A 230686-nucleotide genomic window follows, 5' to 3' on the forward strand; every position below is an offset into this window, starting at 1 on the left:
CCGCGGAGCGGGAAATGCAGCGGCAAGCCGCTGCATAGAGAACGGCTCCGCTGACGCTCCGCCAGATTCCCCCGCAAGCGGGGGAATTGAATTCCGCAAGCGGAATTCGGGACCGTAGAGTAATTCGCGCAAGCGCGAATTACGGGAGGCCCCGCTTGCGGGGCCTCCCTGGCTGGCAGCAAGGGGCCGTGCATCGCGCGCGGCACCGTGTAAAGCCTGGAGAACCCAGCTATAGTCCCTGGAACGGGCCTGACTGTCCGTTGAGGCCGAATGGGTGCCGGCCTCAACGGACAAGACGGGCTCCGCTGCGCTCCGCCCAATCTCTCTCCCAATGGGACCTGGTTCTTCGGTCGGGCCGATAATACTCCACCATCGTACACTCCAACTGCCCGCTGCGAGGCTCGAACTGTCGACGTGTAACCCTCATGAGCGAACCTGGTACAAGCGGGATGCATCACAGTGATGCTCTGTGTAGGGTCTGGGAACTACGCCGCACCACCATCCTGGAGCTTCAGGGTCTCCGGGATTCCCTGTCTGAGGCGCGCCACATTCCGCGAAGAGGAGAGTGTCGGATGGTTATGACGAGGCGTGACTTGCGCTCCCATCAGATTGAGGCAGTTGACGCCGTTGTGCGCGGTCTTGATGTTCCGCTTGGTGGTCTTCCTGTAAACGGTCTGCGGGGGCAGGTTGTTTCCGCTTGCGGGACAGGCAAGACGGTCATCGCCGCTTTCGCTGCCCGGGAGATGCTGCCGCGGGGGCGGGTTCTGGTGCTGGTGCCGACGCTGGAGCTGCTGACGCAGACAGTGAAAGAGTGGTACCGGGTCGGGCATAGGGGGCCGGCGGTTGCGGTCTGCTCGCTGCAGGAGGATCCGGAACTGTGGAGCCTGAAGGTCCGGTGCACCACGAACCCGGTGCGGCTGGCGATGTGGCACGGGACCGGGCCGGTGACCATCTACGCCACCTACGCGTCGCTGCCGGTGCTCGCCGAGGCGTTCGAGGGCGTCTACGGGCAGCAGTTGGCGCCGGTGGACCTGGCGGTGGTGGACGAGGCGCACCGTACGTCGGGGTCGCTGGGGAAGGCGTGGACGCACATCCACGACCAGGGGATCATCCCGGCGGCGCGCAGGTTGTACCTGACGGCGACGCCGCGGATCTGGCAGGAGCGGCCCAACTGGGAGGTGGCCGAGGGGATTCGGGAGGCATTGCCGGAGGAGCTGGCGGTCTCTATGGATGATGAGTCGATTTTCGGTCCGGTGCTGTACCGGCTCACCCTGGCGTCGGCGGTGGCACGCGGCCTGCTGGCGCGGTACCAGATCATCGTGGTCGAGCTCCAGGATCCGGTCGTCACTCCGGAGCGGCTGATGGGTGAGGAGCGGCGCAGCGAGGAGGTGCGCGGGCAGCGGCTTGGTGCTCTGCAGGCGGCGCTGCTGCGCACCATGGCTGACCACCGGCTGCAGACGACCATCACCTTCCATCACCGGACGATGGAGGCGCAGGCTTACGCGGAGGGCCTGGCGGCGGTGGCAGCGAAGCTGCACGCCGACGATCCCGAGAAGTACCCGGGGCGGATCTGGGCCGACTGGCTGTGCGGGGAGCACGTCCCCGAGCGCCGGCGGGAGGTCTTGGCTGGCTTCGGCGCCACGGCGCATCGGGCGGTGCTCTCCAACTGCCGTGTCCTGGGCGAGGGCGTGGACATCCGGGCGGTGGACTCGGTGGCGCTGCTGGACCCTAAGGGCGCGCCGCACGACATCGTGCAGGCGATCGGGCGGGCGCTTCGGCAGAAGCCCGGTGAGGGCAAACTGGCCTCTTTGATCGTGCCCGTTTTCCTCCAGCCTGGGGAGCAGCCGGAGGACATGTTCACCTCCGGTTCGTACCGTCCTTTGGTGAGGGTTTTGCAGGGGCTTAGGGCTCATGATGAAGAGGCCGTTGAATTGCTTGCCATTCCGCAGGAGCCGCGGAAGAGGGTCGTGGACCCGTCGTGGGATATCGGTGCAGTGCCCGAGGAAGGTGAAGGGGAATCTCGGTTTCTGCTGCGTTTTGCCGCGCCGCGTGATCCGGTGATGGTCGCTGAGTGGGTGTCGTTCAATGTGATCGACACGGAGCGGCAGGACTGGATGCGCGGGTACGCCGCCGCGCGCCGGTACCGGGAGCGCCAGGCGCACTTGAGGGTGCCGTACGGCCACAAGGAAGGCGCGTATCCGCTCGGGCAGTGGATCGCCGAGCAGCGACGGGCGTACGGGGCCGCGCAGCTGTCCGGCAAGCGGGCCGAGCGGCTCGAGCAGCTCGGGATGGTGTGGGACGCGACGGATGCGGCGTTCCAGGAGAACCTGGCAGCGGCGCGGGTGTACTACGAGCAGCACTGGACGCTGTGCGCACCGCGGACGGCGACTGCTTTGGACCGGCCGATCGGTCAGTGGCTGTCCAACCTCCGCCGTCCGGGTGCGCTGGCCGGCCGCCCCGAGCGCGAGGCCGCGCTGGCGGCGATCGACCCGGACTGGAACCCGGCCTGGCCTGTTGCGTGGCAGCGGCACTACGTCGCCGTACGCGAACTCCTCGCCGAGGAGGACGCTGCGCTCACCGAACTGCTGCCGGGCGTCACTGTGTACGGCATGGACGTCGGCAAGTGGCTGGCCCGGCAACGTCGGCATGAGGTGTGGACTGGGCTGCTGGACGGGCAGCGTCAGCTTCTGGAAGCCCTGGGCATCCAGCCCACTGAGCAGACCGAGCAGTCTGCTCGCACCGCGGTGCGGCCACGGGGGGACGCCTTCGCGCGGGGGCTGGCGGCGCTGAGGCAGTTCCGGGAACGTGAAGGGCACGTATGGGTCCCGCGCCAGCACGTCGAACACTTCGACGATGGTCAGGAGGTCAAGCTCGGCATCTGGCTCTCCAACATCAAAAGCCCCGCCCGCCGGGCCAAGCTCAGCCCTGATCGCATGCAGGTCCTGGCCGAACTCGGTATCGCCTGAACAGCGGACGCTGGTGGTACGGGCCGCTGGGCCCTGTCTCCGCTGTTCTGGACCTACGTGAGTCCTTATCTACAGCCGGTTCGAGCTGGACGTGAACTCCCACCTCGACCTCGCCCCGCCGCGGCGGCCACGGTGTCCGGGGCTCCGCACCGCGCCCCGGGCGGAGACCTCCGATCGGCGGCGGACGGTGCGGGCGGATCGGCATCCTGAAGACCCGTATCCCCCGGCGTCGCTCCTGGTCGGCTGGATCGTTGACCGGGTGAGGCGCCGGGCCGGGGAGGGTCTGGCCAAGCGCGAGGAGGGGTGTTGTGGCGCGTTCGTTAGGTGCCGCTGGCCGAGGCGTATCCATGGCGCTGTACCTACGGAAGCTGCAGCCTTCGCCGGCGATTACACCTCCAACAGGGTGCAGAACCAGTGCAGGCCGGAGGACATGCCAGCCAGCGCCACCAGGTCTCCCGGGACGAGTTCGCCTCGCTCCATCATGATGTCGAGGCTGACAAGCGGGTCCATGCCGCCGAAGTGACCGAGTGCGGCGGCCAGTTCCGCGTTGGTGCGGCCCAGAGGTACACCGAGGGCGGCAGCGGCGTTGCACATGGCTACCTGATTGGCGTGGAGGAGGATCACTCTGGAGAGGTCCGCGCGCCGGACGGCGGCGCGTTTGCATGCTCCGTCGACCGCTTCGGCGATGCGGGCGTCGGTCATCGTGGCGTACGCGGAGAAACGTTCAGCGTCGCCTTGGAAGAATGTGAAGATCGAGTATCCGTGATCGATGTCCCGGTTGCTCCGTCCCGGGGGTGCGACCGGCGCGGCGTTGCCGCCGTACTCGAGCCGGAAGAAGTCGGCGTACGTGGGATCGGTCAGTTGCTCGCTGGCCAGCCAGCGCAGCGACTGGTGATCGCGCCGCAGCACGGCGGCGACGGCCCCGTCGCTGTCGGCCGTCGTGCCGTTCCCTAAGCGGTTGACGTGTGCGTCGCTCACCCGTTCCGCCGATACGAGCAGTACCGTTCGCAGCTCGCCGCGGGTCAGAAACAGACCGGCGACGGCCTCGAACGCGAGTACGGCGGACAGACACGCCTGGGTCAGTGACAGGGTCGGCACGCCGCGCAGTCCCAGGTCTCGGGCGATCGCCGTGGAGACGTCCCAATGGAGGTACTCGGGCAAGTTCCCGCTGGCTGTCACGAGGAAGTCCACGTCGGAGGTATCCAGACCCGCCTTGGCGAGCGCGGCTTCGGCTGCCGCGACGCCCAAGTCGGTCGTCGTCACACCGGCGGGTGCTTTGTGGAGGGTTCGGAAGCCCATGGTCGCAACCACATGGGGGTTGATGCCAAGGCGTTGGGACTCTCCGGCGACGTCGTACGGCTCGCCGACACAGCTGGCCATGGCCGCGATCCCGAAGTTCACTACCGCCATGACCCCTCTCCCTTCCCCTCCGCATCGCGTCCGTCGTCACTCAGTGACTGGCTGCCCGAGGCGTCCGGGTCGGATGCCGCGACTTGGGCTCCGACCCGGCCGACGGCCATGGCGGGTGGCACACGTGGGGCCCAGTGGTCCCGGTACAGGGCCCGGCCGAGCACCAGCACGATCACGGCCGAAGAGGCAATGGATCCCAGGGCGATGGCCCAGAACGCGGACTCCATGACGAACACGGAGATCCATGCCAGCGGAATCATGAGCCCGTAGGTCGCGACGGTCGTCACCGTCGAGAGCAGGGCTCCTCGCTGGTGCACGGTGAGGATGGCCGTGTACGTGGCCTCCAGCACATACAGCGGCATCGTGACCATGAAGGCGAACAGCATGACAACGCCCTGGCGCACGTCGAGTTCGCCCGAACCACCGAAGAGTCTCACAAGCCAGGGCGACAGGGCGAGGACCACGACAGTGCCGATCGCGGTCGGCACCGCCGTGTAGGCCAGCAGCCGCTTGCCGTGGGACCGCAGCTCGTACGGAGTGGCCCCCTTGCCGATCTGATAGCTGTAGAAGACCGACGTTCCCGTCACGCATGCCTGCGGCACCCGGCAGAAGATCGTGTAGACCTTCACACCGACCGCGGACGCCGCGAGTACCTGCGGGCCCAGAGTGCCGATGAACATGAAGGGGATGACCGCCGCCATGTAGTCGTTCAGGTGGCGAACGCCGACCCCTTGCGAGGTCCACACCATGGAGCGGAACTCCGTGAGCACCGCGTGCCGGTCGGCCTGGGCAATGTGGCGTTCGCGCTGCCGGATGCGGCGCACGAAGACGAAGGCGCCGTAGACGGCCATGCCCGAGTACACGAGCACGGTGGCGACCGCTACCGCCTGCGCGGGCGAGGAGAAGGCCGCGGCGGCGTCCGTGTGGAGGAACACGTAGTCGAGCAGGGCGTTGCCGACGAATCCGTAGACCAGGATCTTGAGCGAGAGGTTCTTCATGTTGCAGACCCGCAGGGCCTCGGAGGCTGAGGCCCACACGAGCGCGACAATCATGCCGAAGAGCCTGACCTCGATGTAGTCAACGGCCAGGGGGATCAGCTCGGGGGCCTGGCCGGCCCGCTCCAGGAACCATTCGACGCCGAGCGCCAGGCTCATCGCCAGCGCTTGCAAGACGAGTGCGCACACGGCGAACGCCCCGACGAGCGCAGGGAGACGATCGGCCAGGGAGCGCTCGCCCTCCGCGATCCCGAGACGACTGGAGAACACGTGCACCAGGCCGGTGCAGTAGGCCGTCAGTCCCATGACGATCAGGTCGGCCAGGCCGACCGCGGCGACGTACGTGACGCCGAGCGGCGCGATCATCACCAGGTCGATGGCGCCGAATCCCACTCCGACGGAGGAGGCCAGCAGGATGACGACGGCGAAGTTGGAGAAGTTCCTTCTCGTCAGCTCGGTGTGTTCTACGGCCTTCTGACCTGCAGTCATCCCGTCGGTCACCTTAAACTCGACACAATCTGAACCCTCTCCGGCGAAGTGGTCCCCCCGCCACGAGAGTGGTGACAGGCGTAGGCAGGCATCTGTGCAAGCTAAAGGTTCACTCTGCCACGACCAGGCACGGAGCATACCGGCAGGGGGTCGGTGGCGCTATGTCGACGTCGCGCGAAAGCGGGATTCACCGACGCAACGTGGGCTATTTTCAGCCCGCCAGGCCGGAAATGGAAGTTCGGTGGCTGGAATTCAACGGTGCGGCGTTATTGAGTCAACCCCATGGAAAGCGATTGACCAGTTTCCGGGACACATCTTAACGTCACTCAAGTTGCCCCCTCTGGGTAACAAGCGCGACCAGGATGACGAGCACCCCGAAAGGAACCCCTGTCGGGTGAGCCTCGCGGAATGCCGTCACGTAGAGATTGGAGTCCAGCATGGAATCATACTCTCTCGACAAGAGGCCCGCGTTCTTCCCTTCGGTGGCGGCCGAGCTCTTCTTCGAGGCCGACGCCAACTCCACTGCGGTGGGTGCCCTGTTCGACACTGAGATCGACGCTGAACTGGACGCGATCCTGAACGCGACCGAGCAGTCGACGATCTAGGTTACCGACAGGCACGACGGCGCGTGCTGGCTGGTGCGGGCAGCCCCGCCCATGCCAGCACGCGTTCGAACGATCGTCACACTCTCCGGAAGCTGCTGTCGGGCCACACCTCAGAGGGGCGCGTACGTGCAACTGGACGCCATCACGAGCCTGGACGAATCCAGTCTCGTGGCCACGCAGAAGATCCTCAGCGGGGCGAAGAACCGCCTCGACGCTATTCTCGCCGAACGCCGACTGACGGAGGAGTCCTTCGTCGAACTGGCCGCGATCTACGACAACGTCGCGTACGTGTTCCTATACCTTGAATCCAACGAACAGTACGTCGACTACCGGTGGCTACTCCCCTATCGGGATGCCTTCTTCAAGGATCAGGATCTCGACAGGACGCTGCTGGCCTTGTGCGAGAGCCTCCAGTGCGGGAACCCGGACATCGAGGAGTGCCGGCGGGCCTACGTCGGGCATCTGAACGACAAGCTCGCGGCGGACCACACCAGCACGGCGGAGCTCGCGCGTCTGCAGGACCAGGCCAAGGACATCGTCCAAGCGGGCCGGAAGGACCAACTGGCCTTCCTCGCACGCCTCGGCGTCGACACCGAGGGAGGAACTGCGGACACGATCGGCTACACGCTGATCAGCGCCACGCCGGACGCCGCTCGCCGTACGAAGCTCGCCAGCGCGATGACGGCGCTACGCGACAGGCGACTCGACCCCCTGATCGACACGGTCGACCGAATGATCGATATCCGGCGAGCGACGAGTCGGCGGCAGGGCGCGCGGAGCGTCCTCGAGCAAACCATGCGACGGTGCGCTATCCCCGAGGACACGGCCCGCCACATCGTCGACGCCTACGTGTCGGGAGCCGTCGAGGACCGCGGATTGCTCGATTCCGAGATCCGCGAGGCGATCGGCGATGTCGACACGCCCGTCGACCACTTCGGGCACTACATCCGCACCCTTCAGGGCGACCTGAAAGTTCCTCTGTTCGACCTCCGCTCCTGCCTGGATTTCATGGAAGGGGTGACCACGCGGGTCTTCGGCCTGTCGATGCGACGGCTCCCGGACTCCGGGCCGGGCGTGTGGACCGTCGTCGTGTTCCGGGGCGACGAAACCATCGGGTACATCAACTTCGACCTGTGGGACTCGGGCCGCAACCGTACGGCGAACACCACCAGCGGAATCCGTAACCGGGTGGACTGGGGAAGCATCGTCCAGCTTCCGATCGCATACATCTCGTGCCGATTCCACCGGAATCCGGATGGTCGAGAAATCATCACCTTCCAGAACGTCCACAGCCTGTTCCACGAAGTCGGCCACGCCCTCAACCACATTCTGATCCGGAAACGGCTTCCGACACTTTCCGGCCTGGACTACCTGCCGCTGGAACGCATCGAAGACCTCAGCATGTGGACTGAGAAATGGGTGTACCACCCGGATTTCGTCTCCCATCTCGACCTGTCCGAGGAAGAGCGCGAAGGCATGAGATTCTGCCAGCGCGTGAAGATACTCGAATACCGCCGGAACCACATCGACCGGGCGGTCACCGCAGCACTCGACTTCGAGGTGCACCGGGCGAGCAGCGGCGGACTACGCGAGGCGTTCAAGCGACTGGACGACCGATTCGGCGTCGCCAGGCACTGCTCCCTGGGAGAGTTCCCGGTCTACTTCGCCTGGCCGATGATCAACGCCAATCCAGGCGCGACCTTCGCCTACACCAGGAGCGCCGCCGAAAGCGCGGAGGCGTTCTCCCCGCTGCTGAGTAGGCGTCTGTCCGATCTCGAACCGGCGGAGTTCGAGGCTTCCTTCGGCGCGTGCCTCGACTTCGACGAGCCGAGCAGCAGCCCTGACATCGGATCGATCTTCGCCTTCTACAACGACGCTCTGTGGAGGCCCGCCGGATGACCCGCAGCCCTGTCTACCTCCGCTCCCTGCTGGGGCCCCGGGACGAGACCCTGGACGGAATTCTCCGCGACGCGCTCCTCGAAAAGAAGCTGCCGTCCATCCAGATCGACGACAACGGCGCGCGGATGCTCCATCTGCTCACCTTGCTGCACCGCCCCCGGTTGGTGGTCGAGGTCGGAACATTGTTCGGCTACTCCGCGATCCACATCGCCCGCGGGTTACCGCCGGACGGACACCTCATAACGATCGAGAGCGACGCCGACGCCGCCCGGAACGCGCGCGCCTATCTCGACGAGGCCGGCGTGGGCGACCGGGTCGAGGTCGTACACGCGGACGCCGTCACCCATCTGGCGACGCTGCGGCCCGACAGCGTCGACATGGTGTTCATCGACGCCGACAAGAAGGCGTATCCGCAGTATCTGAAGCTGTGCTTCCCCCTCCTGCGCAGTGGAGGTCTGCTGATCGCCGACGACGTCGCCCCGGGCGGCGACTTCAGCGGCGAATCCGAGCCCGGTGCCGACCCCGACAGGGAGACGAAGGCCATCGCCACGTACGTGAGCGCGGTGGCGCGCAGCAACCGGCTGCACTCCGCCTTCGTCGGCAGCGCCCACGGCCTCCTGGTGAGTTACAAGGACGGACCGCGAGATGCGCAAAACGCTTGAAGTCGTCGACGGCTTCCACCCGAATCCGGCGGCCCTGACGTCCCGGGCGCTCGACGCGCCTGTCATCACCGACGGGGAGCCGGCCGCGCCCGGGCGCGGCCGGCTCGTCGGACCGTGCCACGTCGACCCGTGGGCCTCCGCGACGGTCAGCAGCCTGCTGGGTACGAGGGCGGACCGAACCGTCCCGCCGCCGGACGGGGGCCGGTTCGTGCTCCGGAACAAGGACGTGCCCGGCGACGACGCTCCCCACCGGGAGCCGACCGACTGGACGGCGATCGTCTTCCTGTCGGCCGCCCCGCCGCCGGGGGCGGGACTGACGTTCCTGCTGCAGCAGCCGGGCGGGCCGGGCGACTGGGTCGAGTGCGCCTTCATTCCGGTGCGGTTCAACCGCCTGGTGCTCTACCGCTCTTCCGTGCTCAGCCGCCGCGCGTCGCCGGGATTCGGCACCGGACTCGCCGACGGCTGGCTGAGCCACGAGTGGGGCTTCGACATCGTCCCGCTGCCGGAAAGGACGGCCCATGCGCTCTAAGGTGATCGTCGTCGACGACTTCTACCCGAACCCGGACGTCATCCGGGAACGGGCGCTCCGGTCGGAGTACGCGGACATCGCGTCCACGCGCTACCCCGGGTACCAGAGCCGGCACAGCATCCAGAGCGATGCCATCAAGCGCACCTTCGAAGCGCTGATCGGCGCCCGCGTCCAGGTCGACCGCTCCCGCTTCACCTGGGGCGGCTTCCGCTTCATCACGGGTGACTCGGGTCGCCAGACCACGGTGCACGCCGATGTGAACATCGACTGGGCAGCCATGGTCTACCTGACGCCCGGCGCCGACATGAGCACGGGGACGGGCTTCTTCCAGCACAAGGAGACCGGCCTGGAGGGGCCTCCGACGGACCGGCAGGCCCGGGCCCACGGCTTCGCCGACGCCTACGCCTTTCAGCAGGAGGTCGTCGCCCGGGACGAACGCGACCTGTCGAAGTGGGAGCTCACTACCACGATCGCCCCGGTCTACAACCGGCTCATCCTCTTCCGCGGGTGCGAGTTCTATCACGCTCCCCTCGCCGGCCTGGGCGACGGCCCGGCCAGTTCACGGCTCACGCACAGCTTCTTCTTCAACGAGGTCCCCCTGCTGGGGCAGGCCACACACGCCATCACGGGCCCCCGGGCCCACTCGTCCGACGACCGGTAGGAGGGTGAGCATGCGGCCGCTGCTGGACCTCATGGCCACAGAGTGCACCGGTGAGACTGCGAGCGACGACTGTGGGCTCGTCGCGGTCGATTCCATGGCGACGCTCACCACCGACCTCAGGTCGTACGCCGCCTCTCAGATCGACGTGGGCCGGGTGTACCACGACGCCGCAGAACTGACCGCCGCCGGCCACAACCTGCGCACCGTGCTCTTCGTGCGCGGCCTGGGCCGCGATCACGACCGGGACGTCTGGGTGGTCGACGGCTGGACGCTGCTGCGCGGCCACGGGACTGGAACCGACTTGTCGCACGCGGACCTGCGCGGGGCCAAGCTCGCGGGCGCGCAGCTCACGGAGGCCGATCTCAGCGAGGCGGACCTGCGCGGCGCCGACCTGGCCAAGGCGGATCTCTCGGGGGCGGTCCTGGTCGGCGCCGACCTCGCCGGAGCCGTCCTGTACCGGGCGAGCCTGCTCAACGCCGACCTCACGGAGGCGGATCTCCGGCGCACCTGCCTCATCCACGCCGACCTCCAGCGGGCGGTCTGCGCGCGCACCGCATTCCGTGGCGCGGACCTGACCGACTCCTACCTGTGGGACGTCGACCTGTCTTCGGCGTACCTCGACGGTGCGGAGCTGCACCGTGCCAGCGACCTCGAAGGAAAGCGAGCGACCGCCGACGTGGGCGGCGCACGCCCTTCGACGCAGACGACGAAGGGACGTGCCTGATGCAGTGGGATCGCCGCCCGGCCATCACCCGGAGCGCGTTTCAGGAGGTGCTGATCGGCCTCGAGTACGGCGACCGGGAACACCCCGCAGACATCTTCTCGCGCGCGTGCGTCGAGTCGTTCGAGGAGTCCGACGGAACCCGCTTCGGCTACCGGTTCACACAGGTCTTCGAGGCGACCGTCCTCCACGAGGTGGCGGTGCTCGAACAGGTGCCATCCGAACGGGTCGCCCGACTCGACCATCGGCCGACCGCCACGATGCGCCGCCTCGGCGAGGCGCTGGACCACCGTGCCGACCTCACGCTCGTCCAGCGCGTGAACCTCGCTTCGGCGCTGATCAGCGTCGCCCGCCCGGCCTTGGCCGACACCGTACTGACCGAGGTGCGGCCGTTGGCGGCCGGACACCGTGAGCGCTTCGAGGTGGCCTGGCTCACGTTCGTCCTGGCCAACCGCCAGGACGACCCTCGACGGTCGGCCGAGGCGTTCGCCGTCATGCGTGACGCGATCACGGCGGGCGAGGTACCGCCCGGTCGGGCCCTCGACGCCTGCGCGCAGGGCGTGGTGTGGTACCTCAAGCGCCAGGAAGTCACCCACGACGACTTCGTGTGGAGCGTGCGCGTCGGCAACGCCCTCGCCCAGCGCGCGGAGACGGCAGGGGATCCGGCCACCGTTTCCTCGTGGTACCGGGGACTGGCCATGCTGCCGGCGGCCAGGGGAATGGCGGAACGGACCCGCTCGTACATGGAGTCGGCGCGTGCCGCGGCGGAAGAGACGATCCAGCGACGGCCGCGCGCCTATGCGCTCAACTTGATGAAGACCTACCACGAGTCTTCTCTCAAGGAGCACATGTACGTCACACGCGACGTCGACGCCGCGGTCGAGTCGGGCCATGCGCTCATCGCCCTCGATCCCGAGTGGTCCATCAGCTACGGCGAACTGGCCGAGGCGTACGCGCGGTTCGGCCAGTGCCGCAAGGCCGCGGAGCTGTACGACGTCGCGGTCAGCAAGGGCGCGCCGTACGTGGGACACCATCTGCTCAAGGCGGCGGCGTCCTGGGAGAAGGCGGGAGAACCCGCGTCGGCACTCGCCCGGTACGAGGATCTGGCCGCGCTCGTGCCGGGCAATGCCGAGGTGCTGACCAGCGGCCTGGCATGCGCGCGTCGTCTGGCGCATCCGTCGGCGCGTGCGTTCGAAGCCGCTCTGGAACGCCTCGACGCCGTCCGGGCCGCCTCATGAGCTACGTGACGCAGGAGGCGCACGGCCCGGACGAGGGCCCGGCCGGAGCGCCGCGGGTCGGCCGGAGCGCCGCGCCGCCGGCTCCCCGGTTCCGTCACGATCCGCTCAAGGGGATCCTCCCGCTGAGGCCAGACGGGGGGACGACCGTGCGGTGGGACACGGAACCGGTCGTGTGCGGCCACGCCGAGCTGTTGCACCACGGTGACCGGGACGGCGCGGGCATCCCCGTCCCGGTGTGTGCCTCGCCGGTCGCCGTGCCGGGGGTCGGCACGGTGGTCGGCAGCTACGACGGGCGTGTCCGGCTGTACGACCGTACGTTGACGAAGGCGTACTGGCACGTACGGCTCGGCGGCCCGATCTACTCCTCGCTCGTGGCGGACCGCTCGCGCCGGCGCGTCGTGGTGGCGACCACCAGCGGCGAGGTGGCCTGCGTCGACCTGCGTGGCACGGTGATCTGGCGGACGCAAACCGGGGCCGGGATCTACGCGACGCCCACTCTGCTACCCGAAGCCGACCTGCTGGTGCTGACCGCTTTCGACAGCCGTTGCCTCGGCATCGACCTCGCCACGGGTACGGTGCGCTTCGCGCGTGACCTGCCGCGTCCGTGGCACGCCGGTATCGGATCGGCGGCGCACCGTGACGCGTACGCCAGCCCCGCCACGACGGCGGACGGCAACGCCGTCGTCGCGTGTGCGGAGTACGTACTGTGCCTGCGGCCGGACGGCACGGAGACGTGGCGTTACGAGGCGGGCCACACGATCAAGTCCTCGCCCGTGGTGCTCACGGGGCGCGACGAGGTCGCCGTGTGCCCGGTCGACGGCCGGTGCCTCTTCCTCGACTCCGGTTCCGGCGTGCTGCGCGGTGTGGCGGAACTGGGGGGCAAGGTGGTGGCCAGCCCGGCTGCGTCCGGCCGCTTCCTGGTGGTCGGCACCCAGGACGGCACGGCCCACGGCATCGATGCAGACCGGCGGTCCGTGGTCTGGAGCGCCCCGGGGTATGGCCCCCGCGAGTACACGTCGTTCACCGTGCTGCCCGACGGCGGCGTCACGGCGGTGGTGTCCCGCGGCAACGCCGTCGGACTGCGCCCGGAGGACGGTCGCTTCCTGTGGGAGACCAGTCAGGTTCTCGGCCTCGCCGATCACGACCCCGCGATGGACGTCACGCCGGTGCCGGCGCCGGACGGCAGCATGTACGGCGGCTCGTACTCGGGCATGCTGTACCACTTCCGGTTCCGCACGGCCGAGACCGCGAAGGAGCGGCCATGAAGCGCGCGCTGGTGATCGGAGCGAGCCAGAGCCTGGGTTCCCATCTCGCGACCCGGCTGGCCTCGAACGGATGGCAGGTGGTCGGCACCGGACGCCGCCCGGCATCGGAGGTGCCCGGCTCCGAGGGGTTCGCGTACGAGCGGCTCGACCTGTCCGACCCGGAGGAGGCCCACCGGTTTCTGGAGGGAGCGGGCAGCGACGCATACGACCTCGTCGTCCACAACGCGGTGACGTACGGCGCCATCCCAGGCAAGCCCCCAGCACTCGACGAGTTGGAGGCCATGTTCCGGGTGAACGCGCTCGTCCCCTACCGTCTGCTGCACGGCGTGCTCGCCGCCCAGCCGACGGACCGCTTCTGCTCCTGTGTCGTGGTCAACTCCGATTCGATCTACCACGCCACCAAGCAGTCCGCACCATACGCCGCGACCAAGGCGGCGCTGCGCGTCCTGACGACTTCGCTGGCCGACACCTTCCGATCCGCCCAGGTGAGTGTGGCGACCCTGCTCCTCGGGCCCCTGCCCGATCCGCGGAAGCTGGCGGACTTCCAGCGGGTCGCGGAGCGGCACGACGTCCCCGTCGAGGACGTGAAACGCGCCTTCCTCCGTAAGGCGAACCCGTTCTACGTCATCGACGACCTCATCGGCTTCGACGCCTGCTACCGGAGCGTCGAGTACCTCGCCGGGCTCGGGCCCGCCGGCAACGGCATGGTGTGCCGCCTCGACGGGGGTTCAGCCGGCTCCCTCATCTGACCGCACCGTCCCCCGGGCGCACCGCCCTGACCCAGGAGATACCGATGACGCACCAACCCCACGTCCTGTGGCCGCTCATGATGCCCGTCGAATGGCAGGGCGACGACGACTACTGCACCGTTTCCGCCCGCGGGGTGCGGCTGACGTTCAGCGACGGTGACGAGGTCCTGTGTGGGACGAGTGGGTTGTGGAACTGTGTCCTCGGCTACGGCAACGAGGCCATCGCGACCGCGGTGTTCGAGGCGTTGCGCGACGCGTCGTATCTCAGCGTGTACCGGTACGAGAACGTGTACGCGCGCCGGGCAGCCGAGGCGCTGCGCGAGGTGGCGGGGGCCGAGCACTTCGGCCGGGTGCTCTTCTCGACCTCCGGTGGCGCCGCCAACGACCTCGTCATGAAGGTGGTGCGGCACTACTTCGCGCTGCGCGGCGAGCACGTCCGCAAGGGAATCGTCGGGCTCGACGGAGGCTGGCACGGTCTCACCTACGGCGCCGCCGCCCTGACCGGCGCGGATCTGGGTCATCGTGTGTACGGGATCGACCGGCGGCTCGTCACCCACGTCCGCCCCAACGAGTCCGAGGAACTGGAACGCCTGCTCGACAAGCACCGCGGCCGGATCGCGGCCGTCGTGGTGGAACCGGTCCTGGGCACGCCGGCCCTCGAACTGTCCGACGCGTACGTGGCGGAGCTGCTGCGGCTGCGCCGGGAACATGGGTTCTTGCTGGTCGCCGACGAGGTCACCACGGGGTTCTGGCGGGTGGGCCCCTTCTTCGCGAGTCAAGCCTGGCCGGAGCCGCCGGACATTCTGGTGACCTCCAAGAGCCTGACCAACGGCACTATGGCCGCGTCCGCGGTGATCGTGTCCCACGACGTCGCCGACGCGTTCGTCCACGCGGGTGCGGTCCTGGGCCACGGCGAGACGCAGGCGGGTACACCGGCCACGGCCGCGGCGGTGCTGGCGACGCTCGACGAGATGCGCCGCCTCGACGGCGCGTCCCTCAGCACCGCCCTGTCCGGACGGCTCGACGCCGAATTGGATGCCCTGGTCGGCGAGGTCGACCAGGTCACGTCCGCCTCCGGACGCGGCTGCCTGCGCGCGATCATGCTCCGTCATCGCGGTGAGCCGCTCTCCGACGCCGAAGTCGCCGCGCTGGTCGCGGCGATCCGCAGAGAGGGTGCTCTGGTCCATCCGGGGCCGAGCTGCGTCCAGATCCTGCCCGCGTTGGTCTACTCGCCGGAGGACACGTGCTCGCTGTTCGACTCGATCCGCGCCGGCGTCAAACGCCACTTTCGCTGAGCTGCGATGGAAGGCGGGGAGCGGTGCGGCAGGACAAGGGGACGAGGAGGCGGCGGTGAAGGATCTCGGAGGCGGGCGGATCCCTCCTGCCGAGGGCGCCGGGTTTCGTCGCGTGGACGCGTGGGTCTCCGCGGTGCGGGCCGCGACGCCCGAGGCGACAGCGCTCCAGGACGGGGATCGGCGCGTCACGTACGCGGAACTCGACCGTGAAGCGGACCGCGTCGCCCGCATGATCTCGGCTCGCGGTGTCGCTCCCGGCGGCGCCGTCGGCGTCCGGATGCGGCGGGGGTGGCGCCTGTACGCCGCGCTGCTGGGCGTCTGGAAACACGGGTCCGCATACGTCCCCGTCGATGTCTCCTACCCCCGTGCCCGCCAGGACCACATCATCGCCGACTCGGGGATGGGCCTGCTGGTGGAGAACGGGGAGGGAGAAGCCGGCTTCGCGATGCGCGTGCTCGACCCGCGGCCCGCGCGTACGCCGCTTCCGCCTGACACCGCGTACGTGCTCTACACCTCCGGGTCGACGGGCCGTCCCAAGGGGGTCGTCCTGCGACACGCGAACGTCCTGGCCTTTCTGGACGGTGTCGTCCGCACCTTCCAGTTCGGGAGCGATGACATCTGGGCCCAGTTCACCTCACCGTGCTTCGACATCAGTGTGGCGGAGATCTGGATCCCGCTCGTCACGGGCGGACGGTTCGTGGTCGTTCCCGAGGACGTGGCAAGCGCACCGACAGCCTTCCAGCGGCTCCTGGCCGACCGTCGGGTGAGTGTACTGAGCCAAGTACCCACAGTCTTCCGGTACCTGCTGAACGCTCTGGAAGAGGAGGGGGCCGCGCTGCCGTGTCTTCGGCGGATACTGCTGTGCGGAGAACCCGTCGAACCGCACACCGTGCTGCGCTGGCTGAAGTCCGGGATCGCGCCCGCCGCGAGGGTCTACAACCTGTACGGCCCGACCGAGGCAACCGTCTACGCCACCTGGCAGGAGCTGGCTGAGGAGAACCTCGACCCCGCCCGATCCGACACGCCGATCGGCAGGGCCCTGCCGCACGTAACGGTCACCGTCCTGGAAGGGGGCAGACCAGCCCCTGCGGGCCGGACCGGTGAGATCCATCTGGGCGGCGCCGGTGTGGCCTGGGGCTACCTGGGACTGCCCGACCGGACAGCCCGCAGCTTCGTCACCGTCGACAGCGGCACGACGGAACGTTGGTACCGGACCGGGGACCTGGCCCGCGTCGAGCAGGACAGGCTGTGGTTCGAGGGGCGCACCGACACGCAGGTGAAGCTGCGTGGCCTGCGCATCGAGCTCGGGGAGGTGGAAGCACTGCTCAACGCCCACGACAACATCCGCGAGGCCGCGGTCGTCATGACGAGGAGAGCCCACGGCGACCCCTTCCTTGTGGCGTGCTGCGTGCCATCGCCCGGCTCTGTCGCGGCCGACGTCCCCGCACTGCGCGCCTACCTGGCAGAGCGTCTGCCGCCGTACATGATGCCGTCTCGATTCGTCGATGTCCCAGCACTGCCTCTGACGTTGAACAGCAAGCTCGACCGGAAACGGCTCGAAGAACTCGTACGCCTGGAGATTGCGTGACGCATCTCTGTGACACGGCTGGACGCGTCGACACGCGGGCGAGAAGGGAAGGCTGGAATGGAATCGGAGATGCTTGCCCTGGTCGCGCGGATCTGGCGCGACGTCCTGGCAGTCGAGACGATCGAACCCACCGATGACTTCTTCGAACTGGGCGGCCATTCACTTCTCGGGAGCCAGGTCCTGGCCCGGCTCGGCAAAGAGACCGGAGCGAGGCTCTCCTTGCGGCTGTTCGCGGAATGTCCCACGCTCGAATCCTTCGCGCATGCCGTGGACGCGGAGGTGAGAGCCGGGCGCCGCTGAGTAATCGGAACCGGATCCCGCAGCAGCGCCAAGACGGCACGGCGACGTCGTCGGAAGGCCCACACCGCTCTCTGACGTTCCCCAGAGCCCCTCGTGGAGATGCTGCCGGACGGGACGGAGGTCAAGCTCATCCCGGCAGTCTCCGGCAGCTCGCCGCCCTCGGATTGGAGTGGGCAGCAGCTGACGTTTGCTGTGCTGGGCGGCGTCGGCCGTACTGCGTCCCTGACGGGCGTCTTCTTTTGAGGGCGCCTGCCCGTTCCGCCACCTCTTGCCGATTCGGTAGTTGTCAATCCCACCGCTCGAGCCCAGCCCTGTCAGTAGGAGACGTCAAAGTAGTCGATATCGGTGAGGGCGACTTCGAGGCCTGCGGCGCGGCGTCCGCCGTCTTTGAAGTACACCTCCTGCAGTCCTTCGGCGACGATGTCACGCATCTGCTGGTCGGTGGCGCCCTGTTGCTGGGCTTCGAACAGCCGGCGGGCGTAGGCCGGCGGAAGGTGGACGGTCAGGCGGCGCATCCGGCCGTCGTCGGTGCTGCCGACTGGGGCGGTGTAGCCGAACCGGGCCCTGGTCTCGATGGTGATGCCGGTCGTGGTGGCGGCCTGTTTGCGGTGGCGCCCTCGGACTTTCGGCTGCCAGCGGGCGCGGACGGCGGCGTCGATCCGGTCGGCGATGGGCTTGGGCGGGTGTTTGCGCTCGCCGGTGAGGTAGCGCTCCACCGATCGCTGACTGACCCCGATCTCGACCGCGACAGCCTTGGTGGTCTTCATCTGCGCCACCAGGAAGTTGATACGGGCTTTGAGGCTCTTGGGCGGCTCGCGTGTGAACGCCTCCTGGTCCGCCCGCTCGATAGCATCCTCGATCTCTCCCACCGGTCAGCTCCCGTCCGTGAACGGGCTGTGGCCGTAACGCTGGGGGATCAGGCGGGCGGCTGCAGCCGGGGCGAGGTCAACGACCAGGCGCTCGCCCACGCCGGAGGCCGTGGTGGCGTCGGGTGAGAGGTAGCCGAGGCTGCGCAGCTCGCCGACCGCTTTGCGGAAGGCGTCGCGTCCCTCGGCGGCCAGGCGCTCGTCGCGGGTGAGGGAGACCAGTTCGGTGACCGTGGGCTCCTGGCCGGGTGTGTAGCCGGTGGCGAGTTCGGCCAGGACGCCGCGGGCGCGCCAGGTCAGGCGCATGTCCCGCATCGCCCGCGCGAACAGCGCCGGGTTATGGGTGGGCGGGGCGGTGGGAACTGGCCACTGCGGGGGCAGGGCGTCGGGGGTGTTCATCAGGTACGACTCCTTCGGCGCGGTTCGGTGTCCGCGCCTGCCTCAAGCTGGGGCGGCGTCATGCCGGTGTCTGTGGTCGCGGCCTTACTCGCCTTCGTCGACGACGGCGTCGCCGCCCTTGATGTGCCGGGCCGGGTTGAGGCCCTGCTCCATCAGGTCGACCGCCCACAGCATCGACTGGACGCCTTCCAGCTTCGCCATGCCCGGGGTGGGGCCGAGGCGGAAGCCGCCGGGCTGGGGCTTGCCGGAGGCCGCGTACGGGAGGAAGTCGAGCGGGCTGTCGCCGGGGCTGGGGTAGACGACGCAGTCGGACAGTACGGCGAGGGGGTACAGGCCGGTCATCTTCACCATGTTGTTGAGTTTGCGGTGCATGTTGACCCGGGCTTTGCTGATGACGGCGGCGCGGATGTCGGGGCGCCAGGTCGGGCGTTCCAGGGCCGGCCATCGGTCCCCGTCGTTGTAGTTCTTGCCCTGCGGGCGCTCGCGGAGCTTGCCGACGCCGCCCTTCACGGTCGCCTTGATGGCGGCCAACACGGCGGTCAGGGCCGGGTCGACCTGCTTGTGCTGCTCCATCGCGGCAAGGAAGGCCCGGTCGTCCAGGTCCTTGGTGACGCCGAGGTCGGCGAGGGTGTCGACGTAGGCGTTCTTGAGGCGGTCGTGCCACGGGTCCAGGTAGGCGCCGGTTTCGCGGCGCAGGTACGCCTCGATCGGCGCCACGTTGTAGCCGAGTTCCTGGGCGTAGGCGACGGTGTGCGTCTGATACCAGCCGGGGCCGGTGGGGCGGGTGCCGTCCGGGGTGAACGGTGACGGGAGGCGCGGGTCCAGCTCGATGTGGGACAGGTCGACCAGCCAGCTGCCGGGGATCTTCGGGTTGAACTTCGGGGCGTGGAAGTGGTCGGGCGCCGACAGGCCAACGGCCAGGCGGGCCGCGGCGGCGAGGAAGGCGGTGTTCAGGTCCAGGCCGACCGCGTACGGCAGGGTGCACTCCTCGTCGGTGAGCAGGTCCACCGGCCGCACCCACTGATACGCCTCCTCATCGATGAACCCGCCCGTCCAGCCGGAGTTCACGACCACGGGGTGCTCTGGGGTGGCCTCCGGCGGCGCCGGGTCCATCGGCTCCGTCCCCAGCGAGCCCGGATTGTTGCCACTGACCCAGTTCCCGGTCGCTTCGTCCCGCACGGCGCGCGTGGGCGGGCGGAGCGCCGTCATCAGCTCCAGGCCGGAGACGGCGGTGGAGCCGCGCGGGGTGATGACCCGCTGGGCGTAGACGCCGAGGACGCGGGCGATGTCGGTCGGCTCCATGTCCGCGACGCCGGGCCACGACCGGGAGTCGAGGGCGTCCCACGACAAGACTGCCAGCTGCACGCACTGCCGCTCGCGCCCCTGGGCCTTGCGGTAGATCCGGGCCCACGGCCCGAACCCGCGCTGCGTGAGCTGCCACTTCGCGCGTCCCACTTGCTTGATAACCGGGTGGTCCTCCGGCAGGCGCAGGGAACGGCGCTGCTCGTGACCCTCCAGGCGCTCCGGCAGCCCAAGCTTCACGGCCGCGGACGCGGTGAGCACGATCAGCGGGTCGCTGTCCTTGCCGTAGCGGTTCAGCTTCGACGCACCGAGGCCGGACTCACGCAGCGTCCACTCCACCAGCTCCGGGATCGTGGTGGCCGGGCAGTCGAGCACGATCCCGTCGACGCCGTACGCGGAACCGTCGCCGTCCAGCACGGCGAGCGGCCCGTGCGGGAAGCACGGGGCCAGCGCGGGCGCGGCGGCCTTCTTCGCCGCCGGACGCCGCGACGTCGACGCGGGGCGCGCGGCCGGACGGGCGGCACGCCGGGGAGCGGTCGGGGCGGCGGGAGTTTCCACCGGTGCGGCCGTCTCCGCCTCGGGAGTGGCCGGGCCGGTGAGCGTCTGCGGAACCGGCTCGGGCCGGGCTGCGGGCGCAGCGACGGGAGCTCCGTGGGCCGGGTACTTCGCCGCCCAGCCGTTCAGCAGCCGCTGGTACGCCTCCAGGCGCGGCGACTTCGGCTCAGAGCGCCCGTTTTCATAGTTCTTCACCGTCTGCGTCGACGTCTTCAGCGCGGCCGCGAGACGGGCCTGAGTGATACCAGCGGCCTCACGCAGCCGGGCACGCTCCGCCGGGGGCGGCAGCTGCGGCTCCTCCTCCAGCAACGCGTCGACCGACGCGAACAGCTCTTCCTCGGTAGTTGCCATGCCTGAACACTAGCAGAACTTACCCCACCATTTAACCCATTTATTAACCCGATTGAAGGGGAGTACGCGAAAGCAGGTCGCCGAGTTCACCGCCCTGACCCCGATCAGGTCGGCGAGCACGCCGAACTGCTAGTCGCCGCCGACTGGCTCACCGAAGCCGACACCGCCGGGGGACGGCTGCGCGGACAGCTCACCGAGCGCATCCTGCCGCTGGGCGGGCTGCTGTGACACGCCCCGCCCACCGTGCCGACGGCCTCGTGTACCGCCACCCCCGGGTGCGCGCACGGAGCAGCGGCATCGGGACCGTCCGGCGCGCATGGGATCTGCTCAGGCCGGTGACCACCAAACGCCCCGCATCGGAGGTACGGCCTATGTCAGGACCGGATCTACCGCCGACGACCGCGCCGATGACCGTGGAGGCGTTGGTAGGGCGGTGGCCGACGGGGGCCGAGAAGGTGGAACTCATCCACAGAGTGATCGTCTTCGCCGGTCAATTCGACGAACGGGACCTCGATACGGCCCGGCGCACCTATCCCGGCCGCCGCCCCGTCATCAACGCCGATGGCGGCCTGGAGATCCATCCAGCCGGTCCCGGCCGGCCAGCCCCGCTTCTGGGCGATCCGCACCACCGCTGAGTCGCCCCGTCGTCCCGGTGGCCGATGGCCACGTGGCAGGGAGCCGGCCCGGTGCGCTCCGGGGCCGTCACCCATACGGCTGAGGGTCGTTTCCGGTGTGGACCAACACATCTGATGCCAAGGAGGCCCAGTGGGCCCGTCGTTGTGATCGAGCGGCTCGAATTCCAGCGGGGCGACGTCTGGTACGCCCGCTACTTCAGGGGCCTGGTGACCTTCCTCGTGGGCCACTCCAAGGCCGGAAAGTCCACCGCGCTGGAAGCGCTGCTCTACCCGCTGGGCCTTCTCACGGCAACCGTCATGCCGGAGGTCCGCGGCTGCCAGCAGGTCCGGCTGGTCTTCCGGGTTGCCGGAACCCGCTGGCAGGCCACCCGCAGCGGATCGAACCCGCGGGCACGGGTGTCCTTGAAGAACCTCGACGACACCGGCGAGATCGAGCACCTGCTGCCGGTCACGAGCGCGAAGGCCGGAGAGATGACCGCCGGTGCCTTCGTCCAGGACCTGCTCGGCCTGCCCCAAGCGGCCCGGGGAGCCACGCGTACCGGACTGGACGACTTCTACGGCACCGTCATGGCGCTACGGCAGAACACGATCGCCTCCGAGTTCCTCGGCGGAGGGAAGGACGAGGCGAGGGTCCTCGCCCTGGAGGTGCTCCTGGGCCTGTGGAACGAGGATCTTGCCGGGCTGGAGAAGAACGCTTCGGAAGCCGCATCCCGGTACCGGGCGGCACGCTCCGCTCTGGCGGCGTTCAAGAAGCTGCGGGACAGCGGCGCTCTGGCCGATCCGGCCAGCGTCCGCGCCGCGTACGAGCAGAAGCAGCGCGAGCACCACGCGGCGGCGCAGCGGTGGCAGAAGGCCGACGCGGCACTGAAGATCGCCGTCGGGGAGCGCGGGCGGCTCGTCGCCCTGCACCAGGCGACCGAAGCCCAGCGCCGGAAGAGCGCGAAGCAGGCTGTCGCCGCCCACGCCAAGGTGAACGGCGCCACCGCCGAGCACGCGCACGCCGAGGGCGAACTCGCCACCCTGCTGGGGCCCACACCGCAGGACTGCACCTGCTGCGGACAGCCCCTCCCCGACCGGGAGCCGGGCCTGTGCCGCCAATGCGGTCAGCCACACGATGGCGCCGAAGACCGGCGCGAGCGGCAGATCGCCGCAGCCCGTGCGAAGGTGGACCGGCTCCTGCTCAGGCTGCGGAGCCTTCAGGAGGCATCGGCTGCCGCCGCCGACCAGGCCGCCGAGGCGGATACGGCGGCCGCGGCCGCGCTCACCGCCCGCGACGCCTACGACGAGGCACATCTCCAGCCCGCCCGCAAGGCCGCGCAACAGGCCGAGAAGGAGGCCCACGGCCTGAGCCGCGACGTCGCCCAGCTCAAGGAACGCCTGGAATCGGCCGACTACATCAGCGCCCAGGAGCAGGTCATCCGGGCGGCCAAAGAACAGATGGACGCGGCACAGGCCGCCCGGGACGCCGCAGTCACCGCCCACGAAGTACGCCGCAAGGAAGTCACCGGGTGCTGGTCGGAGTTCTTCCTCACCCGGCTGAAGCAGATCAACCCCGAAGTCGAGACCGCCCACATCGACCCCGTCAACTTCACCACCCGCGTCAAGGAACGGCACACCGCCGACAAGACCTTCGCCGAGAGCTCGGTCGCCGGAAGCCCCAAGGTTGCCACCAACGTCGCCCTGCTGCTGGCCCTGCGTGACCTCGGCCGCGTCGATCCCACCGTCCGAGTGCCGCCGCTGATGATCATCGACTCGCCGCTGGCCGGCCTCGGAGCACAGGGCCTGGACCACGACACCGGCCTGCGTCTGATCGACACGCTCATCGACATCGCCGACGACCCCTCCCCCGACGGCTACGCCTGCCAGATCATCGCCGCCACCAACGACCCCCTCCCCCGCCCCTACCCCGGCGTGCGCGAAATCCGCATCGACACCGACAACCGGTTCTTCGACCACGCCCCGCGCCGCGACAACTGACCCCCCGTGCCCTGCACTTTCGCACAAGAGCCCAGGGCGGCCAGCACCCGCCGCCACGCCCGGACAGCCGACGCCCTCAGCGGCCTCCAGCCAGCCTTTCAACTGGTACCAGGCTCGCCCACGTGACCGGGTACCGGAGCAGCCCGCCGTGGCTTTCAGCGGCGGGCTGCCTCGTGCAGGCGCCGGCGCAGCTGTGCGCGCAGTTGCGGCAGAGGAACACCCGCGCCGAGCCGGCGCAGGAAGCCGGCGGCATCCCAGGTGATCAGGCCGCCCTGGCGGGAGAGGTACAGGCCGACCTGGTCGATGCCGAACTGGTCGTCGTAATCCAGCAGGAGGTATCCGGCGAGCTGATAGATCTCCTCGCGGCCCAGGCGGCGGGGGTCCTTGGTGGCTTTGCAGTCCAGCAGCAGGCCGCCGAGGATGTAGTCGGCGTCAGCGCCGCCGATGTCGCCGCTGCCGGCGAAGACCGGACCGCACACACGGGAGGCGGCCGGCAGGGCGCGGAAGGAGGCGAACGGACCCTCGGCGAGCCGCATCTGCTGGTCGATGTCGCACACGACGTACTCGGGGACCGCCGCGGTGAGGTCGTCCAGGGTCGTGGCGGGGGTGGCGGAGCTGAGCATGCTGAAGCGGCGGATCTCACCGGTGCGGGCGATGTCCTCGAAGAAGCCAGCAACGAAGCACAGCCGGATGAGCGTGTTCTCGTCCAGGCTGCCGGGGGCGGCGAGGTAGCTGTCGACGGTGGCCAGCAGCTCCCGGCCCGCCGTGTGCAGGGCCTTGCGGGCCGGTGCGCCGCGCAGCGGTCCGGTCTCGTCAAGGAGCATGACACCGGCGACGACGGCCGGTCCGAGCCGCCCTCCGAGGCTGAGGCGGAGGCGGTAGTCGATGGCGTGCCCGAGGGCCGACCAGTTCGGGTACTGCACGTCGATCGGCTGCACCGGGTGCGCCAGGCCGGCGATACGCGCCTGATAGTCGCCCACCAGGTTCTGGCTGTACGGGAGGTTGGCGGCCATGAACTGCGAGATCGGTGAGGAGTCGTACTTCAGCTGCCCGGTCAGACTGAGCTCGATCATCGGCCGGCCGGCCACCGTGCCGTCCCGGCCGGCGTCGGCCATGGTCTTTTCGTACGCGTCGATCCAGGCGATGCCCTCGGTGTCCAACTGGTGGCGGGCGCGGGTGACCGCGACATAGATCAGGCGGGCCTCGCTCGCATTCAGCGCGCGCTGCAGACCCAGGTCGTCTACCGACGGGGCCATGAAGCCCTTGCCGATGCGTACCGACGGCCACTCCCGTCCCTTGGCCTTGTGCGCGGTGGAGACGGTGACCTGCGCCTTCTCCTGCGGGGACAGGCGGTCCACCGCGGCGATGATCTGGTCGGGGCCGTAGGTGTCGACCAGCTGCACGATCGCTTTGAGGTCCTGGCCGGCCTTGTCCTGCTCGGCGTACTCCTGCACCTCGTCCCAGGAGGAGAACAAGAACAGCTCCGGGTGGCTGGTCCGCTGCCCGGCTTTGAGCTCGAGTGCGGCCTTGGCGATGCGCTGCAGCGCGCTGCCCCCGCCGGTCAGCGCCACCGGGATGCCGAGCTCGAGGTAGGACAGGACTTCGCTCATCGCGTCTACGTTGCCCCGGCACAGCACCGCCTCGGGCTGCGACACCTCACCCACGCGGGAGCCGGGGCCGTGGCCGGTCAGCTGCATCTCCGACTCGGCGTGTCCCAGCCACCGGTTGGCCACCTCGGCGATGGCCGGGCCGAAGCGGAAGGACTGGGTCAGGCGCAGCTGCTCGGCGGGGAAGCCGGTCATCACATCGCGCGCGTTGCGCCAGCCGTAGATCTGCTGGGCCGGGTCCCCGACGCACACCCGCTGCGCGTCCTGGGCGAGGAAGACCTCCTCCAGGACGGGGTTGGTGTCCTGGGCCTCGTCCAGCAGGACGAAGTCGGCGCCGAGCCGCGGGGAGGTCATCGCCCACAGCTTCATGTAGTGGTCGTGCTCGAACCGCAGCCGGCCCGCGGGCGAGCAGATGTCGTCCCACGCACGGTGCGCGTAGGGCAGCAGGGTGCGGGCGAGATAGTCCTGGCCGGGACCGTCGAGGCCGTTGACCGGCTCCATGTGGCGGGCCATGACCTGCCGGTCGGTGGTGTAGCAGAACTTGCGGACCATGCCCATCACCAGGCGAGCGGCGTGAGTGACCTTGATCTGGCGGGAGCCCACGTCAAGGTCGCGGGTGATGCCGAGCAGGCGGGCGGTGTGCTTCGCGGGGATCCTCGCCGAGGCGTCCAGACGCTCACGGTAGTGGTGGCCGACGGCACGGAAGGCCAAGGAGTGCGCGGTACGGCATTCCACATTCGGCCCGAACCGTCCGCGGGCGTCATCGGCGATCGCCCGGTTGAACGCCACGTACAGCCCGCGTTTGCGGGTCGCGGCGCCCATCAGGATCAGGGTGGACGTTTTGCCCGTCCCCGCTCCGGCGACCAGGGCCAGATCCCGGCCGGATGCGAACACCTCACGGGCAGCCTGCTGCTCCTTCGTCGGCTCCATGGCCATGGATTCCTCTCTGGGAAGCGCGGCTTCATGTACCGCAGCCCCAGAGGCTGGACTAGCTGATGACCAACCGTCAATACAGTCATACGTTCGGTAGCCAGTTCCGGCCGAATTCAGGACGGGCCGCACAAGGAAGCGCCGCGGACCTGTGCGCTGCCAGTTCTCCCTCCCCATCCCTTGGCCGGTGCATCCGGTCGCTGCAATCAGGCCAGCGAACTTTCCCGATTTCGGAAGGAGTTGTCAGTCCCGGTTTCTATGCTGCCGCAGGCAAGGGAACCACTGGGCACCGCGCTGATGCCCGGCCACGCGATCACACGGGAGGTGCGGGATGCCGACGTGTACCCGCCGGGCCAAGTCGACCCGGCGCTTATGCCGCCGGGAGGCCGCCGAGTGGCCCCGCTACGACGATCTCCCCGCCCCCGTGGTGGCGTGCGCCAGCCACCTCACGCCGGCGGAATGGGCCGCCTGCCAGGAAGCCCGCGCCCGGGCGAACGCCGAGTGGTCCGCCCGCCAAGCAGAGGAACTGGCCGCACGCGAAGAACGGGGTGAAAAGGCGCAGCCGGCGGCCACCGTGGCGCACTATGTCCCGCGGCCGTGCACCGGCCAGTGTGTCTCCCAGGAACGTGCCTGGGGCCGCGAGGCGGACAGCGCTTCCAGCCTGTGCGCGACCTGCGACGGCTACGTGTGCCTGGCCTGCGGCGAGGCCGAAGTCGACGGCATCTTCGACTTCTGCGGCCGGTGTGCGGCGTTGGAATCGGAGATCGACCAGGAGCCGGACGAGGTCTGGGACGACGAGATCGACACCGGGCCCGCCCCGCGCATGCGGCTGACCGCGATGGTGAACCAGCTCGTCGCGGCCACCGGCGCCACACACCGCGACGTCAACGCCCGCATCAACCGGACCATCGGGGTACACACCCGCGTCGGAGCCGACGAGCAGGTGATCCGCCGCGCCGCCTGGGCCGCCCGCGACTGGCTCGACCACCTTCTCTCAAGCCCTCAGGCGGACACCCCCGCCCCACCCGACGTGCCCGATCCCGGCGCAAGGACAGTGACCGCCGAGCACGCCGATCCCTCTGCACAGGTGGAACGCGCTGCGATCCCGGGCGGCCGGGTACTACGGTCAGCGCCCATGGACACCCCCGCACCACACCCCGCCGACGACGCCGCGGGCGAGCACGCCGAGCTGACCGTGACCGTCCGCCTGACCGGCCAGAGCGCCAGGCGCCTGCGCCGCGCGGCCGAGATCCAGCAGCGGCCCGTCGAGGAGGTCGCGGCCGAGAGCATCAGCGACGAGATGCACCGGGAGGTGCACGATGCGCTGTACAGCGGCAGCGACGCGTACGCGGCCACCCTCGACGGCCTCGCCAAGCGCCTCGCACTCATCGTCCGCGAACTGGGCGCCCTGCCCTCCGGCGCCGCCGCACACGTGATCGCCCAGGCAGCAGCCGAGAAACACGGGCCCCTGCCCGAGGAATGGCACCAGTGCATGCTCGAACAGCTCACCGAGATGTGGACCGGGCGCACCACCGAGTTCGGCGCGCGTCCCGACGGTTCCGTCGGCCCGCTGGAGGACACGAAGGTCCACGCGATGGTCACCCCCGCGCAGTGGGACGCCCTGGCCCGCATCGGCGCACCCGGCAGCATCGCACTGGGCACGCAAGAGGCCCTCAAGGCCGGGATCGCCGCCCTCGACCGATAGCCGGGTTGCTCGGGTCGGCCGTGCCCCGGGCGGGGGCTAGCATGGCGCGCTCCCCCACGAGAAGAAGGAGCCGATGCAGCCCGAACACCGCCCCTTCCACCGCTGCGAGGACACCTGTGCGGCCACCGCCCGGCTGCTGGTCCAAGCCGACCCGCTCGACCCCGCACCGCACGCGCCCGCCGCCGGCGCGGCGTCGGTGCACGTTCCCCCGGTCACGCCGCGTCCCGTCACTCTCGCGCTGATCGCTGAGCACGTCAACGCCTGGGGCCGCGTCGTCATCGACCCCACCCTCCCGCACGCCGACGTGACCGCGCCGGAGGAACGGTCCCTGCGCTACACCCTGCAGGCCCTGTGGGAAGCCGCCGGTGAGGCCACCCGCGGCAGCATCCGCTCCACAGACGGCGCCGCGGCCGACTGGTGGCGCGTGAACTGCGCGCTGCAGGAAGCCCAGGCCGCCGCGCACCGCACCACCCTCGCCAGCAGCGACGGCGCCCAGGCAGACCTGTGGTGGTACATCGCCCTGCTCCACCTCGGCCACGCCCGCACCCTGTGGAAGGACCGCATCGGCCACACGCTGCCGCAGTAACGGAACGCCGCCCGATGCGCCGGGCTGACGGCGAAGCCAGGGATCACAGAGCTTCGTCGTCAGCACGATCCGGTAGGCGCCCGGCCGCTTCCCGGGCTGCAGCACGCCGCCGTGCGGCTCACGCGCCCGCAGCGGCCAAAGCGGCACGTCCTTCGCCTGTGGGCTCGACCAGGTCGCCGCGGCTGCCGTCGGCCGGCACCACGACACGGACCAGGCCCCGCTTCCACAGACTGATCGAGACCCCGTACCACGCCATCTGCCGCTCGGTCCACGCCTCATGGCCGGGATGGTTCTCGTCCATGCCGGGCTCGGCCGGGTTCAGCACCGGGAAGTACTCGGACATCCACACCGGCCTGCCAGCCTGCACAATCAGCTTCAACAGCTCGCGTTCATCGTTGCTCAACACCATCCGCGTAGGCTACGACAGCCTCACGGCCGTCCGTTCGCTGCGCTCCGACCTGCCCCCTACCGGGCCCGCGGCGTACGGGTCGCGGCCGAGACCCCACCAGCCGCTGGCCGGCAGCAGCCCGTCGGCCAACCTCTGCAGCGCGGGCGACAACAACCCGCCTCGACGAACGGAACCGGCAGTGACCGACACGTGGAACGGCGAACCGCTTGCAGACGCCAAGAGCATGAACGAGGACATCCACTACCGGGTCCACGATGCTGACAGCGGAGCGCTGCTGGGATTCGGCACGGGCCGCGGTGGTGCGCTGGGAGCCGTGGTGGCCCACTGCCGGCGTGTGGAAGACGCCCACCCCTGCCGCCATCTGGTCATCCGCGCCTACGACGGTCCGGCGGGGCCGGCCTTCGACCGCCCGGCCGGACCGTAACGCTTTCACCGCCGTCGCCGGAGTGCGGCCACCGCGAGCCCGCATACCCGTCGCTCTACAGCCCGGCCCGTCACGGCCGACGACCGGGCGGGGCGGGGCTGCTGCTGCTGCTCAGGTGGTCATGAGGCGGTGGTAGTCCTCGACCTGCTTTGCCAGGTCGTCTTCGGGGATGCCGCTGAAGGCGCTCATCTGGGCGTAGGACAGGCCAGCCCTGAGTCCGACCAGCGCGAACTCGTGCAGGGCCTGGTTGATCCGGGCCCTGGCATTGCCGAGGGAGACCATGCCGAGCTCGACACCATCGGCGGCCGGCAGCGTCCCTTCGATCTTCAGCTCGGCCAGGTCGCGCACCGCACTGGTGATCAGGTAGGTGACGAAGCTCGGCATGTCGGAGGGGACATTGCCCGCCCAGGCCGGCTCGTGTGTTTCCGGTGAAGTGTCGGAAGCGTGCTGGGGGCGGCGATGGGTGATGTACTCCCACACCCACCGGTAGGACAGCGGAAGCCTGCTGGTGCGAAGGCTCAGCTCCTCATACAGCTCGAAGGCCGAGCGGCGTTCGGCAGGCTCCTTGGCCTGGTCTTCGGCCAGCAGCGCATCCAGAAGCTGACGGGCCTCGCCCAGTTGCTCCTCGTCGGCCGGGAGGGAATGCGGCAGGGGCAGCACGGCCGAGATCGCCTCCATGACCGTCTGGCGGGGCACGCCGTGCCGGGCGGCCAGGGAGCTGGGCAGCCTGTCGCCCGCGCGGTGGTCGCGGCGGATCGCGTCGAAGAGCTCTGTCTCTGGCTCGGCCATCGTCTACTCCCTTGTGTCAGCAGGTGGTCGGGTTCATGCACGTCTCATGCTGCCCGGCCGGGCGATGGTCTGCCGCCGGCGCTGCCGCGCGCGGCGGCTGGCCGCCTGGAACGCGAGGTGGGCGCGGCAGGCTGCCGCTTCGTGCCCGGCGCTTGGTGCTCGTGCAGGCCGCAGGCGTGGGCTGCTTCGGTCACAGCCGCGTGGTCGAAGGACCTGAGGTGGGGCGTGGAAGTGGTGTCCGCGCGCCCCTCCAGCTGCCCGAAGTGGCGGGCTGCCTCGAGCAAGTCCACTGCCCAGGACGGTGTCCGCATCTCCCGGCCACGGCCCGTTCGGGCCGTGGGGCCGGTCTGGGCGGCGAAGACCCGCACTGCCAGCGCCGCGGCGTGGACGGGATGGGCGATGCGCGCATGGAGCCGGTGCGCGAGGAGCACGGTCGGCTCGTCGGGATCGGGCGGGAAGCGGCCGGCGGCTGGCAGCGGGAGCACTGTACGGCCCAGGCGGCGGGCTGCTGCCTCGATCACGCCGCGGCCGGGCGTACGGCGGGTGGGCAGCAGGAAGCACGGCTCGCCCTCGTCGGGCGGGAACTGCCCGTTTGCCTCCCACCACGCGAACCGGTCGGCGGCCGGTGGTGGAGCCGGTGCAGGAGCGGCCACGGCGCGGCGGGCCGCGGCCAGGGTGTGCAGCGCTTCGTGCGGGAGCACGGTCAGCGCGGCGGCCAGGACGGGCGGGAGGGGGCCATGGCACAGCAAAGTCAGCCGTATTTTGGTGAGCTCGGCCAGGGCGAAAAGGTGCTCGAAGTGCCGGGAGCTGATGCGATGGGCCCGGGTGACGATGACGTGACCGATACGCAAGGCCAGGATCCAGGCGGCGACCGCGCGCCAGGTGGTCTCGGTGTTGCCACTCCAGTAGGTGCTGTCCTCGCTGCCGGCCGGCGGGAGATGTTTGCCCAGGCTGCGCAGCAGGTCGTGGGCCAGGGAGGCAGGAGCGCTCGCCACCGGGGTGGGGTGGATGGTGATGCGGCCGGTCGCGGGGGTGTGGGCGGCCAGCGCGGCGGCCATGAAGGCGTAGTCGTCGTGAGGGTCGTACACCACGGCGAGCGGGGGCAGGCCGGGGCAGGTATGGCCGGGTGACCACGTGGGCTTCCACGAGCCTGTGGTGATGTTGTCGGACGAGTCGGTGGTGGTCTCGGACACGGCGGCCGTACGCGGCATCGGCATCATCGAGCTCCGTTTGGTGGCGGTGTGACAGCGGCGGGCGCCGGAGCAGAGCGGCCTGCGGAGTCTGCGCCGGCCGCAGCGGCGTGGCGGTGGCCCAGGGCGGGGTGGTCGGCGGGGCCGGCGGCGTCCAGGAGGGGGTGGGCGGCCAGGCCGAGGGCGAACAGCACGTCCGGGTGGGGAGTGGGCTGTTTGCCGGCAGGGGCGAGCAGGCGCCGGTTGGCCAGGCGCGGGATCTGATCGGCGGGCAGGTCGGGGGGGAGGCCGCAGGCGGTGTGGTGAAGGAGGCGGGTGAGGGCTGCGGCCTCGCCGGGGGCCAGGGAGGCGGCGGTATGGCCTGAGTTGTGCAGGTTCTGTCGCTGCTTGCCGGTGAGCAGGTCGGGCACGCACGTCAGGTGGATGGCGGTGTCGGTGTGGATAAGCCGGTGCGGACTGCTGGACTGTTCGAGGTGTGCGGCCAGGGTGGTGGCGGCACGCTGCAGGCGGTGCGGGGTCCATTCCAGAGCGGAGGCCAGGTCGTCGGGGTGGATGCGGTCGGCCTCGAGCAGAGCAGCGTGCAGCACGGTGGCGTGGGTGGCCGCGCCCGGGGCGGAACGGCGGGCCGGTGCGGGCTGGCGCAGGAGGGCTTCCGCAGAGGTGTTCAGCGCGCGGGCGAGGGTGAACAGGGCCTCGGCGGGGAGGGTGCTCGGGGTGAGGTGGGTGTCGAAGTCGGTAACGGGGATACCGGTCAGCGCGGCCAGGTCCTCGTCGGTGAGCCTGCACTCCATGGCACGTGTGCGCAGGAACGTCAGGTCGAACGCGGCCGCGGACGTGTCGCCGGGCGGCGGGGTCTGGTCGGTCACGGGTGTAGCTCCCCAAGGCGCGGCAGGACGTCGGGGGCGGAGGGCGTGGGGGTGTGCAGGTGCCAGCAGCGGGCGGCGGTGTGCCAGTCGTCCCCGGGATGGGGGTGGAGAAGGGCGGGGATGGGGAGGCCTGCGTCGGCGATGAGGGCCTCGAAGCGTGGCGTGGTGCCGAAGCAGTTCGCGAACAGGCCGTGGTTGTCAGCGGTGCGCGGGGTGTGGCGGCGGAATGCGACGGCGGCGTGCAGCAGGGGGCGGGCGCGGGGCGGGACGGCGTACAGGTGCCGGGGTCCGGGAGGTTCGCCGATGTTGATCCGCGAGTCGCGGTCGATGGCCACGATGGTGTGGGTGTCGTCGACGGATCCGATCTGGGTCATCGACAGCAGCGACTTGTCGGTGCCGGTGAACAGCAGGGCCGCGATCGCGGCGGCGCGCAGCGGGTTGGGCAGGCGCACGGTGATCGTGTGCACGGTGCGCGGGGTGAGGGGCACGGTGGTAAGGCCGGGCCCCGCACAGCTGGCGAGGTCGTCGGGCACGTTGAGCAGAGACGAGCGGGACAAGAAGCCGGCCTGGGCGCCGCGCACGCGGGCCACGGTGTGCGCGGCGCTGGGACTTGAGACGGTCAGGCGGGCCAGGAACAGCCGCACGGCCTCGGTCTCCTGCAGGGTGAAGAGGGTGGGCTCGGCCGGGTCGTCTGCCGATGTGATGCCGCCGACCGGGGCTGGTGGGGGTGGCAGGGTGCGGGCCAGCCAGGTGCGGGCGGCGGCGTAGCCGGCGCGGTACTGGCCGTCGGTGTGCGCGAAGTCGGTGGCGTTCTGGCGGCGCCAGCAGTCCGCGCGGAACGCGGCCACCGAGCTGCGCGGCAGCGCCGGGAGCGGGTGTGCGTGATCGCGCGGGGGCGGGCCGGTGCGCCGCCTGGTGGCGGCCGGGCCGATCGCCTCGAGAACGGCGGCTGTGCCTCGTACGGTCGCCACGTCCACCAACTCGGCGGCTGTGAGGTGTTCGAGCAGCCGCTGGAGGTCGGTCTGCTCCGGGGTGTGGGCCAGGAGGGTCAGGCGGATACCGGTGTCCGCGCGCCAGACGGCCAGGCGGCGCAGGCGCTCGGTGGTGAGGCGGTGGGCGCGCAGCACGATGACCTCGTCAAGGCCGCAGGCCAGGGTCCAGCAGGTCACCGCCCGCCAGGCCGGGTCGGTGGACATCCGCTCGGCCTCGGGGCGCAAGAATCCGTCGCGGCCGCTCGCGCGCAGTACGTCCAGTGCGAGGTAGGCCGGGCTGGTGGTGTGCGGGGTCGGGTCGACGGTGATCCGCCCTTGGGCGGGATCGGCCCACTGGTAGGCGGCTCTGTGCACGTTGTGGTCGTCATCGCCGTCCAGCAGCAGCCTCACCGGCCGCGCCGCCCAGGCCGCTGGCGGCGCGGCCCGCGGGGCGGGGGCGGGGGGAAGTGTGGGTGCGGTCATGGGCGGCGTCCGCCGTCGACCCGGTCGGCCACGGACTGCAGCATGTCCCAGTCGGGCGTGCTCGCTCCTGTGGCGGCCAGTGCCTGCTGGATGTGGTGGGTGAACACGGCCCAGCGGCGCAGACAACCATCGGCGAGGCGGGCGTCCAGCGCTTTGAGGTCGTCGGGCGGGACGCTCTGCCACACGGGGTGCAGCGCGGGAACCGCCTTCGGGATCTGGTCGCGGGTGAGCGGCCAGATGTAGGGCCAGCCGGCGGTGCGGGTGGCGAGCATCCGCTGGGCGCGCAAGGAGCGTTCGCCGCGCGCCTGGGCAATCAGGACCACGCACAGCCCCTGGGGGAGGTCGTCGTGGAGGAAACGCAGGTACTCGAAGCTGGATGTCGACAGACGGTGGGCGTCCTCGACCACGACGATCCGCGGTTTGAGAGCCAGGGCGCGACGGATCCAGGCGTCGGCGGCCCCTGGGTCGGCGGGTGCCTCACCACGGAGGCCAAGTGCACGGTGAAGGGCGGCTCGCAGGTCAGCCGGCGCCGGCTGAGCCCTGAAACGCAGCGGCAGCAGCACCAGCTCACCGAGGCGGCGGGCGGCGGTGTGGACGGCGAAGGTCTTGCCGACCCCGGCCTCGCCCAGCACGCACACGAACCGGCCCTGGGAGTACGCGTCGGCGAGCGCGTCGCCCACGGCGAGCATGCCCGGGGTGAGTACGGTGCGCATACCTGGGGTGTCGAGGAAGTGCAGGCCGGACGGGGCCGCGTCTTCCATGACGGCGAAGGGCTCGGCTGCGGAGGTCGTGCCCCAGACGGCCGGCAGCACAGGCGGGGTGGTCAGCATCGCTTCAGGGCCCAGTCCACGACCCGGTCGTCGACCTTGTCGGCCCCCAAGTGCTCCATGCCCTTGATCACGTGCTTGGTGACCTTCGCCCACTCCCGGAAGGAGCCGAGCGCGTACTGGGTGTCGACCCGCTTCAGCAGCGCCTCGTCCGCGCCCCTCCACACCGGGTGGGAGTCGGGCATGGTCCTGAGGACCTCGTCCTCGGTCATGGCCAGGATCTCCAGGCGGATGTAGATCCGTGAGGCCAGTGCCGGGTCGCTCTGCAGCGTCTCGTACGCCTCCCGGCCGCCGACGAAGAGGATGGCGGGCTTGGGATCGCAGTTGTCCCACAGCTTGCGCAGGAACTCGAAGTTCTCCCGCCGGTACTGCTGGGCCTCGTCGCACACGATCACATACGGGCGGCGGGGCAGGGTCTCGCGCAGCAGTTTGTCGAACGCGGTCGGCGTCCCCGGCATCTTGCAGGACAGGTTCATCTGGTGGAACAGCTCCTCGCGCAGGTCCTTCGGCCCCGGGCGGGAGCGGGCGAAGTCCAGCGGGAGGATCAGATCCGGGTTCATCTCCTGGATCGTGGCCCGGGTGCCGAAACTCTTGCCGAGCCCCGCATCGCCGTAGATCACCGACATGGCCCGTGATTCGACGGTGTCGACGACGGTGTCCTTGATCTGCAGCAGCGTGTCGGTGGCGACCAGTGAGGAGTCCTCAAGGCCAAGGAAGAACTGCGGGCGCAGATCCGGACGGCGCGGCGGCCCCGACTCGGGCGGCTGGGACGGCGCGGCAGAAGTGGCGGCGGTGGTGGTCATGTGTCCTCCGAAGGCGGATCGGCGGGGGCAGTGGCCTGGCCGGGGCGCACCCAGCCGGCCGGGATGGGCGTCAAGGGCTGATACGGCTCTGCGCGCCGGCGGGGAGCGGCAGGCGCTCGCCGGCTGGTGCCCGCGAGTTCGGCGAGCGCCTCTTCCTTGGTCATGCGGGTCGCAGAGACGGGCAGTTGGGGTTCGGTAGCCGGCAGATAGCGGTCGCGTTTGCGCTCACCGGAGCGCTGCAAGGCCCGGCGCAGTTCGGCGCTGTGCTCCTGGCGATCGGCAAGGACCTTGGCGCGCAGTTCCTCGGTGGCCTCGTCGCTGAGGAACGCCCGGCCCAGATAACGGTCGCCGCGGAAGGTGTACAGGTCGATCTCGTGGGCGTGGTGCGGCATCCACCGCACCCGCACCTCGACCCCGATCCGGCCGACACCGTTCTCGGGCATGTAGCAGCGGCCTGCGAACTCCACCCCGTGGCTGGTGATCTTCCGTGGCCTGTGGTCGCTCTCCAGCATGAACGCGCGCAGCTCGGCCGGAGTGGGCTCGGGCCGGATCTCAGTGGGGTCGGCCAGCCACGCCTCAAGCGGCGTCACCCCGGTGCGCTTCACCACGTGCTGGGTGTTGTGCTCATTCACCCACTCCCCCAGGCGCTGAACGAACGCCTCGAAGGTCAACGGCGGATCGGTGTCGCCGACGCGTCGGCGGTGATCGAGCAGGGGCGCCTTGGTGTAGCGGGGCAGGTCGGCGAAGAAGCGGGTCATGCTGGTGCGGTTCAGCCGCTCGATACCGCCTTTGTGGCGGGCGCTGCGCACCCGGTGCACCGGGACACCGAGGAGGCCGAAGGCCCGCCGGACGGTCTTGGACAGGAAGTCGGCGCCTCCGTCGACCCGCACGAGCTCTGGCAGTCCCCCGGCCGGCCCGTAGGGATCCTCCCGCAGGACCGAAGCCCGTACGGCCGCCAGGACCGAGCCGCGGTGCGCGGAGCCGGCGGTGACCGCCCAGCCCATCACATGGCTGGTACCGCGGTCCTCGAACCAGGTCACCCACACCTTCGACAGTTTCTTGTCGGGCATCATCACGACGGTCGGCGCCTGCTTGTGGTCGCCCTCCCACACCTGATTGCGGGCCACCGCAGGACGCTGGAAGGCGGGGTCGAAGCCGCGGGCGGCCGGAATGCCCTCCCGCAGGCCCGCCATGAAACCGGGGTCGAGGTCACGGGCGATGGCATCGTGCAACGTGGTCAGACCGATCGGTTTCTCCCCCGCCTCCTCTGCCACGCGCACCAGGTGCTCGTGGGCGCGTTTGACGTTGCCCTGGTAGTCGGCGAGGACCTCGATGATCTCTTCGGTGATCCGGAACCGCCTGCGCTCCGGCTTCTCCGTGGAACCCTTCTCCTCGGCCTGCTTCAGCCAGTTCCAGACTGTGCGTACGCTCACGCCCACGGACTCGGCAGCCAGCCGCACATGCGCGGTGGTCAACTCCCCCGACTGCCGCAGCCTGAGCAACTGCCGGACCACGGCTGGCCGCAACTCGTCCCGGTGCCGCCCCAAGCCCGCCTCATCAGCCTCCACGACGCCATCCAGCCTCGTCACCGGTCCCGGCACCCACAAGGCGGACGGGCGGATAACGGCACGGCGATCACGCACAGCCTCCAACAACGAACAACGCTTGCGTACAGGTCAGTTCAGCAGACGCACACGTGTTGACGCATGCGCCTACTGCGAGGCTATGAGCCGCACCCAGGTTTCCTACCCTCACCCTCACCCTCACTCGAACGGGTGGCAGCGCAACGTTCCCGCCAGTTCGATGGACACACGCGCTAATGACCCTCGCCACCGCCTCCGCCCCCGCGGCACCCGCCAGGACCGCCGAACACGCTCCGCACACCCAGAGGGCCCTGCGTGAAGGTCAGGAAGAAAAGGAGACACGGCGAAGATGACACCGGCTGATACGGCCTCACGTCACTGCGATGTTCGGGCAACTTTCACCATGATCGACTGCTCCAAATGCCCTTGATCAGCGCAAATACACCTACACGCAGTGAAGGGCAACACCGAACATTCAAGTGACATCACGACCGAACCTCACAGGACCCACGGTCCCCGGCCATACCCTCCACGCCTCCGCCCTCGTCGAGATGTACCTGCCGGGCCCCCGCCCTCGACCGCACCGAGGACCCGCTCCTGCTCAGATCCCCCCGCTGTTCCTGCGCGCCGGACGCACCCTGGGCGCGACCGGCCTGCGCGGCGCCTGGCACATCGTGATGCCGGGCGCGCTCCCCGGCTACCTCGCCGGACTGAAGCAGGGCTGGGCCTTCTCCTGGCGCTCGCTGATGGCCGCCGAGATCATCGCCTCCTCGCCCGACCTGGGCGTCGGCCTCGGCCAGTTGCTGGAGAACGGGCGCAACAACGCCAGCATGTCGCAGGTGTTCCTGGCCGTCTTCCTCATCCTGCTCGTCGGCATCGCCATCGACCTGCTGATCTTCAGCCCGCTGGAGCGGCGGGTGCTGCGCGTCCGGGGCCTGCTGGTCACCCGCTGAACCAACGGATCGCCAGCACCACCGCTCCGCCGATGCACATGCCGTGGCCGCGTGCATGTACTCGACCCGCAGGCCTGCCCGGGGCGGTGAACCGGTCGCCGGGTGATGGACGAGACCGGGTTGGCCGGCAGGCCCGGCACTGAGCACATCCGACATCCTGAACGCCACGGTATGCCGCAAGGCGGTGGAAGGGTCACGGCATAGACCCGACCCGGATTCGACCACGACAGTTTCCTGTCGGTCAGTCAGCATGGCCTCTGGCCTGTTGGACATACGCAGCGGCAGACGAGTCGGGCTGTACGCCGGGTCCTGCACGATGGGGGTAGCGGCGTCTTACGGCGAGCCGCTCGCTGCCGGAATGGGGCAGACGGCAGGGGGACGCACGCGGACATCAGGCGGCGAAGCCGATGTTCGTGACGTACTCGTACTGGCCCCATTGCGATCCGAGGTCGACGATCTGCTCGATCCACGCGTCGTCCAGAGCCCGGTCGTCGCCGGTGGACCAGGCCGCGACGAGGGCCTCCCAGCGGCGGACGTTGAGGGTGCGGAATTCCACGACCCGCTGGTGGGAGGGCCGCACGCCGGACTGGTTGAGCGGGTGGATCTCCACGCGGGTGCCCCGGCCGGCGCGGTTGAGGCGGGCCAGGAGGTAGCGGGCGACGTTGCGGCGGCGGACGGCGCGGTAGGCGTTGTCGATCCGGGCGAGGTTCCGCTTCGTCGGGCGGCGGGTGCCGGCCAGCCATGCCTTCAGGGTGCGGTCGGTGACGGTCAGGCCCGCGTCGTGGGCGGCGGCGCGGGCGCGGGGGGTGCGGGTGAGGTAGTGCAGGCGGGCCATGAGGCCGCGCCGGGTGGTGACGGGGGTGGCGATGAAGTCGGCGAGGGCGTCGAGTTGACGGGCGAGGGCCTCGTAGCCCCTGATGCCCTGGGCGCCGTACTTGCCGAAATCAATGGTGCGCTCGGGCACTCGAACTCTCCTGCCCTGTCAGTTCTCGTGGTCGGCTTCTTGGGCGGCGGCCGGGTCCGCGGGTGCGGCGCCGACGGTGTAGACGTCCTTGACCTTCACCTCGGAAACCCCGCGGCCCTCGGGGAAGACACGGCGCCAGTCGCCGATGACATGGAGTTCGTCGGTGCCCATCGCGCGGACGACCGTCAGGCCCTCGTCGTGCGCCTTGTGCGCCTTCATCCAGAGGTTGGCGAAGGCCTGGGAGCGGATGAGGTGCATCCAGTCGGGGCGGTACAGCTCCCGGTTGTAGTTCGACTCCCCCATGGTGGAGACGAACTTGGAGTACATCGCCTTCACATATTCCAGCGTCACCTCGTCGCCTTCGGCGAGCGCCCGTTCCCGGGCGTCCTTCAGCGCGATACGGAACTTCTCCAGCAGGCCCTCGGTCGCACCCGAGGTGAACGACTCGTGGATCTGCGGTGGTTCGCACAGACCGTACTTGGGGCCGGCCAGGCGCAGCAGCAGGCGCAGGGTGGGTTCGGTGACCCAGAGCGGGCCGGGCTCGTCGCGGTTGCCGATCGGGTTGGGCAGGTACGCGCTGTGCTCCCATGCGGGCGGGGTGATCAGGTGGACGCCGGCGCGGCGGCGGTCGTGGTGGTTGCCGGCTGTGTGTTCCAGTTGGCCGATCGGCAGGTGCGTCTTGAGCGCGCTGAGATAGGCGCCGTTGATGTCCAGGGCCGTCACCTCGTGCGGTCCGGACGGCAGTTCGGGGCGGGTCCACTTGGGGCGGGCCTCCCAGACCTGGTCGGCGCCGCGGGCGGAGGGCTTGCGCAGGATGTCCGGGATCCAGGGGTGGGCGACGATGGCGTAGCGGCCGCCCTTGCGGCAGTTGTCCAGCAGGGCCATCGCGTCCGGGATCGCCCGCTTGACCAGTGCTGCCGTCGCCGCGTCGACGTCGCCCTGGTGTCTGGCCAGCGCGGCCGCGACGGCTTCTGTGATCGGATCCGGCAGGTCGGAGGCGGTGCGCACGCGGCGGGCGACGGGCACGGTTCTCGCCGGGGCGGCGGGGCGGGGCGGACGGCTCGTGGGGACATCTGCGGCCGGCGGGGCCGGTTGTGGCGCGCACGCGGCGGGGTCCAGGTGCTGGGGGAATCCGGCGACCTGATGGCGGGCGGGCTGTCCGCACAGGACGCACGGCCTAGGCACGCCCAGGTCCTCGACGTCGTCGGCTTCCGGCGCCGGGTCCGGCTGATCTGCCGTACCCGGCCGGCCCGCATCCGCGGCAGCGTCGCCGCCCGACGTGGCGGGCCCGGCATGGGGGAGGCCGGCATCGGGGAGGCTGGCCTGGGCAGCGGTTTCGGCCTGCCGGGCGGCATCGAGGTCGGCGAGCTTGGCGTGAGCGCCTTCGAGGAAGTAGGCGTAGCGCTCACGGATGTCACCGGCCGGGTCGCGGCCCGCTTCCCAGCCGCCGACCGTGGAGGGACTCACCCCCAGTGCCCGGGCCACCTGCGCGCGGGAGAGGTCCAGTGCTTCACGCAGGGCGCGGCGCTGCTCGGCAGGGGGCAGTGTGGCCTCTGTGCGGGCTGCGGCGAGCAGGGCGTCGATCGCCTCGAACCGGGGCTTCACCGCGCCTCTCCCTTCCCGGGCCGCCGCCGTCCGGCACGGCGCTCCTCGGGCAGTGCCTCGCACGCCCGGGTCGGGCCCGCCAGGAAGTCCAGGACGTCCATGCCGTAGTGCACGGCCAGCGCCTCACAGTCGGCCAGGCTCCAGGCGGCGGCCCCGGACTGCCGGCGGCTGACCTGCGCCTGCGTCACCCCCAGCGCCTCGGCAAGCCTCGCCTGCGACTCGCCCGAGGCATGCATCAGCGCTGCCACCACCAGCCGCACCCGTTCCGGCAAGGACATTCCCATGACACCACCCTACCAGAATCATGCGCTTCATGCATTGTCAATGAGTTCTTCGCATAGCTTTCTGTGGTGGCCCGCAGCCGGGGGCGCCGGGCACCGCCAGGCGGCAGGAGGCGGGCACCGCGGTGGATCGGGGCCCCGCACCCGGGCCCACTGCCGCGGCCATGGGCCCGAGAGGGGCATGTGTCCCCACTGTGATCACGTGACGCGGGTCAGGGCACCAGCGGACTGCCCCAGGTGAGCTCGATGGTGCGCATCCGGCGGCGCAACCGCGCGGGCAGGGATGACAGGTCGTTGTCGACGATGACGACCTGGTGCGGGCGTACGTGCGGCGTGCCACTGCGGGCGCCGGCGACGCGGTCGGGGAAGTGCGCGTACAGTCGTGCGATCAGCTGCTGGTCCTCGTTGCCGGACCCGACGCTCTTGCGCGGCGAACCGATGACCAGCAGGAACGGCAGACCGGCCGCCCCGATGACGAGCGCGTGGCTGAGGAACGTCATCCGGCAGGCCGCGTCGATCGCGGTGCGCACTGGCCCACCCTGGGTGAGTTGGCCCGCCCTGACCTACGGCAGAAGTGAGGGGCGATCGATGCGTGCACCGGGTTCCCCGGGCAGCGACAGAGAGCCGATGATGGCTGCGAACTGCTCCTCGATCTCCACCAGGGTGGCCTGGCGTCCGGACGGGAGGTTCTCGCGCGTCTTGAAGGCCTCGCGCACACCGCGCAGTTCTTCCACTGCCGAACGCAGCGCCCGCTGCAGTTCGCACAGCTGCCGGTCCCGGGTCGAGCAGCCGCCGGTGCGGGGCAGCCGCCGGTCCGGGTCGGCGAACGCTCGAGCATGCCGGCCCGGGTGCGGGCACCGGCATGGGGCGGCTGAGAGCTGCCCAGTCTGCCCGGCCAGGAGCCCGATCTCCAAGCAGGTCCGCTCCGCCAGCTCCGCCCGCGCCAGAGCGAGAGCGTCCCCGGTCTCACCGGTGGCCTTGGCCGCCTCGACGGCCCGCTGCCGTGCCGTGGCCAGCGCGGCTTCGGCTGCCTGCGCGGCCTCGTCCCGCGCACCGGGATCCAGTTCGCACAGGCACAAACCGCAGGCCCCCTGGGGGACGATACGGCCGGTCAGCAGATGCGTGCAGGAGGGGCAGCGCAGCACCGGGTCGGTGCCCGGCTGCCGCTGAGCACGCGTGATGGCCCGCTGAGCCAAGGAGAGGGCCGCCTGGGCCGCTTTCTCTTCTTCCCTGGCCCTGGTGGAGTGCGTTGCCTCAGGGGCGGCGACGCGCCGGCGCAGCGGATCGGCGAAGGTGGTCGCGGCCCGCATACGCCCCTGGAGTTCCTCCAGGGGCGTCAGCGTCTGCTGTTCTTCACTCCGGGAGCGGGTCAGCTCCTCCTCCAGTTCCGCGGCGCTCCCGGTCAGGAATTCGCTGATCGTCTCGGTGCGGCGTTTGAACTGGCTCACGGTCTGGCTCAGGTCGTCGCGGCGGGCGGCCAGCACCCGCATCTCCGCGTCGATGAGGCCGAGCACGAGTTCGACGACGGTCTTGTAGGACTGAGCGGTGTTGGCCTGTCCGCGTACGGCCCCCGTGCCGTCGACCATGTCCTGGCAGAGATGGTTCAAGGCGTAGAGCTGAGCGAAGGAGACGGGCACCGCTGCCGAGCAGTGCCACCACAGTGCGCGGGGCAAACAGCGCGCACAGGCCCAGCAGGCCAGCAGCACCTCACCCACGACGCGCCGATCGCTGCCGCCGGGTACACGGTGACATCGAGAAGCTCTTCGACCTCTTTCGTCGCAGAGGCCGATCGAATCGACGGTCCCGGTGTCGACGACCATGCAGCACCGCAAAGCGATACGCACACCCTCGACCCGCAGATGCGCCCTTACAGAGGTCAGCCACTCGAAAGACACCCGCCGCCAGACCGCCCACATTCCCAGCAGGTACCAGACGCAGTCGACCGATGTCGTCTTGCTCGTGCCGATGGAGGCCGTAGACGGGGTGGTGTTTCTTCGATCGCCTGCGAGGCATGGCGGCGGCCCGGCAGGGCGAGGGCGGAGTGCTGCTGCACCGCCGGCGCCTCTACCCCGCCTCGTGCGACCGGGGCGGGAGGCGGTCGCGTGGAGCGCACACACCGGGCGCCGCCGTCGGGGCGTACCGGACCGGCGGGCGCCGGCATCAGCCCGTGCCCGTGCCCGTGCCCGCAGCCGGCAGCGTGCCGGGAGCGCGGGCGCGGGTTCGGGGTCACTTCAAGGGGTCGTGTCCCCAATTCATCAGCGAATGCCGCCATCGGGTGTCCCGGAGATCGCCCGACGGCCGCTGGGCGAGGTGCCGGCGGATGTAACCTGCTACCTTCCGCATGTGCTGGTAGTCGTCGTCCGACAGGTCGGCCTTCCTCGCCCGCGAAACGGCCAGGATGCGGCGTCCGGAAGCGTGTCCGGTGCTCTCGGCTCCGTCCTGGTGCTGTCCGGCGCTACGCGACTGCTGCGAGGACAGCCACGCGTCCATCTCTGCCGGTGTCATGTTCACCAGGTCACGAAACGCCTTCCAGGTCTCTTCCCGCTCCTCGTCCCGCATCCGACATCACCTTCCCTCTCCTCGGGGCAGGCGCACCACCAGCTCCGCGCCCCGGTCCGCTTCCCGCCGTGGCGGCATCACGCCCGCGTCGCAGCTCGGACGGGCACGCCCCCCGCCTCCCGCACCGCCTCGCCCCGGCGCACGCCGAGGCGTACGTGCCGGCCGGGGCCGGTACGCCACGCGCCACCACCCGGCGGCGCTCGCCAGGGCGTGCTGCGCCATCGAAGTGGGCATGGGGGTGCGGTACGAGTGGGTGGAGACAGGGGTAAGCGCGGTCGGCTACTGCGGCGGGGCGCCCAACGGGGCGGCGGCCAGCGCCCGTGCGGTGCCGTACAGGTTCGCGGCCATCGCGCGGCCGGTCTTGTGGGCCCAATCGTGACCGCGCTGGTCGTCGAGGTAGTCGGGGCCGGGGCCTGGGCCCAGGTGCCAGTAGGTCCACGACTGGCCGGGGATCGTGTAGCCGATGTCGCACAGCGCACCACTGATCTCGCTGATCACATGGTGGGCGCCGTCCTCGTTGCCGGTGACGACGACGCCCGCGACACGGTTGTAGGCAACGGGACGGCCCTGGTCGTCCGTTTCGGACAGCATCGCGTCCATGCGTTCCAGGACGCGCTGGGCCACCGACGACGGTCGGCCCAGCCACGTGGGAGAGGCGATCACGAGGATCTGCGCGCGCAACAGTTTGGCGTGGACGGACGGCCAGTCATCGCCTGTGGCGACGGGTCGGCTGCTCACACCAGGATGGATGTCGAGATCGACAGCTCGGACGTACTCCGTCTCCACGCCGGCCTTCTCGGACAGCCAGTCACCGACCACCCGGGCCAGCGCGGCCGTGTTGGACGGCTCAGGGGACTTCTTGAGCGTGCAGTTGATCACCAGTGCCTTCATGACACAGCCGTACCCGATCAGGATCGAACAGGCGCGACCGTGCACCCGACCAGCCGAAAACACCAGACCCTGTAGTACGCGCTGGCGTCTGTTCAGCCGTCCGTGTACGCCGCGACACGCTCCCGCGACACGACGCCACGAGAGAAGTCGGATACTGGCCGACACCCGACACGCCGAATGTGTGTGGAGGGACGCAGAGGGATGCGCGTCACCTCCCCGCCGCCCCAACCGCACACCCGGGAGCGGACCTCGCCCCACCCGATCAACACGCAGGACACTCGACCCTCAGGCAGCGCCTACAGGGTGCAAAGACCATGTCAGGAGCCATGCATGGGAACGTGGGGAACCGGCCCCTTCGACAGCGATCTCGCCGCAGACTTCGTCGATGAACTCGAAGGGCTCACTCACCGGCAGGTCATCGACGTGCTGGGGCGGGCATTCCAGCGCGTCGTCGACTCGGGGGAACGGGTCGATGGCGGCGACGGAGCCGAAGCTGTTGCCGCTGGCGCCCTCGTCGCCGGCACCCTCCCGGGCAGCCCCATTGTGATCGACCCCGACGACGGCCCCATCGGCCCCCTGCCCGAACTGCCGCCCTCCCTTCGCGTGTCGGCGAGACTCGCACTGGACCGGGTTCTCCAGGACGGATCGGAGATGGCAACCGGCTGGGTGGACAGCACCGACTCCGAGCAGTGGCACCAGGAAGTACGACGAATCCTCGAAGCCCTTGAAGCACCCACTGAACACTGAGCGTGACCGCTGCACGGAAGTCGTGCCAGAACCGCTTGAGGTCATCCGAATCCAGGCGCCGGGACCGCACCGCTCGCCAAGAGCGCCCTGGCCGATGGCGCATGGCGTGTGGTGCCCTGCCCGTCGATCCGGATGGCTTCGAGCGCTCCTGTCCGGCACCCCCTGCCTCGGGTGCGGACGCGCGCTGCGCCTCGTCGCCGGCCCTGCCGCCGTCTTGGGGTTCCGCACCGCGGCCGTGCAGCGCCGTCAGGGCGCCGATCGGCCGCCGCTGCCCGTTTGCGTCGGGGGCGTATCGCCGCCGGACCGTGCACCGCGCCGTCCGGTCGTCGCGGCCCACCAGACGGGCCCCCGCCGACGGCCGGTCCGCTGCGGCTGGGAACGCGGAAGGGACGGCATAGGACCTTCGCGTTTGCGCGGTGGCGCTCGAGGGACGGTCCACGGCTGACCCCTGTGATGTGAGGGGCTCGGGCGTGCCGGGATCGGCGGTGGTCGGTTGGATCACCCAGTCGAGTTGAGTACCCGCGCTCAGGTGGGCTGTCCCGGTTGGCTCGTAGCGTCCAGCCCATGCACATAGACCACGCTGCTCCCGGCGCCCTGCGCCGGGTGGGCATCACCGCAGTGGCCTCCAGCCTGCCGGAACGCGAAGTGACCTCGGGGCAGTTGCAGGAGCGGATCACCGCGGCCTGCGGGCTGTCGCTGCCGACGCGGACGTTCGAACGGGCCACCGGTATCGCCTCACGCCGGGCGGTCGCGGAGGGCGAGTACGCCTCGACGCTCGCGGTGCGGGCCGCTCGCATCGCGCTGGACCGGGCCGGGCTCGCCCCGTGCGACGTGGACCTGCTGGTATTCGCGTCCGCCACGCGGGACGTGGTGGAACCGGCGACCGCGCACATCGTCCAGGCCGAACTCGGCTCGCGGGCACACGCGCTGGACGTGGCCAACGCCTGCAACAGCTTCCTCAACGGCATCGACGCGGCGCGGGCGATGATCCTGGCCGACCGCGCCCACCGGGCCCTGGTCGTCACCGGGGAGACACCCAGCCGCGCGGTGCGGTACGCCCCCTCCGACCCCGGCCAGCTGCGGGAGGGATTCGCGGGCTACACCTTCGGGGATGCCGGGGCGGCGGTCGTACTGGAAGCGGTGGGCCGGGGCGGCATCCTCGACGTGGACACCGAGACCCACTCCGAGCACTGGTCGGTGGGCGGCATCTTCGGCGGCGGTTCGCGCCATCCGCGCGGGGATGAGCACACCTACTTCCACGGCGACGGCGGCGAGCTGCGGGAGGTGTTCGAGAAGGTCGGCACCTCGGTGCTCGACCGGATGCGGCAGCGCACCGGCCTGGCGTGGGACGACTTCCGGCACATCCTGGTGCACCAGGTCACGATGCCCTACCTGGAGCGGTTCGTGGAGCTCACCGGCGTGCCCCGCGACCGGCTCGTCGTCACCGTGCCCACGCTCGGGAACATGGCCAGCGCCACGTTGGGCGTGCAGCTCGACCGGGTCCACGAGGGGCTCGACTCCGGGGATCGGGTGCTGTTCGTGGGGTTGGGCGGCGGCGTGAGCATCATGACGATGGTGTGGGAGAAGGCGTGAGCGCCCTGTGGGTGGTGGTGCCCGCGTATCAGGAGGCCGCGCGGATCGGTGCCACGCTGGAGGCGCTCGCCGGCCAGCGCGACCGCGGCTTCACCCTCGTCGTCGTGGACAACGCCTCCACCGACGCCACCGCCGCCATAGCCCGTGCCTTCGCCGACCGGGCCCCCTTCCCCGTGCATGTGCTGAACGAGCCGGAGAAGGGGGTGGGCTGCGCGGTGGACACCGGTTTCCGGTACGCGATCGAGCACGGCGCCACGTGGCTTGCCCGTACCGACGCCGACTGCCTGCCACACCCGGGCTGGACGGCCGGCGCCCGCGACGCGCTGCTGCGCGGCGCGGGTCTGGTGTGCGGGCGCATCGACGCGCGCCGTGATGAGCACGGGCCGCTGGGGCGGGCCGCGTTCCGTGCGCTGGTCGGTGTCGCGGCGTTCTTCGGGCGGATACGGCCTGCGCATCACCGCCGCCACGGCTACCTCACCCCGTACCGGATGCACGCCGGCAACAACATGGCCATCACCGCCGCGCTGTACGAGGCCGTCGGCGGGATGCCGCGTCGGCCCTCCCCCACCGACCGGCTGTTTTTGAACCGGGTGCGGCGGCGTACCACCGCGATCGTCCGCGCCCGCGACATGGTCGTGGAGAACTCCTCCCGTCGTCTGAGCGCGTACGGTCTGGTCGGTACGGCTCGCTGGTATCTCGGCAAGGGGCCGGGCCGTCACGGGGAGGACCCGCGCTGATGCTGGACGCCCTCACCCACACGTTGCGGCGCCGTCCCGAGCGGCCCGCTGTTCTCGGTTCCACCCGTACCGGGGCCGTGCGTGTCAAGGCCACGTGCGGGGAGCTGGCCGACCTCGCCGACTGCTACGCCGCGGCGATGCTTGGCCGGGGTGTCGCGCCCGGTGGCACGGTCGGCGTCGCTGTGCGGCCCGGGCCCCGTGCGCTCGCGGTGATGCTCGCTGTGCATCGGCTCGGCGCGCGGGCGGCGGTGCTGGACCCGGGTGCCGGGCCGGATGTGCTGCGCGCCCGGCTCACCCTGGCGCGCCCCGATCTCGTCGTGGCCGACGCGGCCGCGCAGGCGGCCGCCGGGTGGGCGCGGCCGCTCGCGGGCCCGCTCCGGCTGGCCCTGCCCGACCTCACCGAGCTGGGCCCGGTGGCGACCGTCGGGCCGCGGCTGCCGGGCTGCGCCCCCGCCCTCGACGGCGGTGCCCGGTCCGTGCGCCTGCCGCGCTGCGTGGACGAGGACCGGGACGCGGTGATCGTGTTCACCTCCGGCACCACCGCGCGGCCCCGCGCAGTGGTGCACACCCGGTCCTCGCTGGCCGCCGGTATGGCGACGGTCGCGGAGCTGGTACATCCACAGGCCGGGCGGCCCGTCCTCGGCGGGACCTTCTTCGTCCTCGTGCCGTCCCTGGCGAGCGGAGCACCGGTCGCCATGCCCGCCCGCTGCCTGCCGGTGCTGAGCCGGCAACTGCACCGTCTCGCCCCGCAGGCCACCTACCTGACTCCGCCACGACTGCGAGAGCTGCTGGCGGACGGCGGCCGGTTCACCGGCCGGGTATGGACCGGATCGGCCCCGGCCAGCACCGAACTGCTGACCCGCATCAAGCGGGCGGGCGCGGACGAGGCGTGGGGCGTGTACGCACTGACCGAGCTGTTCCCGACGGCAGCGATCGAGCAGGCCGACAAAGCCGCTTTCACCGGCGACGGCGACCTGGTCGGAGCACCGCTTGCGGGTGTGACGGCCAAGACGGACACGTCAGGTGAGCTGCTGCTCTCCGGGCCGGCCGCACGCCACCGCTACCTGGGCGACGACCCAGACCCCTGGGTCGCCACCGGTGACCGGGCACGCCTCGACGAAGGCCGGATCGTGCTGGAGGGCCGCCGCAAGGACATGGTCCTACGGCGCGCCGAGAACATCTACCCCGGCCTGTACGAGCCGGCACTGCACGTGCCGGGCGTCGAACTGGCCCTGCTCGTCGGCGTACCCACCGATGACGGCGACGAACGGCTGGTCGCCGTCATCCAGCCCGGTCCCGGGGTGGACCGTACCGCCGTGCGGGCTGCGCTGGCCGGGCCGCTGCAGCGTATGGGTGCTGCCCGACCGGACGCGGTGCTGTTGGCAAAGATCCCATTGTCCGGCCGGTCCCAGAAACCCAACCGCGCCGCAACCGTGCGCCTAGCACAGCAGCGCTTGCCGCAGCGGCGCCTGACCGCGGTGGGCCGGTGGTGACCGTGCCGGGTGGCGCTGCCGTGCGGCCGCTGTGGGCCCGGGTGCCCGCGTATGACGAAGGGGGGTGTGGTGTGAGTGCGGTGCTGGCCTCGTTTGCCTGCGGGGTCGAGAGGGCTCGTGGGTCGTCGTCGAGAGGGTTTGGCGTGGGGTGGTCGTCGACATCGCATGCGTCGATGCCGCTGGGGCTGCCGGGGCCGCTCCTACGCGGCTTCGCCGCCGGCCCGGGGCTTTACGGTGTGCCTGGTCTGCGAGGGAGGGGTGGGGCGCCGGGGCGGCCGTCGGTGCTGGTTGGTGGTGCGCCGTCGCTCAGGGTGCCGAGCTGCTGGCTCGCGCGGACGCCGCCTGCCCGCCTGCCCGCCTGCCTGCCCGCCTGCCCGCCTGCCCGCCTGCCCGCCTGCCGCGGACTGGACGCCGCGGGTGTGCTGCGGGTTCGCGGGCGGCATGGAGATGTATGGCCTGCGGCCGCGGGCTGGTGCGCCGCGACGAGTCGTCGTCGTTCGCGCAGTGGTGTCTGCTTCCGGCGGCTGTCAGGGCGGCCGCGCTGTGCGGGCGCTGCCGTACCGCACACCGGCACCCCCGCTTCCGTGCGCCGTTCGTGTTGTGCCGCGGACCCGCTCTGGCCCGCGCGGCCGGGCTGTGGCTTGCGCTGCGGTGGCGAGCCCCGGGTGGCCACCCGAGGACGTCGTGCTGTTCGGCCGGGCGGACGAGCACAGCGACCGGATCGGCCGTACCGAGCGGATGGTGGCACATCCCGGTCAGCCACACGAGCGGACGGCGGCACATCCCAGTCAGCCACACGAACGGATGGTGGCGTATGCGGGCCTGCGGCGGCTGCGGGGGTGGGGTGCCCGCCCTCCCGCGGTGTCGGGACCGCCGCCGCTGTTGCCCCGCCGACTGTGATGAGGTGCGTGTGTGTTGACCGTCCGGCCCGACGCGGGTGTGTGCCCCTCGGTAGGGCAGCCCGAAGCCGATACACGTCCGTTGAAGGGGGGCGACCGGAAGCAGGTGCGCGTCCGGTGGCCGAGCGCTTGGAGGTTGATGTGCGCCCGATGACCACTCGCCCGGCAGCCGCTGTTCGTGCCGCGCGGCGTCGCGACCGGCGTGTGTACCTGCGTGCCCACCCGCTGCTGTTCGCGCTCCTCGCCGCGACCCGCCGCCGTGCTGTCAGCCGGGTCGGCGGCGTGCTCCTGGTGCACGGAGCCGAGCCGTACCGGCAGGCCCTCACGCGCGTTCCGCTGGACCGCGCCGCCGTGGGCACCACCGGCGGCGCCGTTCGCGAGCTGTCTGCGGGCGGCCTGCTGTTCGACCAGGAAGGGGCCGGGCACCGCACCACCCGCCGCGTGGTCGCCGACGGCTTGGGCGCGGACGGGGTGGAGCGGCTGCGCCCGGTGTGGCGGGAGGTCTTGGGCCGGCGCCTCGCCCCGCTCGCCGAGGGCCGCGATGTCGACCTCGTGCCGCTGGCCCGCGAACTGGCCGGGGCGACCGTCCGGGCCCTGCTGGGCGCCACCGGCGACCCGGAGGCCATCGCCCGCGCGGCAGCCGAGGCGGCGGCCGCCGCCGTACGCGACCACCTGCCGGGCCCTCGTCCACCGGGCCCCGCGCGGGCGGCCGCCGCGGCGACGGCCCGGTTGGAGGCGCTGCTCGCCCGGCCTGACGGCCGACCGGAGTCGGCCCTGGGGGCCGTGCTCGCGGTGGCCGCCGTCAATACCACGGTCGCCGCCCTGCCGCGGGCGGCCGCCTGGTGCGCCGACGCCGGCCTGTGGGGCGAGGCTGCCGACGAGCGGCTGCGTCCGGTGCTGGTGGGCGAACTGCTGCGAGTGACCGCCCCTTCCCCGCTGCTGCCGCGTGTGGCGGCGGCCGACGCCGACCTGGGCGGCTGCCCGGTACGGAAGGGGGACCGGCTGATCCTGGTGGCCCGGCACGCCGCGCGCGCCCACCTCCAGCCACCCGACGCCCGCCGGCCGGCTCCGCCCGCCGTGGCCCAGCTGGTCTTCGGCGCGGGCAGCCACGCCTGCCCCGGTGCGCGTCTGGCCCGCGCCCAGCTCGACGACGCCCTCGCCGCGCTCGCGCCGTACCGCCCCACCGTCGTGCGGGCGCGTGTGGACCGGGGTGCGGCCCTGCCCGGCTGGCGCTCCCTCACCGTCCGCGCCACCGCCGACCGCCGAACCCCGGAGCATCGATGACCACGATCGCCGTCACAGGGGCGAGCGGCTTTTGCGGCTCGCACATCGCCGCCATGGCAGCGGCCCGCGGTGCAGACGTCCTGTGCGCGGGCCGACGGCCCGGCCCCGTCGGCCGGCACCTTGCGTGGGACGCCGCGCGAGAGGTGCCGGACCTGTCCGGGGCCGACGTCGTCGTGCACTGCGCGGCCGCTGTCGGCGACCCGCTGCCCGGCTCCCCGGCCGAGGCCGCCATGCATGCCGTCAACGTCGACGGCACGTCACGGCTGCTCCAGGCCGCCGCGGGCCGGCCAGTCGTGTGGGTGAGCAGCGCCAGCGTGTACGAGCCCGGTACCGGGCGTTCCCGCGTCACCGAGGACCACCCGGTGCGCGGGCATCTCAACGCCTACGGCCGCACCAAGGCCGCCGGTGAGGCGCTGGCGCTCGCCGCCGGGGCCGTGGTGCTGCGGCCGCGTGCGGTCTACGGCGACGGGGACCCTCATCTGGTGCCGCGGCTGCTGTCCCGTGTCCGCCGCGGCGTGCTGCTGCTGCCGGGGCCGAGCGTCCGCCTGAGCCTGACCGCCGTCGAGAACCTGGCCGACGCCTGCCTGCGTGCAGCCGGCTGGCCGCCGGGCGCCTACAACATCGCCGATCCTGTCCCGTACGACCGCGACGAGGCGATCCGGACCGTCTTGCGTGCCCATGGCGTGCGGGCGCGGATCGGTCACGTTCCGCTGCCGGTGGCCCGCGCGGCAGTGGGCGCTGCCGGGACGTTGGCCCGGCTGCGCCCCTCCGCGGGGTCGCCGCTCACCCGCTACGCCGTCGACCAACTCGCGCACTCCGTGGTTCTGGACGTCTCCCGAGCCGAAGCTCAGGGGTGGGTGGGAGGTCGCTCCCTCAAGGACTACGCAGCTGCTCTCGCGAGCAGCTGAAACGACACCGGTACGCACGCCCCGACACCGGTACGGCTGCCTGGTCAGCGGGCGCCGTGGGTGATGCCCGCCTTGTCGGCGGGTGGGAGGGCTGTATGCCCGGCAGGTGGCCAGGACGCACCCCACCGCACAGCGGCCGGCCGGCGGTACCTCAAGCAGCGGTGCGGAGGGAGGAAACGTCGAACCGGTGTGCCGTCGTCTCGATCGTCGCGCGGCAGGAGGCCGGAGCGGTGTGACGCGGGCGTTGTCGAGGTCGGGGCGCGCCTTCGCCACGGCGGACGGGTGGAGACGGTCGCCGCGCTGGAAGGGGCCCCGGGCCGCGCTGGTGCCGGGAGTGAGGGCGCCCGGGCGGTGGTGCCTGTTCGCCGAACGTATCCGCCCGCTCTCGATGATCCGGGCGTGGGAGAGCCCTGGCACCCTCTGGCGCAGGGTGTGCATGGCATGCCCCCTCCCGCGACCATCTGCCACCGCCCGGACCTCATCGTGCAGGTCATCCACTGCGGGCCGGGTGACCCGCCGTCGAACGCGGAGTCGGTGGTCCGCCTCCCCCGCCTCCGTTGGCGGGCAGACGACACCGATCTGGTGCAGGCTCCTGCCCGACGCGGTCGACAGGGCACGGGCCGTTCCCGGCCGGGGCGAAGTCCGGGTGCCGGGCGCGCAGATACTCCTCTCCATCCCTTCGGTAGGCTGCTCGTGCCCCGGACCACCGGGGCCCGGTACCGCGTGTCGTATGGGGTGGGGAATGCCGAAGCACCGGCTGTCCAGGAAGAACCGCTACATCGCCTTGGCGGCGACCGGCGCCGTCGTCGTGGCGGGCGCCGGCGTCGCGGCGCAGACCTCGATGGCCGCGCCGGCGTGGCCGGCGCAGAAGACCTACACGGGACGGGCGTTCGACACGTGCACGGCGCCCTCGCTCACCGCGATGAGCGCGTGGAAGAAGAACGGCTACTACGGCGGCGTCGCCGTCTACGTCGGCGGCAAGAACCGCGGCTGCGCCCAACCCAACCTGACCAGGTCCTGGGTGAAGTCGGTCGACGCGATGGGCTGGCGGGTCATCCCCCTGTACGTGGGCGCCCAGCCGCCCTGCCAGAAGAGCCGGAACACGGAGCGCTTCACCGCGGCCACCGCGGTCTCGGTCGGGGCGAGCAACGCGGGCGACGCCGTCGCCAAGGCCTCGGCGCTCGGCATGAAGCCCGGCAGCCCCATCTACCTCAACATGGAGTCGTACGACATCACCGACAAGGCGTGCAACGACGCCACTCTCGCCTACGTGCGGTCCTTCACCAAGACGCTGCGAGCCAAGACCTACCGCGCCGGGTTGTACGGCTTCAGCAGCTCCAGCGCCGCAGCGATCGCCACCGCCAAGGACCGCACGGACCTGCCGGGCAACCTCTGGTACGCCCTCTGGAACGGCCAGGAAACCACCACGAAGGACTGGCCCTGGGACCCGAAGCTGTACACCGGGCACAGCCGGGGCCACCAGTACAAGGCCAACAGCAGGGAGACCCGCCGTGGTCACACCCTCACCGTCGACCTCAACGCCTGGGACGCCCCCGTCGCACTCGTCGGTTGACCGTCCGGCCCCCGGGCCGACGCAGCGGCGTACCGTCCCGCAGGCCCACCCCCGGCCCCGGTGCGGCCGGTGAGCGGGAGGCGCTGGTCATGCGTCCTCGCGGCGACCCGGTCGCGGCGCACCGAGTACGCGGCGCAGCGGAGCAGGCCACGGTGCGGCAGGCGGTCCTCGACCGCCGCTCCTGTTCACGGCTTCGGCCCCGGCTGAGGGTGCGGCAGCGGCTGGAGGATTCCGCCTGCCGCCGCCTCGCTCAGCGGTCGCGCCGGGCCGGTTCCGCTCCGGTCTCGACCAGGAAGTCGATGAGTGTGCGGGCGAGCAGCTCGGGCTGATCCTCGGGGATGAGGGTGGACGAGTCCGCGATCTCGACCAGCCGGCCCCGCGGGTACAGCTCGGCCAGCCGGGGGCCGTGCTCACGCGGCATCAACCGGTCCTCGGTCGCCCAGACGACCAGTACCGGGCGGTCGAAGTCCCGCAGGCGCTCACTCCAGGCGAGCAGGGTCCTGGAGTCGGGCGCCCCGGTGGCGAACTTCGCGAAATCCCGGCGGATCGCCCTGCTGCGGGTGGCGGGAGCGAACCAGTCGTCCATGATCTCGTCAGGGATCCCGCGCAGGCTCATCCCGCCGTACCCGCGCCGGCTGTGGCGCAGGGCGGGGACACGCATGAGCCGTGTCAGGAGCCAGACGCCGCCGGGGACCCTGCACACCTTCGACATGGCCTTGGCCGGCCCCGGGGGGAAGTTGTCGAAGGCCTCGCAGGCCACCAGCACCAGGCGCGCGATGTGCTGGTCCTGCCCTTCCGAGACCAGGAACTGGCCGCCGCCCCAGTCGTTGAGCACGAGCGTCACCCGGCCCAGACCGAGGCTCTCGATGAACTCGCCCAGCAGCCGGGCGACACCGCGCTGGGACAGGTCGGCATCCGGGTTCATCGGCTGACGGTGACCACCGAGGGGCAGCGTGGGCAACACACAGCGGTACCCGTCCAGCAGCGGGACCACCTTGCGCCACTGCGACTCGTTCATCGGCGGGCCGTGGCCGAAGACCAGCACCGGCCCCTCACCGCCGCTGTCCTGATAGTCGATCGGTCCGGACGACAACTCGATCCTCGGCACCACGGCCTCCAGTCGGCTAGTTCGTTCCTCTGTTGCTTCCCCAGCGGTGCCGCACGTGAAGCGCTGCCCGCTCGCGTATCACCGGCCGGGCTCGGCACCTGACGGCGACGAACGACCCGGAGCAGGATGTCACCCGGGCGAGGGCCGCGGGCCGGTGTCCGCCACCGCGTCGTTCACCGACCGCCGGCCGGCGGTGGGACCGCGCCGTCGAGGAGAGCGGCGCCCAGCAAAGTGAGTGCGTGCAGGACACCGCCGCCATGGCGGGTGGTGGTGATCAGGCCGGTACCACGCAGAACGGACGCGTGCTCGCTGGCGGTGGCGACAGAGGCGGACAGCCGTCGCGCGAGTTGACCGGTACTGCACGCGCCCTGGCCGATCGCGTCGAGGGCGTGGGCGCGAGTACGGCCCAGGAGGGCTTCCAGTGCCCTCAGGTCGGCGGTCCCTCCGGACGTCAGCAAGGTCACGGCGTCGGCGGGCGTCCGTACGAGGGGGAAGAACAGCAGCACGGGCGCCTGTTCGTCCGTGGCGCTCGCGTAGTTCGAGACCAGCCTCGTCTGGCAGAAGACGGAGGGCACCAACGTCATGCCGCGCCCGGCGAGCCAGGACTCCCCGACCAGTGCGCCGCGTCCGATCTCCAGGACAGGCGCGCGCCAGCGGAACCCGCCTGGCAGAGCGGCGAGCATCGCTTCGACACCGCTCTCCGCGAGGATGCGGGCGTAGGCGGCCTGCTCGGCCTGGAGTCGTGCGAGGACGCGCGGCCAGTGAGGTAGTACGGCGGCCTGGTGGTAGCCGGTGAGGAAGTCCGCGAGGCTCTCTCGGTCGGCCCGGTCGTGTGCGGGGTCTCCCCAGTCGGCACCCGTCCAGGCCGGTGCGCCGGGGAAGTAGAAGGCGTGGCCGGCCCGCGCGTCGTCGATCTCGGCCTCCATATGGCGGGGGTGTGCCGCTCGCAGCGCTTCCACGCCTTCCTCCAGCGATGCCGCGCGCCCGGTGAGGGTGAACAGGTCCAGGACCTCGTCGCGGAAGAGCGCCGCGGCGGGGTGGCGCGCGGCGGAGGTGCGGTGGACGCGCTGGTGCCAGCCCGCGAACGCGGGTGGCGGATGCTGCCTCTGCAGGGTCATCAGGCTGAAGAAGGTCTCACTGAGCGGCCCCCAGGTGGCCACCACCCGGGTTCTCGCCAGGTCCTCCCTGGTGAAGTGGAAACGCAGCACCGACCGACCTCCTCGCCCGCTGCTCGGGGAGACACCACTCTCCCGTCACGCCTTCCCCTCGGCCAGACGCCTTCGCGTCAGGCACTTCGGTGCTGGCCGAAAGGCTTGGGCGTCCGCGGGAGGCGCGACGCAGACTCTTCGACGACGGCCGGCGGGGACAACGCGCCGCGAGGGGGAGGGCGCGTGACAGCCGCCGGCCGTCCCATGGGACCGGGGCGTCACACGACGCGTGGGCGTGACTCCCACGCCGGTGTGCGCCTGCCCGACGGCCGTGTGGCCGCGGTGGCCCGCGAGGGTGTCATCGTCACTTCGGCTCCCGTCCCGCGGCCACCGGACCGTATCCACGACGAAAGGGAACGTCAAATGGCAAGCAGGAGTGTTCTGGCCACGGCGGCACTCGCCGCGGCGACCGTACTCGGGCTCGCGATGCCGGCACATGCCGCGGTGACCAACGTCAGCACGGTGAACAACTACGCGGGTGCCCGCTACGACAGCTCCATCGACACCTTCACCGTGTGGGACAACGGCCCCCGCCCCTACCAGCCCGACGACGGCTACTACGCGCGGCTGGTCGTGAAGAAGGTCAACACGTCGCTGACCTTCACCAGGACGCACGAGTGGAGGTCCGGGATCAACGGGCAGAGCCGGAACTTCGTCCTGCCCGACACCTTCCGCTCCGGAGACCAGATCAGCATCAGCATCTGCTCCGTCTTCAAGTCGACCGGCTCTGCCGAGGAATGCCGGAACGGAACGGCCTGGGTCTGAAGCCGACCGTCCGGCCGAGACGGGTGCGGCAGCACCGGGCCGACCGTGCGGCGGGCTTGGGACAGCCGGGTGTCGGCCCACACCCTCCGTGCGGCCGCGGGGGCCGATGCCGCGTGAGAGGAGAACCGCCGACGCACACGAGGCGGGCGGCATGAGGGTGGCCGGGCCGGACGCATCGCGTCCCGCCCGGCCACCGGGACGGCCGCCGGTCAGTGCGGTACCGGTGCCGTGCCGCCCCCGGTCGCGGCCGGCGGCCGTACCGTGCACCGCGCGGCCGTACCCTCCACCGGCTGGACCTCAGCCGGCGTAGGTCTCGTACTCGGCGACCCGCACGGTGCCCCGCGAACTCGTGATCTCGAAGGTGATCTTCCGCAGAGTGGTACGGGGGAAGGCGACCAGTCCCGCACCCTGTCCGGACGCCAGGACCGTTCCCGTGTCACCGTCGACCAGCCGCCAGCCGTCGACAGAGCCGCCGAAGCCGGACGCCTCCCGGATGTTGACCAGGGAGACCGCGGTCGGGGACGCCCACTTGATGGAGATGGCGCCGGTCGGGCCGTCCGGCGACCAGTACGTGCCCATGTCGCCGTCGCGCACGTCGCCGTAGCTCGTTCCCTCGGCCTTGCCGGACCCGTCGGAGCCGGCTCCGATGCTGAGGTTCCTGCCGGTCGGCTGCGTCGGCCCCGGCGTGGGAACGGTGGGAGAGGGGGCGGGCTCACTCGGGGCGGGCGCGCTGGACGTGGGTGCGGGGCTCTGCGGCGAGCACGCCCCGTCCGACACCAGGAGCCCCTTGCCCGCACCCGCCGTCCGGCTCACGATCTCCGGTACGCAGTCCGCCCGGTCCAAGCTGTACGCGTAGGGGATGCCGACCGTGGTGTTGGAGCGCGGGTCCGGCCCCGCCGGGTTGTTCTCGTCACCGGGGCTGGACCACGTCACGTTGTCGAACACGTTCCCGCTCACCTGCCAGTAGCCGGCGGCGGACGTGTAGAACGTGCCGAGGACGTCCTTGGAGTCCTCGAAGTAGTTGCTGTCCACCCTCGCCTTGGCTCCCGCACGGGAGTTGATGCCGGAGGAGTGGAGGCGCACGTAGTGGTTGTTGTACATGTGGGCCGTCCCGCCCCGGAGCAGGGGCGCACGGGAGTCGATGTTCTCGTACCGGTTGTGGTGGTACGTGATGAAGCTGTTCGCGAGGTCGCTCTCGCTGGAGCCGACGAGGCCGCCGCGACCGGAGTTGCGCAGGACGCTGTAGGAGAGGGTCACGTAGCGGGTGTCGTCCTTCATGTCGAACAGGCCGTCGTAACCCTGCGCCTCCCCGCCGGAGGCCTCCAGCGTGACGTGGTCGACCCAGACGTTGCGGACGTTCTTCTCCATGCCGATGGCGTCACCGCCGTTGGACGTGGGGGATCCGGACTTCTTGACGTTCCGGACGGTCACGTTCTGGATGATGATGTTGCTGGACTCGCGGATGTGGATGCCCAGCTGGTCGAAGACGGCTCCGCTGCCGACTCCGACGATCGTGACGTTGCTGATCTGCTTGAGTTCGATGACGCCGGCCGCGGTGTTGCAGCTGGTGCCCGACACCTTGGCGGTGTTGCCGTGGTTGATGGTGCCCTCGACCTGGATGGTGATCGGGGTGTTGTCGGCGGGCCGGTTGCACAGGGCCGCGTGGATCGCGGTTCCCGTGGTGGCCCGCACCGTCTGCCCGCCCGCTCCGCCGGTGGTCCCGCCGTTCTGGGTCGCGTAGCCGGTGGCGCTCCCGGTCGCCGCCGACGCCTCTGACGTCGACAGCGTCACGCCGGCCGTGGCCGCGAGGGCCATGGTGGCCAACGCCGCGGAGAGCCGCAGTGCGGCTGGTCGTCTCATGCTCGCCTCCTGGTTCGCCTTCTCGTTCGTGCTGGGGGGCTGTGCGCTGCGCATGGCGGTCCACCATGACAGGAAAGCGCTTTCTGTGCGGCAGGCTAGGGGGTAGGCATGCACATGGCAAGGTGTCAGGCGGGCCGTCCTCCGGGGAGCCGTACGGCTCGGCCCGTGAGCCGGCTCGACGGCCACGGACACCTCTCCGGCGACGGGCGCGCCGACCTGCTGACCGTGGAGCGGTCCACGGGCAGGCTGCGGCTCTGCCCGGGCGGGCACGGGTCCCTCGGGCCCCGTGCGCTGGTGGGAGGGGGCGGTTGGAACGCCATGGACTCCCTCGTCGCCAACGGCGACCGGTCGGCCGACGGCCGCCCGACCTGCTGGCGACGGACGGCCGCTGGCCGTTCCGGTGCCGGGGGCTCTCCACGGGAGCTGTGGCGGCGGCGGAGAAGACCAGCGCCACCCGGTGGAGCCTGAACGGCGTCTTCTGACCCGCCCCGAGGGCCTGCGCCGCACCGGCGCCCGGGCACGCGGCCCTCGCCGGCCGGTCTGCCGCAGCCGGGGCGTCGCGTCCGGGGCTGATGCGGCCTTCGCCTGCGGTGGGGCTCGTCCTGGCGCCCGCCCGCGGGGCTCCCGCGCACGCGGTGCCGTCGCCGGGCGGGCCGCGCCCGTGTCCGGAGCGGGTGTCGCCGTTCGGCTCGGCGGGCGGTGGTCACGCCTGCGGCGAGGGGTGAGGCCGGAGGCCGTCGCGGGTGTGGCGGCGGCCTCCGGCCGTGGGGCGCCCCGTCCCCCGGCACGGGGCGCGGGGCGCGGGGCGCGGGGTCAGCCGCCGGTGCAGGGGGCGCCGTTGAGTGCGAAGGCGGTGGGGTCGGCCGCCCCTCCGCCGGAGGTGCCGTTGAAGCCGAAGGCCACCGAGCCTCCCGGCGGTATGGTGCCGTTCCACGAGGCCGGGTGCGCGGTGACCTCCCGACCGGTCTGGGTGATCCGGCTGCCCCAGTGGTCGGTGACCCGCTGGTCGTCGGCGAACGCCCAGGTCAGCTTCCACGGACTGATCGCCTCGGTGCCGGTGTTGGTGACCGTCACACGGCTGGTGAAGCCGCCGTTCCAGCGGTCGGAGGCGTAGCCGACCCTGCACGCGGCCGGGTCGGGGTCCGTGGTGCCGGAGCCGCCGAGGTCGTCCACGAAGGAGGCGACCCAGGCGAGCGGGGCGTTCCAGTTGATGGTGATCTCGTTGGTGGCCCAGGAGCCGATGTCGTCGATGTAGCACATCGCCGGGGCGCAGCCCTTCAGCTTGTCCTGGGCGACCGGGTCCTGGATGTCCGCGTTGGGGCCGCCCGCGACCGAGCCCGGTGCCGGGTTGGGCAGGCTCGGGTCGAGCTGGTGGGCCCAGTGCCGGTGGTGCTGGTTGCGCGAGTCGCGCTCGCCGTAGCCGGTGACGTACGACTGGTTGAGCGGGTTGCGGCCCAGCAGGTAGTCCAGGCCGCCCAGCAGCGCGTCCCGGTACTTCGTGTTCCCGGTCAGGTCGTGGGCGACGCCGAGCACCACCATGTTGTTGAGCACTCCGCTGTTGGAGCCCCACACGTAGTGGTTGTCCTCCGGGGCGTAGGGCACGCCGTAGGCGGCGGTGCGGGCGTCCTCGGCGTAGCGGTCGGCGCCCGTGGTGACCATGGTGCGCACCTGGGCCAGCTGGGCGTCGGTCAGGCCGTTGTCCACGGTGGCCAGGGACAGCGCTCCCAGGCCGGCCGTGCCGCCCCACCACACGCCGCCGCGCGGGAAGACCTTGCCGGCGTCGCCGTGCAGCGGCGAGTCGAGCAGGTGCCTGCGGTAGTCGTCCTGGCCGGTGGTGACGAACAGCTCGGCCGCGGCCCAGTAGAACTCGTCGGTGACGTCGGCGTCCTCGTAGGCGCCGCCGCCGACGTTGTCGTCGGCGCGGGCGTAGACCGCCGGGTGGGCCAGGGCGGCCCGCCAGGCGGTGGTGGCCGCCGTCAGGCAGCGGTCGGCGAAGGCCGCGTCGTACGGCCGGAACAGCCGCGCGCACTGGGCGCCGGTCGCGGCCAGGTTGAGGGTGGCCGCGGTGGACGGCGGGTGGAGCTCCCGCTTCATCGGGTCCTGGTGCGGCAGCAACGGCAGTCCGGTCCACTCGGCGTCGTGGATCTTGTGGTGGACCATGCCGGCCAGCGTCTTGCCCGCGGGGACCTGCATCTTCATCAGGAAGTCGAGCTGCCAGGCGGCCTCGTCCAGGATGTCCGGGGTGCCGTTGCCCCGCTCGGGCACCCGCAGCCGTCCGTCGCCCAGCGGCGCGCCGTCGGCGTTCCCGGCGGTCAGGGTGCGCTCGTAGGTGGCCATCACCTGGGCGACCGAGATACCGCCGTTGACCACGTACTTGCCGTGGTCGCCGGCGTCGTACCAGCCGCCGCGCACGTCCAGCCTGTAGTCGCAGACGCCGGGCTGGCAGGGCACGTCGCCGTCGCCCTGGTTGGGCGCCTTGCCGAGGTGGCCGGCGGGCCGGGCGTACTTCTCGCCGACCAGGCCGGCGTCGATCTCGATGCCGCTGCGGTTGTGGTAGAAGTACGCGAGCGCGTCGGTGCGCAGGCGGGCGTACAGGTCGTCGCCGATGGCGAACGGCTCGCTGGTCTTGCCGGCGATGGTGACGGTGTAGCCCTCGCCGGTCCTGGTGACCCTGCTGAAGTCGAAGGTGTGCACGTGCTGGCGCGAGGTCGGATCCTGGCCGAACACCTTGGTGGTACCGGTGGCCGCCGGGCTGCCGTCGGGGGCGTTCAGGGTCCAGGGCAGCGGCTGCGTCGCCTCGGTGACGAAGGTGCCGCCCTTGGGGCCCTCGGTCAGGTAGCCGACCTGGTTGACGCGGACCGGTGAGCCGGTGTCCGGCTGGTGGGGCGGCGCCTCGGTGCCGCCGGTGAGCGAGACGTCGTCCAGGCAGAGGGTGTAGGCCCGGTCGTGGCCGCCCGCCTGGAAGCCGAGCTGGGCGGCGTCGTTGTCGGCCTTCGCGGTGAAGGTGTGGGTGAAGGTCTGCGGCTCGGTGGTGATCCGGTCGGTGGAGAGGTGCTCGGACGTGTAGGGCTCGACGGCCATCTGGACGCTGGTGCGGATCGCGACGGGGACGCTGGCGTGCGCGGTGAAGCTCAGCTCGTAGCCCTCTCCGGCCAGCAGGTCGACGCCGTCCTGCCCGATGATGGCGTCCCACGGGTCGGAGGTGCCCGCGGGGATGTCGGCGCACAGTTCGCCGTCGGTGACGGCGGCCGGGCTGTTGGCGGTCCACCACCAGGGGGCGGTGCCGGCGGAGAAGTCTCCGTTGACGATCTGCTCGGGTCCTTCGGCGGCGCGGGCGTCCGGGGGCTCGGCGGCGCCGGACGGGGCCGCGACCAGGCCGGCGATCAGGGCGCCCATGACCGCGGTGCCCACGAGGCGGCTTCTGCGGCGGGCGGGGGGTGGTGTGTGGGGGAGGTGTCTCACGCCTGGGTCCTCACTCGGTTACGGACAGGCACGGGAGCGCTCCCACGCCTGGGGACCCTCGAACTGTGTGTTTCCGTAAGGGGCATGTCAACCCCTCGGGGCGGGGATCGGCGCTGCCGCCCGGGAGCGGGGGCGGGATTCGGTCAGGCGCACGGTGCCGATCGGGGGCGAGGCAGAGATGCGGAGCGGACCTCGACCGGTCGGGCCCGCGTACGGAGGGGCGGGTCCGGGCGCACCGGGGGGGCGGCACGGGGCCCTGCGGGTCGACACGGGGCCGGCGGGTCGGCGCGGAGCCTGCGGGCCGGCTTCACGGGAGCACGTCGGGGTGGGGAGGACCGGGCCGGGGCGGCGAGGGGCGGCGCGCGGCGGCCCTCCCCGCGCGACCGCGGACGCTCGCGGAGCCCCTTGACAGCGTGTGTCCGAGCCACGACAGTTCGATGGACCTTCGGCAGTGGGAGCGCTCCCAAGCCGGTGAGGGCCTTCGAGAGGACACCCCCCATGCGTCTCGCAACCGCTCTTGCCCCGGTCGCGTTGGCCGGCATCATCGCGTCCGGCGTCTCCCCGCCCGTGACCGCGGCCTCCGCGGTCGGGCCGGCCCTGACCGTCGACGCCACCGCGGCCGGGCATCCCATCAGCCCGTACGTCTACGGCATGAACTTCGCCGACCAGGGCCTGGCGGCGGACCTTCGCCTGCCGCTCCACCGCTGGGGCGGCAACCACACCACCCGCTACAACTTCCGCGCCGACACCACCAACCGCGCCTCGGACTGGTACTTCGAGAACATCCCCAACGACAACCCCGACCCCGGCAGCCTGCCGAACGGCTCGGAGACGGACCGCTTCGTCGAGCGGAACCGGGCGACCGGCACCGAGACGATCCTGACCGTGCCCCTGCTCGGCCGGGTCGCCAAGGACCGGTCCAGGGCGTGCGCCTTCAGCGTGGGCAAGTACGGGCCGCAGCAGTCCGCCGACCCCTGGGCGCCGGACTGCGGCAACGGCAGGAGGCCGGACGGCACCCCCATCACCGGCAACGACCCCGCCGACACCAGCGTCGAGGTGGGGCCGCAGTACGTGACCGACTGGATCGACCACCTCAAGAGCCGCTACGGCGGCGCGGCCGACGGAGGGGTGCGGTTCTACAACCTGGACAACGAGCCGGACCTGTGGCACTCCACGCACCGCGACGTCCGCCGCGAAGGGGTGGGGTACGACGAGCTGCGCGACCTCACCTACCGGTACGCGGCGGCCGTCAAGGCCGCCGATCCCGGCGCCGAGACCCTGGGGCCGGTCGGCTGGGGACTGAACTCGGTGCTCTACTCGGGACTCGACCAGGACGTGTGCGGCCGGACGGGCTGCTGGAGCAACCCACCCGACCGGGCGGCCCACGGCGGCCAGGACCTGGGCCCGTGGTACCTGGACCAGATGCGCGCCTACGAGAGGGAGCACGGCACCCGGATCCTGGACTACTTCGACATCCACCTGTACCCACAGCAGGCGGGAGTGCACGACGAGGAGGCGGGCGACGCCGCCACGCAGGAACGAAGGCTGCGCTCCACGCGGCAGCTGTGGGACCCGACGTACGTCGACGAGAGCTGGATCAACCGCCCGGTCCGGATGATCCCCCGGATGCGCGAGCTGGTCGACGACCACTACCCCGGCACCAAGCTCGCCATGACCGAGTACAGCTGGGGTGCCCACGGACACATCAACGGCGCCCTGGCGCAGGCCGACGTCCTGGGCATCTTCGGCCGGGAGCGCATGGACCTGGCCTCGCTGTGGACCGCGCCGGAAAGCGACGAACCGGTGGCGCACGCCTTCCGCGTCTACCGCGACTACGACGGCGAGGGCGGCGCGTTCGGGGAGACCTCACTCCCCGCGGTCAGCGAGGACCAGGACCGGCTCGCCGTGTACGCGGCCCGCCGCGCCTCCGACGGCGCCCTGACCGTGGTGGTGGTCAACAAGAGCGGCACCGACCTCACCAGCCCCGTCGAGATCAGGGGCGCCGGCACCGGCACGGCCGAGGTCCACCGCTACAGCGCCCGGCACCTCGACGGCATCGTCCGCGAGGCCGACCAGGCCGTCACGGCCGGCGCGTTCACGACCGGCTTCCCCGCCGCCTCCATCACCCACCTCGTCCTGCCCCCGGCCGGAGGCGGCGCGGACACCGAGGCGCCCACCGCACCGGGCGAACCCACCGCGTCGGACGTCGCGGCCGACCGCGTCGCCCTCTCCTGGCCGGCGTCCACGGACGACACCGGCGTCACCGGCTACGACGTGTACCGGCTCGACGGCGCGGGTCCCGTCAAGGTCGCCGAGACCGGGACGACCTCCCACACCGTCACCTCGCTGAAGGCGGACACCGCGTACACCTTCGCCGTCAGGGCCCGTGACGCCGCCGGCAACGTCTCACCGGCCTCGCCCGGCGTCACCGTGCGCACGGCGGCCGGCACCGACCGGCGGTGCAGGATCGGCTACACCGTGGCCGACCACTGGCCCGGCGGGTTCACCGCCGACGTCAAGATCACCAACACCGGGGGCAAGCCGGTCGACGGCTGGCGTCTGACCTGGGACTTCACGGACGGGCAACGCGTCGACCAGGGCTGGTCCGCCCAGTGGAGCCAGCAGGGCACCACCGTCACCGCGCGGGACCTGGGGTGGAACGCGCGGCTCGCGCCGGGCGCCTCCACCACCATCGGCTTCACCGGCGGCCGCGCCGCGGAGGGCCCCGCACCCACCGCCTTCGCCCTCAACGGTCAGCCCTGCGGCACCTGACCTGAGGGACACCGCGCGGCACCGGGCCGAAGCGGCCACCGGCGGCCCCGGGTCCGAACGTGGGCCCGGGGCGATCCGCAGTGGCCGGTCACGGCATCGGGAACGGCGGGGTGCCGTCCATCGCGCGCAGCAGGTCTGCGGCGGCCGGAGCGGCTTACGTCCCACCCGCCGCTCCGCACCGTGGTCCGTGCTTCCGGCCGGCTCCCGGGCGCCGTCAGTGCGCCGCGCCGGGCGGGGCGAGGACGCAGAACTCGTGGCCCTCCGGGTCGGCGAGGACGGTCCACGGGACGTCGCCCTGGCCGAGGTCCAGGTCGGTGGCGCCGAGCGTCCGCAGCCGGGTCACCTCCGCGGCCCCGTCGGCGCCCGGGCGCGGCATCAGGTCCAGGTGCACGCGGTCCGGCACGGTCTTCGCGCCGGGTGACCGCAGGAACTCCAGGTACGGGCCGGTGCCCTCGGCCGAACGCAGCACCGCGAGGTCGTCCGTCACCCGGTGCGGGGTCCAGTCCAGCGCCGAGGCCCAGAAGCGCGCCATGGCCCGCGGATCGAGGCAGTCGACCACCAGGGCGGCGACGGGCCCGGTGTCCCGGTAGACGTCCCTGGGCTCCAGCACGCAGAACTCGTTGCCCTCCGGGTCGGCCAGGACCGTCCACGGGACGTCGCCCTGGCCGATCCGGACGGGCGTCGCCCCGCGCGCCCGCAGGCGTGCGGTCAGCTCCGCCTGGTGGGACGGGGAGGTCGTGGCCAGGTCGAGGTGCATCCGGTTCTTCGCCGCCGTCTTGGGTTCCGGGACGGGCACGACGTCGATCCCGACGGCGACCGGGTCCGGCCACACCATGGTGTCGCCGGGGCCCACGTAGACCGTCGTACCGGGGCGGTGGGAGCGCCAGCCGAGCGCCTCCGCCCAGAAGTCGCCGACCGCCGGGGCGTCGACCGCCTTGATGTTCACCTGAACCGGTCGCAGTGCCATGCCGCGATCCTACGCAGCCGCTCCTTCGCCGGCGCACGAGGCGGCCCGTCCACCGCGGTCGTACACGGGGCGCACCGCGGTCGTACGGGGGGCACCGCCGTCCTACGGGGCCGCCCGCCCGCCGCGGGTCGGCGCCGGGGCCGATTGTCAGTGGCGGGTGGCACGGTGGAGGCATCCGCTCGGGACAACGGGTCGGAACAACGAGGGGGGACCACAGTCGTGTCCGGAAGCCAGAACTACATCAACCACGTCGCTCTCGTGCTGGACGCCAGCTCGTCCATGTCGCACCTGAGCCGCAAGGTCGTCGACGTGGCGGACCAGCAGATCGCCTACCTGGCGCGCCGGTCGCAGGAGCTCGACCAGGAGACGCGTGTCACGGTCTACGTCTTCGCCGACAAGGTGGAGTGCGTCATCTACGACAAGGACGTGCTGCGGATGCCGTCGCTGAAGCAGTTGTACCGGGTCGGAGGGATGACGGCGCTGCTGGCGGCGACGCTGAAGTCGCAAGCCGAGCTGGCGCAGACGGCCCAGCTCTACGGTGACCACAGCTTCCTGACGTTCGTCCTGACCGACGGCCAGGAGAACGCGAGCCACCGCGCCCCCGGCGCGCCGAGCAGGGACCCGCGCGAGCTGGTGGGCGCCGTGGCGGGGTTGATCGCCACTCAGCAGGACAACTGGACGCTGGCCGTCCTGGTGCCGGACCAGATGGGCAAGCGCGAGGCCATGCAGTGCGGCTTCCCGAAGGACAACATCGCCGTCTGGGACGCCACGAGCACCCAGGGGCTGGAGGAGGCCGGGCAGGTCATCCAGCTGGCCACGGAGAAGTTCATGGTGGGGCGCGCCAAGGGCATCCGGGGGTCGCGTGCGGTGTTCTCCACCGGTGCGGACGCGGTCAACAAGGACACCATCGCGGCGGCCGGTCTCACTCCGGTGGACCCCTCCGCGTACGAGCTGCTTCCGGTGACGCGGGACGCGGCGATCCGGGAGTGGGTCGTCGAGTGCGGGCGGACCTACCGGACGGGCGGCGCGTTCTACCAGCTGAGCAAGTCGGAGAAGGTGCAGGCGCGCAAGCGGATAGCGGTGCTGAAGAAGAAGACGGACCGGGTGTACGCGGGACCCGAGGCACGTGCGCTGCTGGGCCTTCCGGACGTGGAGGTCCGCGTCAAGCCGGACCACAACGACGACTTCACGATCTTCGTGCAGAGCACCAGTGTGAACCGGAAGCTCGTGACCGGTACGCGGCTGCTGCTGATGAGCTGAAGGCGCGGCGCGGGTGCCGGCGGGCCGTGCTCTCCACGGGAGCCGGGGGCGCACCTGCGGGCCTCCGGCGGCCTCGCGGCGGGTGGGCGGTGCGTCGACGTGGTGCCCCGGTGCGCGGTGGGGCCGCCTGGCCGGGCGGGCGGTGTCCACGATCGCGCCACCCGGGGCACGGGCCGGTGGGGGCTTTCCCGGTTGCATCCGTGCCGTACGGGCACCCGCCAAGGGGCGCCCCGGCAGGGCTCACCGTACGGGCGGAGCCCGGCGCGGGTGCCGGAGCGGACCGCGGGCCGCCGGTTGCGGGCCGCGCCGGGTGGCGCGACCCGCAGGAATACCCCCTTGGGTACTCCTGTTACGCTGGCGGGAAATACCCCAGGGGGTACATCGCTTTCTCGAGGAGTACGGTCGTGTTCTTCGTCGACACACTGGAGCTGGAAGGCCTCGGCAACCGCAGCTATCTGGCCGGTGGGGCCGGGGGCGCGGTGGTGGTGGACCCTCCCCGCGACGTCGACCGGGTCATCGCAGCGGCGGCCCGGCGCGGGGTGCGCATCGCCCTCGTGGCCGAGACCCATGTGCACAACGACTACATCACCGGCGGTCTGGAGCTCGCCCGCCTGACCGGGGCCCGCTACCTGGTGCCGGCCGCGGCCACGGTCGCGTACGCCCGCGTCCCGGTCGCCGACGGCGACACCTTCCCCGTGGACGAGGGCCTGGTGCTGCGGGCGATCGCCACCCCCGGTCACACCCCGCACCACACCTCGTACGTCCTGGAGGACGGCGGCCGTGCGGGCGCGGCGTTCACCGGCGGGTCGCTGCTGATCGGCACCGTGGGCCGGCCCGACCTGGTGGAGCCGCGGCTGACCGAGCGGCTGGCGCGCGCCCAGCACGCCTCCGCCCACCGCCTCGCCGACGAGCTGGACGACGACGTCCCGGTGCACCCCACGCACGGGTTCGGCAGCTTCTGCTCCTCGGCGCAGTCCGAGGGGGACGCGACGACGATCGGCAGGGAGCGCCGGCACAACGACGCGCTCACCCGGGACGTGGACGCCTTCGTCGCCGATCTGCTCGCCGGACTGGACGACGTCCCCGCCTACTACGCGCACATGGGCCCCGCGAACGCCGCCGGACCTGCGCCCGTCGACCTCACCCCGCCGCGGCCCGCCGACGCCGAGGAGATCGCCGCCCGGCTGGCCGCCGGGGAGTGGGTGGTGGACCTGCGCAACCGGGTCGCCTTCGCCGAGGGCCATGTGGCCGGGGCGTTCAACTTCGAGGGCGAGGAGAAGCTGGCCACGTACCTGGCCTGGCTGGTCCCCTGGGGCAAGCCCGTGACGCTGCTGGCAGAGACCTCCGGGCAGGTCGCCGACGCGCAGCGGGAGCTGGCACGGGTCGGCATCGACCGTCCGGCCGCCGCCGCCACGGGCGATCCGGCCGCCTGGGTGCGGGAGGGCGAGCGGCTCGCCTCCTTCCCCCGCGCCCGTTTCGCCGACCTCGCCGGCGCGCGGGAGCGCGGCGGCGTCGTCGTGCTGGACGTCCGGCGCGACCGCGAGCGCGAGGCGGACGGCTTCGTCGACGGCTCGGTCCACATACCGGTCCACGAACTGCCCCGGCGCACCGGTGAGGTGCCGGACGGGGTGGTGTGGGTGCACTGCGCCGGCGGGGCGCGGGCCGCGATCGCCGCCTCCCTGCTCGACGCCGCGGGGCGGGACGTGGTCGCCGTCGACGACGGTTTCGGCGCCGCCGCCGACGCGGGCCTGCGCCTGCGCCGGCCCGCGGACGCCCGCTGACGATCCGGTCGCCATCCCCGACACCCCGAAAGTGATGATCCACGATGTTCACGCTCTTCCGCCGCGGATCCGGCCGCCTCACGCCTCGCCAGGCCCACGAACAGGCCGGTGAAGGGCGGTCCGTGCTGCTCGACGTCCGCGAGGCGGCGGAGTGGGCGGCCGGGCACGCGCCCGGCGCGCTGCACCTGCCGCTGAGCCGCCTCCAGGAGGGGGCCGCGCTGCCCGAGGCCGCGCGGGGCCGGCCGGTGGTGGCGATCTGCCGCTCCGGCAACCGGTCGCGTACGGCCGCCCGCCTCCTCGCCGCGCGCGGCCTCGAGGCCACGGACGTCGAGGGCGGCATGATCGCCTGGGCGCGCGAGGGCCTGCCGGTCGCCGGGGGGCGCGGCGGCAGCGGTGTCGTCCGTTGAGCACACTGATCCTGGCACTGGCGGCCGGGGCGGTCGTCGGGCTCGCGCTGGGCGCGCTCGGCGGGGGCGGAAGCGTCCTGGCCGTGCCCGCGCTGATCTACCTGCTGGGCTTCGATCCGGTCGACGCGACCACCGCGAGCCTCGTCATCGTCACGGTGACCTCGCTGACCGCCCTGTACGGCCACGCCCGCGCCGGGAACGTGCGGTGGAAGGCGGGCGCCCTGTTCGCGGCGGCCGGGCTGCTGCCCGCCGCCGCTGCCGGGGCCGCCGCCTCACGGCTGCCCCAGCCGGTGCTCACCGCCGCGTTCGCCGTCGTCGCCGGGGTCGCCGCGGCGGGCATGCTGCGCCCCGCCCGTGCGGAAGGCGAGCGGACGGCGGCCGTACGGCCGGCGCGGGCGGCAGGGGCCGGCGCGGGGCTCGGCGCCCTCACGGGGCTGCTGGGCGTGGGTGGCGGCTTCCTCGCCGTGCCCGCGCTCGTGACGGTGGTCTCCCTGGAGATGCGGGCCGCCGTCGGCACCAGCCTGCTGGTCATCTCGGCGAACTCCGTGGCGGCGCTCGCCGTGCGGGGCGCCGCCACGACCGGCGTCGAATGGGCGGTGGTCGGCCCGTTCGTCGCCGCGGCGGTCCTGGGCGCCCGCGACGGCAGGCGGCTGGCCGACCGGGTGAGCGGGGCCGCGCTGCGGCGGGTCTTCGCGTTCGCCCTGCTGGCGGTCGCCGCGTTCATGCTGGCGGACGCCCTCCTCTGACCGGGCGGCGGTCCGTGGGCGGCCGGGGCTTCGGACCCACCGCCCCCCGGAACCACCGGGCCCCGGCCTGCCGGGCCTCGCGCTGCCGGGTTTCGGAGTGCTCCGGGTGACCGGCGCCGTTCCCCGGAGTACTCCGGGCCCCGCGAGCGCTCCGGGCCCCGGCCGCCGCCCGCCCCGAGGGCGGCTCGGGGCTCCGCGCCCCGAGGGCCTCATGAGCCCTCGGGGCCCGAGGCGGCGGGTCGTTCAGGCCAGCGAGAGGAACAGCTTCTCCAGCCGGGCGCGCATCTGCTCCCGGTCTCCCGAGGCCGCCAGGTCCGCGTCCGTCAGGCAGTGCTGGAGGCCGGTGGCGATGATCGCGAACCCGGCCTTGTCGAGGGCGCGGGAGGCCGCCGCGAGCTGCGTGACCACGTCCTCGCAGTCCCGCCCCTCCTCGATCATCCGGATCACTCCGGCGATCTGGCCCTGCGCCCGGCGCAACCGGTTGACCACCGCCTTCAGTTCCTCGGCCGCCATCGCCAGTTCCACAGTCCACACTCCTTCGAGACACCCCCGCCGGCACGCTGCCGAGGGGGTAACCCGCGAGGGCCCGGGGATAGTCCCCCTCGGCCCTCCGCAGCTCACCCGCGCCGGCCGGGACCGCGTCCACCCGTGCGGCGGGACCACCACCCGGGCGCGCACACCCCGGCGCCCCCGCCTCCGGCCACCCGCCCGTTCCCCTCGGCAACCCCGTCGACCCTATCCGGTCAAGGCCCGCCCGCTCCCGGGAAGGTGCCCGGCGGGGGCCGGCCGACCGCCCCGCGCGGCAGGGCGGTCGGGGCGGGACGCGCCCCCCGTGGAAAGCTGAGCACCGTGACGACGAACGCGGAGACGGACCCGAGGGCGGGCGGCGAACGGCTGCTGTACGGATGCATGGGGCTCGGCGGGAGCTGGGACACCACGGCGTACGGCGCGGCGGACATCGCGGCGGCCGAGGCCGCGGTGTCGGCGGCGCTGGACAGCGGCATCACGGTGTTCGACCACGCCGACATCTACCGGCACGGCAAGTCGGAGGCGGTGTTCGGCGAGGTCCTCGCCCGCGCGCCCGGCCTGCGCGAGCGGATCGTGGTGCAGACCAAGTGCGGGATCCGCCTGGGGGACGGCGACCGTCCGGGCATGTACGACCTGCGGGGCGAGACGATCGTACGGCGCGTGGAGGAGAGCCTGGCCCGTCTGCGCACCGACGTCGTCGACGTCCTGCTGCTGCACCGCCCGGACCCGCTGGCCGATCCCGAGGAGGTGGGCGGCGCCCTGATGTCCCTGCACCGTCAGAAGCTGGTGCGCCGGTTCGGGGTGTCCAACATGAGCGCCGCCCAGATCGCCGCGGTGCAGGCGCACCTCGACGTGCCCCTGGTCGCCAACCAGTTGGAGATGAGCCTGCACAGCAGGGACTGGCTGGAGTCGGGCGTGCTGGTGAACACGGCGCACGCCGCGTCCGTCGGTTTCCCGCACGGGACGCTGGAGCACTGCCGGGCGCACGGCATCCGGCTGCAGGCCTGGGGCGCGCTCGCGCGGGGCCGCTACACCGGTCTCCAGCAGACGCCCGCCGAGCAGGCGACGGCCCGGCTCGCCGCCTCGCTGGCGCGGGCCAAGGGCACCACGCCCGAGACGATCCTGCTGTGGTGGCTGCGCAGGCACCCGGCCCGTATCGCCCCTGTCGTGGGCAGCGCGCGGCCGGAGCGCATCCGCGCCTGCGCCGACGCCGCCCGCCGCGAACCCGACCTCACCCACGAGGAGTGGTACACGCTCTGGATCACCGCGCGCGGCGCCGCACTGCCGTAGACCCGCCGGGCAGGGCCCCGGGCCGCGGCCCCTCCGGTCGCCGCGCCGCGCGGGCGGGGGCGGTCCCGCCGGGACGCCCCCGGACGTCCGGCGGGGGCGGAGGCGCCGGTAAGGTCGGCGACCGTGACCGTCGCGCGTTCCGCAGCCCTGTTCCTCGTCGCCGCCCTGTTCGAGATCGGCGGTGCCTGGCTGGTGTGGCAGGGCGTCCGGGAGCACCGGGGGTGGGTCTGGGTGGGCGCCGGGGCCGTCGCGCTGGGGCTGTACGGGCTGGTGGCCACCTTCCAGTCCGACGAGAACTTCGGACGGGTCCTCGCCGCGTACGGCGGGGTCTTCGTGGCGGGCTCCATCGCCTGGGGCATGGTCGCCGACGGCTACCGGCCCGACCGCTACGACGTGATCGGCGCCCTGGTGTGCCTCGCCGGGATGGCTGTGATCATGTACGCGCCGCGCGGCCACTGACCTGTCCCGTCCGAGCCGAGGCTCCGTCAGGAAGCCTGCCCCGCGGTCGTCTCGGGTCCGGCGGGGTGTGCCGGGGTGGGGCCGGGGTGGGGGCGGGCACGGCTGGATGGGTGCTCGTCAGAAATCGCTTCGTGTCGGATTGTCCGGTTATCCGGTGGTGCGCTTACGTTTCCGGTGAAGCCTTCCCCCCTTCCTCACCCGGGAGACAGAGCATGCGCCAGTCCGTACGTATTTGGGGTGCCGGAATCGCCGCCGTGGTCGCCGGCTCGGTGGGTGCGGCGGTCGCCGTCGCCTCCCCCTCGCCGGCCGCGCACAAGCCGGCCGCCTCCGCCCCCGCCGCCTCCACGGCCAAGGCCTCCATGAAGAACGTGCGCGCCTGGGAGCAGTTCCGCATCCGCGGCACCGCCGGGAGCGTGCCCGCGGGCAGCCGGGTCACCCTCCAGCAGAAGCTCGACGGCGGCGCGTGGCAGACCCTGCCCGCCTCGATGAACACCAACTCCCGCTCCATGTACAACATGCGCGTCATGCTCGGCATGAAGGGGCACAACAAGCTGCGGCTGGTCGACAGCCGGAAGCGGGCCGTCTCCCCGGTCGTCGACGTCTGGGTGCGCTGACCCCCGCCCCCGCGCGAAGGACGCCTCCCGGCAGGGCCGGGAGGCGTCCTTCGCCGTTCAGCCGCGGGCGAGTTCGTCCGCCGTGCGCGCCACCGCGTCGCGGGACACCTCCACCACCTCCCGCGACGCCTCCCTGGCCCGGCGCAGCCTCGTCCTCCCGTAGCGGACGAGCGCCGTCGCGCCGCCCGCGTACGTCAGGACCAGCGCCCCCGCGGCGAGCTCCGGCGACCAACTGCGGGCGAGCCGCTCCCTCAGGGCCGTGTGCGCGGTGAGCACGGCCAGCAGCCCGCACGCTCCTCCCGCCGCGAGGGCGGACACCCCGCCGCGCGTCCCGTCGACGGCCTCCGCCACCGCTTCACCCAACTCCTCGCGCACACCCATCGCTTCCTCGACCACCACGGCGACCACGTTCTCCGCTGACTCAGGCATGCCGTGCGCGTACCCGTCGCCGGCCGCCCCCATACGGGCCCGGCACCCGGTGGTGCGCCCGTCCGGCGGCTCCGGCTCCCGGGCCGCCGGACGGGGCGGGGCGGGGCCGGGCCGCGCCCCGCGGGTGCGGCCGGATTCACAGGCATGCCTGATCGCGAACCGGGTAGGCGCACGCCACTGGCTGACCGACGAAGGGCTGCGCCGTGCTCACACCCGACCCCCGCTACCTGCGTTCCCTGCTCGCTCGCTACGCCGACCTGCGCATCGCCCAGTGCCACGGCGAGCGCGGGCTCGAACAGCGCCTGGAGGACGTGACCTACACGCTGTGCGTCGCCACCGGCACCACGCGCGTCGAGGACGCGCTGGCGAAGGCCGACGCGCTCCTGGCCGCGCCCGCCGACACGGCGTCCGGTACCGGGCCGGCCCCCGGTGGCGCCGAGCTCGTGGCCTGACGCCCGACCCCGCGGCCGTCGCCCCCAGGACCGGCCCCGCCACCCCTCCCCTGACTCGGGTGGCGGGGCCTTCGCATGCGCGCGGGCGCGATCCGGGTACACGCCCTTCGTGATCGACTCTTTGGCGGCCGCCGGCTGGGGCCTGCTCGCCGGTTCGGCGCTGCTCGTCGGCGCGGCGGTGGGGTACGCCGTCCGGGTGCCCCGGTGGCTGACCGCGTCCGTGATGGCGTTCGGCTCGGGCGTGCTGATCTCCGCCGTCTCCTTCGAGCTGGTGCAGCGGGCGTACGAGCAGGGCGGCCTGGCCGCCGCCGCGATCGGCACGGTGGCCGGGGCGCTGGCGTACACCGGTGGCAACGTGCTGCTGGCGCGGCACGGCGCCCGGCACCGCAAGCGGTCCGGACATCCGCGGGGCCAGCCGTCGGAGACGCAGGTCGCGGGCTCGGGCGCGGCGCTCGCGCTCGGCGCCCTGCTGGACGGGGTGCCCGAGTCGGCGGCGATCGGGGTGAGCCTCCTCGACGGCGGGGCGGTGAGCTCGGTGACGGTCGCGGCGGTCTTCCTCAGCAACCTGCCGGAGGGGCTGTCGAGTGCGGCGGGCATGCGGCGGGCGGGGCGCGGCGCCGGGTTCGTGTTCGGCCTGTGGGCGGCCATCGCGGCGACGAGCGGGATCTCCGCGCTGCTGGGGTTCGCGGTGCTGGGCGCGATGCCGGCGACGGTGGTCGCGGCGGTGACGGGGGTCGCGGCGGGCGCCGTCCTCGCGATGATCGCCGACACGATGATCCCGGAGGCCTTCGAGGACGCGCACCTCGCGATCGGGGTGATCACCGTGTGCGGGTTCCTGACGTCGTTCGTCCTGTCCCACGCCTGAGCCGGGCGCGCACCGGCCGGGGTCGCCCGCGGCGGGCGCCGGCGGCGGGCACGCACGGGCCGCCGGGCGCCGGGCGGGCCTCGCGTGCCTGCCCGGTCAGCGCGCCGAGGGGGGACCGGCCGGTGGGTCGTCGTCGAAGAGCGCCACACGGGCGATGACGCGCTTGCCGACCGGCTCCTTCTGGGTCTCGAAGCCCTGCACGAGGGCCATGACGATCTCCAGCCCGTGCTGCCCCACCCGGCCCGCGTCGGCGGCCTTGGCGACGGGCAGCACCGGGTCGGAGTCCCAGACGGACACCTCGACCAGGTCGCCGACGATCCGCAGGTCCATGAGGACCGGGCCCGGGGCGTACTTGCAGGCGTTGGTCACCAGCTCGCTCACCACGAGCTGGGTGATGTGCAGGGCGCGCTCGGAGACGGGCAGGCCCTCCTGCGCCTGGACGCGGGTGAGGAAGGCGGCCGCCAGGTCACGGGCCCGTGCGATGCACGTGCCGTCACCGTCCAGGGCCACCGTGGTCTCGACGCGCTCTCTCTTCGGCACGGTGCGGTCCTCGTCCAAGGGCGATGGTTCCATCCCCACTCGCCTCCACTTACCCGGGTTCAACTGCCCGCGCATACCCGTGAGCGCCCGGCTCACTCCTCCTGAGCGCCTGTCGGCTGCATCACACCTGTGTAACGGCGTGACGGCGGGGGTAACCGCCGCCAGCAGCACCGTGAGTGTGCCACCATCACCTGCATGGCTGAAGGAAGAATGGCGGACAGCGGGCGGACCGGCCCGCCGGAGCGGCTCTCGATCACGTCCACCGTCACGGACGGCATCCGCGTGCTGACGCTCGCCGGGGAGATCGACTTCCACACCGGTGTGCGGCTGCAGGAGGCCCTGGCGGCGAGCGGACCGAAGCCCCCGAGGACCGTGGTCGACCTCGACCGGGTCACCTTCATGGACTCGAGCGGCATCAACGTCTTCATCGCCGCGCACCACTCCCTGTCGTCCGGCGGCGGCTGGCTGCGGCTGGCCGCGCCCGCCGAGCACGTCCTGCGCACCCTGCAGCTGGTCGGGCTCGACACGGTGATCGACTGCCGTCCCACGCTGGGCCAGGCGCTCGCCGCCTGAGCCGCGGTTCCCCGGCAGCGCCCCGCGCCCGCGCGGGGCGCTTCGCCGTGCGCCGCCCGGTCGGCGGGGCCGCCCCGCCCGTGACCGCGGGCGCGGCGCGCACGGCCGGGGTGGCCGGACGCGAGGGGCGCGACGGGTCCGGCCCGGCCGGCGCTTCCGGCCCCCGGCGGCGGGTGCCGGCCGTCACGGCCGCCGGTCCGCCCCGGCGGTGCCCGGCGTGCGCTGTACCAGGAGCAGGGCGATGTCGTCGGTGCGGCGCTCCGCCGGGCCGGCGTGGCCGATCAGCAGCTCCAGCAGCCGCTCGGGGTCCTCGGCGCTCCAGGTGGCGAGGCTCCCGGTCAGCTGGTCGATGGCCTCCTCGATGTCCGTCCCCGCCCGCTCCACCAGCCCGTCGGTGTAGAGGACCAGCACGGCTCCGGGCGGCAGGTCGATCTCGGTCACCGGGTACGCAGCGCCCTCGTCGATGCCCAGGGCCGGGCCGGGCGGCACGCCGACGCGCAGGGCGGAGCCGTCGGGGCGGCGCAGCAGCGGCGGCGGATGCCCCGCGCTGACCAGCCGCGCGCGGCCCCGCTCCAGGTCGATCCGCGCGTACAGGCAGGTCGTGAAGAGGCCCGGTTCGAGGTCGGCGAGCAGCCGGTTGGTGCGGGCGAGCACCTCCTCGGGTGCGGCGCCCGCCGTGGCGTGCGTGTGGACGGCCGTACGGACCTGCCCCATCAGCGCGGCGGCGGCCACGTTGTGTCCCTGTACGTCGCCGATGACCGCGGCGACCGTGCCGGCGTCGATGCGCACCACGTCGTAGAAGTCGCCGCCGATGTCCATGCCGCGGGTGGCCGGGAGGTACCGGGCGGCGACGCGCAGGCCCTCGGTGGCCGGCAGCCGGTGCGGCAGGAGCGCCTGCTGCAGGCCGTGGGCGAGCTGGTGCTTGGCGTCGTACAGCCGGGCCCGGTCGAGGGCCTGGGCGATCAGTCCGGCCAGCGAGGTCAGGACGGCCCGCTCCTCGGCGGGGAAGTCGTGCGGCCGGTCGTAGGTGAGGACGCAGATGCCGACCGGGTGGGCGGAGACGATGAGGGGCAGGAACGCCCACGCCTGCTTGCCGCTGACGCGGGGCGCCTCGGGATAGATCCGCGCCATTTCGTCGGGGTGGCCGAAGAAGGAGGGCACCCCCGAGGCGAGGGCCTGGCCGGCCGGGGTGAAACGGGTGTCCAGCGGCAGCCCGTCGAGGCGCTCGATGACCTCCGGCGGGTAGCCGCGCGAGCCGGTGATGCGCAGCCGCCCCGACTCCGCCGTCGACAGGACCAGGCCCTGGGCGCCGAACGCGGGCATGATCTGGTCCGCGATCAGGTCCACGACGTCCCTGACACCGACCGTCTCGGTGAGGGCGGCGGCCAGGTGCAGCAGCTGGTAGAGCTGACCGAGGCGGGCGGGTGCGAGGGACGCGGGGTGGCCGGACGCCGCTCCGTCCGCCACGGCCGCGTCGGCGGCGGTCGGGAAGCCGGGGGCGGGGGCGGCCGATGCGGACGTGGGAGCGGCGTCCGGGGCCGTGTCCGGCACGCCCGGCGGGGCGGCGGGGGCGTCCGGGGCGTTCTGCGCGGGGGCCCCGGTATGCCGGCCGGCGGCGACCGGGGTGATCTGCACGCTGACCCCGCTCGCGTCGGGGTGGAGCCGGAACTCCAGCCAGCGGTCGGGCGGGAGGCAGGCGGTGAACACCACCGGGCGGCGGCTGACGACGGCCGCGCGGTAGCGGTCCTCGTACACCGGGTCGCCCAGCCACGGCAGCGACTGCCAGGGGAAGGTGCCCAGCAGGGTCCGCGGGTCCGCGCCGAGCAGGGCGGCGCCCCGCGCGGTGACGAAGGTGACGCGGCCCTGGAGGTCCAGGGCGCAGCACCCCTCCGGCAGCCGTTCGGCGAAGTCGGCGGCGGCCATGAGGTACTCCGGGCCCGCCGGGCGCCGGATGTCCTCGGCGCCCAGGACGCGGGGCGTCCGCGGTGCGGTCGGGGGCCGCCCGGCGTCCGCCGCCTCGTCCAGCAGCCGGGCCAACCGGCGGCTCGACGAGGCCAGGTTGGACCGTTCGCGGCGGGTCGTGCGGGGCGGGTGGCTGCCGGGCCAGATGAGCAGCAGGACGCCCCAGAGCCGGTCGCCCTCCACCGGGAGGGCCGCCAGCGCGAGCTGGTACGGGAGCGAGACCGCCGAGCGGGGGTAGCGGCGGGTCAACTCGGCGTGGTCGCCGATCCAGACCATGCCCCGCTCCCGCGCCGCGTCGGCCACCGGTGCCGGGGAGGCCAGCGCCACCCTCGCCCACGGGGCGGCGAGGTCGGCCGGCACCCCGCCGACGGTGACCATCTGGAGCACCTCGCGCTCCGGGACGAGCAGGTAGAACGCGGCCACGGAGGCGCCGGTGCGGCGCATCGTCTCGGCGACGGCCGCGTCGAGGCCGCCCGAGTCCCGGGGCGGGTCCGCCCCGCTCACGGCCGGCTCCCCGGGCGCGTGGGAGGCCGTCCGCCCGGTGGGGGCCTGCGCGCGCCCACGCCCGTCCGCACCTCGCCCATACCGGGACGTTACGCCGGTCCGCGGGCGGACGCACGCGGGGTGGGCGGCCTCGTGCGCGGGGCTCCACCCGGTCGCCGCGCGCGGTCGGCGCTCCCCGGCCGGCGCGGCGGGGTGCGGAGGGACCGCGCGCTCCGGTCCTCGTCCCGGTCGCGAAGGCGCGGAGGGCCGACCCGAGGACTCGGAGCGGCGGGGACGAGGCGGTGAGAGGGCGCGGCCGGGTGGTGAGACGGGGAGCGGGTGGTGAGACGGGGGAGGCGCGGTGGTGAGACGGGGAGCGGGTGGCCGGGTGGTGAGCCGGGATGACCGGGGGGAGGCGGACGGTTCGCGCGCGGGGCCGGGGGAACACGGAGGCGGATCGGACCGGCGCGGCCGGCGCCCCCTCGCCGCTCCCCCGCGACGCGGGGCGCCCTGCCGCCGGGTCCTGCTCCCCTCACGGAAGGATTCCTGATGTCCCGGCAGTCGACGGCGGCGGACAGCCGTCCGGTGATCGGTTCGTACACCTCCTACGAGGGCGCGCAGCGTGCGGTGGACTTCCTGTCCGACAACGGCTTCCCCGTGGAGCGCACGGCGATCATCGGGTGCGACCTGCGGATGGTGGAGACGGTGCTCGGCCGGATGACGCGCGGGCGGGCCGCCCTCGCGGGTGCGGCGACGGGCGCGTGGTTCGGCCTGCTCGTGGCCCTGCTGCTGTCGGTCTTCACCACCGGCCCGCACCACGTCCTGGCGCTCGTCCTCAGCGGGCTGGTGTACGGCGCGCTGTTCGGGGCCGTCTTCGGCTTCGGCGGCCACGCGGTGACGGGCGGGCGGCGGGACTTCACGTCGCGCAGCCGCATCGAGGCCGCCCGGTACGACGTCGTGGCGGACGCCGAGTGCGCGCGGCGGGCCGAGGAACTGCTGGTCAAGCAGGTCTGGCGGGAGTCGTGACCCCTCCGGGGCGGGGCGCCCCGGAGGCGTCCGCGCGGGCGGCCGGCGCGGGCGGCCGGCGCGGACGGCCGGCGCGCGGGGCGGTCCTGGCGGAGGGGCCCGGTACGGAGCGGGTCTCAGCGGCGTGATGATCCGGCCCGGCCGGGGTAGACGGGTCGGCGACCATCACCTTCACCGCACGAAGGAGCCGCAGGTGACCGACGACGCCTATCTCTTCCTGACGGACGACACGGCCGCGACGACGCTCGGGGTGCCCCCGGCCTCCGCGGGCAACCCGGCCATCCTGGAGACGCCCGCCGTACGGGCGTGGCTGGACGCCCACGGAGTCTCCGCGACCTCACCGCGCCTGCGCCTCGTCCCGCCCGAGGAGACCGCGGCCATCCCGGAGGACGCCGAGCGGCTTCCGGTACCGCTGAGCGAGGAGGAGCTGAACCGGCTGCGCCTCCAGGAGGCCCCGGAGCCGCACGCCCGTCTGGAGGAGGAGCTCCTGGCGTACCGGGAGTGCTCGGACGGCCGGGACGCGCTGCTCGGCCGGGCGGTGGCGGCCGGGGTGCCGGTGGAGCGGATCGTGGAGCTGACGGGCGAGGACCCCGCGGTCGTCGCGGCCGTCGCGCGGTAGGCGCCGAGCGCGGGGCGGCGGGCGGGGCGCGGGGCGCGGCGGCCGGGGACGCGGCGGGCGGTGCGCGGCGTCACGCCGCTTCGGGGGTGCCTCCGTGGAGGCCGCCGCCTCCGGCGTCGAGGAGCCTGCGCCGGATGGCCGTCCGGATGCGGCGGGCGCAGTCCAGGTACACCTCGGGGGGCTGGCCGGCGGGGTTGGGGATGTCGCCGTGCGGGTCGAGGCACAGGACGCGGGCCGCCGTGCCGGGGGCGAGGGCGAGCACCTCGTCGCGCTGCGCGCCGGTCATGCAGTACACGACCGCGCTGCGGCGGCACAGGTCGGCGGTGAGGGGCCGTGCCCGGTGGCAGCGGGCCCGCCTGCGCGCCGAGTGGACGCCGAGGCTCTCCAGCGCGGCGCGCGCGTACGGGGACATCGGGTCGCGGTGGCGGCGCGCCGCGGGTGCGACATGCAGTCCGGCGCTGGTGAAGCGCGGGGCGCCGGCCCGGCCGGCGGCCTTGCGGCGGGCCGCCTCGTGGCGGGCGATGTGCTCCGCGAGCGGTGAGCGCGAGGTGTTGTTGCCGCACACGAAGACGACCTGCCCGGTCCGGCCGGCGGGGGCGCGCAGCCCGGCGAGCGCGGGGGCGGACAGGGCCGCGACGGCGGCGACCACCAGGACCAGCGCGAGCAGTTCCCCACCCGTCGGCGTGGGCGTCCCCGCCAGGTGGTGCAGGGCGTAGGCGGCGGCGAGGCCCGAGACGAGGCTCGCGCAGCGGTTCGCCGGCACGCACCAGGTCAGGGCGCGCCGGTCGAGGTAGATGAGCGTTCCGAAGACGAACAGCACCTCGTACGCCACGCCCACGGCGGCGGCCGTCCACGCGTGCGGCGTGGCCAGGAAGGACGTGAACCCGGTGCGCAGCGCCGGGTGCCCGGCGAGCGCCCCGGCGGCCAGCAGCAGGACGAGGAAGACGGGGGCGGCGGCGTGCTCGACCGCGAAGTACCGGCGGTCGGTGGCGTGCGAGCCGGTCTTGGCGACGCGGCTCATGAGGTCGAAGCGCGCGACGTAGCCGACGAGGTACACGCCGAGGCAGAGCAGTGCGGGGAGGGCCAGGTGGTGGTCCCGGACCCCGCCCAGCGCGACCAGCACGGCGGCCAGGCTGCACAGCAGCGCGGCCCACGCCGAGCGGGTGACGTGCCGGCCGCGCACCTTGTCCACCAGCGGGGATATCGCCAGGACGCCGCCGCGCATCAGCAGCAGGACGAGCAGGACCGAGGTGCCCGTGAAGGTGAAGGCCAGGGTGGTCGTCCCGACGACGAGCGAGGCGAAGAACCCGGCGGCGAGGACGGGCCCGTACGGCGGGAGGGCGGCTTCCCCGCGGCCGGGCGCGGGGCCGCCTGGTCGCGCGTACCGCCACCAGCCGCTGAGCACGAGGAGCAGCGGCATGACGGCCAGTTGGCCGAGGGCGGCCGCCGGGAGGAGGACCAGGCCGTCCACCGGGCCCGCGGCCGCGCCGGACATCTCGAGGACGAGGGTCTTCAGCAGCATGACGTACGGGATGTAGGAGATGAGGTATCCGAGGACCAGCCAGGCCATTTCCGCTCTCCTTCGGGCGGGCGCGGGGCGGCGCGCTCACCCTGCCCCGCGGGGACCGCGCACCGGGAGGCGGCGGCCGCGGTGCCGTGCCCGTATCCGGAGCCGCGCCGCGGCGGCGGGGCGGCACGGTGGCGGGTGGCGGCGGACTCGGACCGGGTGGCGACCGGGAGGGATTGACGCGTACGGGACAACCGGACGGCCGGCTGGTGGGGCGGCCGGCGAGCACCAGCGTGAACCGCGGATCCCGGCCCCACAAGGCGCGTCGCACGCGGAGCCGGGCGTACCGGGGGCACTGCGGGCGCGTCCGGCCGGAGGGACCGCGCGCGCGTCGTGCACGCCCGCTCACGCTCCGCTCCCCCGCTCCGGCACCGGCGGGGTGGCGCGCGCCGGGCCGTGCGAGACTCGTGGGAGGCGCCGCGAACTCGTGCGAATTTCATGGGCATGCCGGTGGGAGTTGTGGGTAGGCGCGCCTCGACGGCCCGTGAAGGGCCGGGTGCATCCGTGTATGGAGGAGGGACGATGACGGTGGCGACGACCGACACGAGGACCGGGGCCAAGAGCGGTATCGCCATGTTGCCGGAGGTGGAGGACCCCCGGAACGTCCCGCCGAAGGACGCTCGGGCGCTGACCAAGCTGTTCCTGGAGCAGCTCGCGGTGCTCGAGGAGGGCACCCACGAGTACCAGTACGCCCGCAACACGCTCATCGAGATGAACATGTCCCTCGTGCGGTACGCGGCGGGCCGGTTCCGCAGCCGCGGCGACGAGATGGACGACATCGTCCAGGTGGGCATGATCGGCCTGATCAAGGCCATCGACCGGTTCGAGCTGAGCCGCGAGGTCGAGTTCACGACGTTCGCCGTGCCGTACATCGTCGGCGAGATCAAGCGGTTCTTCCGCGACACCTCGTGGGCCGTGCACGTGCCGCGCCGCCTCCAGGAGGCGCGCGTCGAGCTGGCGCGGGCGACCGAGGAGCTGCGCAGCCGGCTGGGGCGCACGCCGACCGTACGGGAGCTGTCGGAGCTGATGAACCTCTCCGAGGACGAGGTCATCGAGGCCCGGCTCGCGTCGAACGGCTACAACTCGTCGTCCCTCGACGCCGCAATCGGCGGCGACGAGACCGGGGAGACCGCTCTCGCGGACTTCATCGGCGCCGAGGACCCGGCGATGGAGCTGGTGGAGGACTTCCAGTCCCTCGCCCCGCTGATCAGCCGGCTGGACGAGCGGGACCGGCTGATCCTGCACCTGCGGTTCGTCGAGGAGCTCACCCAGGCGCAGATCGGCGAACAGCTCGGCTGCTCCCAGATGCACGTGTCGCGGCTGCTGTCGCGCACCCTGAAGCGCCTGCGTGAGGGCATGCTCACCACCCGCTGACCCCCGCGAGCCCGCCGCGCTCGCCGCCGCCCACCCGCGACCATCCGGGTGGGCGGCGTTTCCCGTGCGCGGACGTGCCCGTGGGGCGGGGGTGCGCGTGGGCCCGGGGTTCCCCTGGGTGGGTCCGGGGCGCGCCTGGACGCGGTGCGCGGGAGGGGCGGGGCCCCGGGTGGGGGCGGGGCGGCCGGTGCGGGGGGGGAGCGGGCGAAAAGCGCTGTCGGCGGGCGGCGGGCGGTGCGTACGATCCGCCGCATGCCACGACCTGACGGATTCTCCTGGACCCAGCGTGCCGACGGCACCGTACTGATCACCCATCGCCACCGCCCCGCCGCCACCCTGCGCGGTGCGCGGGCCGCGCGCTTCCTCGCGGAGGTGGACGCCGGCGACGCCCAGCTCGTGATGGCCCGCTGGACGGGGTCGTACCGGTTCGGCAACGAGCGGCGGGCGCGCCGGCACCCCCGCAACGCCGGGCGCGTCTGAGCGGAGGTCCGGCTCCGGTGCCGCGAGGAGCCGGAGGGGATCCGGTGGCGGACAGGGCACGGCCCCCGGGGCGGATGCCGCCGGGGGCCGTGCCGTCGCCCGCGGTGCGGGTCAGGCGGGGGTGATGTTCTCCGCCTGCGGGCCCTTCTGGCCCTGCGTGATGTCGAAGGTCACCGCCTGGCCCTCCTGGAGCTCGCGGTAACCCGTGGCGTTGATGTTGGAGTAGTGCGCGAAGACGTCCGGACCGCCGCCGTCCTGCGCGATGAAGCCGAAGCCCTTTTCGGAGTTGAACCACTTCACGGTTCCGCTGGCCATGCTCATGCCTCTCAGTCGACTTCGGGTCCGCACCGTGCGGGCCCGGAGGTGATCGCCCTGGTTCTCAGGCACCGCACAGCAAGAAGCCCACGCCTCCGCGTGGGCAGGAACTGCGAACCACGACATCTGCAGAAGACGCTACACCGCGACAAGGCTCATCACCAGAGAGCAACTGCCCCTGGCTCGTTGGCGTCGCCGGGCAGCCGGGTCCCGCAGGCCCCCTCGGCGCCGCGCCGCCACCTGTCCTTCCGCGTGCGGGCCGCCGGTCCTTCAGGGCCCGTTCCCCGCCTGTTCCGTGCCGGTTCCGCCTGCCTTTCGGCCACCTGCCCCGCGCCTTCCACGCGCCTTCCACGCAGCTTCCACGCACCTTCCCCGTGGATTGCGCGGACGTTCGGCGGCGGCGGGCCTCCCCCGGCCGGGCGTTCCCGCTCCTTCGTTCGGCCTACGGACACCAGACCGCCGACCGGGTGACCCGACGGGCGGCCGGGCGTACGGCCGAGCCCCCGGCCGGTGCGGCGCCGGGGGCTCGTCGGGGCTCGCCGGGAGGGGCACGCCCCCGGGCCCGGCGGTCCGTTCAGAGGCGGCCGCCCGTGAGCCGCGTGACGGGGCCCTGGGCGCGCCGGACGGAGGCCCGGCCGCCCGCGAAGGCCCCGACCGCCACGGCCGCGGCTGCGGCCACGCCGCCCGCGGTGACGGGGTTCGCCCTGAGGGCGCCCAGCGCCGGGACGGCGGCTTTGCGCCAGACGCCGTTGACGGTCGTGGTGAGCGCCTGGGTGGAGGTGCCGAGGAGGCCGGCCGCCTTCGCGGCCGTCTCGCCCGCCTTGCCCGCGGCCTCGCCGGTGGACTTCCGGGCGGCTGCGGCGGTCTTCCTCGCGGTGCCGCCGGCCTTGCCCGCCGCCCTCCGTGCGCCGCCGCCGGCGCTCCCGGCGCCCTGGCGGGCCGTCTTGGCGGCCGTACCGGCGGCGGACGCGGCCTTGCCGCTCGCGGAGCCCTCGTTCGCCTCGGTGCCCTTGCTCTGGTTCTTGTCCGTTTCGCTCATGGACTGCGCGTAACCCGTCTCGGCGCGCGAAAACCGGTGTGGGCGGGTCGCCTTGGGAACGGGCGGCGGTGCGGCGCCGTCGCGCCGGCGGCCGTCTCAGTCGATGAGGCCCAGGCGGACCGCCTGGACTCCGGCGGCGAAGCGGCTGTCGGCGCCGAGCTTGGCGACCAGTCCGGTCAGGAGGCGGCGCAGGGTGCGCTCCGAGCAGCCCAGCCTGCGGGCGATGGCCTCGTCCTTCGCCCCGGCGGCGAGGAGGGCCAGCACCTCCCGCTCCCTGGGCGAGTAGTCCTCGGGCGCGCCGCCGGTGCCGGGGCGCCGCACCGTGGACGCGGCCGGATGGCCGGTGGCCCAGTGGTGTTCGAAGACGCGGACGAAGGAGTCGGCCAGGCGCGCGCTGTGCAGGATGACGTCGCCCGAGGTCTCGTGCCGCCCGTCGGCCGCTCCCACGGCCATGACGGTGACGGCCCGGTCGAAGACGTTGAGGTGCAGCGGGACGGTCGAGGCCACGCGCACCCGGGCGCCGTGGTCCATCAGCGCGGAGAGGTACCGGGCGACGCCGGTGCCCCGCAGGGCGCGGACGGCGACCAGGACGCGCAGGTCCACGCCGCGTTCCAGCAGCCGCACGTCGGACATGAGGCCCGCTTCCAGCACGTCCCGTCCGGGGAAGGCGGTGCGCATGCACAGCAGCTGCTCCCGGCAGAGGGCGTCCAGGTCCTCCAGCCGGTCGCGGAGCCTGCCCCGGTCCTCGAAGAACTCCGCCTCGACGGTCTCCCACCGGGTCGGCGCCATGCCGGGCAGGAGCCGCAGCACGTCGTCCACGGCGTCGAGTCCGCGGTGGAGTTCCTCGCGGTACCGGTCGATGCGGGAGCGGTGCTCGGCGACCAGGTCGTGCAGGGCCCGCTGGGGTGAGCGCACCTGTCCGTGCGCCTCGTCGAGGAGCCTCCGCTCGGCGAGCCAGCGGCGTACGTCGCGGGGCAGCCCCCCGGACGCGGGGGCCGTGGAGCCGCGCGCGGCGGCCGTGCGGCCCGGTTCGGGGGCCGAGCCGGGTGCGGCGGCCGTGGAGCCGGGCAGCGCGCCCGTACCGCCGGGCGCCGGGCCGCCGCCCTTCCCTCCGCGCGGTGCCGCGCCCTCGCCGCCGGCCTCGCCGCCGCGGGTCTCGCCGCTCCCTGCCATCCGCTGGACGAGGGCCTCGTAGGCGGCCCGGCCCCTCGCCCGCTCCCCGGCGGGGTCGTCGGCGGGCCGGCCGGCCCGGGCGTCGGCGTCGGCGTCGGCGGACTCCGCGGCCGGAACGCCGGCAGAGGCGCCCGCCGGGGCGCTCCGGCCCGACGGCTCCCGCGTGCCCGGCGTCGGTGCCGCGGGCCGCCCCGCGGGCGGCCGATGGCGGTTCCTGGGTGACATGAACAGGACGATAGGCGGCTCCGGCGGGGTTTGGCCACGGCCGGACACCTCCCGTCCACCCGTGTGTCCGCCTCCGGCCACGCCTGATTCGGCCGTGGTCAACTCGGCTCCCCCGTCGATATGTTCATCGCCGCGCCGGGTGATCGCCCCGGATCCGCAGGGCGGAGACCCCGACCCGCGGCCCGTGGCCCGGCGTGCGCCGGCCGTCCCCGTCACGAGGGACGGGCGACCGGCGCGGACGGGCCCTCGTACCGCCCGCCTTCGATGCCGTACCGCACGGCAGCCGCCGCGGCGCCCGACGCGCGCCGCGCTGCTCGCCCCGCACGCCGCCGTCCCCGAACCGCCGGGCGGCTTCGGCCGCCCGTACGACCCGGTGGCGTGCTCCCCCCACCCACCCGGCCGGGCCACCGGCTCCGGCCGGACACACGATGAGGTGTTCGCTTCCCCATGCGCAGAAGTCACATCGGTGCCCTCGCCCTCGCCGTCCCCCTCGCCCTCTCCCCCACCCTGGCCTCCGCCGCCACCGCGGCCGAGCCGGCGCCCGCGCCGCTGCTGAAGGTGGCGCAGGCGCCCGCCGACCAGGAGATCAAGGGCCGCTACATCGTGACCCTGAAGCCCGGCGCCGACCCCGCGGGGCTCGCCAGGGAGGACAAGGTCAAGACGCGGCACCTGTACCGCGACGTCCTCAACGGCTTCGCCGCCGACCTGAGCGCCGCGCAGCTCGACGAGCTGCGGCGCGACTCCCGGGTCCTGTCGATCGAGGAGGACCAGAAGGTCGCCGCCACCGCCACGCAGACCAACGCCCCCTGGGGCCTGGACCGCATCGACCAGCGCAGCGGCCGCAACGGCACCTACACCTACAACCGCAACGGCGCGGGCGTGACGGCGTACATCATCGACACCGGCATCGACACCGCCCACGCCGACTTCGGCGGGCGCGCCCGCAACGTCTTCGACGCGTTCGGCGGCAACGGCCAGGACTGCAACGGGCACGGCACGCACGTCGCCGGCACGGTCGGCGGCTCCGCGTACGGTGTCGCCAAGGGCGTCCAGCTGCGCGGGGTGCGCGTCCTGGACTGCCAGGGCTCCGGTTCGTTCTCCGGCATCATCGCGGGCTTCGACTGGGTGCGCCAGAACGCCGTGAGGCCGGCCGTCGCCAACGCGTCGCTGGGCGGCGGCTACTCCGCGGCGCTCAACAACGCCGCCACCGCGCTCGCCAACTCCGGCGTCCACCTGGCCGTCGCCGCCGGCAACGAGAACCAGGACGCGTGCAACGTGTCCCCCGCCAGCGCCTCGGGCACCATCACGGTCGCCGCGTCGGACTCCTCCGACCGCAAGGCGAGCTTCAGCAACTACGGCAACTGCACCGACCTGTACGCGCCGGGCGTCAGCATCACCTCCGCCCGCGCCGGCGGCGGCTCCACCGCGATGAGCGGCACCTCCATGGCGTCCCCGCACGTCTCCGGTGTGGCCGCGCTCTACAAGTCGGCGTACGGCGACGCCTCCAGCGCCACCGTCAACAACTGGCTCGTCGGCAACAGCACCGCCAACGTCATAGGCGGCAACTACAGCGGCACCCCGAACCGCCTGCTGTTCAAGTCCACCCTGTGACAGCGCGCCCCGCGGCCCGTTCCTGACGGGGCGCCCCGGGGCCGGCACAGCGGGCCCGGTCGGCGGATCGCCGGCCGGGCCCGGCCGCTTCCCGCCCGGCCGCTGCCCGCCCGGCGCACCCGTACGGCCGCGCCTGCGGCCCGTCCGGGAGACGGGGCAACCCGCCGGGGCGGGTACGCGTCTTCCCGCGCGAGCGGGCGGGCAGGCCCACCGCCGACGAAGGGGAGACGAGACCGACGTGAGCAGTGAGAAGGCCCGGAAGCTGTTCGAGGCGCTGGACCTCGACCACGACGGGACGCTGACCCGGGAAGAGGTCATCAACGCCCTGCGGACGAAGGGACCGACCCTCGCCGCCGCGGGCGACCTGCCGCAGTGGGGGCTGGGCGACACCGACGCCTCCTCGGCGCTCTTCGACAGCGCGGACCAGGACGGGGACGCGCTGCTGACGCTGGACGAGTTCGCGGCGGTGGTGGACCGCCGGTTCGGCTGGCGCTGAAGGGCCGCCGCCCCCACCGACCGTAAGGACCGCAGGGCCTGACGTTCCTATACTGCGGTCCATGCGACAGCACTTTATATCCGACCGCGCCGCCGTCCGGCCGCCGCGGTGAGCGGCACCTCCGGCACCGGCACCGGGACCGCGCGCGGGGACGGCGGCGAGCAGGCGCCCGCCCCGCGCCGGCGCCTGCTCGCCGACCTGACGCCGCTGCGCACCAGCCCGGACTACCGGCGGCTGTGGGTGGGCAGCACCATCTCCTGGACCGGCCAGGGGATGACCCATCTGGCGGTCTCCCTGCACGTGTACGAGCTGACCGGGTCCAGTTTCTCGGTGGGCCTGGCAGGGCTGTGCTCCCTCGTCCCGCTCGTCGCCTTCGGCCTGTACGGGGGCGCCGTGGCGGACCGGGTGGACCGCCGCCTCCTCGGGCTGGTGAGCGCGACGGGGCTCGCGGTGCTCTCGGCCCTGCTGGCCGCGGGGACCGTGGCCGGCTTCCACCACGTGGGGTTCCTGTACGCGGTGGTGGCCCTCCAGTCGACCTGCGGGGCCCTCAACGCGACCGCCCGGCAGGCGATGATCCCCCGCCTCCTGCCGCGGGAGCAGCTCCCGGCGGCCAACGCCCTGTCGTCCATCACCACCACCTCCGGCGGCCTGATCGGCCCCATGCTGGGCGGGCTCGTCGTCGGCGCCTGGGGGTACGAGGCCGCGTACCTGATCGACGCCGTCGCCTTCTGCGCGGCCCTGTACGCGATGTGGCGGCTGCCGTCCATGCCGCCGCGGCGCGGGGAGGGCGCCGAGCGTCCGTCCGTCGTGGCGGGGCTGCGGTTCCTCGGCACGCTCCCGAACGTGCGGATGACGTTCTACACGGACCTGTGCGCGATGGTCCTCGCCCAGCCGAAGGCGCTGTTCCCCGCGCTGGCCGTGCTCGCGTACGGGGGTGACGCCCGGACGGTCGGCCTGCTGGTCGCCGCGCCCGCCATGGGGGCGCTCGTCGGCGGCGTCTTCTCGGGCTGGCTCGGCCGGGTGAACCGGCACGGGCTGGCCATCGTGGTGTCCGTCGCCGCGTGGGGCGCGGCGATGGCCGTCTTCGGCCTGACCCGCGACCTGTGGCTGGGGCTGCTGTTCCTCGCGGTGGCCGGGTGCGCGGACACCGTCTCCATGGTGTTCCGCTCCACCATGCTGCAGAGCGCCGTCCCCGACGACATGCGGGGCCGCCTCCAGGGGGTCTTCATCGTCGTGGTGGCGGGCGGGCCCCGGGCCGGCGACTTCCTCGCCGGTACGGCGGGTGACGTCTTCTCACCCGCGACCGCCGTGGTCGCCGGGGGCGTCGCCTGCGTGGTGGCCGTGGGACTGCTGGCGCTGGCCCGGCCCGGCTTCCTCCGCTACGACGGGCGGGCGCCGCGGCCCTGACCGGCGCGGGGGCGCGGCCGGGGCCGTCCGCGCGGGCGGGTACGGGGGCGGGTGCGCGGGCGGGTACGGCCGGAGGGGCGGGGCGCGAACAGGGAGGCGCGCGGGAGAGCACCTGCGGAGGGGGCGCGTGCCGGTGGGGCTGCGGGGTACCCGGACGGGGTCCCCCACCCCCGAGGGAGCCGAAACCGTGATCATCACCGCATTCGTGCTGCTGCCGCTCATGGGCGTGCTGCTGTACGGCATGGACCGCTTCGAGGACTGGCTCGGCGGCGACCGGCCCGAGCGCGGCCGCCACGCCCGCCCGCGCCATCTGCGCCTGATACCCGGCGGGGGCGGCGCGCCCGCCGCCCCCGAGCCCCGCGACCGCCGGGCCGCGTAGCGCCCGCTCCACCGCGCCCCCGCCCGCCCGCACCGAGGAGGGCGACGGGCCGTCAGCGGACCGGCGCGGGGCCTTCCGGTGCGGGAGCGTCCGCTGCGGAGGCGTCCGGCGTGGAGCCGTCCGGCCGTCCGAACCAGTCGAGGCACACCACCAGTGCGTCGTCGTCCAGCGCCGGTTCTCCGTGGTACCCGGCGAGTGCGCGCAGCACGGCGCCCGGCACCTGCGTCGGGGGCAGCAGCCGCGTGGCGGTGAGCGCCCGGGCCAGGGCGCGTTCACCGAACCGCTCACCGGCCGCGGACACCGCGTCGTACACGCCGTCGCTGGCGAACAGCAACCGGTCGCCCGGACGGACGGTGAAGTGCTCGGGCGTGTAGACGGTGTCCTCGAACATGCCGAGCGGCAGCTGGGCCTCGAAGGGCCGCGCCGCGACAGCGCCGTCGCGCAGGCGCCACAGCCGGGGGGATCCGGCGTCCACGGCCTCCACCTCGCCGGTGGCGAAGGCGAACCGCAGCAGCAGGACCGACACGTGCGCGCGGCCCCGGTACTGGGCGTAGACGGCCTGGTCGGCCAGGGCGGCCTGCCCGGCGAGGTCGAGACCCGCGCGCCGGGCGTTGCGCAGGGCGTTCACCGCCAGGCTGGTCAGCAGGGCGGCGTCGATGCCCTCTCCCATGCCGTTGGCGAGGGTGAGCGTCAGGTCGTCGGCGGACACCGACCAGTCGTAGCTGTCACCGAACACCGCGTAGGCGGGCTCCAGTTGCGCGCCGAGTGCGAACTCGGGGCGGGCGCATGAGCGGCCGGGCAGCAGCTGCCACTGCATCTCGGCGGCGAGGGTGAGCCGGGTGGCGCGCCGCGCCAGGACGTACAGGTCGGTGTCGCGTTCGGCGACGAGGATCTCGTGGCCGAGTGCCTCGCACACCTCCTGGAGCTCGGGGAGGACGGCCCGCAGGTCGGTGCCGGGCGGCAGGTCGAGGGAGAGCACGCCCAGGCGCTCGCCCCGGCTCGTGACGGGCAGGTGGAGCCGCATCGGCGCGTCCTTCGCGCCGGTGGCCAGGTACGGCTCCTGGGCGCCGAAGGCGCGGCCCTGGGGGCTGTCGTGGACGGGCACCGGCTCCGTCACCCACGGGGGGCTCTCGACGTCCTGCAGCGAGCGCATCGCGTAGTCGGCCAGCCTGAGCCTCACCCCTCCCGCCCCGTAACGCTCGGTGAGGGCGGCTCTCACGACCTGGGGGAGGGTGTGCGGCGCGGCACGCCGCAGGGCCCGCTCGAGGGCAGCGATCTCTTCCACGTCATCCGTCTTCTCGTGCGTTCCGGACCGGAGGGGCGCTCCCTCGCCGGCAGAGCCCGATTCTATCCGTACGGAAACAGTTGCCGGACGGCAACTGTCCTGGCCGGAATCGGTGCTGACGGTTCATCCTGCGGTGCTTCGCGCCCCGTGGCGAGGAGGTGGCGGTGTTTCGGGAGGCGGGACGGGGCGCCCGCGCCCGAACGGGGGCCGGGGGCCGCCACGGGCCGGCCGGGCGGGCGGGTGACGCCGCCGGGCGCGGGACGGGGGCGCCCTCGGGCCGACGGGGCGCCTCGGGGCGGGACCGGGGACCGAGGCGCGCGGGAGGGCCCGGTGGCGTGGTCCCGGCCCGGATCGGCCGACCGCCCCGCGCCTGCGGGCGTCGGGGCGGTCGGACCGGCGGCCCGGAGCGGGGCCGGGTGCGCGGCGGGCGGCCGGGCGGACGCGGGCCGGTCAGGCCGTACGCCGCCCGTACGGGCGCGCTCGATCGTGCGGGCTCACGAGATGTGGATGCCGATCAGGCACGTGTCGTCGTCCGTGTCGGAGCGGCTGTGGGTCAGCAGCCGGTCCAGCCGGTGCCCGAGCGTCTGCGCCGGGCCGCGCGCCGTGGTCAGCAGGTGGGTGAGGGAGTCCTGGACGGCGGTGTCCCGGCGCTCCACCAGGCCGTCGGTGTACATGAGGAGGGAGTCGCCCGGCTCCAGGGTGACCTCGTGCTCCTCGTACTCGGCCTCCGCCAGCGCCCCGAGCAGCAGACCCTGCGGCAGCGGCAGCGGCGCGGCCTCCTCGGCGCGCACCAGCACGGGCGGCAGGTGCCCGGCGCGCGCCCAGCGCAGGACCCGCGTCACCGGGTCGTACACCCCGCACACGGCGGTGGCCGTGACCTGCTCGGTGAGGTGGTGGGCCACCATGTTGAGCCAGGCCAGCAGCTGGGCCGGCCCGGCGCCGGTGACGGCGAGGCCGCGCATGGCGTTGCGCAGCACGACCATGCCGGTGGCCGCCTCGATGCCGTGGCCGGCCACGTCGCCGACGCACAGCAGGATGTGCTTGGACGGCAGGACGACCGTGTCGTACCAGTCGCCGCCGACGAGGGACTCGGACTCGGCCGGGCGGTAGCGCACGGCCACGTCGAGTCCGGGGGCGTTCAGCGGCGACCGGGTGGGCGGCATGATCGCGTGCTGGAGCTGGAGCGCCAGCCGGTTGCGCTCGGCCGCCTCCTGCTCGGTCTGGGCGAGCTGGTCGCGCGTCGCGGCGAGCGCCACCTCCGTCCAGTGCTGCGAGGAGATGTCCTGGTAGGCGCCGCGCACCGCGACGAGGCGGCCGTCCGTGTCGAGGACGGGCTCGGCGATGACCCGGATGTGCCGTGTGACGCCGTCGGGGCGGCTGAGGCGGAACGCGACCGTGTCGGGCCTGCCGTGGTGCAGGACGGCCCGCAGGAACCGGCCGATGGCCACCCCGTCGTCGGAGTGCGCGTACGAGGCGAGCTCCTGGAGCGACACGGGGCCCTCGGTCTGGGGGCGGCCGTACAGCGCGAAGAGCTGGCCGTTCCAGGTGATCTCGCCGGTCGCCAGGTTCTCCTCGAAGCCGCCGATGCGGCCGAGCCGCTGCGCGTGCTGGAGCAGGCTGGCCAGGCGCGCGGCCTCGTCCTCGATGCGCCAGATGAGCAGGATGCCGGCGCCGTGCCGGCTGACGCTGATGTCGGCGAACAGGGCCAGCGGGACCTGGTCGACCAGCGCGGTCAGGGTCGTCCGCCGCGCCCGGTAGGGCTCGCCGGTGGCGTAGACGCGCTCCACGCTGCCGAACAGCTCGCTCTCCCCGGCCGCCATCGGGTACGCCTCCAGCAGCAGCGCCCCGTTGACGGCGGAGCGCGGCCGGCCGGCGGGGTCCTGGAAGTGCTGGTTGGCGTGCCGGATGCGGAAGTCGGCGAGCCGGCCCTCGGCGTCCAGGTGCGGGGTGAGCACCAGCGCCGGGTCGTACAGCCCGTCCGCCAGGTCGACCAGCTCGGACACGTCGGCGAACTCGCGGGAGACGCCGGGCGGGTGCTCCGCGGAGGACGGAAGGGTCTCCAGGGTGTGCGCGCACAGTTCGGCGAGCGCTTCGAGCTGCCGTACGACGGGCTGGGGCTGGGGGCCCAGCGGCGACGGCCAGCAGATCTCGAGCACGCCGTGGATGCGGCCGCCGGTGCCGGCGGGCAGGGCGACCCGGCCGCCGTGCGGATGGTCGGCGCGGCCGATGGACGGGATCCCCGACGCGGACAGGGTCGTGATCCGGACCGTGGCGCGGTCGTCGAGGGCCCGCCGGGCGACGGTCGACACGCCCGGGGGCACGTACCACCAGCGGCCCGCCTCCTCCAGGCCGAACCCGGCGTGCCCGGCGAGCGTGAGGGAGCCGTCCGGGCCGGCGGTCCAGACGGCGGCGCCGATCGCGCCGAGCGGCGCGAGGGCGTGCTCCAGCAGGGACTCGACCACCCGCTGGGTGTCCCCCGCGGCGAGCGCGGCGCTCTCCGCCGTGCGCAGCCGCACCGCCACGGAGACGTCGCCGTCCGATTCGGCGTCGGCCGCCGGGGCGCCGCCGGTCCGTCGGACGAAGTCGTCCACGACGTCGGCGACGTGGTCCCGGGCGGCCTGGTTGACGATCTCGGCGGCGAGCTCGAGCGGCGCGACACCGGACTGCTCGGCCAGCTCGGAGAGCTGGCGGGCGGCCTGCGCGGGGCCGCAGCGCAGGCGTTCGATCAGCACGCCCTTGGCCAGCTCGATGAGCGCCCGCCCGTCGGCGGCGGCCTGGGCGGCGCGCACCTCGGCGCGCAGCCGCTCCACGGTCGCGGCCAGCCGGCCCACCGCGGAGTCCTGGTCCGCGCGGGCCGCCGGGGTGAGCGCCTCCTCGGCCGCCGGCGCGGGCTCGGCGGGGCCGCCGCCGGTCAGGTCGGTCACCGTGCCGGCGGCCGTCGGCGCGTACGGCGTCCCGGCCGGGTCGGTTCCGGGGCGCGGGTGGGTGCCGGGCGACGGGTCGCCGGCGGGGGCCGGGCCCGTGCCGGGGGCGGCGTCCGCACCGGGCGGCCAGGCGCCGCCGGGGGACGGGTCGGTGCCGTCCCAGATCTCGGAGGTGGTCATCGGGCGGCCTCCGCGGCGCCGCGGACGGGCATCCAGTGGCGGACGCGGGCGATCAGGTCGACCGCGTCGACCGGCTTGGTGACGTAGTCGCTGGCGCCCGACATGAGGCTCTTCTCCCGGTCGCCGGGCATCGCCTTCGCGGTGACCGCGATGACGGGCAGCTCGGCGTACTCGGGCATGCGGCGGATCTCGGCGGTCGCCGCGTACCCGTCCATCTCCGGCATCATCACGTCCATCAGGACGAGGTCGGTCTCCGGGTGCTCGCGCAGCGTGTCGATGCTCTTGCGGCCGTTCTCCGCGTGCAGCACCCGCAGGCCGTGGAGCTCCAGGATGCCGCTGAGCGCGTAGAGGTTGCGGGCGTCGTCGTCCACGACGAGCACGGTGCGGCCGCGCAGGACGTCGTCGACCTCCTGCTCGGGCGCGGGCGCGGCCGGCTCCTCCGCACGGACGAGCGGCACGACGACGTTGCCCGGCTGTTCGGCGGAGAGGTGCAGGGCGATGCGCTCGCGCAGCTCGTCCAGGCTGGAGAGGACCTCCAGCGGGCGCTGCCCCGCCCGCTCGCGCAGGACCCGCTCCTGGGCGCTGTCGTGGCGGCGGTTGGTGTGGGCGAGGACCGGGACGGTGCGCAGGGCCGCGTCGCCGTCCATGGCGTCGAGGAACCGCAGGGCGTCGCCGTCGGCCATGTCGAGCTCCAGCACGACGCAGTGGAAGGGCTCCGTCGCGAGGGCGGCGGCGGCCTCCTGGGCGCCGACGGCGGCGATGACCTCCAGGTCCACCCCGTCGTCGTGGTGGGACTCCCCGCCGCCGACCTCGGCGACGGCGCTCTCGGCGACGAGGGACAGCAGGCCGCGCGGGCGCTCCTCGATCACCAGCAGGCGGCGCGTGGAGCGCGGACGCGGGGCGATGGCGCCGCGGCGGGACCCGGCGGCCGGGGGCTCGGAGTGCGCGGGCTCCTCCGCCGCCTGCAGCTGCGCGGGGACGGTGCCGGTGCGGAACTCCGGATGGGCGACGGGCAGGTAGAGGGTGAAGGTGCTGCCCTGTCCGGGCACGCTCTCGGCGGTGACGGCACCGCCGAGCAGGTGCGCGATCTCCCGGCTGATGGACAGGCCGAGGCCGGTGCCGCCGTACTTGCGGCTGGTCGTGCCGTCGGCCTGCTGGAAGGCGCCGAAGATGCTCTCCAGCTGCTCCTCGGCGATGCCGATGCCGGTGTCCCTGACCCGGAACGCGGCGACGGGGCCCTCGGCCCGGGAGACGGAGGCGGGGACCTGGCCGTCCGGGACGGGCTCGATGTACAGCTCGACGCGGCCCTGCTCGGTGAACTTCACCGCGTTGGACAGCAGGTTGCGCAGGATCTGGCGGAGCCGGGAGTCGTCGGTGAGCAGGTCGGTGGGGACGCCGGGCGCCGTGGTGATGGCGAAGTCCAGGCCCTTCTGCGTGGTCATCGGGCGGAACGTCGCCTCGACGTAGTCCAGCAGCCCGCGCAGCGGGACGCGCTCGGGGTTGATGTCCATCTTGCCCGCCTCGACCTTGGACAGGTCGAGGATGTCGTTGATGAGCTGGAGCAGGTCGGAGCCGGCCGAGTGGATGATGCCCGCGTACTCGACCTGCTTGGGCGTCAGGTTGCGCGTGGGGTTCTGCGCGAGGAGCTGGGCGAGGATGAGGAGGCTGTTGAGCGGGGTGCGCAGTTCGTGGCTCATGTTGGCCAGGAACTCGGACTTGTACTTCGACGCGAGGGAGAGCTGCTGGGCCCGCGCCTCCAGCTCCTGGCGGGCCTGCTCGATCTCCAGGTTCTTGCGCTCGATGTCGCGGTTGCGGTCGGCGAGGAGGGCCGCCTTCTCCTCCAGCTCGGCGTTGGAGCGCTGCAGTTCGTCCTGCTGGACCTGCAGCTCCTCCGAGCGGGCCTGGAGTTCGGAGGCGAGCCGCTGCGACTCCTCCAGCAGCTCGTCCGTGCGGGCGTTGGCGACGATCGTGTTGACGTTGACGCCGAGCATCTCCATGAGCTGCTCGAGGAAGTCGCGGTGCACGGGGGTGAAGGGGGTGAACGAGGCCAGCTCGATCACGCCGAGGACCTGCTCCTCGGCGGTGATCGGCAGGACGATGACGCTGCCGGGCGTCATCTCGCCCAGGCCGGAGGTGATGCTGATGTACTGGCCGGGCACGCCGTCCGCGACGATGGTGCGGCGGCTCAGGGCGGCCTGGCCCACCAGGGCCTCGCCCAGGCGGAAGCGGTCCGGCTGCCTGTCGCCGGCGGGCCGCCCGTACGCGCCGACCAGCCGCAGCTCGATGCCGTCGGCGGCCTCCTCGGCGAGGTAGAAGCCGCCGTACTGGGCGGACACGAGCGGGGTCAGCTCGTCCATGACCAGGCCGGCCACGGTGGGCAGGTCGCGGTGGCCCTGCATCAGGCCGGAGATGTGGGCGAGGCTCGTCTTGAGCCAGTCCTGCTCGTGGTTGGCGCGGGTGGTCTCGCGCAGGGACTCCACCATCGCGTTGATGTTGTCCTTGAGCTGGGCCACCTCGCCGGACGCCTCGACCGTGATGGAGCGGGTCAGGTCGCCCTCGGCGACCGCGCTGGCGACCTCGGCGATGGCGCGGACCTGGCGGGTGAGGTTGCCGGCCAGCTCGTTGACGTTCTCCGTGAGCCGCTTCCAGGTGCCGGAGACGCCCTCCACCTCGGCCTGCCCGCCGAGCCGGCCCTCGCTGCCGACCTCGCGGGCGACGCGGGTGACCTCGGCGGCGAAGGAGGAGAGCTGGTCGACCATGGTGTTGATGGTCGTCTTCAGTTCGAGGATCTCGCCGCGCGCGTCGACGTCGATCTTCTTCGACAGGTCGCCGTTGGCGACGGCGGTGGTGACGAGGGCGATGTTGCGGACCTGGCCGGTCAGGTTGTTCGCCATCGAGTTGACGTTGTCCGTGAGGTCCTTCCACGTCCCGGCGACGTTGGGCACGCGGGCCTGGCCGCCGAGGATTCCCTCGGTGCCGACCTCGCGGGCGACGCGGGTCACCTCGTCCGCGAACGCGGAGAGCGTGTCGACCATGGTGTTGATGACGCCGGCGAGGGCGGCGACCTCGCCCTTGGCCTCGACGGTGATCTTCTGCGACAGGTCGCCCTTGGCGACCGCGGTGGCCACCTGCGCGATGGACCGGACCTGTCCGGTGAGGTTGGACGCCATCACGTTGACGTTGTCCGTGAGGTCCTTCCACGTGCCGGAGACGCCGCGGACGGTGGCCTGGCCGCCGAGGTTGCCCTCGGTGCCGACCTCGCGGGCGACACGGGTCACCTCGTCGGCGAACGCGGAGAGCTGGTCGACCATCGTGTTGATGGTCTCCTTCAGGGCGAGGATCTCGCCGCGCGCGTCCACCCGGATCTTCTGCGACAGGTCGCCCCGCGCGACGGCGGTGGTGACCTCGGCGATGGACCGCACCTGGGCGGTGAGGTTGTCCGCCATGACGTTGACGGACTCGGTGAGGTCCTTCCACGTGCCGGAGACGCCCTTGACGTCGGCCTGACCGCCGAGGCGGCCCTCGGTGCCCACCTCCCGCGCGACGCGGGTCACCTCGTCCGCGAACGCGGACAGCTGGTCGACCATCGTGTTGATGGTGTTCTTCAGCTCCAGGATCTCGCCGCGCGCGTCCACGTCGATCTTCTGCGACAGATCGCCCTTGGCGACCGCCGTGGCCACCTGCGCGATCGACCGCACCTGCGAGGTGAGGTTGCCCGCCATGAAGTTCACCGAGTCGGTGAGGTCCCGCCAGGTGCCGGAGACGCCCTTGACGTCGGCCTGACCGCCGAGGCGGCCCTCGGTGCCCACCTCCCGCGCGACGCGGGTCACCTCGTCCGCGAAGCCGGAGAGCTGGTCGACCATCGTGTTGATGGTGTTCTTCAGCTCCAGGATCTCGCCGCGCGCGTCCACGTCGATCTTCTGCGACAGATCGCCCTTGGCCACGGCCGTGGCCACCTGCGCGATGTCCCGCACCTGCGTGGTGAGGTTGCCCGCCATGGCGTTGACGTTGTCGGTGAGGTCCTTCCAGGTGCCGGAGACACCGGGGACGACGGCCTGGCCGCCGAGTGTGCCCTCGGTGCCGACCTCGCGCGCGACGCGCGTCACCTCCGAGGTGAAGAGGGACAGCTGGTCGACCATGCCGTTGAAGACCGTGGCGATCTCACCGAGGAGGCCCTCAGCGCCCTCCGGCAGCCGCGTGCCGAAGTCTCCGTCCCGTACGGCCGTCAGCCCGGCCAGCAGCCTGCGCAGCTCCTGTTCGCCGACCGCGTCCTTCTGACGCGTGCGCGATCGCGCCGGTTGGGGGTTCCGGACCGTGTCAGCCATGACCATCCTCGTGAGCGCTCGCCGGGGTACGCGGGGCGGTGTCCCCGCGCAACCTTTGTCATGCGGCAAATGTCGTCAGCCTACCGTGCGCCGCGCGGCGGCAGGAACGGGCCGCTCGCGCCCGCGCAGCGCCGGCTCCGGTGCCGGCGGGCGCGGCGCACACCGCCGAAGCCCGGCCCGAAGGCGCGGGGCGAACCGCCGGACCGGCGATTGCCACGTCCTTGGGCGGGCAATTGGCGGAAAGATAAGGTTGCCGGGCGGGCAAGCGTCCGTCGTCGTTGGTGCGCCGCGCGCGCAGTGCGTTCCCCCCTGTGCATCGCGGTGCGGGACCGGCGCCTTGAGCCGACTACGTGTGATCGGGAGTGCACTGATGGTCGCCAACCCCACCTCGTCCGCGCACGGGCCCGCTGACGCCGCGGCGCGGGCGGCGGGCGAGGTCATCGAACTGCTGGAGATCCTCTGGGAGCACGGCCGCGAGATGGTCTCCCCCGCCCCCGTCTCGGCCACCCAGCTCAAGGTGCTGTACGCCCTGGAGCGGGAGGACGGGATCAACCTGCGCACCCTGTGCGAACTGCTCGGCTCGGCGCCCTCGTCGGTGAGCCGGCTGTGCGACCGGCTGGAGGCCCTGGGATTCGTGGAGCGGTTCCCCAGCTCGGTCAGCCGGCGGGAGCTGGAGCTGCGGCTGACCGGCCGGGCGAAGGCGTACCTCGGCGACCTGCGGGCGCGCCGGGAGGAGGTGCTGACGGCGGCCATCGCCGCGATGCCGCCGTCGGCGCGCGCGTCGCTGCTGGAGGGGCTGCACGGCTTCCGGGCGTCGCTGGAGGGACGGCGCCCCGTCCATCTGCGGCAGGCGAAGCTGCCGAACGCCGAGTCGGCCTGACCGGGGCGGAGGGAGCCGGCCCGGACGGGTGCGGGCGCGGAACCGGCCCGCACGGGTGGGGGCCGGTTCGGGGGGCCGCTTCGGAGGCCGGGGTCGCTCGGGGGGCAGGGGTGCTCGGAGGGCAGGGGCGCCCAGGGGTCCGGGGCCGCTTCGGGGCCCTGGGCCGGGGAGGCTCCGGGACGGCGCGGGCCGGGGTGCGTCGGGATCCGGCCGCCCGCACCTTCCGGCCCTGTGGGCGCGGCTCCCGGTGTGCCATCCTCACGGTATGTCGCATGATCATCACGCCGGTACGGCGCTGAGCGTCGGCCACGAGGACCACGACCTCGCCGAACGGCTGTCGAAGGGGCTCGACGCGTACAACTTCGCCGCGACCGGAACGTCCCTCGCCGACCAGGGCGCCCTGTCGGTCCGGGCGGTCGACGGGGCGGGCGGGCTCGTCGGCGGGCTGACCGCCTGGACGTGGGGCGGGCTGCTCGGCGTCGAGATGCTGTGGGTGCGCGAGGACAGCCGGCGCGGCGGCTGGGGCGGGAGGCTGCTGGAGGCGGCCGAGGAGGAGGCGCGGCGGCGGGGATGCGACCGCGCCTGCGTGTCGTCGTTCACCTTCCAGGCCCCGGACTTCTACCGGCGCCACGGCTACGTCGAGACCGGCCGGACGCCCGGCATCCCGGGCGGCGCCGAGGACGTCCACCTGTTCAAGAGGCTCGTGTAGGGAGTGGCCCGGCGCGCGAGCCGGGGGGACGCCCGCGGCCTGGGCCGCCTGGACGGTCTCGCGCCGCGCCCGTTCGAACCGGCCGTCCTCGCGGAGGACGCGAGGTCGTCGGGCACCACGCCGGCTCCCCCGGCTCCCCCGGCTCCCCTGGCTCCCCGGCCCGCGGCGGACAGCCGGTGCGGTGCGCGGGAGGAGTGGCGGTCCTCGTCGCGGAGGGCGGCCGATCACGCCTGCTCCCCGTTTCGGCGACGGGGACGGCACGGCCACCCGGCGGAGGGCCGCCCGTGGGCACAGGTGCCGGCGACGACACGTGCGGAACGCACAGGCGACCCGCTCGGTGTCGCCCGCACGGCCAGCACCAGCAAGGGAGTTGACGCACCGTCAGCGAGCTGTGCGGGTCGTTTCCCGGGAGTGGCCGGGGGTAGGCGGACGCGGCTTGCCACTCCCCCGGAGGTGACCCATGACCCAGGGCGTACCGTCGGCCCCGGCGACGGTGACGACGCGGGTACCCGCCCGCCTGGACCGGCTGCCGTGGTCCCGCTGGCACTGGATGATCGTGATCGGCCTCGGCACCGTGTGGATCCTCGACGGACTCGAGGTCACCATCGTCGGCACCATGGCCGCCCGCCTCTCCGAGGAGGGCAGCGGACTCGCCATCAGCAGCGCCCAGGTCACGGGGGTCGCAGCCGCGCTGTACGTCACCGGGGCCTGCACGGGGGCGCTGCTCTTCGGGTGGCTGACCGACCGCTACGGCCGCAAGAAGCTGTTCCTCGTGACCCTGGTCGTCTACCTGGGCGCGACCGCGCTGACGGCGCTGTCGTACTCCTCCTGGTGGTTCTTCCTGTTCCGCTTCCTGACCGGCATGGGCATCGGCGGCGAGTACGCGGCGATCAACTCGGCCGTCGACGAGCTGATACCCGGCAAGTACCGGGGCCGGGTCGATCTGATCATCAACGGCAGCTTCTGGCTGGGCGCGCTCGGCGGCTCCCTGCTGTCCGTCGTCCTGCTGGACACGGACGTGCTGCCCAGGGACGTCGGCTGGCGGGTCTCCTTCGGTCTCGGCGTGGTGCTGGGCTTCGGGGTGCTCCTGGTCCGGCGGCACGTGCCGGAGAGCCCGCGCTGGATGTTCCTCCACGGCCGCGCGGAGGAGGCCGACCGGATCGTCGGCGCCGTGGAGCGCGAGGTGGTGCGGGAGACCGGCCGGCCGCTGCCGGAGCCGGCCGGGGAGATCACGGTCCGGCGGCAGTACGGCGTCGGCTTCGGCGAGATCGCCCGGACCCTGGTGCGGACCTACCCGCGCCGGGCGGTGCTGGGCCTCGCCCTCTTCGTCGGGCAGGCCTTCCTCTACAACGCCGTCACCTTCGGTTTCGGCGCCATCCTGGCCGCCTTCTACGACGTGCCGAGCGGGTCGACCGGGTACTTCTTCGCCGTGATCGCGCTGGGCAACTTCCTCGGGCCGCTGCTGCTGGGGCCGCTGTTCGACACCTGGGGCCGCCGCCCGATGATCGCCGGCACCTATCTGCTCTCCGCGGGTCTGCTGTTCGCCACCGCCTGGCTGTTCGGGCGGGGGCTGCTGACGGCGGCCACGCTGACGGCGTGCTGGTGCGTGGTGCTGTTCTTCGCCTCGGCCGGCGCCAGTTCGGCGTATCTGACGGTCAGCGAGGTCTTCCCGATGGAGACCCGCGCCATGGCCATCGCCTTCTTCTACGCGGTCGGCACGGCGGCGGGCGGGATCTCCGGCCCGCTCGTCTTCGCCGGCCTCACCGAGAGCGGCGCGGTCGCCGACACGGTGCTCGCCTTCTGCCTCGGCGCGGGCGTCATGGCGGTGGGCGGCGTGACCGCGGCCTTCCTGGCCGTGCCGGCCGAGGGCCGCTCCCTGGAGGACATCGCGACCCCCCTCTCCGTCCACGAGGCGCCGTCGCGCCCCGGCACCACGCGCCCCGAGGCGCCGCTGCGCGGCTGACCGGGCCGGGCCGGTCCGGTCGGGGGGCGACGCGGCACCCGGCACACGGTCCCGGTTCCGGTTCCGGTTCCGGTCCTGGTCCTGGGAAAGCGCTTGACCGGCCTCTCAGAAACCCGGGGTGGGGAGGAGACTCGGCCACCACCGGGCGTACCGGCGGGGCACAGCGGAGTGGCATACCCCCAGAAGACCGAGGTGACGCACCAGACGACACCGAGAAGCGTCACCGCGAGGGCGGACGAACGGAGCAAGGGGCGGTTCCCGAGCAGGGCGCCGACCGCGACCCAGACCAGCAGCAGGACCGTCCAGAGGCCCGGAATGAACAGCCACAGCAGGAAACCGCCGTTGGCCCCGTTGTTCACTCCCACGCCACAGGCGGTCCACGACCTGCCCAGAAGGAGGGCGGCGGATACCGCGAGGAGCAGGGTCACCGCCGCCCCGAGACATCCGCGCGGCCGTCGGCTCCTCATAGGCCGCCGTTCACCTCCGCTGCCGGCAACACCGGGCGCGGACCGCTCGTCACCGCCGCATCCACCCGATCCCCCGGCACCGACCGCCGGGAAACGCCCTCCGGATCCTAGTGGTCATACGATCCTGTGGCAGTGACCGCGGCCTGTCCGACGGCCCTCCGACAACCGCCCCGTCCCGCGGTAGGCCAGGGCGGAGACACCCCGCGGTGGCTCCCCCGTCAAGCTCGCCGAGGTGCGCTCAGCCGGCCCGGCGCTCCTGGTGCTCGCCGGGCGTCCGGCGGGCGGTGACGGCCGGGTGGACGGGCGCCGACTCCGGGACGCCCGGCGGGCGCATGCTCGCGAACTCCTTGCGGAGTACCGGGACGACCTCCTCGCCCAGGATGTCGAGCTGTTCGAGCACCGTCTTGAGCGGCAGCCCCGCGTGGTCCATCAGGAACAGCTGCCTCTGGTAGTCGCCGACCGCCTCGCGGAAGTCCAGGGTGCGTTCGACGACCTGGTGCGGCGAGCCGACGGTGAGCGGGGTCTGCTCGGTGAACTCCTCCAGCGACGGCCCGTGGCCGTAGACGGGGGCGTTGTCGAAGTACGGGCGGAACTCCCTCACGGCGTCCTGCGAGTTCCTGCGCATGAACACCTGGCCCCCGAGGCCCACGATGGCCTGTTCGGGCGCGCCGTGCCCGTGGTGCGCGAACCGTTCCCGGTAAAGCGCGACCATCTGCCGGGTGTGGGACATGGGCCAGAAGATGTTGTTGTGGAAGAAGCCGTCACCGTAGTAGGCGGCCTGCTCGGCGATCTCCGGGGAGCGTATCGAGCCGTGCCACACGAAGGGCGGCACGCCGTCGAGCGGGCGCGGGGTGGCGGTGAAGCCCTGCAGCGGGGTGCGGAAGCGACCCTCCCAGTCGACCACGTCCTCCCGCCAGAGCCGGTGGAGCAGCGCGTAGTTCTCGAGGGCCAGCGGGATGCCCTGGCGGATGTCCTTCCCGAACCAGGGGTAGACCGGGGCGGTGTTCCCGCGCCCCATCATGAGGTCGACCCTTCCGTCGGCGAGGTGCTGGAGGTAGGCGTACTCCTCCGCGATCCGGACCGGGTCGTTGGTGGTGATCAGCGTGGTCGACGTGGAGAGGGTGATCCGCTCGGTGACGGCGGCGAGGTAGCCGAGGAGGGTGGTCGGCGAGGAGGGGACGAAGGGCGGGTTGTGGTGCTCGCCGGTGGCGAACACGTCGAGGCCGACCTCCTCGGCCTTGCGGGCGATGGCGAGGGTGGCCTTGATCCGCTGGTGCTCGGTGGGAGTGCTCCCGTCGGTCGGGTCGGTCGTGACGTCACCGACCGTGAAGACGCCGAACTGCATGGTGGACCCACTCCTCTGATTGCACGTTCAACTACCCGCCCCAACGGGTCGCCTCCCCCGCCCATTCCCGGGCGCACCGGCGGACGAGGAGCCTCGACGCCGCGCACACCCCACCCCTTCCAGCGTGGCGGCCACCGGGGCGGGCGGCACGCCGGCGCCGAGGGGGTGCGACGGGAGGCCGGGCGGGCGCGGGCCGACCGGGGGCGGATCGGCCCGGCCCGGACGCGCGACGGCCCGGCCGTACGGGCCGCGCCGTGCGCGCCGGGCTGTGGCACCCTGGCAGCGACGAGCCCGACGAGGGGCGGCCGGCCCCCTCACGGGCCCGCGACCTCCGGCGCCCGCCCCGGCGGCGAGCCGGCCGGGCCCTGTCGGGCGCGCACCGCCACCACGGGGTCTATCATCGGCGGATGAAGATTGTTGAACGTCGAACTATCATGGTCGAGGGAGGTCTCCCGAGGTGAGCAACACGGAAACACGCCCCGCCGAGCTGGTCTGCGGTTCGGAAGCGGCCGAGGCGCCGCGCCCCCGCGTCGACGTCCTCACCGCCCGCGAGGTCCCCCTGGGCGGCCCCCGCGCCATGACCGTGCGGCGCACCCTGCCCCAGCGGGCGCGCACGCTCATCGGCGCGTGGTGCTTCGCGGACCACTACGGCCCCGACGACGTCTCGCGGACGGGCGGCATGGACGTCGCCCCGCACCCGCACACGGGGCTGCAGACGGTGAGCTGGCTGTTCAGCGGCGAGATCGAGCACCGCGACAGCCTGGGCAGCCACGCGTTCGTACGGCCGGGCGAGGTGAACCTGATGACCGGCGGTCACGGCATCAGCCACTCCGAGGTGTCGACGCCCCGGACCACGGTCCTGCACGGCGTGCAGCTCTGGGTGGCGCTGCCGGACGCGCACCGCGACGCCCCGCGCGACTTCCAGCACCACGTGCCGGAGCCGGTGCCCTTCGACGGCGGCGAGGCGCGGGTGTTCCTGGGGTCCCTCCTGGGCGCCACCTCGCCGGTGCGGACGTTCACCCCGCTCCTGGGAGCCGAGCTGACCCTGGCCCCGGGCGCCTCGGCCGTGCTCGACGTGGACACGGCCTTCGAGCACGGCGTCCTGGTCGACGCGGGCGACGTCCGCCTCGACGGAACGCCCCTGCGCCCCGCCGAGCTGGGCTACGCCGCCCCGGGGCGCACGACGCTCACCCTGGCGAACGACGGGACCGGGCCCGCGCGGCTCGTCCTGCTGGGCGGCCCGCCGTTCGGCGAGGAGATCGTCATGTGGTGGAACTTCGTCGGCCGCTCCCACCAGGACATCGTGGAGGCGCGCGAGGACTGGGCGAACGCCTCCGACCGGTTCGGCGCCGTGCGGGGGTACGACGGCGGCCGGCTCCCCGCCCCCGCCCTGCCGAACGCCACCATCAGGCCCCGCCGGAACCCCGCCCCGCCCGCGCACCCGCCGACGCCGCCGCGGACGACCGCGTGACGACCGGACGGCCGGCCGCGTCCACGGCCGGCCCCGCGACCGGCTTGGGCGCCGGAGCGACCGACGGGCCCGCACCCACCGGGCCCGTCGTGGTGCCCGTGCCCGGGCGAAGCCGGTACGAGATCCACGTGGGCGGCGTTCCGGTGGGCCGCACGGTCTACCTCGACCGGGGCGGGCAGCGGGTGTTCCACCACACGCGGATCGAGGACGCCTTCGGCGGGCGGGGCCTGGCCGGCCGGCTCGTCCAGGGCGCGCTGGAGGACACGCGCGCCTCCGGCATGCGGATCGTGCCGGTCTGCCCGTATGTCGGGAAGTACCTGGAGAAGCACGGCGGGACGTACGGCGACATCACCGACCCGGTCACCCCTGACGTCCTGGACTGGCTGGACCGGCGGCTCGCCTGCCCCGGCGCGGGGCCGGACGGCTGCGCAGCGGCGCGCCGGGGCGCCGGGCTCGACGCATCGCCTCACCCGGGTCCCTGCCGCCCCGACCGGACGGGACCGCGGCCGGGTCGGGCCGCCGCCGACCCCCGCGCGGCCGGGGCCCGGTGGGACGGCGTCGGGCGGCCCCGGACTCCGCCCGGCGTCACCCCCCGGTCCGGCAGGGCGGCACCTCCCCTCCCGGTCGCCGCGCGGCGCCGCACGGGTGGGGACGGGGCCGGTCGGCTAGCGTCGGGCGGGTGGAGTTGCTGCTGATGTCCGACACGCATGTGCCCGCGCGCGCCAGGGCCGTCCCGTCCGAGGTGCTGGACCTCGTGCCGCGCGTGGACGTCGTGGTCCACGCGGGCGACTGGGTCGACACGGCCACGCTCGACCTGCTGGAGGCGCGGGCCCGGCGGCTGGTCGCCGTGTACGGGAACAACGACGGGCCCGCCCTGCGCGCGCGGCTGCCGGAGGTGGCCCGCGCCGAACTGGCGGGACTGCGGCTGGCCGTGGTGCACGAGACCGGTCCGGCGGCGGGGCGCGAGCGGCGCTGCGCCGAGCGGTTCCCCGACGTGGACCTGCTCGTCTTCGGCCACAGCCATATCCCGTGGGACTCGGTGGCGGACGACCGGCTGCGACTGCTCAATCCGGGGTCGCCGACCGACCGGCGGCGCCAGCCGCACTGCACGTACATGACCGCGACGGTCACCGGCGGCCGGCTGGCCCGCGTACGCCTCCACCGGCTGCCGCATCCCGCGTAGCCGCCCGGCGCGCTCCCCCACCGGCCTCTCCCCCAGGGGCTCCGGGACGGCCGTCCCCCACGGGCGCCCGGCGTGGCGGCGTCCCGAGGGCCCGCACACCAATCTGTCGCGGCGCGCCGCTCTCGCGGTGCACCGGCGTACCGGCGCGTCGCGACGCATCCGCCTGCGCGCGGGCCGGCGTGCCGGGGTGCCGGCGTACCGCCTGGCAATGGCGTGCCGTGCGGACGGCGGTATCCGGCCATTCCGGCGCCCCGCGCAACGCCCGCGCCCCGCAGGCCCTCTAGCGGCTCGGAACCATCGGCCCACTCGAAGGGACACACGGTGCGCACGACGAGCCACGCACGGCGCGCGACTCTCGCCCTGTCCGTCATCGCGACCATCCTCGCCCCCGCCGCCCCCGCCCTCGCCGCCCCACCGCCGCCCCGCGCGGACCTGCGGGCCGACGTGGACCGGGACGGGCGGGTGGACGTCACCGGGGCGACGGACGACGCCGGGGAGGACACGTGGACGCCGGCGCGCGGCGCGGTCTTCCTGCCCAACATCGACGACGACACCAAGCGGTGCCCCACCGCCGGTCCGCGCGGCCGGCCCCTGCCGGACGCGTCCCTCGCCGCCTGCAACGACGCCGCCGACACCCGCGTCAACGGCACCCCCGACGCCGCGGACCTGGCCCGTGTCCGGTCGGTGCCGATGAAGAACCTGCCGGCGTCGGCGACCGGCACCCTGCGGGTCGTCGCCGGGGCCAAGAACACCCGCGTGTTCGTGAAGCGCGGCACCGGCTGGACGTGGGTGACCGCCGCGACCCGGCTGACCGCGGCCGAGCTGCGGGCGGGCGTCGAGTTCGGGGTGGAGGCGACCGACGTCGTGCGGGACCCCAAGCTGTGGGGCGGTCGCGCCGTCCTGCGCCTGACCGTCGCCGCCGGCTCCGCGACCACCTCCGACGACGTCACCCTGCGTGTCGCCCCGCTGCTGACGCACCACCACCTCCAGGCCGCGCAGCAGGTGCTCGTCACACGGGTGCCGGGCACGGACCCGTACGCCCGCGCGCAGCAGGCGTTCGTACGGGGGCTGGCGGCGGAGGCGAAGGCCGCCGGCATCGGCCACCCGCTGTTCACGTTCGAGCGGTACGACGACATCTGGGCGCAGGACTTCGTGGAGCCCGGGTACGTGAGCATGACCGGCCCGGACGGCCGCCGCCAGGCGATCCGGGTGATGCTCCGCTCCGCGCAGCCGGACCGGGAGTCGGGGCGCGAGCTGTTCGAGCGGCTGCGCGGCAAGGGCATCGGCGTCGTGCAGGTGTCGGGGGTCCGCGAGTCGGAGGAGTGGACCCTGAACTCCATGGGCAACCTGGAGACCGTCCCGCCGTACACCCATGCCGGCCGGTCCTTCCCCGCCGGGCGGATCATCATGGGCGAGCGCAGGGACACCGGCTCCAAGCCCGCCCGCGCCATGCGCTCGCTGCTCCAGGCCCAGGGCCTCCAGGACCCGCTGCTGCTCGACACCTCGTGGCTGCACGTCGGTCACGTCGACGAGTTCGTCCAGTTCCTGCCCGCGCCGGGCACCCCGCGCGGGTGGCGGATCGGCGTCGCGGACCCGGAGGCCGGTCTGCGGCTGCTGCGGGACGCGCAGAAGGCGGGGCACGGCGGGACGCGGATGTTCTCGGTCCCCGGCAGCGCGGACCTGCCCGCCCCGAAGGAGACCATCGACCAGGCGCTCGCCTCGAAGTGGCTGGTGGCCGACAACACGATGGCCGCCCAGCGCATCCGGGCCAACCTGGAGGTGCTCAAGCGCGAGACGGGCGTGACGGACGCCGAGGTGGTGCGCGTGCCGGCGCTGTACACCCGCGGCACCGAGCAGGGTGAGCGGGGCGACCGAGTGCCGCGGCTGACCCGCCTGGGCGCGGGCGACCCGCCCGAGTCGGTCACGGAGTACGGCCAGCAGAAGCGGCTGGTCCGCGAGGGCGGGCCGTCGGCCGCGGACGGTCCCGCCGTGATGACGAGCGCGTACGTGCCGGGCGCGGTGAACGGCGTGCCGCTGGGCGGCGACCGCTACCTGGCGCCGCGGCAGTGGGGCCCGGTCATCGGCGGCGAGGACGTGTTCACCGCCGCCGTCACCGCCGCGTACACCCGGGCCGGGCTGAAGGTGTCGTACATCGACGACTGGTCGACGTACCACCTCGGCATGGGCGAGGTGCACTGCGGCACCAACACCCTGCGGGACGCCTCCGCCGCGTGGTGGCAGCGGTAGCGGCCGGCCCGCGGGACCCCGGCGGGCCTCCCGGATGAGGGGGCACCCCGGGGTCCGAAAGCGGTGAGGCCCCCGGCCCCGCCCGGCGGGCCTTGCCGGGCGGACCTTGCCGGGTGAGCCAGGCCGGGCGGGCCGGGCGTCACGTGGCGACGGCCCGTCACCCGGCCTCCGTCACCCGGCCTCCGTCACGCGGCTTCCGCCACACGGCCTGCGGCCCGCGGCCTACGGCGGGCCCTCGGGCTCCCACCGGAGCAGGTCGCCCGGCTGGCAGGCGAGCGCCTCGCAGAGCGCGGCGAGCGTGGTGAAGCGGACGGCCTTGGCCCGGCCGTTCTTGAGCACCGCCAGGTTGGCGGGGGTGATCCCCACCCGTTCCGCCAGTTCGCCCACGGACATCTTCCGTTTCGCCAGCATCACGTCGACGTCGACGACGATCGGCATCAGATGACCTCCTCCAGCTCGGCCCGCATGCGCGCGGCCTCGGCGTCCCGCGCGACGGCCTGGGCGAGCAGCATCCGCAGGACGAGCACCACGAGCGCGACGCCGAGGACGGCCACGCCGGCCCCGCCCACCAGCAGGACCACCCCGGGTGCGACGGCCTCGCCGGGCGCCAGCAGGACGCCCAGCGTGAAGACGAGGAGGGCCGCGGCGACCACGGCGCCGATGACCACGTGCACGTACCGGAACGCGCGGTGGGAGAAGACCGTGCCCCGCCGGACCATCGTCACCAGCCGCCACACGCAGACGAGCACGGTCTGCGCCGCCACGATCCCCAGCAGGACGATCGCCACGAACGGCACGCGCAGGTGGGCGAGCTCGCCGCCGGAGCCGTCCGGGTCGGCGGCCAGCAGCGGCACCATCACCGCCTGCACGCCCACCGACCCGGCCAGCAGCATGGCGAGCACGGCCCGCAGTCCCCACACCGGCAGGTTTCCCATCGCTCCTCCTCCACTCGACTGACGATGGAAATCTATCGATTTTCGATAGGTGAGACAAGGTGTCGCCCTCGGGCCGGGGCCGCCCCGCAACCGCCCGTCCGGGCGCGGGGCGTGCCCGCGACGGGGGACCCCGCGGCGCGGCGCGCGCCCGGACGGGCCGGGGACCCCGCGCGGGGTGCTATCCGGTGGGCATGCGCCGCGACACCACAGGCCCGTCCACGTACTGGCTGGAAGACGTCGACCTGCCCAAGCAGCGGGTGCTGGCACTGGCGGACGCCGTCATCGCCATCGCCATGACACTGCTGGTCCTCGACATCGAACTGGAAGGGGGACTGAGCGGCCGGGCGCTGAGCGACGCGCTGGACGACGTGTGGAGGCAGATGGGGACGTTCCTGCTGAGCGCCGTCGTCATCGCGTCGTTCTGGCGGGTGCACCACGCGTCGCTGAAGGGCGTCGAGCGGATCGGCTCGCCCCTCTTCTGGCTGAACGTGCTCTTCCTGGTGCTCATCTCCCTCGTCCCGTTCCCGACGCGGGTCCTGCAGGACTACGGCGACCAGTTCCTCGGGCCTGCGCTGTACGGGGCGGTGATCGGGGCGGCGTCGATGCTGCTCTACCTCATGGAGCTGCTGAGCACACCGCGGCGGGAGCGCGGGTCCTGGCGCACCGTTCCGCTGCCGACGGTGGCCGTGGTGTTCCTGGTGTCCGTGGGGATCGCGGCGCTCTCCCCGGTGGCGGCGATGTACTCGTGGATCGCCGCCGTGCCGCTCTCCGCGCTGGGCCAGTGGTACGCGGTCCGCTCCCGGCGCGCGGCGTCCCCGCCCGCCTGAGGCGGGGGCGCCGGGCGGGGCGGCGGCTGTGCCGCGTGGCCGCGCGTCACACCCCGGCGCGGTCGGCCCGGCCGGCGTGACCCGCGGGGCCGGTGGGGCCGGTCGGGCCGGTGGGGCGCTCGCGGGCGGCGGCGGCGAGCACCGCGTCCAGGAGGCCGGGGAAGAGGGCGTCGAGGTCGTCGCGGCGCAGGTCGTTCAGCTTCGCCGTGCCGCGGTAGGTCTGGCGGATGACGCCCGCCTCCCGCAGCACGCGGAAGTGGTGCGTGGTGGTGGACTTGGTGACGGGGAGGTCGACGTAGGAGCAGGAGACCTCCGCGCCGGCCGCCGCCAGTTCGCGCACGACGCACAGCCGCATCGGGTCGGAGAGCGCATGGAGGACGTGCTCGAGGCGGATCTCGTCGCGCGAGGGGTGCGCGAGCTCGCGCGGTCCGCCCGCGGCGGTGGCGCGGGGCGCGGGGCTCGGGGTCACGGGCGCTCCAGGGTCGTCGGGCTCCCCATGGTACGAGAACTCTCGTAGTTTGACAGGCGCCGTACTACGGTGGCTATCGTACGAGTCACCGTACGAGCCGTACCCCGCTCCCGCCCCGAATGGAGTCCGCCGTGAGCGCACTGTTCGAGCCCCGCACCCTGCGGTCGCTGACCATCCCGAACCGCGTCTGGATGGCGCCGATGTGCCAGTACAGTGCCGAGCCGAGCGGCCCGGAGACGGGCGCGGCCAACGACTGGCACTTCGCCCACTACGCGGCCCGCGCCACGGGCGGCACCGGCCTGATCCTGCTGGAGGCGACGGCGGTCTCCCCCGAGGGCCGCATCAGCCCGTACGACCTCGGACTCTGGAACGACACCCAGACGGAGGCGCTGCGCCGGATCACCCGGTTCCTCAAGGGGCAGGGGACGGTCCCCGGCATCCAGCTCGCCCATGCCGGCCGCAAGGCGTCGACCGAGCGCCCCTGGAAGGGCGGCGCCCCGATCACCGGCGGCGAGCACGGGTGGCGGCCGGTCGGCCCGAGCCCGGTGCCGTTCGACGAGGGCCACCCGGTGCCGGAGGAGCTGACCGGGGAGGGCATCCGCGAGATCGTCGGGCAGTTCGCCGCGGCGGCGCGGCGCGCGCTCGACGCGGGCTTCGAGGTCGTCGAGGTGCACGGCGCCCACGGCTATCTGATCGGCGAGTTCCTCTCCCCGCACAGCAACCGCCGCACCGACGCGTACGGCGGCTCCTTCGACAACCGGGTCCGCTTCGCGCTGGAGGTGGTCGACGCGGTGCGCGCGGTCTGGCCCGAGGAGCTGCCCGTGTTCTTCCGGATCTCGGCCACCGACTGGCTGGAGGAGGCGGGCTGGACGGCCGACGACACCGTGCGGTTCGCCGCGCTGCTGAAGGAGCACGGCGTGGACCTGCTCGACGTGTCGAGCGGGGGGAACGCGCCGCGCGTGCGCATCCCGGTCGGCCCCGGCTACCAGGTGCCGTTCGCGGCGCGGGTGAGGACGGAGACGGGGCTGCCGGTGGCCGCGGTCGGCCTGATCACCGAGGCGGAGCAGGCGGAGAAGATCGTCGCCAACGGCGAGGCGGACGCGGTGCTGCTCGGCCGCGAGCTGCTGCGCAACCCGTCGTGGGCGCGGCACGCCGCGCGCGAGCTGGGCGGCGACGCGCACGTGCCGGACCCGTACCACCGCTCCGTCTGACCGGCGCCCGCCCGTCAGGCCGCCGCCGGGCGGCCCCCTGCCCCGCTCCGCTCACCCGCCGAGACGCCGTCAACGCCGTTGCCCGGCCCGCCCGTCGGGGCGGCGCGGTGGTCGGGCACACTGGACGGATGGACGACTACCCGCCGGTACACCGCGATCGCGCCCCCGCCCTGTACGGACGCCTGCGCGTGCGGACCGGCGACCTCGGCCCCGCGCTGCGGCTCACCGCCGACGGCGGGACGGGCGCGTTCGGGACGGTGGCGGGGGTCGCGGCGGCCGGGTTCGCCGCGTACGCGCGGGTGCTGCACCCCGCCTCGCTCGGTGAACGGCCGGTCCGCTGGGCGGCGGTGGGCGCGGCCCTCGGGCGGAGCGTGGAGCCGGGCACGTACTGGCACGAGCTCGTCGGGATGGGCCGCGACTACCACAACGCCTCCGTGTACGGCCTGCCCGGCGTGTGGGACGAGCACCCGGCCGAGGGGCCGACCCCGCCCGACGTGGCGGGGGCCCTCGTCCCCCTGCTGGCCCGGCACACCGGGACGCCGGACCGCTGCTGGTACGGGCTGTGGAACGGGTACGGGCGGTGGGACTTCGACACCGTGCCCACCTTCCGGACGCCGGGCCGCGACGAGGTGCTGCTGTCCGGCACGCTGGCGGAGGCGGTGTCGCCCCTGGAGCTGGACGAGTTCGCGGAGCTGCCCGACCTGTGGTGGCCGGAGGACCACGCCTGGTGCGTCGGCGGTGACGTGGACCTGGTGAGCACCTACGTCGGCGGTACCGAGGCGCTGGTCGACGACCTGCTGGCCGCGCCGGAGCTGGAGGCCCACCGGGTGGCGCCCGGCGACCCGGTGGGCTGAGGCCCGTCCCGCCGGGGCGGCCCCGCGGGACGGGGCGGCCCGGTCAGGGACCGGTCGCCGCCCGGCCCGCCCCCGGCGGGCCGGGCGCCGCCTGACCGGGCGCCGGGCCGATGTCCGCGGCGGCCCGCGGCGCGGCCGGTTCGCGCAGGGTGCGCAGCAGCAGCCAGGCGAGCAGCGGCAGCAGGGCCAGCGGTGCCAGTGCCGTGCGCAGCGAGGTCGCGTCGGCGAGGCCGCCCACGAGGGGGCCGGCCAGACCGCCCACGCTCACGGTCAGGCCCAGGGTGACCCCGGACGCCGTGCCGACCCGCGACGGCAGGAAGTCCTGGGCGAGCGTCACCTGGAGGGAGAACGGCACGTACAGCCCCATGGACGCCAGCGCCACGAAACCGTAGAGCGCCGGGCCGGGCACGGTCACGATCCCCGCGACGGCGGCGGCGGTCGCCAGGTACGACCAGCGGCACACGGTCACCCGGTCCCACCGGTCGGCCAGCCGCCCGCCCAGCACGGTCCCGGCCGCGCCGCCGAGGTAGAGCACGAACAGCGCCGCCGTGCCCGCCGCGGGCCCGCCGCCCGTCCGCTGCTGCGCGAAGAGCGCCACGAACGCGCTCAGCCCCACGAAGACGACGGACCGGCACACCACGGCCAGCGACAGCCGGACGAACGAGCCGACGTCGTCGCCGCCCGCGCCGCCCGCCGCCGGGCCCGCCGCGCCGCCGGCGCTCCGCACGGCGCGCAGGGCGGGCAGGCACAGCGCGCACCCCACGAGCGCCGGGAGCGCCAGGAGCGGCGACATGCGCAGCCCGCCCAGGGAGGCGACGGCCCACACCAGCGGCGGGGACAGCGCGAACCCGACGTTCCCGCCGAGCGAGAACCAGGCCATCGCCCGGTGGCCGCCCCCGGCGGCGGCGAGCCGCGCGACGCGGGCGGCCTCCGGGTGGTACGCGGCCACCCCCAGCCCCGACAGCGCGGCGAACGCCAGTGTGGCGGTGTACGAAGCGCTCACCCCGCACAGGCCGATGCCCGCACCGGCCAGCAGGGTGGCGACCGGCAGCAGCCAGGGCATCGCCCACCGGTCGGTCAGCGCGCCGAACAGGGGCTGCGCCACCGACGACAGCGCCGACGCGGCGAGGACGATCCCGGACGCGGCGGCGTAGCCGTACCCGCGCTCGGCGACGAAGAAGGGGACGAGGGCCGCCACGGCACCCTGGTGGACGTCCACGCAGGCGTGCCCGGCCGACAGCAGGGCGATCGACTTGGTTTTCGACACCCCCTCATCGTCGGCCGGTCGGGGCGTGGCGCACTTCCGTTAAGCTGCCTGACGATGACGGAGATCCGCCATGAACCGGTCGCTCCCACACGGGTGCAGAGCATGGCGACCGGATCGGAGATCGACGCCCACCGGCACGACGACCACCAGATCGTCTACGCCGGGCGGGGCGCGCTGACCGTGACGACCGGCCGGGGGACGTGGGTGGCCCCGGCGACGCGGGCCATCTGGGTGCCCGCCGGGACGGTCCACGCCCATCAGGCGCACGGCGCGGTGGACCTGCACCTGGTCGGCCTGCCGGTGGGCGACAACCCGCTCGGGCTGGACGAGCCGACCGTCCTGTCCGTCGGCCCGCTGCTGCGGGAACTGCTCGTCGCGTACACCCGGCCGCCGCTCGACGACCGCCCCGAGCGGTCGCGGCTGCGGGCCGTGCTGCTCGACCAGCTGCGCGCCGCGCCGCGGCGGGCCGTCCACCTGCCCTCGCCCGTCTCGCCCCGGCTGACGGCCCTGTGCGCCCTGCTCGGCGCCGATCCGGCCGACAACCGCACACTGGCCGCGCTCGGCAGGGAGGTCGGCGCCAGCGAGCGCACCCTGTCCCGGCTGTTCCGCGCGGAACTGGGGATGACCTTCCCGCAGTGGCGCACCCGGCTGCGGCTGCACCACGCCCTGGTCCTGCTGGCGCGGGGCACACCGGTCACCGCGGTGGCGCACCGCTGCGGCTGGTCGTCGGCGAGCGCGTTCATCGACGTGTTCCGCCGCGCCTTCGGGCACACCCCGGGAGCGGAGCTGCGCCGCGAGCACGGCTGAGACGAGCCGCCCGGCGCGGCGTCGCCCGCGGGGACGGTCGCGAGGGCGGTCGCTCACTCGTCCGGCGGGGACGGTCGCGACGCCGTCGGGGACGTCGGCGGCGGGGACGGTCGCGATGCCGTCGGCGGGGACGGCCGCCCTGTCGTCGTGTCCGGCGCGCACGACACTCCCCGCATAATGGTCCAGACCTTTCCATAAGCTACGTATGCCGTGAAGCGCATGTCCACGCGCATCGCCGGACAGACGGCGCGGACTGCGCGTGACGCGGCGTCACCCCACCGGACCGTCGGGCCGGCAGGCACCCGGGCAGTGGCGGCCACCACGCGCCCGAGCGGCCCGCAGTGCCCGCTCAGCGCACCTCGCCCCGCTGAGCTGGCGGTTCGTCAAGTCCCGCGATACGCCTCCAGAGTGACCGGCCGGTAGCCAGCGCCGCACCCCTTGCGTAGGCAACGGATCGTCTGCCAGATTCACCCTGCCGAACATGGCATGCACGCGACAGCCACACCCGGGCGTCGCATGCTTCCTCCCGTCGCATACCTATGCGGCGATGTCCTCATGAAGGACGCACCCACCCCCCACACAAGGGAGACCACCGTGCGTACAAGGAGACTGCTTCCCGCGCTGGCCGCCGCCGCCATGGCGGTACTCGGGCTCGCCCCCACGGCGACGGCCCAGGCTTCGGCCGCCCCCGCCCCCGCCGCACCGCCCGCCGCGGTGGCGGAGACCGCCGCCGTCCAGCCCATCATCGGCGGCGGCTACGCGAGCAACGCCCCCTGGGCGGCCCGGCTGTTCTCCAACGGCCGGGAGACCTGCAGCGCCACGATCATCGCCCCGACGTGGATCCTCACCGCCAAGCACTGCGTCTCCGGCGGCGGGCTGTCCTTCCGCATCGGCAGCCTCGACCAGCACAGCGGCGGAACGGTCGCCTACGGCGCGGGCACCTACAACCACTCCTCCTCCGACCTGTCCCTCGTCAGGCTGGACCGCTCGGTCTCGGCGACGTACGCCCGGCTCGGCCAGCCCGGCTCGGTGTCGGTCGGCCAGACCGTGCAGGTGTACGGCTGGGGCGCCACGTCCCAGTGCGGCTCCGAGGCCAACTGCCAGTCGCAGTACCTGAAGGTCGCCGACGTCGTCGTGACGGGCGGCTGCCGTGACGCCTACTACGGGTCGGCGATATGCGCCCGCCGCGGCAACGGCATCACCGCCGGCGGCGACTCGGGCGGCCCGATGATGGCGAACGGCGTCCAGGTCGGCGTCGCCTCGACCAGCGACCGGCAGACCACCACCGCGTACACGAACGTCACCGCCTACCGCTCCTGGATCCAGAGCGTCGCGGGCGTCTGACGGGCCCTCACCCGCCGTCCCGTGCCCTGGGGCGGCGGGTGAGGCACGCGGCCGCGGGGCCCGGCGTCACTCCTCGCGGCGGGCGAAGGGCGCCGGGCCGCCGCCCCCGCCGGCCAGATGCCGCTCCAGCCAGTCGGCGGCACTGCGGCGGAACAGGCGCCGGTTGTCGGCCCGCTGGAAGTCGTGGCCCTCGTCGCGGAGGGTCAGCAGCTCCGCGGCGACGCCCCGCTCCCTGGCCGCCCGCACGAACTGCTCGGACTCGCCGGGCGGCACGTTCGTGTCGTGCTCGCCGTGCACGGCCAGCACCGGCACCCGCAGGGCGTCCACCCGGTGCAGCGGCGACAGCGACCTCAGCAGCTCCCGGTCCCGCTCGGGATGGCCGTACTTGTGCGCGGCCGACTCCGCGATCCAGGGCTCCGTCCCGGCGAAGAACGACTGGAAGTCCGACATGCCGCACACGGCGACGCCGGTGCGGAACAGCTCCGGGTGCCACACGAGGGACGCCATGACGAGGTAGCCGCCGTACGAGCGGCCCATCACCGCGAGCCGCGACGGATCGGCCGGACCCGCCAGCACCGCGTGGGCGGCGCAGTCGGCCACGTCCTGGATGGCGGCGAACCGGCCGGTGCCCAGGTCGGCGTCGACGAACGACCGGCCGTGGCCCGACGAGCCCCGCACGTCCGGCGCGAACACGTCGAAGCCCCGCCCCAGCAGCTCGTGGTAGAGCGGCTCCAGCACCGGGCGCTCCTGTTCCTCGGGTCCGCCGTGCAGGTGCAGGACGCACGGCGCCGGGCGGCCGGGGGCGCGGCCGGGCGCGCGGTAGTACCAGCCGCTGAGCGGCATGCCGTCCTGTGCGGTGAACCGGTGCAGGACCGGCCTGGTGGGGCGCCGGCCGGGCGGTACCGCGTCCTCGTCGCGGGACGACCAGGGCGTCATGAGGGGGGTGCCCGCGCCGGGCAGCCACCAGACGCCGGGGCGGCGCCGCGAGCCGCTCAGCGCGAGCGCGGCCCCGCCGGGCCCGGCGGGCGCGACGCGGGTGGCGACCTCGTGCGGCAGCGGCACGTCCCGGCGCCCCTCGACGACCGGCGGGTCCGCGTACGCGGCCGGGGCGACGGGGTCCGGAGCGGCGGCCCGCGGGGCGGTCGGCCCGGGAGCGGCGGTCGCGGCGGGCACCGAGGCGGCGGGCTCAGGAGCGGCGGTCGCGGCGGGCTCAGGGGCGGTCCGCCCCGGCGCGGCGGGCGCGGGCGGGGCGGGCGCGGGCGGGGCGGGCGCCCGCGCGCCGGCGCCCTCCGCCGCGGAGTCCTCCCCGCCGGTCCGGTCCGCGCCCGGCTCCTCGCCGCCGGGGCCGTCCGGGCCGGGGCCGGGAGGCAGCGGCCGGAACTCCAGGGCGCTGACGCCCCCGTCGTTCCACGCCAGGAAGGCGCCCCGCCCCTCGTGCCCGACGGCGAGGAGCTCCAGGTCGACGCCGGGGCGCTCGGCGGCCACCGACACGCGGGTGATGGTCCCGTCGGGCGCCAGGTCCGCCGCGAGCAGCGCGGCGAACTCCCGGTCGGCGTCGCTGCGCAGCCACAGCCGCCGCCCGTCCGGTGAGAAGGCCGCCACCCACGGGTCGCCGTCGGCGACCGGCATGGCGGCGGCCGTACCGAGGCCGGCCAGGCGGACGACGACGGCCTCCCGGCGGTTGCGGGGCCCGCGCCGCAGCACCGCGAGGCGGCCGTCGCGGCTGACGTCGCAGACGCGGAGGGTGGCGGCCGTCCGCTCGACGGCCACCAGCGCCGGCGCGGCCACGCCGTCGGGGTCGATGAGGTACGCGGCGAGCCCGCCGCCCGCCCGGACGGAGGACGGCGCGCCGGGCGGCGCGGACCCGGGCCCCCGTACGGGCCCGGCCACCGGGTGCCCCCGCGCCGCGTACCCGTCCACCGCGTACCCGTCCGCCGTGGGGCCCCCCACCCGTCGGCCGTCCGCCCGGAGCCCGTCGGCCTGACGCCCGGGCGAGGTGAGGCCGCCCGCACCGGCGCCCCCGAGGGCAGCGGGGGCCGCGGGTCCTTCGGGCGCCCCGGCGGCGAGGGTCCGTGCGGCCGGGTCCACGTCGCCCCGGTGCGCGCCGCCCAGCAGCACGGCGTGGCCGTCCCGTTCGCTCCAGCCGGCCGGCGGCGGGGCGGCCCACGGCTCGCCCTGCCCGGACCGCTCCCGCTCCCCCGCCGGGGCCTGGCCGCCGGTGGTGACCGCGCCCCGGCCGGCGCCCTGCCACCCGCCCGCGGGCACCGGCCCGGGGGCCGCCGGGCGGCCGGCCGCCGCCGGGATCGCACCGGGGCCGGTCCGGGAGCCTGCCGGGCCGGCCGGGGAGGCGACGGTGACCGCGAGGGCGGAGCCGTCGTGCAGCCAGCAGCCCAGGTAGGCGGAGGTCCCCGGCTCGGCGCCCGCCAGGATCCGGCGGCCGGTGCCGTCGGGCCGTACGCACAGCACGCGGGAGTGCTCGCCGCCGCCCGGCCGGGTGGTGTACGCGATCCACCGGCCGTCCGGCGACCACGCCACCTCCGTCACCGGGTCGGGGCCCGCGTCGAGGAGGTGCGCCTCCGCGCCGTCGCCGTCCACCGGGCCGGTCCACAGCTGCGGTACGCCGCCGCGGTCGCAGACGTACGCGATCCGCGCCCCGTAGGGGTCGGCCGACGGGTACCAGCAGCCGTGCGCCGTGAACCGGACCGGTTCGCCGCGGGCGCCCTCGGCGGGCGCCAGGGGGACGGCCGACGGCGCCGCGACCGGCGGCGCCTGCGGGTCGTCGCGCCCCGCGCCGCTCAGCCGATGCCGTGCTTCTGCAGCCATAGCTCCAGCAACGCTACCTGCCACAGGCCGTTCGCCCCTCGCCTCGTACGGTGCTCGTCGGGTGCCGCGAGGAGCCGCGCCACGTACTCCTCCCGGAAGATGCCGCGCCCCCTGGCCTCGGGGGCGTGGAGCGCGTCGCGCACGCGCTCGAGGACGGGACCCGCCATGTGCTTGATCGCGGGCACCGGGAAGTACCCCTTGGGCCGGTCCACGACCTCGGCGGGCAGCAGCTTGCGCCCGGCCTCCTTCAGGACGCCCTTGCCGCCGTGGGCGAGCTTCAGCTCCGGCGGGCAGGCGGCGGCCAGCTCCACCAGCTCGTGGTCGAGGAAGGGCACGCGGGCCTCCAGGCCCCAGTCCATCGTCATGTTGTCGACGCGCTTGACCGGGTCGTCGACGAGCATGACGTGGGTGTCCAGCCGCAGCGCCGCGTCCAGGGCGGTCTCGGCGCCGGGCGCCGCCATGTGCTCGTGCACGAACCGGCCCGACACGTCCGCGCCGGGCAGCATGCCGGGCTGGACCATCCGGGCGAGGTCGGCGTGCGTGCGGTCGAAGTACGCCTGCGCGTACGCCTCGGCGGCGCGCTCCCGCTCGGGCACCGCGAGCTTCGGGTACCAGTGGTAGCCGGCGAACACCTCGTCGGCGCCCTGGCCGCTCTGCACCACCTTGACGTGCTCGGCGACCTGCCGGGAGAGCAGGTGGAACGCGATCACGTCGTGGCTGACCATGGGCTCGGACATCGCGGCGACGGCAGCGTCGAGCGCGCCCGACACCTCGGTGGACGGCACCATCAGCTCGTGGTGGCCGGTGCCGTACTGCTCGGCCATCAGCCGCGAGTAGCGGAACTCGTCGCCCTCCTCGCCGCCGCCCGACTCGAAGCCGACGCTGAACGTGGCCAGGTCGCGCTGCCCCTCCTCGGCGAGGAGCGCCACGATGAGGCTGGAGTCGAGGCCGCCGGAGAGCAGCACGCCCACGGGGACGTCGGCGACCATGCGGCGCCGCACGGCGACGCGCAGCGCCTCCAGCACGGCGTCGCGCCACTCGTCCGTGGTCATGCCGCGGTGCTCGGGGCGGCGGGTGTACGACGGCTGCCAGTAGCGGTGGTCGCGGTGGGTGCCGTCCGGCTCGACGACGCGGACCGTGGCCGGGGGCAGCTTGGTGACCCCGCGCAGGATGGTGCGGGGCGCGGCGACGGTCGCGTGCCACGTCAGGTACTGGTGGAGGGCGACCGGGTCGACGGCGGTGTCCACGCCGCCGGCCGCGAGCAGGGCGGGCAGGGAGGACGCGAACCGCAGCCGGCCGGGCGCGGCGGACAGGTACAGCGGCTTGACGCCGAGCCGGTCGCGGCCGAGGACGAGCCGGCCGTCGCGGTGGTCGCGGAGCGCGAACGCGAACATCCCGTGGAAGCGGTCGACGCAGGCGGTACCCCACTGGAGGTACGCCTTGATCAGCACCTCCGTGTCCGAGGTGGACACGAAGCGGTGACCGAGGCGTCGCAGCTCCCCCCGCAGCTCCCGGTAGTTGTACAGGCAGCCGTTGAAGACGCCGGTCACGGTGGCGTCGGCGCCGTCGCGGTCGCCCATGGGCTGGGCGCCCCGCTCCGACAGGTCGATGATCTTCAGCCGGCGGTGGCCCAGCGCGACGGGGCCGTGCGACCACAGGCCCTCGCCGTCGGGGCCGCGCGGTGCCAGCCGGTCGTTCATCCGCCGTACCGCTTCGAGGTCGGGGCGCCCGCCGTCGAACCGTATCTCGCCGCTCAGACCGCACATCGCGTCTCACCCCCCGTGCGACCCGTACGACGCCCGCGAAGGGCCTCGTCGTCCTCGTCGCCGTGCGGCCGGGCGGCCGGGGCGTCCGCATGGCCGACGGGTGTGGTGTCGCGGCACATGGGATTCCTCCTTGTCATGTCGTTCGATCCTGCGATCCGGGACCGTGGGCCTCGGGCCCGGTCCCGGCGTGCGGACGGGGCGCCGGTCGTCGCCGGGGCGTCGTCCACGTGGGATCCCCGCGCGGGTGCGCGTCGGTTCGCGTGGGTTCGCGTGGGGTCCGCGTGGGGCGTGCTCGTGGTCCGGTGCCCGGGCTGCCGGGCCTCCGGGGTTACTCCGGCGGGCGCGGTGGGGTGCCACGGCCCCCTCGCACGGCCCCCGCACGGCTCTCGTGGGCGGGCCGCCGTCGCGGGCGCGCGGGCGCCGGGCCGGGGCCGGCAGGCGCACGGTCAGCCGCCGATGGGCTCCACGGGGCCGCGGCGCGCGGGCCCGACCGCCCGCAAGGCGGCCTCCGGGGCCGTCCCCGCCGGCGTACCCGCGGTCATCCCGGCGGCCGTCCCCGCGCCCGGCCGGGGCGCGGCGGCGTGCGCGTGGCCGGCCCGGCCGCCGGGGCCGCGCGTCAGCGCGATCAGCTCGTCCACGCAGGCCAGCAGGTCCTCGCGGGCCGCGACGCGGCGCAGCCGGTGCGCAGGGCTGCCGTCGGCGAGGGCCTTCTCGGTCAGCTCGCGCACGGTCTGCCAGTCGCCGCACGCCTCCAGTTCCGGGCGCAGCCGGGCCAGCATGGTGCGGACGACACGCGCGGCGGGTGCCGGGCGGCGGGAGACCGGGTCGATGAGATCGCCCTCCAGGCCGGAGCGCGCCGCGCGCCAGGTGGCGGCGCGTAGCCACTCGTGGCGGCCGTCGCACTTCGGCGCCCCGCCCGCGGCGAGGCGCGCGGTCGCCCGCATCACCAGGGCGCGGAAGACCGCCGCGACGAGCACGACCGTCTCGGCGTTCGGCGACGAGTCGCAGACGCGCAGCTCCAGGGTGGGCTGGTGGTCGGAGGGCCGGAGGTCGTAGTAGATCATCCCGGGGTCGGTGACGACGCCCGAGGCGATCAGCTCGTTCACCGCCGCGTCGTAGGCGGCGGCGTCGGCGAAGCAGCCGGCAGGGCCCGCGGTGGGCCAGCGCTGCCAGAGCATCGTGCGCCAGCTCGCGTACCCCGTGTCCGCGCCCGCCCAGAACGGCGAGCTGGCGGAGAGCGCCAGCAGCACGGGCGCCCAGGGCGAGATCATGCACATCATCCGGACCGCCGTGTCGCGGTCCGGTACGTCGACGTGGACGTGGGTGCCGCAGATCAGCTGCTCGTCGGCGATCCGCCGGTACTCGGACACCATGTGCCGGTAGCGCCGGTCCGGGGTGACGCGGCCCGCTTCACCGTCCGTGAGCGGCACCGTACCCGCGGCCACGACGGCGAGGCCGCTGCCCGCGGCGCTGCCGCCGAGCCGGGCCCTGGAGCGGGTCAGATCCGCCCAGAGGGAGTCCATGGTGGTGTGGACGCCGCTGTTCGACTCGACGATGGACTGCAGCAGCTCCGTCGTGAAGCGGCCCTTCGGCAGCCCTTGGAGCACGTCCCCGGCGCGTGGCACCAGCATTCCGGTCTCCACCTCGAGGACATGGAACTCCTCCTCCACTCCTACAGCCAGTGTCACCGTCACTCCTCACGCCGGTGCGCGGCTCGACCGCGCTCGTGGTTCTCCGAGTGCCCGGAAGATCCCGTCGCACGCCTGTCCCGTCTCATCCGCATGCCGGTACGCGTGTTCCGTCGCGGGGAGCGGCCCGGCCCTGCGCGGGTCCCGCGCTCCGGCCCTCTGTCGCGGGGCCGGGCCGGGAGCCACACTGGCGGGGTGCGGGTGGTGATGATGACGGCGGGGTCGCGCGGCGACGTGGCCCCGTACACGGGTCTGGGCGCGGGTCTCGTGCGGGCCGGACACGAGGTGACGCTGGCGGCGCACGGGGTGTTCGCCCCGCTGGTGGCCGGCTCCGGGGTGCGCTTCCACCCGCTGCCGGTCGACCCGCGGGCCGAGCTGCGCTCGGGGCGCGGCCGACGGCTCGGCGGCGCCAGGACCGGGGCGGGCAGGCTCCTGCGGCTGGCGGCCATGGCACGGGCCGCCGCCGACGAGATGACCGCGTCGCTGGTGGAGGCGGCCCGGCACGCGGACGTGCTCCTGGTCGGGGGTGCGCTGGGCCCGCTCGGGTACGCCCTCGCGGAGGGCCTGTCGGTGCCGAGCGTGGGGCTGCACCTCCAGCCGCTGCACCCGACGCGGGAGTTCCCCCCGCCGATCCTGGGGGCGCGGTCGGCGGGCCCCCGGGCCGACCGGCTGGGCGGGCTGGCCGTGGCCGCCGCGGCCGGGGCGGTGTCCGCCGGTCCCGTGCGGGCGCTGCGGCGCAGGTACGGGCTGCGGGCGTCCGGCGCCTGGGCGGCGCACCGGGCGAGGGAGCGCGGCGGGTGGCCCGTGCTGCACGGTTTCAGCGAACTGGTGGTGCCCCGGCCGCGCGACTGGCGGGCCGGTCTCGACGTGGCCGGGTACTGGTGGCCGCACGAGACGGAGCGGCGCCTGCCCGACGCGGTGGAGGCGTTCCTGGCGGCCGGGCCGGCGCCCGTCTTCGTCGGGCTGGGCAGTGCGACCGTGCCGGATCCGGGGCGGGTCGGCCGCCGCCTGGTGCGCGCCGTGCGGGCGGCGGGGCTGCGGGGTGTCGTGCAGCGCGGCTGGGCGGGGCTCGCGGCGGACGGCGCCGACATGCTGGTCGTCGACGAGGTGCCGCACGCGCTGCTGTTCCCGAGGATGGCCGCCGTCGTCCACCACGCGGGGGCGGGCACCACGGGCGCGGCGCTGCGGGCGGGCGTGCCGAGTGTGCCGGTGCCCGTGCAGTTCGACGCGGCGTTCTGGGCGTCGCGGCTGGTCGCACTGGGCGCGGCGCCCGCGGCCGTGCCGCTGCGCGGGCTGACGGCCGTCGCCCTGGCGGACGCGCTGCGCCGTGCGACGGCCGCCGATTCGTACCGCGTCCGGGCCGGGGAGCTGGCCGCCGGGCTCGCCGCGGAGGACGGGGTGGTCCCGGTCCTCGCGGCCCTGGAGCGGTCGGCCCGCTGAGGCCGCCGAACCGCGGGGGCCGGCCGGGGGCCGCCCGTGCGCCTCAGCCCTCCCAGGTCCAGTCGGCGACCTCCGGCAGGTCGGTGCCGTGCTCCCGGATCCACGCGTGGTGGCGGGTGCGCACGTCGGCCATGGCCTGGCGTACCGCGACGGCGCGCGGGGCGAGGCCGGGCACGCGGTCGATGACGTCCATGACGAGCCGGTAGCGGTCGAGGTCGTTGCGGACGACCATGTCGAAGGGGGTCGTGGTGGTGCCCATCTCCTTGTAGCCGCGCACGTGCAGGTGCGGGTGGCCCGCGCGCCGGTAGGCCAGCCGGTGCACCAGCCACGGGTAGCCGTGGTAGGCGAAGACCACCGGCCTGTCGCGGGTGAACAGCGCGTCGTACTCCCGGTCCGGCATGCCGTGCGGGTGCTCCTCGCGGGGCATGAGGCGGGTCATGTCGACCACGTTGACCACCCGCACCGCCAGTTCGGGCAGGTGGCGGCGCAGCAGCGCGGCGGCCGCCAGGACCTCCTGCGTGGGCACGTCCCCGGCGCAGGCCAGGACCACGTCGGGCTCGCGCGTGCCGTCCTCGGTGCCGGCCCACTCCCACACGCCGGCGCCGCGCGCGCAGTGGGCGCGGGCCTCGTCGAGGGAGAGCCAGTCGAAGCAGGGCTGCTTGCCGGCGACCACGACGTTGACGTAGTCGCGGCTGCGCAGCACGTGGTCGGCGACGCTCAGCAGGGTGTTGGCGTCCGGCGGCAGGTAGACGCGGACGACCTCGGGGCTCTTGTTGAGGACGTGGTCGACGAAGCCGGGGTCCTGGTGCGAGAAGCCGTTGTGGTCCTGCCGCCACACATGGGACGTCAGCAGGTAGTTGAGGGACGCCACGGGGGCGCGCCACGGCAGGGCGCGGGCGGTCTTCAGCCACTTGATGTGCTGGTTCACCATGGAGTCGACGATGTGGACGAACGCCTCGTAGCAGGAGAACAGCCCGTGCCTGCCGGTCAGCAGGTAGCCCTCCAGCCAGCCCTGGCAGGTGTGCTCGGAGAGGATCTCCATGACCCGGCCGTGCCGGTCGAGGTGCTCGTCGACGGGCAGGACGCGCTCCTGCCACGCCTTGCCGCTGGCCCCGTACACCGCCTGGAGGCGGTTGGAGGCGGTCTCGTCGGGCCCGACGAGCCGGAAGTCGCGGCGGTCGGCGGTGGCGGACATGACGGCTCGCAGCAGGTCGCCGAGGACGCGGGTGGGCTCGTGCCGGGTGGCGCCGCGGCGCTCCACTGCGACGGCGAAGCGTTCGAGGGGCGGGAGGGGCAGTTCCCGTACGAGCAGGCCCCCGTTGGCGTGCCGGGTCGAGCCCAGCCTGCGCTCGCCGTCCGGTACGCAGGCGAGCACCCGGTCGCGCGGGGCGCCGTGCTCGTCGAACAGCTCCTCGGGGCGGTACGAGCGCAGCCACTCCTCCAGCTGCCTCCGGTGCGCCGGGTCCTCCCGGACGCCGGGCAGGGGCACCTGGTGGGAGCGCCAGGTGCCTTCGACCGGGACGCCGTCCACCTCGGCGGGGCCGGTCCACCCCTTGGGCGTGCGCAGGACGATGACGGGCCACCGCGGCCGCGCGCCGGTCCCGCCGGGAGCGCTCGAACCGCCGGGCGCGGCGCCGGTGCGGGCCGTGCGCTGGATGTGCCGGATGCGGGTGACCGCCGTGTCCATCGCGGACGCCATCGCCTGGTGGACCAGCGTCGGGTCGTCGCCGGAGACGTGGAGCGGGTCGTACCCGTAGCCGCGCAGCAGTTCGTCGAGTTCCGCCTCGGGGAGGCGGGCGAGCACCGTCGGATTGGCGATCTTGTAGCCGTTGAGGTGGAGGACGGGCAGGACGGCCCCGTCGTGGACGGGATCGAGGAAGCTGCCGGAGTGCCAGGACGCGGCGAGCGGCCCGGTCTCCGCCTCGCCGTCGCCGATGACGCAGGCGACGAGCAGGTCCGGGTTGTCGAAGGCGGCGCCGTAGGCGTGCGCGAGGGAGTAGCCCAGCTCGCCGCCTTCGTGGATGGAGCCGGGCGTCTCCGGGGCCACGTGGCTCGGCACCCCGCCGGGGAAGGAGAACTGCCGGAACAGCCGGGCCATGCCCGCCTCGTCCCGGCTGACGTCCGGGTAGGTCTCGCTGTAGCTGCCCTCCAGCCAGGAGTTGGCGAGCACGGCCGGTCCGCCGTGGCCGGGCCCCCATACGCACAGGGCGTCCGTGCCGTGGCGGCGGATCACCCGGTTGAGGTGGGTGTGGACGAGGTTGAGCCCCGGTGAGGTCCCCCAGTGCCCGAGCAGCCGCGGCTTGATGTGCTCCGGCTTCAGCGGCTCGCGCAGCAGCGGGTTGCCCATCAGGTAGATCTGCCCGACGGACAGGTAGTTGGCGGCCCGCCAGTGCGCGTCGAGCGCGGCCAGCTCCTCGCCGGACAGCACCTCCCGGGGCAGCTCACCGCCGGACGGCGCGTCTCCGGACGGCACCCCTCCGGGCTGCGGCGTCGACTCCGGCATAGCATCCTTCCCCATGCTTCCTCCGTCCTCAGGGGGCCGTCGCCGGCCGGGCCCCGCCGGGGCCGTCCTGCGTGTGGCGCCCGGACCGCCGGGGCCGTCCCGGTGTCCGTGGCCGGGTGCGCCGCCCACCAGCACCGTGGCACGGGCGGCGCGTCGCCGGGAAGGGCCGCTCGGCCCCCCGGACGCCCCGACGGTCCCCCTGCGCGCCCCCGCCTGGGCGTCCCGGCCGCCCCCGGCCCGGTCGGTGTGCGGTCAGGGGGCGGGGGCCTGGCCCGGGGAGTGCTCCCCTGCCGGGCCGTCCTCGGGTCCGTCCGGACGACCGTCCTCGGATCCGTCCGGACCGTCCTCGGGTGCGTCCGGTCCGTCCGGACCGTCGTGGGGTCCGTCCGCGCCGTCCTCCGGTCCGTCCGGGTGGACGCCGGGGCGCCCGGCGGGGTGGGCGAGGGGCGTCGGGGACAGGTCGGCGCGCTCCTCCCCCGACTCCAGGAGGGTGTCGGCCGCGCCCACGATCAGGGGGTCGGGCTCGCCGATGACCAGCTCGTCCTTGCGGTCGTAGGGGAACCGCCACAGCAGGCTGCGCATGGCCTCCAGGCGGCCGCGCCGCTTGTCGTTGCTCTTGACGACCGTCCACGGGGCGTGGTGGGTGTCGGTGGCCCGGAACATCTCGACCTTGGCGGCGGTGTAGTCGTCCCACCGGTCGAGCGACTCCAGGTCGATGGGCGACAGCTTCCACTGCCGTACGGGGTCCACCTGCCGGATGGCGAAGCGCGTCCGCTGCTCGGCGCGGGAGACGGAGAACCAGAACTTCACGAGGAGGATGCCATCCTCGACGAGCATCCGCTCGAAGGCCGGGCACTGCCGCAGGAACAGCCGGTACTGGTCATCGGTGCAGAAGCCCATGACGCGCTCGACCCCGGCGCGGTTGTACCAGGACCGGTCGAAGAAGACGATCTCACCGGCGGAGGGCAGATGGGCCACGTACCGCTGGAAGTACCACTGGCCGGCCTCCTTCTCGGTGGGCTTGTCCAGGGCGACCACGCGGGCGCCACGGGGATTGAGGCGCTCCGTGAACCGCTGGATCGTGCCGCCCTTGCCCGCCGCGTCCCGTCCCTCGCAGATGACGACCAGGCGCTGGCCGGTCTCCCTCACCCAGCGCTGGAGCTTCAGCATCTCGATCTGGAGGACCCGCTTGCGCCGCTCGTAGGCGGCGCGCCGGATCTTCCGCGCGTACGGGTAGTTCTCCCGCCAGGTCTCGATGGGTTCTCCGGCCGCGTCCAGCAGGATGGGCTGCTCGGGCCTGCTGCTGTCGACGGTCAGCCCGTCGAGCAGCCCCTCCGGCGTCTCCCGCTCTTCCTCGCTGTGGTCCACACCCCCCACCTTCCCCGGATCTCCGCGATATCGCCTACGGATCACGCCGGTGGCGGCGCGGGCGGCGGGCCGCGGTCCTCGGCCCCGCGAGCGGTGGCGGCCGTGCGCGTACGGGGCGGGCCTCCCGGCCCGTCCGGCGGCGGGGCGGCCGGGCGGCCGGCTAGTGGGTGGTCCGGGGGTGGTAGGGCTGGCCTCCGGCGGGCGGCTGCGGGGGCAGGGCGATCAGCCGGCCGAGGTCACGCTGTATCCGCTCGGCCTCACCACGCACCAACTGGGGGACGTCACCTCTCTCCGCGACTAGTCGGCTGTAGATCGGGGTCTCCTGGAACACAGGCTGACTCTGCTTTCTGTAGCGCCTCTACTGCTGCCACGGGCGGCCTTCGCACATGGCGTGTCACACCGCAGCTTAGAGGGAAGCGCTGACAGCGGGTCGCGGAACGAGAGGTACCCCACATCGGGGCCGCACTGCGGGCACGGCGGCTCCGCGCACGTGACCGGGCGTCACGCGTGTGCGGGCGCCGGGACTACGCAGGGGCGGGCAGGGCGCCGGCGAGGGCGGTGAGGAAGGCCTTCCGGTCGTGGGTGGCGATGGAGAGCGCTTCGCCGCCGCGGGTGGCGAGGACGACGACGTCCATGCCCATGGGGGCGCCCCAGCCGCCGCCGACGAGGCGCGGCGCCCCCGTGTCGGAGGCGCGCAGGCCGGGCACGGGCGCGTCGACCGTGCGGGCCGACGCCACCAGGCGGGCCGCCGCGGCGGGGTCGGGCTGCGCCAGGGCGGCGTGGACGGAGGCCGGGTCGATGTCGGCGAGGGAGAGCCGTTCCCGGCCGACGCGCAGTACGCCCCGGTCCGGGTCGACGACGATGCGGTGGTAGACGGCCTTGGAGACCGGCACGGCGATGCAGGGCAGGAGCACCAGCAGGGAGGCCGCGGAGACGGCGAGCCACACTCCGGCGTCCTCCGGGAGGGCGTCGAACCCCAGTCGCACGACGTGGGCGAGGTAGAGGCCGACGCAGATCGCGGTCCAGGTCCTCGGGAGTCGTTCTCGGTACACGTGGGGTGGCCTTCCGGGCTTCGAGGGGACCGGCGCGGTCCGCACGGGCTCGGGGGAAACCCTATGCGCAGCGGCCCCGTTCGCGTGTCACGGGCCCCGGGTCCGGTCCACCGCCCGGCAGGCCCGGCCGTCCGGTTCGGCCCGCGGCTGTCCGGCACAGGGCCGGCGGCCCGGCGTCACCGGGTGCGGGTGGCCTCCAGGGTGCGGGCCACCCTCGGGCCGAGCCAGCGCTTGAGCCTGCGCAGCGGTTCGAGCCCGTGGGCGGCCCGGTCGATCCGGTAGTACAGCTGGGGCGGTACGTGCGGGAGGAGCGGGGAGTGCCGCTGGCCGAGGAGCGCGAACATCTGCCGGGGCTCCAGGCGCGCGTACCGGGGCAGGTTCTCGTACCAGCGGGCGCTGTAGCGGGCGGCGCTCTGCAGGGGCAGCAGCGCGGCGGTGCGCTCGCGTTCGTAGCGGCCGAGCGCGTGGCGCGGGGTGGGGGTCGCGCGCAGCGCGTCGGCGAGCGCCATGGCGTCCTCCAGGGCGAGGGTGGTGCCGGCGCCGATGGAGTAGTGGGTGGTGTGGGCGGCGTCGCCGACGAGGACGAGGTTGCCGTGGTACCAGCGGTCGTTGGTGAGGGTGCGGAACGACTGCCAGGGCGCGCGGCCGTCCTTGCGCGGCCCGCCGAGGAGGCGGTGGCCGTCCAGCGGCCCGGCGAAGAGGTCCTGGAGCGTGCCGAGGCAGGAGGCGTGGTCCATGCGGTCGAGTTCCAGGGCCTGCCAGGTGCGGGGCGCGCACTCGACGACGCAGGTGCTGCGGTCGGGGGCGTACGGGTAGGCGTAGCACCAGATCCAGCCGTGCGGGGTCTCGGTGAAGGCGAAGGTGAAGGTGTCGACCGCCTTCGTGGTGCCGAGCCAGACGTACTTGTTGCGGCCGTAGCCGGCCCTGGTGCCGAAGTGGTGGGCGTGGCGGGTGCGCAGGGCGCTGTGGACGCCGTCGCCCGCGACGACGAGGTCGGCGTCCGGGAGGGTGTCGGCGCGGCCGATCTCGTGGCCGTGGCGGAGCCGCACGCCCAGCTCCTCGGCGCGGCGGGCGAGGATGTCCAGCAGGCGGTGGCGGCCGATGCCGAAGCCCTGGTCGCCGGGGCGGGTGGTCGTCGTTCCGTGGATGTGGGCGGTGCCGCCGGTCCAGGTGGCGGAGGCGGCCGCGACGGCCTGGGCGGACGGGGGGTCGTAGGTGTGGAGCTTCTCCAGCAGTCCGCCCCAGTAGGTGACGCCCCAGCCGTAGGTGGAGCCGGCCGGGTCGCGTTCGTGGACCGTGACGTCGTGGTCCGGGTTCTGCCGCTTGAGCAGGATGGACAGGTAGAGCCCGGCGGGTCCGCCGCCGACGCAGACGACCTTCACGTGCGTACCTCTCCCACCTTCGCCGCTTGCCTGCTTCGCGGCGAAAAGTAGCATTCGCCCGCGCGGCCGACGGGGAGGACACGTCGGGTCGTGGGCGCCGGCGGCTCAGCGGCGGCGCGGGGGGCGGACGGCCCGGCCGATGGTGAAGTGGAAGTCCCGCAGGGTGCAGGCGGCCAGCGGGCGCAGGCCCGCCAGGTAGCCGAGCGGGGCGCCGGGGGCGGTGCGCAGGCGCGTCCGGGTGAGCCAGGCGCTGCCGGTGGCGCGCAGCGGCACCTCGAGGGGGGCTCCCGTGCGCGTCCGGGGCGGGCTGGAACAGCCGCGCGCGGACCGGGAGGCGGCCGGGGAGGCGCAGGAGGGGGCGGTGGAGGGCGGTTGCCTGCGGGGCGCGCCCGCCGCCGGGCCGGGCCTCCTCGGCGCGCGGCCCGGTGCGCGGCGGGGTGCCCCGCCATGGGCCGTCCGGGGACGCGGTGGGCGGCGCCGGGGTGCTCGGGAGCGCGGTGTCCGGGAGCGCGGTGTCCGGGGGTGAGGTGTCCGGGGGTGAGGTGTCTGGGGGCGCGGGGGCGACCGGCGGCGCGGGAGAGCCGGGCGGGGCAGGGGCGGCCGGGCCGAAGGAGAGCACGGCGAGCCGCTTGGGGATGCCCCACAGGGCGCGGCCGGCCTCCACCGACCGCGGGTCGTCCACCCATGCCTCCACCGCGCAGCCGCCGATCGCCGTGCCGTGCCGCACGGCGAGGGCGACCAGCAGTTCGCGGTACGCCAGGGTGCCGCCCGGCCGGTAGTCCACCCAGAACACGCCCACCACACGGCGCCGGCCGAACCGCAGCGGGCGCACCCCGGGGGCCAGGGGCCAGGGCGGGAGGCGGTCCTCGGGGACCAGCCACAGGGCGGCGTGCGCGGTGCCGCGAAGGTGCCAGGGAGGGGGTGGGCCGCTCATCCTGCGCGCCCTCCTCGCGCGCGGGTGCGTACCGAACCGGGTCCGTCGCGTCCGTCCACGCCAGTGGCCTTCCCCGCGCGCCTGGGTGCGTACCGTCCGGGGCGCGCCGGGCTTCGAACGGCTCCAGCGGGCCGACCTCCCCGCGGCCGCGGGATGCGGCGCGGTGGGGCGGCCGGCCTTCCCGGCACGCCGAGCCCTCCGTGCCCCCGGGTTTCGGGGAACCTCCGGGCTTCCCCGGCGGCCCTCGGGCGGGGAGCCTCCGGAGTACCGGCTGCGGCGGCGCGTCCACCGGGCCGCGTCGGCGGGGCGCCGGGTGCCGGCGCGCTGCCCGCGGGCGCGGGCGCCGAGGCGGCGAGGCCGCGCCGGCACGGGCTCGGCACGGCGACGGCGGACCTCGCCGGGCGCCCCCACTCGGCCGCGCGGGCGCGCGGCCGGGACCGGTTCGGCCGGCTGCTCGCCGCCGATCCGAGGTGTTCGCGCGGGCGCGGCTCGCGGCGGCCGGTCCGCGCCGACGAGACCGGCCGCGCCCTGTGCGCGGCGGCCCGTTGCGCTGCGCCGCCCGTGTCGGGCGCGGCGGCGCTGTGGCGGCAGCCCCGGCCGACGTGCCGGGCGGCGGACTGGTCCCACGTGGTCTCGGCGGTGGCCCCGGCCGCCGGGCGCGGCCTGTTCCACGGGCGGCGGACTGGTCTGCCGGGCGGCGGGCCTGACCGGCAGACGGCGGCCCTGTCCGGCGGGCGGCCGCCTTGCCCGGCGGGCCTCTGGTACGGGGCGGGCGCGGCGGCTACGATCGCGGGATGGCTGACGAGGCGTTCGACGACCCGCGGCTCGCCGCGCTGTACGACCCGCTCGACCCCGACCGCTCCGACCTCGACCTCTATCTGCGCCTGGCCGGGGATTCCGGGGCGCGGCGGGTGCTGGACATCGGCTGCGGGACCGGGGTGTTCGCGCTGCTCCTCGCGGCGCGGGGTGTCGACGTCGTCGGCGTCGATCCCTCGCGGGCCTCCCTCGACGTGGCGCGGGCCAAACCGGGCGCCGAGCGGGTGCGCTGGATCCACGGCGACGCGACGGCGCTGGTGCCGCTGCGCGTGGACCTCGCGACGATGACCGCGAACGTCGCGCAGGCCATCACCGATCCCGCGGACTGGCGGGGGACGCTGCGGGGTGCCCGCGAGGCGCTGCGGCCCGGCGGACGGCTGGTGTTCGAGACGCGGGTCCCGGCGCGGCGCGCCTGGGAGGGATGGAACAGGGCCGACTCGTACACGGTGGTGGACGTGCCGGGCACCGGGCCCGTCGAGAGCTGGCACGAGCTGCTGGCGGTGGAGCTGCCGCTCGTGACGTTCCGGTCGGTCCGCGTGCTGCCGGACGGGGAGGTGCTCGCCTCGGAGTCGACGCTGCGGTTCCGCGAGCGGGAGGAGGTCGAGGCCGACCTCGCGGCGCACGGGTTCGCGGTGGAGGAGGTGCGGGACGCTCCCGACCGGCCGGGCCGGGAGTTCGTGTTCGTCGCCCGCCGCCCCGCTCCCGCGCCCGCACCGGGGCCGGCGGCGGGCCGGCACTGACCTCGACACCGGTCGCGCCCCTGGAGTCCGCGCCGCGCGGGCTTCATCGCCCCGGAGCCCTCCCTACGGCTGCCGCGCCGGGAACCGCCCCGTACGGGCGTCGCGCACGAGCGTGCGCCGGGGCCGACCGGGCGCCCGTCTCCGGCTCGTCTCGCCTCCTGGGCGCTGTGAGCGGGTGCCGGGCGCCCCTTCGGCTCGCCTCGCCCCGGACGCGGGCGGCCGGGCGCCGGGCGTGCGGGCGCCGGGCGAGGCCGCACCCGCCCGGGCGGGCCCGCGTGCGCGCGGCCCCGCCGAGGGGCCGCCTCCGCCGTGCGGCGCCCCGGCGCGCCGCGGGCCGGTCACCCGGCGGCGCGGCGGGCGGCACGGGCCTCGCGGCGCCGCAGCGCGCGGCGCTCGTCCTCGCTCGTACCGCCCCAGACGCCGAAGTCCTGCCCGGCGTCCAGCGCCCACCGCAGGCACTGCTCGCGCACGGGGCAGCCGGCGCAGACGCGCTTGGCCTCCTCCGCCTGCATCACGGCGGGGCCGCTGGTGCCCACCGGGAAGAACAGGTCCGGGTCCTCGTCTCGGCACGCGGCCGACTGTCGCCAGTCCTCCACGGAAGCCTCCTTCTCTCGTCGGCGGGTACGCGGCCCTCCGGTCCGCACGACCGCGTACCGGATGCGCCTGACCGTCACCACCGCATTGAAACGGTCCCGGGCCCTCCGCACGACGAAAGTGCGCAAAAGAGGCACAACTCAGTCACTTGTGCGGTATGGGACCGCCGAGACCGTTCCCTTGGCCAAAGGTTTGGATCCGCCGGATCGGTAAAAGCGGTGGCTACGAGACAACGCACTCGCCAACGACGACGGTAGGAGGCCCTCATGGGCATCATCGCGTGGATCCTCATCGGCCTGCTCGCCGGCATGATCGCCAAGGCCCTGATGCCGGGGCGCGACCCCGGCGGCATCATCATCACGATGCTCATCGGCATCGCCGGCGGCCTGCTGGGCGGCTGGCTGGGCAAGGTCCTCTTCGGGGTCGACTCCATCGACGGGTTCTTCGACCTCTCCACCTGGATCGCCGCCATCGCCGGCTCGGTGATCCTGCTGGCCCTGTACCGCCTGTTCACCGGTTCGAACCGGTCCAGCCGGCACGCCTGACGCGCGCGGAGGCGGCGGCACCCCGGTGCGGGGCGCCGCCGCTCTTTCGTCCCCCACGTTTGCGCGCCCCACGAGACGGCAACCCGGAGGCGGTCATGGCCAAAGCAACCGAGATCCTGCTGCTCGCCAGCGAGCAGCTCGCCCAACTCACCGGCAACACCCCGGAGTCCGTGTCCTCCTTCCAGAAGACCGACGACGGCTGGCAGTTGACCGTGGAGGTCGTCGAGCTGGAGCGCATCCCGGACACGACGAGCCTCATCGCGTCGTACGAGGTGGAACTCGACGACGAGGGCGACGTCACCGGGTACCGGCGCGTCCGCCGCTACGAGCGCGGCCGGGCGGACGGCGGTCGCTGACCGCCTCCCGGCAGGCCCGGCGGACCGGCGAGCACGGTGCCCGCCGGGCGGTGGCGGCCCGTACGGCGGCCGAGCATGAGCGCTGAGCACTGAGCACTGAGCACTGAGCACTGAGCACTGAGCACTGAGCACTGACGAACGAACCGACCGCTGACCCCACGTCAGAAAGGCGGCACATCATGACCGTAGAGACCACACGTCCGGCCACGGGCGGATCCGGCGGCAGCAGCGGCCTGTACGACGTCCTCGAACTCGTCCTCGACCGCGGCCTCGTCATCGACGCGTTCGTCCGCGTCTCGCTCGTCGGCATCGAGATCCTCAAGGTCGACGTCCGTGTCGTCGTCGCCAGCGTCGACACCTACCTGCGCTTCGCCGAGGCCTGCAACCGCCTCGACCTGGAGACCGGCCGCAAGGCGCCCGCCCAGCTCACGGACGTCGTCGACGGCGTCAGCCAGTCCGGCGCCCGCGGCAAGACGAAGGGCGCCCTGCAGGGCGCCGCGCAGACCGTGTCCGAGACGCTCGGCCGCTCGTCGTCCCGGCAGCAGAAGAAGGACAAGGAAGAGGAGGAGCAGGAGAAGTGAGCACCTACGTCTACGGCATAGCCCGCAGCTCCCACCCGGCGCTCCCGGAGAAGACCGGCGGCGTCGGCGACCCGCCCGGCCCCGTGCGCGTCCTCACCGAAGGCCCGCTGGCCGCCCTCGTCAGCGACGCCCCGGAGGGGCTGCGCCCCAAGCGGCGCGACCTGCTCGCCCACCAGAACGTCCTGGCCGCGGCCGGCGAGGGCGGCACGGTGCTGCCCCTGCGGTTCGGCGGGGTCTCCCCCGACGACGACGCCGTGCGGACCGTGCTGCGGGAGCGCGAGGCGCACTACCTGGAGCGGCTGGAGAGCCTCGACGGCAAGGTCGAGTACAACCTGAAGGCCGCCCACGACGAGGAGGCCGTGCTCCACCAGGTACTGGCCGACAACCCCGAGCTGCGGGCGCTCAGCCAGGAGCAGCAGGCCGCGGGCGGCGGCACGTACGAGCAGAAGCTGGCGCTCGGCGAGCGCGTCGCGGCGGCCGTCAAGCACCGGGAGGCGCGCGACGCGGTCCTGGTGCAGGAGGCCCTGGAGAAGGCCGCGGTGGAGTGCCGGCCCGGACCCGAGGGCACCGGGCGGCTGGCGAACCTGTCCTTCCTCGTGGAGAAGGAGCGGGCCGGCGACTTCACGGCCGCCGTCGAGGCGCTCGGCCGCGACCACGGCCACCTGACGCTGCAGGTCCACGGGCCGCTCCCGCCGTACAGCTTCGTGGAGTAGGCGATGGGGCTGCTCGGAGAGCTGCTCCTGCTGCCGGCGGCGCCCGTGCGCGGCACCGCGTGGGTGCTGCGGCAGGTGCTCGCGGAGGCGGAGCGGCAGTACTACGACCCGGCCACCGTCCGCCGCGAGCTCGCCCGCCTCACCGAGCGCCTGGAGGCCGGGGAGATCGACGACGAGACGTTCGACCGCCTGGAGGACGAACTCCTCGACCGACTGGAGAAAGGGGCCGAAGGCCCATGACGACACCCGGCCGCCCGCCCGCCCCGTTCGCCTCCGACGGAGGGGGTTCCAACCTCGCCGACATCCTGGAGCGCGTCCTCGACAAGGGCGTGGTCATCGCGGGCGACATCCGCATCAACCTGCTCGACATCGAGCTGCTCACCATCAAGCTGCGGCTCGTCGTCGCCTCGGTGGAGCGCGCCGAGGAGATGGGCATCGACTGGTGGCGCCACGACCCGGCGCTGTCCTCGCACGCCCGGCGCGACTCGCTGGCGAGCGAGAACGAGGAGCTGCGTCGGCGCCTCGCCGAACTGGAGGAGCGTACGGCATGACCACCACCCCCACCCCGCCCCTGCGGTACGTGTACGCCGTGTGCCGCCCCTTCGGCGGCGTCCTCCCGGAGGGCGCCGCCGGGATCACCGGCGAACCGCCCCGGCTGCTGCACCACGACGGCCTGGTCGCCGTGGTGGACGCGGTGCCCGCCGAGGAGTTCGACGAGGGGCCGCTGCGCGCCCGCCTGGAGGACCTCGACTGGCTGTCGGCCACCGCGCGCGGCCACGACGCCGTGGTGGCGTCGCTGACCGCCGTCACCTCCCCGCTGCCGCTGCGGCTCGCCACGGTGTGCCGCGACGACAGCGGCGTGCGGCGCCTGCTGGACGAGGGGCGCGACCGGTTCGTCCGGGCCCTGGAGCGGCTGGACGGGCGGGTCGAGTGGGGGGTGAAGGTGCACGCGCGCAAGGAGGCGACCGCGGGGCCGCGCACACCCGCCGGGTCGCCGTCCGGCGCGGTCGGCGGACGGGAGTACCTGCGGCGGCGGCTGCGGGAGCGCGACGGCCGGGAGGAGGCGCGGCGGCGCGCCGAGGCGGTGGGCCGGGAACTGCACGCCCGGCTCTCCGCGTACGCCGAGGCGACGGCCGTGCACCCTCCGCAGGATTCCCGGCTGACCGGGGACGCGGAGGCGGTGAACGTCCTGAACGCCGCCTACCTCGTGCCCCGCGAGCGGGCCGAGGGCTTCGTCGCGCTCGTCGGCGAGGTGGCGGACTCCGACGGGGTGCGGGTCGAGCTGACCGGGCCGTGGGCGGCGTACTCCTTCGCCGGCATCGCGGAGGCGGCGGAGCCGGGTACCGGGACGGCCGGGCCGGAGCCCTCGGGACCTGCCCCGGAGGCGTCCGGGGCCGCGTCCGGACCGGGCGGGGCGCGGGAGGGCGCGGCGTGAGCGTGGAGCAGCAGCGGGTCGCCCTGGTGGACCTGCTGGACCGGCTGCTCGCGGGCGGTGTGGTCCTCACCGGCGACCTGACGCTGAGCATCGCGGACGTCGATCTCGTACGGGTCGACCTGAAGGCCCTGATCAGCGCCGTCAACGACGAGGTGCCCGTGCCGTGGGAGCAGCCGGTATGAACGATGCGCGCACCGCGGCGAAGGGCGGGCCGCGCACCGGACCGGGGGTGGAGCCCCGCCCCCGGTCCGGGCGGGATCCGCAAGCCGGCCCGGAGCCGGGGACCGGACCGCGGCCGGGTCCCGGAACGGGCGGGGGCCCTCGAGTGGTGGCGGGCCCCGGGACGGAGCCGGTGTCCGGGCCCCGGACGCCCGACGGGCCCGACACCGATCCGGGTGCGGAGGCGGCGGCCCCCGGGGCCGGGCCGGAGCCGCGCCGCCGGGTGGAGCTGGACCCGGACTCCGTCGAGCGGGACCTGGCCCGGCTCGTCCTGACCGTGATCGAGCTGCTGCGCCAGCTCATGGAGCGCCAGGCCCTGCGCCGCGTGGAGGACGGGGACCTGACGGAGGACCAGGAGGAGCGGATCGGCACGACGCTGATGCTGCTGGAGGACCGCATGGAGATCCTGCGCACCCGCTTCGGCCTGGAACCGGAGGACCTGAACATCGACCTGGGGCCACTCGGCCCCCTGCTGTGACCGGCAGGGCGCCTCGCGGGTACGCGAGGCGCCCTGCCGCATCCGTCCGGGGACCGGCCTACGCCGCCGTTCTCAGGCTCGCCCGGAAGCGACGTGCGTGGCCCTCGGACCTCCGGATCGCCGCCCGCGGACTCCCGGCCGTGCGACCGCTGGGCGGGTCCCCGCGGTTCGTACGTCCCGCGAGGCGCGGGCGCGCCGGGTTCACTGCGCCTTGACGCGTGCCGTGCGGTACAGCTCGGCGGTCAGTTCCGCCAGCTTCCGCACGGGCAGGTCGGCCTCCGTCACGGCGACGGTGGACCGGTCGGCCCAGACGCAGCGGTTGTTGGGGGTCCGGCGCTCGGGTCGGCCGGCCTGGACGTGGACCTCCTCGCCCTGGCGGCACTTCATGACCGCCCCGTCGTACGGGCCCAGCGGGACGGTCCGGTAAGGCCCGTCCCAGCGGAGGGAGGCCGGTGGGAAGGGCATCTGCTCGCCCCGGTGGAGGGAGTCGATCATGCGGCGCAGTGCCTTCTCCGGGTCGCTCACCCGCCCCTGGAGGCCCCGGAAGGCGACGTACCGGACGTATTCGTCGGCGGGTGGGTGGTAGTTCGCGCCGCTGCCGACCGCCCCGGGAACGATGCGGTTCGCGTCGGAGGGGGAGATGCCGATGCCCAGCACCTCGGTCTGGCCCTGGTAGCAGTCGGCGTCCGAGGGCGTCCCCGCGCAGTCCACGACGCCGACGTACTGCTCCAGGAGGCCCGTGCTCCACGGCATCCCGCCCACCGACCGGGGCGGGACCAGCCGGTACCCCCGCGTGTCGACGCGCTCCGCCCGCTCGGAGGCCGCCGTGTGGAGGCAGCCGGCGAACACGGCGAGCGCGGCCGTGCCGGCCAGCAGCAGGGCCGGGCGGCGTGGAACGGTGGTGGTCATACGGGGCTCCCCCTTCGTCGGTCAGCGGGTTCGACCGCCCAGCGCCGCGAAGGGTTGCCCCGCCCGCGCGGCCGGTGCGGACCGGTCCGGGTGGGGCCGCCGGGTTTCGGGGGCGCGGCCGCCGTCCGCGGGCCCCCGCCACCGCGGCGAGCTGTCCGCTCCGCCCGCGGCCGTCGGCCACCCGGCCCGCCTGCCGCAGGGCTTCACGCCCCCGCGACACGCCCGGCCCGGGGGTCCGGGCGGGCGTGCGGCACGGCCTACCCTCGGCGCCATGACGTGGCTCCGCTCCCTCAAGGAGACCGCTCGCGCGGGTCTCACGGTCGAGCGGCGACGGCTCCAGCCGCTGCCCGCCCTGCGCGCCGCCGCCGGACTGGCGCTGGTGGTGCTGGCCGGAGCGGCCATCGGCGGTCCGGCGATGGCGGCCAGCTCCGCGTTCGGCGCGTTCCAGGCGGGCATCGCCACGTTCCAGCGGAGCTGGCGCCCGCGCCCGACGCTGGCGCTGGCGTCGGGGCTCACCCTGGCCGTGTCCACGTTCCTCGGCTACCTCTGCGGCGGGCACCCCGCGTGGTTCCTGGCCCTGCTCGCGCTCTGGACGTTCCTGTCGGGCCTGGCCTGGACGGCGGGCCCGTCCGTGGGGGTGATCGCCTCGTCCAACGTGGCGATCATGCTGGTGACGGTCACCCTGCCCACCTCGGTCGCGGACGCGGCCGTGCACGCGGCGGTGATCGCGGGGGGCGGTGTGGTGCAGGCCGCGCTGGTCGTGCTCTTCCCGGTGCGCCGCTGGGGGCCGCAGCGGGACGCGCTGGCCGACGCCCTGGCGGCCGTGGCCGACTACGCGCGGCGGCTGCGCCGGGACCCGTACGCGCCCTTCGACCCCGCCCCGCTGATGACGGCCCGCAACGCCGCCGCCGTCACCTGGCGGCAGGCCCGCCGCCGCCCCGGCGAACTACACGGCCTGCGCGGGCTCGCGGAGCGGATCCGCCCCGTGCTGGCCTCGCTCGCCGACCCCGTGGTGGGCGTGGCGCGGGAGGGCCCCGGCCGCGACCGGGTGCGGGAGCTGCTGGACGCGGCCGGGGCGGTGCTGGACGCGGCGGCGCGGGCGGTCCGGCGCGGCGAGCGGCTGGAGGTGCCGCCCGGCGCGCTCGCCGCGCTGCGCACCCCCGATACGCCGTCCGTGCTGGAGCGGGCGCCCGCCCGGCGGGCCGCGGCCCGGCTCGCCGCGCTGCTCGACGAGGTGGTGGCCGCGGCGGCGCCCGGGGGGCGGCGGCCGGGACCGGAGGCGCTGCGGGCGCGGCCGGGGCTGCTGCGGCTGGTCCCCGGCGCCGTGCGGGACGTCGCGGCCGAGGTGCGCAGGCCCGACTCGCCGTACCTGCGGCACGCGGTGCGGGTGACGGTGGTCACCTCGACCGGGTACCTGCTCGGGACGGCGCTGCCGTTCGGGCACGGCTACTGGGCGCCGCTGGCCGCCGTGATGTCGATGCGGCCGGACTTCGGCCAGACGTACGCGCGTGCCGTGGCCCGGTTCGCCGGGACGCTGGTGGGCGTGGCGCTGGCGACGGGCGTGGGGCGGCTGGCGGATCCCGGCGCGTACGCGTCGGCGGGGCTGGCCGTCGGCGCCGCGTTCGCCGTGTACCTGCTGCTGCCGTCCGGTCAGGCGCCCGTGCAGGTGTTCATCTCGGCGTACGTGGTGTTCCTGCTCGGCATGGCGGGCGAGGAGTGGACGCAGACCGTTCCGGAGCGGGTGGTGCTGACCCTGCTGGGCGGGGCGCTGGCGATGCTGTCGTACGCCCTGTTCCCGGCGTGGGAGACGCCGCGGCTGCGGGCCCGGCTGGCCGACTGGGCGGCGGCCGCGGGCCGGTACGGGGCGGAGGTGCTGGAGCGGTTCGCGCGTCCGGACCGGCCGCCGACGGGCGCGGTGCGGCAGGCCCTGCTGGACCTGCGGGCGGCACGGGCGGCCTGGCGGGACGCGCTGGACCGGGCGGCGCACGAGCCGGTGCGGCACCGGGGCCCGTCCCCGGCGGTGACCGAGGCGGCGCAGGCGGCGGTCGGCCGGTTCACGCGGGCTGCGATGGTGCTGGAGGCGCACCTGCCGGACCGGACGGCCGCCCCGTCGGCGGGGGCGGCGGCGCTGGCGGAGGCGCTGCGCCGGGCGGCCGAGCGGTGCCCGGCGGATGTGCGGGAGCGGCGTCCGCCGTGCTGGGACGAGGTGCGGGCGGCGTTCGACGCGGCGGAGGCGTCGGACGATCCGGTGGTGCGGGCGGGGGCGCGGGAGATGGTCCGGGCGCTGGAGGAGCTCGGGGAGGCGCTGGCGGCGGAGCGGGGCGACGCCCTCGGCGCCGGGGGAAGCTGACCCCGTCTCCCACGCCCCGCTCCCGACCCGGCGGCCGCGCCCCTCCGCTCCGCCCGCCGCGGCATCCAGGCGGCCGGACCCTTCGGCCCCCCTCCGCCCCCGCCATCCCAGCACCCGGCCCCATCGCCCCCCGCCATCCAGGCGGCCGGGTCCTTCGGCTCGCTCCCCCGCCCGACCGTGCCGGCACCGGGCAGCGCCCCGCTCCCCCTCCCCCTGCCGGCACCCGGCCACTTCGGCACGTTCGCCGCTCGCCGCCCCACGGCGGGCGGCGGCAGGTTCCCCGGCGGCGGGCCCGGGTGCGCGGTCCGCCGTCACCGGTCCGCCGTCACCGGTTCGTCGGCCGCGGGCGGGCGGGCGCGGCGCGGGGGTGCCACGCTGGGCAGGTGGGGCCCCGCGACCGTCCGGCCCGCCCGGCGGCCGGGCCCGGCCCCGCCCTGCCGGCCCGCTCACCCCTCCCCCGGCCCCGCGACAGAAGGAAGCCCCGTGAGCACCACCGACTCCGCCCCCGAGAGGGGGCCGGTGCCGCGCACCGGCCCGTGCCGGGGGCCCGGGTCCGCCGGGCGCCCGGGCTCCGGCCGGGTTCGCCGGGGCCGTCCTCCCGTACGAGGGTGATGGCGATGGACACGCCGCTGCGAACGTTCACCGAGAGCCCGGAGGACCCCTTCTCGCTGCACCGGGCGGCCGCGGCCGTCCTCGACGCGCGCGGGACGGTCGTCGGCTGGAGCGCTCTCGCCGGGGAACTGCTCGGCTACCGGCCGCGGGACGTCATCGGCCGCGCCGCGCGGGACGTGCTGATCGCCCCCGGCGACCGCCGGGCCGCCGCGGCGGCGGTCCGCTCCTGCACGGGGGCGGGCGGCTGGTTCGGGGTGCTGCCGGTGCGCCGCAAGGACGGGGGGACGCTGCGGCTGGGCTTCCGCGCGCGGCTCGTCGTGCGGGAGGGGGACCGCGAGGAGTGGTTCCTGGTGGGCGCCCCGGCGGACGAGGTGGTCCAGTGGGAGACCGACCGGTCGCTGCTGGACGGCTTCTTCCGCCGCTGCCCCATCGGTATCGCCGTGCACGGTCCCGAACTGGACATCCTGCGGGTGAACCGGGCCATCGCCCGGTTCGCGGACGCGCCCGCCGAGTCGCTGCGCGGGGCGCGGATGGGTGACTTCCTGGTGCCGACCGACGCGCGGACCGCGGAGCGCGCGCTGCGGTCGGTCGTGGAGAGCGGACGTCCGCTGATCTTCACCGAGCAGCCGGCCAGGATGCGCACCGACCCGCCCGGCCGGGAGCGCTTCGTGGCCGTCTCGGCGTTCCGCATGCAGGACCCGGCGGGCGAGGTGCTGGGCGTCACGCAGATCGTGGAGGACGTGACCGACCGGGAGCGGGCCCGGCGGCGGCTCGCCCTGCTGAACGACGCCAGCGAGCGCATCGGCACGACGCTCGACGTCACCCGTACGGCTCAGGAGCTGGCGCGGGTCGCGGTTCCGGGGCTCGCGGACTGCGTGGCCGTCGACCTGCTGGAGCCGGTCGTAGCGGGCGGCGAGCCGGGCCCGGCCGCGTCGGGGCGGCTGTGCCGGGCGGCGCTGAGCTGCGTCACGGACAGGCCGCCGCCCGCGGTGCGGCGGGCGGACGGCGAGGCGGTGTTCGCACCGGACCCGGTGCAGGCGCGGGTCCTGCGGGAGCGCCGGCCGGTCCTGGAGACGGGCCTGGCGGGCGCGGCACCCGCGGCGCCGGGGGCGGAGGCGGACGCGCACTCGCTGGTCGCGGTGCCGCTCAGCGCGCGGGGCGCCCTGCTGGGCGTGGTGAGCATGTGGCGGGCGTACCGGCCGGACGCGTTCGAGGAGGACGACCTGACCCTGGCGGCGGAGTTCGCGGCGCGTGCCGCGGTCTCCATCGACAACGCCCGCCGCTACACACAGCAGCGGACGGCGGCGCTGTCGCTGCAGCGCAGCCTCCTGCCGGCGCAGGTGCCGGAGCACCCCGCGGTGGAGGTCGCCCACCGCTACCTGCCGGCGGGCGGGGTGACGGACGTCGGCGGCGACTGGTTCGACGTGATCCCGCTGTCCGGCGCCCGGGTCGCCCTGGTCGTCGGGGACGTGGTCGGGCACGGCGTCCCGGCGGCGGCGACGATGGGGCGGCTGCGCACGGCGGTGCACACGCTGGCCGGGCTCGACCTGGAGCCGGACGAGGTGCTGTCCCAGCTGGACGACCTGGTGGGGCGGATCGCCGGGGAGCAGCAGGCGAGGGGCCCGGACGCCGGGGAGCAGATCGTGGGCGCCAGCTGCCTGTACGCCGTGTACGACCCGGTGTCGCGGCGCTGCTCGCTGGCGCGGGCCGGGCATCCGCCGCCGGTGGTGGTGACCCCGGGCGGGCGGCCGGTGCTCGCCGGGCTGCCGGAGGGGCCGCCGCTCGGGCTCGGCGGGCTGCCGTTCGAGAGCACCGAGTTCGAACTGCCGGAGGGCAGCCTGCTCGCGCTGTACACGGACGGGCTCGTCGAGTCGGGCCGGTGCGACGTGGACGACGGCCTGGAGCTGCTGTACGGCGTGCTGGGCGGCCCGGAGCGGGACCTGGACGCGCTGTGCGCCGCGGTGACGCGGACCGTGCTGCCCGAGCACCCCACCGACGACATGGCCGTCCTGCTGGCGCGGACCCGGGTCCTCGGCGACGACCGGGTGGCCACCTGGGAGCTGCCGGCCGAGCCGACGGCGGCCCAGCGGGCACGGCGGCTGACGGCGGACCAGCTGACGGAGTGGGGGCTGCACGACCTGGTGTTCACCACGGAGCTGATCGTGAGCGAACTGGTGACCAACGCCTACCGGTACGCCTCCGGGCCGCTGCGGCTCCGGCTGATCCGCGACCCCGCCCTGATCTGCGAGGTGTCCGACGGCAGTACGACCGCCCCGCACCTGCGCCGGGCCCGCACGACCGACGAGGGCGGGCGCGGGCTGTTCCTGGTCGCCCAGCTCACCGAGCGGTGGGGGGCCCGCTACACCCGCGACGGCAAGACGGTGTGGACGGAGCAGCCCCTCCCCGACGGTCGCGGGCCGCTCCCCGCCGCGGGTACGGGCGGCCGCTGACCGGCGGAGGCGGTGGGGGCGGGGGCCGTACGGGGCGTGCGCCGCCCGGCGGGCGTGCGGGCCGGGCGCCCCCGCCGCCGGTGCGGCGCGATGCGGCGCGGACCCGGCCCCGCGCCGGTCCTACGCCGCCCTCGGGTGGACGCGGGGCCCGGCGCGGGCCGTGGGGGTCCGCGCCGGGCCGGTGCGCGCCGTCAGGAGGCCCTGCGGCGGCGGGTGGTGAGGAAGCAGGCCGCGGTGATGCCGGCGGCGGCCACGCTGGCCAGGGTCTGCGGCAGCACGTTGCGCTCCTGCGCGGTCGTGTCACCGCCGTGGCCGTGGTGGCTGACGGTCGACTTGGACAGGCCCGCCTCGATCTGCTGCTCGGTCGGCGCCTTCGGGACGGAGGCGGCCCTCGCCCCGGAGTACGTGACGTCGGAGCAGCTGTAGAACGCCTCGGGGCTGTCGTTGCGCTGCCAGATCTTGTAGAGGATGTGGCGGCCGGTGCGCTGCGGGAGGTTGCCGTCGAACTCGTACCAGCCCGTCGGCGCGGTCCGGGCGACGTTCGCCACGGCGACCGGGGTCTGTTCGAGGTCCGACCACTTCAGCGGCTTGGTGGGGTCGTATCCCTCCTTGGTGATGTAGACGGTCATCGTGCCGGGGTGGGCGGCGGTGACGCGGTACCTGAAGTGCAGCGGGCCGGCGGAGACGGGCGTGGCGGCCCAGTCGGTGCGGCCCCAGTCGAGCGCCTTGTACTTCTCGCGGTTGGCGGAGCACAGCTTGCCGTCGGGGATCAGCTGGCGGTGCTGCCCGTTGGCGTTGGCGATGTTGACCTCGTTCCAGTCGTAGAGCGGCTGGGTGCCGCTCGTCGCGACCAGGTCCTTGCACACCTGGGTGTCCGGGTGCTCGGGGCCCTCGGCGTAGCAGGCCGCGACCCGGCTGACGGGGCCGTACATCGTGCCGTGCGCCGACGCCTGCGCGGGGGTCAGGACGATCAGCAGGGGGGCCACCGCGGCGGCTGCCGCCGCTGTGCGGGTGGTCTTGCTCAGTGACATGTGGGGGGTCCCTTCCTCGGGTGGGGGACTCAAGTCGGGCGGCTCGCAAGCAGCTTGGCATTGGACTAGACCAAGTTCAAGGGGTGCGGCGGGACTTCCCGCCGTGTCGCCGCCGCGGCGGCGTCGTTGCTCAGGTCGGCTGGAGAGCAGCCGTCCCCGCCTCATCCCAGGAGTGACACATGAGCATCCGCACCGGCACCCGCCTCCTCACGGTCTGCGCCGCAGTCGCCGGCGCGGGGATGGCCGCGGCCGTTCCCGCCTCGGCCGCCGGGGCGCCCCCCGCGTCGGTCGGCGCGCCGGTCGTCTCCGACCTCAACACCACCGGACTGCTGGGAGCGCAGCCGCAGGGCGAGGGGCGCTCCGAGGGCCGGCCCGCCGGCCTCCCGGTCGGCGGCGGCCTCCTCGGCGGCCTGCCGGCGGGCGGCCTGCCGACCGGCGGCCTCCCCCTGGGCGGCTGACCGGCCGCCCCGCGCCCACGGCCCCGCCCCCTGTCCCGGGCCGGACGCCTCCGGCCCCGCCCCCTGTCCCGGGCCGGACGGCTCCGGCCCAGGACCCCGCGCCGGTCGCTCTCGCGGGAGGCGGCCCGGCCCGCCTCCTCCCCTCCGGGCCCGGCCCGTGCGCCCGTGTCCCCCACTCCCCCGGCACGCCCCCGCCGGGGGGGTGTAGGGGTGGGACAGGGGTTTCCCTCTTTCCCCGGGACCGCCACCCACGGTTCACTGTCGGTCACCCCGCAGGAGAAACACCTGTTCACCGTCCGTCCCGAAGGACTTGTCTTGACCGTCATCCCCGCCCGCGCCGCGCCGCCCCCGCGGCCGTCCGCGTCGCCGTCGACACGGCACGCCGCGCTCGGCGCGCGGGCGCTCCCGACTCCGTTCACCGCCCCGCCGTAGGGCCGAACGGATGAACGCGGGACGTGCCGTACGTCCCGCACCGTGACGAGGAACCCGGTCCCCGGTTGATCAGGGGAGACCCGGGGACCGGGTTCCCGATCACGCGAGGGAGAACCATGATCAAGAAGGTCCTGGCGGCCGCAGGGGTGGCCGCCGCGGCGGTGGGCGTGTGCGCACCGGCGGCGTGCGCCGTGGGAGAGGACAACGTGAGCACGAAGAACGGCAACTTCTCCGTGCAGTCCTACGGCAACACGGGCACCGGGGAGGCCGGCGCCCCGCTCCGCACGGCGGAGTGGGACCCGGCCCTCCTGCGGGCGCTGCGGTGAGGAGGGCCGCGCGGGCGGCCGACGGGTGATCGTCCCGTCACCGTCCCGCGCGGACACCGCGAGCGCCGGAGTCCGGCCCCGGTCCCCCTTGGGGGGCCGGGGCCGTTTCGTGCGCCCCGACCTCACGGCCCCTCCGGCCGGACCGGCCCCCGCCTCCCCGCCCGGCCACCGGTCCGGCCGCCGGTCCGGCCGCCGGTGTGCTTCGCCCGTACGGGGACGAGCGCGGCCCGCGCGGGTGACCCGGGTGGCGGGGCGGCCGGCCGTGTGGGGGGCTGGTGGCTAGGGGAGGCAACCCCGGCGGCCCGGCCCGCATCTTCCGTGTGCGGCGGGTGCCGGAGGGGCGTCCCGCACCGGCGTGCGTGGAGTGGGTCAGCGAATGGTGGATGTATCGGTCGTCGTCCCGTGCTTCGACGAGGGCGAGGTGGTCGGCGACTTCCACGCGGCGGTGGTGGCCGCGCTGGAGCCGACCGGGGCGGTCTTCGAGATCGCCTACGTGGACGACGGCAGCCGCGACGCGACGGTGGAGCGGCTGCGGGAGCTCGCGGGCGCCGACGGGCGGGTGCGGTACACCTCGTTCAGCCGGAACTTCGGCAAGGAGGCGGCCATGCTCGCCGGGATGCGCATGGCGCGGGGTGACTGCGTCGTCCTGATGGACGCCGACCTCCAGCACCCGCCGGAGCTGCTGCCGCGCATGCTGGAGCTGCGCCGGCACGGCTACGACCAGGTGGTGGCGCGCCGGGACCGCACCGGCGAGGGCGCGGTCCGCAAGGCACTCAGCCGCGCCTACTACCGGCTGGTGCGGCGGTTCATGGAGGTGGAGGTCGTCGACGGGGCCGGGGACTTCCGGCTGCTGTCGCGGCGCGCCGTGGACGCGGTGCTGTCGCTGCCGGAGAGCAACCGCTTCTCCAAGGGCCTGTTCTCGTGGATCGGCTTCGACACGGTCACCTTCCGCTACGAGAACGCGGCGCGGGCGGCGGGCGTGTCCAAGTGGGGCGGCAGGCGGCTGCTGAACTACGGCATCGACGGGCTGCTGTCGTTCAACAGCCGCCCGCTGCGCCTGGCCGTCCACACGGGGCTGTGGCTGTTCCTGTCGGCCCTCGCGTACGCGGTGTGGATCGTGGCGAACGCGCTGCTCGACGGGGTGGACACGCCCGGCTACGCCACGCTGATCACGGCGATCGTGGGGCTGAGCGGGGTGCAGCTCGCGACCCTCGGGGTGATCGGCGAGTACGTCGGGCGGATCTACCACGAGGCGAAGCGGCGCCCGCACTACGTGGTGCGGGAGACCGAGCGGGACGCCCCGGGCCGCCCCGCCGGCCCCTCCCCCGGCACCGCCGCGCGCGCCGCCCGGCACTGAGCCCCGGGGACCCGCCCTACGGGGCGGCGCGCCCGTCGGTGACCCGGTCCAGTCGGTAGTAGTCGGCGACGCAGTCGGCCGGCCACCGGTTCCTGCCGCCGGCGCCGAACGGCTCGAGCATCCGGCTCACGCTGTTCGGCGTGTACGGGGCGGTACGGGCCCCGCTCGCCGCGCGCTCCCTCAGGAACCGGTCCTGGGCGTCCCACCGCTCGGCGCGGGCCCGCATGTCGCCGCCGAGGCCGTACAGCGGCACGGCGAGGCCCGCCACGGTCGCGGCGCACACGGCGGCGCAGACGGCGGCCACGCCGCAGCGGGCGCGCGCCGGGCGCCCGGCGCGGCGCACGGCCCGCCCGGCGAGGGCGCCGGCCGCGGTGAGCAGCAGGACGTACAGCAGCAGGTAGTCGTTCCAGGTGCGCTCCGTGGTCAGGACGCGGGTGCCGAAGACCGGGTACGTGATGACGGTGCACAGGTAGCCGGAGACGAGGAAGGCCAGCGCGCCGAGCGCCAGCAGCCGCAGCGGGCGGCAGGGCGGCGGGGCGGCGGGCCCGGCGTCCGGGCCGCGGCGGGCCAGCAGGCCCAGCAGCGCACCGGCGGCGACGGCTCCCGCGTAGGTCCACGTGGTGAGGACGGTCGCGAGGACGCGGGCGAACAGTTCGAGCGAGGTGACCAGGGAGTCCGGGGCGAGCATGGAGACGGACTCGGCGTCGTAGCGCTCCCGGCGGTTGCGCGAGCCGGGGGAGGTGACCAGCAGCAGCGTGCCGGCGGCGACGCCCGCCGCGCCGGTGAGCGCCCACACGCGGACGAAGCGCCGGACGCGCTCGGCGAGCACCCACGGCGCGAGGACGACGACGGCGCCGAGCACGACCAGGGCGACGACGGACGCCTCCTCGGACAGCGTGCCCAGGAAGACCCCGGCCACCAGGGCGGTGACGAGGGCGGCGGCCCGGCCGCGCCGTGAGCGCGCCGCGAGCAGCGGCAGGGCCGCGCCGGCGGCGAGCACCGGGGCGAGGGTGTGGGAGACCGAGGCGGCGGGCCAGTAGAAGGTCTTGTACGTGTTGGGGGTGGCGAGCAGGAAGAGGGCGGTCGCCACGGCGGCGGTCAGCAGCGCCGTCCCCCGCGGCGCCCGAAGACCGGCGCGGCGCAGCAGCAGGGCGGTGAGGGCCCACAGCAGCCCCAGCATGACGGCGGCGCTGACGGCGGCGTACGCCTGGTGGCCGGCGACGGGGAACTTCGCGTAGAGGCCGACGAGGAGGCCGTTGGCGAGGCGGCCGTTGTCGGTGGCGTAGAACCGCTCGACGATGCCGGCCACGCCGTGGTCGCGCACCAGCGGCAGGAAGCACCACTCGTCGGCCGAGGGGCGGACGTACCAGCCGAGCGCGCCCGCCGCCGCCAGCAGTGCGAGGGGCAGGGCCGCGAGGGCGGCGACCGCCGCCCTGACGGCGGGCCGGGCGGGGAGCGGTCCCCGGCCGTCGCGCCTCTCCTCGTCGTCGGGGTCGGTGACGCGGGGCGCGCCGACGGCCATTCTCACCACTGCCTTTCCGGGGGAAGCACTGATCCGACACCGTAGAGGGGTTTTCCGGCCCCGCCGTTCCCCGGCGCCACGGCACGCCGGGCGACCCGTACCCCATGAAAAGCTGCGAAAAGGGCACTCAGGGGGTGACAGGTGACAGGATGGACACCCGCGCGCCCCGGAGGCGGGACGAGCCACAGGACAGGACCGGCGAGGCGACACCGGGATGGTTGGCACATGACCAGAGAACCGACAGCGGCCGCGACCTCGGAGGCGGCGGTGACGAGCGGCGCGGTGTACGGCGCGCCGTGCTGGGTGAGCCTGATGACCCGCGACCTGCGGGCGGCTCACGACTTCTACGGGGCCGTGATGGGGTGGAGGTTCCGGCCCGCGCGGCTGGGTGAGGACTTCAGCGTGGCACTGTCGGGCGGCAAGGCGATCGCCGGGATCGGGGCGCTGGCGTCGGCGTTCCACGTGGCGGTGGCCTGGACGCCGTACTTCGCGGTCCGCGACGCGGACGCGACGGCGGCGCGGATCCGGGAGCGCAGCGGCACGGTGGCCGTCGGGCCGGTCGCGTTCGTGATGGGGCGGGGGGCGCTCGCGGCGGACCGGGACGGCGCGGTCTTCGGCATCTGGGAGGGCGAGCTGCCCACCGGGTGGGAGGGGTGGCGGTCGGCCGCCCCGGCGTGGGCGCGGCTGCACACACGGGACGCCTTCGAGGCGGCGATCTTCTACGGCGAGGTCCTGGAGTGGGCCTGCGGGCGGCCGGACTGCTGCGACGTGGAGTACGCGGGCGACGAGGTCGTGCTGCGCAGCGCCGGACGGGCGGTGGCACGGCTGTCCTCGGGCGCCCTGGAGGAGGCCCCGGACCCGGCGATCCGGCCGCGGTGGCAGGTGCACTTCCCGGTATCGGACGTCGAGGAGCGGGTGACGGCCGCGCTGCGCCACGGCGGCACGGTGATCACCCACGAGCCGGGGGTGCAGGCGACGCTGCGTGACCCGGACGGCGGTCTGTTCACCCTGACGGACGCCGGTACCGCGGACACCACGGGCCCCGGCACCGACCTCGCGGACGCGGACGCGGCCACCATGGAGCCGCCGGACTGAGGGGCCCCCGCCCGCGCCCCGGGCGGCCCGCGCGCCGGTCCGGCACGTCACACCGCCCCGGCCGCCCGGCGGCGGGGACACGGCGCGGGCGGCCGCGGACGATCCCGCACCGCGCGGGCCGGCCGCACCGCGCGGGCCCGCCGCAGACGGGTCGCCCCGTCCCGGGGCCCCGGCCGGCCCGGGGGCATCCGCCCGCGGGGGTCACCCTGCCCCGCGCGGGTGCAGCGGCGCGGTGTCCATGCCGGCACCCTCGCGCAGTCCGCGCAGCAGCGCCCGGACCGCCTCGGTCGCGGTGTGCCGGGGCCGCCATCCCAGCTCGTCGCGGGCGCGCGAGCAGTCCATCAGGGGCACCCGCAGGAACGCGTCGAACAGGTGCGGCGACGCCGGCACCAGCCGCAGCGCCCAGGCGGCGGCGAGCGCGGTCCGCACGGCCGCGCGCGGCAGCCGCACCACCCTCGCGTCGAGGAGCCCCGCCAGGTCGGCGGCGCTCAGCGGCGGGTCCGCCGCCAGGTTGTACGCGCCGCGCGCCCCGTCGTCGAGGACGGCGCGGCGACAGGCGTCGGCGGCGTCGTCGGTGTGCAGGGCCTGGAAGACCAGTCCCTCCAGGTCGGGCACGACGGGCACGAAGCCGGGGCTGGCGAGCCGGCCGGGCACCAGCCTTCCGGCGAAGATCCGCAGCTGCTCGGCCGCGGCCTCCTCCTTGAACAGGAACGCCGGCCGCATCCGCACGGCGCGGATGTCCGGATGGCGCAGCTCGAAGGCGTCGAGGGCGCGTTCCAGGTACGCCTTCTCCCTGCTGTACGCGGCCTGCGGCCAGCCGTGCGTCGGCCAGGACTCGTCCACGGGCCGGTCCTTCGGGCCCGGCGAGTACGCGCCGACCGACGAGGCGTGGACCAGGACCGGCACACCGGCGTCGGCGACGGCGCGGAAGACCCGCATCCCGCCCAGCACGTTGGTGCGCCAGGTGGCGGTCGGGTCGTGGGTGGGCTGGAAGGCCCAGGCCAGGTGCACCACCGCGTCGGCGCCCTCGAAGAGGGCGGCCAGGTCGCGGTCGGCGTCCTTCCCGATGTCCGCCCGCGCCCACTCGGTGCCGGGCGGCGACCAGCCGGGGCGGCGGCGCGCCACGCCCAGGACGGAGCCGACCCGCAGGTCGTCGGCGAGGGCGGAGACGACACTGGTGCCGACGTTGCCGGTGGCCCCGGTGACGACGACTCTCCTGCCGGGCTGTGCGGTCACGGGTGCTCCCCCTCGTCCTGCGGGCCTGCCGGTCGCGCCGGCGGCGTACGGATGCGCGTCCCGGGTGTGCCGGGTACCCGCTTCGCGCCGGTTCACCTCCGTGGCGCGGCCGGGCGCGTCCCCGCCCGCGCCCTAGGCCGCGGCCCCGACCTGCGGGGCGGTGCCAGGGGCACGGGCGCCGGGCCTCCCGGGGCGGTGGCGCCCGGGCGCGCCTCCCCGGCGTTTCCGCCACTCTGGCCGGTTCCCCTCCCGCCTTCGGTATATGCCCTGGACATGGCCGGTCCGAGTGTTGCCAAATGAGTGACGACCGCTTCCGGCCTGTGTCACAGTCTTGGATGGTCCTTGCTTTTCAAGCCATGGCCGTGCGCCTGTAACGGAGTCCCCCATGCCGTCCCCCCTCTTCGCGGAACGTCCCAGCCAGCAGCCGCCGGAGCGCGGCCGGGTGGACGCCCTCATCTCGCAGGCCCGCCGGCTGCGCGGAGAGGTGGACGCCGTGCGCCGGGACGCCCCCGCCGACGCCGACGACCCGCGCGCCCGCTGGCAGCGCGCCCTGTGCGACCTGGCCGTGCACCAGCTCGACGACCTCGGCGCCCACCTGGGGCAACTCAGGGAGGGTGTGCCTGCGCCGGGCGCGCGGGAAGGGACTGGCGGCCCGGCCGCGCGGGACGGCCGGCCGCGCGGCGAGGGCGCGACCGGCTCGCTGCTCACACGGGTCGGCAGCGCCGAGTGGAACCTGCTGACCGACGAGGTCGGCTGGTCGGACGAGCTGTACCGGATCGTCGGCCGCGCTCCCTCCGCCGGGCCGATGTCGCTGGACGAACTGCCGTCGCTGGTCTTCGCGGAGGACCAGCCGCTGCTCAGCCGGCTCGTGACGGACTGCCTGGTGGACGGCAAGCCGATCGACGGGGAGTTCCGGTTGGTCCGGGCCGACGGCCGGGTGCGCACCCTGCACATGACGGGCGAACCGGTCCTCGACGGCGAGGGCCGCACGGCGTCCATGTGGGCGGTGTTCCGGGACGTCAGCGAACTGCGCCGCAGCGAGCGCGCCGTACGCGACACCCGCGAGTCGCTGCGGCGCGACGGGGAGCGGACCGGGCACCGGCTCGCCGCGGAGCTGCGGGAGGCGGTCCTGCCGGCCTGGCGCGGCCCGCTGCGGCCCACCGGGGAGGGCGGGGACGGCGGGCCCGCGCTGGAGGCGGCCGGGCACCACCTGGTGTCCGCCGGCGACCCGCTCGGCGGGGACTGGTACGACGTGCTCGCCCTCCCCGGCGGCGGGACCCTGCTCGCGGTCGGCGACCTGGCGGGGCACGGCGTGTCCGCCACCGCCTCGACGGCGGCGCTGCTGGGGGCCCTGCGGGGCCTCGCCGTGGCGGGCATCGCGCCGGGCGCGCTGCTCGGGCATCTCAACGCGCTGCTGGAGGCCGCCGCGCAGCCGGCCCTCGGCACCGCGCTGTGCTGCCGCTACGACCCGGCGTCGCGGACGCTCGCCTGGGCGCAGGCCGGGCACCCCGCCCCGCTGCTGTTCCGGGACGGGACCGGGCGGGTCCTGGACCGGCCGGAGGGCGTACCGCTGGGGGCGACGGCGTCGGGCGCCGCCTACGAGCAGGCGGAGGCCCGGCTCCTGCCCGGTGACCTGCTGGTGCTCCGCACGGGCGGACCGGCGGGGGACGCGGGCGGACCGGGCGCGGGCACGCCCGGCACGGAGCGGCTGCTCGCCCTGGCGCCCGAACTGTCCCGCGCGCGGGACGTGCGGGAGTGCGTGCGGCTGGCGGCCCGGGCGGCGGGCGCCGAGGGCGGCTGCGTGGTGGCGGCCAGGGTGGGCGGCCCCTCGTAGCGGGACCGCCCGCGCACGGGGCGTACCGGTGCCGGATGCGGACGGGGCGCGTCCGCGGTCCCGGCCGGACGGGACCGCGCGCCCCGCGCGGTGGGCAGGACGCCGTGCCGGGCCGGCCCGGCACGGCGTGAGGGCGGACCGGACCGTGCCGGGCCGGCCCGGTGCCGTGCGGGGCGCACCCGGCGCTGTGCGGGGCGCGCCCGGTGCGTCACGGCCGTGCGCGGGTGCGCGGGGAGCCGTGCCGATGGGTCCGGCACCGCGTGCGAGCGTCCGGCACGGTGCGGATGCGGGGCGGGCCCACGGCGGGGACGCGCGGGGCGGAGGCACCGCGGGTCTGGGGGGCGGGGGACGCGCGGGGCGGGGACCTCGCCGCCTCCGGTCAAGCCTCCTTCAGCCCCAGCTTCCTGGCCTGCTCGCTCGGCAGCGCGTACTCGATCCGCTCGCGCAGGTCCTTGATCCGGGAGTAGCTGGCGTACCGGCCGGTGAGCCGGTACATCTCCCGCAGCCGGTCCCAGGTGCGCTGCGAGGAGTTGCTGCCCATGGCGGCCAGCGCCAGCCGGGCGTAACGGTCCGCCTGCTCCGGGTCGTCGGCGATGAAGCAGGCCGACGCCATGGAGAGATGGTCGAAGATCTTGGAGCGCTCCCGGCCGTCGATGCGCAGCTCCAGCGCCTTCTGCGCGAAGTACTGCGCCTGCCTGGCCGCGGACGGCTCGTGCTCGGCGAGCGTGCGGTAGGCGAGCGCCTGCATGCCGTACAGGTCCTCCGACTTGAAGGTCTGCATCCACACCGGCAGCGGGGCGTCGTCCTTGTCGGAGACGAAGAGGTCCTCCGCCTCGCCGAGGGTGCGGCGCATCGCCTGCCCGCGCCCCATGGAGGCGTGCGCCCACGCCTCGATGGTGTGGAGCATGGCACGGGTGCGCGGCAGGACCTCGTCGCCGGCGCCGAACTGGGCGAGCTGGAGCAGGTCCAGGGCCTCGTCGGGGCGGCCCAGGTGGACCATCTGGCGGGCGCAGCGCGACAGGGCCTCCCCGGCACGGGGCCGGTCCCCGCCCTCCCGGGCCGCGTGCGCGGCGATGATGAAGTACTTCTGCGCCGTGGGCTCCAGACCCACGTCGTGGGACATCCACCCGGCCAGGACGGCCAGGTTGGCCGCGACGCCCCACAGGCGCTGCTGGATCCGCTCGGGGTGGCGGTAGGCGAGTATCCCGCCGACCTCGTTGAGCTGGCCGACGACGGCCTTGCGCTGGAGGCCGCCGCCCTTGGCGGCGTCCCAGGCGCGGAACACCTCGACGGATGCCTCCAGTTCCTCGATCTCCTGCAGGCCGATGGGGGCGGCCTCGTAGCGGTCCAGGCCAGCGGGGTCCGCGGTGCGGACACCCGAGGGGGCGGTGGCACCGGAGGGCCCGGGGCCGGTTCGGAACCAGTCGTGCATGGCGCTGGTGATGGTGGAGCCCGCGGTGAGCGCGGCGCCCGCGCCCACCAGGCCGCGTCGGTTGAGCATGAGGTCCATTCCCGTGAATTCGGTGAGGACCGTGGCCGTGCGCTCGGGCGCCCAGGGCAGCCCGTCAGGGTTGTCGTCGTGCCTGACGTCCCGCCGTCTCCCGGCGCGCCCGTGTCGTACGAACCCGAGGTCCTCGATGGTCACGACACGGCCGAGTCGCTCGGTGAACAGGGCCGCCAGCACCTTCGGCACCGGATCGCGCGGGATCTCCCCCATGTCGATCCAACGCCGCACCCGCGAGGTGTCGGTCGCCAGCTGGGGGTGGCCCATGGCCGCCGCCTGCCGGTTGACCAGCCGCGCGAGTTCGCCCTTCGACCAGCCGGCGAGGCCGAACAGGTCGGAGAGGCGGGTGTTGGGTTGTCCTGTCACGTCAAGCCCCCAGGTTCTCGGCTGACTTGACAGTAGCCCTCCGCCATGGGGGTGGCGACTATTCGCCAGGGTTCGCCAGGGTCCGCGAGATGGTTCGCCACCCGCCCGTAGGTGTCGGGTAGGAACGCGCCACCCCGTCCCGGCGTCGGCCCGCATTCCCCAGGGTGCCGGACCGGCGGCGGACGGGGCGGCGTACGCAGTCGTCGGCACACGAAGGGATCTGTCCGCCCATGTACACAGCATCGTCCTCCGTGTCCGCCCCGCCCCGGCCCCGCCCGGTCGTGGCCGGGAGCGGCCCGTACCCGGGCCAGGCGCCGGTGGGCCGGAGCAGGCGCTGGGCGGGGGCGGTGAGCGGTCAGCTCAGCGGGAGGATCGACCTGTCGGGGCCGCATGGCGGCCAGTTGCGGAAGGCGATCGGGTCGGTGCAGCGCATCTGCCCCGAGTTCAACCCCGTGCAGGTGATGCGGCGCAGCGGGCGGTCGGTGCTGCTGGTCGGGACGACGGGCCGGGCGACCGTCGTCGCCAAGTGTTTACTGGACCACTCCCCCGTGTGGGTCGAGCGGTTCCGCCACGAGATCGCCGCGTACCGCGCGTTCGTCCGGCACCGGCCCCCCGTGCGGGTCCCCCGGCTGATCGCGGCGGACCCGGAGAACGGCACGCTCGTCGTGGAGCGGATGCCGGGCCGGCCGGCCGGCTTCAGCCGGCATGTGGCCGACGCCCCGCCGCGGGCGGACTTCAAGGCCGTCCTGACCGCGGTGGCGCGACTCAACGAGTGGCGGCCGCCGGCCGGGACCTTCGACGCGCCACTCGACTACGCGGCGCGGATCTCCCGGTACCACGAGCTGGGCCTGTTCACCGACCGGGACCGGGACGACCTGCAGAAGCTGCTGCACGGGCTGGCGCTCGCGGGCGGGCGGTACGGCATGGGGCAGTTCTGCCACGGTGACGCGCTGCTGTCCAACATGCTGCTGTCGCCGGCGGGTCCGGTGCTCGTCGACTGGGAGCACGCCGGCTGGTACCTGCCCGGCTACGACCTGGCGACGCTGTGGAGCGTGCTGGGCGACGCGCCGGTCGCGCGGCGGCGGATCAGCCAGCTCGCACAGGCGGGCGGGCCCGCGGCGCGCGACGCGTTCCTGGTGAACCTGATGCTCGTCCTGACGCGCGAGATCCGGACGTACGAGACCGCGGTGCAGCGGACGATACGGGAGGCTCCCCCCGCCGGCTCCGTTCCCGTGCAGCCCGGCACGCTCTCGCCCGGCGAGGAGCAGCGGCTGCTGCTGCGGCGGCTGCACGAGGACTGCGCGCTGGCACGGCGGGCCGTGCGCGCGGCGGTCGGCACGCGCTGACCGCACCACGGGGGTGGCGCGCCGTGTCCCGGCCCGACCGGGACACGGCGCGCCGTCGTGTGCGCGCGCCGCTGCGCCTCTCTCCCCCCGCCGCGCCCCCTGCGCCTCTCCCCCGCGCTCCCGCGCGCCCCTCCACCGTGCACCCGCGCCCCGCGCGCCTCGCGCCACCGGCCGCCGGTCCCGTCACCGTCCCGGGTCGTGACCCGCGGGCCCTATCGGACGTTCATACGATCGGCGGGCGCTCCGCGTGGGCCCGGGGGGCCGGGGGTAGGGCTCGCGCGGACCCCGACGTTCCACGAAAGGCATCGGACACGCATGGCACAGCCGTTCGTACTTCCCGACTTCTACGTGCCGTACCCCGCCCGGCTCAACCCGCATGTGGACGCGGCGCGCGCCCACACCACCGCGTGGGCCCGGCGGATGGGCATGCTGGAGGGCTCGGGCATCTGGGAGCAGCACGACCTCGACTCCCACGACTACGCGCTGCTGTGCGCGTACACCCACCCGGACTGCGACGCGGACGCGCTGTCCCTGGTCACCGACTGGTACGTGTGGGTCTTCTTCTTCGACGACCACTTCCTGGAGGTCTTCAAGCGCACCCAGGACCGGCGGGGCGGCAAGGCGTACCTCGACCGCCTGCCGGCGTTCATGCCGGTGGACCCGGCGGCCGCGGTGCCGGAGCCGGAGAACCCGGTCGAGGCCGGCCTCGCCGACCTGTGGGCCCGGACGGTCCCGGCGATGTCGGCGGCCTGGCGGGAGCGGTTCGCCGTGGCGACGGAGAACCTCCTCAACGAGTCGCTGTGGGAGCTGTCCAACATCGACGAGGGGCGGGTCGCCAACCCGCTCGAGTACATCGAGATGCGCCGCAAGGTGGGCGGCGCGCCCTGGTCGGCGGGCCTGGTGGAGTACGCGGCGGGCGCCGAGGTGCCCGCCGCGGTGGCGGACGCGCGGCCGCTGCGGGTGCTGCGGGACGCGTTCTCGGACGCGGTGCATCTGCGCAACGACCTGTTCTCGTACCAGCGCGAGGTGGAGGACGAGGGCGAGAACAGCAACGGCGTGCTGGTGCTGGAGCGGTTCCTGGGCTGCTCGACGCAGGAGGCGGCGGACGCCGTGAACGACCTGCTGACCTCGCGTCTGCAGCAGTTCGAGCACACGGCGCTGACCGAGGTGCCGCCGCTGTGCGCGGAGCACGGCCTGGACGCGCGGGAGACGGCGGCGCTGCTGGCGTACGCCAAGGGGCTCCAGGACTGGCAGTCGGGCGGCCACGAGTGGCACATGCGGTCCAGCCGGTACATGAACGAGGGCGCGGTGAAGGCCGAGCCGGGCGGCGGCGCGTTCGGGATGGCCGCCGCGTCGGTCCGGCTGACCCCGCGCGCGGAGGCGGCCCGCCGGCGGGGCTTCTCGCACGTCCCCTACCAGCGGGTGGGGCCGTCGGAGCTGCCGCACTTCGCGATGCCGTTCCGGGTCCGGCACAGTCCGCACCTGGCGGGGGCGCGGGAGCGGTGCGTGGCCTGGGCCGGTGAGATGGGCATGCTGCGCGCGCAGCCGGGGCGGCCGGACTCGCACGTGTGGACGGAGCGGATGGCCGCCGGGTACGACCTGCCGCTGTGCGCGGCGGGTCTGCACCCGGACGCGACCCCGGACGAGCTGGACACGGCCTCGCACTGGCTGGCCTGGGGCACGTACGCCGACGACCTGTACCCGGTCGTCTACGGCAGGCCGCGGGACCTGGCCGGGGCGCGGGCGCAGAACGACCGGCTGCGGCTGTTCATGCCGCTGGACGGAGCCGCCGGCTCCATGCCCGAGCCGGCGAACGCCCTGGAGCGGGGCCTGGCCGACCTGTGGCCGCGGACGGCCGGACCGATGAACGAGCGGGACCGGGCGGCGTTCCGGCGGTCCGTGGAGGTCATGGTCGACAGCTGGCTGTGGGAGCTGGCCAACCACGCCCTGAACCGGATCCCGGAGCCGGTGGACTACATCGAGATGCGGCGGGCCACCTTCGGCTCCGACATGACGATGGCCCTGTGCCGGATCGGGAGCGGCAACCGCGTCCCGCCGGAGATCTGGAGCAGCGGTCCGGTGCGGTCGCTGGAGAACGCGGCGGTCGACTACGCGACCCTGCTGAACGACGTCTTCTCGTACCAGAAGGAGATCGAGTTCGAGGGCGAGGTCCACAACTGCGTCCTGGTCACGCAGAACTTCTTCGACGTGGACCACCCGACGGCGCTGGCGATCACCGCGGATCTGATGAACTCCCGGATGCGGCAGTTCCAGCACGTCGCCGCGCACGAGTTCCCGGTGCTGTACGACGACTTCGGGCTGGACCGGGAGACCCGCGCCGTGCTCGACGGGTACGTGCGGCAGCTGGAGAACTGGATGGCCGGCATCCTCACCTGGCACCGCGAGTGCGAGCGGTACCAGGAGGAGGTGCTGCTGCGGCACCGGGCCGAGGGGCCGGGGACGGCCTGGGCCGCGCCGGGCCCCGCGTCCGGCGCGCCGTCCGGGGGGACCGTGCCGGGCGGGCCGACGGGTCCGTGGACCTCGGCGGCCCGGGCGGCCGCGCTGCTCGCCTCGTAGCGCGGGCCCGGTGACCGGGCCCTACGGGCGGCGGGCGCCGCGGAGCTGGTCCAGCTCGCGGCGCTCCCGCTTGGTGGGGCGGCCCGCGCCCCGGTCGCGGACACCGGCGACGGCGACCTGCTCGCGCGGCGGCGGGGGCGGGGTCCTGTCCGTGTACGCCTCGGCCGCGACGGGGGCGCCGACGCGCTTGGGGAGGACCTGCCGGACCTCGACGATCCGCTCGCGGCCGGCGTGGAAGACCCGCACCTCGTCGCCCGGCTTGACGGTCTGCGCGGGCTTGGCGCGGTCGCCGTTGACGCGGACGTGCCCGGCGCGGCAGGCCGTGGCGGCCTGGGAGCGGGTCTTGGTCAGGCGCACCGCCCAGATCCAGCTGTCGACCCGCGCCGTGGCGCCCTGCGGGTGCGGGGCGCGATGTGCCGTCTCCGTCGCTGCCATGGCCCTCCTCGGCTCCTGGGCTCCTCGGTTCCTCGTGGCGCCGGCCCCGTGTCGCCGGCTCAGCCCTGCTGGAACAGTTCCGCGGGCAGCGGCTTGAGCAGGGCGTACAGGTCGTCGGTGATGGGCCGGTCCCAGCTCGCGATGGTCACGAGGACGTTGTCGCTGCGGTCGAACTGGACGCAGGAGATCCGGCTCTCGGTGAGCTTGAGGCGGCGGACGATGAGCAGGTTGTCGCCCTGCATGACCGGGACGTCCTCGCTCTCCACGACCTCGACGTGGTCGTCCCGCTCCAGCGCCGCGAGGAGCTGGGCCGCCTCGAAGGGGATCTGGCCCTCGGCGAGGTCCCGCGCCGGGGAGCCCTCCGGCAGATTGCCGATGATCATCGCGGGGCCGCGGCCGCCGAAGAGGTCGTAGCGGAGGAACACGCCCTGGCAGGTGCCGTCGGGGGCGGGGAGCAGGCCGGCGCCGAGGTTCCCGGGCCAGTCGCCCGGGTCCATGGCCAGGACGTCGAAGTCCGGGCCCGCGGGTGTGGCGGGGCTGCGGCGGCGGAGGAAGGACATGCCGCCATGGTACGGGTCCCGGGCCGCCGCGCGGCGGGCGGGGCGCCGTCGCGGAGGGGCCCGCCGGACGTGGCCGAGGGGTCCGGGAGGCGTGTGGGAGCGGCGGGTTCACCGCTTCGGGGGATGTCCGTGGGGCGCGCGGGGCCGTGGACGCCCGCGCGGGCGGCAGCGGGGTCCGAGGGCGGGTCGGCGTGGGCGCGCTGGGTGGGCCGGGGTGGGCGGGGGTGGGCCGGGGTGCGCGGGCCGGTCGCCGCGGGGGATGCCGGGAGCGGGCCGGGCCGGGCCGGGGCGAGGCGAGGGCGCGCGGGCCGGTGGTGGCGGGCGAGGCGCGGCGGCGGACGCCGGGGGCTCGGCGGGTGCGTGTGGGCGCGTGCGGGTGCGGCCGGGCGCCGGATCGGGGCGGTGACGGGCATGGCGGGTGCGGGACGGGGCGTGGGCGCGGGACGGCGGCGGCCGGAGGGCGGGGTGGCGGGGGGCCTGGGAGCCGGGTGGCGGAGGCCCGGGGAGGGGGTGGCGGAGGCCCGGGGGGCGGGGCGCGGGGGGCGGGCGGGGGTGTCGGGGGGCTTGCCGGGGGCGGGGTGCGCGGGGTAAGTGATCGGGATGCGGATCGACCGAATGGTCGGTAGCCGCGTGAACGGTCGATGCGGGACGGGCGGAGGACGGACATGGCGGAGGATCTGCGGGACGCCGGGGAGCGGCTGGACCGGGAGGAGCTGGAGGCCCTGCAGCTGGAGCGGCTGCGGGCGACGCTGCGGCACGCGTACGAGAACGTGCCCTTCCACCGGCGGGCGTTCGACGCGGCGGGGGTGCGGCCGGAGGACTGCCGGTCGCTGGCCGACCTGGGCCGCTTCCCGTTCACGACCAAGGAGGACCTGCGCGGCGCGTACCCCTTCGGGATGTTCGCCGTGGACCGCTCGCGGGTGCGGCGCCTGCACGCGTCGAGCGGCACCACGGGGCTGCCCACCGTCGTCGGGTACACCGACCGGGACCTGGACGTGTGGGCGGACGTGGTGGCGCGGTCGATCCGCGCGGCCGGGGGCAGGCCGGGGCAGGTGGTGCACGTGGCGTACGGGTACGGGCTGTTCACCGGCGGGCTCGGGGCGCACGGCGGGGCGGAGCGGCTCGGCTGCACGGTGGTGCCCGCCTCCGGCGGGATGACGGCGCGCCAAGTGCGGCTGATCCAGGACTTCCGGCCCGAAGTGATCATGGTGACGCCCTCGTACATGCTCACGCTGCTGGACGAGTTCGAGCGGCAGGGCGTCGATCCCCGGTCGACCTCCCTGCGGGTGGGCATATTCGGCGCGGAGCCGTGGACGGAGGAGATGCGGCGGGAGATCGAGGAGCGGTGCGCGATCGACGCCGTCGACATCTACGGCCTGTCGGAGGTGATCGGCCCCGGCGTGGCGCAGGAGTGCGTGGAGACCAAGGACGGGCTGCACGTGTGGGAGGACCATTTCTACCCGGAGGTGGTCGACCCGGTGACGGGCGAGGTGCTGCCGGACGGGGAGCGGGGCGAGCTGGTGTTCACCTCGCTGACCAAGGAGGCCATGCCGGTGGTGCGCTACCGGACGCGGGACCTCACGCGGCTGCTGCCGGGCACGGCGCGGGTGTTCCGGCGGATGGAGAAGGTCACGGGACGCAGCGACGACATGCTGATCGTGCGGGGCGTGAACCTCTTCCCGACGCAGGTCGAGGAGGTGCTGCTGCGCACGCCGGGGCTGGCGCCGCACTTCCAGCTCCGGCTGACCCGCGAGGGGCGCATGGACGCGCTGACCGTCCGGGTGGAGGCGCGCGCGGACACGCCGCCGACGCGGCGGGCGGACGCGGCGCGGGAGGTGCGGGCCGCCGTGAAGGACGGGATCGGCGTGACGGCAGCCGTGGAGGTGGTCGATCCGGGGACGCTGGAGCGGTCGGTGGGGAAGATCAAGCGGATCGTGGACCTCCGCCGCGACCCCGAGTGAGATCGGGGTCGGCGCCCCTCCCCAGGGGTGATCCCCGATCGGCCGCAGGGAGGATGACAGCGCCCCTCGCCGGATGAGTGCATGGGTCAACCACCTTTGCTCACAACCGAGTTGGGAGAGACGTTGCTCCTCCGTACGAGTCTGAGGCGCCTGCTGCCGGTGGCGGCGGCCCTGCTGGCCACGGCCGCCTCCACCCTGCCGGCGGGCGCCGCCCCGCCGCCCCGCGCGGACGGCGGACGCCCGTCGGCCGACGGGCTGTCGGCGACGATCCGCTACACCGAGTACGGCATCCCGCACATCCTGGCGAAGGACTACGCCTCCCTGGGCTTCGGCACGGGCTGGGCGCAGGCCGCCGACCAGGTGTGCGTGCTCGCCGACGGGTTCGTGACCGTCCGGGGCGAGCGCTCCCGCCACTTCGGTCCGGACGGCCGGGCCGACGGATCGATGTCGTCGGCCCGTACGAACCTCTCCAGCGACCTGTACTTCACGGGCGTGCGGGACGCGCGCACCGTGGAGCGCCTCCTCGACCGGCCGGCGCCCGCCGGGCCGGGCCGGGAGCAGAAGGAGCTGATGCGCGGCTGGGCCGCCGGGTACAACGCCTGGCTGGAGCGGAACCGGGTGACCGACCCGGCCTGCGCGGGCAAGGCGTGGGTCCGCCCGGTGACCGCCCTGGACGTGGCCCGGCGGTCGTACGCGCTGGCGGTGCTCGGCGGCGAGGGCGCCCTCGTGGAGGGCATCACCGCCGCGGCGCCGCCCGCCGCGGACGCGTCCACCGGGCGCGCCGCGGCCGGGGCCGCCGCCTCCGGACGGGCCTCCTCGAAGGGCGCGGACCCGGACGGGATGGCCGGGGCGGTGCGGGAGCTGTTCGACGCGCGCAACGCGACCATGGGGTCGAACGCCGTCGCCTTCCACGGCAGCACCACGGCCGGAGGCCGGGGCCTGCTGCTGGGCAACCCGCACTACCCGTGGCACGGCGGCCGGCGGTTCTGGCAGTCCCACCAGACGATCCCCGGCGAGCTGAACGTGCAGGGCGCCTCCCTGCTCGGCACCCCGCTGGTGCAGATCGGCTTCACCGAGAAGGTGGCGTGGAGCCACACGGTGGCCACCGGCCGCAGCATGAACCTGCACGAGCTGGTCCTCGACCCGGCCGACCCCACCGCGTACCTCGTGGACGGCAGGAGCGAGCCGATGGTGCGCCGGACGGTGACCGTGCCCGTCGCGGACGGCGAGCCGGTGACCCGCACGCAGTGGTGGACCCGGTACGGGCCGGTCACCACCGCCTTCGGCGGCACGGCCCTGCCGTGGACGCGGACGACCGCGTACGCGCTGCACGACCCGAACGCCCGCAACCTGCGCATGGCCGACAGCTCCCTCGCCCTCGCCAAGGCCGGCTCCGTCGGGGAGATGGCGGCCGGGCTGCGCCGCACCCAGGGCCTGCCGTGGGTGAACACGATCGCCTCCGACCGGAACGGCGGCACGCTCTTCACGCAGGCGCAGGTGGTGCCCAGGATCACCGACGAGCTGGCGGAGCGGTGCTCGACGCCGCTGGGCCGGACGCTGTACCCGGCCTCGGGTCTCGCCGTGCTCGACGGGTCGCGCGCCGGCTGCGCGCTCGGCGCGGACCGGGACGCGGTGGAGCCCGGCATCATGGGCCCGGCCCGCTGGCCGCTGCTGCGGGACGCCGCGTACGCCGGGAACTCCAACGACAGCGCGTGGCTGGCCAACGCCGACCGTCCGCTCACCGGGTACGAGCGGGTCTTCGGCGACCTGGACACGGAGCGGTCGCTGCGCACCCGCGGGGGCGTCGAGGACGTGGCGGCGATGGCCCGGCGGGGCTCCCTCACCGTGGCCGACCTCCAGGAGCAGCAGTTCGCCAACCGGGTGCCCGCCGCGGACCTGACCGCCGACGACGTGGTGCGGGCCTGCCCGGCGGTCCTGCCGGACGACGCGGAGGCGTGCGGGGCGCTCGCCCGCTGGGACCGCCGCATGGACACGACCAGCCGGGGCGCCCTGCTGTTCGACCGCTTCTGGGGACGGCTGGAGCGCGAGACGACGACCGCCGAGCGGTGGAAGGTGCCCTTCTCCGCGGCCGACCCGGTGCGCACCCCGCGCGACCTGGACACGGGCACGCCCGGCTTCGCGAAGGCGCTGCGCGAGGCCGTCGCCGAGCTGCGCGGCGCGCGCATCCCGCTCGACGCGCCGCTCGGCGAGCACCAGTACGTGGTGCGGGGCGGCGAGCGCATCCCCGTGCACGGCGGCACGGGTACGGGCGTGTGGAACATGACCGTGCCCGTGTGGGACGCGGAGAACGGCGGCTACACGGAGGTGCGGCACGGCACGAGCCACGTCCAGGCGGTCGGCTGGGACGCGAGCCGGTGCCCGGTCGCGCGGACGCTGCTGACGTACTCCCAGTCGTCCGACCCGGCCTCGCCGCACCACGCGGACCAGACCCGGCTGTACGCGCGGGAGCAGTGGGTGACCGCCCGGTTCTGCGAGCGGGACATCCTGCGCGACCCGGCGCTGCGGGTGGTCCGGGTGGCGCAGTGAGCGCCCGGCGGCCGGCCCCGCGCGGGCCGGCCGCCGTCGGCGGAGGTCCTTGACGGCCGGGCGCGGTCGGCGGGGGTCCCCCACGGCCGGGCGCGGTCGGCGGGGGTCCTTGACGGCCGGGCCCGGCGGTACGAAGGTCTCACCTGATGCGCGCGACGGCGGGGTTTCCCCTCGGACGGCGGTGCCACCGGAGGCGGGGAGGGCGGTCATGGTGCGGAGTCCGGGTGTACCGGGTGTACCGGGTGCGGACGGGGTCGGCCGGCGGGCGTTCGGCGGCGGGGTGCTGGCACTGGGAGGTGCGCTGGTGATCGGTCCGCTTCCGGGGGCCGCCGCGGCGGGACGGGAGCGCGGCCCGGCGGGGACACCCGGCGGGGCCGCGCCGGCGGGTGCGGCGGCCGGGGCGGGGGCGGCGCTGCGTCGCGGCACCGCCGAGCAGGCCGGGCTGCTGCCGCGCCACCTCGACCTGCTGGTCGCGGACGCCGAGCGGTTCCTCGGCCCCTCCCCCACGCACCCCTGGTACGCGGGAGCGGTGGTCCTCGCGGGCCGCGGCCCCGTCGTGGCGCTGCACCGGGCCGTCGGGCACGCGGTGCGCTACGCGGCCTACGACGAGACGACCGGGCGGGGCGTGGAGCTGCCGCCGGAGCGGCGCGTCCCGATGCGCGAGGACACCGTCTTCGACCTGGCGTCCCTGACCAAGCTGTTCACCTCGCTGCTCGCCGTGCAGCTGCTGGAGCGCGGCGAGCTGGAGCTGGGCACCCCCGTCGCCGAGCGGCTCCCCGACTTCGGCGGCGGCGGGAAGGGCGGCGTCACCGTGCGCCATCTGCTGACGCACACCTCGGGGCTGCGCGCCTGGCTGCCGCTGTACGAGGAGCCGACGCGGGAGGGCATGCTGCGGCGGCTGTGGGACGAGCGGCCCCTGGACCCGCCCGGCACCGCGTACCGCTACTCCGACCTGAACCTGATCGCCCTTCAGCTGCTGCTGGAGAAGGTCTCCGGCCGGCCGCTGGACGTGCTGCTGCGGGAGCGGATCACGGGGCCGCTCGGCATGCGGGGCACCCGGTTCAACCCGCCGGCCTCCTGGCGGCCGCGGATCGCGGCGACCGAGGACGCCCGCAGGCCGTGGTCGGGGATCGACCGGGGCATGGTGTGGGGCGAGGTGCACGACGAGAACGCCTACGCCCTCGGCGGGGTCGCCGGGCACGCGGGCCTCTTCTCCCGCGCCTGGGACCTCGCGGTCCTCGCCCGGACGCTGCTCGACGGCGGCGCCCACGGCGGTGCGCGCATCCTGCGGCCCGACTCGGTGGAGCTGCTGTTCACCGACTTCAACACGGCGTTCCCCGGCGACGGGCACGGGCTGGGCTTCGAGCTGTACCAGCACTGGTACATGGGCGCGATGGCCACGCCCCGCACCGCCGGGCACACCGGGTTCACCGGGACCAGTCTGGTGCTGGACCCGACGACCGACTCGTTCCTCGTCCTGCTGGGCAACTCGGTGCACCCGGTGCGCGGCTGGCGCTCCGGTTCGGCACCCCGCGTGGCCGTCGCCGACCGCATGGCGCGGGCGGTGCCCGTACGGCCCGCGCACGGCCGCGCCGCCTGGTTCGCCGGGACCGCTTCGGCCGCCGCGGCGACGCTGACGCTGCCCGCGGTGCGGCCGGTGACGGCGCGGGCGCGGCTGCGGTGCGCCCTGTGGTGGGACACCGAGCCGGGCGCGGACGCGCTGGCCCTGGAGGCGGCGGCCGAGCCCGCCGGGGGCGGGGCGGCCCAGTGGCGGCCGGTGCCGTTCGTCACGGTACGGCCGGGCGGGGAGCCGGTGCGGCACCCCGGCGGCACGGTGAGCGGCTTCTCGGGGCGGGTCTGGCACCGGCTGGAGGCCGACCTGTCGGCGTGGTGCGGGGGCGGCCCCGTGCGGCTGCGCTGGCGGTACCGGACGGACGCACGCTACGTGGGGCGGGGCGTGTACGTGGACGGGCTGCGGGTCCTGGACGGCGGGCGGGTGCTGTTCGACGAGGCGCGGCCGCCGGACGCGGCGCGGGTCGAGGCGGAGGGCTGGTCGGCCTCCGCCGACTGAACTCCGGCCGCCGCCCGGGGCCTCTCCGGCCCGCCGCGGGGCCCGTCCCCCGGGTGCGCGTGCCCGGACGCACGGGGAGACTGGGGGGCGGGGGTCACCCGGCGAGAGGACGGCACCCATGTCCGTGACGGACAAGCTCAAGAACCTGCTGAAGGGGCACGAGGGCCAGGTCGGCAAGGGTGTCGACAAGGCCGGCGACTACGTCGACAAGCGCACGCACGGGCGGTTCGGCAAGCACGTCGACACCGCGCAGGAGCGGCTCAAGGACCGGCTGGGCCGCGAACCGGGGCAGCGCCGGGAGCCGCCCGCCCAGCCCTGAACGCCTTCTTCCTCCGCCCCGCCGCACGGGGTCGTCCGGGCCGGCCGCGCCACGCGGCCGGCCCGGCGCTTGAGCGTGCTCGCGGCGGGGGGCGCGGGGCGGGCGGGGCGCGGCGGGCGGGCGCGAGAGGGCGGGCGCGAGAGGGCGGGCGGGCGGTGTCGGGGCCTCGGGGCGGGGCGTCGGGGCGGGGGGCCTCGGGTGGCGCCCGCCACCCGGTCGTACGTCTCGGAGTGCGGTGTGGTCGCGGCTGGTGGAGAGTCGTGCCGAGTCCCCCACTCGAAGGAGAGAAACATGCTTCGGCGCATTTCGATCGCTCTGGCCGGTCTGCTCGCTGTCGGCTTCTTCGCCGCCGCTCCCGCCGCCGCCCACGGCGGCGACTCCAGCAAGGGCTGCTGGCTGAGCGGTGGTCACGTCCAGGCGGGCGACGTCCACGTCGCCGGGTTCGAAGGGCTCTGCTGGAAGGTCGGCTGACCCTCGCCGCGGCGACGGCGCTTTCGGGCGGGCACCCGGTGCGGGTGCCCGCCCGCTGTGCTGCCGGGTGGCGGCGGGCGCGGGACGGGTGCCTTGCGACGCCCGCGCGGGTGCCGGTGCGTCAGCCGGGCCGCGGGACGGCCGCCCGCGGTGCCGTCCCGCGCCGGGCACGGCGCGTGGCGGGGCGTCAGTCCGTGGCGGGGTTCAGTCTGGGGCGGGGTTCAGTCCGTGGCGGGGCGGTGGGCGCCCGCCACGCGCCGGTACAGCTCGACGGCCTCCGTGTGCCGGCCGAGCTGCTCCAGGCACTGGGCCTCGTCGTGGCGGCTGGCGAGGGTGTCCGGGTGGTCGGGTCCGAACACCCGCTCGCGGGCGGCGGCTATGCCCCGGTACGCGGCGAGCGCCTCCTCCCAGCGGCCGAGCCAGCCCAGGCAGACGGCCACCTCCCGGCCGCTGACCAGTGTGTCCGGATGCTCCGGACCCAGGACGCGGGCGCGGGCCCCGGCGACCTCGCGGGCCTCCGCGAGGGCCTCCTCCCAGCGGCCGAGCCGCCCCAGGTTGACGCCGAGGCCGTGGCGGGCGCGCAGGGTCTCCGGGTCGTCGGCGCCCTGCCCGCGGGTGCGGGCCGCGACGAGGTCCCGGTACAGCTCCAGCGCCTCCCCCGCCCGTCCGAGGCGCCCCAGGCAGATCCCGGCCTCGTAGCGGGCGGCCAGCGTGTCGGGGTGGTCCGGGCCGAGCGTGCGGGCGCGGGCGGCGGCCACCTCGCGGTACGTGCCGAGCGCGTCGGCCCAGCGGCCCAGGCGGCCCAAGGTGTGGGCCACCTCGTAGCGCGTGACCAGGGTGTCGGGGTGGCCGGGGCCGAGCAGCCGGGCGCGGGCCGCCGCCACCTCGTGCGCCATCCGGTACGACTCCTCCAGCCGGCCGAGGCGGCCCAGGGTGAAGGCCAGGTTGTGCCGGCAGCGCAGGGTGTCCGGGTGGTCGGCGCCCATGGCCCGTTCGCGGGCGGCGAGGACCTGCGCGTACACGTCGTGGGCCTCGGCGTGGCGGCCGAGGCGGCCGAGCGCGTACGCGGTCTCCTGACGGGCCGCGAGCGTGTCGGGGTGCTCCTCGCCCAGGACGCCGGCCCGGCGCTGCGCGACGCGGCCGAACTCGCGCAGGGCGTCGGCGGGGCGGCCGGCGCGGCTGAGGGCGAAGGCGTGCTCGTAACGGCTGGCCAGGGTGTCGGGGTGGTCGGGCCCGAGGGCCCGCTCCCGTTCGTCGGCGACGGAGCGGTGCACCTCGCCCGCCTCCGCCCAGCGGCCCAGGCGGCCGAGGCCGAGGCCCGCGCTGTGGCGCCCCGCCAGGACGGCGAGGAGGCCGGTTCCACCGCCGCCGGGCGGTGCTGAGGCGCCCGCCGGTACGGGCCCCGCCTGGGCGGCCGGGGCACCGGGCGCCGGGGAGACGGGGGCGCCGGACGGCGGGGAGACGGGGAAGCCCCAGGCCGGGGACGCGGAAGCCGGGGTCGCGTCAGGCGGGCCCGCGGGGGCCGGCGACGCCTGGGCGGCCGGGCCGGGGGCGCCCGGCGGCGGGGCCGCCGCGGCGGGCGGCGCGGCGGCGGGGAACGGCGCGGCGGCGGGAAGCGGCTGCCCCGCGGCGCCCGGCGGCGGCACCGGGAGACCCGCGCCCGCCACGGCGGGCGACGCAGGGGACGGCGCCCCCGCGACCGCGGCGGGCCGGTGCGGACGGCGGAGCGTGAGCGCCGGCGCGGGCCCGGCGGTCGTCCAGTGGCCGGTGAGCGCGGTCACCGGGTCCTCCGCCGGCGGTACGGCGTGCGGCGCGGTGGCCCCGACCGACAGGCGGCCGAGGGTCATGGCGCGGCTCCACGCGGGGAGCCGCGGCGGGGGCACCGCGGCCTGGCCCGGCCGCGCGGGCCCGGCGGGGTGGCCGGCCGGAGGGTGGCCCGCCGGAGGGTGGCCGGGGCCGGGCGGGGGTGTGTACGGCGGGCCGGCGTGCGGCGCGGTGGGGCGGCTGCCCGTGATGCGGCGGCGCAGGACGCCGGCGTCGGCGGGCCGCTCCTCGGGGGTCTTGGCCAGCAGGTCGAGGACGATCCGCTCGAACAGCGGGGGCAGGTCGGCGCGGTGCCTGCGCGGCGGCTCCGGGGGCGTGTCGCGGTGGCCCACGAGGATCGACCAGGGGTCGTCCAGGTCGAAGGGCGGGACGCCGGTGGCGATCTCGTACAGGACGCAGCCCAGCGAGTACAGGTCGCTGCGGTGGTCGACCTCGCCCCCGCCGATCTGCTCCGGCGACATGTAGTGGGGCGTGCCCATGGCGATGCCGGTGCCGGTCAGGCGGGAGGAGGCGCTCATCTCGGCGCCGAGCCGGGCGATGCCGAAGTCGCAGATCTTCACCGTGCCGTCCGCCAGGCGCATGATGTTCGCGGGCTTGAGGTCGCGGTGGACGATGCCCTGGCGGTGGGTGTAGGCGAGGGCGTCGGCGACCTGCTCGGCGATGTCGACGACCTCGTCGACGGGCAGCGGGCGGTGGGCGTTGTCGCCGAGGAGCTCGCTGAGGTTGCGGCCGTCGAGCAGCTCCATCACGAGGAAGAGGGTGCCGTCCGCCTCGCCGAAGTCGTGGACGACGGTGACGCCCCGGTGCTGGAGCGCCGCGGCGACGCGCGCCTCGCGCCTGAACCGCTCGCGCAGGATGCGTACGAAGCCGTCGTCGTGGCGCGGTCCGAGCGGTTTGAGGCACTTCACGGCGACCCGGCGGCCGAGCGACTCGTCGGTGGCGCGCCAGACCTCGCCCATGCCGCCGCGCCCGATCACCTCCAGCAGCCGGTAGCGGCCGTGGATGAGTCTGGTCTCCGCCATCGCGTGCTGTCGCCCCCGTCGTTCCCGTGCCTCCCCGGCCCTCCAGTATGGCGCCCTGTCTGCGGGGTTTGTACGGGGCGGGGCGGACGCGGGCGCCGGTCAGGTCGCGATGAGGACCGCCATGACGGCGAAGAGGGCGGCCACGAGGACCACCACGACCAGGATCAGCGCCAGGGGCGCCTTCGCCCAGCCCTTCGGGGGGTTGTGGGTCTCGCGGGGGCCGGCGCCCGACATGCCGCCCTCGGCGGGCGGTGTCTCGCCGGGCGGTGCCTGGCCGCCGCCCTCCGGTGCGGGGGTGCGGTCGGGGTCCGGGCCGGACGGGTCGGGCGGGTCGATGTGGTGGGTCATGGATCACGGGTGCGCGGCTCGCGGGGTTTCATGCGCCTTCTTCGGGCACCCGTTCCGGCGCGGGCTGCGGTGGCGGCCCGGCGCCCGCGCGGGTCGGCCCGCGCGGAGGAGTCGTGCGCAGGCACCGTGCCGAGGAGGAGTGCGCCCATGGTCGTGGACCCGCTGTCCGGTTCGCTGTGGATGGAGTACGACCCGGGGCCGGCCCGGCCCGCGCTGGAGGGGGCGGCCGAGGCGGAGGTCGCCGTCGTGGGCGGCGGCGTGGCCGGACTGTGCACCGCGTGGGAGCTGGCGCGGGCGGGGCACCGGGTGGTGCTGCTGGAGGCCGACCGGATCGCGACCGGCGTGACCGGGCACACCACGGCGAAGCTGTCCGCGCTGCACGGCCGGGTGTACGCGGAGGTCAGGTCGGTGCACGGCGCGCGGGCGGCGCGGCTGTACGCCCACTCGCAGCAGCTCGCCGTCGAACGGGTCGCGGAGGTCAGCGAGGAGCTGGGCATCGACTGCGACCTGGAGCGGCTGCCCGCGTTCACGTACACCGAGGACCCCGGGCAGGTGGACGCCCTGCGGGCGGAGGCGGACGCGGCGCTGGAGGCGGGGCTGCCCGCCTCGTTCACGACGCGGACGCCGCTGCCGTTCCCGGTGGCGGGCGCGGTGCGGCTGGAGGGGCAGGCGCAGTTCCACCCGCGCAAGTACCTGCTGGGCCTCGCGGCCGACCTGGAGCGGCTCGGCGGGCGGATCCACGAGCGGACGCGGGTGACGCGGCTGCGGGAGGGCTCGCCGTGCCGGCTGACCACCGACCGGGGCGCCACGGTGGACGCCCGGCACGTGGTGGTGGCCACGCACTATCCGGTGTTCGACCGGTCGCTGCTGTTCACCCGGCTGGAGCCGAAGCGGGAGCTGGTCGTGGCGGGCCCGGTGCCGGCGGACCTCGATCCGGGCGGGGTGTTCCTGACGGAGGAGGGCGGCACGCGGTCCGTGCGGACGGCGCCGACCGGCGACCCGGGACGGCGGCTGCTGGTGGTGACCGGCGAGAAGTTCACGCCGGGCACGGCCGAGGAGGGCGAGGTCGGCGAGCGGTACGCGCGGCTGGAGCGCTGGGCGCGCGAGCGGTTCGGCCCGCTGGAGGTCACCCACCGGTGGGCGACGCAGGACAACTGGACGACCGACCGCGTCCCGTACGTGGGGCGGCTGCACCCCGGGGCGCGGCACGTGTACGTGGCGACCGGGTTCGCCGGGTGGGGCATGAGCGGCGGGGTGATGGCGGGAGCGCTCCTGGCCGCGCGCGTCCGGGGCCGGGAGCCGGCCTGGACCTCGCTGTACGACCCGGTGCGGCTGCGCCCGCTGCGCGAGGTCCCGGCGATGCTGCGGCTCCAGGCGCAGGTGGCCAAGCACTTCGTGGGCGACCGGGCCCCCGGCGCGTACGCCGACTCGGTGGCGGAGGTGCGGCCCGGTCAGGGCGCCGTGGTGCGGGTCGGCGGGCGGCTGCTGGCGGTGCACCGGGACGAGGCGGGCGGGCTGCACGCGGTGGCGGCGCGCTGCACCCACCTGGGGTGCGTGGTCCACTTCAACGACGGGGAGCGGGCCTGGGAGTGCCCCTGCCACGGTTCGCGCTTCGACGTGTCGGGGCGGGTCCTGGAGGGTCCGGCGACCCGCCCGCTGGAGCGTGAGCGGGTGGAGGACGCGGCGGACGGCGTGGACGACGTGAACGGCCCGCAGGGCGGCGGGGCGGGGGACGCGGGCGCCGCCTGAGCGGCGCGCCCGTACGGGCGCCGCGCGGCCCCCGTACGGGCGCGCGGACGGAGAAGAAGGGCGGACGGGGGCGCGGGAGCGGAAGGTGGCGGCGGGGGCCGGGGAAGCGGGCGTGGCCGGGCCCCGCCGCCCGTGGCCGGGTCCGTCCCGTCGCGCGTGGCCGGGCCCCGCCGCGGGGGTGCGGCGGGGCCCGGCCGGGGTGGGGTCGCGGTCAGGGCAGGAGTTCGTCGAGGGCCGCCCTGCCGCCCTTCTCGGCCATCCTGCGCTCGGCCCAGGCGAGGTTCTCGGGGTTGACGTCGCGCCCGGAGGCGAGGACCAGGTCCTCGGCGGTGAACTCGCCCTCGGAGCCGCTGTGCAGGATGGAGTCGGGGCTGACGCCACCCCGCCGGCGGGAGCTCGTTTCGGGTTCTTCGGTCATGCCGCCTCCTTGTTCGTCCGGCACTGGCCATTGTCGCCGCCGGGTGGCGCGCACGCGACCTCAGGAGGGGCCGGTGGCCGCGGGGCCCGCGGGGAACCCTCCGGTGACGGTGGCGGACCGCCCGTCCGCGGCGCCCGCGATGACCGTGAACCGGTCGCCGCGGGCGTCCCGGTCGCCTTCGGCGTGGTTGTACTGGCCGGCGAAGACGTGCCGCCCGGCCGGGACGGTGCGCCCCGCGCCGAGGGTCCAGGTGTAGACGAGCGCGCCGGGCTCCTCCCGTACGGAGACGGCGAAGTGCTCGGCGGGCGGGGTGCGCCAGTGGCCGGTGGAGGCGACGCCACCGGTGCGGGCGACGCGCAGCTCGACGGTGAGCGCCGTCAGGGCGGTGGCGGTGTCGAAGGTGATGTTCGACTGGGCCCAGTAGCGGTTGCTGTGCGGATCGACGGCGCCGCCCCCGCGCAGGAAGCCGTCGGCGGCGCTGGTCGGGGCGGGGGTGACGGTCGGCCGCGCGGGGGGCGGCGGGTCCGCGGGACGGGCGGGGACCGGGGTGTCGCCGGGCAGCAGGGCGCGTACGCCGAGGCCGCCGACCGCGAGGACGCCCGCGACGGCGGCGGTGGCCAGGGCGACGCGCGGCCAGCGCCGGGCGGGCCGGTACCGCCGGCCGGGCGCGGGCCCGGCCATGCCGCGCTCCACCCGGGCCAGCATCCGCTCCCGGTCCGGCTGGTGCGCCTGGGCGGCGTCGCGGAGCGCTCGCTGCAGCTCGTCCACTAGTTCCTTCCTCCGACCAGCTCCGACGCGGCGTCGCGGGTCCCGAGCAGCTGCTGGAGCTGCGCCATGGCCTTCGATGTCTGGCTCTTCACCGTACCCACGGAGACGCCGAGGGTGAGAGCCGTCTCCCGCTCGGACAGGTCGAAGGCGTGCCGGAGCACGACGCAGGCGCGCTTGCGGAACGGCAGGCGGCGCAGGGCGTCCCGCACGTCGACGACGGCCGCCACGTCGGGGCCCTCGGTGTGCTCGGAGCGCTGCGACCAGAACAGCGCGACGCGGCGGCGTTCCCGTACGGCGCTGCGGACGCGGCTGCGGGCGAGGTTCGCGACGACGCCGCGGGCGTAGGCGGCGGGGTGCTGGGCGGCGCGGACGCGGTCCCAGCGGTGCCAGAGGGCGAGGAGCGCGTCGGCGGCGAGGTCGTCGGCCGCGTCCGCCTCGCCGGTCAGGAGGTGCGCGAGGCGGGCGAGTTCGGCGTGGTGGCGCTCGAAGAACGCGTGGAACTCCGCGGTGGCGTCGTCGGCGGACGTGCCCACGGGCGGCCTCCCCCCTCGCGCGGCGTCGCGCTGCTCGCTTCGGTGGTCGTGCCGGCGGTGCCCCGCTCGGCGAGCGAACCGCCGTCCGTCGTCGTGGCTTCGAGACGGCGGGCGATCGTAGCAAGCCCGTTCACCCGATGCGAAACGCGTCCTCGGACGCCCCAACGCGTCCTCGGACGCCCCGCCGGGCGGCCCGCGGCCCGGCGGGCGGGCGCCGCCGCGGCCCTCACCCGCCGGGCCGCCCACCGACCCGGCCCCCGGCGTGCGCCTCGGCGGGCTCAACCGCCGGCCGCCGTGAACCGGACGCGGGCGAGGCGGATTCGCCCGGTCAGGGTGATCCGCAGGTCCCGGACCCCGGCCGCCGTGAAGGGGATCTCCAGCGCGGTGTACGCGTACGGGCCGCCGGGCACCGCCGCCTCGGCGCGGACCGGGCCGGGTCCGGTGCCCTCCGCCGCGCCGGCGAGGACGACGGTGCCCGTGCCGGACACCTCCACGGTGGCCGTCCGCACCCCGGCTCCGAAGTCGCAGGCCCGGTAGAGCAGTTCTCCCGGGCCGGTGCCCACCGGGGTGACGCAGTCGCCGGAGGCGCGGTCCCGGTCGGCGATCTCCGTGCCGCCCTGCTCGTCGTAGTCGGCGGCTTCGAGGCCACGCTCCAGGACGGGGCGCGGCGCGAGCGCCGGCCCATCGACGCGCAGCCGCGCCTCCAGCCGCGGATCGGCGCTGGACGCCGCCGCCTCGACCGCGTACACACCCGGCTCCACCGTCCAGCGGCCGGCCGCGACGTCCCAGAACCCCAGCGCGTCGAGGGGCACCGCGAACTCCAGCCGCCGCCCCTCGCCCGGCGCGAGGTGGACGCGGCGGTGCGCGGCCAGTGCGCGGTGCGGGCGCGGCACCGAGGGGGCGAGCGCGCGGACGTACACCTGGGCGACCTCGTCGGAGGCGGCCGGGCCGGTGTTGGTGACGGTGAACGCGACGTGGACCGTGTCGCCGCGCCGCCGCGCGTCGAGGCCCGCGTAGGCGAAGTGGGTGTACGTCAGGCCGTGGCCGAACGGGAACAGCGGCCGGCCGTCGAAGTACAGGTAGGTCTGGCGGGCGCCGATCACGTCGTAGTCGAAGAGGTCCGGCAGGTCGGCGTCGGCGGCGTACCAGGTCTGCGGCAGCCGTCCGGCCGGGGAGACGTCCCCGGCGAGGACGCGGGCGAGCGCGGCGCCGGCGGCCTGCCCGCCGTGGGCGGTCCACAGCACGGCGGGGAGCGCGGCCGCCGCGTCGGGGATCGCGTAGGGGTAGGAGGAGGCGAGGACGAGGACGGTGCGGGGGTTCGCGGCGCGGGCGGCGCGCCAGAGCCGGTCCTGGGACTCGGGCAGGGCCAGGGTGGTGCGGTCCTCGGTCTCGCGGCCGTTGATGTGCGGGTCGTTGCCCGCGACGACGACCACGGTGTCGGCGGACGCGGCGGCCGCCGCGACCTCGTCGGTGCCGCGGCGGACCGTCTCGACGGTGAGGACGGCCGGGGCGGGCCCGCCGTCGGCGGCAACCTTCGCGCCGTCGGCGGCGACGCAGAGGTGACCCCCCGTCCCGAGGTGCCGGAGGAGGTGGCCGTCGCCGTGCGGTTCGAGCCGGAACGTCTCCCGTACGACCCAGCCGCCCGGCCGGTCGGCCGAGGCCCGTACGCGCCCGTCGTCCGCGACGGAGAGGTACCGCCCGTCGGGGGCCCGCAGGGTGAGGACCCCGCCGCCCCAGTCGGTGAGGGCGAACACGGTGCCCTCGCCGTCGGCGGTGAGCGGCGGCAGGTCGGTGCGCCCGGCGAGGAGCGCCGGGTCGAGGGCGCCCTCGGAGCCGGGCGCGGGCGCCGTCTCGGCGGCGCCGCCGGAGTCGGGGACGCGCAGCAGCCCGGCGGCGCAGCGCAGCCGTACCAGGTCGGCGCCCTCGGCGTGGACGACCAGGTCGGCGCCGAAGCGCTCCCGGATGCCGTCGAGGGGGGTGGAGCGGTGGAGGAGGGCTCCGCTGTACCAGTCGAGCTTGCACGTGTCGGCGAGCGGGCCGACGACGGCGACGCGCCGCCCGGCGGCCGGGTCGAGGGGCAGGACGCCGTCGTTGACGAGGAGGACGGCGGCCTGTTCGGCGGCCTCGCGGGCGAGGGCGCGGTGCTCGGGGGTGTCGAAGGCGCCCGTGCCGGCGTGCGGGTCGAGCTCCGGGTCGAACTCGCCGAGCGCGAAGCGGACGTGGAGGTGGCGGCGTACGGCGGTGTCGACGTCGGACGGGTCGAGCAGGCCGCGGTCGAGGGCGCCGCGCAGGCGTGCGGTGGTCCGCGAGCCGTCGGTGCCGTGGTCGGTGAAGCTGTCGACCCCGGCGCGCAGGGCGGCGGCGGTGGCCTCCTCGTGGGTGGCGAAGTAGTGCTGGGAGTCGACGAGGTTGCTGGGCGCGCCGGCGTCGGAGCAGACCAGCAGCTCCTGGCCGGTCCAGGTGCGCAGCTGCTCGCGCAGGTGGGGCGAGAGGTGGTTGGGGCGGCCGTTGACCAGGTTGTAGGCCGGCATGACGCCGGCGACGGCGCCCGCCTCGACGGCGGTGCGGAAGGCCCGCAGGTCGTACTCGTGCAGGACGCGGGGGCGGACGGAGGCGGAGCGGGTGTCGCGGCCGGTCTCGTTGTTGTGGGCGAGCCAGTGCTTGAGGACCGGGGCGGTGCGCCAGTACACGGGGTGGTCGCCGCGCAGGCCGCGGGTGTACGCGGTGGCGAGGGCGGAGGTGAGGGCGGGGTCCTCGGAGTAGCCCTCCTCGTTGCGGCCCCACAGGGGGTTGCGCAGGAGGTTGACGGTGGGCGCCCAGACGTTGAGCCCGACGCGGTCGTCACGGGCGCGCATGGCCCGGGCCTCGCGGGAGACGGCTTCGCCGACGCGGCGGACGAGCTCCTCGTTCCAGGTGGCGCCGAGGCCCACGGCCTGCGGGAAGACCGTGGCCGGGCCCATCCAGGCGACGCCGTGCAGGGCCTCCTGTCCGGTGCGGAACGCGGCCAGGCCCAGCCGGTCGACGGCGGGGGCGAACTGGTGGAGCAGGGCGAGGCGCTCGTCGGGCGCGAGCCGCCCGAGCAGGTCGTCGACGCGCTGGTCGAACGGGAGCCGCGGGTCGCGGTAGGGCGGCCGGTCTGCGGTCACGTGGGGTTCCCCTCGCGGATGGTCTGGAGGCCTTCTTTCGAAGCGCTTCGATGCTCGAACCCGCCCCCCTCGGGTGTCAAGGGAGCGCACGTCGCCATGTCGTCCACTCCCGCCCCGGCGGGTCTGGTGGCCGGAACGGGGGTCGCGGCGAATCTGCTCGGCGACCCTTGTGCGGCCGGTGGCGTTCACTTAGCCTCGCTGCAACATCGAAGCGCTTCGACAGGGAGTGCGGTCGTGAACGCGGCCGTGCCGGTGCACCGCTTCGGTCCCCGCACGTCCCGTCCCGGACACCGCGGCCGACGGCGGACACCGCCGCGTGTCCCGGCGCGCCACGAAGGGTTGACGCAATGACGCCGAACTCCCCCGCACTCCCCGCGCCCGGCCCCGGCACGGGCCCCGTCCCCGGCCCGGGGCGCGGCGCCGGTCCCGGCCGGCGGAGCTTCCTGGCCTCGACGGCGGTGGCCGCCGCGGCGGCTGCGGGCGGCCTGCCCCTGCTCGCCGCCTGCGGCGGGGGCGCACGGGAGCAGCGCAAGGAGGGCGCCACCTCGGGCAAGGACGCGGCGGGCATCCTTCCCGCCTACGTGCCGCGGGAGATCGTGAAGCCGGACATCCCGGCGAGGAACGGCTCCTCGGCGGGGTTCACCACCGCCGTCGCGCCGGAACGGCTCAGGACCTCCGTGCCCCGCAGGCTCGGCAAGGGCGGCACGGTGCGGATCATGGCGCCGCTGTGGGGTTCGCCGCCGCCGGGCGGCAACGCCTGGTACCGGGCGATGGACGAGGCCATCGGCGTGACGACCCGCTGGCAGAACCAGGACGGCAACACCTACGACGAGAAGCTCGGCGCCGTCCTGGCCTCCAGCGAGATACCGGACGTGGTGGTGGTGCCCGGCTGGAACCTCACCGGCAGGATCCCCGGCGCGGTGAACGCCAAGTTCGCCGACCTCGGCCCCTACCTGTCCGGCGACCGGGTCAAGGAGTACCCGAACCTGGCCGCCGTACCGACCGACGCCTGGCAGCGGGCGATCTTCGGCGGCGCCCTGCGCGGCATCCCGATGCCCGCCTCGTACGTCGTCAACATCGTGCCGTACTACCGGCAGGACCTCTTCGAGGAGCGCGGTTACCAGGTGCCCGGCAGCGCCGGCGAGTTCCTGGCCTGGGCGAAGGAGGCCACCAGCGCCAAGGCGAAGGTGTGGGCCTGCGACGACATGAAGTGGACCGCGTTCCACGCCTTCGGCGTCCTGCCCGGCAGCGACCGGGCCCTGTGGTGGAACACGGTCGACGGCAGGCTCGTCAACCGGGTCGAGACCGAGGAGTACCTGGAGGCCCTGGAATGGGTCCGCAAGCTGTACGCGGCGAACGTCGTGCACCCGGACGCCAGGGCGCAGAACCAGGGGGACGCCGGCAACCGCTTCACCTCCGGGCAGGTCCTCGTCTACAACAACGACCTGTCCCACTGGTACGTCAAGAGCGTCGAGCAGGCCGGGCAGAACCCGGACTTCCGCATGGGCGGGATGGACATCTTCGGTCATGACGGCTCCGCGCCCCGGCTGTTCGCCCAGCAGCCGGCGAACATGTTCACCTTCGTCAGCGAGAAGGCGCCCGAGCCGGTCGTCCGGGACTTCCTCGCCGTCGCCGACTTCTGCGCGGCGCCCTACGGCACGAGGGAGCGCCTGCTCACCGACTACGGCGTGGCGGGCGTCCACCACACGCTGAGCGGGGGCATGCCGGTGAAGAACGACACCGGGCACCTCCAGGTGACCGGCGCGTTCGACCTGGTCGGCGACCCCGCCCCGTACCTCGCGCACCCCGACCGCCCGGACCTGGTCAAGGCGCAGGTGGAGTGGCAGCAGCGGATGGGCGCCCACACGGTGAAGACCCCCTTCTACGGACTGACGGTCACCGAGCCGAGCCGCTGGGCCAACCTCGCCGACGACTTCGAGCAGCTGGAGGACGACGTGGTGCGGGGCCGCAAGAAGATCGGCGACGTCCAGCAGGCGGTGTCCGAGTGGCGGAGCAGGGGCGGCGACCGGCTCCGGGACTGGTACCGCGGGCTGCTGGACGACGCCGGCTCCGCGGCGAACTGACACACCGAGCGCGAGGAGGGACCCGTGTCGCAGCACAGCACGGTGCCGGAGGGCCGGCCCGCGCCGGGGGACGGCGCCGCACAGGAGGGGGCGCCGTCCCCCGGCGCGGGCCCCGGACCGGACGGCGGCGGCGGACCGGACAGCGGTCCCGGACCGGACAGCGGCCCCGGACCGGACGGCGGCGGCCCAGGTCCCGGACCGGGCTCGGAGCCGGGCCCGGCCGGCGGCGCCGTCGTGCCGGCCGACCGGGGCCGGGACGGGTACCGGAGCCGCGCCCGCGACCGGGGCCGGGCCCGCGACCGCGAGGGAGGCCGTCAGGGCCGGGCCGGCCCGCGCGCCCGGCTGCGGCGCGACCGGGCGCTGGTCCTCATGACGCTCCCGGCGCTCCTGCTCGTGCTGGTCTTCAGCTACGTGCCCGTGCTGGGCAACGTGGTCGCCTTCCAGGACTACGACCCGTACCTCAGCGAGAACGGCTTCACCGCCATGCTGGAGAGCCCGTGGATCGGGCTGGAGCACTTCGAACGGCTCCTGTCCGACCCGGCGTTCTGGCGGGCGGTGGAGAACACGCTGGTGCTGTTCCTGCTCCAGCTCGTGCTGTTCTTCCCGGTGCCCATCGGCCTCGCGCTGCTGGTCAACAGCGTCGTCCGGCCCCGGGTGCGGGCGGTCGCCCAGGCCGTCCTGTACCTGCCGCACTTCTTCTCGTGGGTACTGGTCGTCACCGTCTTCCAGCAGATCCTCGGCGGCGCGGGCATCATCGCCCAGACGCTGCGGCGGTACGGCGTCGAGGGCTTCGACCTGATGACGGACCCCGGCTTCTTCAAGATCCTCGTGACCTCCGAGGGCGTCTGGAAGGACGCCGGCTGGGGCGTCGTCGTCTTCCTCGCCGCGCTGTCGGCGGTCAGCCAGGACCTGTACGAGGCGGCGGCCATGGACGGCGCCGGGCGCTGGCGGCGCATGTGGCACGTGACGCTTCCGGCGCTGCGCCCCGTGATCGCCCTGCTGCTGGTGCTGCGCGTCGGCGACGCGCTGACCGTGGGCTTCGAGCAGCTCCTCCTCCAGCGGGACGCCGTCGGCCCCGACGCGGCGGAGGTACTGGACACGTACGTCTGGTGGAACGGCATCCGCAACCAGGACTTCGGGTACGCGGCCGCCGCCGGGCTCGTCAAGGGCGTGGTCGGCCTCGGCCTGGTCCTCGCGGCGAACAAGGCCGCCCACCTCATGGGCGAGCAGGGGGTGTACCGGAAGTGAGGCGGAAACGACGCGGGGGCCGGGCGGCCCCGTCCCGCCCCGTCTGGGAGGAGGAGCCCCGCAGGGCGGGGCTGGCCGCCAAGGGGATCGTGCTCGCCGGGGCGTGCCTGGCGATCCTCTTCCCGCTGTGGATCGTGGTCGTCACGAGCCTGTCGTCCCGCCGGACGATCGACGAGGCCGGCGGTCTCGTCGTCGTGCCGCGGGACATCACCTTCGTCGCGTACCAGGAGCTGCTGGGCGGCGGGCAGGTGCAGCGGGCGGCGCTGGTCAGCGTGGGCGTCACCGTCGTCGGCACGCTGTTCAGCATGGCCGTGTCGGTGCTGTGCGCCCACGGCCTGTCGCGGCCCGGTTCGGCGGGCCACCGCTGGATCCTGATGACGCTGCTGGCCACCATGTTCTTCGGCGCCGGGCTGATCCCCACGTACCTGCTGGTACAGGCGCTGGGGCTGACCGACACCTATCTGGCGCTGATCCTGCCGAGCGCGGTGAGCGTCTTCAACATCCTGGTGCTGCGGGCGTTCTTCATGAACATCTCGCCGGAGCTGATCGACAGCGCCCGCATCGACGGCGCCGGGGAGCTGCGCATCCTCTGGCGGATCGTCATTCCGCTGTCCCGGGCGGTGCTCGCCGTGATCGCGCTGTTCTACGCGGTCGGCTACTGGAGCGCCTGGTTCAACGCCTCCCTGTACCTCTCCGACCAGGACATGATGCCGCTGCAGAACGTCATGATCCAGATCGTGCAGAAGCAGGAGCCGCCGACCGGGCTGGCCCAGATGGTCAGGACCGGACAGCTCTCCCCGCTGGCGGTGCAGATGGCCGTGATGGTGCTGGCGCTCGTCCCGGTCGCGGTCGCCTCCCCCTTCGTGCAGAAGCACTTCAGGAAGGGGATGCTCACCGGCGCCGTGAAGGGCTGACCGGCCGCGGTCCGGCCCCCGGGGACCGGCCGCCCCTTCCTTCCCCTCCCCCCCCGTACCGGTGCCTGCCGGGGTGTGATCACCCCCCGCCCCGGCAGGCGCCGCCTCTCCCGCCCCCTCACAGAGACCGAGGCATGCCATGCGCCCCTCCCCGCCGAGCCGGCGGTCCGTCCTCGGCGGCGCCGCCACCGCCGCGCTCGCCGCCGCGTCCGCCGCCGCCCACGCCGCCCCGCGCGAGGCGCCCGGCCCGCCGCCCCACGCCCCCGAGCCGGGCGCGGCGGACCGGCCGGCGGGCGGCTCGGCCCCCTACCGCTGGCGCACCGCCGTGATCGGCGGCACCGGCTTCGTCACGGGCGTGCTGTTCCACCCGGCCGTACGGGACCTCGCCTACGCCCGCACCGACATCGGCGGTGCCTACCGCTGGGACGGCCGGGGCGCCCGCTGGATCCCGCTCACCGACCACCTGGGCTGGGACGACTGGAACCTGCTGGGCGTCGAGGCGATGGCCGTCGACCCCGCCCACCCCGACCGGATCTACCTGGCGCTCGGCACCTACACCCAGCCGTGGGCCGGCCCCGGCGCGGTGCTGCGCTCCGACGACCGGGGCCGGACGTGGGCCCGCACCGACCTGGACGTGCGGCTCGGCGCCAACGAGGACGGCCGGGGCACCGGCGAGCGGCTGCTGGTCGACCCGCGCGACCCGGCGACCCTGTGGCTGGGCACCCGTCACGACGGGCTGCTCGTCTCCCGCGACCGGGGCGCCACGTGGGCCCCGGCGCCCTTCCCCGCCACCCCCTCCGCGACGGGCCAGGGCGTGACCCTGCTGGCCGCCGCGGGCCGGACGGTGTACGCGGGCTGGGGCGACGGCGGGGGCGCCCTCTACCGCACCGCGCCCGGCGGCGGCTGGGAGGCGGTGCCGGGCCGGCCGGGCGGCCCGTCGGCGCGGGTGCCGGTCCGCGCCGCGTACGACGCGGGGACCCGTGCCCTGTACGTCACGTACGCCGACGCGCCCGGCCCCAACGGCCAGACGGACGGCTCGGTCCACCGCCTGGACACGGCGACCGGGACGTGGACCGACGTGACCCCGGTCCGGCCGGGCCCCGGCGACACGTTCGGGTACGGCGGGGCGGCCACCGACCCGCGCCGTCCCGGCACCGTCGTCGTCTCCACCAACAACCGCTGGGGCCCGGTGGACACCCTCTTCCGGTCGACGGACGGCGGCGCCACCTGGACGTCCCTGAAGGACACCGCCGTGTTCGACGTGTCCGAGACGCCGTATCTGGCGTGGGGCGCCGAGCGGCCCAAGTTCGGCTGGTGGATCCAGGCGCTCGCGCTCGACCCGTTCGACTCCCGGCACCTGGTGTACGGCACCGGCGCGACCCTGTACGGCACGCGCGACCTGCGCCACTGGGCGCCGGAGGTCCGGGGCCTGGAGGAGAGCTCGGTGCGCCAGCTCCTCTCCCCGCCCTCGGGCGGTGCCCACCTGCTCAGCGGGCTCGGCGACGTCGGCGTGATGTACCACGACCGCCTCACCGCCTCCCCCTCGCGGGGCATGGCCGCGAACCCGGTGTTCGGCACCGCCACCGGCCTGGCCCTGGCGCCGCTGCGGCCCTCGTACGTGGTGCGGTCCGGATGGGGCGACCACGGCAACGGCGCGTACTCCACCGACGGCGGGCGCACCTGGACGCCGTTCGCCGCCCAGCCCGCCCCCGCCCGGCAGGCCCCCGGCCCGATCGCCACCGGCGCGGACGGCCGCGTCCTGCTGTGGTCCTTCGTCCACGGGGACGGCACCCGCTCCGCCACCCACCGCTCCACCGACGGCGGCGCCCACTGGACCGAGGTCCCCACCTTCCCCGCGGGCGCCGCCCCGGTCGCCGACCCGGTCGACCCCCGGCGCTTCCACGCCTACGACACCGCCGCCGGCACCCTGTACACCAGCACCGACGGCGGCGCGACCTTCAGCGCCACGGCGACCGGCCTGCCGTCCGGCGACGTCCAGTACCGGATCGCGGCGGCGCCCGGCCGCAGCGGCGACCTGTGGCTCTCCGCCAAGGACCACGGCCTGTTCCGGTCCGTGGACGGCGGGCGCGCCTTCGCCCGGACGGCCGGCTGCCGGGCCTCGTACGCCCTGGGCTTCGGCCGGGCGGCGCCCGGCGGGGACGGCTACCCGGCGGTGTACCAGACCGGCACGGTGGGGGACGTGACGGGCGTGTACCGCTCCGACGACGCCGGGCGGAGCTGGGTCCGGATCAACGACGACGCCCACCAGTGGGGCTGGACCGGCGAGGTGGTCACCGGCGACCCGCGCCGCTACGGCCGGGTCTACCTCGGCACCAACGGCCGCGGCGTCCAGTACGGCGACCCGGTCTGATGCCCGCGCTCGGCGACGCCACCCGGGGCCGGATCCTCTTCGGCGGCGACTACAACCCGGAGCAGTGGCCCGAGGAGACCTGGGCCGACGACATGCGGCTGATGAGGGACGCCGGGGTGAACTCGGTGACCGTCGGGGTGTTCTCCTGGGCCCGCATCGAACCGCGCCCCGGCGTGCGGGACTTCGGCTGGCTCGACCGGCTGATGGACCTGCTGCACGCGCACGGCGTCGGCGCGGTGCTGGCCACGCCCACCGCGTCGCCGCCGCCGTGGCTGGGCGCCCGGCACCCCGGCACGCTGCCCCGCGACGAGGACGGGCGGACCGTCTGGTGGGGCTCCCGCCAGCACTTCTGCCCCAGCTCGCCCGTCTACCGCTCGCACGCGGCGGCGATCACCGGGGACCTGGCGGCCCGGTACGCCGGCCACCCGGCCCTGACGATGTGGCACATCGGCAACGAGTACGGCACGCACTGCTGGTGCGACGAGACCGCCCGGCACTTCCGCCGCTGGCTCGCCGCCCGCCACGGCACCCTCGACGCGCTCAACGAGGCGTGGGGCACGGCCTTCTGGTCGCAGCGGTACGACACCTGGGACGAGGTGATCCCGCCGCGCCGCGCCCAGTACCTGCGCAACCCGGCGCACCTGCTGGACTTCCGCCGCTTCACCTCCGACGCGCTCCTGGAGTGCCACCGGGCCGAGCGGGACGTCGTCGCCCGGCACACCCCGCACATCCCGGTCACGACGAACCTCATGGCCTTCTGGCAGGGGCTGGACGGCTGGGCGTGGGCCGCCGAGGAGGACGCCGTGTCCGTGGACGTCTACCCGGACCCGAGGGACCCGCTCGGCGGCCAGTACAACGCCCTCGTCGCGGACCTGACCCGGTCGCAGGCGGGCGGCGGGCCGTGGATGGTGATGGAGCAGGCCGCCGGCGCGGTCAACTGGCGGGACGTCAACGCACCCAGGCCGGCCGGCCAGAACCGGCTGCTGTCCCTCCAGGCCGTGGCGCGCGGCGCGGACGCCGTCTGCTACTTCCAGTGGCGCCAGTCCCGGCAGGGCGCCGAGAAGTTCCACTCCGCGATGGTGCCGCACGCCGGGGAGCACGGCCGCGCCTTCCGGGAGGTGAAGCGGATCGGCGCCGAACTCGCCGCGCTGGGCCCGGAGGTCGCCGGCACCCGGGTCGCGGCGGACGTGGCGGTGCTGCACGACTGGCACGCCTGGTGGGGCACCCTGCAGGAGGGGCGGCCCTCGCGGGAGGCGGAGTACCCGGAGGTGGTCCGGGCGTGGCACCGGGCCCTGTGGGAGGCCGGCCTCACCACGGCGTTCGCCCACCCCGGGCACGACCTGCGCGGCTACCGCATGGTGGTGGCGCCGCAGCTGTACCTGCTGCCGGACGCGGCGGTGGAGAACCTGGCCGCCTACGTGCGCGGCGGCGGCACGCTCGTGTGCGGCTTCCTCACCGGGACCGCCGACGCGCACGACCGCATCCGGCCCGGCGGCATGGACGAGCGGCTGCGGGCGCTGCTCGGCCTGCGCACCCTGCACGCGTGGTGGCCGCTGGAGCGGGGCGAGAGCGTCGAGTGCGACGGCTTCACCGGCACCGTGTGGTCGGAGGAGCTGGAGGCCGCCGACGCGGAGGTGGTGGCCGCCTACCGGAGCGGGGAGACGGCGGGGCTCCCGGCCGTGCTGCGCCGGGGCGGCGCCTGGTACGTCTCGACGCTGCCGGACCCGGACGGGCTGCGCGGCCTGCTGGTGCGGGCCGCCGCCGGGGCGGGCGTGCGCCCGGTGCTGGAGGGGCTGCCGGCCGGGGTGGAGGCGGTGCGGCGGGGGCGGCTGCTGTTCGTGCTGAACCACGGGCGGGAGCCGGTCGAGGTCCCGGTGCCGGGTGCCTTCCGCGACCTGCTGTCCGGTGCGGACGTGGCGGGCGCGCTGCGGCTGGAGCGGTACGGGGTGGCGGCGCTGCGGGAGGCGGGGGCGTGACGCCGGCGTGGGGAGGCCCGCGGCCGGCGGACGGGGCGGGGGCGGACGGGACGGGCGCGGGGGCGGGCGAGGCGGGCGCGGGCCGGGCGGGCGCGGGCCGGGTCGCCGCGCCGCCGGGCGGGGGCGCGGCGGGGACGGGCGGGGGCGCGGCGGGGACGGGCGGGGGTGCGGCGGGCCGGTGGCCGGGCGGCGCGGACGCCGGCTCGGTACGCACCGGCTCGGGCGGTGGCTCCGCCGACGGGAGCGGCACGGGAACGGACCCGGCGGGCGGAGGGCCGGAGGGCGCGGACCCGTTGGACCCGTTGGGCGGAAGCCCGGACGGCGCGGACCCGGCGGGCGCGGACCCGTTGGGCGCGGACCCGGCGGGCGGGGGGCCGGTGCACGGGACGTGGGAGGCGGAGCCCGCGGCGCGCTGGGAGGACGCGTTCCTGAGCGGCAACGGCCGCCACGGCGCCCTCGTCCACGGCGATCCCCACGACGAGCGGGTGATCGTCACCCATCACGCGCTGGTGCGGCCCGTACCGGCCGCGGACACCCGTCCTCCCCGGCTGGCCGGACGGCTCGCGGAGCTGCGGGACCGGCTGCTGGCCGGGGACACGGCGGCGGGCGACGAATTCACGGACGGGCGTCCGCTGCGCTGGGTGGGCTCCTTCCACCCGGCGTTCGCGGTGCGGGTGCGCCGGGGCGGGGCGCCACCGGGGCCGGGCGGTGTGCCGGGCTACCGGCGGGAGGTGGCCTTCGCGACGGGCGTGGTCCGGGCCTCCGGCGGAGGCCGGGAGAGCCGGGTGTTCGTCTCGCGCGCCGACGACGTGGTCGTCCAGTACGTCACGGGCGGGCCCGCCGTCACCGGGATCCGCCTGGACGCGGACCTGCCGGGCGCGCCGCCCGGCCTGGCCGTACGGCACGGCGCCGCGCCGCTGCCGGGCGGGGCGCTGCTGACGCTGCGGGCCCGCCACCCGGAGGGCGGCGGCGGGTACACGGGGGTGGCCCTCGTGGTCGTGGACGGCGGCGAGGCGGAGCCGGTGGGCGGCGGGGCGGCGCCGTCCGGCGCCACGGCCGCGCCGGACGGCGGGGGCGTACGGCTGCGGGGCGCCGTGCGCGGGGTGCTGGTGCTGACCCGTGTGCACCGGCACGCCGGGACATCGGACGCGCAGGACGTGCCGGCCGAGGCGGCGCGGCTGCGCGCCCTGCTGGAGGGCGCCGAGGGGACCGCCGCGGGGTACGCCCGGCTGCTGGCCCGGCACGAGGAGGCGCACCGGGCGGCGTACGAGCGGGTCGTCCTCGACCTGGGCGGCGAGAGGGCCGAGCGGGCCATGCCGGGGAGCGCGCTGCTGGCCCGCCGGCGCGGGGCGGCGCTGCTGGAGCGGCTGTTCGCGGCGGGCCGCTACCACCTGCTGTCGGCGAGCGGGATGCTGCCGCCCCGGCTGGTGGGGCTGTGGACCGGTGACTGGGACACCGCCTGGTCCGGGGCGTTCACCACCGACGCCAACCTGAACCTCCAGACCGCGTCGGCACCCGCCGCCGACCTGCCGGAGGTGGTGGAGGCGCACGCGGCGCTGGTGTACGGGCAGCTGGACGACTGGCGGGACAACGCGCGGGCCGTGTTCGGGGCGCGCGGCGTGGTCGCCCCGGCCCACACGGACGGCGTGTCGGGACACTCGTACCACTTCCAGCGCGCCTACCCGCTGCACGTGTGGACGGCGGGCGCGGACTGGCTGCTGCTGCCGCTCCTGGAGCACGCCGAGACGACCGGGGAGACCGACCGGCGGCTGGTGGGCGCGCTCGCCGAGGTGGCGCGGTTCTACGAGGACTTCCTGACCCGGACGGGCCCCGACGGGCGGATCGTGGTGGTCCCGTCGTACTCGCCGGAGAACCGCCCCGCCGGCGCGGGCCGGGTCACCGTCAACGCGACGATGGACATCGCCGCCGCCCGCCACGCCCTCACCGCGGCGGCGGCGCACCTCCCCGCCGACGCGGAGCGGCTGCGGGCACTGGCGGCCCGGCTGCCCGCCTACCGGGTCAACGGCGACGGGGCGCTCGCCGAATGGGCCTGGCCGGGCCTGAACGACACGTACGACCACCGCCACCTCAGCCACCTGTACCCGGTGTGGCCGCTGGGCGAGGTCAACCCGTACGACACCCCCGGCCTGGCGCGGGCCGCGCACCGGGCGCTGGAGCTGCGGGGCGCGGAGAACGACTCGGCCCACGGCCATCTGCACCAGGCGCTGGTCGCGGCGCGGCTGCGGGACGCCGGGCGGGCGGCGGGGTCGCTGCGCCGGGTGCTGGAGGGGGACTTCTTCCACGCCTCGCTGATGAGCTCCCACTATCCGCGGCGGCGGGTGTACAACGCGGACGCGGCGCACACCCTGCCGGGCCTGCTGATCGAGCTGCTGGTGCAGTCGGCGCCGGACCGGCTCGTGCTGCTGCCCGCGCTCCCGGCGGGGTGGGCGCGGGGCGCGCTGCGCGGGGTGCGGACCCGGTTCGGCGCGCGCGTGGACCTGCGGTGGCGCGACGGGAGCTGCACCGCCGTGGTCCGGCCGTCGAGGACCGCGCGGATCGACCTCAGGACCCCCGCCGGGGGCCGGCCGCTGGCACTGACCGCCGGTGAGGAGCTGGTGCTCACCCTGGGCACCGGATGACCGCCGCTCCCCCTCCCCCGCCCGCGAAAGGGGCGGGGTGGACGACGAGACGATCGTGGCCGACTACGCGCTGACGGAGCTGGCCACCGGGCGGCTGGTGGCGGACTGGTCGGCGAGCGATCCGGGGCGGGAGCCGACCTGGCCGCACTTCGGGCGGGCGCTGGGCGAGGTGATGCGGCGTTTCCTCGACGGGCTCGCGAGCCGGTACGGGTCGCTGCCCGGCTACGCGGCCGGCCGGCTCGGCGCGGACGAGGCGCTGGTGGGCGCCCTGCGGCGGCACCTGCTGGAGCCCGCCCCCGCCTCGGGGGGCGCCGTGGGCTGACGGGCGCGGGGCGGGCGCGGTCGCCGGGGCGGGCTGACGCGCGGCGGGCCGCAGGGCGGGCGGCGGGTCACGGGCGGCTGATGGGTCGTGTCGCGGGTGGCGGGCCGTCGGGGCCGGCCGGCGTGTCCGGCCCCGAGGTCAGTCGGGGGCCGGGGCCGGGCGGGGGCCGGTGCTCTCGCGGACGGTGAGCTCCGGCTCCAGCAGCACCACGCCGTCGCCGGCCTGCCCCCGCAGCTTGGCGACGACCCGCTCGACGGCGTGCCGCCCCATCCGCTGCGCGGGCACCGCGACGGACGTGAGGGGTACGGAGGCGTGCGCGGCGACCTGTTCGGGGCAGATGGCCATCACCGACACGTCCTCCGGGACCGCGCGGCCCTGCTGGCGCAGCAGGGCGAGCAGCGGATCGGTGGCGGCCTCGTTCTGGACGACGAACGCGGTGGTGCCGGGCCGTTCGTCGTGGACGCGCGCCAGGGTGGCGGCGACGGACGCGTAGCTGCCCTCGCAGGGGCGGTGCAGCAGCCGTACGCCCAGCTCGCGGCAGCGCTCCCGCAGGCCGCTCAGGGTGCGTTCGGCGAAGCCCGTGTGCCGCTCGTAGACGGCGGCGGCCTCGCCGATGACGGCGATCTCGCGGTGGCCGAGCCCGGCGAGGTGCTCCGCGCACAGGGCACCGGCCGCCTCGAAGTCGAGGTCGACGCAGCTCAGCCCGGAGGGGTCGGCGGGCAGGCCGACGAGGACGCCGGGCCTGGCGGCCTCGCGCAGCAGCGGCAGCCGGTCGTCGTCCAGCTCGACGTCCATGAGGATCATGGCGTCGGCGAGCGCGCTGCCCTCGATGCGGCGGACGGCGGCGGGGCCCTCCTCGCCGGTGAGGAGCAGGACGTCGTAGCCGTGGGAGCGGGCGGTGGTGGCGACCGCGATGGCGATCTCCATCATCACGGGGACGTACATGTCCGTGCGCAGGGGGATCATCAGCGCGATGATGTTGGACCGGCTGCTGGCGAGGGCGCGGGCGCCCGCGTTGGGGTGGTAGCCGAGGTGGGCGATGCTCCGCTCGACGCGCTCGCGGGTGGAGGCGGAGATGGACCTCTTGCCGCTCAGGACGTAGCTCACCGTGCTGGCGGAGACTCCGGCATGCTGAGCGACATCGGCGAGGGTGACCATCGGCTCTCCCGGACGGTGGACAGAAGCGAGGTGAAGCGCTTCGATGGGCTCCACCCGACATTAGAGCCGTCCATGACCGCTGTCCAGAGACGCCGTCGAAGCGCTTCGACAGTGCCGGCGCCGCCGCGCCGCCGGAGGCGCCGGGAGCGGGTCACACCTCCTTGCGGGGCCAGTCGAGCAGCCGGGCGCCGATCACCGCGGTCTGCAGGGTGTAGCGGTGCATGGGGTCGGAGGGGTCGGCGCCGGTGAGCCGGTGGACCCGCTCCAGGCGGTACGTCAGCGCCCGCACGCTCAGGGTCAGCCGCCGCGCGGCCTCGGCGGCGTTGCACCCGGAGTCGAAGTACGCGGTCAGCGTGTCGAGCAGGGGCCCGGCGCCGCCGCGGGCCTGCCGCAGCGGGCCCAGCGTGCTGCGCACCAGGTCGGCCATGGCCTGCCGGTCGCGGGTCAGCACGGGGAAGACCAGCAGGTCGGCGGCGCGCAGCAGCGGGTCGTCCAGGTTCATCCGGTCGGCGAGGTCGAGCGCGTTGAGGGCCTCCTCGTACGAGTGGACGACACCGCCCGGTCCGGGGTGGGGGCGGCCGATGGCGACGCGGCCCCCGTCGGTCGCGGCGTGCGCCTGCTTGGCGAAGTACAGCAGCACGTCGTCCTGGTCGCCGGGGGCCACGCACACGAGCCGCCCGTCCTTGGTGGTGAACAGGATGCGTCGGTCCCCGAAGCGGCCCAGCAGCGCCTGCTCGACCTGGCGGGAGACCGGCTCCGTCTCGTCGTACGCGGTGGGGGCGTCCGCCACGGCGACGGCGTGGGCGCGCGCCAGGCGCAGGCCGAACCGCTCGGCGCGCTCGGCCAGCCGGCCCAGGTCGCTGCGGCCGTAGAGCAGGTCGTCGATGAACTCGCGGCGCGCGGCCTCCTCCCGGCGCACGGCGAGCCGCTGGGCCCCCTCGTACCCGGCGGCGAACGCGTCCACGGCCTGCTGCACGGCGGCGAGCACGGAGTCGGCGGTCCGCCCGCCGGGCCAGGCGGCGCGGGTGGCCGCGAGGTGGGCGACCACCAGGGCGCGCAGCCCCTGGCCGTCCTTGGCGGCGCGCTCGCCGAGGGCGCGGCGGGCCGTCAGCTCGTCGCGGCTGAGCCGTCTGCCGGTGGCCGCGACCTCCGCCAGGAGTTCCGCGTACCCCTCCAGGTACGCGTCGGAGGTCTCCCGCTCCCGCCCCGCCGCCACCGCTGCCCCGCTTCCTGTCCCGGTCCGCCCTCATGGCCGCGCGGTGCCCGGCGGCGCGCCGGACGGCCGCGCCGCCCGATCAAGGGTGCCAGACGCGGTGGCGGGTGCACGCCACCCGGTCGGCCGGAGAACGACCCGGCACCTTGGCGTTCACCCGGCGGGGGCTCGACAATGAGGGGGATGACGGACAACCGGGCGCTCGGCGCGGAGCGTGGGCACGGCGGCGAGATCGGGCCGACCGAGCGGCTCGCCATGAACCGGACCGGCAGCTTCGACTGGGACCTGGACGCCGGCACCATCGACGTCGACCCGGCCGGGCTGCTGGTCTTCGGGCAGGACGCCGAGACCTTCGACGCCCGGCCCGCCACGCTGGTGCGGCGGCTCGACCAGCCGGAGCGGGAGCGCCTGGAGGGCGTGATCAGGGACGCGTTGACCAGCGGCCGCGCCTCGTACGCCGCGCACTTCAGGATGAACCGGGACGACGGCTCCGAGCAGTGGACGCACGTGCAGGCGCGCATCCTGCGGGACGCGGGGGGCCGGGCCCACCGGATCGTGGGCATCGTGCGCGACGCGACCTCCGAGGTGACCCACTCGGAGTTCCTGCTGGAGCTGGAGCGGCGGCGCAAGCGCCAGACCGACATGGTGGAGCGCTCGACGCGGGCCCTGTCGCGCGCGGTGACCGTCGACGACGTGACGGCGGCGCTGACCGGACCGGGCGGGCTGGCCCGGCTGGGCGCGGACGGGCTCGCGCTCGGTCTCGTGGAGAACGAGTCGCTGAACGTGATCGCGCTCAGCGGCGAGTCCCTGGAGGTGCTGGAGGACCTGCGGGTGCGGCGGCTGGAGGGCGGGCTGCCGCTGCACGAGACGGTGATGAGCGGCCGCCCGCTGTTCACCGGCGCGTTCCAGGAGCTGGCGCGGGACTATCCGCTGCTGGCGCCGCGCGCGGCGCGGCTGCCGTTCCGGGCGGCGGCCTACCTGCCGCTGGTGGCGCAGGCGAGGACCATCGGCGGAATGGCGCTGTTCTACCGGCGGCCGACCCTGTTCGGCGCGGACGAGCGCAACCTCGTGCTGGGCCTCGCGGCGGTCGTCGCGCAGTCCCTCCAGCGGGCCATCCTCTTCGACGAGGAGCGGGAGCTGGCCACGGGCCTCCAGGCGACGATGCTGCCCCGCCGCATCCCGCGCATCGAGGGCGGTGAGATCGCCGTGCGCTACCACTCGGCGTGGAGCGGGCGGCAGGTGGGCGGCGACTGGTACGACGTGGTCCCGCTGCCGAAGGGGCGCGTGGGGGTCGTCGTCGGCGACGTGCAGGGCCACGACACGCACGCCGCCGCGATCATGGGCCAGCTGCGGATCGCGCTGCGCGCCTACGCGGGTGAGGGTCACGCCCCGTCGACGGTGCTCGCCCGCGCCTCGCGGTTCCTGGCCGAGCTGGACACGGAGCGGTTCGCGACGTGCACGTACGCGCAGGTCGACCTCGGCACGGGGACGGCGCGGGCGGTGCGGGCGGGGCACCTGGGGCCGCTGATCCGGCACACGGACGGGCGGGTCGGGCTGCCGAAGCTCCAGGGCGGGCTGCCGCTCGGCATCGCGTCGGTGTTCGGGGACGAGGAGTACCCGGAGACGCGGCTGGACCTGGTGCCCGGGGAGACGCTGGTGCTGTGCACGGACGGCCTCGTGGAGGAGCCGGGCGGCGACATCGGGCAGGGCGTGGACGCGCTGGCGGAGGCCGTCGCGGCGGGCCCGCCGGGCGCGGAGGCGCTGGCCGACCACCTGTCGCAGCGGTTCTGGGAGCGGTGGGGGGCGGGTGACGACGTGGCGCTGCTGGTGCTGCGGCGCAGCCCGGACCCGGGGACCGTGCGGGCGCCGCGCATCCACCAGTACATCCACCAGGCGGACCCCGAGGGGCTCTCGGAGGCGCGGGCCGCGGTGCGGCGGGCGCTGCGCGACTGGGGCATGCGGGAGTACGCGGACGACGCGGAGCTGGTGACCGGGGAGCTGCTGGGCAATGTGCTGCTGCACACGGAGGGCGGCGCGGTGCTGACCCTGGAGGTGCTGCCGGAGCCCGTGCGGCGGGTGCGGCTCGCGGTGCAGGACCGGTCCAGCGCGTGGCCCCGGCGCCGTACGCCGGGCGAGGCGGCCACCTCCGGGCGGGGGCTGCTGCTCCTCGACGCGCTGTCGGCGCGGTGGGGGGTGGAGCCGCGCGGCGAGGGCAAGGCCGTGTGGTGCGAGATCGGCCCGGAGGGCCGGGGGTGAGCGGGGTGGGCGGCGGCTTCGGCGGGGCGGACGGCGGCGCGGGCGCCGGCGGCGGGCGGCGCGGCGGCCCGGCGGGCGGGCGCGGTGCCGGAGGCGGTACGGGCGCCGGGGGTGGGGGTGCGGGTGTTGGGGGCGGTGGGGCGGGCGCCGGGGGCCGGGCCGGGGCGGCGGGCGAGGAGGCCGGGGCGGGCGCCGGGGGCCCGGTTTGGGAGCCGGTGGCGGCGCTGGAGCGGATCGCCTTCCTGCTGGAGCGGGCGCTCGCCCCGTCGTACCGGGTCAAGGCGTTCCGGAACGCCGCCGCGGCGCTGGCCGCGCTCGGTCCGGACCAGGTCGCGGCGCGGGCGCGGGCCGGCACCCTGGAGGCCGTCCGGGGGGTGGGCCCGAAGACCGCGCAGGTGGCGCGGGAGGCGCTGGCCGGCGGCGTACCGGCGTACCTGGCGCGGCTGGAGGGGGAGGCGGGGCGCCCGGCGGGCGGGGCGGGCGCGGCGCTGCGGGCGCTGCTGCGGGGCGACTGCCATCTGCACTCCGACTGGTCGGACGGCGGCAGCCCGATCGAGGAGATGGGCCGCACCGCGGCGGAGCTGGGGCACGAGTGGGCGGTGCTGACCGACCACTCGCCGCGCCTGACGGTGGCGCGGGGCCTGACGGCGCGGCGGCTGCGGGAGCAGCTCGACGTGGTGGCGGAGCTGAACGAGCGGTGGGCGCCGTTCAGGCTGCTGACCGGCATCGAGTGCGACATCCTGCCGGACGGGTCGCTGGACCAGGAGCCGGAACTGCTGGAGCGGCTGGACGTGGTGGTGGCGTCGGTCCACTCCAAGCTGCGGATGGACGCCGCGGCGATGACCCGGCGCATGGTGCGGGCGGTGACGAACCCGCTGGTGGACGTGCTGGGCCACTGCACCGGCCGGCTGCTGCCGGACAAGCGGCCGGAGTCGGAGTTCGACGCGGAGGCGGTGTTCGCGGCGTGCGCCGGGGCCGGTACGGCGGTGGAGGTCAACAGCCGGCCGGAGCGCCTGGACCCGCCGCGGCGGCTGCTGCGGCGGGCCGTGGCGGCCGGGGTGTACGTCGCCGTGGACACGGACGCCCACGCGCCGGGCCAGCTCGACTGGCAGATCCTGGGCTGCGCGCGGGCGGAGGAGTGCGGCGTGCCGCCGGAGCGGGTCGTCACCACCTGGTCGGCGCGGGAGGTGCTGGAGTGGACGCGGACGCGGCGGGGGCCCGGCTGAGCCGGGCCGTCGGAGGGAGGCCGGGGGCGGGAGGCGCCGTATCACGGGGGCCGTACCGAGGGATCGGCTTTGCGTCCGTAAGGCCCTGGCAGTGACCTTGCGGTATCCGCGCGATGCCCGGCAGGGCACGCTGCCCGTGTCCTGCACTGCCCGGTTCTGGCATGAGGCGCGGATAACGGCCCCCGTAACAGCGGCTTCGCGGAGTAACGGCGCTCCTCGAAGAGCCGGTTGACCTCCCGACCTCCTTCAGGATGCAACAGTCGTGCGGCGTTTTTCCTCTGATGCTTTTTCAGTGGAAAACCACCGAGCGCCCCCTCACTCCCGGCCCGCGCCCTCCGGGCGCCCGGTCGCCGCCAGGCGTTCCGGGGAGAGCGCCCACTGGTAGGCGAGGGCGGCGAGGGTGGGGGCGCCCCAGCGGGCGCGCAGCAGCGCGAGCTCCTTGGTGAGGGTGCGCAGGCCGATGCCGAGGCGGCGGGCGGTGATGCGCTGGTCGACCCCGGCGGCCGTGTCGGTCAGTATCTCGCGCTGGCGCTCCGTCAGCTCACCCTCGCGGTCCGCCGGTACGGCGCGGCGCGGGTCGCCGTGCCAGATGTCCGCGCGGCGCCAGGCGTCCTCGAACCCCTCGGCGACGAACGCGACGAAGGCCCGGTCCATGACGTGCCACGCGGTCTCCTCCGGGTCGCCGCCCACCACGTGGTCGGAGACGAACGCCTGGCGGCGGTCGACGACGACGCACCGCTGGAACGGCGAGAGCAGCGTGCGGAACCGGGTGCCGCGGGCGGCCATGCGGGTCGCCCAGGCGCGGGCCCCGGCATCGTCGCGCACCCCGTCGCCGAAAAGGGTGCGCAGCCGCACGCCGCGGGCGAGGGCGCGGGTGTCCCGGTCGGTGCTCTCCGCGAGCGCCTCCTGGCAGGCGGGGCCCCACGGCAGCGCGGTGAGGACCTCGTCCTGGGCCCGCTCGACGGCCTCCGCGATACGGGCGGCGACCTGTTCGCGCCCGGCCAGGAACTCGCTGCCGGAGCCGGAACGCCACTTGGCGCGCTCGAAGTGGAGCCCCAGCTCGTCGCCGAGGGCGGGTATGGCCGCGATCCGGGCGGCGCGGGCCGCCAGGTCGCGCAGTTCGTCGTCGAGCCGGCGGCGGCCGGCCTCCTGCGGGTCGAGGGCGACGGGCGGCGCGGCGGGCCGGTCGGGGTCGACGTTGACCAGGCGCCACGCGACGAGTTCGCCGAGCGGGCCGGTGTCGCCAGGCCCGACCGGCTCGCCCCGCGTGACGCGCGCGTACAGCGCCCGCGCCGCCTCCGACAGCGGCGCCCCGGGCCGCGCCGAGCCGTCCCCTCCGGTCATCTCCGCCCCTGTTCACGACTGCGTGTGTGCGCCGTGCGCAGGTACGCACCGCGCGGGCACTTGATCGCCGGCGCACGGTGGGCCAGCGTACCGGTGCGGCATGTCCGGACCGGCGCCGCGTCGCCCGGCCGTCGCACCGCACGGCCCGCGCACCCCCGCCGCTCCGCACGTCACGCACCGACCCGCACGTCACCGACCGCTTCGCCCGCTCCGCCTCACCTTCCGTACTCCGCACTCCACATACCACGCTCCGCACTCCACGTTTCACGCTCTACGCTCCACGCTTCGCCTACGCCGCACGCTTCACGCTTCACGCTTCACCGCGACGGCCGCCGTCGGGCCGACCACCCGCGGCGGCCGTCCCCCTGGGGGAGGGACCGTCATGGACAAGGTCGCCCTGCGCTACCTGCTGAGGGAGCGCCGCGCCCTGATCTCGCCGGAGAGCCACGGGCTGTCCCGGCCGACCCGGCAGGGCAGACGCGCGCCGGGCCTGTCGCAGGCCCAGGTGGACCAGCTGCTGCACCGGGCGCCCGACACGTACGGGCGGCTGGAGTCGGGCCGCTACCCGAACCCGCCGGTCGACCTGCTGGAGGACGTGGCCCGGCTGCTGGGCATGAACGAGCACGAGTGGGTGGCCCTGTGGCGGTACGCGCTCGGCCAGGACCCGCCGCACCCGCTGCACGCCCATGCCGGGGAGGCCGTCCCCGGCACGTGGCGGCTGGCGCTCGACGGGATCTCCCACATGGCGTACGTCAGCGACCGCTCGTGGAACATGCTGGCGTACAACGAGCCCTTCACCGGGCTCTTCCCGGACCGCCGGGTGCCGTCCAACATCATGCGGTGGATGGCCGTCGAGCCGGAGGCCCGGTCGGTGCTGCGGCACTGGGAGACGGCGTGGGCGCCGCTGGTGCTGCCGCAGCTGCGGGCGGCCATCGCCGCCGACCCGGAGGACCCCACCCTGTGCGGCATCGAGAAGGAGGTGCTGGACGACCCGTCGGCGGCCCGCGTCTACGAGTCGGCGAGCGCGTACGTCCACCCGGACGGGGGTGAGCGGCCGGTGCGGCACGCGCTGCACGGGCCCGGATGGGTCACCCTGTGTGCGGCGCAGCCGATGACGGCGCCCCGCGCGCGGCTGCTGATCCTGCCGTTCCACCCCGGCGAGCGGCGGCCGTGCGGACGGCCGGCGCCCTTACGGGCGCACGGGTAGCCCGGCACGACGAGCCGGTCCGGGCGGGTCCGCGGAGGGACCGGACCGCGCGGGGACCGGACCGCGCGGGGCCGGGGGTTCGGGGCGCCCGCTCAGGCGGCCTGCCAGACCGTGGTGGCGTTGCAGAACTCCTTGATGCCGTGGCCCGACAGCTCCCGCCCGTACCCGGACCGCTTGACCCCGCCGAACGGCAGCGCCGGGTGCGAGGCCGTCATCCCGTTGACGAACACGCCCCCCGCCTCCAGGTCGCGCACGCAGCGCTCCACCTCCGACGCGTCGCGCGTCCACACGTTCGAGCTGAGGCCGAACGGCGAGTCGTTGGCGATGTCCAGCGCCTCGTCCAGGCCGCCCGCCCGGTAGACGACGGCGACCGGGCCGAACGCCTCCTCGCGGTGGATGCGGGCGCCCGGCGCGACACCGGTCAGGACGGTCGGCTCGTAGAACCAGCCCCGGTCCAGGCCCTCGGGGCGGCGGCCGCCGCAGCGGACGGACGCTCCGCGCCCCACGGCGTCGGCGACGAGTTCCTCCAGGTCCGCCCGGCCGCTCTCGGAGGCGAGCGGTCCGACGTCGGTGGCCTCGTCCATCGGGTCGCCCACCGTCAGCGCGGCCATCCCGGCGGTGAACCGCTCCAGGAAGGCGTCGTACACGTCCGTGTGGACGATGAACCGCTTCGCGGCGATGCACGACTGGCCGTTGTTCTGGGTGCGCGCGGTCACCGCCGTCGCGGCGGCCCGCTCCACGTCGGCCGACGGCAGGACCAGGTACGGGTCGCTGCCGCCCAGTTCGAGGACGGTCTTCTTCACCTCGTCGCCCGCCACCGCGGCGACGGACCGCCCCGCGGCCTCGCTGCCCGTGAGCGTGGCGGCGGCGACCCGCGGGTCGCGCAGGACGCCCTCCACGGCGCCGGAGCCGGTCAGGAGCGTCTGGAACACGCCGTCCGGGTACCCGGCGCGGCGGAAGAGGTCCTCCAGGTAGAGCGCGGTCTGCGGGACGTTCGAGGCGTGCTTGAGCAGGCCGGTGTTCCCCGCCATCAGGGCGGGCGCCGCGAAGCGCACGACCTGCCACAGCGGGAAGTTCCACGGCATGACGGCCAGGACGGGCCCGAGGGGCCGGTAGTGGACGCGGGCGGTGGACGCGCCGGAGTCGCGCACGTCGGCGCCGGCGGGCCGCTCGTCCGCGAGCAGCGCCTCGGCGTTGTGCGCGTACCAGCGCATGGCCTTCACGCACTTGGCCGCCTCCGCGCGGGCGGCGGTGACCGGTTTGCCCATCTCCGTGGTGACCGTCCGGGCGATGTCGGGCACGTCCTCCTCCAGCAGGTCGGCGGCGCGCCCCAGCAGGGCGGCCCGCTCGCCGAACGCGGTCGTGCGGTGGTGGCGGAACGCCCGGTCGGCCGCGGCCACCCGCTGCTCGACCTCGTCGGGCCCGTACGGGCGGAACGTCCTGAGCGTCTCACCGGTCGCGGGGTTCACCGTGGCGATGGGCATGGGCGGGTCCTCCTGGGGGGGCGGGCGCACGCGGCGCCGGCCGCGTGCCTGGTTGGGATGCCCGTACCGGGTAACCCGAGGGCGCATGGCGAATCACGAGGACGGACCGGCGGACCTTCCCGCGCGGTCCTGGCGAACGGTGGTACGGCGCACGGCCAAGGAGGCACTGGACGACGAGCTTCCCGACCGGGCCGCCGCGCTCACCTACTACGGGGTCCTGTCCGTGTTCCCGGCCCTCCTGGTCATGGTGGCGCTGCTGGGCGTGGTCGGCGAGTCGGCGACCCGGACGGTGCTGGACGGCCTCGGGCAGCTCGCGCCCGGACCGGCGCGCGACCTGCTGAGCGACGCGGTGCGCCGGCTCCAGGGGTCGGGAACGGCGAGCGGGCTGATGGCGGTGGTCGGTCTGCTCGCGGCCGTGTGGTCGGCGTCCGGCTACGTGGCGGCGTTCATCCGGACGGCGAACGCCGTGTACGACCTGCCGGAGGGGCGCCCGGTGTGGAAGCTGACGCCGCTGCGGGTGGTGCTGACGGTGGTGCTGATGGTGCTGCTGGCGGCCAGTGCGGTGATCGTGGTCTTCACCGGGCCGCTGGCACGGCGGGCGGGTGAGGTGATCGGCGTCGGGGACGAGGCCGTGACGGTGTGGGGCATCGCGAAATGGCCGGTGCTGGTGGTCCTGGTGATGCTGATGCTGGCGCTGCTGTACTGGCGGGCGCCGAACGTGCGCGGTCTCGGCTTCCGCTGGCTGAGTCCGGGCAGCGTGGCCGCGGTGCTGCTGTGGCTGGTGGCGTCGGGCGGCTTCGCGCTGTACGTGGCGAACTTCGGCTCGTACAACAAGACGTACGGGACCCTCGCGGGTGTCGTGGTGTTCCTGGTGTGGCTGTGGCTGTCGAACCTGGCGGTCCTGGTGGGGCTGGAGCTGAACGCCGAGCTGGCCCGCCAGCGGGCGATCCGGGCGGGCCTCCCGCCGAAGGAGGAGCCGTACGTGGAGCCGCGCGACACCCGCACCTGGCCGGCGCCGCTCCGGGGCCGGGTGTCCCGCCGGATGCGCCGGCTCCGCCGCCGCACGGGGTGAGCGGGGCCGGCTCCGCAGGCGCTCCGGGAGCGGGGCGAAGCCGGCCGGGGTCGGGGCGAAGCCGGCCGGGTCGGCGGCGGGGCGACAGCGCAGGACGGCGGCGGGCGGGCGGTGAGTCACCGCCCGCCCGCCGCCCCGCGGGAGGGACCGGGACCCGCCCGCCCGGCGCCCGGCGGGGACGCCGGCACGGGCCGGACCCGCCCGGTGGGGGGTCAGGGCAGCGGGGTGCCGCCCGTGGCGTTCATGATCTCGCCGGTGATGAAGCTCGCGGCGGACGAGGCGAGGAAGACGTACGCCGGGGCCATCTCCGCGGGCTGGGCGGGCCGTCCGAGCGGCGCCTGACCGCCGAACTCGGAGGTGTCCGGCATGGTCGCCGGGATCAGCGGCGTCCACACCGGTCCGGGGGCCACGGCGTTGACACGGATGCCGCGCGGCGCGAGCTGCTGGGCGAGGCCGTGGGTGAAGGTGACGATGGCGCCCTTGGTCATGGCGTAGTCGAGCAGCGGCGGGCTCGGCTTGTACGCCTGCACGGAGGCGCTGTTGACGATGGAGCCGCCCTCCGGGATGTGCGGCAGCGCGGCCTTGGTGAGCCAGAACATGCCGTACAGGTTGGTCCTCATCACCCGGTCGAACTGCTCGGTCGTGATCGCCTCGATGCCGTCGGTCTGCGCCATCTGGTACGCGGCGTTGTTGACCAGCACGTCGATCCGGCCGAACTCGGCGACGGTCCGCGCGACCAGCTCCCGGCAGGTCTCCTCCTCGCGGATGTCGCACGGCACGGCGAGGGCCTTGCGGCCGGCGCCCTCCACCAGGCGCACGGTCTCGCGGGCGTCCTCGGCCTCCTCGGGAAGGTGGGCGAAGACCACGTCGGCGCCCTCGCGGGCGTACGCGAGGCACACCGCGCGGCCGATCCCGGAGTCGCCGCCGGTGACGAGCGCGACGCGGTCGCGCAGCAGCCCGCTGCCCCGGTACGACTCCTCGCCGTGGTCGGGGCGGGGCTCCATCGCCCCGGTGCGGCCAGGGTATGTCTGCTCCTGGTCCGGGAAGCCGGGGCGGGGGTGGGCGGTCACGGGGTTCTCGCTCACGGGGTTCCCGGGCGCGTGGTCGGGCGTCATCGGCTGCCTCCTGCCGGACGGGGATCGGATCCGTTTCCGCGTTCCCCGGCGGCGTGGGGGCACACTCGGCGCATCGGGCGCGTTCCGGTACGAAAAGATAAAATCGCTTCCATGGGAGAGCGGCCCGTCGTGCCTACCGCACCCGAACTGGTCGCCGATGTCGGCGGGCACACCACGGTGTTGCGTCCGGGCCGGGTCTACCGGGTCGGACGCGATCCGGCGAGCGACATCCCGGTCGCGGACGGCAGGGTGTCCTGGCACCACGCGGTGCTCCGAGCCGAGGACGGCCGGTGGACGGTGAGGGACGAGGACAGCACGAACGGCACGTACGCGGACGGCCGGCGGGTCGCCGTGCGGAGGGTGGGCGCCGGGACGGTGCTCCGCTTCGGGCACCCCGCCGACGGGCCCGCGGCGGTGCTGTCGGCGGCCCCGTCCGGCTCCGGCGCCCCCGCCGGGGCGGACTCGGGTGCCCCCGCCGGCTCCGCACCGGCGCCCGCTCCCCCGCCCGCCGAGGCACCCGAACCGGCCTCCGCTCCCCCGCCCGTCCAGGCACCCGAACCGGCCTCCGCTCCCACGCCCGCCGAGGCACCCGAACCGGCCTCCGCTCCCCCGCCCGTCCAGGCACCCGAACCGGCCTCCGCTCCCACGCCCGCCGAGGCGCCCGAAGCCGAGGCCGGTGCGCCCGGAGCCGGGGGCGCCCCCGCCGAAGCCGAGGCCGGTGCGCCCGGAGCCGCGGGCCCCGCGCCCGGCGGGCCGCAGGGCCCGCAGGCGGCGGCGCCGCGTCCCTCCGCCGTGTCCCACCCCGACGCCACGGGCGCGTTCCGGCGCCCCACCTCCGTACGGCCCCTCCCGGCCAGGACCGTCCGCATCGGGCGCGCGTCCGACAACGACGTGGTCGTGGACGACCTGGTGGTCTCCCGGCACCACGCCGAGCTGGTCGCCCGGCCCGACGGCACCTACCTCGTCCGCGACCTCGGCAGCCACAACGGCACCTTCCTCAACGGCCGCCCGGTGCGCGAGGCCCGCGTGGGCCCCGAGGACGTCATCGGCGTCGGCCACCGCGCGTACTGCGTCGCCGCGGGCCGGCTGGTCGAGTACACCGACACCGGCGAGGTCTCCCTCGACGTGCGGGACCTCGCCGTCACGGTCGGCGGCGGCGGCGGCCGGACCAGGACCCTGCTCGACGCGGTGACGTTCCCCGTCGGCGAGCGGACCCTCCTCGGCGTGGTCGGCCCGAGCGGCGCCGGCAAGTCCACGCTGCTCAACGCGCTCACCGGGCTGCGGCCCGCCGACCGCGGCACCGTCCTGTACGACGGGCGCGACCTGTACCGGCAGTACGCCGAGCTGCGCCAGCGCATCGGGCTCGTGCCTCAGGACGACATCCTGCACCAGCAGCTCACCGTGCGCCGCGCCCTCGGGTACGCCGCCGAGCTGCGCTTCCCCGAGGACACGCGGAAGGCTGAGCGGCAGGCCCGCGTCGACGAGGTGATGCGGGAACTGGGCCTGGAGCAGCGCGCCGACCAGTCCGTGCACAGCCTGTCGGGCGGTCAGCGCAAACGCGTCAGCGTCGCCCTGGAACTGCTGACGAAACCGTCGCTGCTCTTCCTGGACGAGCCCACCTCCGGCCTCGACCCCGGCATGGACCGGTCGGTGATGCACATGCTGCGCGGGCTCGCGGACGACGGGCGCACGGTCGTCGTCGTCACCCACAGCGTGCTCAGCCTCGACGTGTGCGACCGGCTCCTGGTCCTGGCGCCCGGTGGCCGGATCGCCTACTACGGGCCGCCGGGCGAGGCGCTCGCCTTCTTCGGCTGCGCCCAGTGGCCCGAGGCCTTCGAGGCGTTCGAGAACGACCGGGAGCGGGACTGGGCGGGCCGCTACCGCGCCTCCGCGTACCACGAGCGGTACATCGAGGCGGCGATGCGGCGCCCCGTCGAGCCCGCGCCCGGCGCGTCGCCCGCCCCGCCGCCGCCCCCGCCGCCGAAGGCGCAGAGCTGGGGCTCCCAGCTGCGCACCCTCGTACGGCGGTACGCGGCGGCGCTGAGCGCGGACCGCACCTTCCTGGCGATCATGGTGGCGCTGCCCTTCGTGATGGGCGCGATGGCCCGGGCCCTGTCGGAGGGGTCGCTGGAAGGTGAGTCGACGCTCAACGTGCTGCTGATCCTGTGCGTGGGCGGGGTCCTCACCGGCGCGGCGAACGCGGTGCGCGAGATCGTGAAGGAGCGGACCATCTACCGGAGGGAACGGGCCGTCGGCCTGTCCCGGTCGGCGTACCTGATGTCGAAGGTGGTCGTGCTCGGCCTGGTCACCGTGGTGCAGGCCGTGGTCCTGACGCTGGTCGCGCTGGCCGGGGTGCCGATGAACGTGCCGGACGGGCGGGGCGTGCTGCTGCCGCCGCTCGCCGAGGTGGCGGTGGCGGTCGCGGCGCTGTCGTTCACGGCGATGATGCTGGGCCTGTTCGTGTCGGCGCTGGTGCGCCGCGAGGAGGTCACCATGCCGCTGCTGGTGCTCCTCGCCATCGTGCAGGTGGTCTTCTGCGGGGCGCTGCTCTCGGTGCGGGGCACGCCCGTGCTGGAGCAGATCGCGTGGCTGGTGCCGTCCCGGTGGGCGTTCGCCGCGATGGCGTCGACCGTGGACCTGGGCGCCACCGTGCGGGGCGAGCGGTCGGACGACCCGCTGTTCGCGCACGACATGTCGACGTGGCTGCTGGACATGGGCGCGCTGCTGGCGCTCGCCGTCGTCCTGGGGTTCGCGGTGGCGCGGCTGCTGCGCCGCCACGAGCCGGTGATCATGCGAAAGTAGGCGCCTCCATGGGTTCTGCCGTGCCGGCCGGCGACGTGCCCGCCGACGACTTCCTGCCCACGCACGTCGTACCGGGGCACGGCATGCCCGCGTGGGAGTCGCCCGGCACGGCCAGGCCGACGGTGCCGCTCGACCCGCTCCTGCCGGTGCGGCTGCTGGAGCGGCTGGGCGACTGGGCGCGGGTGCTGTGCTCCAACGGCTGGTCCGCGTGGGTGGACGGGCGGCTCCTGGTCTCCGTGCCGCAGGACCCGCCGGGCGCGGGCCGGGACATGGCGCGGGCGGCCGATCCGGTACCGCTGCTGGCCCGCGCGGAGGCGGCGCTGGGCCGGTACCGGCGGGCGGCGGAGGACCTGGCGGCGGGCCGCACCGACGGGGAGGGCTTCCGGCGGGCCGCGGGCGGGCTGCGGATCGGCGTCGTGGTCGAGGGCGAGGCGATGTGGCTGTACGAGGCGGAGCACGAGCGCTGGCTGTACTGCGACGGCACGCGGCTGGCCGAGTACGCCGCACCGTCGGCGCCGTCCGCGAACCCGGCGCCCCGCGCCGCCCGCCCGCCCGGGGGCGGCGGCCCGGCCCCGGACGGCGGCGCGGCTTCCGGGGGCGGCGCGGCGTCCGGCGGGACGGCTCAGGGGCGGGCGTCCGGCGGCCCGGCCTCCCCGCCGGTGGCCCCCGCTCCCGCGGGCCCGGCGCCGGCGGCGGCCCCACCCGGGGCAGCGGCGGGGCACGCGGCTCCGCCCGAGGAGGCGGGGCACGCCCCGACCCGTGTGGCCGACGTCCCGGAGGGCCGGCCGCCGTCCCCCGGAAACCCGCCGCCCGGCCCCCGTGAGGCCACCCGCCTCGCCGGTGCCTCCGCCGGTCCCCCGCCCGGAGTCCCGGACGGCGGCGCCGAGCCGACCCGCGTGGCCGGCGAACCGTCCGACGCGCCGGACAGCGCGCCCGACGGCGCTGCACCCGGCGCGCACGCCCCCACCCGGGTGGTGGACCCGGCCCGCGCCGCGCCGCCGCCGGAGCGGTACGGCGGCGACGGGTCCGGGGCCGCCCCCCGCGCGCAGCAGCCCCCGGACGGCGTGCGGGAGCCGACCCGCGCGGTCGACGTGCCGGTGGACGGCCCCGACGACGCGCCGGCCGGGCACGGCACGGGGGTCGGCGGCGGCGCGAGCGGCGGCGAGGGGGCCGGGCACGGCGGCGAACCGGCCACCGGCGGCCCCGGCGGCCGGCGCGGCGCGGAGCGCGACCCCGACGCGGCGGACGGCGGCGCGGCGGACGGCGGCGCGGCGGACGGACGGGCGGGGGACGGATGACCGCGGGGGGCGCCGACCTGCCCGCCGGGCGGCCGTCCGGCCTGGTGGGCCGGCAGGTCGCGCACTACCGGATCGACGCCGAGGTCGGCCGGGGCGGCATGGCCGTCGTGTACCGCGCCACCGACCTGCGGCTCGGCCGCACCGTGGCGCTGAAGCTGCTCGCGCCGGAGCTGGCCCGCAACGACACCTTCCGCAAGCGGTTCGCGCACGAGTCGCGGGTCGCCGCCGCGATCGACCACCCGAACATCGTGCCCGTCTTCGAGGCCGGGGAGACCGAGGGCCTGCTGTACATCGCCATGCGGTTCGTACCGGGTCAGGACCTGCGGGCGCTGCTGGACCGCGCCGGCCCCCTGCCGGTCGCCACGGCGCTGCGGATCGCCGTGCAGGTGGCGTCGGCGCTGGACGCGGCCCACGCGCACGAGCTGGTGCACCGGGACGTGAAGCCGGGCAACGTCCTCGTGGCCGAGGGCACGGACAGCGACCGGCCGGAGCACGTGTACCTGACGGACTTCGGGCTGACGAAGAAGTCGCTGTCGCTGACCGGCTTCACGAGCGTCGGCCAGTTCGTGGGCACGCTCGACTACGTGGCGCCCGAGCAGATCTCCGGCCGGCCGGTGGACGGCCGGTGCGACGTGTACAGCCTGGGGTGCGTCGTGTACGAGACGCTGGCGGGCTCGCCGCCGTTCCGGCGGGACGACGACATGGCGCTGCTGTGGGCGCACCAGTACGACCCCCCGCCCCCGCTGAGCGACGTGCGGCCGGGCCTGCCCGCCGGGATGGACGAGGTGCTGGCCAGGGCGCTGGCGAAGGCGCCCGAGCACCGCTACGACTCGTGCATGGCGTTCGTGACCGAGCTGCGGCGGGCGGCGTCCTCCGGTGCCGGGGGCCCGGGCGGGGCGGAGGGCGGCGCGGAGGACCGGGCGGAGGGCGGCGGGTCCCCGGCCGGGCGGCCGGGCGCCCCGCAGGTTCCCCCGGCCGGCCCGCCGCCCCCGCCGCCCGCTCCCCCGATGTGGGCGCTGCCCGTCTTCCGGGGCACGGAGCGGGCCCCCTAGCACCGCCGCGCGGCCCGCGTTATCCGCTCCGGCCGGGTGGCGGCGGGGGCGCGGCCACGCCGGGGCGGCGGACGCGGCGGGCCAGGAGGCCGCCGAGGGCTCCGGCGGCTGCGCCCCACAGCAGGGCCAGGCCGACCGCCGACCACAGGTGCGGGTGGAGGCTCACCCTGCCGCCGAGCGCCTCGACCTCGAAGATGCCGAGCAGCGACAGTCCGAGGCGCGCGTCCAGCCGGGTCAGGGGGATGACGACGAGCAGCGTGGCGGCGAAGGCGACGGCCAGGTGCAGGGCGTGCTGCCACAGGCGGGTGCGGGCGGGTGAGCGGGCGGCCATGGTGAAGGCGGCGGCCAGCAGGAGCAGCGCCGCCACCGGGATCAGCCACCACGCGCGGCCGTCCTGGGCGGCGAGGGACCGTACGTCGAGCGTGGTGTCCTCGGGGCCGCGCAGCACCTGGTCGAGGACCTGCGGCATGGGCAGCCCGAAGGGGCCTTCGACCCGGCCCTCCCAGGACGCGCCGATGCCCAGGCCCAGCGCCATCCACGCCAGGTTGGGCAGGCCGAGGAGGAGCACCGCGAACGTGTCCGCCGGGTGGCCGCGCGTGGCGGCGACGACCAGGCCGACGGCCAGCCCGAGGACGACGTACGCCAGGAGCAGCGACAGCATGGCGGACGCGGCGGGCCGTACGGGCTCCTGGTAGCGCAGCAGCCGCGCCGGGAGCGGGGCCCGGCGGGAGACCAGCAGGGCGAGGAGGAGGACGCCCGCCACCCACAGCAGCCCGTACAGGAGGGTGCTGCCCACGTCGGCGCGGAAGCCGATGCTCGGCGAGGCGTCGAGGAGGTCGCCGAGCAGGTCGGCGGGCGAGTCGGCGGGCAGCAGGTCGGTGAAGGTGTGGCGGGCCAGCGAGGCGGCGACGGCGAGCCCGGCGAGCCAGAGGGCGGCCGTCGCGGCGGCGCGGGCGAGGAGTTCGCCCGCGGAGGCGACGGCCCGGTGCCGCAGCGGGCGCAGGAACCCCGCGGCGAGGACGAGCGCTCCGGCGAGGGAGACGGACAGCGGCATGGCGGTCAGCTCGGCGTCCGTACGGGCGAGCGCGCCCGCGCCGCCCGCCAGGCCGACGTCGCCGCCCGCCGCCATGACGACGACGGCGGGCACGACCCGCCAGAAGGCCCCGCCGGGCAGGTCGGCCGCGCCCGCCGCCCACAGTCCGAGGGCGGCGGTGGCGGCCATCGCGGCGAGGGCGGCGAGGACCGCGAGGAGGGCGCCGAGGCCGACCCGCACGGCGTCGTCGAGGCCGTGCGGCGCGGTGCCGTGCGGCGCGGTGCCGCGGGGCGCGGCGCTCTGACTGCTCACGCTGGCCACGCTAGGCGCGGGCAGCGGCTCCCGGCTTGCGGACGGCACCCGGACGGGGCACAGAATGAACACGTATGGGATGAAAGGTACGCATGTGACTTCCGAGCCCGCGCCCGACCGCCCCACGGGTCCCCCGTCGGGCCCCCTCTCGCACCCGCCGGCCGGCGGCTCGGGCTCGGGCGGCCGGCCCCCGGACGAGCCCCCCTCGGGCGGGGGCGATGGCGGCGGGGGCGGCTCGCCGCGGGCCGGGGACGGGGGCGGGCGCCCCTGGTGGCGGTCGGTTCCGGTGATCGCCTCCCTCGCCGGCCTCCTGGTCGCCGCGGTGGCGCTGGCGCTGGTGCTGTCGCGCTCCGAGGAGGCGCAGGCCGCCGTGATGGCCGAGAGCGTCTCGTACCGCCCGCCGAACAGCTTCACCCCGAGCACGGCCACCCCCGCCGAACAGGCGGTGGAGCCGCTGCCGACGCAGCAGCGCCACCGGTACGCCGGGTCGGCGCCCGAGCTGTACGGCGGGAGCGGCGACCGCGCCGTCTGCGACGTGGAGCGCCAGATCGCCTACCTGGAGGGCGACCGCGCCAAGGCGAAGGCGTTCGCGTCGGCGCTGAAGACCTCGCCCGAGGACCTGCCGGCGTACCTGCGCGGTCTGACGTCCGTGCAGCTGCGCCTCGACACGCTGGTGACGAACCACGGCTACGAGGACGGGCGGGCCGTCCCCTACCAGGCGATCCTCCAGGCCGGGACGGCCGTGATGATCGACGAGTACGGCGTGCCGCGCGTGCGGTGCGTCTGCGGCAACCCGCTGGACCGGCCCCAGGTGGAGCGCCCGGAGAAGGTGGTCGGCAAGACGTGGCCGGGGTTCCGGGCCGAGGAGGTCGTGATCGTCGAGCCCGCGCCGACGCCGGTGCCGACCTTCACCGTCGTCGACCCGGCGACCGGCGAGCGCGTCGAGCGCCCGCGCCCCACCGGGACCTCGCCCTCCCCCACCGGGACGGACACGGCGTCGCCGACCACGACCGGGCCGCCCACCACCCCGGACGGCGGGACGGACACCCCGGCCGGAACCCCGACCGGCGAGCCGCCGGCCGACCGGCCCACCGGGGAGCCGGCGGACAGCCCGACCGGCCGCACGGAGCCCCCGCCGGACGGCGGGACGCCTCCTCCGGTCACCAGCCCGGAGGGCCCGACCGATGCGCCCCCGCCGAACGGCTCCCCCACGGGCGAGGCCCCCGGCACCCCGCCGGGCGGGTCGGACACGGCGCCGGGCGACACGCCGGCGGGCGGCACGGAGCCGGGCGGGACCGGGCCGGGCAGCGGGTAGGGGCGCCGCCCCTACCCTGAGCCGTCCCGCCGGAGGCGTTCGCCGGAGCGACGGGCGGCAGGGGGGCGCCGCCCCGCCCGTCGTCGGCCCCCGCGCGGCGATGAGCCCGGCCCCGGCCGGGCTCATCGCGTGGGCGGCGCGGTCACAGCCGCACCATCACCTCGTCCAGGGGCTTGCGCCGGATGTCGGGCACGCGCGCGTCGCCGGCCGGGTAGCCGACCGGGATGACGTAGGCGGCGCGCTCCTCCGCCGGACGGTCGCAGACCTCGTTGAGGAAGCGCATCGGACTCGGGGTGTGGGTGAGCGTCGCCAGCCCCGCCTGGTGGAGCGCGGCGAGCAGCAGGCCGACGGCGATGCCGACCGACTCCTTGGTGTAGTAGGGGCGCGGCGTGTCAGGCCCCTTGCGGACCTCGAAGACCACGATCACCGCGGGCGCCGTCTCCAGGAAGGGCTTGCTCCAGTCGGTGCCCAGCGGCGCCAGGGCCTCCAGCCACTCGGCGGAGGCCCGGCGGTCGTAGAACTCCCGCTCCTCCGCCTCGGCCGCCTCGCGCAGCCGCCGCTTGCGCTCCGGGTCGGTGACGACGACGAAGCGCCACGGCTGGACGTTGGCCCCGCTGGGCGCGGTGGCGGCGGTGCGGATCGCCCACTCCACCACCCCCTCGGGCAGGGGGCGGTCGCAGAAGTCCCGCACGGTGCGGCGGCGCGCCATCACCTCGCAGAAGGCGCGGGCCCGCCCCGCGGCCTCCTCGGCCGGCACGGCCGTCGGCCGGTACGGAACGGTGGGATACGCGGCCCCGGCGACCGGCGCGCCGCTCAGCTCATTGGTCTGGTCCATACGGGCAGCACAGCACGCCGGGCGGCCCCCGGTAAAGATCGGAACCGGCTACCCGCCCTCGGCCGGGTACCCGGCCGGATCAGCCGCCGGCCGGGGTGAGCAGCAGGAAGTCGGCGCCCGCCGGGTCGAGGCAGAGGGCCATCCGGCCGACGCCCTCCGCGTCCTCGAGGCCCATCGGCACGCTGCCGCCGTGCCCGGTCACCGCGGCGGCGGCCGCGTCGCAGTCCGCCACGGCGAAGACGGGGTGCCAGTACGGCCGCCCGCCCGCCAGGGCCAGCTCCTGCGGGCCGACCTGCAGCAGACCGCCGTGCATCCGCTCGTCCGGCAGCCCGGCCGGGGTGATGAGGACGTACGTGCCCCCGCCGGGCATGGTCATGTCGCCGAACCGCCAGCCGAAGACCGTGCCGTAGAATTCCCTGGCCCCGGCGGCGTCGCTCGTGTACAGCTCCGTCCAGGCCAGCGAACCGGGCTGGTCCACCAGCTCGACGCCGCGGGTGGTACCGGGCTGCCAGACCGCGAACTGCCCGCCGAGCGGGTCGCTCAGCTGCGCCATCCGGCCCCATCCGTCCAGGTCCGTCGGGGCCACCCGCACCGTGCCGCCCGCCTGCTCCACCGCACGGGTCGCCGCGTCGGCGTCGGGGACGCTGTAGTAGATCATCCAGGCGGAGCGGGCGCCCTCCTCGGTGAGCCTGCCGAGCCCCGCGACGATCCTGCCGTCCTTCCGGAGCACACCGCCTTGCGCGTCCTCGCCCTCCCCCATGGGCTCGTACTCCCAGCCGAGGACCGCGCCGTAGAAGGCGGCGGCGGCCCGGACGTCGGGGGCTCCGAGGTCGAGCCAGCAGGGCGAGCCGGGAGCGAAGTCGGTGGTGATCATCGCCGTGGTCCTTTCGCAGTCGTCTCCGACCCAGCCTGGCACCGGCCGCGGGCACCCGCCCGTCGGCCCGCCCGGTGCGGGTGGGCCGGTGCGGGCCGCCGTTGCGGGCGGGCGGTGCGGGCGGTGCGGGCCGGCGGAAACTCGTCGGGGGCGGGCCGTGACCCCGGCGGGGTCCCGGCAGTTGGTGGGGGCATGAAGAAGCGCAGCATGCTCGCCGTGGCGTCCCTCGCCGCCGGAGTCGTCACCTCCCTGCTCACCCCGTCCTCGCACGCCGTCGTCGGCGGCGGGCTGCCCGACGCCGGTTCGCTGGTCGGCACGGACACCGTCACGTCGCTGGTCGACGGGGCCACCGAGGGCACCGTGCAGGGCGCCACCACCCACGCGGGCGGCGAGACCGTCCACCACTGATCCACCCCGCCCCGCCCCCACCGCCGCGCGGCACCACCCGGTGCCGCGCGGCGGTGCCGTGTCCGGGGCTTCGGCCGGCCGGGAGAGGGGCCCCCGGGGGCCTCGCGACCGGGAGGCGTGGAGGACGGCCGGGTCGGGCGGGCGCCAGGACGGCCGGGGGCCGGGCGGGAGGTGCGGGGCCGGGGCCGCACGGACCAGGGGGGCCGGGCGGCGGAGGGCGGGTGGTCAGCCGAGGTCGTCGGCGCCGGCGCGGCCGGGCGGGCCCTGGTTGATCACGGTCGCCAGCTGGGCGCGGGAGCGGACGTCGAGCTTCTGGTAGATGCGGGTCAGCCGCGCCTCGACGGTCTTGACGCTCAGGTACAGCCGGGCCGCCGCCTCCTGGTTGCTCGCCCCCTGGCTCACCATCCGCGCGAGGCGCACCTCCGCCTCCGTGAGCCGGGACAGCGCCCCGGCGGCGCCCACCGGAGCCGCGTCCGCCCGCGCGGGGCCTTCCGCCACCAGGTCCAGCCAGGGCGCCGCACCGGCCCGCTCGAAGACGGCGGCCGCCGCGCCCAGGGCCTGCTGGGCGGCCGAGCGCCTGCGTCTGCGGCGCTCCACCCGCGCCAGGGCGACCAGGCAGCGGCCCTGCTCGATGACGAGGCCGTGCGCGGCCAGCCGCTCGGCGGTCCGCTCCAGCAGCGCGGCCGCCTCGTCGGTCCCGCCGCCCGCCGCCAGGCACTGCGCGTACGCCCGGTCGAGGCCGAGCAGCACCGTCGTCCGGCCCAGGCTCTCGGCGACCGGGCGGACCTCGGCGATCAGCGCCTCGGCCTCCTCGCGCGCGTCGGCGGCGAGCAGGGCCTCCGCCAGTTCCTCGTGCCAGCGCAGCATGGACGGGTCGACGATCCTCCGGCGGCGCTCCCCCTCCTGGACGCGGCGCAGCGTCTCCAGCGCGGCGGCGACGTCGCCGGTGACGAGCTGCGCCCTGCCCAGGACGTACAGGGCGCGGGAGAGGAAGACGTTGTCGCCCTCCTCCTCGGACGCCTGGGCGCTGCGGCGGGCGTAGCGCATGGCACGGGCGAAGGAGCCGCCGGCCGCCTCCGCGAGGGCGAGCGTGTACCAGGCGGGCCCGGGTGAGAGGCCCGCGTCCAGGGTGAGGGCGAGGGCCCGGTGGGCGTGCTGGAGGCCCGCGGCGCAGTGGCCCCGGCGGGCCTCGACGGCGGCGAGGGTGTGGAGCAGTTCGATGGCGTCCTCGACCGAGCCGCGCCGCTCCACCAGGGGGAGCAGGGCGTTGATCTCGTCGCGGGCCTCGGTGAGCCGGTCGTCGAAGAGGGCGTGCCGGGCCGTGAGGATCTGCGCGGCGTTGCGCACGCCGAGCGGCCGGTCGGCGCGCTCCAGCTCGCGGGCCTCGGCGAGGGTCCGCTCCGCGTCGGGCGAGCCGAGGACGCGGTCGATGCGGGCCTGCTGGGTGAGGGCCTGGGCGGCGGTGTGCCGGTCGCCGACGGACGCGGCGAGGGCGGCGGACTCGACGGCGGCGGCGCGGGAGCGGACCGGGTCGCCGTCGGCGAGGACGTACTTGACGGCGAGGCGCAGCTGGACGGCGGCCCGCAGTGCCGGGTCGTCCTCGGAGTCCTCCAGGGCGTGCACGTACATCTCGTCGAGGTCGGTGAGGCCCTGGCCGGCCGTGTCGATGACGGCGAGCCGGGCCCGTACCCGGTCCTCGGGGCCCGCGTCGCGGGCGAGGAGGTCGGCGGCGGCGCGCAGGGCGAGGTCGGCGCGGGCGGCTCGGGCGGCCTCCTCGGCGGCGGCGGCGAGCCGGGCGATGCGGCGCCGGCCGAGGTGGACGGGGGTCGTCTCGGCGGCGAGCAGGGCCAGTTCGGCGGCGAGCGCGCTGTTGCCGCGGCGGCGTACGGTCTCGACGGCGGCGGCGAGCTCGGCGGCGAGGCGCTCGTCGGGCACGTCGGTGGCGAGCGCGAGGTGGCGGACGGCCTCGACGGGGTCGTCCACGACGCGGGCGAGGGCGGTGTGGGCCTCGCTGCGCTCGGTCCAGCAGGTGTCGTGGACGAGGGTGGTGGGGAGCAGTCCGGCGGTGAAGGCGACGGCGCCGTGCTCGGTGAGCGAGACCAGTCCGGCCCGTTCGGCGGCGGCCAGCTCGGCCTCGGCGGTGGGGCGGCCGGCACGCCGCACCAGGGCGGTCGTGGGGCGCAGGGCGAGGGCGGCGAGGAGCAGCGCGGCGCGTACGGGCGGGGGCGCGGGGGCGAGCATCCTGCGGGCCAGGTCGCGGGCGCGGCCGGACAGGGGCAGCGCCTCGGCGTGGTGGACGGGGGTGCGGGAGTCGGCCAGGGAGCGGCCGACGGCGAGGGCGAGGCGGGGGTTGCCGCCGCTCGCCTGGTGGATGCGGCCGGCCATGCGGGAGGCGAGCCGGTGCTGGACGAGCAGCTCGGCCAGCTCGTCGGCCTGGAGCGGCGGGACGAGGAGGACGTCCGCCTCGGAGGGCACCCACAGGGTGGCGGGCGCGGCGTCCGCGGCCGGCTCGGCCTCGGGGGCCGGGTGGGTGTCGGGTGCGTGCGGGGGGCCCGCGGGGTCGCCGCCGGGGGTGTCGGGGGCGTAGGGGGCGGGTGTCTCGACGGCGAGGACGCGCAGCTCGGGCGGGGCGAGGTGGAGGGCGAAGCGCAGCAGGTCGGCGCTCTGCGGGTCGATGTGGCGGGTGTCGTCGACGACGAGGAGGACGGGGCCCTTGTCGGTGAGGGTGCGCAGCATCCGGGCGAGGCCGAGGCGCAGCGCGATCGGGTCGCGGTCCGCGTCGGGCGCGGCGGCCTCGCGGCACAGGACGGCGACGGCGTCGCGCTGCGGGCCGGGCAGCCCGTCGAGGGCGGCGGGCGGTACGGAGGCGACGAGGGCGGCGGCGGCCGCGCCGGGCATGTCCCGGTCGGCGGGCTGGGGGGCGAGCCACAGGACCGTCTCGCCGCGGGCGGTGGCCTCGGCGGCGGCGGAGCGGGCGACCTCGGTCTTGCCGATGCCTGCGGGGCCGGTGAGGACGGCGCGGCCGCGGGTGCGCAGGGTGCGGTCGAGCCGGTCGACGAGGTGCGCCCGGCCGACGGGCATGGACGGGTACGGCGTCGTCCTCATCAGCCACCACCTCCGGCGCGCGGGTCCGTGCCCGCGCGTGGCGGGCCCCCTGCCCGCGCCCTGTGAGGATACGAACCGGGGGCGGGCAGTCCAGGGTGATTGTCCGGCATGTGGACGGCGCTGCGGGCGCCGCGGCGGGGCGCGCCCCCGGCACGATGCCGGGAGCACGCCCCTGACCTGCGGTGGAGCTGTCGCGCGGGTGGCGTCAGAAGGTGAGGCTCCACGCGTCGATGTAGCCGGTGTCACCCGAGGCGACGTCGCGGACCTGGAGCTTCCAGGTGCCGGCGGCGGTCTCGGAGGAGGCGTTCACCGTGTAGGTGGCGAGGACGTTGTCGGCCGAGTCGCCGCCGCTGGAGTTCTTCAGGCGGTAGGCGGTGCCGTCGGGGGCGACCAGGTCGATGACGAGGTCACCGCGCCAGGTGTGCTTGATGTCCACGTCCACCTTGAGGGTGGCCGGGGCGTTGCCGGTGAGACCGGTGACGGTGATCGCCGAGGTGACGGTCTGGTTGTCCCTGATGGTCACGTCGGTGGTGCTGCCGAAGGTGGTGCCGGGGGTGGTGCCGCCGCCGGTGACGGCGGCGACCGTCTTCGCGGCGTCGGCGATGCCCGCGCCGCAGCCGCCGGTGCAGGTGCCGGGCAGCGGGCGGGCGTTGCCCTTGATCGCGGTCTCGATCTCGGCGGGCGTCAGCGTGGACTTCGCGGACTTCAGGAGCGCGGCGAGGCCGGCGATGTGCGGGGCGGCCATCGAGGTGCCCTGGTAGGGCTTGTAGTTCTCGAGGGACTGGACCGTGGTGCCGGAGTTCAGCGTGGAGAGGATGCCGTTCTCGGGCGTGGTGACGGTGCCCGGCGTGTCCGTGGCGCGGCGGGTCTCGCCGCCGGGGGCGGAGACGTCGACGACGGTGCCGTAGTTGGAGTAGTAGGAGCGGTTGCCCTCACGGCTGGTGGAGGCCACGTTGATGATGTTGTTGCAGTTGGCCGGGGTGAAGCCGGAGGCGTTGGTGTTGCTGTTGCCCGCCGCGACGACCACGGTGGAGCCACGGGAGACGGCGCCGTTGATGGCGTTCTGGTAGACGGTCGGGCAGGTGCTGCTCGCGCCGCCGAGGCTCAGGTTGAGGACCTTGGCGGGGGTGGGGTTGGCCGGTATGCCGGGGACGCTGCCGCCGGAGGCCCAGGTGATCGCGTCGGCGATGTCCGAGGAGGAGCCGCCGCACTTGCCGAGCACGCGGACGTGCTGGACCTTGGCGCCGTGGGCGATGCCCGCGATGCCCTTGCCGTTGTTCGTCACGGCGCCGATGGTGCCGGCGACGTGGGTGCCGTGCCAGGAGGAGTTGCTGGCGCGGGAGCCGGTGCCGCACTCGCCGTCGGTGGCGTTCCAGTCGCCCTCGTCCTTGGGGTCGGCGTCGCGGCCGCCGCCGTCGCGGGCGTCGGTGGAGCTGGAGATGAAGTCGTAGCCCGAGACGGTGTTGGCGGCGAGGTCCGAGTGGGCCGCGTAGCCGGTGTCGATGACGGCGACGGTGACGCCGCTGCCGGTGGTCTTGTCCCAGGCGCCGGGGACGTTCATGCCGCCGGTGGGCTCGAAGAGGTCCCACTGCTTGGCGTAGTCGGTGTCGTTGGGGGTCACGGCCATCGCGTAGGCGCGGATGTCGGCCTCGACGGCGGCGACGTCCGGGTCGGCGCGGAAGGCGTCCATGACCTCCGCGACGTCCTGCCGGGTGGTGGCGGTGCCCAGGTCCACCAGGGCGGCGCCGCCGGCGAGGCGGCGCTCGAAGGCGAGCTTCTCGCCCGTCTCGGCGGCCTTCTCGGCGGTGTCGTCCTTGGCGGCGGTGTTGGAGGTGGCCTCCTCCGTGCGCGCCTTGTAGGTCACGATGACCTTCTCGACGGGCGCGGACGGGAGGGTGGCGGCCGGGTTCATGGCCTGCGACGCCGGCGCTGCCGGTGCCGGGGAGGGGGTGGCCTGCGCGGCGAGCGCCACCGAGGAGGTGGCCGCGACGCCGAGGATCGTGGCGCTCGCCGCCACGACGGATATCAGTCTCCGCCTGGAACCGTTCAAGTCGTTCCCTTTCGAAGGCGGCTCCGGCGACTCCCGGAGCTGCTGGAGATGCGGGCGCGGCGGCGGCGCGGGTCCGTGGCTGTGTGTGGGGTACCTCCACGGACCCTGGGGCCGGGTGCGCCCCCGCGCCGCCGCCGGCGCGACGGCCTCGTCATCGGGGCCGCCCCGGCGGTGCCCCCTGGGGTCGCATGCAGGGGGTTACATGCACCTGACATTGACAGGAGTGAGGGGGAACCGCCGGTGCCGGAACAGTAGGGAAACGCGCGGTGACGTCGATACGGGGAAAACCCTTGTCGCGCCCGAGGGGCCCGCGCCCGGGTACGGAGGGTTCCCCCGGCCGGACCCGCGTCGCGGGGCGCTCGGCCGCCGGGGCGCAACTCCCCCTGTGGGCGCGGGGCGTCCGGGCGGTGCGCACGCGGGGGTGCGGGCCGTTCGGGCGCGGGGGTGTGGGCCGTGCGCACGGAGAGGTACGGGACCATCGTAAGGTCCAGACCAACTTGGCGGTGCGCGGACCCCCCGCTGTGACGCGCGTCCGGCCGCGCTTGCGCGACCTGACGCCGCGTCGGCCGATCGGCCGCCCGTGCGGGCCCCGGTCTGCGCGGCGCCCCGGATGGGGCGGCCGGAGACCGGGCGGGAGCGGTGAGGTGGGCTCGGCAGGCTCACCGGGGACCGGGAACGGGGGCCGGAGAACGCCGGACCCCGAGCGGGGCCGAGCGGGCCGCGCGGCGGGCGAGCGCCGGGCCGCTGGACCAGGCCGAAGGGCGGAGGAGCCCCGAACGGCGGCGGAGGGGCGGAGTGCCGGGACACGCGGACCCGGGGGACGGCGAGCCGCGCGGGCGGCGGCGGAGGCCGGGGGCCGGGGGTCGGGTCGAGGGCGGGATCCGGGCTGGGGGCGGGGTTGAGGCTGGGGCCGGGCTCGGCGGGGGCGGGATTCGGGGGCTGGAGGCGGACCGGGCTCGGCGGGGGGTGGGATTCGGGGGCTGGAGGCGGACCGGGCTCGGCGGGGGGCGGGATTCAGGGGCTGGAGGCGGACCGGGCTCGGCGGGGGGCGGGATTCAGGGGCTGGAGGCGGACCGGGCTCGGCGGGGGGGGCGGGATTCGGGGGCTGGAGGCGGACCGGGCTCGGCGGGGGCGGGAGCGGGCAGGGGCCGGGGCCGCGGCGCGCGTCAGGGTTCGGGGGCGGTGGCCGGGTCCGGGGCCGCCGGGCCGTACTGGGGCGGGTGCGTCTGTGCCATACTCGGGCCCGCTCGGCAGGTACGGCTTTCGGGGGATCGGTGAACGGCATAGCCCTGGAGACCCCCTACCTGGACACGGACGCCGACCAGCTGTCCTTCTCGCTCGACCACCCGGTCCGCGAGGCCCTGGCCGTACGGGACCTGACGGTCGGCGGGCTGGACGTGCAGCTCCGGCTGCTCGGCGCCTCGCACCAGGTCTGCGCGGGCCCGGTGCTGGAGACCGTCGCCTGCCTGCCCGGAGCCGGCGGCGGCCTGCCCGGGACCGCCGCGCACGACGTCGAGGGCTGGCACTACTCCTTCGGCGCCCGCGTGGAGGAGTACCCCGCCGGCCGCTTCCGCGCCGAGGTGGCCCGGCTCCGCGAGCTGGCGGACGCCCATCCCCGCGCCCTCTACGGCGTCTTCCCCGGCTCGGCCGACGCCGTCACCGCACTGGTGGTCGAGCGGGGCGGCGCGGGACCGGTCTGGCGCACCTGGCACACGTACCCGGGAAGCCGCCGGATCGTGGCGACCCGCACCCGGCTGGAGGCACGATGAGAACCGCCCGACGCACCACCGCGCTGCTGCTTGCCGCGGCGGCCCTCGCCGGCTGCGCCGGAGGCAGTGACGACGACGGCAACCCCGTCCCGTCCTCCTGGATCAGCCGCCAGTACACGAGCAGCGGCACCCACTACGTGGACCTCCGGGACCTGCCGTCGAACGTCGCCGACGAGATCCACGGGCACGCCTCGGCGAGGGACCGGCTGGAGTCCGGCGGCACGGTGTTCCTGCGCTACCGGGACGACATCGTCGCCGTCAGCCCGCACCAGGCGGGCAGCCGCATCGAGATAGCGGACTACCGCTCGGGCTACCGGCGCTGGAAGTCCCACCTCCGGACGGTGTGGCCGGACCCGGAGAGCTCGGGCTTCCGCGGCGGAGGCCCCGGCTCCGGCAAGTGACCCGGCGCCCCGCCCCCGCGCCCATGACCACCCACGTCCCCCCGACGCCCTCCCGAAAGGCACCCCCGTGGCAGAGATCTTCGAGTCGGCCGGCATCGCCGTGCTCTACGGCCTGGTCGGCTTCGTCGTGATGGTGGTCGGCTTCGTCGCGCTCGACCTGGTGACACCCGGCAAGCTGTTCCACGTCGTGTGGACCGAGCGCAACCGGGGCGCGGCGGTGCTCCTCGCCGGGCAGACGGTCGCCGTCGGCCTGGTCATCGAGGCGTCGATCCGCGCCAGCGAGTCGGAGCTGGGCCTGGGGCACGGGCTGCTGAGCACCCTGCTGTACGGGCTCGCCGGCGTCGTCGTGATGACCCTCATCTCGCTGCTCGTCGGCATGCTGACGCCGGGCCGGCTCGGTGCCGCCGTCCTCGACGACGACGGCACGCGCCCCCACCCCGCCGCCTGGGTCCAGGCGGCCATGTACCTGGGCACGGCCTTCATGGTCGGCGCCGCGGTCTCCTGAGCGTCCCGGCATGAGCACCACCGTCCCGCAGCACTCCTCCCCGGACCACTCCCCTCCGGACCGCCCGGCGCCGGACCACTCCCCTCGGGACCACGCGGCGCCGGACCACGCGGCGCCGGTGGACGCCGCGCCGGACCACTCCGCGCCGTCCGCCGCCACCGCCCGGTCCGCCACCGCCGTCCCGTCCGACACCGCCGGGCAGGCCCCGCGGGGCCTCCGTAAGGACGCCCAGGCCCGCACGGGGGCCGCCGCACCCGCGGGCGCACCCGGGGGCGGCGGGCGGGATGCCGCCGCGCCGGCTCCCCCGCGCCCCGGCCATCCGCGCGGGACCCGGGCGCTGCTGCTGCTCGCGGTGTTCGTCTGCGCCGCTTGCGGCCTCGTCTACGAGCTGGCGCTGACCGCGCTCGGCAGCTACCTCATCGGCAACTCCGTGATGCAGACCTCCGTGGTCATCTCCGTCATGGTCTTCGCGATGGGCATCGGCTCCCTGGCCGCCAAGCCCCTCCAGCGCCGGGCCGTGGGCGCGTTCGCGCTGGTGGAGCTGGTTCTCGGGCTCGTGGGCGGGTTGTCGGTACTCCTGCTGTACGTGGCGTTCTCCTGGCTGCGGGTCTACATGCCCGCGATGGTGGTCGCCTGCTTCGTCGTGGGCCTGCTGATCGGCGCCGAGATCCCGCTGCTGATGACGCTGCTCCAGCGGATCAGGCGGCAGGAGGCGGGCAGCGCCGTCGCGGACATGTTCGCGGCGGACTACGTCGGCGCGCTCATCGGCGGGCTGTGCTTCCCGCTGCTGCTCCTGCCCGCTTTCGGGCAGCTGAGGGGCGCCCTGGTGGTGGGCGCCGTCAACGCCGTCGCCGGGGGCGGCGTCGTCCTGTGGATCTTCCGCCGGGAGACCAGGCGGATCGTCCGCGCCGGGCTGCTCGGCGGTGTCGCGGCGGTCCTCGCGGTGCTGGGCACGGTGTACGCGCTGGCCGACGACATCGAGGTGACGGCGCGCCAGAAGCTGTACCGGGACCCCATCGTCCACGCCGAGACCACCCCGTACCAGGACATCGTCGTCACCCGCGCCACCGCCTTCACCGGCACGCCCGACACACGGCTGTTCCTCAACGGGGACCTGCAGTTCTCCTCCGTGGACGAGTACCGCTACCACGAGTCGCTGGTCCACCCGGCGCTCGCCGGGAAGCGGTCGTCGGTGCTGATCCTGGGCGGCGGCGACGCGCTGGCGCTGCGGGAGGTGCTGCGCTACGAGGACGTGGAGGAGGTCACGCTGGTCGACCTGGACCCGGCGATGACCCGGCTCGCCCGCACCTTCCGCCCGCTGGTCGACCTCAACGAGCACGCCCTGGCCGACCCCCGGGTCACGGCCGTCAACGCCGACGCCTTCTCCTGGCTGCGGGACGCGGGCGACCGCTACGACGCGGTCGTCATCGACTTCCCCGACCCGGACACGGCCGCCCTGGCGAAGCTGTACAGCGTCGAGTTCTACCACCTGCTCGCGCAGGTCCTGAAGCCGGACAGCCGGGTCGTGGTGCAGGCCGGGTCGCCGTTCTTCGCACCGAAGTCGTACTGGTCGATCGCCGAGACGGTGCGGGAGGCGGGGTACGCCACGACCGCCTACCAGGTCGACGTCCCGAGCTTCGGGAACTGGGGCTTCGTCCTCGCCTCGCCCGGCCGGGAGGGGGGCGCCCCGGCGCTGCGCCTGGCCCCCGGCGCGCCGCGGCTGCGCTTCCTGGACGACGCGGTCCTGCGGGCCGCAGCGGTCTTCCCGGTGGACCGCCGCCCGCAGGACGTGCGCGCCAGCACCCTCATGGACCCGGTGATCCTGGAGTACGCCCGCCACGAGTGGCGCGACTACTGACCGCGGCGGAGGCGCCGGGCCCGCAGGACGCGCTCGCGGATCGCCGGCCCGCAGCCGCGCCCGGCTGCGGGCCGTTCGGCCCCGCGGCCGGGTCCGCCCGGCCCTGGGGGACGCTCCGCTGTGCGGGGAGTCTGGAGTCGTGATCGGATGGGAGGGCCATCCGCACGCAGGCCGACGACGTGTTCCGGCCGACCGCACCCCGGAGGTGGGCCCGATGACCGCCCCTACGCCGGACACGGCGTCGCTGACGTCCTGGGTGGGCGACGCCGTGCTGGCGCCGTCCGTCCACAACGCCCAGCCGTGGCTGTTCCGCTACGAGCGGGCGAGCGGGACGCTGACGCTGCGGGCGGACCCGGCCCGGACCATGCCGCACGCCGACCCGTCCGGGCGCGGACTCCACCTCGGGTGCGGGGCCGCCCTGTTCAACCTGCGGGTCGCGGCGGCCGACGAGGGGTGGGAGGCGCGCGTCGCGGCGCGGCCCGACCCGGCGGACCCGGCCCTGCTGGCCCGGGTCTCCTTCGTACCGGGGCCCGACCGGGACACCCTCGCCGACCTGCGGCCCGCGGTCCCCCGGCGGCACACCAGCCGGGAGCCGTTCGGCGACGAGCCCGTGGAGGAGGCGCTGCTCGACGGGTTGCGCGGCGCCGCCCTGGCCGAGGGGGCGCGTCTGGACTTCGCCGACGACTGGCGGGTGCGGGAGCTGCTGTCCGCGCTGTGGGACGCCGGGCACGCGGAGGAGCTGGCGCCCGAGGTGCGCGCGGAGATCGCCCGGTGGACGGCCGGCGTGGACGACACGGCGACGGAGGGCATCCCGTCGTACGCGCTCGGGCCCCGCCGCTACGACGGCCGCGCGCCCGTACGGGACTTCCCCGGCGCGCAGCGGGAGCGGGACACCGCGGCGGTGTACGAGTCGCGGCCCTGCCTCGCCGTCCTGGGCACGCACCGCGACCGGCCGGAGGACTGGCTGCTCGCGGGGCAGGCCATGCAGCGCGTGCTGCTCCAGGCGACGCTCGACGGGCTGTCCACCTCGCTCAGCTCGCAGGCGCTGGAGTGGCCGGAGCTGCGCTGGCTGGTGCGGGACCCCCGCTCGGAGACGGCCTACCCGCAGATCGTCATCCGCGTCGGCTACGGCCCCGAGATCCCGGCCACGCCCCGCAGGCCGGTCGACGCGGTGCTCACCGTCGAGTAGTCCCGCCGTCCGCCCGGAGCGGGGCGGGCCCCTCGGCCCCGCTCGGGCCGGGCCGCGCGACGGCCGCCCCGTCGGCGGAGGGCCCGTCGGCGGAGGGCCCGTCGGCGGAGGGCCGCGCGGCGGGGGGCCGGTCCCGGCCCGCCCGGACGGCAGCCTGCGGGTGCGCGGGCGTGTAGGCGCGCGTCACCCACTTCTGCAGGTGCGGGGCCTGCGCCAGCAGGGTCCGGTAGGTGCGGACGGCGTGGTGGTGCAGGGCCTCGGCCACCGGTGGCGCGACCCGGTCGCGGCGCCAGAGGAGCAGCAGACGCTGCCACAGGGGGTCTCCGGCCAGCGGCTTGACCAGCACCCCGTCGGCGGGGCGCACGGTGGGCTGGACGGCGGTCACCCCGAGCCCCCGGGCGATCATCGACTGCAGCTGGTCGAGTACGTGGAACTCGTGCGTGGCGGCCGGGGTGAAACCGGCGGCCCGGCAGGCGTCGTAGAAGGCGCCGGGCCAGCCCACCCCGTCGTCGGAGGCGACGAACCAGGTGTCCTGCGACAGCTCCTCCAGCGGGACCTCGACGCGGTGCGCCAGCGGGTGGCCGGCGTGGATGGCGACGAAGATCGGGACGGTGTTGACGGCGCGGTGGGCCAGCGCGGTGGAGTGCCGCACGGGAAGGCCGGGGTAGTCGATGCCCAGGGCGGCGTCGAGCTCGCCGGCCTCCAGGAGCGCGAGGAGCTCGCCGGTGGCGTACACGCTGCTGACGGAGACCGCGAGGTCCGGGCAGGCGTCGCGGAGGGCGTCCAGGAGCGTCGGCACCACCGGCGTGTTGGTGACGCCGAGCCGGAGCGCGCCGGACGCCGCGGGCGCACCGCCCGCGGGCCGCCGCCCGAGCGCGTCGGCCCGGCTCAGGATCTCGCGGGCCTGGCTCACGACCTCCGCTCCGTAGGCGGTCAGCTCCACGCCCGCGCTGCTGCGCACGAACAGTCCCTCGCCGAGCAGTCGCTCGATACGGCGCAACTGCGTGCTGAGGGCGGGCTGGGTGAACCCGAGCGCGACCGCCGCCCGGCCGACGCTCCCGGAGTCGGCGATCGCGCACAGCACCCGGAGGTGGCGCAGCTCCAGTTCCATCGGTACACCTCGCTGTGGCCGGGGACGGGCGTCCATTATGCGCGGGGGCGGTGAGCGCGGCGGGGCGGCGGGGGCGGTGCGCACGCGCGGGAAGCGGGGGCGGCGGTGCGCGGTGGACTGGGCGCCGGAGGGGCCGGCGCCCCACGCCCGGAGCCGGGGCGCGCAGCGCCGGTGCACCGGGGCGGGGCTCCCGGGCGGGCGGCTCCCGCCCGGGCGGGCGGCTCCCCCCGGGCTGGCCGCTCCTCCATGCGGACCGGCTCGACCCGGCGGGCACACCCCGGACAGTTCCGCTTCCCCGGAAGGCGACTCCCCGGGCAGGTCGGCTCCCGGCGGGCGGCGTCCCCGGACGGACCGGCCCCCCGGCGGGCGGCGTCCCCGGACGGACCGGCCCCCGGCGGGCAGCGTCCCCGGACAGGCCGGCTCCCAGCCGGAGGGCTCCCCGCCGTGGAGGCGCCCGCGGTCGAACCGGCCCCGCGCCGGGTTCCCCGACCGGACCGGCTCCCTCGGCCGGGGGCACCCCGGCCGGCCGCCCAGAGCGAGGCTGCTCTCCCACCGCCCGGCCCCGGTCGACGTCGGTGGACGTTATGGCGGGCCCGCTCGTTCTCTTATGCCCCGCTCCGTTGTCCCGGCGGAACCGGCGTGGAAACCTCGACACACCACCTCCCGTCCGGCCCGGACGGCGCGGCGCCGCTCCCCGCGGCTCCGCCGCTCCCGCCCCCGCGACCACCTGCCCCAGGCCCGGTGCGCGGCGCCCCGGCGGACGCCGTGCGCCACCGCCGAGAGGGGCTCCCGGCGGCCGGACGTACCGGCCGGCGCGTCCGGCGGCGCGGGCCACGGGGCGCGCGGGAGGCAGGTCCACGACCCATTCGAACCAGGAGACGACGGTGCCCGCGGAGACGGACGAGAACCAGCAGCGCAAGAACGGCCTGTACGGGCGGGTGAGCGCCGAACTCGCCGAGAACATGAAGCGGGGATGGGCCGACACCGAGCGCCACGACCTGCAACCGATCGCGCAGGCGGCGTACACCGCGCTCCGCCGGGCGGAGCTGTCCGCCCGCTTCCCCGGTGAGCTGCTGGTCGTCCCGGCCGGTGTCCCGAAGGTCCGCGCCAACGACACGGCCTACCCCTTCAGGCCCTCCTCCGACTACGTCTACCTGACCGGCGACCAGTCCCCCAACGCCGTACTGGTGCTGGAGCCCCGCGAGCCCGGTGAGGCCGGCGGACCCGGCGAGCCCGCGGGCCATCGGGCGACCGCCTTCGTGCTCCCGCGCTCCGACCGCGAGAGCGGCGAGTTCTGGCTGGACTACCACGGCGAGCTGTGGGACGGCCCCCGCAACAGCCTCGCGGAGAACGCGCGGCTGCTCGGCCTGGCCTGCGACGACGTCCGCGCGTTCGCCGGCCGGCTCGCCGCGGCCACCGGCCCGGTCCGGCTGCTGCGCGGCCACGACCCGGAGGTCGACGCGGCGCTCGCGGGCCGGACGGCGGCCGGACGGGACGACGAGTTCCGTACGGTCCTCTCCGAGATGCGCCTGGTCAAGGACGAGTTCGAGATCGCCGACCTCCGGTTCGCCTGCGCGGCCACCGCCCTCGGCTTCGAGGACGTCGTCCGCACCCTCGCGGGGGCCGGGCCGACCCCCGAGCGCCTCATCGAGGGCACCTTCTTCACGCGCGCGCGGGTCGAGGGCAACGACGTCGGCTACGCGTCCATCTGCGCGGCGGGGCCCCACGCCACGACCCTGCACTGGGTCCGCAACGACGGCGAGGCCCGCCCCGGCGACCTCCTGCTGCTGGACGCCGGGGTGGAGACCCGCAACCTCTACACGGCCGACATCACCCGCACCCTGCCCGTCGACGGCCGCTTCACCCCGGTCCAGCGCCGGGTCTACGAGGCGGTGTACGCGGCGCAGGAGGCCGGCATCGCCGCGGTCAAGCCGGGCGCGGCGTACCGGGACTTCCACGACGCCGCCCAGCGGGTGCTGGCCGAGCACCTGGCGGCCTGGGGGCTGCTGGGGGACCGGACGGCGGAGGAGGCGGTGGCCCTGGGGCTGCAGCGCCGCTGGACCCTGGCCGGCACCGGCCACATGCTCGGCCTGGACGTCCACGACTGCGCCAAGGCACGGACCGGGATGTACGTGGACGGCACGCTGGAGCCGGGGATGGTGCTCACCGTCGAGCCGGGCCTCTACTTCCAGTCCGACGACCTGACCGTCCCCGAGGAGTACCGCGGCATCGGGGTGCGGATCGAGGACGACATCCTCGTCACCGAGGAGGGCAACGAGAACCTGTCGGCCGCCCTGCCCCGCGAGGCCGGCGAGGTGGAGGCCTGGATGGCCCGCCTGCGCGGCTGACGCGCCCGCGCCCGCGCATCCGCCGGGCGCCACGAGACGGCGGCGGCCGCGACAGGAGGGCGCGGCCGCCGCACCGTGCCGCGCGGCGGCGAGCGCCGCCGCGCGGCACCGACCACGACAGGGGAGGTCCCTCGGATGACGGAGCAGAACGGCGCTCACCGCACGGCCGCGGCCACAGGAGCGGCCCGGGGCGGAGGCACGGCCACGGAAGCGGGCACGGCCACGGGCGCGGAGGCAGGCACGGCCACGGGCGCGGGCGCGGAGGCAGGCACGAGCACGGGCGCGGAGGCGGGCACGGCCACGGGCACGGCCACGGAGGCGGGCACGCACACGGCCGCGGGCATCGGCGCGCGGACGGTACCCGCGGCGGAGGGCGGCCCCTTCCGCGGCGGGTGGGCGGACACCCGCCGCGCGGTGCCGCCCCTGGCGGGGGCGCCGTACGCGGCGAAGCGGCGCTCGGCGCTGTCCGAGCGCTTCCCCGGTGAACGGGTGGTGATCCCGTCGGGCGGCCTGAAGGCCAGGAGCAACGACTTCGACTACCCGTTCCGGCCGCACTCCGCCTTCGTCCACCTCACCGCCGAGCTGGGGACCCGGGCAGTGCCCGACAGCGTCCTCGTCTTCGAGCCCACCGGGACCGGGCACGCGGTGACCCTGTTCACCCGGCCGCGGTCACCGCGCGACGGCGGCCCCCGCGGAACCGAGTTCCACAGCGACCGGCGGTACGGGGAGTTCTGGACCGGCAGGCGCCGGACGCTCGCCGAGACCTCGGACGAGCTCGGCGTCGAGGCCGCCGGGCGGGACGGCCTGGAGCGGGCCCTTCGCGGGGGCGTCCCGACCCGTGTGCTGCGCGGTGTGGACGCGCGCGTCGACGCGGCGGTGCCGCCCCGCCCGCGGGCCGACGCCGAGCTGGAGACCTTCCTGTCGGAGTCGCGGCTGGTCAAGGACGTCTGGGAGACGGAGCAGTTGCGCTCGGCCGTGGAGTGGACGGTCGCCGGCTTCCACGACGTCGCCGGGGAGCTGCGCCACGCCGCGCGCCTCGCACGCGGGGAGCGCTGGATCGAGGGGACCTTCAACCGGCGGGCCCGGCTCGGCGGGTACGGGCTGGGCTTCGAGACCATCGCGGCGGCCGGGGCGCACGCCTGCGTCCTGCACTGGACGCGCAACGACGGCCCGGTGCGGGACGGGGACCTGCTCCTGCTGGACGCGGGTGTCGAGGCCGACTCCTTCCACACCGCGGACGTCACCCGGACGCTGCCGGTCGGCGGCCGGTTCACCGACGTCCAGCGCCGGGTGTACGACCTGGTGCACGCCGCGCAGTCGGCGGGGATCGCCGCCCTGCGGCCCGGAGCGCGGTTCGGCGACTTCCACGACGCGGCGATGCGGGTCATCGCCGAGGGGCTCGACGCGTGGGGGCTGCGGCCGTACGGCGCGACGGCCGCGACCGCCGAGGCGGACCTGTACCGCCGTTACACCGTGTGCGGCTCGGGCCACATGCTGGGCCTGGACTGCCACGACTGCGCGGGTGCCCGCCGGGAGGCCTACGGGGACGGCGTGCTCGAACCGGGCCACGTCCTGACCGTGGAGCCCGGACTGTACTTCCAGCCGGACGACCTGACGGTGCCGGAGGAACTGCGCGGCATCGGCGTGCGGATCGAGGACGACTTCCTCGTCACGGCCGACGGGGCCGAGTGCCTGTCGGCGGGACTGCCGCGCGGGGCCGACGAGGTCGAGGCGTGGCTGGCGGCCCTGCGCTGACCGGCCGCGCCGCGCCTGCGACGCCCACACACACCCCACCCCACTCCGCCCGCGCCGCGCCGGGCGCCGGCGTCGGTCCCTCACCGTCGCCCGGACGTCCGCACGCCTCCGCCTCCGTGCCGCCGACGACCCGCCGCCAGAGCAACGTGACATTGTATAGTGACGGGTCATCGGCCGCCGGACGGAGGAGCAGCGGGCATGACCCATCTGAGACCGCAGGCGATCTCCGTCCAGGCCCATCTGCGCGACCAGGTCGCCGGCGCGCTCCGGGCCGCCCTCATCGCGGGCGACCTGCGTCCGGGCGCCGTCTACTCCGCCCCCGCCCTGGCGGCGGAGCTCGGCGTCTCCGCCACGCCGGTGCGCGAGGCCATGCTGGACCTGGCACGGGAGGGGCTGGTCGAAGCGGTGCGCAACAAGGGTTTCCGCGTCACCGAGATGACCGAGCGGGACCTCGACGAGTTCACCGAGATCCGCGCCCTGATCGAGGTCCCCACCGTGGGGCGCGTCACCGCGTCGGCGACCGCCGGGCAGCTGGAGTCGCTGCGCCCGCTGGCGCTGCGGATCGTCACGGCGGCCCGGGAGCACGACGTCCTCGCGTACCTCGAAGCCGACCACCGCTTCCACCTCGAACTGCTGGCCCTGGCGGGCAACCGCCATCTCGTGGACGTGGTGGCCGACCTGCGCACGCGCTCGCGCCTGTTCGGGCTGGGCAGCCTCAACGAGGCGGGGCGGCTGGTCGCCTCCGCCCGGGAGCACGTCGAGCTGCTCGACCTGATGGCGGCCGGCCGGGTCCTCGAGGCCGAGGAGTGCATGCGCCGCCATCTCGCGCACGTGCGCACCCTCTGGGCGGACGGCCGGGCGGGCGCACCGGCGGACGGCACCGCGGACGGCGCGGGGGCCGCTCCGGCGGGCGCCCGGGACGCGGCCCTGGGGCTCGGCGGCCGGTAGGCGGCGCCCGGCCGCCCCGGCGACCCATCAGACGGCGCACGACCGGACGCCCCGCGGGCCGCCCGGCGGACTGCCGCGCCCCGAATCTCCGGCGCCCCCGCCCGGCCGCACCGCGCCGGCTCCCACCCGCGCACGGCAGCGCGGTACGGGGTGGTGCGCGGTGACGCGGGCCGCCCGTACGCCCCACCACGCGCTCCCCCGCCGCCCCGCCCACGGGGCCGGACGGGGAGCCTTCCCGGCGGCGCGCTCCGGAGGGAGGGGCACAGGACGGCGGCGCGGCGACCGTGCGGCCGCCGCGCCATGCGCGCCGCGTCACGCGCTCGCGCCGCAACTGCCCCCGGCCGTTTGCCGATCGGCCACTTCGAATCTCGCCGGACGCCTTCCCTGAGCCATGTGACCTGTGCAATGGTACATGGCACAGGTCGTGGCCATGCCAAGCCTGGCATCGGCCGTGCTCCCGTCGGATCCGACGGCGCGGCCCTTCCCCGCCACGGCCTTCCCATCCCCCACCGGTCACGCGTCGCGTGTCCGAACCCTCATGGGAGGCGTAGTGAGAAAGCCACTTGTCCGACGGCGTCTGGGCGCGGCGCTGCCGCTGGCCCTGGCCGTCACGCTGGGCGCGGGCCTGCTGGCCGAGCCGGCCGGCGCCCGCACCGGGCCCGCGGCGCCCGTCGCCCGCGTCGCCGCCGCCGACGGCGGCGGCGAGCACACCGGTCCCCCGCCGGTGGCCCAGTCCCCCACCGCCGAGACCGGGCACGTCGGCAGGGGGCGCCTGAAGCCGTCCCAGATCCCGCCGCTCGCGGCGGACAAGGACGCGCTCAAGGAGTCCTACGGGGAGCACGGCAGGCCGCCGGTCCCCGCCGACTCACCCGACACCGCGAGCGGCAAGCGGACCGGCAAGGCCGCCACCGCGGACGCCGCCGCCGCGTGCGACGTCTCCGACTTCACCTCCCGCACCGGCAGCGCCCTGGTGCAGCAGATCAAGGCGTCCACGCCCGACTGCGTCAACACCCTGTTCAACGTGACCGGGGGCGACGCCTACCACGCCTTCCGCGAAGCGCAGATGGCCACCGTCGCCTACGCCCTGCGCGACACCGCGGCGTACTACCCCGGCGACGGCAGCACGGGCATGCCGCAGCTCGTGCTCTACCTGCGCGCCGGCTACTACGTGCAGTACTACAACCCCGGCACGGTGGGCTCCTACGGCAGCACCCTGCGGACCGCCATCCGGGCGGGGCTGGACACCTTCTTCGCGCACCCGCGCTCCCGCGACGTCACCGACGGGAACGGCGAGTCGCTCGCCGAGGCCGTCATCCTCATCGACAGCGCCGAGGAGAACGCCCGCTACATATCCGTCGTCAAGCGGCTGCTGGCGGAGTACGACTCCTCCTGGAACACCTCGCGCCACATGCTCGCCGCGGTCAACAACGTCTACACGGTGACCTTCCGCGGCCACCAGGTGCCCGCCTTCGTGACGGCGGTCCAGGCGGACCCCAGCCTGCTCGACTCCCTCCACTCCTTCGCCTCCCGTCACCTGGCGCTCCTGGGGACCGAGCACTCCTACCTCACGTCCAACGCCGGCCGTGAACTCGGCCGGTTCCTCCAGCACTCCGCGCTGCGCGCCAAGGTCCGCCCGCTGGCGGCCGGCCTTCTGAACGCCAGCTCGATCAAGGGAGCCACCGCCCCCCTCTGGGTCGGCGTGGCCGAGATGACCGACTTCTACGACAAGGCGAACTGCGCCTACTTCGGCACCTGCGACCTCCAGCGGCAGCTCGCGGACGCCGTGCTGCCGGTACGGCACTCCTGCAGCGCCGGCATCACCGTCCGGGCCCAGCAGATGACCTCGGGCGAGCTGTCCACGAGCTGCGCCAGCCTCCTCGGCCAGGACGCGTACTTCCACAACCTGGTGCGGGACAGCGGCCCCGTCGCGGGCGACCGCAACTCGACGATCGAGGTCGTGGTCTTCGACTCCAGCGCCGACTACCAGACCTACGCCGGCGCCATGTACGGGATCGACACCAACAACGGCGGCATGTACCTGGAGGGCGACCCGGCGGCGGCGGGCAACCAGCCCCGCTTCATCGCCTACGAGGCCGAGTGGCTGCGTCCGGCCTTCCAGATCTGGAACCTGAACCACGAGTACACGCACTACCTCGACGGCCGCTACAACATGCACGGCGACTTCGGCTCCAACATCACCACGCCGACCGTCTGGTGGATCGAGGGCTTCGCCGAGTACGTCTCCTACTCCTACCGCGGTGTCCCCTACACCCAGGCGATGACCGAGGCCGGCCGGCGCACGTACGCGCTGAGCACCCTCTTCGACACCACGTACAGCCATGACACGACCCGCGTCTACCGCTGGGGCTACCTCGCCGCGCGGTACATGCTGGAGAACCACCGCGCCGACGTGGACACGGTCCTGGGCCACTACCGCACCGGCGACTGGAACGCCGCGCGCGCCCATCTGACCCGCACCATCGGCACCCGCTACGACAGCGACTGGTACACCTGGCTGGCCGGCTGCGCGGCCGGCGACTGCGGCGGCGGCACCAACCCGCCCGGCAACCAGCCCCCCACGGCGGCGTTCACCACCTCCGTGCAGGACCTGTCCGTCCGCTTCACCGACCAGTCCACCGACCCCGACGGCACCGTCGCCGCCAGGTCCTGGAACTTCGGCGACGGCACCACCTCCACCGCCACCAGCCCCGCCAAGACGTACGCGGCGGCCGGCACCTACACGGTGAAGCTGACCGTCACCGACGACAAGGGCGCCACCGCCACCGCCACGAGGACGGTCACCGTCAGCGCCGGCGGAGGCACCGTCGCCGAGTGCACCGGGGCCGACCCCCGGGAGCTGGGCCGGAACTGCCAGCGCAGCGGCCAGACCGCCACCACCGGGAACTACGCCTACCTGTACCTCTACATCCCGGCGGGCACCACCCGGCTCACGATCGCCACCTCCGGCGGCACGGGTGACGCGGACCTGTACTACAGCTCCACCGGCTGGCCGGGCACCGGCAGCCA

General features: G+C 74.9%; 184 protein-coding genes and 2 pseudogenes (1 of these 186 cut by a window edge). 109 read left to right on the forward strand and 77 right to left on the reverse strand.

The annotated features are described in order from the left end of the window. Positions 1 to 572 precede the first annotated feature (572 nt). Entirely contained in the window at positions 573 to 2966 is a 2394-nt protein-coding gene (locus CP974_RS00005; RefSeq protein WP_223844618.1) for a DEAD/DEAH box helicase, read from the forward strand. A gap of 387 nt (positions 2967 to 3353) precedes the next feature. Here CP974_RS00005 and CP974_RS00010 read toward each other — a convergent pair whose 3' ends face one another. Together CP974_RS00010 and CP974_RS00015 are read right to left on the reverse strand one after the other, a co-directional pair. After that, positions 3354 to 4376 carry a 3-oxoacyl-ACP synthase III family protein gene (locus CP974_RS00010; RefSeq protein ID WP_031127989.1) on the reverse strand — a complete coding sequence of 341 codons (1023 nt, stop codon included), beginning with the start codon at positions 4374 to 4376 and terminating at the stop codon, positions 3354 to 3356. Then, entirely contained in the window at positions 4367 to 5860 is a 1494-nt protein-coding gene (locus tag CP974_RS00015; RefSeq protein WP_031127988.1) for an MATE family efflux transporter, read from the reverse strand. Before CP974_RS00015 ends, CP974_RS00010 begins: the two co-directional genes overlap by 10 nt. 437 nt (positions 5861 to 6297) lie before the next feature. Between CP974_RS00015 and CP974_RS29360 the strand changes: the two genes are divergently transcribed. The 12 genes from CP974_RS29360 to CP974_RS00070 all read left to right on the forward strand — a co-directional run bounded on the left by CP974_RS29360 (position 6298) and on the right by CP974_RS00070 (position 17372). Then, a complete protein-coding gene (locus tag CP974_RS29360) occupies positions 6298 to 6465 on the forward strand; it encodes a hypothetical protein (RefSeq protein WP_157840064.1) in 168 nt (55 codons plus the stop codon). A gap of 126 nt (positions 6466 to 6591) precedes the next feature. Continuing rightward, positions 6592 to 8364 carry a M3 family metallopeptidase gene (locus CP974_RS00020; protein ID WP_031127987.1) on the forward strand — a complete coding sequence of 591 codons (1773 nt, stop codon included), beginning with the start codon at positions 6592 to 6594 and terminating at the stop codon, positions 8362 to 8364. Next, the gene (locus CP974_RS00025; RefSeq protein WP_140160845.1) at positions 8361 to 9026 is read left to right on the forward strand and encodes an O-methyltransferase; all 666 of its coding nucleotides are present in this window, start codon (positions 8361 to 8363) and stop codon (positions 9024 to 9026) included. The genes CP974_RS00020 and CP974_RS00025 overlap by 4 nt, the downstream gene beginning before the upstream one ends. Then, positions 9010 to 9555, forward strand: a complete 546-nt coding sequence (locus CP974_RS00030) for a hypothetical protein (protein ID WP_031127985.1) — start codon at positions 9010 to 9012, stop codon at positions 9553 to 9555. The genes CP974_RS00025 and CP974_RS00030 overlap by 17 nt, the downstream gene beginning before the upstream one ends. Beyond that, positions 9545 to 10216, forward strand: coding sequence for a DUF6445 family protein (locus CP974_RS00035; RefSeq protein WP_181018070.1), 672 nt, complete (start codon positions 9545 to 9547; stop codon positions 10214 to 10216). The genes CP974_RS00030 and CP974_RS00035 overlap by 11 nt, the downstream gene beginning before the upstream one ends. Positions 10217 to 10226: 10 nt before the next feature. Then, positions 10227 to 10940, forward strand: a complete 714-nt coding sequence (locus CP974_RS00040; RefSeq protein WP_051838822.1) for a pentapeptide repeat-containing protein — start codon at positions 10227 to 10229, stop codon at positions 10938 to 10940. Continuing rightward, a complete protein-coding gene (locus tag CP974_RS00045; RefSeq protein ID WP_051838821.1) occupies positions 10940 to 12175 on the forward strand; it encodes a tetratricopeptide repeat protein in 1236 nt (411 codons plus the stop codon). Before CP974_RS00040 ends, CP974_RS00045 begins: the two co-directional genes overlap by 1 nt. Positions 12176 to 12321: 146 nt before the next feature. After that, positions 12322 to 13440: an outer membrane protein assembly factor BamB family protein gene (locus tag CP974_RS00050; RefSeq protein WP_158100699.1), complete on the forward strand. Its 1119-nt coding sequence runs from the start codon at positions 12322 to 12324 to the stop codon at positions 13438 to 13440. Continuing rightward, on the forward strand, positions 13437 to 14189 hold the full coding sequence (locus tag CP974_RS00055) for an SDR family NAD(P)-dependent oxidoreductase (RefSeq protein ID WP_031127980.1): 753 nt from the start codon (positions 13437 to 13439) through the stop codon (positions 14187 to 14189). The genes CP974_RS00050 and CP974_RS00055 overlap by 4 nt, the downstream gene beginning before the upstream one ends. Before the next feature lie 44 nt (positions 14190 to 14233). Then, positions 14234 to 15484 (forward strand): daptide-type RiPP biosynthesis aminotransferase, encoded by a 1251-nt coding sequence (gene mpaD / locus CP974_RS00060; protein ID WP_031127979.1) that lies wholly within the window; start codon positions 14234 to 14236, stop codon positions 15482 to 15484. Between the two features lie 55 nt (positions 15485 to 15539). Continuing rightward, a complete protein-coding gene (locus CP974_RS00065) occupies positions 15540 to 17072 on the forward strand; it encodes an amino acid adenylation domain-containing protein (RefSeq protein WP_223844619.1) in 1533 nt (510 codons plus the stop codon). 57 nt (positions 17073 to 17129) lie between these two features. Continuing rightward, on the forward strand, positions 17130 to 17372 hold the full coding sequence (locus tag CP974_RS00070; protein ID WP_031127977.1) for a phosphopantetheine-binding protein: 243 nt from the start codon (positions 17130 to 17132) through the stop codon (positions 17370 to 17372). A gap of 314 nt (positions 17373 to 17686) precedes the next feature. Here the strand turns inward: CP974_RS00070 and tpg are convergent, their stop codons facing one another. The 3 genes from tpg to tap all read right to left on the reverse strand — a co-directional run bounded on the left by tpg (position 17687) and on the right by tap (position 20845). Next, positions 17687 to 18241, reverse strand: coding sequence for a telomere-protecting terminal protein Tpg (tpg, locus tag CP974_RS00075; protein WP_031127976.1), 555 nt, complete (start codon positions 18239 to 18241; stop codon positions 17687 to 17689). A 3-nt stretch (positions 18242 to 18244) separates the two neighbouring features. Further along, positions 18245 to 18637, reverse strand: a complete 393-nt coding sequence (locus tag CP974_RS00080; protein ID WP_031127975.1) for a hypothetical protein — start codon at positions 18635 to 18637, stop codon at positions 18245 to 18247. An 84-nt stretch (positions 18638 to 18721) separates the two neighbouring features. Continuing rightward, positions 18722 to 20845, reverse strand: a complete 2124-nt coding sequence (gene tap, locus CP974_RS00085; protein WP_031127974.1) for a telomere-associated protein Tap — start codon at positions 20843 to 20845, stop codon at positions 18722 to 18724. Positions 20846 to 21252: 407 nt separating this feature from the next. On the opposite strand from tap, the gene CP974_RS00090 reads away from it, so the two are divergent. After that, complete coding sequence (locus tag CP974_RS00090; protein WP_085921419.1) at positions 21253 to 21480, forward strand: hypothetical protein; 228 nt, start codon at positions 21253 to 21255, stop codon at positions 21478 to 21480. A 114-nt stretch (positions 21481 to 21594) separates the two neighbouring features. Next, a complete protein-coding gene (locus tag CP974_RS00095) occupies positions 21595 to 23457 on the forward strand; it encodes a P-loop NTPase family protein (RefSeq protein WP_140160844.1) in 1863 nt (620 codons plus the stop codon). Between the two features lie 155 nt (positions 23458 to 23612). On the opposite strand, the gene CP974_RS00100 is transcribed toward CP974_RS00095, so the two are convergent. Beyond that, positions 23613 to 25994, reverse strand: coding sequence for a UvrD-helicase domain-containing protein (locus tag CP974_RS00100; protein ID WP_223844620.1), 2382 nt, complete (start codon positions 25992 to 25994; stop codon positions 23613 to 23615). A 331-nt stretch (positions 25995 to 26325) separates the two neighbouring features. On the opposite strand from CP974_RS00100, the gene CP974_RS00105 reads away from it, so the two are divergent. Together CP974_RS00105 and CP974_RS00110 are read left to right on the forward strand one after the other, a co-directional pair. Next, positions 26326 to 27699, forward strand: a complete 1374-nt coding sequence (locus CP974_RS00105; protein WP_031127970.1) for a hypothetical protein — start codon at positions 26326 to 26328, stop codon at positions 27697 to 27699. Between the two features lie 73 nt (positions 27700 to 27772). Next, positions 27773 to 28285 (forward strand): hypothetical protein, encoded by a 513-nt coding sequence (locus CP974_RS00110; RefSeq protein WP_031127969.1) that lies wholly within the window; start codon positions 27773 to 27775, stop codon positions 28283 to 28285. Between the two features lie 118 nt (positions 28286 to 28403). Here CP974_RS00110 and CP974_RS00115 read toward each other — a convergent pair whose 3' ends face one another. Continuing rightward, a complete protein-coding gene (locus tag CP974_RS00115) occupies positions 28404 to 28694 on the reverse strand; it encodes a hypothetical protein (RefSeq protein ID WP_031127968.1) in 291 nt (96 codons plus the stop codon). Positions 28695 to 28872: 178 nt separating this feature from the next. Here CP974_RS00115 and CP974_RS00120 point away from each other — a divergent pair, with 178 nt between their 5' ends. Further along, a complete protein-coding gene (locus tag CP974_RS00120; protein WP_031127967.1) occupies positions 28873 to 29118 on the forward strand; it encodes a hypothetical protein in 246 nt (81 codons plus the stop codon). Positions 29119 to 29229: 111 nt separating this feature from the next. Here the strand turns inward: CP974_RS00120 and CP974_RS00125 are convergent, their stop codons facing one another. The 7 genes from CP974_RS00125 to CP974_RS00155 all read right to left on the reverse strand — a co-directional run bounded on the left by CP974_RS00125 (position 29230) and on the right by CP974_RS00155 (position 36636). After that, a complete protein-coding gene (locus tag CP974_RS00125; protein ID WP_031127966.1) occupies positions 29230 to 29907 on the reverse strand; it encodes a helix-turn-helix domain-containing protein in 678 nt (225 codons plus the stop codon). Between the two features lie 44 nt (positions 29908 to 29951). Next, on the reverse strand, positions 29952 to 31100 hold the full coding sequence (locus tag CP974_RS00130; RefSeq protein ID WP_223844621.1) for a hypothetical protein: 1149 nt from the start codon (positions 31098 to 31100) through the stop codon (positions 29952 to 29954). A gap of 23 nt (positions 31101 to 31123) precedes the next feature. Next, positions 31124 to 31963, reverse strand: a complete 840-nt coding sequence (locus CP974_RS00135; RefSeq protein WP_223844622.1) for a hypothetical protein — start codon at positions 31961 to 31963, stop codon at positions 31124 to 31126. Next, positions 31960 to 33417 (reverse strand): hypothetical protein, encoded by a 1458-nt coding sequence (locus CP974_RS00140; protein WP_031127963.1) that lies wholly within the window; start codon positions 33415 to 33417, stop codon positions 31960 to 31962. Before CP974_RS00140 ends, CP974_RS00135 begins: the two co-directional genes overlap by 4 nt. Next, positions 33414 to 34178, reverse strand: a complete 765-nt coding sequence (locus CP974_RS00145; RefSeq protein WP_224354463.1) for an AAA family ATPase — start codon at positions 34176 to 34178, stop codon at positions 33414 to 33416. The genes CP974_RS00140 and CP974_RS00145 overlap by 4 nt, the downstream gene beginning before the upstream one ends. A gap of 62 nt (positions 34179 to 34240) precedes the next feature. After that, positions 34241 to 35047, reverse strand: a complete 807-nt coding sequence (locus tag CP974_RS00150) for an AAA family ATPase (protein WP_031127961.1) — start codon at positions 35045 to 35047, stop codon at positions 34241 to 34243. Further along, positions 35044 to 36636: a Mu transposase C-terminal domain-containing protein gene (locus CP974_RS00155; RefSeq protein ID WP_224354464.1), complete on the reverse strand. Its 1593-nt coding sequence runs from the start codon at positions 36634 to 36636 to the stop codon at positions 35044 to 35046. The genes CP974_RS00150 and CP974_RS00155 overlap by 4 nt, the downstream gene beginning before the upstream one ends. Positions 36637 to 37232: 596 nt before the next feature. Here CP974_RS00155 and CP974_RS00160 point away from each other — a divergent pair. After that, positions 37233 to 37583 (forward strand): annotated as a pseudogene (locus CP974_RS00160) (ABC transporter permease); the annotation flags it as partial. A gap of 391 nt (positions 37584 to 37974) precedes the next feature. Here CP974_RS00160 and CP974_RS00165 read toward each other — a convergent pair. From CP974_RS00165 to CP974_RS00195, 7 genes are all read right to left on the reverse strand, one after another. Further along, a complete protein-coding gene (locus CP974_RS00165; RefSeq protein WP_031127958.1) occupies positions 37975 to 38547 on the reverse strand; it encodes a hypothetical protein in 573 nt (190 codons plus the stop codon). Between the two features lie 18 nt (positions 38548 to 38565). Beyond that, entirely contained in the window at positions 38566 to 40152 is a 1587-nt protein-coding gene (locus tag CP974_RS00170; protein WP_031127957.1) for a helix-turn-helix domain-containing protein, read from the reverse strand. Next, positions 40149 to 40436, reverse strand: a complete 288-nt coding sequence (locus CP974_RS00175) for a helix-turn-helix domain-containing protein (RefSeq protein WP_031127956.1) — start codon at positions 40434 to 40436, stop codon at positions 40149 to 40151. Before CP974_RS00175 ends, CP974_RS00170 begins: the two co-directional genes overlap by 4 nt. Before the next feature lie 209 nt (positions 40437 to 40645). Continuing rightward, a complete protein-coding gene (locus CP974_RS00180) occupies positions 40646 to 40963 on the reverse strand; it encodes a hypothetical protein (RefSeq protein WP_031127955.1) in 318 nt (105 codons plus the stop codon). 33 nt (positions 40964 to 40996) lie between these two features. Further along, positions 40997 to 42253, reverse strand: coding sequence for a hypothetical protein (locus CP974_RS00185; protein WP_143660414.1), 1257 nt, complete (start codon positions 42251 to 42253; stop codon positions 40997 to 40999). Between the two features lie 406 nt (positions 42254 to 42659). Next, positions 42660 to 42992, reverse strand: coding sequence for a DUF3140 domain-containing protein (locus CP974_RS00190; RefSeq protein WP_031127953.1), 333 nt, complete (start codon positions 42990 to 42992; stop codon positions 42660 to 42662). A 279-nt stretch (positions 42993 to 43271) separates the two neighbouring features. Beyond that, positions 43272 to 43883 (reverse strand): flavodoxin family protein, encoded by a 612-nt coding sequence (locus CP974_RS00195; RefSeq protein WP_031127952.1) that lies wholly within the window; start codon positions 43881 to 43883, stop codon positions 43272 to 43274. 330 nt (positions 43884 to 44213) lie between these two features. Between CP974_RS00195 and CP974_RS00200 the strand changes: the two genes are divergently transcribed. The 7 genes from CP974_RS00200 (at position 44214) to CP974_RS00230 (ending at position 53117) form a co-directional block, all read left to right on the forward strand. Next, positions 44214 to 44630 carry a DUF4259 domain-containing protein gene (locus tag CP974_RS00200; RefSeq protein WP_031127951.1) on the forward strand — a complete coding sequence of 139 codons (417 nt, stop codon included), beginning with the start codon at positions 44214 to 44216 and terminating at the stop codon, positions 44628 to 44630. A gap of 564 nt (positions 44631 to 45194) precedes the next feature. Next, a complete protein-coding gene (locus CP974_RS00205) occupies positions 45195 to 46223 on the forward strand; it encodes a 3-oxoacyl-ACP synthase III family protein (RefSeq protein ID WP_051838820.1) in 1029 nt (342 codons plus the stop codon). Next, positions 46220 to 46960 carry a glycosyltransferase gene (locus CP974_RS00210; protein WP_224354465.1) on the forward strand — a complete coding sequence of 247 codons (741 nt, stop codon included), beginning with the start codon at positions 46220 to 46222 and terminating at the stop codon, positions 46958 to 46960. Before CP974_RS00205 ends, CP974_RS00210 begins: the two co-directional genes overlap by 4 nt. Next, positions 46960 to 48453 carry a class I adenylate-forming enzyme family protein gene (locus CP974_RS00215; RefSeq protein WP_085921569.1) on the forward strand — a complete coding sequence of 498 codons (1494 nt, stop codon included), beginning with the start codon at positions 46960 to 46962 and terminating at the stop codon, positions 48451 to 48453. Before CP974_RS00210 ends, CP974_RS00215 begins: the two co-directional genes overlap by 1 nt. Before the next feature lie 1103 nt (positions 48454 to 49556). Further along, complete coding sequence (locus CP974_RS00220) at positions 49557 to 50636, forward strand: cytochrome P450 (RefSeq protein WP_223844423.1); 1080 nt, start codon at positions 49557 to 49559, stop codon at positions 50634 to 50636. Then, entirely contained in the window at positions 50633 to 51544 is a 912-nt protein-coding gene (locus CP974_RS00225; RefSeq protein WP_085921567.1) for an NAD-dependent epimerase/dehydratase family protein, read from the forward strand. Before CP974_RS00220 ends, CP974_RS00225 begins: the two co-directional genes overlap by 4 nt. A 742-nt stretch (positions 51545 to 52286) precedes the next feature. Further along, entirely contained in the window at positions 52287 to 53117 is an 831-nt protein-coding gene (locus CP974_RS00230) for a glycoside hydrolase domain-containing protein (RefSeq protein ID WP_069974958.1), read from the forward strand. A gap of 250 nt (positions 53118 to 53367) precedes the next feature. On the opposite strand, the gene CP974_RS00240 is transcribed toward CP974_RS00230, so the two are convergent. Together CP974_RS00240 and CP974_RS00245 are read right to left on the reverse strand one after the other, a co-directional pair. Next, positions 53368 to 54225 (reverse strand): alpha/beta fold hydrolase, encoded by an 858-nt coding sequence (locus tag CP974_RS00240; protein ID WP_069979390.1) that lies wholly within the window; start codon positions 54223 to 54225, stop codon positions 53368 to 53370. Positions 54226 to 54398: 173 nt separating this feature from the next. Further along, positions 54399 to 55433 (reverse strand): ArsR/SmtB family transcription factor, encoded by a 1035-nt coding sequence (locus tag CP974_RS00245; RefSeq protein ID WP_085921566.1) that lies wholly within the window; start codon positions 55431 to 55433, stop codon positions 54399 to 54401. A gap of 363 nt (positions 55434 to 55796) precedes the next feature. Between CP974_RS00245 and CP974_RS00250 the strand changes: the two genes are divergently transcribed. Then, the gene (locus CP974_RS00250) at positions 55797 to 56198 is read left to right on the forward strand and encodes a hypothetical protein (RefSeq protein WP_069974962.1); all 402 of its coding nucleotides are present in this window, start codon (positions 55797 to 55799) and stop codon (positions 56196 to 56198) included. Between the two features lie 297 nt (positions 56199 to 56495). Here the strand turns inward: CP974_RS00250 and CP974_RS00255 are convergent, their stop codons facing one another. After that, positions 56496 to 58058 (reverse strand): pectate lyase family protein, encoded by a 1563-nt coding sequence (locus CP974_RS00255; RefSeq protein WP_085921565.1) that lies wholly within the window; start codon positions 58056 to 58058, stop codon positions 56496 to 56498. An 813-nt stretch (positions 58059 to 58871) separates the two neighbouring features. Next, positions 58872 to 61454 (reverse strand): glycoside hydrolase family 9 protein, encoded by a 2583-nt coding sequence (locus CP974_RS00260; protein WP_085921572.1) that lies wholly within the window; start codon positions 61452 to 61454, stop codon positions 58872 to 58874. A 564-nt stretch (positions 61455 to 62018) separates the two neighbouring features. Here CP974_RS00260 and CP974_RS00265 point away from each other — a divergent pair. After that, positions 62019 to 64292 carry a glycoside hydrolase family 44 protein gene (locus CP974_RS00265; RefSeq protein ID WP_085921564.1) on the forward strand — a complete coding sequence of 758 codons (2274 nt, stop codon included), beginning with the start codon at positions 62019 to 62021 and terminating at the stop codon, positions 64290 to 64292. A gap of 214 nt (positions 64293 to 64506) precedes the next feature. On the opposite strand, the gene CP974_RS00270 is transcribed toward CP974_RS00265, so the two are convergent. Beyond that, positions 64507 to 65259, reverse strand: a complete 753-nt coding sequence (locus CP974_RS00270; protein WP_085921563.1) for a VOC family protein — start codon at positions 65257 to 65259, stop codon at positions 64507 to 64509. Positions 65260 to 65478: 219 nt separating this feature from the next. On the opposite strand from CP974_RS00270, the gene CP974_RS00275 reads away from it, so the two are divergent. From CP974_RS00275 to CP974_RS00290, 4 genes are all read left to right on the forward strand, one after another. Continuing rightward, a complete protein-coding gene (locus CP974_RS00275; protein WP_085921562.1) occupies positions 65479 to 66519 on the forward strand; it encodes a vWA domain-containing protein in 1041 nt (346 codons plus the stop codon). A gap of 404 nt (positions 66520 to 66923) precedes the next feature. Next, positions 66924 to 68300, forward strand: coding sequence for an MBL fold metallo-hydrolase (locus CP974_RS00280; RefSeq protein WP_069974971.1), 1377 nt, complete (start codon positions 66924 to 66926; stop codon positions 68298 to 68300). A gap of 44 nt (positions 68301 to 68344) precedes the next feature. Continuing rightward, positions 68345 to 68707: a rhodanese-like domain-containing protein gene (locus CP974_RS00285; protein WP_069974973.1), complete on the forward strand. Its 363-nt coding sequence runs from the start codon at positions 68345 to 68347 to the stop codon at positions 68705 to 68707. Further along, positions 68704 to 69453, forward strand: a complete 750-nt coding sequence (locus tag CP974_RS00290) for a sulfite exporter TauE/SafE family protein (RefSeq protein ID WP_085921561.1) — start codon at positions 68704 to 68706, stop codon at positions 69451 to 69453. The genes CP974_RS00285 and CP974_RS00290 overlap by 4 nt, the downstream gene beginning before the upstream one ends. 243 nt (positions 69454 to 69696) lie before the next feature. Here the strand turns inward: CP974_RS00290 and CP974_RS00295 are convergent, their stop codons facing one another. Continuing rightward, entirely contained in the window at positions 69697 to 69978 is a 282-nt protein-coding gene (locus tag CP974_RS00295) for a metal-sensitive transcriptional regulator (protein ID WP_069974977.1), read from the reverse strand. A 324-nt stretch (positions 69979 to 70302) separates the two neighbouring features. On the opposite strand from CP974_RS00295, the gene CP974_RS00300 reads away from it, so the two are divergent. The 3 genes from CP974_RS00300 to CP974_RS00310 all read left to right on the forward strand — a co-directional run bounded on the left by CP974_RS00300 (position 70303) and on the right by CP974_RS00310 (position 72344). Further along, a complete protein-coding gene (locus CP974_RS00300; RefSeq protein ID WP_223844424.1) occupies positions 70303 to 71271 on the forward strand; it encodes an aldo/keto reductase in 969 nt (322 codons plus the stop codon). Positions 71272 to 71394: 123 nt separating this feature from the next. Then, complete coding sequence (locus tag CP974_RS00305; protein WP_069974979.1) at positions 71395 to 71730, forward strand: YnfA family protein; 336 nt, start codon at positions 71395 to 71397, stop codon at positions 71728 to 71730. A gap of 212 nt (positions 71731 to 71942) precedes the next feature. Beyond that, on the forward strand, positions 71943 to 72344 hold the full coding sequence (locus tag CP974_RS00310) for a hypothetical protein (protein WP_069974983.1): 402 nt from the start codon (positions 71943 to 71945) through the stop codon (positions 72342 to 72344). Positions 72345 to 72401: 57 nt separating this feature from the next. Here the strand turns inward: CP974_RS00310 and CP974_RS00315 are convergent, their stop codons facing one another. Continuing rightward, positions 72402 to 72773: a hypothetical protein gene (locus tag CP974_RS00315; protein WP_140160875.1), complete on the reverse strand. Its 372-nt coding sequence runs from the start codon at positions 72771 to 72773 to the stop codon at positions 72402 to 72404. A 203-nt stretch (positions 72774 to 72976) separates the two neighbouring features. Here CP974_RS00315 and CP974_RS00320 point away from each other — a divergent pair, with 203 nt between their 5' ends. Beyond that, complete coding sequence (locus tag CP974_RS00320) at positions 72977 to 73225, forward strand: DUF5133 domain-containing protein (protein WP_069974985.1); 249 nt, start codon at positions 72977 to 72979, stop codon at positions 73223 to 73225. A gap of 109 nt (positions 73226 to 73334) precedes the next feature. After that, entirely contained in the window at positions 73335 to 74090 is a 756-nt protein-coding gene (locus tag CP974_RS00325) for a ZIP family metal transporter (RefSeq protein ID WP_069974986.1), read from the forward strand. Between the two features lie 96 nt (positions 74091 to 74186). Here CP974_RS00325 and CP974_RS00330 read toward each other — a convergent pair whose 3' ends face one another. Continuing rightward, positions 74187 to 74663, reverse strand: coding sequence for an ATP-binding protein (locus tag CP974_RS00330; protein WP_085921559.1), 477 nt, complete (start codon positions 74661 to 74663; stop codon positions 74187 to 74189). 162 nt (positions 74664 to 74825) lie between these two features. Here CP974_RS00330 and CP974_RS00335 point away from each other — a divergent pair, with 162 nt between their 5' ends. Next, on the forward strand, positions 74826 to 75203 hold the full coding sequence (locus tag CP974_RS00335; RefSeq protein WP_079139963.1) for an STAS domain-containing protein: 378 nt from the start codon (positions 74826 to 74828) through the stop codon (positions 75201 to 75203). 183 nt (positions 75204 to 75386) lie between these two features. Here the strand turns inward: CP974_RS00335 and CP974_RS00340 are convergent, their stop codons facing one another. Then, entirely contained in the window at positions 75387 to 77669 is a 2283-nt protein-coding gene (locus CP974_RS00340; protein WP_223844430.1) for a SpoIIE family protein phosphatase, read from the reverse strand. Positions 77670 to 78197: 528 nt separating this feature from the next. Here CP974_RS00340 and CP974_RS00345 point away from each other — a divergent pair. Together CP974_RS00345 and CP974_RS00350 are read left to right on the forward strand one after the other, a co-directional pair. Next, positions 78198 to 78674: a YflT domain-containing protein gene (locus CP974_RS00345; protein ID WP_069974993.1), complete on the forward strand. Its 477-nt coding sequence runs from the start codon at positions 78198 to 78200 to the stop codon at positions 78672 to 78674. 193 nt (positions 78675 to 78867) lie between these two features. Further along, positions 78868 to 79293, forward strand: a complete 426-nt coding sequence (locus CP974_RS00350) for a DUF6003 family protein (RefSeq protein WP_069974999.1) — start codon at positions 78868 to 78870, stop codon at positions 79291 to 79293. Between the two features lie 70 nt (positions 79294 to 79363). Here the strand turns inward: CP974_RS00350 and CP974_RS00355 are convergent, their stop codons facing one another. After that, complete coding sequence (locus tag CP974_RS00355; RefSeq protein ID WP_069975000.1) at positions 79364 to 80863, reverse strand: arsenate reductase/protein-tyrosine-phosphatase family protein; 1500 nt, start codon at positions 80861 to 80863, stop codon at positions 79364 to 79366. A gap of 519 nt (positions 80864 to 81382) precedes the next feature. Between CP974_RS00355 and CP974_RS00360 the strand changes: the two genes are divergently transcribed. Then, complete coding sequence (locus CP974_RS00360) at positions 81383 to 82234, forward strand: RNA polymerase sigma factor SigF (RefSeq protein WP_069975001.1); 852 nt, start codon at positions 81383 to 81385, stop codon at positions 82232 to 82234. A gap of 252 nt (positions 82235 to 82486) precedes the next feature. Continuing rightward, on the forward strand, positions 82487 to 82714 hold the full coding sequence (locus CP974_RS00370; RefSeq protein ID WP_069979398.1) for a hypothetical protein: 228 nt from the start codon (positions 82487 to 82489) through the stop codon (positions 82712 to 82714). Positions 82715 to 82825: 111 nt separating this feature from the next. Here the strand turns inward: CP974_RS00370 and CP974_RS00375 are convergent, their stop codons facing one another. From CP974_RS00375 to CP974_RS00385, 3 genes are all read right to left on the reverse strand, one after another. Beyond that, entirely contained in the window at positions 82826 to 83029 is a 204-nt protein-coding gene (locus tag CP974_RS00375; RefSeq protein WP_019330262.1) for a cold-shock protein, read from the reverse strand. Positions 83030 to 83603: 574 nt separating this feature from the next. Further along, complete coding sequence (locus tag CP974_RS00380; protein WP_069975002.1) at positions 83604 to 84068, reverse strand: hypothetical protein; 465 nt, start codon at positions 84066 to 84068, stop codon at positions 83604 to 83606. 96 nt (positions 84069 to 84164) lie between these two features. Next, positions 84165 to 85466 carry a helix-turn-helix transcriptional regulator gene (locus tag CP974_RS00385; protein WP_223844425.1) on the reverse strand — a complete coding sequence of 434 codons (1302 nt, stop codon included), beginning with the start codon at positions 85464 to 85466 and terminating at the stop codon, positions 84165 to 84167. 447 nt (positions 85467 to 85913) lie between these two features. Between CP974_RS00385 and CP974_RS00390 the strand changes: the two genes are divergently transcribed. The 4 genes from CP974_RS00390 (at position 85914) to CP974_RS00405 (ending at position 89359) form a co-directional block, all read left to right on the forward strand. Then, positions 85914 to 87077, forward strand: a complete 1164-nt coding sequence (locus CP974_RS00390; protein WP_085921536.1) for a S8 family peptidase — start codon at positions 85914 to 85916, stop codon at positions 87075 to 87077. 238 nt (positions 87078 to 87315) lie between these two features. Beyond that, positions 87316 to 87573 (forward strand): EF-hand domain-containing protein, encoded by a 258-nt coding sequence (locus CP974_RS00395; RefSeq protein ID WP_069975004.1) that lies wholly within the window; start codon positions 87316 to 87318, stop codon positions 87571 to 87573. A 186-nt stretch (positions 87574 to 87759) separates the two neighbouring features. Next, complete coding sequence (locus tag CP974_RS00400) at positions 87760 to 88980, forward strand: MFS transporter (protein ID WP_223844431.1); 1221 nt, start codon at positions 87760 to 87762, stop codon at positions 88978 to 88980. 187 nt (positions 88981 to 89167) lie between these two features. Then, the gene (locus CP974_RS00405; protein WP_069979400.1) at positions 89168 to 89359 is read left to right on the forward strand and encodes a hypothetical protein; all 192 of its coding nucleotides are present in this window, start codon (positions 89168 to 89170) and stop codon (positions 89357 to 89359) included. A 52-nt stretch (positions 89360 to 89411) separates the two neighbouring features. On the opposite strand, the gene CP974_RS00410 is transcribed toward CP974_RS00405, so the two are convergent. The 3 genes from CP974_RS00410 to CP974_RS00420 form a co-directional block, all read right to left on the reverse strand. Next, positions 89412 to 90644: a PP2C family protein-serine/threonine phosphatase gene (locus CP974_RS00410; RefSeq protein WP_085921534.1), complete on the reverse strand. Its 1233-nt coding sequence runs from the start codon at positions 90642 to 90644 to the stop codon at positions 89412 to 89414. A 494-nt stretch (positions 90645 to 91138) separates the two neighbouring features. Beyond that, entirely contained in the window at positions 91139 to 93748 is a 2610-nt protein-coding gene (locus CP974_RS00415) for a SpoIIE family protein phosphatase (protein WP_079139965.1), read from the reverse strand. Then, positions 93745 to 98073: a HAMP domain-containing hybrid sensor histidine kinase/response regulator gene (locus CP974_RS00420; RefSeq protein ID WP_086731931.1), complete on the reverse strand. Its 4329-nt coding sequence runs from the start codon at positions 98071 to 98073 to the stop codon at positions 93745 to 93747. Before CP974_RS00420 ends, CP974_RS00415 begins: the two co-directional genes overlap by 4 nt. Before the next feature lie 370 nt (positions 98074 to 98443). On the opposite strand from CP974_RS00420, the gene CP974_RS00425 reads away from it, so the two are divergent. The 3 genes from CP974_RS00425 (at position 98444) to CP974_RS00435 (ending at position 101625) form a co-directional block, all read left to right on the forward strand. Then, positions 98444 to 98953 (forward strand): MarR family winged helix-turn-helix transcriptional regulator, encoded by a 510-nt coding sequence (locus CP974_RS00425; RefSeq protein WP_069975012.1) that lies wholly within the window; start codon positions 98444 to 98446, stop codon positions 98951 to 98953. Positions 98954 to 99218: 265 nt separating this feature from the next. Next, complete coding sequence (locus CP974_RS00430) at positions 99219 to 99662, forward strand: GNAT family N-acetyltransferase (RefSeq protein ID WP_069975015.1); 444 nt, start codon at positions 99219 to 99221, stop codon at positions 99660 to 99662. A 460-nt stretch (positions 99663 to 100122) separates the two neighbouring features. Next, positions 100123 to 101625 (forward strand): MFS transporter, encoded by a 1503-nt coding sequence (locus CP974_RS00435; protein ID WP_085921532.1) that lies wholly within the window; start codon positions 100123 to 100125, stop codon positions 101623 to 101625. A 705-nt stretch (positions 101626 to 102330) separates the two neighbouring features. Here CP974_RS00435 and CP974_RS00445 read toward each other — a convergent pair. Next, on the reverse strand, positions 102331 to 103437 hold the full coding sequence (locus CP974_RS00445; protein WP_069975022.1) for an LLM class flavin-dependent oxidoreductase: 1107 nt from the start codon (positions 103435 to 103437) through the stop codon (positions 102331 to 102333). A 457-nt stretch (positions 103438 to 103894) separates the two neighbouring features. Here CP974_RS00445 and CP974_RS00450 point away from each other — a divergent pair, with 457 nt between their 5' ends. From CP974_RS00450 to CP974_RS00465, 4 genes are all read left to right on the forward strand, one after another. Next, positions 103895 to 104908 carry a pirin family protein gene (locus tag CP974_RS00450; protein ID WP_085921531.1) on the forward strand — a complete coding sequence of 338 codons (1014 nt, stop codon included), beginning with the start codon at positions 103895 to 103897 and terminating at the stop codon, positions 104906 to 104908. Positions 104909 to 105006: 98 nt separating this feature from the next. Next, entirely contained in the window at positions 105007 to 105603 is a 597-nt protein-coding gene (locus CP974_RS30890; protein WP_373276730.1) for a GNAT family N-acetyltransferase, read from the forward strand. Continuing rightward, positions 105588 to 106091: a metallophosphoesterase family protein gene (locus tag CP974_RS00460; RefSeq protein ID WP_085921530.1), complete on the forward strand. Its 504-nt coding sequence runs from the start codon at positions 105588 to 105590 to the stop codon at positions 106089 to 106091. The genes CP974_RS30890 and CP974_RS00460 overlap by 16 nt, the downstream gene beginning before the upstream one ends. Positions 106092 to 106412: 321 nt before the next feature. Beyond that, positions 106413 to 108338 (forward strand): protein-arginine deiminase domain-containing protein, encoded by a 1926-nt coding sequence (locus tag CP974_RS00465; RefSeq protein WP_085921529.1) that lies wholly within the window; start codon positions 106413 to 106415, stop codon positions 108336 to 108338. Positions 108339 to 108560: 222 nt separating this feature from the next. Here CP974_RS00465 and CP974_RS00470 read toward each other — a convergent pair whose 3' ends face one another. Next, complete coding sequence (locus CP974_RS00470) at positions 108561 to 108776, reverse strand: helix-turn-helix domain-containing protein (RefSeq protein WP_069975030.1); 216 nt, start codon at positions 108774 to 108776, stop codon at positions 108561 to 108563. Further along, positions 108776 to 109273 (reverse strand): DUF2975 domain-containing protein, encoded by a 498-nt coding sequence (locus CP974_RS00475; RefSeq protein WP_085921528.1) that lies wholly within the window; start codon positions 109271 to 109273, stop codon positions 108776 to 108778. Before CP974_RS00475 ends, CP974_RS00470 begins: the two co-directional genes overlap by 1 nt. A gap of 191 nt (positions 109274 to 109464) precedes the next feature. Here CP974_RS00475 and CP974_RS00480 point away from each other — a divergent pair, with 191 nt between their 5' ends. Further along, positions 109465 to 110100 carry a TMEM175 family protein gene (locus CP974_RS00480; protein WP_140160870.1) on the forward strand — a complete coding sequence of 212 codons (636 nt, stop codon included), beginning with the start codon at positions 109465 to 109467 and terminating at the stop codon, positions 110098 to 110100. Between the two features lie 46 nt (positions 110101 to 110146). Here the strand turns inward: CP974_RS00480 and CP974_RS00485 are convergent, their stop codons facing one another. Beyond that, the gene (locus CP974_RS00485; RefSeq protein ID WP_085921527.1) at positions 110147 to 110569 is read right to left on the reverse strand and encodes an ArsR/SmtB family transcription factor; all 423 of its coding nucleotides are present in this window, start codon (positions 110567 to 110569) and stop codon (positions 110147 to 110149) included. A gap of 131 nt (positions 110570 to 110700) precedes the next feature. Here CP974_RS00485 and CP974_RS00490 point away from each other — a divergent pair, with 131 nt between their 5' ends. Then, positions 110701 to 111780, forward strand: a complete 1080-nt coding sequence (locus tag CP974_RS00490) for an NADH:flavin oxidoreductase/NADH oxidase (RefSeq protein ID WP_085921537.1) — start codon at positions 110701 to 110703, stop codon at positions 111778 to 111780. 128 nt (positions 111781 to 111908) lie between these two features. Continuing rightward, positions 111909 to 112634 (forward strand): hypothetical protein, encoded by a 726-nt coding sequence (locus CP974_RS00495; RefSeq protein WP_085921526.1) that lies wholly within the window; start codon positions 111909 to 111911, stop codon positions 112632 to 112634. Between the two features lie 43 nt (positions 112635 to 112677). Here the strand turns inward: CP974_RS00495 and CP974_RS00500 are convergent, their stop codons facing one another. Continuing rightward, positions 112678 to 113901, reverse strand: coding sequence for an MFS transporter (locus tag CP974_RS00500; RefSeq protein ID WP_085921525.1), 1224 nt, complete (start codon positions 113899 to 113901; stop codon positions 112678 to 112680). A gap of 54 nt (positions 113902 to 113955) precedes the next feature. Here CP974_RS00500 and CP974_RS00505 point away from each other — a divergent pair, with 54 nt between their 5' ends. Together CP974_RS00505 and CP974_RS00510 are read left to right on the forward strand one after the other, a co-directional pair. Beyond that, positions 113956 to 114708 carry a helix-turn-helix transcriptional regulator gene (locus CP974_RS00505; protein WP_069975041.1) on the forward strand — a complete coding sequence of 251 codons (753 nt, stop codon included), beginning with the start codon at positions 113956 to 113958 and terminating at the stop codon, positions 114706 to 114708. Positions 114709 to 115302: 594 nt separating this feature from the next. Further along, positions 115303 to 116052: a S1 family peptidase gene (locus CP974_RS00510; RefSeq protein WP_085921524.1), complete on the forward strand. Its 750-nt coding sequence runs from the start codon at positions 115303 to 115305 to the stop codon at positions 116050 to 116052. A 66-nt stretch (positions 116053 to 116118) separates the two neighbouring features. Here the strand turns inward: CP974_RS00510 and CP974_RS29905 are convergent, their stop codons facing one another. The 3 genes from CP974_RS29905 to CP974_RS00530 all read right to left on the reverse strand — a co-directional run bounded on the left by CP974_RS29905 (position 116119) and on the right by CP974_RS00530 (position 122329). Continuing rightward, the gene (locus CP974_RS29905) at positions 116119 to 118875 is read right to left on the reverse strand and encodes a prolyl oligopeptidase family serine peptidase (RefSeq protein ID WP_224354466.1); all 2757 of its coding nucleotides are present in this window, start codon (positions 118873 to 118875) and stop codon (positions 116119 to 116121) included. Beyond that, complete coding sequence (locus CP974_RS00525) at positions 118848 to 120641, reverse strand: N-acetylglutaminylglutamine amidotransferase (RefSeq protein ID WP_085921388.1); 1794 nt, start codon at positions 120639 to 120641, stop codon at positions 118848 to 118850. The genes CP974_RS29905 and CP974_RS00525 overlap by 28 nt, the downstream gene beginning before the upstream one ends. Positions 120642 to 121087: 446 nt before the next feature. Beyond that, positions 121088 to 122329, reverse strand: a complete 1242-nt coding sequence (locus CP974_RS00530) for a carboxylate-amine ligase (protein WP_085921389.1) — start codon at positions 122327 to 122329, stop codon at positions 121088 to 121090. Between the two features lie 210 nt (positions 122330 to 122539). On the opposite strand from CP974_RS00530, the gene CP974_RS00535 reads away from it, so the two are divergent. Further along, positions 122540 to 123769 (forward strand): glycosyltransferase, encoded by a 1230-nt coding sequence (locus CP974_RS00535; protein ID WP_085921406.1) that lies wholly within the window; start codon positions 122540 to 122542, stop codon positions 123767 to 123769. Positions 123770 to 123812: 43 nt separating this feature from the next. On the opposite strand, the gene CP974_RS00540 is transcribed toward CP974_RS00535, so the two are convergent. The 7 genes and pseudogenes from CP974_RS00540 to CP974_RS30895 form a co-directional block, all read right to left on the reverse strand. Then, complete coding sequence (locus CP974_RS00540) at positions 123813 to 126287, reverse strand: phosphoketolase family protein (RefSeq protein WP_223844426.1); 2475 nt, start codon at positions 126285 to 126287, stop codon at positions 123813 to 123815. 237 nt (positions 126288 to 126524) lie between these two features. Next, positions 126525 to 127640 (reverse strand): polyphosphate kinase 2, encoded by a 1116-nt coding sequence (gene ppk2 / locus CP974_RS00545; RefSeq protein ID WP_085921390.1) that lies wholly within the window; start codon positions 127638 to 127640, stop codon positions 126525 to 126527. 160 nt (positions 127641 to 127800) lie between these two features. After that, positions 127801 to 127971: a hypothetical protein gene (locus CP974_RS29370; RefSeq protein ID WP_162887738.1), complete on the reverse strand. Its 171-nt coding sequence runs from the start codon at positions 127969 to 127971 to the stop codon at positions 127801 to 127803. A gap of 193 nt (positions 127972 to 128164) precedes the next feature. Then, positions 128165 to 128692, reverse strand: coding sequence for a hypothetical protein (locus CP974_RS00550; RefSeq protein WP_085921391.1), 528 nt, complete (start codon positions 128690 to 128692; stop codon positions 128165 to 128167). Positions 128693 to 128868: 176 nt separating this feature from the next. Further along, positions 128869 to 130074, reverse strand: coding sequence for an FAD-dependent monooxygenase (locus CP974_RS00555; RefSeq protein ID WP_069975049.1), 1206 nt, complete (start codon positions 130072 to 130074; stop codon positions 128869 to 128871). Positions 130075 to 130179: 105 nt separating this feature from the next. Then, a complete protein-coding gene (locus CP974_RS29375) occupies positions 130180 to 130347 on the reverse strand; it encodes a hypothetical protein (RefSeq protein ID WP_158100710.1) in 168 nt (55 codons plus the stop codon). 349 nt (positions 130348 to 130696) lie between these two features. After that, positions 130697 to 131008 (reverse strand): annotated as a pseudogene (locus CP974_RS30895) (acetoacetate decarboxylase family protein); the annotation flags it as partial. A 794-nt stretch (positions 131009 to 131802) separates the two neighbouring features. Between CP974_RS30895 and CP974_RS00565 the strand changes: the two are divergent. After that, the gene (locus CP974_RS00565) at positions 131803 to 132564 is read left to right on the forward strand and encodes a class I SAM-dependent methyltransferase (protein WP_085921392.1); all 762 of its coding nucleotides are present in this window, start codon (positions 131803 to 131805) and stop codon (positions 132562 to 132564) included. A 338-nt stretch (positions 132565 to 132902) separates the two neighbouring features. Here the strand turns inward: CP974_RS00565 and CP974_RS00570 are convergent, their stop codons facing one another. After that, positions 132903 to 133160, reverse strand: coding sequence for a WhiB family transcriptional regulator (locus CP974_RS00570; protein ID WP_069975056.1), 258 nt, complete (start codon positions 133158 to 133160; stop codon positions 132903 to 132905). A 264-nt stretch (positions 133161 to 133424) separates the two neighbouring features. Here CP974_RS00570 and CP974_RS00575 point away from each other — a divergent pair, with 264 nt between their 5' ends. From CP974_RS00575 to CP974_RS00615, 9 genes are all read left to right on the forward strand, one after another. Next, complete coding sequence (locus tag CP974_RS00575) at positions 133425 to 133703, forward strand: GlsB/YeaQ/YmgE family stress response membrane protein (RefSeq protein ID WP_069975058.1); 279 nt, start codon at positions 133425 to 133427, stop codon at positions 133701 to 133703. A gap of 59 nt (positions 133704 to 133762) precedes the next feature. After that, complete coding sequence (locus CP974_RS00580; protein ID WP_373276782.1) at positions 133763 to 134059, forward strand: gas vesicle protein GvpO; 297 nt, start codon at positions 133763 to 133765, stop codon at positions 134057 to 134059. A gap of 179 nt (positions 134060 to 134238) precedes the next feature. Continuing rightward, the gene (gene gvpJ, locus CP974_RS00585) at positions 134239 to 134640 is read left to right on the forward strand and encodes a gas vesicle protein GvpJ (RefSeq protein WP_069975061.1); all 402 of its coding nucleotides are present in this window, start codon (positions 134239 to 134241) and stop codon (positions 134638 to 134640) included. Then, positions 134637 to 135353, forward strand: a complete 717-nt coding sequence (locus CP974_RS00590) for a GvpL/GvpF family gas vesicle protein (protein WP_069975063.1) — start codon at positions 134637 to 134639, stop codon at positions 135351 to 135353. Before gvpJ ends, CP974_RS00590 begins: the two co-directional genes overlap by 4 nt. A 3-nt stretch (positions 135354 to 135356) precedes the next feature. Then, entirely contained in the window at positions 135357 to 135593 is a 237-nt protein-coding gene (locus CP974_RS00595; protein ID WP_069975065.1) for a gas vesicle protein GvpG, read from the forward strand. Next, positions 135590 to 135904 (forward strand): gas vesicle protein, encoded by a 315-nt coding sequence (locus CP974_RS00600; RefSeq protein WP_069975067.1) that lies wholly within the window; start codon positions 135590 to 135592, stop codon positions 135902 to 135904. The genes CP974_RS00595 and CP974_RS00600 overlap by 4 nt, the downstream gene beginning before the upstream one ends. Then, entirely contained in the window at positions 135901 to 136788 is an 888-nt protein-coding gene (locus CP974_RS00605) for a GvpL/GvpF family gas vesicle protein (protein WP_085921394.1), read from the forward strand. Before CP974_RS00600 ends, CP974_RS00605 begins: the two co-directional genes overlap by 4 nt. Continuing rightward, entirely contained in the window at positions 136785 to 136970 is a 186-nt protein-coding gene (locus tag CP974_RS00610; protein WP_069975069.1) for a gas vesicle protein, read from the forward strand. Before CP974_RS00605 ends, CP974_RS00610 begins: the two co-directional genes overlap by 4 nt. 260 nt (positions 136971 to 137230) lie before the next feature. After that, on the forward strand, positions 137231 to 137485 hold the full coding sequence (locus tag CP974_RS00615) for a gas vesicle protein K (RefSeq protein WP_069979411.1): 255 nt from the start codon (positions 137231 to 137233) through the stop codon (positions 137483 to 137485). A 201-nt stretch (positions 137486 to 137686) separates the two neighbouring features. On the opposite strand, the gene CP974_RS00620 is transcribed toward CP974_RS00615, so the two are convergent. Then, positions 137687 to 138394, reverse strand: coding sequence for a hypothetical protein (locus tag CP974_RS00620; RefSeq protein WP_085921395.1), 708 nt, complete (start codon positions 138392 to 138394; stop codon positions 137687 to 137689). A 271-nt stretch (positions 138395 to 138665) separates the two neighbouring features. Here CP974_RS00620 and CP974_RS00625 point away from each other — a divergent pair, with 271 nt between their 5' ends. Next, the gene (locus tag CP974_RS00625; RefSeq protein WP_085921396.1) at positions 138666 to 140744 is read left to right on the forward strand and encodes an FUSC family protein; all 2079 of its coding nucleotides are present in this window, start codon (positions 138666 to 138668) and stop codon (positions 140742 to 140744) included. A gap of 617 nt (positions 140745 to 141361) precedes the next feature. Beyond that, positions 141362 to 143806 (forward strand): SpoIIE family protein phosphatase, encoded by a 2445-nt coding sequence (locus CP974_RS00630; protein WP_162887757.1) that lies wholly within the window; start codon positions 141362 to 141364, stop codon positions 143804 to 143806. Positions 143807 to 143997: 191 nt separating this feature from the next. Here the strand turns inward: CP974_RS00630 and CP974_RS00635 are convergent, their stop codons facing one another. Beyond that, on the reverse strand, positions 143998 to 144837 hold the full coding sequence (locus CP974_RS00635; protein ID WP_079139971.1) for a lytic polysaccharide monooxygenase auxiliary activity family 9 protein: 840 nt from the start codon (positions 144835 to 144837) through the stop codon (positions 143998 to 144000). Positions 144838 to 145016: 179 nt separating this feature from the next. Between CP974_RS00635 and CP974_RS00640 the strand changes: the two genes are divergently transcribed. The 3 genes from CP974_RS00640 (at position 145017) to CP974_RS00655 (ending at position 147410) form a co-directional block, all read left to right on the forward strand. Next, complete coding sequence (locus CP974_RS00640; RefSeq protein WP_085921398.1) at positions 145017 to 145295, forward strand: hypothetical protein; 279 nt, start codon at positions 145017 to 145019, stop codon at positions 145293 to 145295. A gap of 548 nt (positions 145296 to 145843) precedes the next feature. Further along, complete coding sequence (locus tag CP974_RS00650; protein ID WP_069975078.1) at positions 145844 to 146053, forward strand: hypothetical protein; 210 nt, start codon at positions 145844 to 145846, stop codon at positions 146051 to 146053. Between the two features lie 376 nt (positions 146054 to 146429). Then, positions 146430 to 147410: a glycosyltransferase family 2 protein gene (locus tag CP974_RS00655; protein WP_085921399.1), complete on the forward strand. Its 981-nt coding sequence runs from the start codon at positions 146430 to 146432 to the stop codon at positions 147408 to 147410. Positions 147411 to 147426: 16 nt separating this feature from the next. Here CP974_RS00655 and CP974_RS00660 read toward each other — a convergent pair whose 3' ends face one another. Beyond that, positions 147427 to 148932: a DUF6056 family protein gene (locus tag CP974_RS00660; RefSeq protein ID WP_085921400.1), complete on the reverse strand. Its 1506-nt coding sequence runs from the start codon at positions 148930 to 148932 to the stop codon at positions 147427 to 147429. A gap of 225 nt (positions 148933 to 149157) precedes the next feature. Between CP974_RS00660 and CP974_RS00665 the strand changes: the two genes are divergently transcribed. Then, positions 149158 to 150027, forward strand: coding sequence for a VOC family protein (locus tag CP974_RS00665; protein ID WP_158100696.1), 870 nt, complete (start codon positions 149158 to 149160; stop codon positions 150025 to 150027). Between the two features lie 201 nt (positions 150028 to 150228). On the opposite strand, the gene CP974_RS00670 is transcribed toward CP974_RS00665, so the two are convergent. Then, positions 150229 to 151263 (reverse strand): NAD-dependent epimerase/dehydratase family protein, encoded by a 1035-nt coding sequence (locus CP974_RS00670; RefSeq protein WP_085921401.1) that lies wholly within the window; start codon positions 151261 to 151263, stop codon positions 150229 to 150231. Between the two features lie 385 nt (positions 151264 to 151648). Here CP974_RS00670 and CP974_RS00675 point away from each other — a divergent pair, with 385 nt between their 5' ends. Next, the gene (locus CP974_RS00675) at positions 151649 to 153097 is read left to right on the forward strand and encodes a PP2C family protein-serine/threonine phosphatase (RefSeq protein ID WP_085921402.1); all 1449 of its coding nucleotides are present in this window, start codon (positions 151649 to 151651) and stop codon (positions 153095 to 153097) included. A 379-nt stretch (positions 153098 to 153476) separates the two neighbouring features. Here CP974_RS00675 and CP974_RS00680 read toward each other — a convergent pair whose 3' ends face one another. Continuing rightward, entirely contained in the window at positions 153477 to 154967 is a 1491-nt protein-coding gene (locus CP974_RS00680) for a DNA-binding protein NsdB (RefSeq protein ID WP_150485760.1), read from the reverse strand. A gap of 230 nt (positions 154968 to 155197) precedes the next feature. On the opposite strand from CP974_RS00680, the gene CP974_RS00685 reads away from it, so the two are divergent. Together CP974_RS00685 and CP974_RS00690 are read left to right on the forward strand one after the other, a co-directional pair. Further along, positions 155198 to 156313 (forward strand): aminoglycoside phosphotransferase family protein, encoded by a 1116-nt coding sequence (locus CP974_RS00685; RefSeq protein WP_069975089.1) that lies wholly within the window; start codon positions 155198 to 155200, stop codon positions 156311 to 156313. Between the two features lie 315 nt (positions 156314 to 156628). Beyond that, positions 156629 to 158890: a terpene synthase family protein gene (locus CP974_RS00690; protein ID WP_085921404.1), complete on the forward strand. Its 2262-nt coding sequence runs from the start codon at positions 156629 to 156631 to the stop codon at positions 158888 to 158890. Positions 158891 to 158911: 21 nt separating this feature from the next. Here CP974_RS00690 and CP974_RS00695 read toward each other — a convergent pair whose 3' ends face one another. Continuing rightward, positions 158912 to 159325: an RNA-binding S4 domain-containing protein gene (locus tag CP974_RS00695; protein ID WP_085921405.1), complete on the reverse strand. Its 414-nt coding sequence runs from the start codon at positions 159323 to 159325 to the stop codon at positions 158912 to 158914. Between the two features lie 59 nt (positions 159326 to 159384). Further along, positions 159385 to 159885: a hypothetical protein gene (locus CP974_RS00700; protein ID WP_069975097.1), complete on the reverse strand. Its 501-nt coding sequence runs from the start codon at positions 159883 to 159885 to the stop codon at positions 159385 to 159387. Positions 159886 to 160550: 665 nt separating this feature from the next. Between CP974_RS00700 and paaK the strand changes: the two genes are divergently transcribed. The 5 genes from paaK to CP974_RS00725 all read left to right on the forward strand — a co-directional run bounded on the left by paaK (position 160551) and on the right by CP974_RS00725 (position 167254). Further along, complete coding sequence (paaK, locus tag CP974_RS00705) at positions 160551 to 161846, forward strand: phenylacetate--CoA ligase PaaK (protein WP_069975098.1); 1296 nt, start codon at positions 160551 to 160553, stop codon at positions 161844 to 161846. Between the two features lie 111 nt (positions 161847 to 161957). Further along, complete coding sequence (locus CP974_RS00710; RefSeq protein ID WP_223844651.1) at positions 161958 to 164393, forward strand: penicillin acylase family protein; 2436 nt, start codon at positions 161958 to 161960, stop codon at positions 164391 to 164393. A gap of 208 nt (positions 164394 to 164601) precedes the next feature. Then, positions 164602 to 166464, forward strand: coding sequence for a serine hydrolase domain-containing protein (locus CP974_RS00715; RefSeq protein WP_085921614.1), 1863 nt, complete (start codon positions 164602 to 164604; stop codon positions 166462 to 166464). Between the two features lie 118 nt (positions 166465 to 166582). Further along, a complete protein-coding gene (locus CP974_RS00720; RefSeq protein WP_069975101.1) occupies positions 166583 to 166783 on the forward strand; it encodes an antitoxin in 201 nt (66 codons plus the stop codon). 291 nt (positions 166784 to 167074) lie between these two features. Then, positions 167075 to 167254, forward strand: a complete 180-nt coding sequence (locus CP974_RS00725; RefSeq protein WP_069975103.1) for a hypothetical protein — start codon at positions 167075 to 167077, stop codon at positions 167252 to 167254. 221 nt (positions 167255 to 167475) lie between these two features. On the opposite strand, the gene CP974_RS00730 is transcribed toward CP974_RS00725, so the two are convergent. Both CP974_RS00730 and CP974_RS00735 read right to left on the reverse strand, forming a co-directional pair. Then, positions 167476 to 170100, reverse strand: a complete 2625-nt coding sequence (locus CP974_RS00730) for a serine/threonine-protein kinase (RefSeq protein WP_150485761.1) — start codon at positions 170098 to 170100, stop codon at positions 167476 to 167478. 99 nt (positions 170101 to 170199) lie between these two features. Further along, complete coding sequence (locus tag CP974_RS00735; protein ID WP_069975106.1) at positions 170200 to 170448, reverse strand: DUF6480 family protein; 249 nt, start codon at positions 170446 to 170448, stop codon at positions 170200 to 170202. A gap of 147 nt (positions 170449 to 170595) precedes the next feature. Here CP974_RS00735 and CP974_RS00740 point away from each other — a divergent pair, with 147 nt between their 5' ends. After that, positions 170596 to 172197 (forward strand): FAD-dependent oxidoreductase, encoded by a 1602-nt coding sequence (locus tag CP974_RS00740; RefSeq protein ID WP_085921615.1) that lies wholly within the window; start codon positions 170596 to 170598, stop codon positions 172195 to 172197. A 211-nt stretch (positions 172198 to 172408) separates the two neighbouring features. Here CP974_RS00740 and CP974_RS00745 read toward each other — a convergent pair whose 3' ends face one another. The 4 genes from CP974_RS00745 to CP974_RS00760 form a co-directional block, all read right to left on the reverse strand. Continuing rightward, on the reverse strand, positions 172409 to 172615 hold the full coding sequence (locus CP974_RS00745) for a hypothetical protein (RefSeq protein WP_069975108.1): 207 nt from the start codon (positions 172613 to 172615) through the stop codon (positions 172409 to 172411). Positions 172616 to 172675: 60 nt separating this feature from the next. Further along, complete coding sequence (locus CP974_RS29380; RefSeq protein WP_085921616.1) at positions 172676 to 173383, reverse strand: hypothetical protein; 708 nt, start codon at positions 173381 to 173383, stop codon at positions 172676 to 172678. Beyond that, complete coding sequence (locus CP974_RS00755) at positions 173383 to 173916, reverse strand: SigE family RNA polymerase sigma factor (RefSeq protein ID WP_085921617.1); 534 nt, start codon at positions 173914 to 173916, stop codon at positions 173383 to 173385. The genes CP974_RS29380 and CP974_RS00755 overlap by 1 nt, the downstream gene beginning before the upstream one ends. A 278-nt stretch (positions 173917 to 174194) precedes the next feature. Continuing rightward, on the reverse strand, positions 174195 to 177062 hold the full coding sequence (locus CP974_RS00760) for a glycoside hydrolase family 3 C-terminal domain-containing protein (protein ID WP_085921618.1): 2868 nt from the start codon (positions 177060 to 177062) through the stop codon (positions 174195 to 174197). Between the two features lie 347 nt (positions 177063 to 177409). Here CP974_RS00760 and CP974_RS00765 point away from each other — a divergent pair, with 347 nt between their 5' ends. The 7 genes from CP974_RS00765 (at position 177410) to CP974_RS00795 (ending at position 188616) form a co-directional block, all read left to right on the forward strand. Beyond that, a complete protein-coding gene (locus CP974_RS00765) occupies positions 177410 to 179146 on the forward strand; it encodes an extracellular solute-binding protein (RefSeq protein WP_079139972.1) in 1737 nt (578 codons plus the stop codon). A gap of 24 nt (positions 179147 to 179170) precedes the next feature. Next, positions 179171 to 180394: an ABC transporter permease gene (locus CP974_RS00770; RefSeq protein WP_223844669.1), complete on the forward strand. Its 1224-nt coding sequence runs from the start codon at positions 179171 to 179173 to the stop codon at positions 180392 to 180394. Beyond that, positions 180391 to 181308 carry a carbohydrate ABC transporter permease gene (locus CP974_RS00775; protein ID WP_069975113.1) on the forward strand — a complete coding sequence of 306 codons (918 nt, stop codon included), beginning with the start codon at positions 180391 to 180393 and terminating at the stop codon, positions 181306 to 181308. The genes CP974_RS00770 and CP974_RS00775 overlap by 4 nt, the downstream gene beginning before the upstream one ends. Positions 181309 to 181447: 139 nt before the next feature. Further along, positions 181448 to 183679: a sialidase family protein gene (locus CP974_RS00780; RefSeq protein ID WP_150485762.1), complete on the forward strand. Its 2232-nt coding sequence runs from the start codon at positions 181448 to 181450 to the stop codon at positions 183677 to 183679. Then, positions 183679 to 185655 (forward strand): beta-galactosidase, encoded by a 1977-nt coding sequence (locus CP974_RS00785; protein WP_150485763.1) that lies wholly within the window; start codon positions 183679 to 183681, stop codon positions 185653 to 185655. Before CP974_RS00780 ends, CP974_RS00785 begins: the two co-directional genes overlap by 1 nt. 377 nt (positions 185656 to 186032) lie before the next feature. Then, entirely contained in the window at positions 186033 to 188294 is a 2262-nt protein-coding gene (locus CP974_RS00790) for a glycosyl hydrolase family 95 catalytic domain-containing protein (RefSeq protein ID WP_085921294.1), read from the forward strand. A gap of 37 nt (positions 188295 to 188331) precedes the next feature. Then, positions 188332 to 188616, forward strand: coding sequence for a tyrosine-protein phosphatase (locus CP974_RS00795; protein WP_223844672.1), 285 nt, complete (start codon positions 188332 to 188334; stop codon positions 188614 to 188616). A gap of 138 nt (positions 188617 to 188754) precedes the next feature. Here CP974_RS00795 and CP974_RS00800 read toward each other — a convergent pair whose 3' ends face one another. Beyond that, positions 188755 to 189774, reverse strand: a complete 1020-nt coding sequence (locus CP974_RS00800) for a LacI family DNA-binding transcriptional regulator (RefSeq protein WP_085921292.1) — start codon at positions 189772 to 189774, stop codon at positions 188755 to 188757. 151 nt (positions 189775 to 189925) lie between these two features. Then, on the reverse strand, positions 189926 to 190990 hold the full coding sequence (locus tag CP974_RS00805; RefSeq protein ID WP_085921291.1) for a PucR family transcriptional regulator: 1065 nt from the start codon (positions 190988 to 190990) through the stop codon (positions 189926 to 189928). A 180-nt stretch (positions 190991 to 191170) separates the two neighbouring features. Between CP974_RS00805 and CP974_RS00810 the strand changes: the two genes are divergently transcribed. Both CP974_RS00810 and CP974_RS00815 read left to right on the forward strand, forming a co-directional pair. Then, positions 191171 to 193243: a SpoIIE family protein phosphatase gene (locus CP974_RS00810; RefSeq protein WP_085921290.1), complete on the forward strand. Its 2073-nt coding sequence runs from the start codon at positions 191171 to 191173 to the stop codon at positions 193241 to 193243. Positions 193244 to 193458: 215 nt separating this feature from the next. Then, positions 193459 to 194469: a PHP domain-containing protein gene (locus CP974_RS00815; protein ID WP_085921442.1), complete on the forward strand. Its 1011-nt coding sequence runs from the start codon at positions 193459 to 193461 to the stop codon at positions 194467 to 194469. 315 nt (positions 194470 to 194784) lie between these two features. Here the strand turns inward: CP974_RS00815 and CP974_RS00820 are convergent, their stop codons facing one another. Further along, on the reverse strand, positions 194785 to 195813 hold the full coding sequence (locus tag CP974_RS00820; RefSeq protein WP_069975126.1) for a TrmB family transcriptional regulator sugar-binding domain-containing protein: 1029 nt from the start codon (positions 195811 to 195813) through the stop codon (positions 194785 to 194787). Positions 195814 to 196195: 382 nt separating this feature from the next. Between CP974_RS00820 and CP974_RS00825 the strand changes: the two genes are divergently transcribed. Continuing rightward, positions 196196 to 197020 carry an MmyB family transcriptional regulator gene (locus CP974_RS00825; RefSeq protein ID WP_079139973.1) on the forward strand — a complete coding sequence of 275 codons (825 nt, stop codon included), beginning with the start codon at positions 196196 to 196198 and terminating at the stop codon, positions 197018 to 197020. Positions 197021 to 197112: 92 nt separating this feature from the next. Here CP974_RS00825 and CP974_RS00830 read toward each other — a convergent pair whose 3' ends face one another. Then, positions 197113 to 198504 carry an NADP-dependent succinic semialdehyde dehydrogenase gene (locus tag CP974_RS00830; RefSeq protein ID WP_085921441.1) on the reverse strand — a complete coding sequence of 464 codons (1392 nt, stop codon included), beginning with the start codon at positions 198502 to 198504 and terminating at the stop codon, positions 197113 to 197115. 85 nt (positions 198505 to 198589) lie between these two features. Here CP974_RS00830 and CP974_RS00835 point away from each other — a divergent pair, with 85 nt between their 5' ends. After that, positions 198590 to 199576 carry a YihY/virulence factor BrkB family protein gene (locus CP974_RS00835; protein ID WP_069975130.1) on the forward strand — a complete coding sequence of 329 codons (987 nt, stop codon included), beginning with the start codon at positions 198590 to 198592 and terminating at the stop codon, positions 199574 to 199576. Positions 199577 to 199788: 212 nt separating this feature from the next. Here the strand turns inward: CP974_RS00835 and CP974_RS00840 are convergent, their stop codons facing one another. Continuing rightward, entirely contained in the window at positions 199789 to 200691 is a 903-nt protein-coding gene (locus tag CP974_RS00840; protein ID WP_069975132.1) for an SDR family oxidoreductase, read from the reverse strand. Between the two features lie 111 nt (positions 200692 to 200802). Between CP974_RS00840 and CP974_RS00845 the strand changes: the two genes are divergently transcribed. The 3 genes from CP974_RS00845 to CP974_RS00855 are packed head-to-tail and all read left to right on the forward strand — an operon-like array spanning position 200803 to position 205843. Then, entirely contained in the window at positions 200803 to 203493 is a 2691-nt protein-coding gene (locus tag CP974_RS00845) for an FHA domain-containing protein (RefSeq protein ID WP_085921440.1), read from the forward strand. 8 nt (positions 203494 to 203501) lie between these two features. After that, positions 203502 to 204791 carry a hypothetical protein gene (locus CP974_RS30795; RefSeq protein ID WP_317984087.1) on the forward strand — a complete coding sequence of 430 codons (1290 nt, stop codon included), beginning with the start codon at positions 203502 to 203504 and terminating at the stop codon, positions 204789 to 204791. Beyond that, the gene (locus tag CP974_RS00855) at positions 204788 to 205843 is read left to right on the forward strand and encodes a serine/threonine-protein kinase (protein ID WP_085921438.1); all 1056 of its coding nucleotides are present in this window, start codon (positions 204788 to 204790) and stop codon (positions 205841 to 205843) included. Before CP974_RS30795 ends, CP974_RS00855 begins: the two co-directional genes overlap by 4 nt. Positions 205844 to 205862: 19 nt before the next feature. Here CP974_RS00855 and CP974_RS00860 read toward each other — a convergent pair whose 3' ends face one another. After that, positions 205863 to 207188 carry a streptophobe family protein gene (locus CP974_RS00860; RefSeq protein ID WP_069979421.1) on the reverse strand — a complete coding sequence of 442 codons (1326 nt, stop codon included), beginning with the start codon at positions 207186 to 207188 and terminating at the stop codon, positions 205863 to 205865. A 286-nt stretch (positions 207189 to 207474) separates the two neighbouring features. Here CP974_RS00860 and CP974_RS00865 point away from each other — a divergent pair, with 286 nt between their 5' ends. Continuing rightward, the gene (locus tag CP974_RS00865) at positions 207475 to 208503 is read left to right on the forward strand and encodes a DUF6777 domain-containing protein (protein WP_085921437.1); all 1029 of its coding nucleotides are present in this window, start codon (positions 207475 to 207477) and stop codon (positions 208501 to 208503) included. A gap of 142 nt (positions 208504 to 208645) precedes the next feature. Here CP974_RS00865 and CP974_RS00870 read toward each other — a convergent pair whose 3' ends face one another. Together CP974_RS00870 and CP974_RS00875 are read right to left on the reverse strand one after the other, a co-directional pair. Then, positions 208646 to 209338 (reverse strand): nitroreductase family protein, encoded by a 693-nt coding sequence (locus tag CP974_RS00870; RefSeq protein ID WP_085921436.1) that lies wholly within the window; start codon positions 209336 to 209338, stop codon positions 208646 to 208648. Positions 209339 to 209417: 79 nt separating this feature from the next. Continuing rightward, a complete protein-coding gene (locus tag CP974_RS00875) occupies positions 209418 to 210212 on the reverse strand; it encodes a VOC family protein (protein WP_085921435.1) in 795 nt (264 codons plus the stop codon). A gap of 192 nt (positions 210213 to 210404) precedes the next feature. Between CP974_RS00875 and CP974_RS00880 the strand changes: the two genes are divergently transcribed. Next, positions 210405 to 210620 carry a hypothetical protein gene (locus CP974_RS00880; protein ID WP_079140404.1) on the forward strand — a complete coding sequence of 72 codons (216 nt, stop codon included), beginning with the start codon at positions 210405 to 210407 and terminating at the stop codon, positions 210618 to 210620. Between the two features lie 225 nt (positions 210621 to 210845). On the opposite strand, the gene CP974_RS00885 is transcribed toward CP974_RS00880, so the two are convergent. Both CP974_RS00885 and CP974_RS00890 read right to left on the reverse strand, forming a co-directional pair. Continuing rightward, complete coding sequence (locus tag CP974_RS00885) at positions 210846 to 213725, reverse strand: helix-turn-helix transcriptional regulator (RefSeq protein ID WP_051839986.1); 2880 nt, start codon at positions 213723 to 213725, stop codon at positions 210846 to 210848. A 205-nt stretch (positions 213726 to 213930) separates the two neighbouring features. Next, positions 213931 to 215742 (reverse strand): S8 family peptidase, encoded by a 1812-nt coding sequence (locus CP974_RS00890; RefSeq protein WP_031135994.1) that lies wholly within the window; start codon positions 215740 to 215742, stop codon positions 213931 to 213933. A gap of 1307 nt (positions 215743 to 217049) precedes the next feature. Between CP974_RS00890 and CP974_RS00900 the strand changes: the two genes are divergently transcribed. The 5 genes from CP974_RS00900 (at position 217050) to CP974_RS00925 (ending at position 221497) form a co-directional block, all read left to right on the forward strand. Beyond that, complete coding sequence (locus CP974_RS00900) at positions 217050 to 217544, forward strand: DUF2617 family protein (RefSeq protein ID WP_031134967.1); 495 nt, start codon at positions 217050 to 217052, stop codon at positions 217542 to 217544. Beyond that, complete coding sequence (locus CP974_RS00905) at positions 217541 to 217945, forward strand: DUF4247 domain-containing protein (protein WP_031134968.1); 405 nt, start codon at positions 217541 to 217543, stop codon at positions 217943 to 217945. Before CP974_RS00900 ends, CP974_RS00905 begins: the two co-directional genes overlap by 4 nt. A 67-nt stretch (positions 217946 to 218012) precedes the next feature. Beyond that, the gene (locus tag CP974_RS00910; protein WP_031134971.1) at positions 218013 to 218450 is read left to right on the forward strand and encodes a DUF350 domain-containing protein; all 438 of its coding nucleotides are present in this window, start codon (positions 218013 to 218015) and stop codon (positions 218448 to 218450) included. 10 nt (positions 218451 to 218460) lie between these two features. After that, entirely contained in the window at positions 218461 to 220308 is a 1848-nt protein-coding gene (locus CP974_RS00920) for a polyamine aminopropyltransferase (protein ID WP_308425547.1), read from the forward strand. A gap of 214 nt (positions 220309 to 220522) precedes the next feature. Continuing rightward, positions 220523 to 221497: an Acg family FMN-binding oxidoreductase gene (locus CP974_RS00925; RefSeq protein WP_031134975.1), complete on the forward strand. Its 975-nt coding sequence runs from the start codon at positions 220523 to 220525 to the stop codon at positions 221495 to 221497. Here CP974_RS00925 and CP974_RS00930 read toward each other — a convergent pair. After that, positions 221484 to 222608 (reverse strand): LysR family transcriptional regulator, encoded by a 1125-nt coding sequence (locus tag CP974_RS00930; RefSeq protein WP_078915810.1) that lies wholly within the window; start codon positions 222606 to 222608, stop codon positions 221484 to 221486. The genes CP974_RS00925 and CP974_RS00930 overlap by 14 nt on opposite strands. 884 nt (positions 222609 to 223492) lie before the next feature. Here CP974_RS00930 and CP974_RS00935 point away from each other — a divergent pair. The 4 genes from CP974_RS00935 to CP974_RS00950 all read left to right on the forward strand — a co-directional run. Next, entirely contained in the window at positions 223493 to 224956 is a 1464-nt protein-coding gene (locus CP974_RS00935) for an aminopeptidase P family protein (RefSeq protein WP_031134979.1), read from the forward strand. A 135-nt stretch (positions 224957 to 225091) separates the two neighbouring features. Next, a complete protein-coding gene (locus CP974_RS00940) occupies positions 225092 to 226711 on the forward strand; it encodes an aminopeptidase P family protein (protein ID WP_223844547.1) in 1620 nt (539 codons plus the stop codon). Positions 226712 to 226909: 198 nt separating this feature from the next. Further along, positions 226910 to 227659: a GntR family transcriptional regulator gene (locus CP974_RS00945; RefSeq protein WP_051839935.1), complete on the forward strand. Its 750-nt coding sequence runs from the start codon at positions 226910 to 226912 to the stop codon at positions 227657 to 227659. Positions 227660 to 228209: 550 nt separating this feature from the next. Further along, positions 228210 to 230686: the 5' portion of a collagenase gene (locus tag CP974_RS00950; protein ID WP_031135524.1), read on the forward strand. 130 nt of this gene lie beyond the right edge of the window; 2477 of the gene's 2607 nt are visible here — the first part of the coding sequence; its start codon is at positions 228210 to 228212; the stop codon falls past the right edge of the window.

Origin of the sequence: Streptomyces fradiae ATCC 10745 = DSM 40063, assembly GCF_008704425.1 — a bacterium.
Classification (GTDB): domain Bacteria; phylum Actinomycetota; class Actinomycetes; order Streptomycetales; family Streptomycetaceae; genus Streptomyces; species Streptomyces fradiae.

Bases quoted from the DNA above. Each gene is read 5' to 3' on its own strand.
- CP974_RS00005 (WP_223844618.1), top strand. From the start codon at position 573: ATGGTTATGACGAGGCGTGACTTGCGCTCCCATCAGATTGAGGCAGTT.
- CP974_RS00010 (WP_031127989.1), bottom strand. From the start codon at position 4,376: ATGGCGGTAGTGAACTTCGGGATCGCGGCCATGGCCAGCTGTGTCGGC.
- CP974_RS00015 (WP_031127988.1), bottom strand. From the start codon at position 5,860: ATGACTGCAGGTCAGAAGGCCGTAGAACACACCGAGCTGACGAGAAGG.
- CP974_RS29360 (WP_157840064.1), top strand. From the start codon at position 6,298: ATGGAATCATACTCTCTCGACAAGAGGCCCGCGTTCTTCCCTTCGGTG.
- CP974_RS00025 (WP_140160845.1), top strand. From the start codon at position 8,361: ATGACCCGCAGCCCTGTCTACCTCCGCTCCCTGCTGGGGCCCCGGGAC.
- CP974_RS00030 (WP_031127985.1), top strand. From the start codon at position 9,010: ATGCGCAAAACGCTTGAAGTCGTCGACGGCTTCCACCCGAATCCGGCG.
- CP974_RS00035 (WP_181018070.1), top strand. From the start codon at position 9,545: ATGCGCTCTAAGGTGATCGTCGTCGACGACTTCTACCCGAACCCGGAC.
- CP974_RS00040 (WP_051838822.1), top strand. From the start codon at position 10,227: ATGCGGCCGCTGCTGGACCTCATGGCCACAGAGTGCACCGGTGAGACT.
- CP974_RS00045 (WP_051838821.1), top strand. From the start codon at position 10,940: ATGCAGTGGGATCGCCGCCCGGCCATCACCCGGAGCGCGTTTCAGGAG.
- CP974_RS00055 (WP_031127980.1), top strand. From the start codon at position 13,437: ATGAAGCGCGCGCTGGTGATCGGAGCGAGCCAGAGCCTGGGTTCCCAT.
- mpaD (WP_031127979.1), top strand. From the start codon at position 14,234: ATGACGCACCAACCCCACGTCCTGTGGCCGCTCATGATGCCCGTCGAA.
- CP974_RS00070 (WP_031127977.1), top strand. From the start codon at position 17,130: ATGGAATCGGAGATGCTTGCCCTGGTCGCGCGGATCTGGCGCGACGTC.
- CP974_RS00080 (WP_031127975.1), bottom strand. From the start codon at position 18,637: ATGAACACCCCCGACGCCCTGCCCCCGCAGTGGCCAGTTCCCACCGCC.
- tap (WP_031127974.1), bottom strand. From the start codon at position 20,845: ATGGCAACTACCGAGGAAGAGCTGTTCGCGTCGGTCGACGCGTTGCTG.
- CP974_RS00090 (WP_085921419.1), top strand. From the start codon at position 21,253: ATGACCGTGGAGGCGTTGGTAGGGCGGTGGCCGACGGGGGCCGAGAAG.
- CP974_RS00095 (WP_140160844.1), top strand. From the start codon at position 21,595: ATGCCAAGGAGGCCCAGTGGGCCCGTCGTTGTGATCGAGCGGCTCGAA.
- CP974_RS00100 (WP_223844620.1), bottom strand. From the start codon at position 25,994: ATGGAGCCGACGAAGGAGCAGCAGGCTGCCCGTGAGGTGTTCGCATCC.
- CP974_RS00105 (WP_031127970.1), top strand. From the start codon at position 26,326: ATGCCGACGTGTACCCGCCGGGCCAAGTCGACCCGGCGCTTATGCCGC.
- CP974_RS00110 (WP_031127969.1), top strand. From the start codon at position 27,773: ATGCAGCCCGAACACCGCCCCTTCCACCGCTGCGAGGACACCTGTGCG.
- CP974_RS00115 (WP_031127968.1), bottom strand. From the start codon at position 28,694: ATGGTGTTGAGCAACGATGAACGCGAGCTGTTGAAGCTGATTGTGCAG.
- CP974_RS00125 (WP_031127966.1), bottom strand. From the start codon at position 29,907: ATGGCCGAGCCAGAGACAGAGCTCTTCGACGCGATCCGCCGCGACCAC.
- CP974_RS00140 (WP_031127963.1), bottom strand. From the start codon at position 33,417: ATGACCGCACCCACACTTCCCCCCGCCCCCGCCCCGCGGGCCGCGCCG.
- CP974_RS00145 (WP_224354463.1), bottom strand. From the start codon at position 34,178: ATGGAAGACGCGGCCCCGTCCGGCCTGCACTTCCTCGACACCCCAGGT.
- CP974_RS00150 (WP_031127961.1), bottom strand. From the start codon at position 35,047: ATGACCACCACCGCCGCCACTTCTGCCGCGCCGTCCCAGCCGCCCGAG.
- CP974_RS00175 (WP_031127956.1), bottom strand. From the start codon at position 40,436: ATGGGAATGTCCTTGCCGGAACGGGTGCGGCTGGTGGTGGCAGCGCTG.
- CP974_RS00185 (WP_143660414.1), bottom strand. From the start codon at position 42,253: ATGGTCGTCGACACCGGGACCGTCGATTCGATCGGCCTCTGCGACGAA.
- CP974_RS00190 (WP_031127953.1), bottom strand. From the start codon at position 42,992: ATGCGGGACGAGGAGCGGGAAGAGACCTGGAAGGCGTTTCGTGACCTG.
- CP974_RS00195 (WP_031127952.1), bottom strand. From the start codon at position 43,883: ATGAAGGCACTGGTGATCAACTGCACGCTCAAGAAGTCCCCTGAGCCG.
- CP974_RS00200 (WP_031127951.1), top strand. From the start codon at position 44,214: ATGGGAACGTGGGGAACCGGCCCCTTCGACAGCGATCTCGCCGCAGAC.
- CP974_RS00205 (WP_051838820.1), top strand. From the start codon at position 45,195: ATGCACATAGACCACGCTGCTCCCGGCGCCCTGCGCCGGGTGGGCATC.
- CP974_RS00215 (WP_085921569.1), top strand. From the start codon at position 46,960: ATGCTGGACGCCCTCACCCACACGTTGCGGCGCCGTCCCGAGCGGCCC.
- CP974_RS00225 (WP_085921567.1), top strand. From the start codon at position 50,633: ATGACCACGATCGCCGTCACAGGGGCGAGCGGCTTTTGCGGCTCGCAC.
- CP974_RS00230 (WP_069974958.1), top strand. From the start codon at position 52,287: ATGCCGAAGCACCGGCTGTCCAGGAAGAACCGCTACATCGCCTTGGCG.
- CP974_RS00250 (WP_069974962.1), top strand. From the start codon at position 55,797: ATGGCAAGCAGGAGTGTTCTGGCCACGGCGGCACTCGCCGCGGCGACC.
- CP974_RS00255 (WP_085921565.1), bottom strand. From the start codon at position 58,058: ATGAGACGACCAGCCGCACTGCGGCTCTCCGCGGCGTTGGCCACCATG.
- CP974_RS00260 (WP_085921572.1), bottom strand. From the start codon at position 61,454: ATGGGCGCCCTGATCGCCGGCCTGGTCGCGGCCCCGTCCGGCGCCGCC.
- CP974_RS00265 (WP_085921564.1), top strand. From the start codon at position 62,019: ATGCGTCTCGCAACCGCTCTTGCCCCGGTCGCGTTGGCCGGCATCATC.
- CP974_RS00270 (WP_085921563.1), bottom strand. From the start codon at position 65,259: ATGGCACTGCGACCGGTTCAGGTGAACATCAAGGCGGTCGACGCCCCG.
- CP974_RS00285 (WP_069974973.1), top strand. From the start codon at position 68,345: ATGTTCACGCTCTTCCGCCGCGGATCCGGCCGCCTCACGCCTCGCCAG.
- CP974_RS00310 (WP_069974983.1), top strand. From the start codon at position 71,943: ATGCGCCAGTCCGTACGTATTTGGGGTGCCGGAATCGCCGCCGTGGTC.
- CP974_RS00315 (WP_140160875.1), bottom strand. From the start codon at position 72,773: ATGCCTGAGTCAGCGGAGAACGTGGTCGCCGTGGTGGTCGAGGAAGCG.
- CP974_RS00330 (WP_085921559.1), bottom strand. From the start codon at position 74,663: ATGGAACCATCGCCCTTGGACGAGGACCGCACCGTGCCGAAGAGAGAG.
- CP974_RS00335 (WP_079139963.1), top strand. From the start codon at position 74,826: ATGGCTGAAGGAAGAATGGCGGACAGCGGGCGGACCGGCCCGCCGGAG.
- CP974_RS00345 (WP_069974993.1), top strand. From the start codon at position 78,198: ATGTCCCGGCAGTCGACGGCGGCGGACAGCCGTCCGGTGATCGGTTCG.
- CP974_RS00355 (WP_069975000.1), bottom strand. From the start codon at position 80,863: ATGGCCTGGCTGGTCCTCGGATACCTCATCTCCTACATCCCGTACGTC.
- CP974_RS00360 (WP_069975001.1), top strand. From the start codon at position 81,383: ATGACGGTGGCGACGACCGACACGAGGACCGGGGCCAAGAGCGGTATC.
- CP974_RS00370 (WP_069979398.1), top strand. From the start codon at position 82,487: ATGCCACGACCTGACGGATTCTCCTGGACCCAGCGTGCCGACGGCACC.
- CP974_RS00375 (WP_019330262.1), bottom strand. From the start codon at position 83,029: ATGGCCAGCGGAACCGTGAAGTGGTTCAACTCCGAAAAGGGCTTCGGC.
- CP974_RS00380 (WP_069975002.1), bottom strand. From the start codon at position 84,068: ATGAGCGAAACGGACAAGAACCAGAGCAAGGGCACCGAGGCGAACGAG.
- CP974_RS00385 (WP_223844425.1), bottom strand. From the start codon at position 85,466: ATGTCACCCAGGAACCGCCATCGGCCGCCCGCGGGGCGGCCCGCGGCA.
- CP974_RS00390 (WP_085921536.1), top strand. From the start codon at position 85,914: ATGCGCAGAAGTCACATCGGTGCCCTCGCCCTCGCCGTCCCCCTCGCC.
- CP974_RS00415 (WP_079139965.1), bottom strand. From the start codon at position 93,748: ATGACCACCTCCGAGATCTGGGACGGCACCGACCCGTCCCCCGGCGGC.
- CP974_RS00420 (WP_086731931.1), bottom strand. From the start codon at position 98,073: ATGGCTGACACGGTCCGGAACCCCCAACCGGCGCGATCGCGCACGCGT.
- CP974_RS00425 (WP_069975012.1), top strand. From the start codon at position 98,444: ATGGTCGCCAACCCCACCTCGTCCGCGCACGGGCCCGCTGACGCCGCG.
- CP974_RS00430 (WP_069975015.1), top strand. From the start codon at position 99,219: ATGTCGCATGATCATCACGCCGGTACGGCGCTGAGCGTCGGCCACGAG.
- CP974_RS00435 (WP_085921532.1), top strand. From the start codon at position 100,123: ATGACCCAGGGCGTACCGTCGGCCCCGGCGACGGTGACGACGCGGGTA.
- CP974_RS00445 (WP_069975022.1), bottom strand. From the start codon at position 103,437: ATGCAGTTCGGCGTCTTCACGGTCGGTGACGTCACGACCGACCCGACC.
- CP974_RS00470 (WP_069975030.1), bottom strand. From the start codon at position 108,776: ATGCCGATCGTCGTCGACGTCGACGTGATGCTGGCGAAACGGAAGATG.
- CP974_RS00475 (WP_085921528.1), bottom strand. From the start codon at position 109,273: ATGGGAAACCTGCCGGTGTGGGGACTGCGGGCCGTGCTCGCCATGCTG.
- CP974_RS00480 (WP_140160870.1), top strand. From the start codon at position 109,465: ATGCGCCGCGACACCACAGGCCCGTCCACGTACTGGCTGGAAGACGTC.
- CP974_RS00495 (WP_085921526.1), top strand. From the start codon at position 111,909: ATGGACGACTACCCGCCGGTACACCGCGATCGCGCCCCCGCCCTGTAC.
- CP974_RS00505 (WP_069975041.1), top strand. From the start codon at position 113,956: ATGACGGAGATCCGCCATGAACCGGTCGCTCCCACACGGGTGCAGAGC.
- CP974_RS29905 (WP_224354466.1), bottom strand. From the start codon at position 118,875: ATGGCTGCAGAAGCACGGCATCGGCTGAGCGGCGCGGGGCGCGACGAC.
- CP974_RS00525 (WP_085921388.1), bottom strand. From the start codon at position 120,641: ATGTGCGGTCTGAGCGGCGAGATACGGTTCGACGGCGGGCGCCCCGAC.
- CP974_RS00535 (WP_085921406.1), top strand. From the start codon at position 122,540: ATGACGGCGGGGTCGCGCGGCGACGTGGCCCCGTACACGGGTCTGGGC.
- CP974_RS00540 (WP_223844426.1), bottom strand. From the start codon at position 126,287: ATGGGGAAGGATGCTATGCCGGAGTCGACGCCGCAGCCCGGAGGGGTG.
- CP974_RS00565 (WP_085921392.1), top strand. From the start codon at position 131,803: ATGGCTGACGAGGCGTTCGACGACCCGCGGCTCGCCGCGCTGTACGAC.
- CP974_RS00575 (WP_069975058.1), top strand. From the start codon at position 133,425: ATGGGCATCATCGCGTGGATCCTCATCGGCCTGCTCGCCGGCATGATC.
- gvpJ (WP_069975061.1), top strand. From the start codon at position 134,239: ATGACCGTAGAGACCACACGTCCGGCCACGGGCGGATCCGGCGGCAGC.
- CP974_RS00595 (WP_069975065.1), top strand. From the start codon at position 135,357: ATGGGGCTGCTCGGAGAGCTGCTCCTGCTGCCGGCGGCGCCCGTGCGC.
- CP974_RS00600 (WP_069975067.1), top strand. From the start codon at position 135,590: ATGACGACACCCGGCCGCCCGCCCGCCCCGTTCGCCTCCGACGGAGGG.
- CP974_RS00605 (WP_085921394.1), top strand. From the start codon at position 135,901: ATGACCACCACCCCCACCCCGCCCCTGCGGTACGTGTACGCCGTGTGC.
- CP974_RS00620 (WP_085921395.1), bottom strand. From the start codon at position 138,394: ATGACCACCACCGTTCCACGCCGCCCGGCCCTGCTGCTGGCCGGCACG.
- CP974_RS00625 (WP_085921396.1), top strand. From the start codon at position 138,666: ATGACGTGGCTCCGCTCCCTCAAGGAGACCGCTCGCGCGGGTCTCACG.
- CP974_RS00630 (WP_162887757.1), top strand. From the start codon at position 141,362: ATGGACACGCCGCTGCGAACGTTCACCGAGAGCCCGGAGGACCCCTTC.
- CP974_RS00635 (WP_079139971.1), bottom strand. From the start codon at position 144,837: ATGTCACTGAGCAAGACCACCCGCACAGCGGCGGCAGCCGCCGCGGTG.
- CP974_RS00640 (WP_085921398.1), top strand. From the start codon at position 145,017: ATGAGCATCCGCACCGGCACCCGCCTCCTCACGGTCTGCGCCGCAGTC.
- CP974_RS00650 (WP_069975078.1), top strand. From the start codon at position 145,844: ATGATCAAGAAGGTCCTGGCGGCCGCAGGGGTGGCCGCCGCGGCGGTG.
- CP974_RS00655 (WP_085921399.1), top strand. From the start codon at position 146,430: ATGGTGGATGTATCGGTCGTCGTCCCGTGCTTCGACGAGGGCGAGGTG.
- CP974_RS00660 (WP_085921400.1), bottom strand. From the start codon at position 148,932: ATGGCCGTCGGCGCGCCCCGCGTCACCGACCCCGACGACGAGGAGAGG.
- CP974_RS00665 (WP_158100696.1), top strand. From the start codon at position 149,158: ATGACCAGAGAACCGACAGCGGCCGCGACCTCGGAGGCGGCGGTGACG.
- CP974_RS00675 (WP_085921402.1), top strand. From the start codon at position 151,649: ATGCCGTCCCCCCTCTTCGCGGAACGTCCCAGCCAGCAGCCGCCGGAG.
- CP974_RS00685 (WP_069975089.1), top strand. From the start codon at position 155,198: ATGTACACAGCATCGTCCTCCGTGTCCGCCCCGCCCCGGCCCCGCCCG.
- CP974_RS00690 (WP_085921404.1), top strand. From the start codon at position 156,629: ATGGCACAGCCGTTCGTACTTCCCGACTTCTACGTGCCGTACCCCGCC.
- CP974_RS00695 (WP_085921405.1), bottom strand. From the start codon at position 159,325: ATGGCAGCGACGGAGACGGCACATCGCGCCCCGCACCCGCAGGGCGCC.
- CP974_RS00700 (WP_069975097.1), bottom strand. From the start codon at position 159,885: ATGTCCTTCCTCCGCCGCCGCAGCCCCGCCACACCCGCGGGCCCGGAC.
- paaK (WP_069975098.1), top strand. From the start codon at position 160,551: ATGGCGGAGGATCTGCGGGACGCCGGGGAGCGGCTGGACCGGGAGGAG.
- CP974_RS00715 (WP_085921614.1), top strand. From the start codon at position 164,602: ATGGTGCGGAGTCCGGGTGTACCGGGTGTACCGGGTGCGGACGGGGTC.
- CP974_RS00720 (WP_069975101.1), top strand. From the start codon at position 166,583: ATGTCCGTGACGGACAAGCTCAAGAACCTGCTGAAGGGGCACGAGGGC.
- CP974_RS00725 (WP_069975103.1), top strand. From the start codon at position 167,075: ATGCTTCGGCGCATTTCGATCGCTCTGGCCGGTCTGCTCGCTGTCGGC.
- CP974_RS00730 (WP_150485761.1), bottom strand. From the start codon at position 170,100: ATGGCGGAGACCAGACTCATCCACGGCCGCTACCGGCTGCTGGAGGTG.
- CP974_RS00735 (WP_069975106.1), bottom strand. From the start codon at position 170,448: ATGACCCACCACATCGACCCGCCCGACCCGTCCGGCCCGGACCCCGAC.
- CP974_RS00740 (WP_085921615.1), top strand. From the start codon at position 170,596: ATGGTCGTGGACCCGCTGTCCGGTTCGCTGTGGATGGAGTACGACCCG.
- CP974_RS00745 (WP_069975108.1), bottom strand. From the start codon at position 172,615: ATGACCGAAGAACCCGAAACGAGCTCCCGCCGGCGGGGTGGCGTCAGC.
- CP974_RS00765 (WP_079139972.1), top strand. From the start codon at position 177,410: ATGACGCCGAACTCCCCCGCACTCCCCGCGCCCGGCCCCGGCACGGGC.
- CP974_RS00780 (WP_150485762.1), top strand. From the start codon at position 181,448: ATGCGCCCCTCCCCGCCGAGCCGGCGGTCCGTCCTCGGCGGCGCCGCC.
- CP974_RS00785 (WP_150485763.1), top strand. From the start codon at position 183,679: ATGCCCGCGCTCGGCGACGCCACCCGGGGCCGGATCCTCTTCGGCGGC.
- CP974_RS00800 (WP_085921292.1), bottom strand. From the start codon at position 189,774: ATGGTCACCCTCGCCGATGTCGCTCAGCATGCCGGAGTCTCCGCCAGC.
- CP974_RS00810 (WP_085921290.1), top strand. From the start codon at position 191,171: ATGACGGACAACCGGGCGCTCGGCGCGGAGCGTGGGCACGGCGGCGAG.
- CP974_RS00820 (WP_069975126.1), bottom strand. From the start codon at position 195,813: ATGACCGGAGGGGACGGCTCGGCGCGGCCCGGGGCGCCGCTGTCGGAG.
- CP974_RS00825 (WP_079139973.1), top strand. From the start codon at position 196,196: ATGGACAAGGTCGCCCTGCGCTACCTGCTGAGGGAGCGCCGCGCCCTG.
- CP974_RS00830 (WP_085921441.1), bottom strand. From the start codon at position 198,504: ATGCCCATCGCCACGGTGAACCCCGCGACCGGTGAGACGCTCAGGACG.
- CP974_RS00835 (WP_069975130.1), top strand. From the start codon at position 198,590: ATGGCGAATCACGAGGACGGACCGGCGGACCTTCCCGCGCGGTCCTGG.
- CP974_RS00840 (WP_069975132.1), bottom strand. From the start codon at position 200,691: ATGACGCCCGACCACGCGCCCGGGAACCCCGTGAGCGAGAACCCCGTG.
- CP974_RS00845 (WP_085921440.1), top strand. From the start codon at position 200,803: ATGGGAGAGCGGCCCGTCGTGCCTACCGCACCCGAACTGGTCGCCGAT.
- CP974_RS30795 (WP_317984087.1), top strand. From the start codon at position 203,502: ATGGGTTCTGCCGTGCCGGCCGGCGACGTGCCCGCCGACGACTTCCTG.
- CP974_RS00855 (WP_085921438.1), top strand. From the start codon at position 204,788: ATGACCGCGGGGGGCGCCGACCTGCCCGCCGGGCGGCCGTCCGGCCTG.
- CP974_RS00870 (WP_085921436.1), bottom strand. From the start codon at position 209,338: ATGGACCAGACCAATGAGCTGAGCGGCGCGCCGGTCGCCGGGGCCGCG.
- CP974_RS00875 (WP_085921435.1), bottom strand. From the start codon at position 210,212: ATGATCACCACCGACTTCGCTCCCGGCTCGCCCTGCTGGCTCGACCTC.
- CP974_RS00880 (WP_079140404.1), top strand. From the start codon at position 210,405: ATGAAGAAGCGCAGCATGCTCGCCGTGGCGTCCCTCGCCGCCGGAGTC.
- CP974_RS00885 (WP_051839986.1), bottom strand. From the start codon at position 213,725: ATGAGGACGACGCCGTACCCGTCCATGCCCGTCGGCCGGGCGCACCTC.
- CP974_RS00905 (WP_031134968.1), top strand. From the start codon at position 217,541: ATGAGAACCGCCCGACGCACCACCGCGCTGCTGCTTGCCGCGGCGGCC.
- CP974_RS00920 (WP_308425547.1), top strand. From the start codon at position 218,461: ATGAGCACCACCGTCCCGCAGCACTCCTCCCCGGACCACTCCCCTCCG.
- CP974_RS00925 (WP_031134975.1), top strand. From the start codon at position 220,523: ATGACCGCCCCTACGCCGGACACGGCGTCGCTGACGTCCTGGGTGGGC.
- CP974_RS00930 (WP_078915810.1), bottom strand. From the start codon at position 222,608: ATGGAACTGGAGCTGCGCCACCTCCGGGTGCTGTGCGCGATCGCCGAC.
- CP974_RS00940 (WP_223844547.1), top strand. From the start codon at position 225,092: ATGACGGAGCAGAACGGCGCTCACCGCACGGCCGCGGCCACAGGAGCG.
- CP974_RS00945 (WP_051839935.1), top strand. From the start codon at position 226,910: ATGACCCATCTGAGACCGCAGGCGATCTCCGTCCAGGCCCATCTGCGC.